The organism is Algoriphagus namhaensis, assembly GCF_042649705.1.
In the GTDB taxonomy this organism is placed as follows: Bacteria; Bacteroidota; Bacteroidia; order Cytophagales; family Cyclobacteriaceae; genus Algoriphagus; species Algoriphagus namhaensis.
On the sequence record NZ_JBHRZS010000003.1, the window covers coordinates 57672 to 288357 of the forward strand.

The window sequence follows — 230686 nt, forward strand, 5'->3', positions numbered from 1 at the left end:
ATAATGAATCGAGCATTTTTATAAGACAAATTTTATTTCATTTAATAAATAAGTCATTATGATAAATAAACTGTAAAAAAAATATCAAATTGTTGCCAAAATTTTAATAAACGGATCAAATCTATAAATTTGAGACATGGATGAGTGAAAGTATTCATCCTTCCACTTCAAGTTGAAGAAATCAGCACTTTGTAGGATGTTGAAATTGGCAGACAAGCCCTCCTGTCTCGGGGGTGAGGATCCAGATCCGGTTCTAATCGGATTCAGGATTGGATAAAGCATACTCTAAACCGGACTATCGCCTAACTACCTCGTGGAGGTTCGAATCCTTCTCCTACAGCTAAAGGCAGCGATTTCGCTGCCTTTTCTTTTTTTACTTAGTTTATTAATCTTTGCCTATTTTAGCCTAGAGTATTGCAGGTCATGAGTCAAAAAAAGGTACGGAAAATTAAGGGGCACGAATTACGTAAGAAGGTACTTCGGGTAGTTATTGGGTTATTACTTGCTATCCTCTTTTTGGAGTTTACCGTGTACTTTGGCTCTAATTTATTCCTTGCAAATTGGGCAAGAAATAAGGTGAACGAGGCTACTTCTTCCGTGTACTCCATCGATTTTAACAGACTCAATATTTCGCTGGTAAGAAGGGGGATCTTTTTGGATGGGATCGTGATGAAGCCGAATGATGGGGTGATCCCAACCGACGGGCAAACCTTGTTTGATTTTTCCTTGGATCAGTTGGCTTTCAAGGGATTATGGTATTCATTTGAAGAGAATATTTTTTATCTGGGCAAACTAGAATTAGATAATCCGAATGTTCAGCTGACTTTGGCTGAAAAGGCCTCGGGATCACAAAATCAGGATCAAGAAGCTGTAGAACAAGATTCGGCAAGCTACAAGCAAAAGGAATCTCCTGTTGCTTCCTTGGAGCGAGAAATTAGAAAAACCATAGAAAAGACTAAGTTGAATGCTTTGGTCATTCGAGAGATCGAAATGAATAATGCAGACCTATTTTTTCTGAACTTCTTGAGCGATAACTCCTTGAAAGTAGAGAAGAGTAAGCTTTTGGTCCGGGACATGAATCTGACTACCACTGAGGACTGGATCACACCCTTCAATGCACGAGGTTTTGAATTTGAAATGGAATCTGGTCAATTTACCTTACCAGATGGAGTGCACACCGTGGAAGCAAATCGAATTTTTATTTCCTCCTTGGAGGAAATTATTGATTTGAAATTTTTCCGAATGACCCCAGACAGGACTAAGCCTAGCAAGTCCTATTACGAATTGTCACTAGATGAGCTTTTGCTGAATAAAGTGGATTTGAATAGGGCATTTGTGACTTCAGAACTCCAAATCGATGAAATTGTACTTAATGCTCCAGATTTCCACATCGGTCATGCAGTGCGGTCCAATCAGGAGAATCAAGGTGCTTCGGATTTGAATGATTTGATCAACGGGATTCTCAAGTCCCTTTCCATTAATGAGCTGTCGATCAATCGTGGACAATTTGTTAGTTCGGATTTCCAGGATACTCTGAAAAATAGAATTGAATTGGGGAATCTTGATTTTAAGATGGTTGAGTTTTATTTGGGGGAGGATGATGCGAAAAAGGAAAACCAGTTTTTCTATGGAGATGAGGCGTCCATGATTATTGGGGATGTGGATATTTATCTTTCAGATGGGATCCACCTGATCGAAGGGGATAGAGTGACTGTTAATAGTTTTACCGATCAGATTCTAGTTCAGGGTTTTAAAATCGAACCACGCGAATCTTTCTCTGTAGAAAATCAACCTAAGTTACTTTTGCGGATAGAGCTTCCTGAGCTAGAACTATCTCAAGCCAGACTGAAGAAATTTTATAATGAAGGGAAGCTTGATATTTCCCAGGTAAATATCAATTCTCCCAAAGTGGAGATTATAGAAAATGAGAGTTTGACATCTAACCCAAAACAGCCGGGGGGAATCAATGAACTTCTTGAAGGTTATTTATCACAATTGAAAATTGGTGTATTTGATCTAAAAGATGGAGAAATTTCATTTACAAATGCCTCTGGAATCCGAAGTGATGGAGTGGGCTTTGATAGGTTTAGCTTATTGCTTGAGGATGTACTGATTGAGCCAGAAAAGGTACAAAATACCAAGGAGTTTTTTCTGGCTAATGAGCTCGTACTTAATCTGGATAATTATCGATTGAAATTGCGAGACAATCTCCATGAATTTTCAGCAGAGAAGGTAATTGTAGATTCTAAGAATGAGCGTGTTGAGCTTCAAAACTTCAAAATCAGTCCCAATGATACATCTCAGGTCCAGACCTTGCTCAGTACGTACGGAAAGACCGCCATTTTGGATTTGGATATACCCTACTTTGCCGCCGAGGGGGTGGACTTGCGAAAAGCATTTTTTGAGGAGGAGCTAGTGATTCGATTTATAACCATCCCATCCACGAGTGCCTCTTTCGATACCTATGCCAAAAGGCAAAAATCTAGGTCATCAGGATTGGCCTCAGATAATGAGCTCAGCGAGCTGCTTACCCAGTATTTTCGATCCATCACTATTGATTCCTTGAGTTTTGAAGATGGGAATCTGTCGTATCAGAATTTTGCCAGAGATCAGCCAATGAGGATTAGTGAGGATGGCTTGAGTATAGACTTAAAGAATTTTCACGTGGAGCGTGGTATGGTGCAGAGGCCTGAACAAACCTTCTTTTCAGATGAAATTAGCATCAATTTTAAGGATTATGCATTTAGCCTAGCAGGAGGTAATTATTCGGTTTTAACCAACAATATTAATTACAATTCAAAGGCAGAACGAATAAGCATTGAAAATTTAAGTTTGATTCCTTCAGCTTCCCTGTCTAGTAAACTGATCCTAGCGATTTCACTTCCAGAAGTAGTTTTGGAGGGAGTGAATATGGATCGATTTTTATTTGAAAATAGCCTAGAGCTCAAAAAACTGAAGGTAGTAGGAAGCGAGGTAAACTTGGAAATTAATCCCGATATAAAGGCCGCTAGCCGGTTAGCCAGAGACAGCAGCCGGAACACATCGCTTCCTAAGTCGATTGACCGGATAGCCATTGATAGCATTGAAGCCGATCAGTCTTTCCTTAAGTTGGATTATCTCATTGGTGAAACAGATCTCGAATCTATTGAGACCAAATTTGACATTTTGATCCAAGGGTTTGATCTGGATTCTGCGACACTTGGAGAGGAAAATATTTCGGGGCTCTATGATCAAATATCCATTAGTCTTCAAGATTTTTCATTTGCACTTCCAGATAGTGTACATACCCTGAAATTTTCTGATGTGGAATTGAATACCGCTACAGACGAATCGGTATTTAGTAATTTTCAAATTATCCCAAGCAATATCCGGGGAAAAGCCGGTAAGCCAGTGGTACTTGCCGATATTGCTTCGGTCGGGGTGAAGAACAACAAGCTTTTTGAGATTCTTTCTACTAGAAGATTTGAATTAAGTCAATTGACTTTGACTGATCCAGATGTCAAGATTTACCTAGATCAGGAAAAGGAAGAGGAGTCTTCTGCCAATCAGCCCGAGGAAATTCAGGAGCCAAAGGAAGCCAAAGGTCTGGTCAACTCTTTGATTTTGGATGATGTAATTATAAGTAATGGAGAGATCCAGATTTTTGATAAGGAAGAGCAGCCGATTCCCAAACTTGATTTTGATGGGATTAATTTAAGTTTGGTTGATTTGAATTTGGAGCTTTTGGGTAAAAAACAAGACACGAGTCCTGATTTTTTTCTAAATCAAGATCTGAGCATATCCCTTACCAATTATAGCCTTCATAGCAAAGATAGCCTGACGAAATTAACGGTTGGGAAGATGAGCTTTAAGGATCGGATGGTTCATTTGGAAGATTTATGGTTCAGGCCAACCGTCGGTCGCTATAAGTATTTGCGAACTTTAGGCTTTCAGTCGGACGCCATCGAAGCTAGAGTCAGGGACGTTAAGATGAACGATATCGACCTTGAAGCCCTAGCTAGTGAGCGGAAAATCGTCGCTCAATCCCTTGTCGTAGATGGTTTGGAAATGGATGTTTTCAGAGACAAAAGACTGCCACTCAAAGAAGGTGTGATCAAGCCTATGCCTCAGAAATTACTTCAATCGGCTCCGATCCAAGTCAGTTTAGACTCGTTCCTTGTAATTAATTCACACATTCGATATCAAGAATTGGTACCTAGAGGCAATTTGGTGGGAGCTTTGAATTTTAATGATTTGAATGTCTCCATTGTTCCCTTTGTCACTACCCCAGATACCATACCTTATCCCCTAAAATCTGCGACGCTCAAAGCGACAGCACTCATCGAAGGAGATGGAGATGTGTCTTTGGAAGCGAAAATGGATTTCAAAGACCCCTATGAAATGGATGTGGATATTGAATTGGGTGCTTTTGATCTGACCAAGGTGAATTCAATGATGGAACGTACCGTTTTTGTGGGCGTAAACTCTGGGAAGGTTACTGATGGAAGATGGAGGTTTAAAATCAATAAGGATGAGGCTTGGGGCCGAATGCGGTTTTATTATGAAGATCTCAAGGTTCAGTTTTTGGATTCTCTCACTCTTGACCCGGGGACTGGTAAACTGGGGCTTTATACTTTTGCAGCCAATACGGCGATTAAAAACCAGAACCCACGTGGTCTTTTCAAAAAGAAAGTAACTCGTAGGATTTACTATGAGCGCGATAAGTCCAAATTTATTTTTGGGGGCTGGATGAGAGCAACTTTAAGTGGACTCAGAGCAAGTGTGGGTCTAGGAAGGGCCAAGGATCCTAAACGCCGAGAGGATGAAGATATACCAGAAGAAAATTAAAAAGGCGGCTAAAAGCCGCCTTTTTGTTTAATCAAGTTTGCCAGTTGGCTCATTAAAATTGCCTATCACTTTGGCGCCACTATTGATGATGACATCGCCATAGATGTAAACTTCATTTTCATCTCCCACAAATTCTAGGGTCGCTCCGCTAGTTAATTTAAGATCTCCGTAAATCACCGTCGATCCTGAAAGCCTCAAGGTTGAATTACTACCAACATTCAGGCTCGTATTTTTCTTGAATTGTCCAAAAATAAAGGAACCATAGACTTCCATCAATCCACCGCTGTCAACATTAAGATTACTTTGAATAGCTAAAGAGCCACAAAACAGAAATTCACCTCCAATATTCACATTTTTAAGTGAGGTAGTTCCTCCATATCCCTCGGATTCATTCGTGTTTATGTTCAAGTTATCGCTGCCTTCATATTTTGGAAGATCTTCGCATCTTTCTTCATCATAGTCTTCATCCACTTCTTGGATTTTGAGAATTTGAAGTCCTCCCGCACCGGTAGCTACGAAAACGAAACCTTCCTCATTTTTCACAAAATTGGAGGATCCGTCCAGGTCTAGGATGCCATAAAGTTTGAATTCATCTTCATCATCGACGTCAGCGATGGAAATCCCTGCAGCCCCATTGGCCATAAAAAGAAGATCATCGTCTATAGATACAGCATTGGTTACTATATCTCCTGGCTCTACGTTTTCTGGATTGATCGGTATGGCGATTTTAGAGATCAAGTTTCCATTGGAAAGTCTATAAATACCTGCACCTTCACCTCCTTCAGCTACAAAAATACGTCCATCTTCGATTTGAATAATTCGCTTTGCACCTGCTTCTTGAGCATCAATAGCGATAGAGCCTACCTCCGCAAGAGTGCCAGAGTTTAGGATTTTTATACCTTCGCTACCGCTGAGAATTACAATTCTATTGTCGTCATTATCCACCCCTCTAAGGTCGGTCATAGGGAATTCATTCGAGACATTTTGATTGATATCGAAAATGGTCAATAGACCATTGTTTCCGCTCACAAGTGCAGTAAAATCAGATGCAGTACTCACATCCGTGCCAACAAACCCAGCAACTGAATAAATTGAAAAGTCTGAAGTGAATTGTCCGTCATTTACGGAAACTACACCAAGATTGGCTGGCTCTGTAGCTTTTTCATCGTTGTCTACATCGATAGCCAAAGCCAAAAAAAGCTGTCCATTTCTATATTCCAAAGCACTTACATCCGCATTTTTGAAAATAGCTTGACTTACTATTTTTGGGTCATAAGCATTTGAAATATCAATAATTTCTACTCCTCCTAAGTAGGTACTACCCTCGGTATTATAGCTAACATATGCATATTTACCGTCAATATCCACATGAGTAGCGCGGAGTATTTTTCCCTCATATACCGGAGATGGCGCCTGAGATACTAAGATTAGTGATATCTCATCTGCATCTTCGAGAATCCTGCCACCTGATGAGGATATGTTGGTGATTCCTACTACTCCTGTGCCATCCAGAGTTAATCTTGAACTTAGTTCCTCTGCATTTGTATTTATCAGGATATTTGGGTCATTTATTGGCCCGTCGGGGTCATTATTGCACGAAAATGCAAAAATACTGACTAGAGCCAGTGTGAGTAACTTCTTCTTCATTTTGCCTAAATAACAGGTTGTCTTATTAAATATGTTTTTTATTTCTATTTAAATGAATTATATAACAAGAAAAATTATAATAACTCTTAAAAAAGTTAAATATTATATACAAGTATATTATTTTGGTATTTATTTTAAAATAAATATTTAGATTATTTTTATAAGACTAATAAAAAAAGCCCCTGATTTTAGGGGCTTTTTCCTAAGAGTTAAAATACGGTTATCGTCGCAAGATCACTTTATGATATTCTCGATAGATACCCCATGAGATCTCAATAGTGTATACTCCCGCGGCCCTGTTTATAAAGTATTGACTAACCTCCCTGCCTATTGTGGCAAGATTTTGCTTATCAAAAGTTTCAAACTGACCTGTTGGTGCTATCACCCTGACAGTAATCTCTTCATCTCCATAGAAGGCCGCGTCAAGTAGCTCAATGTTGAAAGGATCACCTGTGGTAGGGTTCGGATAAACTCTCCAGCGTGTTACTCCAGGTAATGGCTCTACTTGAATGGCTCGAGTTTCGCTATAGCTTGTATCTCCATCAAAGTCAAACTGCTTAAGTCTATAGAAAATATTTCCACCGGCGACAGGAAGTCGGGTATCTCTGTAGTCATACACCGTAACTTCGTCAGAGTAGCCAGCACCTTTATGCTCGCCTATGATTTCCCAGTTTCTTGTATCATTGACTGATCTCTGAATTTCAAATCGATCATTTTCCCACTCCTTGGCAGTAGCCCAAGAAAGGTCTCCTGCGCGTAAGTTTCGATTATATTCGGCTTCGAAATACAAGTATTCGACGGGGAGGATACGGAAGTTTTCATAGACAATAAAGACAACTCCTTGCCCCCCTGCACCGCCTCCTAGCCTACCTGCTCCACCACCTGATCCGGTGTAAATGGTGCCATCACCCCCGACACCGCTATTGCTCGCAGTACCTCCCAAGATTACTCCATCAACTTCTCCTCCCAAGCCTTCTCTGTCAGCTTGTCCATTAAAATTAAAGCCTATACCACCACCACCAGCACCATAGCCGAATGAGGTAACGCTCAGGGCGAAACTTGAACCATCGCCTCCGTCTCCAGCCCGTGATTGACCTACACCAGAACCACTGCCATTTTCGCCCACTTCACCAACTCCACCACCGCCACCGCCGCCACGTGCATGATTTGGTTGATTTCCTCGGCCTCCGCGCCCACCACTATGACCTTGACCAGCTATACCTGATCCACCTTGTCCAGCAGTATCATTAGTTTGATCACTGTATGCGCCACCACCTCCAGACGCACCGCTCAGACCATCCAAATTGTTAAAGGACCCACCGCCACCGCCGCCTTGAGCATTAAGGTTAATGGATATATTTCCACTTTGATCTGGGATTGTACCAGTCACAGTTGTATTGTTTCCGCTGTTTCCTTTGACATTGACAGTAGTCGCACCGGTTCCACCCTCGCCTATATTTATGTTTATCGAGTTTCCTCCAGCGATTCCAGATGGATTTGTGCTAGTGACTGTTGTAGAAGTGAAACCACCAGCACCACCACCACCAGCTGTTGGACCCATACCACCACCACCACCACCACCAATGGCATAGACGCTGAATTCTACCAATCCTTCAGGAATTTCCCATGTATCATCACAATTAAATCTGATGACTGTGGTTCCTGTTTTTGCTCCATCATCAATTACTTCAATGCAATCTGCGCTATTCGGATCAGGACAGGTGTATGAAATGATTACTTCTCCATTTGCTCCTGGGCCACCTTGTCCTTGAACATAGATTAAGCTGGTTGATTGGAGATCCGTCTGGGTAGGGTCTCGAGTCACATAGGTGTCTCTTCCTGTTCCTGTGGCTCCACCTTCACCGATGAAAACACCTAAAGGTTCCCCAGGAGTTACTGGTATTGTAATAAGATCTGTGGCCCCCGAAGTACCGCCACCAGTAGCGGTGATAGTTATTTCAAAGATCCCTGCGGGGACATAGAAAGTGCCATCTTGGTCATAGTTAGCTCCACATAGACTGAAGAGAGCAGTATTGTTTGCGTTGATTGGTACTATACATACATCAGTTGTTTTCTGAATACTCAGAATCTCTATTGTATATACATCAACTGTTAGGTCTGTAAGAGGAATAGTTGGGAATACACCTCGACCATTTGTTACACTAAATGGAGCGGATGTTGCGGTTACAGGAGGTGGAGTACCGTCATCAAGTTCATAGGTTACCACATACTCACCGTTTGGCAAATCCGCAGGGTTACCATTGATGATAATCCTAGCCGAACCACCTGAGAATGTAGCAGAAACGGCAGAAATAGAAGTAAGTTGATAATTTGGTGTTACGTCTATTGTTCCTGTAGCAGTTAGACCATTTGTGCAATTACCTGTAAGGGGGATTGAGTATGAATACAATCCAGGTGTAGCCCCAGAAACATTTCCAGAAAATTCAATTTCACCTGTTGAGGGATTGAAATTCGCATTCACTCCTGGAGGCAAACCTGTAGGGGTACCGATTCCTATTACACCCATAGTAGGTTGTGTGAAAGGATTCAACACGGGACTACTTATACAAACACTTGGGAACGGAACAGAAGTATCGCCCACCGTGGCAAGAGGTTCTACTAGTGTCGTACTTGTTGCGGAGGTTACAGCCTGACAGCCGTTACTGCTGTTTGTGTAGCTCACGGTTACAGTTTTAGTACCTGCACTTTGCCACAAAAGTGTTACAGAATTACTGTTTGCACCTGTCCCACCTGAAGTAATGGTATAATCTGAGCCAGGTGTCCCGGGTATAGTCCAAGTGTAATTGCTCTGACCCGGCTGCGTTGTGTAAGTAACAGGGTCAATTTCAGCACATACTTGAGCTGGGGGAGATGAAGTGAACGTTGGAAAAGGTAAAGGATCGACCCTTACCACATAGTCAGTATTAGTTCCTGAACATCCATTAGCCACAGGTATAATGGTATAGGTCACTGTTCCCTGTGTAGTTCCCGAATTGGAAATAGTTTCGACTGGGATGGGACCAGATCCACTTGCGCTAAAGCCAGATATATCTGTAGAGGATGCACTAGCTGTCCAGTTGAAAATAACTCCTGAAACATCGGATGTGAGGTCAACTTGGGTAGTGCTTCCACCTGAACAAATCGTTTGGGTTAAGGAAGTATTAGTAACTGTCGGAACGGGATTAACTACGACAGTATAAGTTGCAATCGGACCGTTGCACCCATTGGCCGAGGGAGTGATTTCATAGGTAACAGTACCTGGGGTTGATTCAGAAGTTGTAATCGATTGGACGGGGATAGGTCCAGATCCATTTGCTGCAAACCCAGAAACACCTGATGTTGCGGTTGCAGTCCAAGTGAACGCCGTTCCAGAAACATCTGAAGTTAGGTTTACTTCAGTAGTATTTTGACCTGAACAAATTGTTTGGGTTAATGATGCATTGGTAACTGTTGGAATTGGGTTCACTACAACAGTATAGGTTGCGATCGGGCCATCACAAGAATTGGCTGATGGAGTGATTTCATAGGTAACAGTGCCTGGGCTTGACTCTGTGGTTGAAATTGTTTGCACAGGAATGGGGCCAGATCCACTTGCTGTAAACCCAGATACACCTGCCGTTGCTGTAGCGGTCCAGTCAAATGTAGTTCCTGAAACATCTGAAGTAAGGATAACCTCTGTTGTGCTTCCACCCGAGCATACTTCTTGCGTTAACGAAGAATTGGTTACTGTTGGTAGTGGATCGACAAATACCGTATAATTTATTGAAGGACCAGTACAGCCATTGGCTGATGGTATTATTTCATAAGTAACTGAGCCCTGAGTTGTACCGGTCGTAGATATGGTTTCTATTGGAATTGGTCCAGATCCACTTGCTGTAAAACCAGAAACACCCGCTGTTGCCGTAGCAGTCCAATCGAAGGCAGTCCCTGCAACACCAGAAGTAAAGATAACTTCTGAAGTACTACCCCCTGAACAAATGGTTTGATCTAAATCTGTGTTGGTGACAGTTGGGATTGGATTGACGGTAAATTGACCAGAAACTGATGAAGTATCATCCGGGCCACAATCACTTGAAACTACCACGAAGTAATAATAAGTGCCAAGTGTGGCAGGAGGTGTAAATGTGTTCGAATTTGGCCCTATCGCCGTGATGTTTCCTATAGTTGTGGAATTCTGATCGTTTTGATACCATTGGTAAGTCAAGGTTCCTGTGCCATCTGCAGTTACTGAGATTGAGCTAAAGCTATCTCCATCGCAAATTGTTTGCCCAGCTAAATCCTCATCCGTGATCTCAGTTAGAGGAGTTACAGTAAATGCTCCAGAGACATCTGTAGGGACTGTTCCACAGTTACTTGACCCCGTCGCATAATAGTATAAGGTTCCAACAGTAGTTGATGGAGGTGTAAAATCAGGATCGGTTGCGCCTGGAATTAAAGTTCCTCCAGTATTGGATGGAGATGTATTACTATACCATTGGTAACTAATTGTACCTTCACCTGATGCCAAAACAGTAAGTTGAGGGAATGTTCCGCCTTGGCAGGTGGTTTCATCATCCGTAGAAGGATGCGTATCAATCACTGTCTCTGGAGGGTTTACTCTGTACTGACCTGATAGATCAGAGACAACTGTTCCACAAAAACCTGTTACAACAACATAATAATAATTGATTCCTTCTGGAGTGGATGGAGGTAAAAATGAGCTTGATGTTGCGCCAGAAACAGGTGTTCCTGGGTTTGTTGCAATATCTGAATTGTCAGGTTTTGCATACCACTGATATGTTAATTGTCCGCCAACAGCATTTACTGTAAGCGGGGTGTCAAAACCATCACCGAAGCATTCTACATAATCAGAAGGATCAGGCTGTGTTGTAATAGCAGTAATGGGGTTTACGGTTACCGAGAGGCTAAAATCATCACCGGCACAAGATCCTGAGGTAGGAGTGACGGTATAGACTGCGACCAAAGGAGCATTGGTTGTATTGGTTAAGGTTCCGGTAATTGAGGTCCCACTTCCGGATGAAGCCCCAGTGATTCCCGCAGGAATAGACTGCGGTGTCCAATTGTAGGTTGTTCCAGCAGGGACGATTCCATCTCCACCTTGGCTTGGTGTGATGTTAAAGGTACCTCCAGTACAAATTTCATTGGTAAGGTCGTTAATGCTTGGTTCCGGATCTACAGTTACAGTAACTTCAAAGGTATTCCCAGTACATCCACCTGAGCTTGGAGTAACAATGTAAGTAGCGGTCTGAGAGGAATTAGTTGGATTGGTCAAAGCACCTGTGATTGCATTTCCACTGCCCGCAGCTCCTCCAGTCATTCCTCCGGTGACTGACGGAACTCCCCAAGTGTAGGTTGTTCCGGCCGGAACAATTCCATTGATTCCATTGACAGGCGTTACCGTAAAAGACTCTTCACTGCAGACGGTTTCAATCATGGCAGTAATATCGGGTTCTGGACTTACGGTTATTGTCACTGTAAAATCAGAACCGCCACAAGTTGCCGAGGAGGGGGTAACGGTATACTCTACGGTCTGACTGGCGTTCGTTGGATTAGTCAAGGTACCCGTGATTGTACTTCCACTTCCTGAGGTAGCTCCGGTCACTCCGCCTGTTACTGAGGCGACAATCCACGAATAGGTAGTTCCGGAAGGGATAACGCCATTAGTTCCGTTTTGGGGATCCACTGTAAATGATTCCCCACTACAAACAGATTGTGAAATATCAGTGATATTAGGCTCAGGGTCTACCGTTACGGACACACTAAAATCATCACCGGGACAAGATCCTGAGGTAGGTGTGACCGTGTAGACCGCCACCAAAGGAGCATTGGTTGTATTGGCTAAGGTTCCGGTAATTGAGGTCCCGCTTCCAGATGCAGCCCCTGTGATTCCCGCGGGAATAGACTGCGGCGTCCAATTGTAGGTTGTTCCCGCTGGGACGATTCCGTCTGCACCTTGGACAGGTGTGATGTTGAAGGTAGCTCCAGTACAAATTGCATCGGTAAGGTCGTTAATGCTTGGTTCTGGATTTACAGTTACCGTAACTTCAAAGGTGTCCCCAGTACACCCAGCTGAGCTTGGAGTAACAATGTAAGTCGCTGTCTGAGCAGTATTAGTTGGATTGGTTAAAGTACCTGTGATTGCATTTCCACTGCCCGCAGCTCCTCCAGTCATTCCTCCGGTGACTGACGGAACTCCCCAAATGTAGGTTGTTCCGTCCGGAACAATTCCATTGATTCCATTGACAGGCGTTACCGTAAAAGACTCTTCACTGCAGACTGTATCAGTCATGGAAGTAATATCGGGTTCTGGACTTACGGTTATTGTCACTGTAAAATCAGAACCGCCACAAGTTACCGAGGAGGGGGTAACGGTATACTCTACGGTCTGACTGGCGCTCGTTGGATTAGTCAAGGTACCCGTGATCGTACTTCCACTCCCTGAGGTAGCCCCGGTTACTCCGCCTGTTACTGAGGAGACAATCCACGAATAGGTAGTTCCGGAAGGGATGACGCCATTAGTTCCGTTTTGGGGATCCACTGTAAATGATTCCCCACTACAAACAGATTGTGAAATATCGGTGATGTTAGGCTCAGGGTCTACCGTTACGGACACACTAAAATCATCACCGGGACAAGATCCTGAGGTAGGAGTGACGGTATAGACTGCGACCAAAGGAGCATTGGTTGTATTGGTTAAGGTTCCGGTAATTGAGGTCCCGCTTCCAGATGCAGCCCCTGTGATTCCAGCAGGAATAGACTGCGGCGTCCAATTGTAGGTTGTTCCCGCTGGGACGATTCCGTTTGCACCTTGGACAGGTGTGATGTTGAAGGTGTCTCCATTACAGGTTTCGATAGTTAAGTCATCAATGGTAGCCTTTGGACTCACAGTGACAGTAACAGGGAAATCATCACCAACGCAACCATTGGCCGTGGGTGTAACGGTATAAGTTGCGAATTGAACAGTATTTGTTGGATTGGTCAAAGCGCCTGTGATTGCACTTCCACTGCCCGCAGCTCCTCCAGTGATGCCACCGGTAACCGAAGGCGCGTCCCAAACATAAGTGGTACCGGCAGGGATTACGCCGTCTATACCATCAACCGGAATAAGAGAGAAGGAATCTTCACTACAGATTGTCGTGAACAAATCATCTACCTCAGGTAGTGGGATAATTGTGACCGTCCCATTCCTGGTTAAGGTGATTCCATAGGGAGTGAGTGCCTCTATTTCATAAGTACCATCAGCTGTGGGCGTTCCCGAATAGGTGACAGTTCCTGTTGTAGTATCAAAAGATGGACTAAGTCCAGGAGGGGAATTACTGAAAGTCATTGAAGACCCGAGAGGCACCGTGTAGGTTGTTTCGATGATTGGGTCTCCCTCACAGACAGATTGGTTGTCAGTTCCGATTGCAGAAGTAAGTTGGATATAGGATATTCGGATTTGTCCATTACCTCCATAACCTCCAACGATTTCTGTACCGGAGGCATTGTTTCGTACTGATCCACCACCACCACCACCAGGTGCAGTTCCATCATCTCCACGCCCTTGTCCACCCTGACCATTTCCGCTCTGTTTTCCAGCCCCCCCATTACCTCCTCCAAAAGGAGCTGTGGCTCCAGGTCTTCCAATGGCATTGACTCCATCTGCGAAAGAACCAGCTGAAGATCCACCACCACCTCCATTACCTGAGACAACATTTCCTCCATTTCCCCCGCTATTTCTAACATCCCCGTATCCATCTGCCTTAGCCCCACCAGCCGCACCAGTTGTAGCATTTATTGCAGGAGAATTACCGCCTTTGGCCATTAAAGTAGTGGGATTAAAGAACCAAGTATCCTCACCTGGTGCCGTAGTAAGAGAGCCGAATCCAACGTAGTAATCTATCTCCTGTCCTGCGCTTACTGTAAATACGCTTCGAGAATAAGCTCCACCACCGCCACCTGCTGCTGCACCATTGGAACCTTGTCTTGTACCTCCGCTTCCCCCAGCCCCCCATACTTCTACAGTAATAGAATTTACTCCTGAGGGTACAACAAACTTTCGAATAGCAGGGTCTGGCGTTGTAATGATTTGAGTTTGAGCATAGGAATCCAAGGCCCAAATACTCAGGCAAAAAAGTATTAGAAAGAAAGGATTAAATCGCACTTTCATTTTTTCAAGACTAGTAAAATGTAATTCAAAGTCTTATTTCTGTATTTCGAATTTACATTTGATTTTTTCGAAATACATACTTTTTCAAATAAAATATGGTTTAAGTGCTTGATTTTCTGAACTTCGAGGGTAGATTTTTACCATATAAGTTAATTTAGTTACAATATTTTGATTTCCAATTACACTTTAACTTATTCAAAAAGAATAATATTCTGAATTTTTTTATTTTGGGCTTTGAATATACAAAAAAAATTAAATAAAAAATATTTTATTCTTTACACTCACATGAAGTAGAGTATTTTAACTCGTGTTTTTTTAGCTTAAAAATTAAGAGATAAAAGGCTTCCCTTACCTTCTCAATATCACCTTGTGATACTCTCGGTTTTCTCCCCAAGAAATTTCTATGGTATATACTCCAGCCGCCTTGCCTCTGAAATAGTCACTGACTTGTGCACCCATATTTCTGATTTCCAGAACAGGGATGAATTCATACTGACCGGAAGGAGCAATTACTCTCAATGTGATCGGCTCATCTCTATAGGCTGATGGGTCAAGGATTTCTATATTGAATGGATCTCCGCTCGTCGGATTAGGGTATGCCCTCCAATGTGTCACACCTGGTACTGGCTCCACTTTAATGGCACGAGTCTCGCTGTAGGCAAAATCCCCATTAAAATCATTTTGTTTTAGGCGATAAAAAATATTGCCTCCGGCAAGTGGAATGTCTCGGTCTTGGAATGAATATTCAACAAACCCATCGGAATAGCCCTGGCCCTCAACACGTCCTACAGTTTCCCAATTGCTTACACTACTGACGGCTCGCTCAATACTAAAATGGGAATTTTCCCACTCCTTTGCGGTCTCCCAAGAAATTTTTGAGGACCTTAACTTAGGCTGGTATGTGACATCAAATTTGGAAAACTCCACTGGAAGTAATCGGTAAATTATTTGGACAATTACTATTCCATCAGCTCCATCTCCACCATTTGTTCCACCGCCTCCCCCACCGGAGCCCGTATTGGGGGAACCATTTCCCCCAACTCCGGTGCTACCATTTCCTCCTCCACCAAGACCTCCTGATCCTCTGGAAGTAGTTCCATTTGCACCTCCACCTGCACCATATCTGCCCGTAAACTGAGGGAGTGAGATTCCTTGTCCTCCATTTCCACCAGCACCGCTAGAAGTTCCTGAGGTACCAGTACTTCCCGCACCTCCGCCCCCGCCACCGGCAGCACTTGTAGGGTTAGATGGATTAAAAAAACCATTTGAACCGGGGTTCAAATAAGAGGTGCCTCCGCCTATACCAAAACTCGATCCACCTCCGGCTCCAGGCCCTGCTTGGCTTGCTGGGGATAATCTAGCCCCCCCGCCACCTCCAGAGCCTCCTAATAAACCATCTGGTTGTGCACTTGTCCTTCCACCACCGCCACCACCAAGTGCGATGTAGTTTCCTGCAAAAGTACCAGAATTTAAAGTTACTACAGTATTAGAGCCAGATCCTCCCCTCTGGTTGCTGTTTAGTGCTCCTCTTCCTCCTGCACCAATGTTGATGGTTAATGAAGCTCCAAGATTTAAGTCAATATTGATGACCTTGACTTCACCGCCACCACCTCCTCCAGCAGCAAGACCTCCACCGCCACCGCCACCGCCACCAACTATCAAAATATCTACACTAGCAACTGCAAAAATCTCACTATTTGCATCAAAGCCGGTAATGTCATTTAGATTAGTAATGTTTGTAGTTCCAGAAGTGGTATATGTCCGAATAACTGAGACTTCACGCACATACTGCCCAAAGGCAAAGCCTGGGATCAGAAGAAATAGAACTATGAAAAACTGCCGCAAGGGTTCAATGATAGGTTCTTGTCATATTAAACCGCAACAGGGTGTAAATGTTACGGTTAGGGTGACACAAAGGTATTTAATTTTCAGGGGTTTAAAGCAAAAAACCCTGTTTAATAAAACAGGGTTTCAATTATTATTTCAACAGGTCTGGACTACCCATTCATACTGATCAAAAATTCAGCATTGTCGCGAGTTCCTTTCATTCGCTGTAAGAGGAATTCCATGGACTCCTGAGCGGTCATATCGCTCATTAGCTTGCGGAGTATCCATACGCGCTGCATTTCTTCTTTGTCCATAAGCAGATCTTCTCTTCGAGTTCCAGATCCCAAGACATCGATCGCAGGATATATTCTTCTATTGGCAAGCTTACGATCCAAGGCAAGTTCCATATTACCTGTGCCTTTGAATTCCTCAAAGATCACTTCGTCCATTTTCGAACCTGTTTCTACCAAGGCAGTAGCAATAATGGTCAATGAACCGCCATTTTCTACATTTCGAGCAGCTCCGAAGAATCGCTTTGGCTTGTGCAATGCATTCGCATCCACACCACCAGAAAGAATCTTTCCAGAACTTGGTACCACTGTATTATGCGCTCGGGCAAGTCTGGTGATCGAATCCAAGAGGATTACCACATCATGACCAACTTCTACCATTCTCTTGGCTTTTTCCAAAACGATATTGGAAACCTTCACATGTCGATCTGCCGTCTCGTCAAAGGTGGAAGAAATTACCTCTGCATTCACCGAACGTGCCATATCCGTCACTTCTTCAGGTCGCTCATCAATCAAAAGGATCATGAGGTGAACCTCTGGGTGGTTTTGGGTAATCGCATTGGCGATCTGCTGAAGCAGTACGGTTTTACCCGTCTTTGGCTGCGCCACGATCATTCCTCGCTGACCTTTTCCGATCGGAGCAAAGAGATCCAATACTCTAGTCGAAAACTTGTCGGGAGTGGTGCTTAGATTTAATCTTTCCTCAGGGAAAAGTGGAGTCAAATACTCAAAAGGAACACGATCCCGGATTTCCTCGGTAGTCTTTCCGTTTACTGTGATTAGTTTGAGTAGAGCGAAATACTTTTCTCCCTCTTTAGGTGGGCGAATCGAGCCTTTGATATGATCACCCGTTTTCAAACCAAAAAGTTTTACTTGGCTTGGTGATACGTAAATATCATCGGGAGAAGCGAGATAGTTGTAGTCTAGCGATCGAAGGAAGCCGTATCCTTCTTGCATCATTTCGAGTACACCTTCATTTTCGATGACTCCGTCAAATTCACGAACATTCAATTGAGGCTTTCTGCGGCCATTGTTAGAATCGTTGCTATTTTGATCGTCTTGATTTCTATTGTGATTTCTTCGACGATTGTCTTGCTCATCCCGATCGGCTTTTGGTGCATCTGAGTTGGTTTCTACCGCTGTTGCCTCATTGCCTGGGTTAGGATCTACGACTTTTTTGCGTGGGCGGAAGGTTTTGCTATCCTCAGTAGATTCTGGGGAAGCTTGCTCCGGCTTTTCTCTGCGATCAGCTACGGGTCTTTTTTCTTTCCGTTCTGGTCTTGGTTTGGGGTCACGCTTTGGCTTTGGACCCTCAGTGTTTTCTTTTTCCTCAGATTTTGGAATTTCTGTCACATTTTGACGTCTAAACTTAGGCTTGTACTGCTCGTCGTCATTTTCTGGGGAGGCTGCTTTGCGAGCTGGTTCTTCCGGAGCTTTTTCGGGTGAGGGTGCTTCGGTTACTTCTGCTGCAGAAGGTTTCTTCTTTGGGAGGGCTTGCTCAGGGATGATGGCTTGCTGATCTAAAATCGCATAAACCAGTTCATCTTTTTTGAGATTTTTAAAGTTTTTTACTTTGAGCTCCTCAGCAATCTCTTTGAGTTCAGACAAAAGTCTGATTCTGAGTTCTTCTATGTTGTACATAAAAAGGGTATGAAATAAATAAAATGTAGAATCGTTATTCGGGATAATGAATGATTTTCTGAGCAAAAAATCTGCAAGAGAAACTCAAGCCAAAGTGGGCTGACTTGATCATTCACTGTGATGTCACAATATTACGCCTTGCCAATGGATTTAACAAATATTATTTTTTTGACTCTTTAAGATGTGAAATCAACTCATCACCTGCCTAAGGATAGGCATGGTCTTCCACACGAATTCCTGCCCAAGCTGTAGGGAATAAAAGTCCAGTAAATGATCCATTAGCGTTTGGCGTGAGGTTTTCGCTAGGACTTTGGTCGTTCCAAAACCGCTTCTCAAGGCATCCTCCAAGAAATCAATTACCTCTACAAGCTCCTCTGCAATGAATGGCTGTCCAAGGCTTTCTGTGAAAAAGCCTTTTCCTTTTTCTGGTGAAAAACCCAAATATTTAGCCTGATTGACCAGAAATATTAGTGGAAAATGCCCGATTCGCACCCGGGTACTATCCAAATGAAGTATGCTTTGGTAGAGAAAATCAAACAGACTTTCGTTTTGGTAGTCTTCATGAATGGACTTTGAAATCACTTCAGTAAGGAAAAGTGAAATGCCCATTCGTGGAAAGTCAAAAGGAATCCGTACCGGAGTGTGGAGCATTTTCGTCTCGGAGATTCGCTGAAGTCCACCGCCCTTTTTTTCGTAAACCACCAAATCTAAAAGACTCAGTGGCTGGTAAAATGCGATTTTGGATTGACCTCCTTTGCTGCGAACGCCATTGATGATATAGCTTTTGAGTCCAAGGTCACGGGTGAAGATTTTAGCAATAATGCTTGTCTCCTTATACTTAATATAACTGAGTGCGATGGCCTGTGTCTTGATCAGCATATCAAATGACTAAAAATTTTCCTGCAGCCCGCTGTCTTCCTGTGGGGTCAAAAACATATATTAAATATACTCCGGTAGTCAATCTTCTGCCAGATCCATCTTGGAGGTTCCAAGTGATTGATCCGCCTTTAGCTAAGGTCCGATAAACCGGCTTGCCCGAAGTATCCGTAATTAGTAGGTCTGAATCCTCCACCAATCCCTCGATGGTCAATAGCCCGCTAAAATCAGGTTGTACGGGATTAGGGAATATTTTTAGAGCCTCTAAATTTTGAAAAACGTCCTTTATACCCGTTCGTAATGAAATAAGTCCTTGAGGACAAAGCACAAAGAGTTGGCCATTAGCACCATCTACCTGAAGGTCCACGATTTGCCGATCGGGTAGGGGACTATTGCTTGGGGTGTAGGTTTGCAAAACTTGATCAAAATCTTCACTAAAGTGCCAAAGTCCTGACTGGCGAGTTCCTACAAAAAAGGTCTGATCAGGACTTTGTGCTAGGGATAATACCTCCTGTCCGGAAAAAACCGGAGCTCCATCAACTAAGGGCCGAACGGCCTCCAGATTTGTATTGGATTCTATTAAAGATGCCGAGGGCAAAAAGGCAATACCTCTGGCTGTGGCTAACCAAAGCCGGTCTCGCTGATCCAAATACGCATCGAAAACCTGATCATCTGGAAGGCCACCCAGTGAATTGCTCTGCCCAAAACTTCTGCTTTGGCCTGTTTCCGGGAAAAATAATCGCAACGTCCTTCCGAATCGATTTCCCTGAACAATCCAAAGTCGGGATTGGAGATCTGTGATAATGGATTTCGGAAGTAAAAGTCCAGGCACATCAACGGATCGAATTCCATCCGAAGAAAGCTCAAAGACTCTACTCACTTGGTCAAAAATCCCAATCCACAAACTCCCTCGAGCATCGGTTGCCAAAGCGCTAATGGGGAGATTATCTGGTCCTCCGGGAAGGGCAATTTGCTCCAGATCCCCATTTGCCCGCAGCACCCAAAGCCCACTAGTGGTGCCAAAATAGGCCTCATTTTGCCAAGTGATCGCAGTGGTAATGGAATCAGGACTGGTGATTTCCTGCCAAATCCTTTCAGACAAGAAACTGGCTTTGGCAGTGGATGAGCTATTTATCGTTCGATCCGAATCATAGCTTGCGGGAAGCGAGATGATTTGATTCTGAAGAAGCCCTACACCGAAACTTGGACTGGTAGGACCAGGAAAAACCAACGGTACGTTGGAGCCAGGAAGAAGTATTCCTTTACTTGGAAGCAGAATCGTGACGTCACTTTCATCTACCCAAAAATCAACAAAAGATTCTTGCGAATTGAAAATTTCTCTGAAATCTCCGCCCTCACCAAGTGAGAAAACGGCATTACCCTGCTGAAAATAAATTTGTGACTGTTGACTTTTAAGATTTGAAACTTCCGTGAGGCCAAAGATTTGTTGAATTCCTTCTTGGTTAAATTCAAAGAGCTCTCCGCTTTTGCTTAGTGCAAATTGAGCCTCCGACTCGATTAGTATTTGTTCCCAGGCCGTTTCTCCTGTATTTGGGATGGTTTGCCAGGATCGGAAATCCTTCAAATTGCTTGAATTGCTCGCAAAACGAATCCCTGCATCACTTGCTAGGTAGGTGTTGGATTCATTTTTGGCTACGCCAAAAATCGGTAGAGCCGATCCGCTTGGACCCAAGTTCAAGTAGCTGTCTTTGAAAATTCGATTTTGTGGATCGATTTCAGCAAAGCCAAAGTCTCCAGCAATCCAGATCTGCTCACCTTGCTTTGAAAAGGCATTGATGTTTTTATTTGGGATAAATTCATTTTCACTCAAACCAAAGAATGGAATTACGCTTCGCTCAGACACGAAATCGATCACCCCGTTTTGATGGGCGACCAAGAGTTGATTAGAATCATCGTCAAAGGCAAAAGACTGGAAGTTTTGGGTGGAGATCCCATCGAGTCGGGTGAGTTCATCAAGTTCGGCATTGGGACCAGAGTAGTAGAATAATCCGTTTTTTCCCAATGCAAAAAGGCTTCCCCGCTCACTACCGACTAGTTTGTTGCTTTGTGAATAGGATAAGTGAAATCTCCATTCACCAACGGCCTCTTGGCCAAAAGATGTAAACGATGGACAGAGGAGCGCGAGCGCGATGAATAATGAGCAAATTTTAGCTGAGGTCTTCATAAAAGCATTTTCTGCATCGAGCTTCATAGCTTTCTTTTTCACCCAGAAGTACTTTGTCTTCTTCATTGGAAAGGCGAAAAGAAAAAGACGCAAGATCTCCACATTTCATACAGATGGCATGAACCTTTGAGACATATTCTGAAATCGCCATCAGCTGTGGAACTGGCTCGAAAGGCTTCCCTCGAAAGTCCATATCCAATCCTGCCATGATGACCCTTTTTCCCTGAGCAGCTAATTTTTGCACCACTGAGATGATTTGGGAGTCAAAAAACTGTACCTCGTCGATTCCGATCACATCAGAGTCACCACTGAGTAAGAGAATGTCCTCGGCAAAGTTTACCGGAGTGGACCGAATTCGGGCATCATTATGCGAGACTACCTGATCATCTGCATAGCGCTTGTCAATGGAGGGTTTGAAAATTTCCACTTTTAGTCTAGCGATTTTGGCACGGTTGAGCCTACGGATCAGTTCTTCTGTTTTTCCAGAAAACATCGACCCACAGATCATTTCAATTTGTCCTTTTCTCTCCGGATGCTTTTTTCGGCCTAGACTTGGTTCTATAAACATATTACTCGCTGTATTCCAAATGTGGAAACTTGTTCCGATCTGCCACTCGGATGATTATTTTCCCACTCAAAAGAGTAGACTGGCAGGAGAGACGCTCCCCTGATTTCAACCTTCCTTGGGTCAAAAATAATTCCTCGCGGTCATTAATCGGGGAAAGATTTTCCTCTCCACCGACTAAAATCATTTTGCATGTAGTACATCGACCTTTTTTGCCGCAGGCATGCATCCAATCTATTCCATTTTCGTGAATTAAATCAATAACTTTACGATGGCTGGTGGTCGAAGAAATTTTGTAACCAAATAGGTTTTCAATGACGATTTCGGGCATCTGTACGTTAATTCAAAAATTACTCCTGATCAATGACAGACCAAATTAACAGCAATTATTTAGAAACATATGCCTCGAAGTACGCTTCTGAGGTTTGTAACAAGTTTTTTCAAGGGAGAAAATTCATAGGAGGACAAGAGATCATTGAGTTGACCAATAGCACTCAGGTGAATTTTTTTATTCTTAAAAGGCTTTTTGGCCTTTGGCAAGAAGAATTGGAGAAACTAAAGAGCAATCCTTTCTTCGATTACCGAGATATCACTGTCCATGAGGCCTTAACCCAGTTTATGAATGTCTTGTCCAAAAGGATTAAGGTGGAACGATCACATTTTGAGCCTTTACTAAAACAAGCCGTGCAAGATGCAGTGAAAGTGGCTACTGACCCCGTGACTTTTTACCAAAATGAGATTAAGCAAGCTCAGGATGATCATGTAAACGATTATCTGAAAGAGAACAAAAAATACTACAAGTGGCATGCCCCCGTGATCGCATTTTTAATAGATAAGACAGGCTTTGGATTGAACAAAGAACCCTACATCAAAGCGATTGCGGCCAATTATCAAGCGATTCAGGATGATTTGGAGTCGGTTAATCTATTGCTCGCTACCCTTGGAGATGTAGCTCCATTTGACTTGGATACCTATTTGCCGAAGGCTGCGGAAACCGCGGAAGTGGCTGAAGAGAATGACACCCAGGAATCTTCCTTTTTTGATCAAATCGAGGGGCAAGAAGAAGAAGTGAAAAAAGAGGCAGAGCCAAAGCCCGAGGTTGAAGCGCCTCAAAAAGAAGTGATGACACCACCTTCTTCAACCAAAGCCACGAAAATTCTAGATGCAGAACTGCTACGGAGACAATTTGAGACGGAATCCTATGTGGGGATGAAAGCTGCCGTAGCCACACTTTCAGAGGGATTGGCTATCAATCAGCGATTTATGTTTACGCGAGAACTTTTTGACGGCAATTCAGATCTACTCATGCATGCCTTGAAGCAAATTGATGAAAGTGGTAATTTCTTGTCCGCCATAGATCTAATCAATCTGCGCTTTGTTTCCGAGTTAAATTGGGATGCAGAGTCCGATGTGGTTAAAGAATTTCTTCAACTTGTCTACAGAAGATTTGACGATTGACCGATTAATTGAAGGATATCTGTTAAGGAATGACGAATTGAATCAGATTTTTGGCGTTGTAGGCTTAGCCGAATTTGTTTTAGTCAAAGATTCTTTTGAATTTAACCCGTAACTAAAGCGTCTTGATAGGACTGAATGGCTGATCCAGAGGAAGAATTTGAAAAAGAACCGAGGTTTGATGCTGGGCTCAACCCAGTGGACAATTATTGGTATTTGATTAACTATTTGAGAGATCTAATAAAAGCATCTGAGATCAAGGCAGGCTTGGTCCTTTCTTTTTATGGTCTTTTATTTAATTTTTTCTTCCAATTTTCAGAGGCGCTTTTTGAAAGTGCGGGAGAGGACTGGTTAGTCTACATTTTCATGATTTTCTGGTTCGTATTTAGCATTATCTCCATATACTTCAGTTTTCGTTGTTTCATGCCTCAAATTGAAGACAAATTTGATAAGACGGTATTCTTTTTTGGAGATATCCTTTCAGGATATGGAGGCATCAAAGAGTACGTCAAAGAGCTTGAGCGCGTGAGCACCAAGAGTGGGCTATTATGGGATCAGTTAGGGGAGCAGGTTTTTGTCAACGCCAAAATAACGGCTGCGAAATTCCGCAATGTTAACTTATCTATTAAGTATCTTTCTTTCAACATTGGCCTATTGTTTATTTTTATTTTGTATTATGCGATTAAAGCTTTCATTCAGAGCTAACCCGAAATGACCAAATGAACCAATATCTTTCACTGAGGCGTAGAGTACTGAAGCGATTGCGGGAGGAACTTCCCAGCCATCTTACGTATCATGGCATAGCACATACTTCTGATGTGCTCCATGTTTGCAATCAATATATCAGAAGATATAATCTTAGCCAAGAAGATCGAATGATGCTCAAAATAGGGGCTACAGTTCATGATATGGGCTTTTTGAAGAGTCCTGTCAATCATGAAGAAACTGGAGCTAATATGGCTGAGCAAATGATGAAAGAGATGGGGATGTCTCAAAAGCAAGTAGATATAATGCGCGGGCTTGTGATGTCTACCAAAATTCCGCAAAGTCCAAAAACGCAACTTGAGGAAATCATTTGCGATGCAGATCTTGACTATTTGGGAAGAGATGACTATCCGGAGATCAGTCAAAGACTCTTTGATGAGCTCAAATTTATGGGAATTTTAAAGACTCCTGAGGATTGGAAAAACTTGCAGATTAATTTTTTGAAATCGCACTCTTTCCATACGCCTTTTGCCAAAAAGAACAGAGAGCCAAAGAAGCAATATTGGCTCAACAAGCTTTTGAATTCTTAATTCATTCTTCCCAATTGGGATGCTCTCGACGCATCCATCTTGATAAAGATAAAAAGCAAGGTGGTGAAGGACCAGAGCGAGGAACCTCCGTAGCTAAAAAATGGTAGTGGGATACCCACCACAGGGAATAGCCCAATCGTCATGGCTATATTGATCATAAAGTGAAACATCAATATAGAAAGCACGCAGTACCCGTAAATTCTGGAAAATCTATTTTTTTGTCGCTCAGCCATCATCACTATTCGGATCAAAAGAGCCATAAAAAGTACAATCACCACAAAGCTGCCAACCCAGCCAAACTCTTCTCCAAGTGTACAAAAGATAAAATCGGTATGTTGCTCTGGTACAAAATCAAACTTGGTCTGGGTTCCTTGTAAGTATCCCTTTCCTAACAAGCCACCAGAACCAATCGCAATTTTTGACTGGGTGACATTCCATCCCACCCCAAGAGGGTCTAAGTTGGGATTGAAAAGTACCATGATCCTATTTTGCTGGTGAGGGGGCAATTTACCCACGACAAAATCAATGCTGTATGTAAAGGCGATTAAGGCAAGACCAATTATGGAAAAGACAATGGTTTTTTTCCAGGTTCTTTTACCCAGAAGTATTAAAAAAAGGCAAACTAGACTTATGCCACCTGCGAGGTATAGGTTATTTTCAATTCCTAAGGAAAGCAGTACCACTGCAATCATACCCAGCCCAAGTACATAATACTTTGCAGGGAAGCCTTCTCTATAAAACATGATCAGCATGGAAAAATATACCATCGCTGTACCCGTATCTGGCTGCAAAAGAATAAGAATCACCGGTAATAAAAGCACCCCGAAGGCTTGCAGTTGGTAATTAAGCTTCGTCAAGTCAAAAGTCGGCCTTTCCATAAACTTGGCAAGGGCTAGAGCGGTGGCAAATTTTGCAAATTCTCCGGCTTGAATCCGAAATGAACCAACACCAATAGAGAGTACCTGACCATTTACCTCTTTACCGAAAAATGGGGTGAGGATCAGAAGGACGATAAATACCAGATAGATCGGAATGGCTAGGTTTTCGAAAAGTCTGTGATCTGCCACCATGATCAATGTTATAATCACGACAGCGGTACCTATCCAAACTAGTTGAATCCCCGAGTTGATGGATATATCAAAAATACTCTTTGCATTCTGCCCGTCATAAACCGCAGCGTAGATATTAAACCAGCCTATGATGACTAGTAAAAAATAGATCAGAATGGTGACCCAGTCTACCCGATTGATTTGTACTTCTTGCCTCATTAGTAAATGAAATTTCCTGCAAGTACATAATCTTGTAGTGCTGTGCGCTGTACATCACCACGGATGTATTTCTCTATCATGAGAGAGGCCGTGCTAGCTGCTGCTCTTCCTCCCCAGCCTGCGTTTTCTACATATACTGCGATCGCGATTTTTGGGTCATTTTTTGGGGCAAATGCAATAAATACGGAGTGATCCTCGCCATGTGGATTTTGAGCAGTTCCTGTCTTACCTGCCAGCTCGATATCTGAAATAACTGCCCTAGCAGCAGTGCCATAAATAGCCGCAGCCATCGCGTCTTGGATCAAGTCAAAATGCTTTGCATCTACGCCAACATCGTGCCTCTGCTGAAACTCGGTAGGAATTTTAGTCGCATCACCGTCCATCGCTTTGATCAAGTGAGGAGTATAGTAGTATCCCTTATTGGCAAAGATAGCGGCAAGATTAGCCATTTGTAATGGGGTAACCTGAAGCTCTCCTTGTCCTATGGAAAGCGAGTAAATGGTAGAGTACTTCCATCTGCCTTCGCCGTAAATTCTATCGTAGTATTGGCTAGAGGGTATATCGCCGCCGCGCTCACCACCCATGTCTATTCCTAAGGTGGAACCAAGTCCAAATTTCGCCACCTTATCCCTCCATTGATCTAGGCCTATTTGTGTGTCTGTAAATGTATTACTTGAGACTTCTCGATTGATGATTTTCCGGAAAGCTTGATGATAATAAGGATTGCATGAGTTACGAATCGCCCCAAACAAATCTACTGGAGAGGGGTGATTATGACAGGCTACAAGTGATCGGTTGCAAGCATATGTAGTTTCTGGAGTAAGAATTCCTTCCTGAAGGCCTATGAGACTTTGGACAATTTTGAATATCGAGCCTGGAGGGTACATCGCCATTACTGGACGATTGAAAAGGGGCTTGGTGGTATTAGCATTGAGCTTTTGATAGTTTTTTCCAAAATCCGCTCCCGTAAGTTCATTTGGGTCATAAAATGGAGCGGAGATCATGGCAAGGATTTCACCAGTCTTAGGCTCAATGGCAACGACAGATCCCGTCTTACCTTGCATGAGATATTCGCCGTATTTCTGGAGTTCCAGGTCGATGGTTGAAGTGATATTGCTTCCTTCATGAGATGCAGTATCGTATTCCCCATCTTTGAAAGAGCCTTTGTCAATTCCCCTGACATTGACCATTTTATATTTTACTCCCTTTACCCCGCGAAGTTCATTTTCATAAAATCGCTCCATGCCACTGAGACCGACATAGTCGCCTTGGACATAGTACCCTGTAGTATCTTTTTCTAGTCTAGGCCCACTAATCTCACCGATATATCCCAAGGCGTGCGAACCTATGGGCTCAGGATAAGAGCGGACGGAACGAGTAGTGATAAATAGGCCAGGATAGTCGATCAGGAAGTCTTGAATCTTGGCAAAATCTGTAGTAGAGATTTGCTTGATCAGGGGAGATGGCTTGACCCAAGAGTATTTTTTTGCCGCATTATATCCTTCGATCAGGGCTTCCTTTTCAATCCCAAATAGTTCACAAAATTTAGTAGTGTCCTGTAGCTCAAATTCCTTAGGGACGAGCATCAGGTCAAAAATCGGATTGTTGTAAACTAATAACTTCCCATTGCGATCATAAATTAAGCCGCGATAGGGGTGATCCACTACGCGCTGAATAGCATTACGCTCCGCTTTTTTCAAGAAGCTATCATCCAAAACCTGGATAGAAAACAACTTGATAAGCAGCACAATACCAACCAAGAAAATGGTGATGATAATTATTTGAGGCCGTTGATCATTCATTAGATTACTCTTCTGCGCTTGAAGAATAGGAGTTGTACAATAATAGCCAAAACTAGAGTGAAAATCGAGGAGAAGAAGCTTTTGTTTAGGACATTTAACCAATTACCACTACCCCAAAAATCAATAGTGAAGAAAACTAGGGAGAATAAAAAAATCAGAGGAAAGGCATAGCTCAAAAACCACCCAAAGCTTTGTGATTTTAAGTCCGGCCTATCATTGTCATCGTAGCCTCCGGAAGGGCTTACAGCTTTCAGCCAAAAGCTCCGAATGAACGCCAAAAAAGTCACGGCGGAAGCATGCATGCCGAGTGTATCGTAAAACACATCGACTGTCAATCCAACCAAAAAACTAATGATTAAAAGTGGGATAGGGCGAATTGAAATAGGTAGAAGCAAAATGCCCAATACATAGATAAAACAATAGGCCACACCAAAAAGGGCGAGGTTTTTCAGAAACAAAATCTGAATAGTCACCAATAACAAAAATTGACCTGTAACCGAAAGTATGCTCTTAAAATTCATTCGGTATTTCGGCTTGATTGTATAAAGAGTCTAGTTCTGGCAATTGGGTATTTTCGATTAGATACACGTAGCTCACCTTGCTGAAATCAGTGAGTAAATCCAATTCAATATCCAGATAATTTGGATTGTCTGTAGAAGGGGTCACGGATGAAATGATCCCAACTGGAATTCCTTGAGGGAAAATAGCATTAAAGCCTGAGGTGACCACAGAGTCGCCTGCAGAGGCCTGCACATGTCTAGGAACGTATAGAAGTCGTGCTTTTTTGGAATCACCACCTCCCCATTGAACGGAGCCAAAAACGTCTGAGGATAGGATTTTTGCTGAAAGCAAGAGATCTGTATTGAGCAATGAAATCCCCACTGCGTAATTTTCTGAGACAGATTTTACTCTTCCCACCACTCCTTGCTGATTGAAAATTCCCATTCCAGGTTTCAGACCATGCTTTTTACCTTTGTTCAGGGTAAGGTGATTTTGGGAAAAACGTAAGGAATTACTGATCACTCGTGCACCTTTTACTGCAAAAGTGGCCTCAAAAGTAGAATCCATTGGGATATACATGGAGTCTGCTTGATTATATGCCAAGTCCAGCTCCTCAAGCAGCTGAGCATTTTCATTCACCAAAATCTCATTCGCCTCAGCTAGGGAGAGAAAATCTGAGACATCGGATTGAGTTTCAAGTACCGATCCAATCAATCTTGAAGAGCTATTAAAAAAAGCAGCCCCTTGGGGAGAATTATTGGAAACAATCAACCAAACTGCTACGACTTCGAGAATTATAAATAGTATAAACGCTCTAAGATTATAAAGGAATTGAAAAATTCGTAGCATTAAGGGTTTAGCTCATCAATACGGTTCTGAAACTATGAATATTTTTTAGTGCGGTACCAGTACCTCTCACCACGGCTCGAAGTGGGTCTTCAGCAATATGGATTGGCAATTTGGTTTTTTGATGGAGACGTTTGTCCAAGCCTTTAAGTAATGCGCCACCTCCTGTCAAGTGAATTCCATTGTCATAGATATCTGCTGACAATTCTGGCGGAGCGATTTCCAATGCTTTGAGCACAGCTTCTTCTATCTTCGATACGGACTTGTCTAGCGCAAATGCAATCTCGGAATAAGAAACCTTAATCACTTTTGGTATACCTGTCATCAAGTCTCTTCCACGGATTTCATAATCCTCAGGCGGCTCCTCTAGTTCCGTCAAAGCAGAACCAATTGCGATTTTTACTTTTTCTGCAGATCGCTCGCCTATCAAAAGGTTATGCTGCCTTCTCATGTAATCCAAGATATCCTTAGTGAATGTATCACCAGCGACACGTATGGATTGGTCTGCAACGATGCCAGAAAGTGCGATCAACGCAATTTCTGTCGTGCCACCTCCGATATCCACGATCATGGATCCCATTGGTTTTTCTATGTCTATTCCTATACCAATTGCCGCTGCAATTGGCTCGAAAATCATGTACACTTCTTTTGCACCAGCATGTTCTGCTGAATCTCGAACTGCTCGTTTTTCCACTTCGGTGATTCCTGAAGGAATGCAAATCACCATTCGGTGAGATTGCGGGAAAAGCCCCTTTTTCTGACCAGGGATCATTTTAATCAACCCTCTGATCATTTGCTCCGCCGCATAGAAATCCGCAATCACTCCATCTTTAAGGGGTCTGATTGTTTTGATATTCTCATGCGTCTTTTCATGCATATTCATCGCTTCACGACCCACAGCCAAAACACGATTATTGGTTTTGTCTATGGCAATGATTGAAGGCTCGTCTACTACAATTTTGTCTTTGTGAATGATCAGGGTATTTGCGGTACCCAAATCAATCGCGATGTCACTTGAAAAAAAGTCAAATAATCCCATTTTTGGTTGATTGGCTTTACTGTAAAGGATATTGAAAATACGAAGCCTGTGTCAGGTTAGTACCTCGAGTGCAGCAAAATTATTATGTTAAAAGGACAATTCTGAACGAATTGGAATCTTTTTATAAACTTAAATTTTGAGTTCTCTGAAATGCAAATAGTACAGGCAGGCAATTTACTATAAAAACTATGCCTAAAGAGGTCAGAGGCTAATTTTGTGATTTAAAAAAGAAATTGTTTTTACATCAAAAATATTTTACATTTGTGGCGTATTTGATAGTTTCTTGAGGGGACACCACGTCCCCTCTTTCATTGTATAGGTTGTGAAAGCTTTAAAAGAACAGATTACAGAACTTGCAACGGCACTTTTGCCTGACGAAAGCCACTATGTGGTAGATGTGGTTGTGGGCGAAAAATCCGGGAAAAAGCTCATCAATGTATATATAGATGGCGATCAAGGAGTCACCATTCAGACCTGTGCCAAGATTAGTCGAGGCATCTCAGGAGAAGTGGAGGCCCAAGAAATGATCGAAGACGCTTATGTTTTGGAGGTGTCTTCTCCAGGGGTGGATTATCCCATACAGGAGGCAAGACAATATCTAAAGAATCTAGGCAGGGACTTGCTTGTTTATTTGACTAATGGAACTGAGGTTTTGGGGACATTGCTAGAAGTGAATGAGGAAGGATTAAAGCTAAATGCCAAGGAAAAGGCAAAAGGGAAATCGAAAAAAATGAATGTGAAGGAAATGAGTATTCCTTTTACAGAAATAATAAAATCAGTAGTTCAAGTTTCTTTTAAATAAATCACATGGATGCCAAAGTCTTAATTGAATCTTTCGCAGAGTTTGCGAGATCAAAAAATGTAGATAGACCTACAATGATTCGTATTCTGGAAGATGTTTTCAGAGCTATGATTCGAAAGAAGTTTGAGTCGGACGAGAATTTTGATGTAACGATAAATGCGGATCAAGGTGACCTTGAAATTTTCCGTTATCGTGAGATCGTGGATGACAATTCAGAGGATATCTGGGATTTCGACAAAATCAGTTTGAGCGAAGCGCAAAAAATCGAGCCTGATTTTGAAATCGGAGAAGAGGTTTATGAGAAAATCGAATTAGAAGATTTCGGAAGACGTGCTGTGCAAATGGCACGGCAGACCTTGATCCAGCGGATCAAAGACCTTGAGAAAGATATTTTGTACAATAAGTACGAGGAGCAAGTTGGCGAGATTGTCAGTGCGGAGGTTTACCAAATCTTGAGCAGAGAGGTATTGCTGATCGACCAAGAAGGAAATGAATTGATTCTCCCTAAAGGAGAGCAGATTCCTAAGGATAGATTTAGAAAAGGAGATTCTGTTAAGGCAATCGTCCACAGAGTGGATATGTCCAACGGTACTCCAAAGATCATTTTATCAAGAACTTCACCAGTTTTCCTCGAGCGATTATTTGAAAACGAGGTTCCTGAGGTATATGATGGTTTGATCACGATTGTTAAGATCGTGCGTGAGCCAGGAGAGCGAGCTAAAGTGGCAGTGGAATCATATGATGATCGGATTGATCCAGTAGGGGCTTGCGTGGGAATGAAAGGATCTAGAATCCATGCTGTGGTGAGAGAGCTTCAAAATGAAAACATTGACGTGATCAACTACACTGAAAATCTTGATCTATACGTAAGTCGTGCATTGAGCCCTGCGAAAGTTTCTTCCTTGACCATTGATCATGATACCAAGCGTATTTCAGTTTTCTTAAAGCCAGATCAAGTTTCACTTGCCATTGGTAAAGGTGGATATAACATCAAATTGGCATCGAGATTGGTTGGTTTTGAAATCGACGTGTTCCGAGAGCTCAATGAGCATGAGGAGGAAGATGTATTGCTTTCAGAATTTTCAGATGAAATCGATGCTTGGATTTTGGATGAACTGAAAAAGACAGGTCTTGATACTGCAAAGAGTGTATTGAGTCTTTCTGCAGAAGATCTTACCCGTAGAACAGAACTTGAAGAAGAAACCATTTTGGAGATCTTCAGGATTTTGAAACAAGAATTTGAACAATAGGTCTTGGGATTTCCCAGCGACCAAATAGAATAAAGAAGTATTTCGAAAGAGTTTGTAGCTTATGTCAGAAGAAAAAATGTTGCGATTAGCCCAGGTAGCTCGAAAGCTCAACGTTGGTACGGCGACCATCGTGGAGACTCTTGCTAAAAATGGCTTTGAGGTAGAAAATAATCCCAACTCCAAGATAAATATGCAGCAAGTAGAAATGCTGAATAAGGAGTTTAGATCTTCTGCCCTAGAAAAGGAAGAGGCATCTCACCTCTCGATAGGGAAGCGTCATGAGCCTATTTCCCTTGAGACTGAGGAGAAAAAAGTGGAAGCGCCAGCTCCTACCCCAGCTCCACCGAAACCAGTAGAACCTACTCCAGCGCCGACGCCGATCGCGGAGGAGAAGCCAGCTCCAGAGCCAGAAAAAGCTCCAAAAAAACCTGAAGAATCCATTTCCGCTGAAGCACCAAAGCTCGAAGGCATTAAGGTCCTTGGAAAAATAGACCTAAGCAAAAACACCTCTACCAGACCAGGACAAAGACCTGGGAAAGGAAAAGGAGATAAGCCAGGCTCACAGCCGAAGAAGGAAATAGCTGAGAAAAAATCACAAGAGCCGAAAAAGCCAGAGCCTAAGCAGGAGAATGTGGAAAAAGCTCCAGCACCAAAGGCTCCTGAGTCAAAGCCTGCCCCAGAGGAGAATGCGCCACGAGAGGTGATTTCGGCAAAGGCAGATTCTCTAAAAGGATTGACTGTATTGGGTAAAATTGAACTCCCTGCAGAAAAATCCAAAAAGAAAGGTGGACCTGTGGCTTCATCTGATGAGCGCAACAGAGATAAGAAAAGACCTAGAAAAAGAATCGACAAAGGCGGACCAGCTGGAAATCGAAATCAAGGCAACCGTAATCAGCCAAATCGAGGAGGGCAGAAAGGCCAAGCAAGAGTGCAAAAGGCTGAACCTACCCAAAAGGAAATTCAGGATCAGATCAAGCAGACTTTAGCCCGACTTCAAGGTAATAAGCCTGGGGGTAAGTCGAAAAGTAGAAAGGATAAGAAAGCCGAGCGAGAGCGGGAATCTGAAATCCAAGGAGCAGATGAGACTAAGCTCTTGAAAGTGACTGAATTTATTTCAGCGAATGATTTAGCTTCTTTACTCGACATCAGTGTCAATGAAATCATATCTACATGCATGTCCTTGGGGATGTTTGTTTCAATCAATCAGAGACTCGATGCGGAAGCTATTACAATCATTGCAGATGAGTTTGGCTACGAGGTAGAATTTACCAAATCCGCAGAGGAAGAGATTGAAGAAGATGTGGTGGATAGTGAAGAAGATCTTGAAGAGAGAGCTCCTATCGTGACGATTATGGGTCACGTAGATCATGGTAAAACATCACTTTTGGATTACATCCGAATGTCAAAAGTAACTGCAGATGAAGCTGGTGGAATTACTCAGCACATCGGTGCTTACGATGTAATGACCAAAACTGGGCATAAAATTGCCTTCTTGGATACACCGGGTCACGAAGCTTTTACCGCAATGCGAGCACGTGGTGCGAAAATTACGGATGTGGCGATTATTGTGATCGCTGCGGATGATAATATCATGCCACAGACCAAAGAAGCCATCAATCACGCTCAAGTAGCGGGTGTGCCAATGATCTTTGCGATCAATAAGATTGATAGACCTAATGCCAATCCAGAAAAAATTAAAGAGGCACTTGCCAATATGAATCTTCTGGTGGAAGAGTGGGGTGGAAAGTACCAGTCCCAAGACATATCAGCCAAAACAGGTCAAGGCGTAGATGAGCTTTTGGAAAAGGTTCTTCTTGAATCAGAAATCCTTGAGCTAAAGGCCAACCCGAATAAAAACGCACAAGGAACAGTCATTGAGGCTTCCCTGGACAAAGGTCGTGGATATGTAGCTACGATGATGATCCAAGCCGGAACTCTTAAAGTGGGAGACGTGATGCTTGCAGGTCAGCACTATGGTCGTGTCAAGGCCATGTTTGATCACAAGGGAAAGAAACTTAAAGAAGCAGGCCCTTCTACTCCTGTACAGGTACTAGGTCTAAGCGGAGCGCCTCAAGCCGGCGATATCGTTAAAATCTATGATACGGAGCGTGAAGCGCGTGAAATTGCAAACTCAAGAGAGCAAATCCAAAGAGAGCAGACCCTTCGAACCAAGAAGCACATTACGCTGGATGAAATTGGTAGAAGACTTGCCATTGGAAGCTTTAAGGAGCTTAACATCATCATCAAAGGTGATGTGGATGGATCTGTAGAAGCACTTTCCGATTCCTTACTGAAGTTATCCAAAGATGAAGTGAGCGTTTCGATTATCCATAAAGGTGTAGGTCAAATTTCTGAATCAGACGTGTTGCTTGCCTCTGCATCTGATGCGATTATTATCGGATTCCAGGTAAGACCTTCGGTAAATGCGAAGCGATTGGCTGAACAGGAAGAAATTGAGATCAGACATTACTCCATCATTTATGATGCGATTAATCAGATTAAAGATGCAATCGAGGGAATGCTTGAGCCAGAATTTGAAGAAGTCATCACTGGAAATATCCAAGTGAGAGAAGTCTTTAAAATCACCAAAGTAGGAACCGTAGCAGGATCATATGTGACTGATGGGTTTGTCACACGTAAGAATAAGATCAGAGTAATCCGTGATGGAATTGTGATTCATGAAGGCGAAATCGATCAATTGAAGCGATTCAAGGATGATGTTGCAGAAGTGAAGGCAGGGTACGAATGTGGGATTTCTATAAAAGGCTACAATGATATCAAGATTGATGATACCATCGAAGGCTACGAGATGAAGGAAATAAAAAGAAAGAAGTAAAAACTAGAAAAGGAGCTGAAAAGCTCCTTTTTTTGTATGTGCCCATTTTAAAAGGACTTTTGTGGATAGCGTTTTTGATTGGATGTACTGGCCTGATTCTAGGCTTGATTCGTCCAGTGTACTCGCTTTGGTTTCTTGATCGGATGAATCGTTTAAAGGTCCTGAAGATCTATGGAATCCCAACCTTAGTTTTGGGGATTATACTACTCTTTTTTGGTTGAACTAGTTAATCGCTGAGGTAGCATTGACTTCCTTTTTTAAACTTTTATAGGCCAAGCCCATCAGAGAAATTGCCAGTACAAAAAGTAGGGCAGCAATCACTGATAGCACGTAAACTTCATCTTGAAAATTTTTCCAAGCAAAGAGTCCAAGGGATGCTAAAGTGACGGTGAACATAAAAAACATAGGGAGCGTCACAAAAAGAGCATTTACCTTCTTCTTGATCAACCATACAGAAACCGTAAGTAATGCTAGCGCTGCAAGAAGTTGGTTGGCAGATCCGAAGATGGGCCAAAGTGTGGTGAATTCCCCAGAAGCGAGTAAGAGTACAGAAAGAATTACTACAATACCTGTGGAGATGAAGCGATTCGTGGCAATTTTTTTGGCACCAGCCTGAGGTAAATCTTCAAAATATTCCTGAAGAGTAAATCTGGCCAAGCGAGTACAGGTGTCAAGGGTGGTGAGTGCAAAAGCTGAAACCGTAAGGGCGACAAATACCACGGCAAAATCTTCGGGCACGCCTAAAGCCGCGATCATGCTACCAAGACCAGTGGAAAATAGAGCCACGGGGCCATCCGTGCTGAATCGGTCTAAATATTCGCCTTGACTCAAAATGGCAACAGCCCCCACCGCGATTATTGCCAAAAATGATTCAATTAGCATTCCTCCGAAGCCAACTACCTTTGCATCGCTCACTTTGTCGAGTTGCTTTGATGTCGTTCCTGAAGCAACTAAGGAGTGGAAGCCACTGATCGCTCCACAAGCAATGGTGACGAAAAGAACTGGAAATATAAAGCCAAGGGTATCGCTATGAACACGGATTTCATTGGTCATTTTGATATCTGGATTCGCAATGAAAATACCTAAAACAGCAAAAATGATCAAGCCATACAATAGATAGCTATTCAGATAGTCTCTTGGTTGAAGGAGTAGTGTGACTGGTGTGACAGAGGCGATAAATGCATAGAGCAGGAGCAATCCAATCCATACTTTATAGTCCAAAACAAAAGGGAATAAGGTGCCCAAGTAAACAAAAAGATACATCAAGCCTACGCCGATGATCGTTAAAATGACAAAAGCATTTCTCCTGCTATTCAATAAGCGGCTGGTATAGCCAAAAGCAATGGCTAGTATTATGAATGAAATAGAAGCCGAAGCAACTCCGGGATTGCTCACAAAAGTCTTGGCGATAATATCTGAAAATACACCAATTACTAAGATCAGAGTGGAGAAGCTGAACAAGATAAATAGCTGTTTACCCTGCATCCCTATCTGATTTTTGATGATGACTCCTATAGACTTCCCTTCTGTTTTTAGTGATGCGGCCAGACTTCCCAAGTCATGTACAGCGCCAAAAAAAATCCCGCCTACTAAAATCCAGATCACCGCGGGTATCCAGCCAAACGTTACGGCAATGATCGGGCCTACGATAGGACCTGCACCTGCTATGGACGCAAAATGATGGCCCAGTACGACGATAGGCTTGCTAGGTTCGTAGTCCACCCCATCACGATGCGTATGTGAAGGAGCGAGATCGCTGTCCTTCAATCCAAATTTCTTATACACAAAAGCGCCATAAAATCGATAAGCTAGGAAAAGGATAATCGCTGAAAGTGATATTAGGAGCGGAAGGTTCATTATTGGGCAGTGTTAGGTCGACGTCCAAATCTATTCGCCGGAGTATACAATTAAGTCAAAAATCAGCTATTCGCGCTAAAAAATCAATAAGCGGTCAAAACAAGAAAACCAGGATGTCTTGATGATGAGATTTTATTTAACGGATATTAGGAGTAAATTTGAGACCGTTTAAGGTTAATTGAACGACCTAAAATACACTTATGGCTTGGTTTAAAAGAACAGATAAAGGAATCAAAACATCCACTGCGGATAAAAAAGATGCACCGGATGGGCTTTGGTTCAAGACTCCAAATGGAAACATTATCCATACGCGAGAGCTTAAAAACAACTCTTATGTATGTCCGGATGATGATTTTCATGTGAAGATCGGATCTAAAGAATACTTTCAAATTCTTTTTGATGACAATAAATTTAAGGAGCTCAATGAAGGAATGACTTCAGGGGATCCATTGAATTTTTCAGATACCAAACCCTACACATCAAGAATTAAAGCCACCATCGAAAAAACCTCATTGAATGATGCGGTGCGTACAGCTGTGGGCAAAATGAATGGTTTGGATATTGTCATTGCCTGTATGGATTTTAATTTCATCGGGGGCTCTATGGGATCTGTGGTAGGTGAGAAAATTGCTCGAGCCATTGATCATTCCTTACAGAATAAGATTCCATTTTTAATGATTTCAAAATCTGGGGGGGCTCGAATGATGGAAGCTGGTTTTTCTTTAATGCAGATGGCGAAGACTTCCGCAAAGTTGGCCCAACTGGATCAGGCGGCTATACCTTACATATCACTTTTGACTGACCCGACTACCGGTGGAGTAACAGCATCTTACGCTATGCTTGGCGACTTTAATATCGCAGAACCGGAAGCATTGATTGGTTTTGCGGGTCCAAGAGTAATTCGCGAGACTATCGGTAAAGATCTTCCAAAAGGTTTCCAAAGTTCAGAGTTTGTGTTGGAACACGGATTTCTTGATTTTATCATCGATAGAAGGCAGTTGAAAACAAGACTGACCACTCTTTTAAACCTCTTGAATAATTAATCAGTTAACCATTTAAAATGTAACGTATTTTCCTTCAAAAATGAGATTCCATTTGGGGGGAAATAAGGATTAATAAATATATTTGTGTTCCCAATTTTGGGGCAGTTAAACATAGAAATCAAAAGTTCATGGGTTCTGTAATTATCACATCGATCGTTGCCTTTACGCTGATTATTCTGCTGCTGGTGTTTATTCTACTCTTTGCGCAGTCCAAGCTCGTATCTTCGGGAGATGTCAAAATCATTGTGAATGGGGATACTAAAAACCCTATCATTGCTTCTGCGGGCACAAACCTGCTATCCACTTTAGGTGGGCAAAAAATCTTTTTGCCGTCTGCCTGTGGTGGTGGTGGTACTTGTGCCATGTGTAAGTGTGTCATCGAAGAAGGTGGAGGAGAGGTTTTACCAACGGAAGAAGGACATCTAAGCCGTGCCGAAAAGCAAGGAAATGTACGTTTGTCTTGCCAAGTAAAGGTAAAAAACGACATGCAAATCAGAATTCCTGAAGAAATCTTCGGAATTAAGAAGTGGGAATGTGAAGTAATCTCGAATTACAACGTATCTACTTTCATTAAAGAATTTAAGGTAAAGCTTCCTGAGGGAGAAACACTTGATTTCGAATCTGGAGGATATATTCAGATTGACGTCCCTGAAACGGTTGTTAATTTTAAGGATATAGATATCACTCCACATCCTGAATTGGGTCACCCAGCGGATGTGTATCAAAGCGATTGGGATAAATTTGGCTTGTGGGATCTGGTAATGAAAAATGATGAGGAACTCTTCCGAGCATACTCTATGGCCAATCACCCAGCTGAAGGTAATATTGTGATGCTTACCATTCGTATAGCGACTCCACCATGGGATAGAGCGAATAACCGATGGATGGATGTAAATCCAGGGGTTTGTTCTTCTTACGTGTTTGGACGTAAGCCAGGGGATAAAGTGACGATTTCTGGACCTTATGGTGAATTCCACATTAACCCTACTCAAAGAGAGATGATTTATATCGGTGGTGGAGCAGGAATGGCACCACTTCGATCTCATATCTTCCATTTATTCCACACTGAGAAAACCGATAGAAAGGTATCTTATTGGTACGGTGGTAGATCAAAGAAAGAGTTGTTTTATACTCCTCACTTCAGAAACATCGAGAAAGATTTCCCGAATTTCAAATTCTATATCGGTCTTTCAGAACCACTTCCAGAAGATAACTGGAAAATCAAAAAGTCACTTGATGACGAGGCAGATGGGTACGTTGGTTTTATCCACCAGGTGCTTTATGATAATTATTTGAAAGATCATCCTGAGCCAGATGAGGTTGAATATTACCTCTGCGGACCTCCATTGATGAATGCTGCAGTGCTCAAGCTACTAGATGATTTGGGCATTCCAGACGAAAATATCCGATTTGATGATTTCGGAGGATAACAAAAAAATCTCGCCCGGTAAGGGCGAGATTTTTCTTTTTGGAAGAATCTGATTTTAGCTGTATTAGCAGTCTTTTTTTAAATTTTTTAAAAAAGCCTTCGAAGGTTAGTGGATAATTTTATTTCATGACTGCTAATTTTCTTTATTTTTACAGCATACCTATAGACTATGATAATTGACTCTTTCTTTGAGCCGATCGAAGAATTTCTCTGGCAAAAGAAGTATCCTGAAAGTTCATTCTTTGACTCCATTCATTACTATGGAGAGACTTTTCCCGATCTGAAGGGAATCCACATTGCCATCGTGGGGCTGAAAGAAAAGCGAGGTGTAAATGGCGGCGAAAGTATCGAGCGGGGAAGTACAGAAATTAGAGAAAAACTTTACAATCTTAAAAAAGGATACGGTTCATACAGGATTGCTGATTTGGGTGATTTGGTCATTGGAGAAACTTTGAAGGATACTTACGCTAGTATTCAGATGGTAGGTGAAGTTCTTATGAAAAAGCAGATTTTGCCTGTTTTTATCGGAGGAACACATGATCTAGATATGGGGCAATACCTCTCCTATGAAAATATGAATAAACTGGTTTCTATGCTCAATGTGGACCCCAAGTTTGATCTAGAGGAGGAGGGGACTTCTGCTGAAAGTCATATTCAGGACATCATTTTGCATCAGCCCAATTTTCTATTTTCTTATTCCCATTTAGGTTATCAGAGCTTTTTGGTAGACCCCAAAATGACTACCGTTTTAGAGAAACTCTACTTCGAACATATCCGGCTTGGCGAATTGCGGAAAAGCTTCAAGGATATTGAGCCCATCGTAAGAAATGCTGATTTTCTAAGTTTTGACATAGCTTCTATACAATCTGCAGATGCACCAGGAGCTTTGGATCCTCAACCATTTGGACTCACGGCCGAGGAGGCTTGTCAGATTTGTTGGTTTGCAGGTACGAATGAAAAATTATCCTCGATCGGGATCTATGGCTATGATCCCTATCAAGACGATATGCATAATAAAACCGCCAAAGTCATCGCAGTGATGGTGTGGTACTTTATCGAAGGTTTTTACTCAAGAAAAGATAGCCTTTCCTTCAAGGGGAGTGATTATATCAAATACACCGTCTCTTTGGATAGTAAGCCTCACGAGCTTGTTTTTTATAAAAGTAAAAGAAGTGGGAAATGGTGGATGGAAATTCCGCATCAGGAAGGAGATCCATTTAGAAGGCTCACTACGATTCCTTGCAGCTACTCAGATTATGAAATCGCACAAAAAGGAGAAATTCCTGAGCGGTGGATCAATGCTCAAATCAAGATGCTTTGATGCGAAAATACACTTCACAACAGCTTGCGCTGAGAAATGGGCAGGATCGACCCGAAATATGGGTTGCTTATAAAGGCCTAATCTATGAAGTCACGGAATCGAGATTGTGGAAAAATGGAAAGCATTACGAGCACTGGGCGGGTCAAGATCTTACCCTAGAGTTGAAAGATGCACCCCATACGGAGAATGTTTTTGAAAAATTTGTGCCGATAGGGCAACTGGCGTAAAATGATATTAATAGCAGATAGCGGTTCCAGTAAAACTGACTGGAGAGTAATACATCGAGACCGGCGAATTAGCCAGCACCGTGGTGTGGGTTTTAATCCCTATTATCAAACCTCTCAGGAAATGGCTGAGGAAATGCGTCATGACTTTTTGGTGAATTTGGAGAGTGAAATCGAGGAGATTTTTTACTATGGTGCGGGATGTTCGGCACCACAACGAAACCAAGAAGTAGCTGATGCATTGAGAACGATTTTCCCCGAGGCTAAAATAAATGTAGATCACGATTTATCCGCAGCAGCTCATGCGACTTGTGGTCATCAGCCGGGCATTGCTTGTATTTTGGGCACTGGGTCCAATAGTTGTGATTATGACGGCATCAGGATTATTGATACCAGACCAGCTCCTGGCTTTATCCTGGGTGATCAAGGTGGTGGAGGGTATATAGGCCGACAGTTTTTGATGGACTTTATCAATGATGAGATGCCGGCAGATATCAAAGAAGAGGTGATTGAAAAGTATAAACTCGATGCTATCACAATTCAAGAGCATGTCTATCGTCAGCCTTTCCCAAATAGGTATATGGCAAGTTTTTGTAGATTTATCTCTGAACACAAGTCCAATCCCTATTGCTACATGCTTTATTACAATGCATTTCAAGATTTTTTTGACAAGCATATTAAAAAGTATAAATGCTATGAAGAGAAACCAGTAAGTTTTGTGGGGTCGATTGCATATTATAATAGTGATATTCTTCGAAAAGCTTCTGCAGATGCGAATATCCATGTGAATATTATTCTTGAAAGCCCGATAGCGGGATTGACACTTTATCATCAAGAACTCCTATGAAAGTAACCGAAGCAGTATCAAACTACGACAACCTTGAAAAGATGGAGGTCAGTGATCTACTGTCTAGCATCAATAATGAGGATAAGGGAGTCCCAGCAGCCGTAGAAAAGATAATTCCCAACATTACTCGTTTGGTTGAAGCCATAGTTCCCAGGATGGCCAAGGGAGGCCGCTTGTTTTATATTGGAGCTGGCACAAGTGGTAGACTAGGAATTTTAGATGCCTCAGAGTGTCCACCTACTTTCGGAGTATCTTCTGAGATGGTGATCGGTTTGATCGCTGGAGGGGATTCTGCCATCCGTAAAGCTGTGGAAAATGCTGAAGACCATGCCACGCAAGCTTGGAATGATATAGCTGAGTACGGGTTTAACACAGAGGATACCGTCATTGGCATCGCAGCTTCAGGCACTACTCCATATGTTATTGGAGGTGTTAAAATGGCCCGTAAAAAGGGCTTGCTCACAGGAGCAATCACCTGCAATCCAGATTCTCCATTATCCAAAGAGGTCGAGCATCCTTTAGAAGCTGTGGTGGGACCGGAATTTGTGACAGGAAGTACACGCATGAAAGCAGGTACTGCTCAAAAGTTAATCCTCAATATGATTTCTACCAGTGTGATGATCAAACTGGGTAGGGTAAGAGGAAATAAAATGGTGGATATGCAGTTGTCTAATGCAAAACTTGTGGAGCGAGGAACCAATATGATTGTAGAGGCGACAGGATTGGATGAAAAGCAAGCCCGAGATTTGCTTCTTGAAAAAGGATCAGTGAGAAACGCCACAGAATTTTTTTACAGCCAGAAAAATAAGTAGTCGAAGTTTGATCTTCAGTAGCTTTTTCTTGGGATTAGCTATACCTTTGCTGCCCAATTAAGCCATTGACAGTCAAAGGCTTTTCAAATTTAATCCAGCAGTGATGCTGCAAGCGTATGAAAAATCCAAAGAAACAGTTTTTTCAAAGTTCAGAAGAGAGCCCTCGTAGAGATGAGGGAAAGCAAGAAGGCAGAAAGCCTAAAGCTTCTACTGGTAATGATTCAAAGCTTTTTTCGAAGAAAGGAAAGTACGATGATCAGAAATCCTTTTCTAAAGATAAGGGTTTTGGAAAAGGGAAGAAGTACCCAAAAAGCAAAGAGGAGCAAGCTGCAGAAAAGACTTACTACCAGGGTAGAAGCAAGGGGGAAAAACCTGTATTTGGCACTACGAAGCCTACTCGATTTGAGGGAAACAAGGAGAAAAGGGGATTTGGTGCCAAAAGACGCACTAACATAAATCCAGATGTTGAGCGTCCCGATTATAACTTTGAAGCCGTCCCGTCAAAGAAACAAGATTCAGAAGAGCATGAGTTTAGGCTGAATAAATATATCGCCAACTCTGGCATCTGTAGTCGGAGAGAAGCAGATTCGTTAATTAAAAAAGGGCTTATCACAGTAAATGGGGAGATCATTACTGAGATGGGTTTTAAAGTGAAGAAGAGTGACCGTGTGATCTACCAAGGCAAGAAGATCAACCCAGAAAAACCTGTTTACATTCTTTTGAATAAACCGAAGGATTTCATTACCACTACAGATGACCCAATGGAACGAAAAACGGTGATGAACCTAGTCAAGAATGCCTGTGAAGAGCGAATTTTTCCAGTAGGTAGATTGGATAGAAATACAACAGGTCTTTTATTTTTCACGAATGACGGGGAGCTCGCTGCGAAGCTTTCTCATCCGTCCAATCAAGTAAAGAAGATTTATCAGGTTACTTTGGACAAACCCTTGACTCAAAAAGATGAAGAGGCAGTTCGAGATGGATTGACCCTCGAGGATGGTCTTGCTCCTGTGGATGATATACAGGTGTTGTCCTTAGATCGTAAGATTCTAGGCTTACAGATTCATATCGGAAGAAATAGAATAGTCCGTAGAATCTTCGCACACCTTGGATATGAGGTGACTGCTTTGGATCGCGTAATGTACGCTGGTCTAGATAAGAAAGATTTAAAGCGAGGGAACTACCGTTTCCTAAGTGAGAAGGAAGTGATTCGCTTGAAATACTTTATATAATTAAAGGCTCCAATTGGAGCCTTTTTTATTTGAAATTGGATAAGGCCTTCACCAAATCTTTTTTCATAATTATTCCACCTTTTCTCCAGAGAATTTTCCCGGATTTAAACACGATATAATGAGGGATAGATCGAACCCCAAACTGCTGAGCAAGTTGAGGGTTACGGTCTACATTGATTTTGAGAAGCTTGACCTTACCATTCAAATCAGAAAGTACCTCATCGATAATGGGGTCCATAGTCTGACAGGGGCCGCACCAATCTGCATAAAAGTCTACGAGAATTGGCTGTGTACTTTTAAAGATTTTGTCTTTTGGATTTTGCTTTGGCATGGGGATAAAAAAACCGGCGCGAGGCCGGTTTAGTTTAGTTCTTATAGGATTATCTACCTCCTCCTGGTGCTGGAGCTGCAGGAAGTTCGATTCCTAATCTTGCCAGAACAAGCTCAGTGAATTTATCTTCTTCCTTGGTGTAGAGAAGTACTGGAGACTGACCTGCAGTTTCAGAGAAAATATGCGTGTAATTGTTCTCTGCTGCCACGGCATTAATAGCATTAATTACCTTAGTCTGCACAGGCTCTAGAAGCTCCTGAAGTTTTCTTTGGTAGCTAATCTGGGCGTCTTGCTCATACTTTTGGATTTCACCCTGTAGCTTGGTAAGCTCTTGCTCTCTTGTCGCTCTAGCCTCTTCTGTCATAGTAGGGGCAGCTTGCTGATAAGCCTGTACCTGACGCTGGAAGTCAGCACCTTTGGTTTGTACGTTGGTTTGAAGCTGAGTTTGGTAATCTTGGATATCCGCTCCGATTTGTTCCATTTCTGGCATCAAATCCATGATTAGTTCCACATTGGTATATCCAATTTTGATTTCCTGCGCCTGAGCCACAAATCCTAAGCTAAGCAATGCAATTGCTGAAAGGATAACTTTTACTTTCATCATTCTGTAGTTTTAATAATTAATTGTTTTCTTCTATTCCTAGTTCTGCCAAGACAAATTCGGAGTAATCATGAATTGGGTTTGTATAGATCAATCCAGTTGGCACCGAAGCTTTGTCAAAAAGCATACCTATATTATTTCGACGGGTCACCACCTCAATTGCATCATAGATTTTTGATTGCAAGGGCTGAAGTAATTCTGCCTGTTTTTGGTAGTATTCGCCATCGATTCCAAAGATTCGGCTATTAAAGTTCTGAGAAGCTTTTTGTTTTTCTTGAATCTCTCCTAGCCTTGCTTTGTGCATTTCTTCTGTCAAAAGAACCTCTTCGGCTTTGAGCTGGACAAAGAGATCGTTTATCTCTGCATCCAGGTCTTGTGCCTGCTTTTTCCACTGTTGGCTCAGTTTGAGCAATTCATCTTGGATTACTTTATAATCCGGATGTTTATTTAAAATATACTCTGAGTCAATGTATCCAATTTTTTGGGCTCGCACCTGAAAACTGGTTGCCAGAAAGAGAAGCAAAAATACAATTTTCAGCGACTTTTTCATTTTATCTAAACTGTTGTCCAATCGTAAAGTGGAATTGTGATCCACTACGCTGAATTGCTCCAGGAATAGGATCAAATCCATAACCCCAATCTACTCCAAGTAGTCCAAAGGCTGGCATGAAGATTCTAGCACCGACACCCGCTGATTTCTTCAAATCATATGGATTGAAATCTGCGTACGATCCCCAGTTATTACCAGCCTCAGCAAATCCAAGTACGAATATAGTAGCGGATGGGTTTGGAGAAACTAGATATCTCACTTCCATCACATACTTATTGTAAACTACTCCACCATATGGATCAGGATTGGCAGTACCTCTACTATCTCTACCTGGGGTAATAGACTGGTTTTCATAACCTCTCAAGCCAATAATTTCTTGACCTAGAGCAAAGTTATTGAACGTCATTCCGTCACCACCCATCACAAATCGCTCCAATGGGATAATTCCGATTTTATCTCCATAAGATCCTAGGAAGCCCATGTGAGCACGAGCACTTGCCACTAACTTATTAGAACCAAATAGAGGAGTGTAGATCGATGCATCAAACATCCACTTGTGGTATTCCAGCCACTTGTACTTTTCTTCGTCTGGAGATTCCCGATCGATATTCGGATTCAGTGATGAATACGGAGGAGTCAGAGTCGCGGATAGGATGATATTTGATCCAAATCTTGGATAGATCGGATTGTCAATGTTATTTCTTGCAACCGTAGTATTGAATGCGATACTGTTTGAGGTACCAGTTGGATAGCTTAAGCCAAAGGAGGTGCCAAACTGATCAAACTCATACACCTGAAACTGTAATGAATTGCTTATACTAAAGTAATCATCTGGCCATGTGACTCTTTTTGCAAGCCCCAAGGTCACCCCTGTGATCTTAAAGAAACCTAATTCATTTCCAAAATTGTCCTGATTAAAGAAGTCTACTTGGCGTTGTACAGAATGATTAAAGCTAAAGCTCAGCGCATTGGGTTTTTTCCCACCAAACCAAGGCTCAGTGAGTGAGATACTGTAGTTTTGGAATGATCGTCCATTGGCCTGAACTCTTAACGAGAGTCTTTGCCCATCTCCTACAGGTAGGGGGTCCCACTTATCGAAGTTCCCGATATTTTTAAGGGAGAAATTGTTAAATACGAGTCCTACAGTACCCACGAAACCGTAGAAACCTCCCCATCCACCAGATAGCTCAATTTGGTCATTGGGCCGTTCTTCCAATTTGAAGGTAATATCTACAGTAGCTGCCTCGAAATTTGGCCTCAAGTCTGGCTCTATATTTTCTGGGTCAAAATATCCAAGCTGTGAAAGCTCTCGGATTGTTCTTACCAGTAAACTACGGTTAAATTTCTGCCCAGGAAGAATTCGAATTTCTCGCATCACCACGTGATCTGAGGTCCGCTCATTTCCCTGAATATTTACACTATTTACCGTTACCTGAGGGCCTTCGAAGATTCTCATTTCGATATCTATAGAGTCCTCAAAAACATTTACTTCCACTGGATCGATGCTGAAGAATAGATATCCGTCATCTTGGTAAAGAGAGGATACATCATCTCCTTTTTGAGGATCATAGTTTAGCCTTTTATCCAGTTTTTCCTTGTTGTATACATCTCCCTTGTTAATTCCAAGCTTAGCCAGAAGCACTCGGTCTGGATGGATATAATTGCCACGGAAGGAGATATTTCTGTAATAGTATTTTTTACCTTCTTCTACCGCGATATCAATATTAATCTTGTCTTGATCGAAATCGTAAATGGAGTCTACCAGAATTTCGGCATCTCTAAAACCTTGGCTATTGTAATAATTTATAACATTATCCTTGTCATTTCTGTACTCCTTTGGGATGAATTTGGAGCCATTGAAGAAATTCAGCTTGAGGGTTTTGTTGATGTATGTTTTGACATCTTCGTGTGAAGCGGAGTCAGTATAGAGCAGCGTATTTTTATAGTCAGCGGCAGAAGCAGCTGTTGCTCTTGAATAGGCATCCTTGAAGAGATGCACGCGGGCATGCTCCTTGGTTTTCTTTAACTTCCCTTTGATCTTCGCATCCGCGATTTCATCATTTCCATAAATCTGGATTTCGTTGATTTTCACCTTAGATTTGGTGTCTACTTGAAATCTCAACTTCACACTATTCGGAAGAAGTGTATCTCTTTCTTGAATGATTTTGACATCGGTATTTAAATAACCTTTGTCTATGTAATACTTTTCAATATTCCGCTTGGCATTGTTCAAAACATCATCCCGTACTACTCTTCCGCGGATATTTATTTTGTCTCGGAGTTCGCTTTCTTGGGTTTTATTTACACCTGTAAATTCTACTCGAGAGAAACGAGGACGTTCGGTTAGGTCTAGGAGCAGATAAATATCCTCGCCTTCAATTTTGGTTACCAAAATCTTGACATCACCAATGATACCTTGAGCCCATAGTTTCTTTAGGGCATTTGAAATTTCTTCACCTGGCACTTCAATGCGATCATCAACCTTCAGACCTGAAAGTGAAATAATCGCGATTTCGTCGAGTGTGGTTAGCCCTACAGCTTTTATCTCTGCGATGCGGTAAGTGGCAGGAGTGGAATAATTCAATTCCATAATATCCACTGGTCTAGATGATGCATAGCGGCTTTGCCCCAGACGAATCTGTGACATCGCAACACCTGCCCAAATAAAACAGATCAATAAAAGTAAACTTCTTTTCATCAATAACTTATGATTTAACTTGCTCCCCTGTCTTCCCAAATCGCCTTTCTCTCTGCTGGTAATCAATAATTGCAGAAATCAAGTGCTCTCGCCTAAAATCTGGCCATAATACAGGAGTAAAATGTAACTCTGTATAGGCCAATTGCCATAAAAGAAAGTTGCTGATCCGATATTCACCACTCGTCCGAATCATCAGCTCGGGATCAGGAATATTCCTAGTCGCCAGATGATCGTTTATGAGGTCTTGGTCAATCTCGCTTACGGCAAGCTTTCCTTCAGAGACCTTTTGAGCAATGTGCTGCATTGTTTGTGTGAGTTCCCATCGACCACTATAGCTTAGTGCTAGATTCAGTATTAAACCATCATTGTCTTTGGTACTTTCGTGAGCCCATAGGAGCTTTTGCTGTACTGCATCAGGCATACTTTCCGTATCGCCAATTGCAGAGAACCGAATATTGTCTTTGATCATTAATGGAACCTGCTTGGTAATAGTTTTTACCAGTAATTCCATCAATCCATCCACCTCATCCTGAGGTCTAGACCAATTCTCAGTCGAGAACGAAAATAGTGTCAAATATTTTACCCCAAGATCCTTCGCTCCTTCGATGGCGTCTTTCACTGCTTTGACGGCATTTTTGTGGCCAAATATTCGCATGGCCCCTTTTTGTCTGGCCCATCGGCCATTGCCGTCCATGATTATTGCGATGTGTTTGGGGATCCTAGTTGGGTCTATCACTTCCTTCATGCTAAGTCGTATCCGAATAGCTTACTTTTTTGGAGGTACAAAAATGCTATTTCTTTTCCAATTATTCAGCCTTAGCCTCAAATAATTAATATGCGAAGCATTTCGTATTTGATATGACGTAACTCACCATGATTCCCGTAAAGTAATACCAATCTTTGTCGTGAGGGTTTCCAAAATTAATCCCATAGGGCTCATTAGGAGCTGCCGGATTTTGGAATCTTGGGACGGGTGGTTCCTGACTATCGATTTTGTCTAAGTAGTCAGTGAATGTGGGACGCATACCTACTTCTAGCGCTATGGTCCATCGGTCATCCAGGCGATACTTTACTCCTCCACCAAATGGGATTACCATAGTGCTGAGGTTGTAGTCTTCAGATCGGTTGAATGCATAGGTGTTTCCCTTCGCAATCACGAAAGTATAGCCTAAGCCAAAGAAGGCATATGGAGACCAGCGAAACTCAGAATTGTTTCTCAGGAAATCTAAGAAATTGAACTCCATGATAGCACTGATTTCTACTATGCCGGCCCTGAATCTCGCATCACGCAAAACGGCGAGTTGGTCTATGGGCTTGATACTATCTGCAGCATTGAGGAAAGCCATATTCACTCCGCCTCTCAATGACCACACATTGTCAAAATTTCTCTTGCCAAACAACGTTCCTTGAAGCCCCACCTGACCAGGATCTATGCGTCGCATAATATCCCCAGAATAAGAAGCCACTCCAGCTCCAGCACCTATTTCATACTTTTGAGCCTGAGCGATTTGTTCTATTCCAAGAAACATCAGGCTGAAGATGAATAAGTAATTGAAAATCTGAAAATTGACTTTTTTCAAGACGATGCAAGTTATGAAGTACCAAACGTTTAAAAAACGCCTCTTAGTATTTGCTGGGTTAATAATTGTTAAGCTCCTTTAGGTCCAAAATCCTTCTGTGGAATCTAATTTCGCATATCGAAACCCCAATTTAATTTGTTTCTTAGAGTATCAAAGAAATGATATTCTGGAAGCTTTACCAACTTCGCCGAAAACTTTTCTTTTTGTACACTTAGCTCTGCTCTGGAGGAAATGGAAGTAGATCGCGAATCGAGCGAAACCAGAAATTTTTTAGTTCTACCCTCTATCTTAAAGCTGATTTGACTTTCGTCAGAAACAATAATCGGTCTGACATTTAAATTATGAGGACTTACGGGGGTGATCACAAAATTCTTGGCTTCAGGGGAAATCAAAGGGCCGCCACAGCTCAAGGAATACCCGGTAGAGCCAGTGGGAGTCGCGATGATCAATCCATCTGCCCAATAGCTATTGAGATATTTCCCGTCAATGTATGTGTGCACAGTGATCATGGAAGAGTTATCTCTCTTGTGGATTGTAAATTCGTTTAGCCCAAAATTCAATTCACCGAATAAATTGTCCTCTCCCAAGAGAGATATCAAACTTCTTGATTCGATTTGATAATTTCCAGAGATGAGATATTCTACGCTTTTTGCAATGTCTTCGGTCGCTACTGTAGCAAGAAATCCCAGTCTTCCAGTATTGAGGCCTAAAATGGGTATCTCAAGATCGCCGATCTCGCAAATGGCATCAAGCATGGTTCCATCTCCACCAACTGATATTAGAAAGTCCATTTGGTTCAGATGCACTTTCGATTCAATCTTTGGGAGTTTAAGTTGATTTGAGCTGATTTTTCTCAATTCCTTCTCTAACCGTTCGGTAACCCAAACTTCAACCCGGTGTACGCTCAATTGCGAGAGCAAAAATTCAATATGAGGGAGACTATTGGCTTTGAGTTTTAAGCCATGCAGTACCACTTTCATGTCTCAAATATCTAAAAATCTAAGCAAGTTACCGATTCGATCTTCTTCGCTGCTAACGCCACTTTCTTCCTGATAATGATCGATGATCTTATACCCAAAGCGCTCCAAAGTAGCTTTGATATAACGCAACTCGGGTTGATCAAGCTTAAGTGTCAATTTGATCTTACTCGAGTCAAAGGGGTCACTACTGATGATTGAGCTTAGTATTTTGGTGTTTTCAGTTTCTACAATCCGTGCGATTTCAGCTAGACTATAGTCTGTCATGTGCATAGAGAGAACGAGTACACTTCCTTTTGTTTGAATGGAAAGGCTATCTGCAAAGGCGGTAAGGGAATCTTCCATGGTGACGACGCCAAGATATGTGCCTTCACGGTCGGTTACTGCTACAATATTTGATTCAAACTCGGCGCCGACCCGTAAGACCTCGTAGACATGTTGGTCTGAAAAAACTTTGCAATTGACGCCATCTAGCTCGATTTCGCCCATTGTGAGATCCGGATTGTTTAGATCCATGATGATCTCATCTCTCACAAATCCCAAAAATTCACCTTTTTGAACCACAGGCAACACCGCAATTCGGATTTCTTCCATCCACGCCAAAGCCATGCTACACTTGTCAGTAAGCTTGAGAGGCGGAATCAGGTTCGTGATGAATTCGTAGGACTGCATAGTTTGAAAGATAGAGAAACTAATTAGATATTAAAAACGCAAATACTGGCTGTCTTGTTCCCCAGTTGGCTTACATCAGAGAATAGTGGATACGTAGTTCACTATAATTCCTAAGACGATTCCTCCTGCAATGATGGCTGGCGAGGAGATCTTTGTGAATTGTAAAATAGCATACGTCCCCAATATCATCAGAATGTTAATTGCATTTGCTTCCATAGGCTCAAATAGCAAATACGCTGCCGCAATAAGCATCCCGCAGGATGTTGCATTGATTCCTTCAAGTGCCGCGCGTACAGGCCGATATGTTTTGAGTTGATCCCAAAATCGGATCACAAAGAATATAAGAAAGATCCCGGGCAGGAAAATACCTGCCGCTGCAATCAAGCCCCCCATAATAAATCCAATGGTACCAAACTCCCGCATTGATAGGGCGCCGACATAGGATGAAATACTGAATGTTGGGCCGGGTACACCCTGAGAGATCGCATAGCCGGTAAGGAATTCTTCAGAAGATAAGAAATGCTTAAAATCTACAAATTCCGCATAAAGGTAGGGTACCAATACCTGCCCACCCCCGAAGATTAGGCTTCCATTTCGGTAGAAATTTTCAAAAAGAAGTACTGATGAATTTTGGGTAACAGCCCCAATCGAAGCAGCAAATAGAAGGACTCCTCCCCAGAGATAAAAATTGGCCCAATCAATCCTCAGCGGCTGATCTCTTTCCATTTTTGGTTGATTTTTGTATTTGATCGAAGTGCTGAGACCTCCAAAGATCAAGAGTATCGGAAATACAAAAGGGGAGCTGTAAAAGAAGGATACAAAGGCCGAAATCAATACCAAAACCATGGCTTCGGTGGTTTGCACCATTTTACCGATAGTTTTTTGCGCAGCAAAAATGATAAACCCAATGGCCATGGGTTGGATGAATTTGGCAAAATTCAGCGCTCCAGGAGTGTTTTCTTGAAGAAAGTTGATCAGCATGGCTGCCGTGATCATGATGAGCGTGGCAGGTAAGATCCAGACAAAAAGAGAGAGATAGGCGAGATTAGGGCCTCCTACTCGATAACCAATAGCACAGATCAGCTGAGTGGACGAAGGGCCTGGGAGCATATTGCATAGTGCATTAAGTTCCCAAAGCTCGTCTTCATTGATATAATTTCTGCGGGTGACCATTCGCTCGAGAAGCATGGCCAAAAAGGCTTGAGGGCCACCAAAGGCCGTCAATGACAATACCACAATGTCTTTTAAAAATAGATAATATCTAACCTTTTTGATAGACATGTGTCAGGATCGTAGTCCCAACTCACGAAGTCTTTCCTCTAAAAAGCCTCCTGCTGAAATGTCGGTAAATTGCTTCGGATTTTCTGAATCCACACAGCTTTCAAGACAAGTCAGATCCATTTCTGAGCGAGGATGCATAAAAAATGGAATGGAATATCTAGAGCTGTTCATTTTCTCGCGAGAAGGATTTACCACACGATGGATGGTCGATTTTAGCTTTTTATTTGTCAATCGCTCCAGCATATCTCCAACGTTCACCACGATCTGATCTGGGAGTGCGGTGATAGGTATCCAAACCCCATCTTTTCGTAAAACTTGAAGGCCATCTGCACTTGCGCCCATCAGCAAGGTGATGAGGTTGATATCTCCGTGCTCGGCAGCTCGAACGGCATCTGCAGGGACCTCGTCAGGATTTTCAATTGGGAAATAGTGGATTTGTCGCAGAATGGAATTGCCATATGCCACCTTATCCTCAAAATAATCTTCATCCAGTCCCAAGTGTAACGCGATGGCTTGAAGCATGGATTTGCCGGCATTTTCTAAGGTTTGGTATGCTTCTATCGAGCTATCTTTGAGCAGAGGAATTTCTTCGGGCCACACATTGCTTGGGTATTCCTTTTTTACGCTGTCTGTATCAGGAATGCTTGAAAGCTCTTGGCCTACATGATAAAATTCTTTCAAATCACCAGTATTTCTGCCTTTTGCGTGTTCTTTTCCCTTGCCTGTATATCCTCTCTGATAGCCGATTTCAGGATGCTCATATTTGGTTTTCACCGAATCCGGTAATGCGAAAAAATCCTGGATGGACTGATATAGTTGATCTTGGAGGCCCTGCGAAAGGCCATGATTTTTTATGGCAACAAAGCCAATATTTTGATAAGCCTCGCCTAAGGCTTTTACGAAGGCCTTTTTTTGATCGGGACTACCTTTGGTGAAATGGGCTAGGTCTAGGCTGGGGATTTCGTCAAATAAAATTTCCATAATGGAGAATGAGGAGTTGAACTTCTTTCTTTAAAATTAAATATCTTTAGTTTCATTTTACTCAAATATGAAGAAAATCCTGATACCCTGCGTATGTCTTTCTTTTTTACTCTTTTCTTGTTCTGAAGAAAAGAAAAAGATCAATGAGTCTATCGTTGATTTACCTCAGGATTCTCTGGATTTGGAGGAGCAAAAGGCTCCAGTCTCTTTTTACCAATACGAGGATGCTCCTGAATATCCCGACGCCATTTTGGAGCTCTTCACACCGTTAGGAAATCAAGTCTTTAAACCAGGGAAGGTTCCTTTTGAGTTTAATATTAAAAATTTTCCCTTTGAGGATGAAGATCAGAAGCATTTTAAGCTGTATAATATTCTGAATGGAGGGGACCCAAGCGGATTTTATGCTCCCATTTTTCAACGAGACTTGAGTGAAGGAAGCTATCGAGTCGTGGCCTATTTGGTCGATGAAGATGGAATTGCCTTGAAAAATTTTGGGAATTATATAGATCGAGATTTCCAGGTTGGAGATTCTCGACCTTTTCCCTATTCGGCTGAGCCCTATCTCGCCTTGAATTTCCCAAGGAATGAACAGAGTTTTTCCTCAGAGGAAGAAGTGATCATCGATTTTTTGGTTGTGGGAGGAGATATGAAACTAGACGGATTATTGGTGGAGGTGGAAGTGAATGAATTTTCCTACAAGGTAGATCACATGGCTCCGATTTTGATTGCCAATCTTCCCAAAGGACGATATAATGTGAAGGTGAGTCTTCAAAGGGTATCTGGCAAAGAGCTTGAAGGGCCATTCTCACAAGTGAATAAGACCATTATTGTGGAATAAGCTCATTATCTTTGCGACTTCAAGTTTTTAGCGCATCATGTTATTAGTAAATCAAATCAGAGAAAATTTCGATCAATACCTTGCAGGCCTTCAAAAAAGGAACTTTGCTGGAGCAGAAGAAGTATTGCAAAAAGCCATTGAATGGGATGATTTAAGACGATCTACGCAAATCCAGCGAGATCAACTTCAGGCCGAATCGAATGCGCTTTCGAAGGAGATTGGCTTACTAATGAGAGAGGGAAAGCGGGACGAAGCTAATGCCATTAAGGAGAAAACGGCAGGACTTAAACTAGAAACAAAAGCTCTTGAAGATCAATATACCGAGGCTGAGGAAAAACTTAAGGAGCTCCTATATACCATTCCAAATATTCCTCATTCATCCGTTCCAGCCGGTAAATCAGCGGAGGATAATGAAGTGGTTTTGGAAAATGGAGCAATTCCGGTTTTACCAGAGAATAAGCTGCCGCATTGGGATCTAATCAAAAAGTACGACATCATTGATTTTGACTTAGGGGTAAAGATCGCTGGGGCAGGTTTTCCTGTTTACAAAGGAAAAGGGGCTCGACTGCAGCGTGCCTTGATCAACTTTTTCCTAGATCAGGCTATAGCCGCAGGTTTTCAAGAAGTGCAGCCTCCAATTGTGGTGAATGAAGAATCTGGCTATGGTACGGGGCAATTGCCAGATAAAGAAGGGCAGATGTATCATGCCACGGCTGATAATTTATTTCTTATTCCTACCGCCGAAGTTCCGATTACCAATATGTATCGGGATGTGATTTTGGACGAGGGAGATTTTCCGGTTAAAAATGTGGGATATACTCCTTGTTTTAGACGAGAAGCAGGAAGTTGGGGTGCTCATGTGCGAGGTTTGAATCGTCTTCATCAATTTGATAAGGTGGAGATCGTACAGATCACCCATCCTGAGAGATCCTATAAGGCGCTAGAGGAGATGAGCCTCTATGTACAGGATTTACTTCAAAAGCTCGAATTGCCGTATCGTGTCCTACGACTATGTGGAGGGGATATGGGTTTCACTTCTGCCCTGACGTATGATATGGAGGTATATTCCGCCGCTCAGGAACGATGGCTTGAAGTAAGTTCCGTTTCAAATTTTGAAACCTACCAATCCAACCGATTGAAGCTGAGGTTCCGAGGTGAAGATAAGAAAACACAATTGGCACACTCTTTAAATGGTAGCGCTTTGGCATTGCCTAGGATCGTTGCTTCAATTTTAGAAAATAATCAAACTGAGGATGGCATCTTAATGCCAAAAGTACTTCAGCCATATTTGGGCTTTGATAAAATCGACTAATCAGATAGGTCTTGAGAAATCAAGACCTTTTTTAGTGGCTAAAATTTATTCACAGAAAAATATCCTTCAATTATGAAAAAATCACTTTGCGCTATTCTAATCCTTTTTGTAACGATCACATTTGCTAAAGGACAAAGCAAGACAGACGAGGAGATGATTCGGGTTACCGTTCAAAACTATTTCGATGGTATGATGGAGCGGGATCGATCGAAGTTGGACGAAGCATTTATTCCCGAGGCGAGATTGATTGGTTTTCGAGGTGATCAGTTTACCATCACTCCCTATGAGGTTTGGGCGGAAGGCACTGCTCAAGGAGACCCAAGAAATAAAGATGATTTCAAAAACGAACTTGTAGCCATTCGAATCAATGGTGTCGCAGCTGTAGCGGAGACAGAACTATACTGGCCGGGAATCTATTATTACGATTACCTCTCGCTGATGAAAATTGATGGGCAGTGGAAAATTGTTAACAAAAGCTGGACTTCGAAGCCTCTGGATTAGTTGAGGTTCTAATTTCGATGAGCTTGGTTTAAATTGCTCAAAGACTTGCTCATTTATCCATAGAAATAAGCTTTTTGTGAATCGCTAAAACTTGGGGGATGATTAACTTATTAGGCCCATTTTTGATCACAAATGTGGCTTTCTCGTTTTTAATCTCATCTGGGAGCTGCTGATTAATGATCTGATTCACTTGCTCCTCTGATCGATTTTTATCCCGCATTAAAACTCTGGTGACTCGTATTTTAAGTGGAGCACTCACATTGATGACCGCATCAAGCTTCGTCTCACCTCCAGTCTCAAAAATCAAAGCAGCTTCTTTGAGCACGTAGGGGCTAGTTTGGTGCTGGGACCAAATTTCAAAATCTCTCCCCACAGCTGGATGTACCAGTGAATTTATTTTGGCTACCTTTTCTGGATTGGAAAAAACAGTTTTGGCAAGAAAGGGTCGATTCAGCTCACCGGAAGGTAAAAAGGATTCAGACCCAAAGCTTTCAAGGATCTGACCACGCAATTCTGGGTCATTTGACATCAGCCATTTAGCTCGGTCATCCGCAGAATAGGTAGGAATTCCCAAAATTTGAAAAACTTTCGCGACGGTTGACTTTCCCGAACCGATTCCTCCAGTAATCCCGATTTTCAAAATCGTCTTACTCATAGACAATCTTTATCTTTTCGGGTACTATTCTTAGGATTTCTAGATATTCTGGTTTGGGGCTGACACGAACTAAAATAGTGGAATCTTCTCGATTTCGTTGTGAAAAATCGAGGATAGCCTCGAATTCTATCTCGCTGAATTTTTCGACTTCACGGCTATCCACCAAGTAATAAAACAAGATTGGTTCATCCTCATTTGCTAAGGAAGCCTTATTTGGAAAATTACGTTTTACCAAGTTTAACCTTTGGTTGCCTTCCAAAAAATTAACCACATTGAAGGAGACCGTAACCACTTCATCCTGCAGACTTAACTGGTCTCGATATTGCTTCGGGATCTCAAGTTTAACTTTCTTTTCGATGTTTTGATCAATTCGATTTTCATCTAGAAACACAGGAAATTCGCCTTCGAAATTTTCTAGGACTGAACTTGGCCCGCGAAGGGTTATTTGATCAGGATCGAAGGAAATCTTTGAAATTAATCTGTAATTGGTAGCTAATGAAAAGGAGGTTGAATCTAAATAGGGCCTTAGTCTTGCAGATTGGATTCGATCGATCTGGAAGGATAGGCTATCATCTAAGATTGAAAGGAGTTGGGTAGGGGACAAAAAGTCTGTGAGTGACCTTTTGAGTTCTGAGGTTTGTATTTGGTTTTGGCGTGCAGGATTTTCCAGCTCAATGATAAAGGGTGACTCATTTATATTGAAATATTTTCTGAGCAAATCCCATCCATTTCCATTGATCTCGATCTGAAGCCCTGAGGGTAGGTCGCCAATAGGCATATACTGCTCTGGATCGTAAGCAAATTCTACGGGGTAATCGACTACTGTGGTGTAGTCGTCTTTATTCAAGGCGTTTAAAATCCAAAAAGTGGTAGCCGCACAAACGCACAAGACTACCACTTTGAGGTTAGAGAGTTTTTTAGGAGAAATCCTTAGTGAGGATTTTTTAGTTTCCGGCAAAATTCAATTATTTCGTTTCGGTTTTTTTGGAGAAATCTAGAGAGATTGCAGATTTTTCGATTTTTACTTTTAATCCCCTATCCAGCTCCACCATCACCACATCACCGTCCACGCTGAAGACTTTTCCGTGCAAACCGCCAATAGTGACTACATTATCTCCTTTTTTGATTTCTTCGATAAATTTCTTGGTTTCTTTTTGTTTTTTCTGTTGAGGTCTGATCATGAAGAAATACATGATCAAAATGATCGATCCAAAAAGAAAGACCTGACCCAGGATGCCACCACCACCGGCGGCAGCTTGAGCTAATACGGTAGAAATCATACTTTATTTTTTAATTGGCCCTACTGGCGCAGCAGTTCCACCACCTAATTTTGGAGTAACATTCCCCTTCATGCGAAGTCGAGTTACTGTTGGGTTGGTATTGGCCTGAATCGTTACTGTTGGTGCTTGAGATCCTGATTTTGCAGTGGAATTAAACACTACTTTAACAAAACCTTGCTCTCCTGGATTCACTGGCGTTTTGGTCCAATTTGGGCTAGTACAGCCGCAAGAAGCTGTGATGTTAGAGATCACCAAAGGAGCTTGTCCGTTGTTAGTGAAGTTAAACTCATGCTCTACTACTTCTCCTTCTCGGATGGTTCCAAAATCGTACTCCATTTCAGCAAATTCAAACTGACCTAAAGAAGATGGGTCAGCTGGCTGGGTGGACTGTACATTTACAGGAGTCACCGCGGAAGTTGTTGAAGATTCTAGTTTGGCGATTTTCTCCTCAAGAGCCTGTATTTTGGCTTCTTGATCTGATTTCTGGTCACATGCTCCAAGAGCGAGTACTGCAGAAAGCACCAAGGCGCTCATCACTTTAAGTTTCATAATTTTGATTTTTTGTTCTGGAAAATTGGTTTTGCGAATAAAATAAAGACTACCTCCAAAGGCAAATTTTATTTGATCGGCTGCTTAATTTGGTTCTTTATTGATCTGATCGATCAATTTGTTGACATCGCTCAAAAGATTTTCAGCTTTGTTTTTTGCTTCGGAAATCACTCGCTTACCTTCATTCTTGGCTTCGTTAAGATGGATTTCTTTGTCTTCTACTAGCTCGCCGATCAGTTCTTCTAATTCTTTTTTGTATTTAGAAAGTCGAAAAGAAAGGCGGTCTCTTGTATTGTCTCCAGTATCTGGTGCGAATAAGATGCCCAATGCGGCACCTATGCCTGCTCCTACTAGGAATGCGACTAATGAATTGCTACTCTTGCTCATAGTTATATTATTTATTGTCTAAAAGTCCTCTACCACTCTTACGGATTTCACCGCTTTCAGTTAACTCTTTTGACATGACATCCAAAAGACCATTCACAAACTGCTTACTTTTTGGTGTACTATAGGTTTTTGAGATATCAATGTACTCGTTGATGCTGACCTTCACAGGTATACTCGGAAAATGCTTCATCTCAGCGAGTGCCATAGAAATGATCACTTTATCGGTAAATGCAAGTCGCTCAATATCCCAGTTTTTCGTTTTCTGGGCGATAAGCTCCTTACTTTTAGAGGCTTCCTCAAGTGTGAAGTTAAAGATATTTTGAAAGAATTCCCTATCCTCGTCCCAGTTAATCGCTAGTTCGGGAAGTAAGTCAGAGTCCTTGCAGTCCTTTTCTGCTGCATTCTTAAGCACTTTTGAGGCAAGACTTCGAACGATGGATTTATTTTCCGTCCAGTTCATGTCTTTCTCCATGAAGTAGTTTAGGATCACCTCATTTTTAAAAATCACGCGTTTTAGTATGGCCTCGGCAATAGCGAGATCTTGCTCAAGGGTAGGCTTAGTGGTCTTTAAATATTCCTGGTACTCCTCCGTAGGCTTCACGTAGTCTCTAAACCACTCTTTGATCTCTAATTCTAAATCATCCAAATTGGCATTCTGTCTCGCTACAGCGGCTTGGAATGAGGGGGAAATACGGATTTTTTCTAGAATCTGATTTCTAGTCAGATTGAGCTCAGTATCAAAAGCAACTGGGCTATTTTTATCTGCTAGTTTTTTCTTCTTTTCAAATTCGGTTTTTACATGGTCCGAAAACGCAAGCAAAAGCTGAATGGCGAGCAAATATAGCTGAGGAATTCTTTCGGCCGCAGCAACCATATTTTTCACCAAAAAGTCTCGATCTGCCTGATTTGCTTTTGCTACTTGACTCAAGGCATCCTTTACCGTCTGGTTTACTTTTTCGTTCTCAGAGGAATGAAGAAGCTTACCACTCTCGGTTGAATTCTTTTTCAAAAGCTCTATTGCCGCATTGGCTTGAGCACCGAGTAATTTTTTGTCCTGAACCTCCATACTATTGAGGTCCGGTGCAAATGCTTCTTGGATATAATCCTTTGCTAGGTTGAGATTGGATGCTTTACACTGTTCGTAAGCATATAAGCTCTGAAAGGCCTTAACTCTTAAAATTCTTCGATTTAGCATGTTGGGGAAATCAAGTTGCAAATATACGCAATTTGACTGGCTAAAGGGTTTAATAATGGACATGAAAAAACCACTGAAAAAGCTTCAGTGGTTTTAGGCTTTGGTTTTTTTGAAAATTAGAATGAAAGCTTCACTTTCCCAATGGATTCTATCCTTGCCTTGGCCGCTTCCATCGCAGCACGCTGGGCGGATATCTGCTCTTTTTCGGATTTGTCCAAAATACTTAGACAGGTGTCATAAATCTTTTCGGTGAGTCCATAGACCGTTTCTCTATGGTAATCTCCGAGGTATTCTGCACCTACATTGATTACTCCACCAGCATTGATCAGAAAATCCGGAGCGTAGACAATTCCGCGTTCAAGAAGTTCCATTCCGTGCTTTTCTTCATCTTTTAGCTGATTATTAGCCGCACCGGCAATTACAGCACATTTTAATCTTCCGATGGTGTCATCGTTTATTGTAGCTCCAAGGGCGCAGGGAGCATAAATATCCATCTCCACATCATAGATCAAATTAGGGTCAACCACAGTCGCGCCTGTTTTCTTGGCTATGGCCTGTAGTCTATCCTCAAAAATGTCTGTGATCAGCACATTAGCGTTCTCTTTTACTAGATAGTCGATCAGATATTTCCCTACCTGACCTACACCTTGCACTCCAATCGTTTTTCCTTCGAGAGAGTCATTTCCATAGGCTTTTTTTGCTGCCGCCTTCATTCCCATGTAGGTGCCGTAGGCAGTAACCGGAGATGGGTCTCCGCTTCCTCCTTTGATCTCTGGAAGACCTGTGACGTGCCGAGTCTCCATGGCAATATATTCCATGTCTGCGGTATTCATATTTACATCCTCCGCAGTCACGTAGCGACCAGCTAATCCATTAATGAATTTTCCAAAACGCCTTAAATAGGCTTCACTCTTCATTTGAGGATTACCGATAATTACCGCTTTTCCACCTCCTAGATTGAGTCCGGCGAGGGCGTTTTTGAAAGTCATGCCCCTAGAAAGTCTCAGCACATCGGTGATGGCCTCTGCTTCAGAAGCGTAAGACCACATTCTGGTACCGCCTAGAGCTGGTCCCAATGTAGTATTGTGGATTCCTACCAAGGCTTTTAAACCAGTGGCTTCGTCATAGCAAACCACCAATTGTTCGTGTTCCATTTTGGTTATTTGACCAAAAATAGATCCTTGGTGTATAGTTTCGGTTGCTTTCGTGTCGAGCATTTGAACTTCCCTTTTTAGAATGTGTTATATTTGGGTCTGTTCCATCGTGGAACAAGGCGCTACAAAATTAAATACTTTTTATCGCCTTTAAAAGATCAAGGTACATAGTTCGTAGTAACTTATTTCTCAAAATTAAAGTTTTTATTTGGTGAAGCCACTTTGGAGATTAAACAAGTATTTGTACAAATATAAGGGGTTGCTCCTCCTAGGGATATTATTTACTGTTATCTCAAATATTTTCGTAATTATTCCTGCCCAGTTGGTCAGACTGGCCATAGATTATGTGGTGGAGAGTAAGACCTTTTTTCAGCCTTTATCTACCGGCGGAATGGGAGACGAGGCTCGAGATGTATTCTTGGGTTATGTGGTGATTTTTGGAGTTTTGATTCTGGTGATGGCCTTGCTGAGAGGTTTTTTTCTTTTTCTCATCCGACAGACGATCATTATCATGTCTCGACGCGTGGAGTATGACTTGAAAAATGAAATCTTCTACCACTATCAAAATTTACCCCTCAGTTTTTATAGAAAAAATAGCACTGGAGATTTAATGGCGAGGATTACCGAAGATGTGAGTCGGGTGAGAATGTACCTCGGTCCAGCCATTATGTACGGCATTAATTTATTGATCCTGTTCCCTCTGGTGATTTCTTACATGATCTCTGTGAATCCCACGTTGACCCTTTATTCACTATTGCCGCTTCCGGTGCTCTCCTTGAGTATTTATTTCGTGAATAATTTGATCAATGAAAGATCGGAGAAGATTCAGCGGAGTTTATCCTCTTTGAGTACCTACGTTCAAGAGGCCTTTTCTGGAATCCGAGTGTTGAAAGCCTTTGTGAGAGAAGAAGACAGTGCTAGAGATTTTGATACAGCCAGTGAAGATTATAAAGTAAAGTCCATTAATCTCACCAAAGTCAATGCTCTGTTTTTCCCTCTGATTATGGCCCTTGTCGGGATTTCCACAATCATTACTGTGTATGTGGGAGGAATGCAAGTCATTAATGGACAGATCGGGTACGGGGTGATTGCGGAGTTTATTTTGTACGTAAATATGCTCACCTGGCCTGTGACTTCATTGGGATGGGTGACGAGTATCATTCAGCGTGCAGCGGCTTCTCAGGCGAGGATTAACGAGTTTCTCGATGAGAAAAATGATATCCTGAGCAAAGAAAACCTAGAGATCGAAATCGATGGCCTAGTGAAGGTCACTGACCTTAGCTTCACTTATCCAGATTCAGGTGTTAAGGCCTTAGATAAAGTATCTTTCGAGATAGGGAAGGGGCAAACATTGGGAATTATTGGTACCACTGGATCAGGTAAGTCCACCATAGCCAACCTCCTTATGAGGATGTATGATCCCGATTCAGGACAAATTCAGATTGATAATGAAAATATTGAGAGGTACTCGATCTCGAGCTTGAGAAGGCAAATCGGATACGTGCCTCAAGATGTTTTTCTTTTTTCCGATAGCATTGGAAATAATATTGCTTTTGGCTTGGAGTCGGCGGATGATGAACTCATTGAGCAGGCAGCCAAGGATGCTGATGTCTATCAGAATATTGTAGATTTTCCAAAGGGTTTTGATACCATGCTTGGAGAGCGTGGGATCACGCTTTCTGGAGGTCAAAAGCAGCGAGTTTCTATCGCCCGTGCTATTGCCAAGGAACCAAAAATTTTAATTCTGGACGATTGCCTTTCCGCCGTAGATACAAAAACTGAGAATGTGATTTTAAATGCTCTGAAACGAATTATGGAAAATCGGACCTCCATCATTATTTCACATCGGGTGTCCTCAGCTAAACTAGCGGATCACATCATTGTCTTGGATGACGGCAGAATTTTGGAGCAAGGGAATCATGATTCTCTAATGAATCGAAAAGGGGTCTATGCTGAGCTTTATGAAAAGCAGACTCAGTCCAACGAATCCATGGATGACTCCTTGATTTAAGAATCGAATTAGCAGGCCTTTATTTTTTTGAGTATCTTATCCTAGCTAAACCAAAAAAATATGAAAGACCAAAAATCGAAAATAAGTGATATTGAGGAAGTGCTTCAAGAGATTGGTGATAAGATTGAAGAACTAATTGCAAAAGGTGGTGAGGCCGGTAAAGAAGCTAAAGAGGAAATCGAAAAGAAAATATCTGAGCTTAAGGAAAACAAGACCACCCTGGAGGCGGAACTAAAGAAAGGGAAGGAATTACTTGAGAAGGAGTTTAAAGAGCGAAAAGAAGAGTTAGATCCTAAGCTTCAAGAGTCCAAGGGCCATCTCCTCGAGGGGTTCAAACAAATTGGATTGGCAATAAAAGCCTTATTCACGAAATAATTGAAGACACAAAAAAAAGCCCGCAGAGTAATCTGCGGGCTTTTTTTGTTTATTTCTCACTGAGGACTTTACATCGATCGTAGGCGGGATCCAAGTCGATGAATATGTCCTCTTTAGCGGTTAAAAACCATTCACCGAGAAGCTCATCTTCTTTGGCCCTTAAGGTGGCGGCTTTCATCTTTTCATAGTCATCGTTCAGATTGGCTCGATGAGCTGGATACTTAGATTGATAATAAAGAATCCGGAGTTGGGTTCCTTCTCTAGGGGATTCAAAACGAATCGGTTTGGTAATCTGACCTACAGACATGGAATCCAGTGTAAAATAGAGTACAGGATCTTCTAGCGTTCTCAAGGTAAGACGATTTGATCCATTGTTTGGGTCGGTAAAAAATCCACCATTATCTGAAGTATTTCTATCGTCTGAATACTCTTTAGCTGCCTTGGCGAATTCAATATTTCCCTTTTCGATCTCTGTTTTAAGGCTATCCAAATATCTTTCAGCACGCATTAAGTCCGCTTCTGAAGGACTAGGAATTCGTAGAATATGTCTTGTGTTGTATGAGGATCCTCGGATTTCCAAAAGCTGGATCATATGAAATCCAAAGTCCGTTTCAACGGGATCACTGATTTCACCTTGTCTCAGGCCCAATGCTGTGGCTTCGTATTCAGGAGCAAGTTCACCCCTTCTAAAGAAGCCAAGGTCACCACCTTGAGCACCAGACCCTGGGTCTTCAGAGAATCGTCTTGCTAGGTCCGCAAAATCTGCTTTACCATCTAAAATATCTGCTTTGAATTGTTTGAGCTGAGCTATGATATCATCCTTGATCTGAGAGCTTACTTCTGGCTTTTTCACGATCTGGCCCACAGTTACTTCTGCAGAGAAGAAAGGCAAAGAGTCGGATGGAATACGCTCAAAAAATTCGCGAACCTCATTGGGTGAAACACTTAGACCCTCAGTGATTTTTCCTCTCATCCGCTGAACGATTAATTGCTCTCGGATTACTTCTGTGATTTCTGATTTTAATTGGTCGGAAGTTTTCCCATAAACCTCGATCAAAGTACTCTCATCTCCGCCAAACTGCTGCATCACCATATTGAATCGCTGGTCTGCTTGAAGCATTACCTCGGCATCCGATACGATCACCGAATCTATTTCAGCTTTGGCAACCATTAGCTTGTTAATCATCAAAGATTCAAAAACCTCGCATCTAGTCGGCGGCTCGATACCTTGTTGGGACTGTGCAATAGCTTCGATATAGGTTTTTTGAACATCTGATTCGAGCAAAATATAATTATCCACCTTGGCCACAATCTTGTCAAGTACTTGTCCTGTTGGATTGGTTTCTTGGCCGTATGCTTTTCCTTGAAAGATAAAAAGGACAGCTAGGGCGATAAATTGAGTTAGTTTTTTCATTTTAATTGATCCCATTTGGGATGGGTAATATTGGTATTTAAACTTATTGGTTGAGGGCAATGAAGGTTTCTTCTTTGGCTTCTTCATCAATGACAACAGAATACTTCGATCTCAATCTTTGTATGAGTGCTTGATCTAGACTTTCCTGATAATCTCGGATGACCAGACCTCGTGTCTCGCTAAAATCTTTAGGGCCTGCAGGAATCACTTCGCCTAAAAGGATGAGATGTAAATGGCCATTGGCTTCGATTTCCTGATATTTTTCGGAAAGATTAGCTTGGGATAATATGGGATGATCTTTTATTTCCATCAAGCCATAGCTGGTCTGGAATGCCAGAGGATTTGCACTTTCTATATCATTTTTAAATGCACTGGAAAGATCTGGATTCAGTTCCTTACCAGAAACAAAATTTTTCGCGGTATTTGCCTGGGAGATGTCCAAGACTTTTATCAAAAAGGCTTCTACACGGTCGTTCCACTGATAGTCTTGAAGATTTTTTTGGTAGTATGCTCGCTGTCCAAGTGAATCCATGATTCCCTTTTGCCAAACTTCTTGGTTCATCAAGGAGAAAAGTAAGATCCCGTCGCGATATTCATTCAATGTCATTTGATACTCCTTGTTGTTTCGAAGGAGATCTTGATCTTCTGCTTTATTCAAACTCGTAGCCACAAATGCGGTATACCAGGTGTCGAAATTATTCTGATCCACTCCAGGAATACGTTCTTTTTGGGAAACAAATGCTAGGAAATCTGAGCCCGTAAATCTGGATTCACCAATAGCAAACAGTTCATTGGTAGTTAATCCAGCCTCCTCCATAGCATCTGCATACGTCGCTACAGTTTTAGCCTTGAGGGCTGTCTCAAGGCTCATGACGTTTCCATCATTCTCTTGAAAATTATATCTGGACTTTTGTATTGCCATTACCTGAGATTCGATCAAGGAGGACCTAGACGCACGAAGGATTTTGGATCGAAGACTTTTCTCCATGTTGTCAAAGGATTCTAGCGGACGCTTTCCTTCTAGTCTCAAAATATGATAGCCATATTGAGTTTTTACTGGAGGTGAGATCTCACCTTCTTCAGTTAATGAAAAGGCGGTCATCTCAAACTCAGGAATCATAGATCCTACTGAAAACCAAGGAAGTGCACCACCTTTTTGATTGGTTGCAAGGTCCTCTGAGTAGTTTTTTACGATTTCATCCCAGAAAGTAGACTCTTTCTGAATCTCCTGATAGACGTCTGCCACTTTGCGCTTGGCAATATCCTCCCCATTGGGATTATCAGGATCTATTCGGACCAAAAGATGAGAAACTTTCACCTGACCGGGATTCGGTCTGCGATCCATCAATTGAATAATGTGATATCCGAAACTTGTAAGCACCGGGGATGAAATTTCACCTGGCTGCATATTGTACACTGCATCTTCAAAAGGGGGAACCATCTGAAGTGAGGTGAAATATCCCAAGTCTCCTTTGTTCATTTTTGCGGAAGGATCATCAGAGTATTCCACGGCAAGCTCATTGATATTTCCTCCAGAGGCTATTTCATCTCGCACCTTCAAAGCCATTCTGAGTACAATAAGACTGTCCTCTTTGCTAGCATTGGGTGGAAATTGAAATAGAATGTGACTGGCTCTGATCACCTCCTGAAGTCTGGAATAAGCTTTTCTCAATTCGCCTTCCTCCAGAGAGTTTTTGATCAGGAAAGGAGCTTTGAGGGTTTCTTGAAATGTGGAAAATTCAGAAATGAACTCTTCCGTCTGGTCCAGATTCAGCGCCTCAGCCTCTTTTACCTTCAATTTATAATTGATAAATCGCTCTAGATTTTCTTCAAACTCCTCTCGTGACAGTCCTCCTTGGGCAGGATTGTCTGATTGCCCTTTTGAAAGGAGATAAACGAGTTCGGATTTATCTACTGGTTCCCCACCGATGGTCATGAGCTGATCCGATTGCAAAGCCGCTAGGCTATTGCTTTGAATAGCTACCAAAGTAAAAGTGAAAACGATAAATGAGGCTAATCTGAAAGAAAAGACCATGGTTGAATGTCGCGTTTAGAGTCGCAATTTTACAAATTTATCAAGAATAAAAGGGAATCTGCCTTAGCTTCTGGCTTTTAACATGAATTAGGATGAAATCTTTTTGGTCAATCGACAGGTATTTGTACTGCCATTGCTTATAAATTCGATTTTATCCATGATTTTTTTGATCAAAATAATTCCCAGCCCACCTTTCCGTTTGGCATCCATCACCGTTTGTAAATCTGGTACCTGGTACTCCAAAAGATTGAAGGCATTGCCATCGTCTATAATTTCAAAAGTAATGGCTTGAGTCGATTTAATCACATCCACGGTAATATGCTCAGTAGCATCACAGTTATGGGAATGAATGATCAAATTGGCACACACTTCCTCCACTGCCAAAGTGAGCTGCAGCTGTAAGGCATCGGAAATTCCGGTCTCCTGCAGTTCCATTTGTATAAACTTTCTGAGCTCAGCGAGCGAAGAGGTTTGGCAATATAGCTTCAATGCATGTGACATCTTTAGGCAGAAGTAGCAGCAGTTTTATCTGGATAAATAGGAATGAGCTGGTCTAATCCTAGAATTTTGAATACTTCAAAGACCCGAGTATTCAGTCCATATATTTTAAATGAAATGTTTCCTTCCTTAAAATCTTCTAGATAAGACATGAAAACACCCAGTCCGGCTGAAGAGATATATTCTAGTTTCTCCCCATCCACCAATATATGTTTATGACCTGAGCGGAATGCTTTCTGCATCGCTTCGTCTAGTTCAACGGAGTTGCTGGCATCTATTTCTCCCGAGATCTGAAGGAGCTGGCTTTGGTTTTCCTCTATTGTAATGATTTCAAGCATAGTATTTTAATTTAACTCTGAAACTTGGCTACCATAATCGAGTAGTCATCGTCAATGAGTCCGTCTCCTTCCACAAAATCGTGAAGGGAATCAATTATTTTCTTTTGAATTTCTTTAGGGTCTAATTGATGGTAAACTTCCAAAAGGCTTCTGATTCGTTCATAACCGAATTCTTGCCCTCTTTTGTTTTTTGCTTCTACGATTCCATCAGTGAACAACACTAGCACATCTCCTTCACGGTATGTTAGAGTCTTCTCTTCAACGTGATTCGCATATTGCTTGTTTCTTAAAATTCCCAAACCTAGTCCGTCAATACCTAAATACTCAGACTTGTTATTTGATTGATTAAAGAATAGGGTGGGGACATGACCTGCTCGGGCATGGCAAATGGTTTGCTTTGTGGTGTTGATTACAAAAATGGAGGCGGTGATGAAGTGATTTCTTTCCAGGCAACTACTCAAGGCAGTATTTGCCCGGATCATAAATTCAGATGGGCTCAAGTTGAGCTGAATGAGACTCTGGAAAATTCCCTTCATCTGTGCCATATGAAAAGCCGCCGAGGTACCCTTGCCAGAGACATCACCGATGATCAATACAAAGCGATCATCGTCGAGTTGGTAGGTGTCGTAGTAGTCGCCTCCCACTTCATCTGCCGTATTTGAAAATGCGCAAATGTTGAATTTATCGTTATGCGCTAATTCAGTTGGAAGTAGCGCTTTCTGAACTCTTTGCGCAATTTTCAACTCTTCCTGATAGCGCTCATTGCGAATGGCTTGATTGAGTAGCCGATGGTTTTCGACTGAAATGGTCGCCTGTCGAACAAATGTGGAAATGATGGAAATCATTTCTTTATTGAATCCATCTCGTACCTCTTTCAGTAAGACCATGCGGCCTATGGCTGCTTTGTTGAGAACTAGAGGAACCAAAAGCGCTGACTCAAATTTAGGATGGTCAATACGCAGGTTTAGCGGCTCTAATTGTTCCAATGGACCGTCCTCTGCCCATTTTTGGGCAGTTTTATTTTGTTCAATTAGGGTTGAGATTTCGGCCTGAACTTCATGATCCAAAAACCGCTCCTGCAGGACTTGATCGGTTTGGGTTGTGTTTTTTGATAGTTCCAGCCACGCTCCATCTGAAAAAGAAGCACTCATACAGGAGTCCATTAGAATGTCGAGAACCTTCTCCTCGTTTTCATCCGGCTGAATTGACTGGCTCAGCCGCTGAAAGCTGATGGCTTCTGTAAGCTTTTGCTCAAAAACCGATGAGGTGGGTAGGTTGAAAAGGGTAACCAAAAAGCCAAAAAGTGCATAAGTGAAAATAAAGCCGAAAAGGGCTACCAAGAATAAATTGTCCGTCAAATTGACTTGAAACTCGCTTCGATCCGAAAAGGACAAAACTTGGGTAAAAAGGTAGGCGCAACTGAAGATGATTATGGCAAGAAAAAGTAAGGATTTCCATTTTTCCTTAAAAGTGAGGTAAGGAATCCATTTGAGATTGATAGAGAGCACAATCCCAAAGCCGATCAATAATACCATTCCAAAGAGGAAGCTGTAATCGAGTGTGTTTTGATTGAAAAAAATGAAAAACATAGCAATAAGCAATGCAAATTCATATGCCTGCCATTGCTTCACCACGCGTTTGGTACGTTGATAAAGAATTAGATTTTTCCAAAGTAGAGTGGCAGAGATGAGGAAAACCGATGTCAACGCAAAGTTGATGTGGTAGAAAAAATTCTTAAGAAAGGGCTCTGATGCCAGTTTGCTATCGCCTAGGCTAGAATAAAAAAGGGTGACAAGAAGAGAAAAACCAGTTGCAAAAATCCCGGTGGAGGCTGCACGCCAGATGAGCCCAAGAAAGTTTATCTGGTTTCCTTTGTTGATGGAATAGTTATAAAAACTATAAACGCATACAAAAAATAAAATTTCTAAAACCCAAGTGAATTCATCGCGGATTCCTGACTCGAGTTCGTTGATAATCCCAAAAACGCGCACCAAATCCACGAAAAGCAAGGCCAGCCACACCAAAATGGCTAGTAGCACGCTCAATTTTCCGGGATTTATTTTTAAAATTTTCAACATAAATGCGCAGCACAATAATACTTAATATCGATCAATTGATGATGCTGAAAATAGAAAGGGGGAGTGCCGCTTTGGTTAAAAAACGCAAAGATAAGTTTAAAAAAACGCGAGATCCTGGACCAAATCTGCTCCAAATTTTGCCTCAATCAGATCCAAAACCTTTTGTTTGCTCATTTGGAGCTCTTTCTTGATTGGGCCGGAACTGACCTTCACAAAGAGCTTTTTATCTTTGATATAAAGCGGATTGGTACGACTAGCGATAGTATGTCCCACCAAATCAGGCCACATCTGAATCAAGGCTTTTTCTTGAAATTTATCCTCTAGTCGATACGTTTGGAGCAATTCTTTGAACGCTTCCTCCAGAGGAGTAGCATCTTTTTTTCTGCTTGATGAGGAAAATCTTTGCATGGCTAATCGATAAATAAAGAAGCTGCAATGCTGTCTGCTAAAAGTTTGCCGCTCTTGCTCAAAGATAGGCTATTTTCTTTCCAGATCAGCCAGCCCATTTGCTTCATTTGCTCAAGCACTGCAGATTTTTCTTTACCAATGTCCACACCAAAAGTGTCTCGAACAAAGTCTAGATCTGCCCCCCAGATCGTTCTCAAGCTTGTCAGCAGGTATTCATTAAGCTTTTCGCTAGGAGTTAGCGGGTCGATTTCAAAGGGGATTCGATTATCTTGAATGGCCTTGACATAGTGAATATTATTCCTTGGGTTAGCTCCCCGATCCTTCCCGTCAAAGGAATGGGCAGACGGCCCTACTCCCAAATAAGGGATTTGCTTCCAGTAGTTAGAGTTGTGTAAAGAAAACTTCCCCTCTAGGGCAAAATTTGAAATTTCATATTGAACATAGCCTTTCGCCTCAGTCATGGATTGAAGAATTTCAAATTCTTCAGCTACAAAATCCTCCGACGGCTCTTCAAACTTTCCCTTTGCGGTCCAATTTCCTAAGGCGGTTTTGGGCTCCACGGTTAAAGCGTAGCAGGATAAATGTCCCGGATTCATTGCTAGGGCTGAGCTCAAGTCCTCCTCCCATTGTCTGTGTGTTTTGCTTGGAAATCCGTAAATCAAATCCAGATTAAATTTATCGAAGCCGGCATTTCGGGCTAAGTCAATCGCTTGAAGAGATTCCTCAGCGGTATGAGCTCTATTGTAAAAAGCCAGTAGTTCCGGCTGGAAACTTTGGATCCCCAAGGACAATCGATCTATCCCCATGGCCTTCCAACTACTCAGGTTTTCTGTATTCAAATCATCTGGATTAGCCTCGAGAGTGACTTCTTTCCATTGGCAATTGTAATGTTTGACAATGCTGGCTAAAATCAGATCAATCTGTTGGGGCGATAGAATCGATGGACTGCCTCCACCAAAGTAGACGGTTTCGATGGTTTGTCCAGCCAAGTAATTTTTTCTTAGCTCAAGTTCTTTGCATATGGCAATAACCATGGACTCGGCGCCAGAAAGTTGTGTAGAAAAGTGAAAATCGCAGTAATGACAAGCCTGCTTACAAAATGGGATATGAATATAGATGCCTGCCAAGTGGATTTCCTTTATTTTGCAAATATAACGCATCGCTCCGAGTCTGAACTTTCTAATTAAAATACCACTCTTTTTCCTGTGCTTTTTAGGAGCATTATCCGTTCGTGGACAAAATACTTTTGTGTTGAATTGGAGCATTCGGGATGGAGTGACTCCGGATTCCGCCAGGTCATTTGTGTCTAAAGATGCACTAGCAGCGTATATGGATTCGGTCTTGCTCGCTCAGCAAAGAATAGGGTATTTATCTGCATTTTGGGAAAGCGAGACAAGAATGGACTCCACCAAGGCCGTTTTGGATTTAGGTCCGCAGATCGAAAAAGTAAGTATTGAGACGGGGAATTTGCCACTCAACTATTTGAAAGAGCTTGGTCAAGCCCCTGTTAGCTACCAGGCATATGATAATTGGGTGAAGGAAGTTTTATCCCTTGCGGAAAATGATGGATTTCCATTCGCGAATATTCAGCTCACTGATCTACAGAGAGCAGGGGATAGCCTGCGTGGTGTGGTAGATTTTGATCCTGGACCTTTAATTACTTGGGATAGTTTGAAGGTGGTGGGCGATTCAAGAACCTCGGCTAGGTATTTACAAAATCTCAGTCTCCTCAATCCGGGCGAAGCTTTTTCTCAAAAGGAATTTGAAAAGGCGACCAGGCAAATTTCGAGATCACCTTATTTCAGATTGGCCAGTGAACCACAGATCGCATTCCAGCAGCGAAAGGCTCAACCCATTTTTGAGCTTCGAGATCGAAATAGCAATGTTTTGGATGGGATTATTGGGATTTTGCCCAATGAAAATGAACCCGGTAAGGTTCTGATTACAGGGCAGCTAGATCTCGAACTGTACCACCTTGGCGGAAAGGGAAGAGACATTGCACTGCATTGGCAAAGACTGAATATTCAAACCCAAAGTCTAGACTTGAGCTATCATGAGTCATTTTTGTTTGGATCACCAATCAGTGCTTCCCTTGGCTTTAGTTTGCTCAAGCAGGATAGCACCTTTTTGAATCGCTTTTTTGATCTCAATTTCGGATATCGTCCAAGCCGTGATTTGAATCTTTCCTTTTTCACCAAGCGTCAGTCCAGTGATTTGATTTTCACGGCCGATTTTTCAGAGATCACAGTTTTACCTGAAGTGGCAGATTATAGATGGAATCAGTACGGGCTAGCTCTTGATTGGAATGCTTTGGATTCTCCAGAACTTCCAAGAAATGGTGTGAGAGTGCGGACTAAATTTGCAGCCGGGAATAAGCGAATTGTGGAAAACACGGCTTTTCCGGAAAATATTTACAATGATATAGAATTGAATACCCCTCAGTATTCTTTGCAAGCCTCTGTAGAAAAACATCTCTTCATCAAGCCTGCTTGGGGCATGTGGATCCATGGTTCTCTTGGGTTTATTGAAAATCAAAATCTTTTGCTCAATGATCTTTTTCGGATTGGTGGTCTAAAAACAATCCGAGGTTTTAATGAAAACTTCTTTTATGCACGTAGTTTTGCTTTTGTAAATTTTGAACAACGGTTTTTCTTTGGTGAAAGATCATTTCTAATGGTCTTTGGTGATGCGGGATTTGTTGAAAATCCTTTTGCGGAGCAAACTCAAGATTTTCCTGTTTCAGTCGGAACGGGCATTACGCTAGATACTGGAAATGGTTTGTTTAAGTTTATACTTGGAGTGGGTTCGGCAAATGAGCAACCCTTCTCCTTTACCTATTCAAGAATTCATTTTGGCTATGTAGCCAGATTTTAAGATGAGAAGAAAACTGATCCTTGTACTTTTTACCTGCCTTTTTGTTGTCCCTGCAGCAATGAGTCAAGTACTCCAAGACTATTCGGATAGCTTTGCCAAGCTTGGGTCTGATTCTTGGATAAATACCGAGGATCGATATGAGGTGGTATTGGATCTGAAAAATTTCCCCATGTCACGTGTGTTGATGAGGATCCCTGGACCAGCTACGGTTTTCGCTAATGAAAATGTATGGTTTTTGGCTGAAAAGGACAGTAGTCTTAGCATCCCGCTTGTAGAATTAAGAGGAATGTTTCCCGCAGATTCCCTTCGACTGATGTTTGTGGCCAACCCGTTTAGAATAGAGGAATTGGAAGTTAAAAAAACCTTGGTGGGAAATGTGAATTCAGTCAGGATGCGCTCAGCGGAAGAAACGGTAAGACAGGGGCTGTTGAAAGGAAAGGTGAATAATTTATTTTATACTGGCTTGCTTATTATTTTATTTCTTACCGCACTTTATCGAATGGCCTACCCATTTTTGTTCGCCTCAATGACACGACCACTGTCGCTGATCAATGCGGAGGATTTTTCCCAAAGTGGGTCCCTTCAGAAGTTTTTTTCCTTTGATATTCTATTGTATTTATTGATTATCAATTTGGCCCTCGGCCTGTTGGCAAGCATGGGCTTAGTGTTATTTCGGGAGGTGTGGGTTTCCGATTGGATTGGCTTTGACTTTGTCAATTTATTGGGCTTGTGGGCCCTGATGTCCTTAGCTTTTTTCGGCTTGATGGTAATTAAGTTTCTGGGTATTCGAATTGTGGCCTATTTGTTTGATTTGGGGAAAATAGCTTTCTCCCATTTTTTTTACCTGCTTCGATTACTTGTGATAGGTAGTGGGATTTCTCTGCTTCTCTTGGCGTATTTTCTGGTGAATGATTTTCTTTTTGCCTCAGAGGCACTGGGCTATTTACTACAAGGAATATTTTGGATGTACCTTCTGGCAGTTTCCATTCTATTTATCATTATGATCAATCGTTTCAGCTTTAAGAAATATCATTTATTTACTTACCTTTGCATCGCAGAAATGGTACCCTTTCTGATCTTTGCGAAGATGATCATGAATTTGGGTCAGTAAAATAAAGGAAGCTAAACTACAATTGAAGAATGAGCCTTTCGAATAAAGATAGATTGAAACCTGTAAAGAGTATTCTAGTATCACAGCCCAAACCTTCAAATCCCAACTCACCTTATCTCCAACTCGCTGAGAAGTATAATCTGAAAATTGATTTCAGACAGTTTATCCGAGTAGAGCCAGTTCCGGCCAAGGAGTTCAGAAAGCAAAAAATTGATATCTTAAAGCATACCGCTGTAATTTTTACCTCGCGTAATGCTATTGATCATTTCTTTGCGATTTGTAAAGAATTTAAAATCGAAATGCCTGCCGATATGAAATACTTTTGTATTTCGGATCAGACTGCACATTATCTCCAAAAGTACATAGTTATCAGAAAGCGAAAGCTTTTTGTCGGCCATAAGACTGCACAGGATTTATTTGATTTCTTCAAAAAGCATAAATCTGAAAAATATCTTTTCCCTTGCTCAGATATTCGCAAAGGGGATATTCCAGATTACATGGAGAAGAATAATATCGAATTTACGGAGGCCATCATCTATCACACACTTGCCGACGATCTATCCGACTTGGCGGATGTGAAGTATGATATTTTGGCCTTTTTCAGCCCCTCTGGGCTAACTTCCTTAATGCAAAATTTCCCAGATTTTGTACAAGGCGCCACTAGAATTGCCACTTTCGGCCCTACCACAAGCAAAGCCGCTGAAGATTTAGGGATGATTTTGGACATTGAGGCGCCTCTGCCAAATGCTCCAAGTATGACCGGAGCCCTAGAGCTTTACATTAAGAAGGCAAATAATTTGTAATTCTGGAATCAAAATGTGTTGTTTTCCAGTTTAAATCAATATCATTCGATTAGAAAACAAAAACAACCTCAAATGAATCAAGAAGGAGCCTTTCTTCTTTTTTTTAAAAAAGCAATTTTTTTGGTCTTCCTTCTTGGGTTCAGCCATTTCGCTTGGAGTCAACAGGATGCTCAATTTACGCAATACATGTACAATGGCATGTATTACAATCCTGCCTTTGCTGGTAAGGATGGGGGGCTAAGATTCTCTGCGCTGCATCGTTCGCAGTGGCTCAACTACACTACAAACTCGGGTACGGGTGGGGCTCCAGTGACACAATTGCTTACTGCTCAAAATAACATCGCTGGGAAAAATATTGGTTATGGCTTGACTGTGGTCAATGATCAAATAGGCGCCACAGGTAATTTGGAAGTAAATTTACAAGGAGCATACCATAAGAAAATTAATCGAGGAACTCTAAGTTTTGGTGTGTATGCTGGAATGTTTTCCAGTTCTTTAGATTATGGTGAATTGATTGTAGTAAATCCTGAGCCTAATCTGCCTACCTCTGGCAAAGAAAGTCAGATCAATTTCAACTTTGGAGCTGGAATATTGCTGGATAAGAGGAGCTTTTACTTGGGCCTAAGTAGCAGACATTTAAATGAACCGGCCTTCGACTTTGGGGATGGATCATTTGACAATCAATTGAAAAATCATAGCTATGCCTTATTTGGATATAGGTTTAGACCTGTCGGATCGCTGACCATTGAGCCTAGTCTTTTGATTAAATCGGTAAGCTTCAATAATTTTTCTTACGATGTAAGCGTTATTGCTACGCATCAGAACAAAATCAGTGGTGGGGTTGCATTTAGAGGGGAGGAATCCATTTCCCTTATTTTAGGCTATTCGCTATTGAGAGATAACTCGCTACGACTAGGGTATGCTTTCGATTTAGTGATAGGAGGGTTGGAGGCCAAGTCGCCTACTAGTCATGAGTTGATGTTGCGGTATGTTTTGCCAGATATCACTAAACAAATAGACCGAGTGATACAACGGACTCCACGGTTCAGATTTTAATCTGATAGAAAAAACATCATTTAATTGCGAGTTTTAAAGGAAAATCAATTTCTTTAAAATTGGCAAGTTATTTGCATTATTGAGCCAAATTCAGCTAAATTTCGCATCTGACATAGACAAAAGTCATTATCAGAATTTGATACGATCAAAAACGTCATTTATGTATACAAAAATGAACAATCGCATTTTGCCAGTAATTTTGGGTCTGGCGATTGCGACACTTTTACCCGGTTGTGGCCTTTTTAACAAAAAAGGTTCGGCCAGTGAAAAGGCCAACAGAAGAGGAGAAGTGACAGGTGTTCCCAAGCGAACTGCTTGGCAGCAAAACCTTCCAGTTGAGATGGTACCTGTTAAAGCAGGAACATTTTGGATGGGTCAATCTGATGAGGACATTGCCTTTACGCAATCCTCGATGAATAAGCAGATCACTATTTCCGAATTTTTCATGGACAAGTACGAAGTGTCCAACAACAAGTATCGTCAGTTTTTAGAGGCGGTGGCTAGCGGGCAGTTAGAAACTGGCACTCCAACGACATTAAAAGAACCGCCGACTTTCAATTTGGATGAGTTGAAACCAGATACCACGGTGTGGTCAACTAGTTTCAGTTATCATTATGGAGACCCTTTAATGGAATTCTACTTTGATCATCCTGCATTTGATAATTATCCAGTTGTTGGTATTTCTTGGGATCAAGCCAAACAATATTGCGAATGGAGAACCTATCATCAAAACGCGAATGATGAGGCTGACTTTGACGCGCCTAAATTTAGACTTCCATCTGAGGCAGAATGGGAATATGCTGCCAAGGGAGGTAAGGATGTTGCCAAATACCCTTGGGGTGGACCATACTTGAAAAACAAAAGAGGTTGCCTAATGGCAAACTTCAAGCCTGGAAGAGGAAATTATATCGACGACGGATTTGCTTACACAGCTCCAGTAGATGTTTTTGCTCCAAATGGTTTCGGACTATATAATATGTCTGGAAATGTCGCTGAGTGGGTGCTTGACGCATATTCCACAACATCCAGAAGTTTGACCTGGGATTTGGATCCAGTTTATGATGATCCTAATGAACCAAGAAAAGTAGTACGTGGTGGTTCTTGGAAGGACATCGCACATTACTTAGAGACTAGTACTAGAACCTACGAATACGAAGACGTAGCTCAGGCTCATATCGGATTCCGTACCGTAATGACATTCATCGGTAGATCAGGTTCCATGGACGTGAAGTCCTCAAGAAGAAGAAAACGCTAATAAAAATAACCCCTAACACCTTATAATTTAATTTTCCACATGGCTAGTAACAGCAATTCTTTTAAAGCAAAATTTTATGGCAATGTGATGCCAAAAATTTATGGTATCGGTGCTTCTATCGTAATCCTTGGTGCAATGTTCAAGATTTTGGATTGGGCTGGAGGTAATCTTATGATTGGTATCGGTTTGACCACTGAAGCGATCATTTTCTTTTTATCTGCTTTCGAACCCAAGCAAGAGGAAGTGGATTGGTCAAAAGTTTATCCAGAACTAGCCGGTGAAAGTCCTGCAGAGAGAAAAACAAAAGCTTCTAGTGATAATTTAAGCCAGAAATTGGATGACATGCTAGCTAAAGCTAAGGTTGGTCCTGAATTGATCGAAAGCTTGGGCAAGGGAATGCAAAACTTGGCCTCCTCTGCGGAGAAAATGGGGAATCTTTCCGATGCAGCAGTAGCGACCAATGAATATGCAGCCAATGTAAAAACTGCAGCAAAGACTCTTGTAGACATGAATGCTTCCTACAGCAAGACAGCAGCGGCATTGACAGAAATGTCTTCAGCATCTCAGGATGCAAAAGAGTATCACAACCAAGTACAGACGGTTACTAAGAATCTTTCTGCACTTAATGCAGTATATGAGCTAGAGCTTCAGGATGCTAATAGCCATGTGAAAACACTTAATAAGTTCTACTCAAATATGACCGCCGCAATGGAAGGTTTATCTGAGGCAGGAAAAGAAACGGAAGCTTTCAAAAATGAGCTTTCTAAATTAAATCAAAACGTAAGTTCTTTGAATAAAATCTATGGCGGAATGCTTTCTGCTATGAAAGGTTAATCTCAATTCACTGTTCAAACAAACTCTAAGAAAAAGAAATGGCAGGAGCAAAAGAGACACCACGGCAGAGGATGATCGGCATGATGTATCTGGTGCTTACCGCGCTTTTGGCGCTGCAGGTAAGTAATCAGATTCTTCAGAAGTTCGTACTTATCAATGATGGGATGGAGCGTACCTCAAGAAACTTCATTACGAAGAATGAGGCTACAGTTGAGTCCATCCAATATACTGTAGAGCAACAAGGCAATAACGAAAAGGATGTTCCAAAGGTCGGAGCAGCAGAAGAAGTTCGCCAAGCAACTCGTGAGATCTACCAGTATCTTGAAACCCTGAAAGAAGACTTGATCGTGCAGTCAAATGCTAAAAACGATGAAGGGAACTTCGTAAATGCAAACCTCAAAAACACTGAGGTTACAGGGAATATGTTCAATAACAACGGCAAGGGCGAGGAAATGAAGCAAATGCTAAATTCATATCCTGGAACTATTGAGGGTATACTTACTGGTGTAGGTATCACTAACCTAAAATTCCAGCCCATTGCAAAGGATGCGTCAGAAATTCCACTTTTTGCTAACGATAGCGAGGTACGAAACAAAGACTTTGTTTCTCTGAATTTTGTAAAGTCTCCAGTTGGTGCTGTTCTGGCTTTGCTTTCTCAATACCAGAATGAGGTATTGAATATTGAGAGTGAGTCATTGTCGGCCATTGCAAATACCATTGGTACCTTCTATTTCAAGGCAGATATTGTGGAAGCTCGAATTGCGGCGACATCAAATGTTGTGGCTGCAGGGACCAAGTTTGAAGGTGATATGTTTATCGCTTCAAGTTCATCCGCTTCAGCACCAACTATGACCATTGACGGTAGAGCAGTTCCTGTTGAAAACGGATTTGGTAAAATTGAATTCACAGCCACTCCTGCTAGTCAGTATGACGACAGAGGTTTGGCCAAAAGAGTGATTAAAGGAGAAATCTCTACGAATGTAGGCGGAGAAGACAAAGTATTACCTGTAGAGTACGAATACTATGTGGCTCAGCCAGTGATTAAGGTTTCTTCTGAAGTTGTTCAGCAGCTGTATGCCGATTGTGCTAATGAGCTTCTAATCGAAGTCCCAGCGTTAGGTAATACTTATTCGCCTGATTTTGCAGTAAGTAATGGACAGTCGATCAAGGGAAATAAGCCAGGTCAATTGACTGTGGTTCCTGGTGCATCAGGTAAAGTAACGATTGGTGTAAGCAGTGGAGGCAATAAAATTGGAGATGTAACGTATGATATTAAGCCGGTTCCTGAGCCTTCTTTGGTTCCAGTTCTTGGTAATGGATCAGCTGTAGACCTCAGCCAATCTCAAGCGATAGGTTCAATGACTGGATTGAAAATTAATGCTGTCCCTGAGCCTACTTTCGGCAGAACGATGGCGAAAGATGCCAAATTTGATGTTACAGGAGGCGAAGTGAGACTGTTAAGAAATGACGTGCCTCGGCAGACTATTCAAATCTCTGACGGAAACAACTTGGCTATGCGTCAGCTTATGGAAAGCGCGCGTGCAGGTGATGATATCGTTATTGTGGTTAATCAAGTGACCAGAACAAATTTCAGAGGGAATAGAATTCCTTCTACTTTGAATCGAGTGATTCGAATTGGTGTGAAGTAATTTTCACCCAGGCAAAAGAATAAATGATTATGAAAAAGATCCTTCAATATTTCATCCTTACCCTAGTGGTGGCGAGTGCAAGCCTAGGCTTTGAGTCCCATGCTCAGGTCGCTACGAGTGTCAATCCATCTGGTTTTGGGGATCGACAGTTTGATATGGATACCATCTTTTCGGCAAGGAGAATCCGTGAAGATGATAAAATGTATCAGATTGCTGTTTGGAGAAGAATTGATCTGAGAGAGAAGTATAATCTTTCACTGTACGGTTCTGGAGATAGTAAAAGAAACGGGATCATCAATTTTATTTACAAGGCAGTTGTAGATGAAAATGCTCTTGAAGTCTTTGGTGATGATGAGTTCACTACTCCTTTGTCCATTGCTGAGTTCCAGGAAAATTTCTGGTTAAATGCAGTTGGGGATAGTATTTTCGTGAAGCAGCTTTACTACTTGGACTTCAGAGAAGACTTTGTTTTTGATAAGCATCATTCAGATATGGTGTTTGATATCAAATATATCGAGCTGGTAATGCCTTCTGCAACCAATTCAAATGCAGGACAAAAGACCATAGCATATATTCGATACAAAGATTTCTACAATTACTTCAAGGATCATCCAGAGGCTCGTTGGATCAATTTCCAAAACTTGTCTCAAAGCCTGACCTATGACAAAGCTTTCGATACAAGATTATTTAGATCGGTCGTTCGTAGGTTTACCAATCCAGATGAGGCCCTTGTGGCAGATATGGTCGACGCTGATCATCCAAATCCGGAAGTTCAAGCTTACATGGATGCTTTGGCCTTTGAGTACAAGCTATTAGAATTTGAAAACACTCTTTGGGAGTGGTAATAAAAAAGGGGCTTAATTAGCCCCTTTATTTTTTTCCATCCAGTCCCAGAGTTGTTCTCCTCTGCTTTTCCCAATTACCGATATAATTTCTGATTTAGGAGCCTCTTTTATTTTCTTCACTGATTTGAAGTGTGACAAAAGTTGATCGGCTGTAGTTTTCCCGATATTGGGAATAGCGGTCAATTCCGTACCGAATGCATTTCGACTTCGAATTTTCCGATGGAAGGTGATTGCAAAGCGGTGTGCTTCGTCTCGAATCCGCTGAATCAATCGCAAACTTTCAGACTTTTTATCAATATGAATAGGATATTGATCTCCCGGGAAATAGATTTCTTCCAATCTTTTAGCTATCCCAATGATTGGCATCTGGCCATAAATCCCAAGTTCCTTTAAGGCCTCTACAGCTGAGGAGAGCTGACCTTTACCCCCATCGATGACTACTAGCTTTGGCATTGGTTTGCCTTCTTCATGAAGCCTTTTATAGCGTCGTCCAACCACTTCTTTCATACTTGCAAAGTCATCGGGTCCAACCACCGTTTTGATGTGGTAGTGACGGTACTCTTTGACAGCAGGCTTGCCATTTAGGAAGCAGACCATACTGGCTACAGGGTTTGTACCTTGAATATTTGAGTTATCGAAACATTCGATATGATCGGGAATTTCAGGCAAACTAAGATCTGATTGTAATTGCCGAATGACTCGATCCTTTTTGTCCTCATTGAGGCCTTTGAGAAGGGCTTTTTCTTTTTTATAATAAAGGGCATTCTTTAGCGATAACTCGATTAGTTTCTTTTTATCACCGATTTTCGGGGTGAAAACATTCAGGCCCTCTATTTCTTCGGAAAGCTCTATGTTTAGCAAAACCTCGTCTGCATCACTTTGAAATTGATCCTGAAGTCGAATCAAAGCGGTCAAAAGTAATTGTTCGTCGGGTTCATCCAAGCGCTTCTTGACTTCTACATTTTTGGAGGTAATCAATGAACCATCCTTTACCCGCATGTAATTTACAAAGCCACTTTTATCATCCGTGACAAGGGTACAGACGTCGAGATTTTTGATACTTGGACTAGCTACCAGTGACTTGGCCTGATATTTTTCTAATAAATCAAGTTTATCTTTTAGTTTTTGGGCAAGCTCGAAATTGAGATTCTCTGCATGATTTTGCATCTCTTGCTTGAAATAGGCTTTTGCCGCCCCCAAGTTTCCGCGCAGGATATGTTTGGCTTGTGCCACATCCTTATTGTAATCCTCCTCTGCTTGCTTCCCTACGCAAGGCCCCTGGCAATTACCGATATGATACTCTAGACAAACTTTATACTTTTCCTCGGCGATTTTATATGGGGATAAATCCAGCTTGCATGTCCGTATGGTAAAGAGCTCTCGGATCAGATCCAAAACGTTGTTCATTGCCTTGACACTGGCGAAAGGACCAAAATATGTTCCTCTCTTTGGGATCATCCTGCGCGTTTGAAAAATCCTCGGGAAATTCTCCTTGGTGACCAATAAGTAAGGATAGGTCTTATCATCCCGCAGGAGAATATTGTACTTGGGCTGAGACTTTTTGATTAAGTTATTTTCCAGCAATAGGGCATCCAACTCAGTATTGACCATGGTGATTTCGATCTTGCGGATCTCTTTTATCATGCGTCTAGTCTTTAAGTTGACGCCAGTGTTTTTGTTGAAATAGCTACTGACCCTTTTTCGGAGATTTTTAGCTTTCCCTACGTAGATCAGCGCCATCTCTTCATTAAAGTACTTATAGACCCCGGGTTGTTCCGGGAGCTTTAAGTAATCTTCTGGTAAAAATGAGGAGGACTCCATGGTATAAAAATAAAAAAAACAGCCAAAGGGTTCGGCTGTTCTTCAGTTTATGAAAATTCTAATTTAGAAGTCATTTTTATCCGCATCATAGTCAAAGTCTGCAAATCGCTGACTCTCTTGCTCGTAAAGGTCGCAATCGATCTCAATACTCAATGGTCGCTCGGGTCGTGGGAATGGACCCTTGGTGTATCCAAGGCTTTGATCTGCATAGACCTTGGTCATATACTTCACCCAAATTGGTCTAGCCGTTCGTCCACCTTGACCTTCGATCCAGCTTCTGAAGTGTATGGCGCGGTCATCGCCGCCAACCCAAGTGCCGGATACCAAGTCTTTGCTTACTCCCATATACCATCCATCAGATGCATTTTGGGTAGTTCCGGTTTTACCGCCTAGCTCATTTCCCTCGCGAAGATCATATGGTACTCCTTGGCTCGTTCCTCCGCCTTCCTCAAAGCCTCCTCGAAGCATGTACAGCATTAAGTAGGCATGTTCTTCGCTCATCGCAGGCCGCTTCCGTGGGGTAAACTGCTGGATCACGTTACCATTTTTATCTTCAATCCGATCAATATAAAATGGAGTAGTGTGTTCCCCTTTATTAACGAAAGTTCCAAATGCACCCACCATTTCAAAAATGGATACATCATTCACTCCCAAAGCCAAAGAAGGCACTTCTTCCAAATCACTGGTTACTCCAAGGCGCTTGGCTGTTTCTACAACGATCTTTGGACTTAATTTCTTCATCATATAAGCAGTGATGGAATTCACGGATTGAGCCATGGCCTTTCGAATGGTCATTTTTTCATAAGTGAATTTCCCATCGGCATTTGCGGGTGACCAAGCGGGCTGCCCCGGAATATAAACTTCTACTGGCTGATCCACCACACTATAGCATGGACTATATCCATTTTCTATCGCGGCAGCATAGACAAAAGGCTTGAATGTGGACCCCGGTTGACGTTTGCCACGAAGTACGTGATCAAATTTGAAATACTTATGATCAATACCTCCAACCCATGCCTTGATGTGACCTGTTTCGGGATCCATACTCATAAAGCCAGCTTGAAGTAGTTTTTTATAGTAGCGCAAGGAGTCCATGGTACTCATAAGGGTATCGATTTCTCCTTCCCAAGAGAATATTTTCATACGTTTTTTCTCATTGAGTTTTACCTCAATGGAATCGGTATCATTCCCGTATCTTACCTTTAAAAGTCGGTAGGCTTCAGTACGTTTTACAGCGTTTTCGATAAAGTTTGGGATCACCCGATTGTCGTTGTCCACCCAAGGGTCTCGATCGCGCATTTCCTTATAAAACTTCTCTTGAAGCTCAGACATGTGCTCATTTACTGCCTCTTCGGCATAGCGTTGCATGCGGCTATCTACGGTGGTGTAGATTTTCAATCCATCACCAAAAAGATCATAACTGGATCCGTCGGACTTTAGATTTTCCTTGGTCCACTGAAGTAAATCTGCTTTAATGATTTCGCGCAAATAGGTGGCCAGGCCTTGGTTTTGATTGGCTACTATGTAATTCAGCTCAATGGGTAAGCGGGAAAGTGAGTCAAAAGCAGTTTCTGTGATATAGCCATTGTTTCTCATTTGACCCAAGACAGTATTTCTTCTGCGAAGTGAATTCTCAGGATTGTATACTGGGCTATAGTAGGTTGGAGCTTTAAAAAGACCGACCAAAACGGCCGATTCTTGGATTTCCAGTTCATCGGGATCTTTGCCAAAAAAAGTATTGGCAGCAGTCTTGATACCGTATGCGTTCGAACCAAACTCAGAGGTGTTCAAATACAAAGTCAGGATCTCGTTCTTGGTGTAGGCTTTTTCGAGCTGCGTCGCAACGATCCATTCCTTGGTTTTGATGATGAGCATTCTCAGTCCAGGGATTGAACTCAATGCACCTTGCGACTCTGCAGTTCTAGTTTTGAAAAGGTTTTTAGCAGTTTGCTGACTGAGGGTTGATCCTCCTCCGGCATCCTGTCCCAATAAAATTGATTTCACAAATACTCGAGCCATTGCTTTGAAGTCAATCCCCGAATGTTCTTCAAATCGGATGTCCTCCGTAGCAATGAGTGCGTCCACTAAGTTTGGAGCTAGTTCTTCGTAAGTAACCGGGGATCTATTTTCTCTGAAGTAAGTTCCTAAAAGTAGCCCATCAGAAGAGTAAAGCTCGGAAGCCAACTCACTATCAGGATTTTCCAAGGCTTTAAAATCGGGCAAGGCTCCAAAAAGGCCCAAGAAATTGGTGCTCACCATCCAAACAAACAGAATAAAGCCAAAAACTCCGGCGATGAATGCGATCCAAAGAAATTTGATGGTTGATTTTGCCCAGCTTGCTTTTTGGGGTTTGGTATTTTTACTCATGTGATATCAATATGCGGACTTAAAGAAGGCCCTGTATTCATCTAGGTTTTTACTTTTATTCAGGGTCTGGAAATTCTCAATCGAGATAAAGAAGCTAGAATTGATTATTTCCTGTGGCAAATTTTCAGACTTGAATTCCTTGACAAAGATCTCATAATATTTTTTGGCTTGATCGGCTGAGGTGAAAGGGCTAATGATATAAATCGCATTTTCCCTACTCATATTCATATTTCCTGTCCGAAGCCTAGCGTTTGAGAAATTTTTGGCGTGGAAATTTTCCAAATCTCCTAGCAAACGCTCTGCCGTTTCTGCTTGAGAAGGCTCCATTGCCAATACAAATATGTGCGTTTGAGAATTATTAACCTTATACGGGGACTCACTGAGATCAATATCTACATTTTGCTCGGTAGATTCATCAGGGTTTACAGCCGTAGAATCGGACTGTGTATCTTTTTGTGGATTAAGACTGGCCAGTTCTTCTTCTGATAGTAGTGGGTAGAGCATATTTCTTGCCAGATCCACTAGGGCAGAGTCTTGACTATTGGCGATATAGTTTTCGAGTTCTGCTCTGTAGTTTGCCTTACTTTCAGTTTTACCTGTATTCATGATGTCCAAAAGCATCAATCGTTCGGTATTACGAGTCAAGGGGTAACTTTCTAGTGCTCCTCGAATGATTGATTTGCTTTGGCTATAATTTCCACCATAATACGCATCATAGGCCTTCGCATATTCTTCTGAAGATTTGAGGTATGCAAGATTGCCGGAGGCGGCATGCGGATTATTCACCGAAAAAGTGAATCTAGAATCCGGGAATTCACGATTAAGTCTCGCACTGTATTGCTCATAGTTTCCTCCTAGATCTTTTTGGGCGAGATAGAGCAGATAGTAAGCCTCAGGTTTTTTACTGGACTCTGGATATTCTCGCACCACCGTTTCCAAATTGGTAATACTTTGCTCCTCTTCTTTCAATTCGAAGAAAAGCAACTTACCCAGTTCAAAGTAAGATTCCTCCAGTTCGAGGTCCAATGCCTGTAATCTTTCGGGTGAGCTTGGGATTTGCCCCAATAATTCATCGATATCCGGAAGCTGATTTAAAGGATTATCCTCTTCTACCGAAACCGAATCGGTTTCTGATGGTGCTGCTATGGTGGGATTGGCATCTTGAAAACTCACAGCGCTTCTCCGCCAATTGTCCTGAAGTGGGCGAGTACCCCAATTCCGGCGAAAGTCTATTGCGCCCTGCTGCATAACCAGGCTATTGTCAAAGTAAAAAGAGGAGGTGGTTCCGCGATCGTTGAATGCGAGTAAATTGTCAAATATGCTAGATGATTGGGGTTGCTGGGCTTCGGCTGCTTCACGGAGGAGGCGTTCCTCTTCGCTCTTTATGTAGGTCTCTGCGATCAAGCGTTGTTCTTCAGGGCTTTTTTTGGCCAAGGTCATCAGGCTATCGTTTTGCTCGATTCGCTCCACATGAAACACATATTGATCCAGCATTTCTTTTTGTTCTTGGATCTGAATAGCGACTGGATCAGTATCTTTAATAAAAGTCAGGGCGCTATCCAAATAATACTTCGTAGCTCGGTAATCTCGAAATTGATCCAAATTGATTTCAGCGAGTTTTTGGTAGATATATCCCTTTTGTCGAGGGTTACTTCCGGGTTCTTTGGCAGCCTGATGCAACAGCTCAAGAGTTCGGTCCAGGTCTCCTTGCTTTTCTTCAAAGAGTGCCATTTCATAAACCACCACATCCTTGAGGTCTTTGTTTTTTGGATCCTTGTAGAGATCCTCATAGTAATTTCTGACCTTTTTCAGATCCTTAGATTTATTCAGTTCGGCTACTTGTTGGGCATAAAGCTGCGCAAAGAAACTTCTTTCGTACGGTGGGTTTCCGTCCAATGCCTTTTTATAATAATCGAAAGCTAAGGCATCCAGTCCCGAACGTTGGTAGCGCTGAGCTAATATGAAATTGATCCGAGAGGCCTCTTTTTTATCCTGCTCGTAGTCCAAGGCTTTGTCCAAAGCTCCCAAAACTCCATTCAAATCGTCTCGACTTTCATAGTAGTAGGCTAAAGTTCGGTAGAGTTCGTATCGATTGGCATCGCTGATTTCTTCTTCTTTCGATAAGTAATCAATGGTAAAATTGGCTTTCTCATACTCACCCAAATCCACATAAAGTCTGAGTAAAGCCACCAAGGTCTGATGTCTTAGATCATTGTCCTTAGCATTGACATTGACGTACTTAAAGGTATTTTGAGCGTCGTCAAAATTCCCCTGGAGATAGTCAATTTGGCCAAGAAGAAAGTAACTATCGTCTACCCATTTGCTGATTCTGTGCCATTCGATAGCTTTGGAGGCTAGTTCGCGAGCGTTTTCGAGGACTTCTTCATTGGAGTCTATCGTGGCAGAGTCTATCGGAATAAAAACAGGCAAGATTTGGGTGTAGTCTTCCTTGTACTTGTTGCGAACCTCTTTTTTCACCTCGTTGATTTTGGTATCTGCAAGGTAGTAGGCGTTGTAATGCGAGGTAAGATTGTGAAAGGCACGATTAGTGAAGGTGTTCTTCTCGGAAGAACATGCCAAAAACAAAAAGATCAAAAGAAAAGAGAAAGTCCCTTTTTTAAACATAAGATAGGCTGACCAAATAAAGTACCAAAATAGGGTATTTGCTGCACTTAACAGAACGACCAGCCAAGCCATTTAGTCATTCAATTTTAAAAGGGTACTTGATAAATAGGATTTTTTAAGAAATTTGGCTCAAATCGAAGCGAATGTCAGATCAAAATTCACCTGAAAAGCCTAAGGGGCCACCTATCTACGTAAAATATATTGGGCTTTCATTTCAATTGTTTGGAGTTATTGGGGCTGGCACTTGGTTTGGGTGGTGGGTCCAGCAGAAAAGTGAAATGAAATTTCCCATCTGGCTCCTGCTTTTCTGTTTTATTTCCATCATTATTGCTTTTTATCAGCTATGGAAATCAATGCAGCGGGATAATTAGCTAGGGATGGCTTATTTTTGCACCAAATGATACCCATGAAGCTCCCGAAAAACCCGCACATTCAGTTCCTCCTTTTTGCACTAGCACTTGCTGTGTCTATTGCATTGCTTCAGTTTTTCTTTTCTGTAATTATTCACGAAAAGGTTTGGGAGATTTATTTATTCCTCACCATCGTGTCATTTGTCATCGGTTTTTTGAATGGATTTTTGCTTAAATCTTTTTCTGAAAATTTCTTTCAAATCATGGTATTGGGAATGATTCTGAGATTCATAGCCTCATTATCTTTCATTGGGATCTATGCGTGGTTGGGTATGGAAAATATTATTTTGTTTATCGCCAATTTCTTTATCATTTTTTTGTTCTACTTAGCTTTTGATATCTACACCTTTATATCTAACTTGCGCCCGATTTCGAAGTAGCCCTCAAAAAAAAGAGTTGATGACGCGCAAAGTATTGGCACTAAGTCTTTTATTATCAGCATGTATGTTGGTGTTTGTAAACCCAGCACAAGCCGCAGGTTCTGAAGAGGACAAGACTGGCTTTATCATGCATCACGTAAAGGATTCCCACGAGTGGCATATTGCTACTTTTGGACACACTCATGTGACCCTTCCCCTTCCTGTGATTGTCTATTCAGGCGATAGAGGGTTGGAAGTATTCATGTCCACAAATTTTCAAAATCACGAAACCCATGCCTTCGGTGAAGAATATGCGCATGAAGGATATTTCATCGATGAGCACGATCATTTAGGGCGCGTAGATGGTGCAAGCTTCTTGGAGCTTTCTATCACCAAAAATGTGGTGATGCTATTTATTGTGTTGATTTTCTTGGGTTGGATGGCCCTTTCGGCTGCAGGCCATTACAAGAAAAATGGCCCTGTAGCACCAAAAGGAGTGGCTTCTCTGATTGAGCCGATTGTAATTTTTGTAAGAGATGAGATTGCTGAGAAATCTATTGGACCGAAATACAAAAAATTTGTCCCTTATCTTCTTACCCTATTTTTATTTATTTGGTTTGGTAATCTCCTAGGTCTTCTGCCAGGTGCTGCCAACTTGACGGGTAATATTGCAGTGACCATGGTGTTGGCAGTGTTGACCTTCATCATCACCAATGTCAATGGAAATAAAGACTACTGGAAGCACGTATTTATGACACCTGGTGTACCACCAGCTATGTTGTTAATCATTGTGCCAGTGGAAATTATAGGTTTGTTTACAAAGCCATTTGCCTTGATGGTCCGACTTTTTGTTGCGATCACGGCAGGCCACATCGTAATCTTGGGCTTCATTGCCCTTGCCTTTATTTTCGAATCTTACGCTATTGGATTTGTAAGTACGGTCATGGTGACCTTTATCAATATCATCGAGTTACTTGTAGCTACTATTCAGGCCTACGTATTCACACTGTTTAGTGCGATGTACATTGGCGGGGCGGTTGCAGAGCATGCTCATGACCATTAATTAGGAATTTCTTTGTTCAATTATATAAATCAAAAACTATGTTAACTCTTATCTTATTGTCCGCTGGATATGCTCTAATGGGAGCTGGTATCGGTGCAGGAATTGTTGCGATTGGCGCAGGTCTTGGTATCGGTCGTATCGGTGGTCAGGCAATGGAATCTATCGCTCGTCAGCCTGAGGCTGCTGGTAAGATCCAAGGTGCAATGTTGATCATTGCTGCCTTGATCGAGGTGGTTTCCTTGTTTGCAGCAGTTATTTGTTTGTTGATCGCGCTAAACATCGCGGAGATCGCTTAAATGACTTAGGAGGGAAGGCTTCTGGCCTTCCCTTTCTTTAACTATTGAACAATCCGAAATAAAATTTATATCTCATGGATTTAATTACTCCCGGCACAGGCCTCATATTTTGGCAGCTTATTGGTTTTCTAGGTCTGCTTTTCATTTTGATCAAGTTTGCTTGGAAGCCTATGCTTGAAGCTCTTGAAGAGCGAGAAGGAAGCATCGAAAGTGCGCTGAAGTCAGCTGAGATTGCCAGAAATGAAATGGCAAATCTTAAAGCAGAGAATGAGAAGCTTTTAGCTGAAGCCAGAAAAGAAAGAGACGCTATCATCGCCAAGGCGCATGAGTCTTCTACCAAAATGATCGAAACGGCAAAGGAAGAGTCTATCAAGGCTGGTAACGAGATGATCGAAAAGGCAAAGGCGGTAATCGAAACTGAGAAAAAAGCAGCACTTGCTGAAGTAAAGACTCAAGTGGCTATGCTTACGCTAGAAGTAACAGAGAAATTATTGAGAAAGAATTTGTCTGATGACAAAGCTCAAAAGGCACTTGTAGACGAATTTGTCAAAGATCTTAAGTTAAACTAAGCCCTACCATGGCAAATTATAGAGCAGCATCACGATACGCAAAATCGATTCTAGAGCTTTCTTTAGAAAAAGGAAGACTAGAAGAAGTGCATGCTGATTTTCAAAAATTGAGTGAAATCGCTGAGGTGAATCATGAGTTTGGGGTGATTTTAAAAAACCCAATCATCAACTCGGAGAAGAAGTTGGCAATTCTAAAAGCTCTTTTTGAAAAAGGAGCTGATAAATTGACAATGACCTTTTTTGAGATTATCGCAAGAAAAAGCAGAGAGTCTATTCTTCTTGATGTAGCGAGAGAGTTTGAGATTCAATATAATCTTCACTCTTCTATCCAAGTGGCCTATTTGACCACCACTTTCCCAATCGATGAGAAGCTCCGTGGAGAATTCCTGAAGGTGGTGAAAGAAATCTCTGGACTAGAAACAGTACAGCTTGAAGAAAAAGTGGATCCTGAGATTATCGGAGGCTTTGTCCTAAGAGTCAATGACCGTCTATTGGATGATTCATTGAGCAGTAAATTGAGAGATTTAAAAACTCAGTTTGCGAAAAACCATTACGAAAAACAGTTTTAAAAACGCGTTCAATTATAAACTTATCATATCATGGCAGAAGTAAGACCAGATGAAGTTTCGGCAATTTTGAGAGAGCAACTCTCAGGAGCAAGAACCTCTGCAGAGCTTGAAGAAGTGGGAACAGTCCTTCAGGTTGGTGACGGTGTAGCTCGTATTTACGGACTTTCAAAAGCGCAATCCGGCGAATTGTTGGAATTTGACAATGGGCTTAAGGCAATGGTGCTTAACCTTGAAGAGGACAATGTGGGTGCCGTACTTTTCGGTGACTCTAAAGAAATCAAAGAAGGTGACACGGTAAAAAGAACCAAGAAGATCGCTTCTATCCAGGCGGGTGAAGGTATGCTTGGTCGAGTAGTGGATACTTTGGGTAACCCTATCGACGGTAAAGGTCCTATTGCTGGCGATCTTTATGAGATGCCACTTGAGCGTAAAGCTCCGGGTGTAATCTACAGACAGCCAGTGACTGAGCCTCTTCAGACAGGTATCAAGTCAATTGATGCGATGATTCCAATCGGTAGAGGTCAGCGAGAGCTTGTAATTGGTGACCGTCAGACAGGTAAGACTGCAGTAGTAATTGATGCGATCATCAACCAAAAAGAATTTTACGATAGAGGCGAGCCTGTATTCTGTATCTATGTAGCCATTGGTCAGAAAGCTTCTACAGTTGCCAACGTGGTGGCTGCACTAGAAAAAGGCGGCGCTCTTCCTTATACTGTTATTGTTTCTGCATCTGCGGCTGATCCAGCACCAATGCAGTTCTTTGCACCATTTACAGGTGCTGCTATCGGAGAGTTCTTCCGTGATACCGGACGTCCTGCTTTGGTGGTTTATGATGATCTTTCTAAGCAAGCTGTAGCATACCGTGAGGTTTCTTTGCTTCTAAGAAGACCTCCAGGACGTGAAGCATATCCTGGTGACGTATTCTACCTTCACTCAAGATTGCTTGAGCGTGCGGCTAAGATCAATAAGTCGGATACAATTGCTCAGCAAATGAACGATCTTCCTGATTCCTTGAGACCATTGGTAAAAGGTGGTGGTTCTTTAACAGCCCTTCCTATTATCGAAACTCAAGCAGGTGACGTTTCTGCATATATTCCTACCAACGTAATTTCGATTACAGACGGTCAGATCTTCCTTGAGACTAACCTCTTCAACTCTGGTATTCGTCCTGCGATTAACGTAGGTATCTCAGTATCCCGAGTGGGTGGTAATGCTCAGATCAAGTCAATGAAGAAAGTGGCTGGTACTTTGAAATTGGATCAGGCACAGTTTCGTGAGCTTGAGGCTTTCTCTAAGTTTGGATCTGATCTTGATGCTACCACTAAGCGTACCATCGAAAGAGGTAGAAGAAACCAAGAGATTCTTAAGCAGGCGCAATATTCTCCAGTTTCTGTTGCTCATCAGGTGGCGATCATCTATGCTTCTACTAGAGGCTTGATGGATTCCGTTCCTGTAGAGAAGGCAAGAGCATTCGAGAAAGAGTTCTATGTATTGCTTGACACTACTTATCCAGAGGCATTGGAGATGATCCTTAAGGGTGATATCAATGGTGCAGGAGAGGTACTAGCTAAAGCAGCTGCCGAACTTTCTCAAAATTACGCAAAATAAAAAATTGGTCTAGTAGGGCTCTGCCCTCAAAGATCTGGTTGAAGTACTAAGCAAACAGATGGCAAATCTTAAGGAAGTAAAGCAGAGAATAAGCTCTGTGCAGTCTACTCAGCAAATTACCCGTGCCATGAAAATGGTGTCGGCTGCTAAGCTGCGTAGAGCTCAGGACAAGATCGTCCAGATGCGTCCCTATTCGCAAAAACTTACTACCATCTTAAACAATGTTTCGGCTGCTTCTGAAGGAGCTGCAGATATTGTTTATGCGAGCAGTCGTGAAGTGAAAAAGGTTCTTATCGTTCCTATTACTTCTGACAAAGGTCTTTGTGGAGCTTTTAATTCAAACATTATCAAGGCAACGAATCATGCGATTCGTACCCAGTTTGAAGGCAAAGAGATCCAACTTCTTCCTTTGGGTAAAAAGGCCTTAGATTATGCCAGAAAATCTAAGTTTAGCACCGTTTCTGATTTCTCATTAGTATTCCAGGATGTGTCTTTTGACAATGTCCGTGCTGCGGCTGAATATGCCATGGATGCCTATGTAAATGGGGATGTGGATCAGGTGGTATTGGTATTCAACGAGTTTAAGAACGTAGCTACACAGATCATCCGAACTGAGCAGTTTTTGCCAATGAAGGCAGAAGAGACTGAGACCAAATCAACCTCAGAGGTGGATTATATCTTAGAGCCATCTAGAGCTTATATCATAGAGGAGCTAGTGCCAACATCTTTGAAGATTCAGTTTTACAAGGCAGTGCTTGAGAGTAATGCTTCTGAGCACGGTGCTCGAATGACTGCCATGGATAAGGCAACTGAAAATGCTGGTGAGCTTTTGAAGGAGTTGAAACTGATGTATAACAGAACTCGTCAGGCGGCTATTACCAACGAAATCCTCGAGATCGTGGCAGGAGCCAATGCATTAGGCTAAGCACAAAGAGATTAATAAAATTCAAAGCCACAATTCATACGAATTGTGGCTTTTTTATTTTTTGAGGCATTGAGTTCAATGGAGAAGTTAAAGTCGCTTTCGGGATTATTGGCTATTTTGATACACAAATCCTTTTAATTATGTGCCTAGTTTGTTCTCTTCTCTTTGTTTGTCTGGTTGTTTTTAGTTCTTGCCAAAATAAAGCTGCTGATAATCCGGTCAAGCCCAACATTATCGTGATCCTAGCGGATGATCTGGGATATGGTGATATGGGAGCCTATAATCCCCAAAGTTTGATCATGACGCCATACCTTGATCAGCTAGCGGTCGAAGGAATGAAATTCACAGATGCACATACCACATCGGCAGTTTGTACACCCACACGCTATTCCTTGCTCACTGGCCGATACAATTGGCGTACTAGGCTTAAAGAAGGCGTGCTCACAGGAAAGTCGAAAGCTTTGATTCCAGCAGATCGTACTACCCTTGGCTCAATGCTTCAACGATCGGGATATACGACGGCATTTATTGGGAAATGGCACCTGGGGATGGATTGGGGTCTGAAAGAGGGTGAGGCTTTTGAGGAGGGTGGCTGGAACCCTGAAGACTATGATCAATTGGACTTCAGCAAACCGATAGAAAATGCACCTGGCACACGAGGCTTTGACTATTCCCTTGCCCTGCCTGCTTCCTTGGATATCGCTCCCTATGTCTATGTAGAAAACAACCAAATCACCAGTATTCCGACGAAGGTGACGATTGATGAGGGAGAATATTCTTGGTGGAGAGAAGGTCCTACAAGTGATGATTTTATTCATGAGGAGGTGACCCCATTATTTTTTAAAAAGAGTATCAACTACATCCAAGAGCAAGCGAAAAGTAATACCCCATTCTTTCTTTATTTGGCACTTCCTTCTCCGCACACACCCATTCTTCCCACTGAAGCTTGGCAGGGCAAAAGTGGTTTGCTGCCCTATGCAGATTTTATAATGATGATTGATGACTATATAGGCCAATTAAATCAGACACTCAAAGATGCAGGGATTGAAGAAAATACGCTACTAGTTTTTACCAGTGACAACGGCTGTTCTCCAGCAGCAGGTTTTGACAAAATGGTGGAAATGGGGCATCAGCCTAGCGGAATCTTTCGTGGTCATAAGGCCGATATTTATGAGGGGGGACATCGAGTGCCCATGATTGTGAAGTGGCCCTCAAAAATTAAACCTACCACCGTGAGCAATGTCACTATTTCCCAAACGGACTTAATGGCCACATTTGCTGACCTAGTGGGGGATACTCTTGGGGAAAACGAGGGGGAGGATAGCTCTAGCTTTTTGAAGATTCTGTTTGGTGAACAGGAGAATGAAGATCTACGTGAGGGAAAGGTCTTTCATTCTGTGAATGGTACTTTCGCGATAAGAAAGGGTGACTGGAAACTAATTACCGCCAAAGGATCAGGAGGATGGAGTTTTCCTAAACCGGGTGACCTTGCGGAGGCGGAGCTGCCTGAGATGCAGCTTTACAATCTTAGAATAGACCCTAGTGAAACGCAAAATCAATTTCTCCAAAACCCTGAAAAAGCTGAAGAACTGAAGCAACTGCTGATCAAATATATCCAAGAAGGTAGAAGTACCCCAGGCCCGAAACAGCTAAATGATCCCTTTGATGGGGAATGGAAGCAGACCTGGTTTATGGATGAAGACTAAAAAGGCTTAAAGTGATGCCTAGAATTTCAATTTGAGAAGTCTTGTCTTCTTTTACTCTATTCTAACTAAGTAAAGAGAATTTGGCTCGCATTACAATTGTCTCAAATCTTTTTTCCTACAATCGTATTGCTCTAGCAATTACACTTGCCATTATGCCTAAGCCTTCCACATTGGGATGTACTCCGTCTGGGAGCAAATCTTCCTTTCCCATAAATGGCGTATAGAGATCTATAAAATCCGCACCACTTTCATCGATAATATCATACAGCATAAGCCGCTGTTCATTGTTCATTACCTCGGGTGTGATTCCGAAATTCTCTCGTGTCACGGGAACTGGCAGAACCACGTAAACTTTTCCATCGGTAGGCATAGCTTCTCTAAATTCCGCGATCATATCCAAGTAATCCTTTCGAAACTCAGAAGCATAGGCCCAGTTTTGAGGCTTCGAGTCATTTGTACCCAGCATGATGACCAACACATCTGGTTGGAATTCCTTGACCTGCTCAAATTGCGGTTCATTCCAATAGGGATAATCCCCTTTGCGAAGCATAGTTCTACCGCTCACTCCAAAATTTACCACCTCATAAGCGTCTCCTAGGATGGCCTGCATTTGAAGCGGGTAGCTTTCAGGGTTATCCCGTCCAGGTCCTTGGGTGATACTATTACCGACGCAGGCAATTTTGATTGGCTGCTGGGCATAACTGATCATTGTGGTGCATATAGCAAGAAAGAATAAGCAAATACGTTTCATTGAACTTTTTTCTTCAAAATAGGAAAAATTAGCTTTCGAAGATTGTTTTTAGTCCTTGGCTATTATTCTATTTTTGAGACTTGCATATGCTCCAATCCATCTATCAGCGAATTTCTTGGCTCTCACTCGATGTGGTTTCCGGCGCCATGGCGGGGATGTTATTTTTTGCGAGGCTCTTCCGCGTGGAAATCGAATTGGAAGCTTATCTCCTTTTAGGAGGAGCAGTTTGGAGCATTTACACCTTAGATCACCTCCTTGATGCTGTGAAGATCCCTAGCGGCTCCAGTGCAGACCGACATGGATATCATTTAAGAAATAAGCGGCGTCTTTGGGTCGCCTGGGGACTAGTGGCGATAGCTTGTATTTCTGGAGGAATTTGGGTTTTCGGCTGGACCATGGTCCTGTATCTTGCACTTGGTCTTGCAGTTTTGATTCTAGGTGTGATTGGCTTGCTTCGAAAGTTTGAAAAATCTGCTGCATGGCTCAAAGAGCTGAGCAATGCTCTTTTTTACGTGGTTGGGATCTCTTGGCTTCCGATTTATTTCGCAGATTCGGTTGAGTTCAACTTGCCAAGTATCTTTCTTGCCGTTCTTTATTTTGGCTTGGCTTTTTTGAATCTGCTGATGCTTTCAAGTATGGATGCCGAAGATGATCAGTTGAAGGGGTTCAATTCCATTGCCAGCTTCCTACCTGAGGAAAAGATCATTCGAAGTATCCGGCTATTGGCTTTAGGGATGATTGTCCTCTGCCTCTTGGCAGGGATTTTTTTCATTTCATTTTACCGGGTGTTTGCACTACTTCTGCTCTTGATGATAGGCTGGCATTATTTAAGTTTTTTTGGGAAAAATCGAGAAGTCCAGCAAAACCGCCAAAAGATGGAATTGGTGTTTTCGCTTCCTTGGCTTCTTCTATTTTTTTAGACAAATGCGCTGTGTCCGGTGATGGCACGACCCACAATGAGTGAATTGATTTCCTTGGTGCCTTCATAACTATAAACCGCCTCTGCATCCGCGACAAATCGAGCGATATCATGCTCAAGTAAAATTCCATTTCCGCCGAATAGCTCTCTGGAGTGGTCCACAATAGATCGCATTCGCAAAGTACAGAAGACCTTAGCAAGCGAGGCATGTTCATCCTTCAAAATGTCTGAATCTTGCATTTCGGAAAGGCGAAAAACCATTGTTTGCATGGCTGTCAAATCTCCAAGCATTGTTACCAAAAGATCCTGTACCAGCTGGTATGAAGCGATTGGTCTGCCAAATTGCTTGCGAGCATTGGTGTAGGCAAGAGCTAGCTCGTAAGCTCCTCTGGCACAACCTACCGCTTGCCAAGCTACTCCCGCTCGGGTCATTCTGAGGACTTTTGCAGTATCCCTAAAAGACTTGGCTTCTTGGAGTCTGTCACTTTCTGGTACCTCGCAATTCGTCAAAGTAATCAATGCATTTTGGACAATTCGCAAAGCCATCTTGTCCTCCATTTTTTCTGCTTTGAACCCTAGGTTTTCTTTGCGGACGATAAAGCCCTTGACCTGATTGTCGTCCAAGTCGCGGGCCCAGATTACAGTGATGTCGGAAAAAGTTGCATTACCGATCCATTTTTTTTGTCCATTCAAAATCCAAGAGTCTCCTTGTCTTTTGCAGGTAGTGGTCAGACCACCAGCGGCGCCGGACCCTACTTCTGGCTCAGTCAATCCAAAAGCCCCTATCTTTTCTAATTTCTGCATTTTTGGAAGCCATTCCTGCTTTTGTTCCTCCGATCCACAGAGGTAAATCGATCCCATAGCTAGTCCACTTTGTACGCCGAAAAAAGTGGAGGTGGAGGTGTCAATTCTAGCCATTTCCATGGCAATAAACCCTTCCAAAAGCGCTGATTTGCCCAGGCAACCATAGCCATGATAGGTCAGTCCGGCGATATTCAATTCGGCCATCTTTGGGATGATTTCAAAGGGGAATTCAGCTCGACTCCAATAGTGATTCGCAATTGGTTTGATCTCCCGCTCCATAAATTCTCGAACTTTCAGCTGGATCTCTCGCTCATCTGCTGAGAGCGTTTTTCCCAATTCATAAAAATCTCCATTCACGGCTGGGATGGTTTTGGGCTTGCTGCCTCCCTTGAGCATTCCCATCATTTTGGAGAGGTCTTCTTCACTCATTTTGGAAACCAATCCCACCATTTTTGGGAGGTCTACTTTTCTAGAAAGCTCACCAATCTGATCCAAGTCGATCATGGAAAGCAGGTCTTTGACATTGCGGAGACTTTTGAATAAATTTTTCATCTGCAGGAATTTTAAGCTAAAATCTGTTCCTTTAATCTAGTGAAAGATCTTTACAGTAGCATAGCTTCCAGCTATTCCTCTTTGGCCAAACTAGTTTTTGGTCAGGCACTGTCTCAGGCCAAAGTGTTTTTTATTGAGCCTTCCATTTCTAAAAATCTACTGATCATCGGTGGAGGAGACGGGGTCGATTATCAAGATTTTTCTGCTCAGCTGCAAGGAGACTACTGGGAGATATCCTCATCCATGCTGGACTTGGCAAAGCAAAATTTAGAGCAAAGTGCTTTAGCATTTCATTTAGGGGATTTTGGGCAGCCTAAAAAATCTGGCTATGATGAAGTTTGGCTTCATTTTGTGCTTGATACGCTGTCCGATTTAGAATTAGTAAGCTTTTTGAAAAAGGTGAAAGCGCTGGTAAAACCGGATACATTGATTCATTTGGTTGATTTTTTTCCTCCTCAGACTTTACGGCAAAGAGTCATTCAATTTGCTATGATGCAGTTTTTTAGAATTGCTACTTCTCATCCAAGAAACGATATTCCGGATTATGAGCAGCATTTGGACTCTTTGGGATTTGAAAAAGTCAAAGAGAAAACTTGGAAAAATGGCTGGATTCGAAGTCAAATGTGGAAAATCAAGGATACGTTTCCGCCACTTTCAGAATGATCGCATCGATTAGGTTTTGATAATATGTTCCATTTCCAGGGCCATACCAATTCATTTGTCTCACTTCATGGAAATCCTCGTCATACAGTTCATCCGGTGTGATATAGCCCATATATCCTCCATTGAATGAAGTTATGATGAGGTTCAGGCCTTGAGCTTTTGCCGACTCTTCCCACATTTCATAAAACACACCGGAAATTTCTCCACTCGAAGCGATGAAAAGGGTATTGCCGATTCTGGTGATATCTAAGTGTGCATTACTTTCACCGACCAGCCAATTGAAAAGCCAGGGACGGATGCGAAGATTGTCAGATACCCTGAGGTGTGGCTCACGGAGCTTTAGATCTAAACGACCGGTTTGTATTGCTTTTTGTTTGACTGTTGCGTAGTAAGTCATATTTAGCTGAATATCTCGAGCCAAAGAATAGGCATAATTCTGGGTATCTTCAAGTGTATTCCCAGGCCGATTTGGTCTATGACTTCCCACTGTCCCGCTGGCAAAAATGCTGAAGTCATACTCTTCCTCTTCCAGCTTTTTCATCAGATAAAAAGGATAATCCCCCGAAAGTCCCATATATCCCGTAGTCAGGCAGGTGGCATGGGCTGAGTAGGTGAGTAGGGTAGCTTTTTGACCTGAAGTATTACTGAAGATCAGCTGGCGAACGTAGGGGTCTGTTGGGCCATCTTTTACAAACCTGTTGGAGACCCAATCAGATGCATTTGATTTTCGAAAGGAAATGCTCACTTCTTCTTCCGCTTCAATAGCTTTTTTCAGGGCATCTAAAGAAGAATCAACCATTTCCTGAATCACTTCTTCGTCAAAGCCTCCAAACGCCAATGCTCCGAGTGGACCGGGCATATACCCACCCATTCCTGAATGTGTGTGCGTTGCTGTAAAGAGAAGTTGATCTATGGGGAGTTTTGATTCCTGAACAGCAGATTCTATGCTTTTGGCCAAAAAGGGATGGACGATCAAAAGCTCAAAGGATAACCAAGCGATGCGGGTTTGGCCATTTTGTAGGGTGATCGCTTTCACATAACTACTGTCAGCTATGAAGTCATAATCTCCCCTGGGGGCATATCCCACAAGATCCACTGGATTCTCAGGAGTCATGTTGCTTTTTGCCCAGCCTGCAGACCAGCTTTCCCCTTGAGTCTTTGTAAATCGTGCAGAATCCAGGGCCTGAAAGGTCTGGCTGTAAAAACTTTGCTCAGTTATTGGTGAGCGATCTACTGTGGTAATTGTAAAGAGTAGAACCACCACTAGACTCAAGGCGATCCAGAGGATGCCTTTCAAAATACCGCTTGCAATGCCTTTGGCACTCATGAATTAGTACTCGAAAGATCCGTGCTCGCCGGTGATGGTCACCTTTTTACCTTCAAAAGGCTCCACTCGTCCAATGATTTTGGCTTCTACCCCGTAGGACTCTGAGATATCGATGATTTCCTCTGCATACCTTTCGTCGAGATAGACTTCCATTCGGTGACCCATGTTGAAGACTTTATACATCTCTTTCCAATCCGTTCCACTTTCTTCTTGAATGATATTGAAAAGTGGGGGAGTTTCGAAAAGATTGTCTTTGATCACATGGACATTGTCTACAAAGTGAAGCACCTTGGTCTGAGCTCCGCCGGAGCAATGAACCAAGCCGTGAATTCTTGGCCGCATGTAGTTTAATACATCCACCATAATCGGCGCATAGGTCCGGGTGGGAGAAAGAACGAGCTTACCCATATCCAGCTGGGTACCAGGTGCACGATCCGAAAGATTATATTTTCCAGAATAAATCAAATCATCTGGTACAGCCGGATCAAAGCTTTCTGGATACTTTGTTTTTAGTACTTTATTAAAAACGTCATGGCGAGCAGAGGTTAGCCCATTGCTTCCCATTCCGCCATTGTATTGGTTTTCGTATTTAGCTTGACCATATGAGGCTAAGCCAACAATAACATCACCTGCTTGAATGGTATCATTGGAAACGACCTGATCTCTCCTCATTCGGCAAGTCACGGTGCTATCCACAATGATAGTTCGGACAAGATCACCCACATCAGCAGTCTCCCCACCCGTAAGTACAGCGTGAACACCATTGTCACGAAGCATCTGAAGCACTTCCTCAGTCCCTTCGATCAAGGCAGATATGACCTCGCCAGGAACTAGATTTTTGTTTCTCCCAATCGTGGAGGAAACGAGGATATTATTAATGGCCCCGACACATAGGAGATCATCTGTATTCATGATGATGGCATCCTGTGCTATTCCTTTCCACACACTTAGATCGCCGGTCTCCTTCCAATAGAGGTAGGCTAGAGAAGACTTGGTTCCTGCGCCATCTGCATGCATGATATTGCAAAAATCCGGGTCATTGCCCAGAGTGTCTTCTACGATTTTACAAAAAGCTTTTGGGAAAAGGCCCTTATCCAAATTAGAAATAGCCTGGTGTACGTCTTCTTTGGAAGCGGAAACACCACGTTGCATATAGCGCTCGTTCATAGGTGCGGGGGAATGTTCTGTATTGAGATCAAAGTTAACCATTATACTCAAATGGGATAAAAAAAACCCTTCGATGATTACAAATCGAAGGGTTATATTTTGTAAGTGGTATTCAGTATTAATTTTCGACCGCGATTACCTTGAACTCAGTACGTCGGTTGACTTGATGTTCTTCTTCAGTTTGTGCATTCTGAATGATCAGCTGGCGCTTACCATAGCCCTTGGCTACAAGGCGGTCTGCCGCAATTCCCTGTGATACAATGTAGTCCACCGCGGATTGAGCTCGTCTCTGAGTCAAATCATCGTTGTATGCATCCGTAGCTCGGGCATCAGCATGCGAACTTAATTCGATTCTGATGGTTGGATTATCCTTCAGGATCTGTACAAGTTTATCCAATTCGAGTGCTGCATCTGGTCTGATATCCGCCTTGTCCAGATCGTAATAGATGTTCTCTAAGACAATGGACTTGTCCAAGATTAATTGATCTAAGACAATGGTTGTGTCCAGAGTAATGTTGGTCACATCCTGTACCAAGGTCGAGGGATCTGGAGTTTTTCCATTAGTTGTATAAGGAACTGATTTCGAGAAATACCCGCTTTTGGAAGCGATGATCGTGTAGTTTTCATCCGGAGCGAGTGTAAATCTCACTCTTCCTGTTGAATTGGAGAAGTTGCCATCCATCTGCTTGTTTTGTCCGTCATATAGTACTACTCTGGCTTGTTCCAATACTGCATCAGGCTCCCCTGCAACACGCTGCTTGGTAAATACATTTAGCAGTACATTGACGATTTTTGGCTTAGGAGTTTTATCCTCAAAATAATAGATGTCATCATCTCCTACACCTCCATCACGATTCGAGGAAATGTACCCTTCTTTAGGGTATTCAGTGAAATAGATGCCAAAATCATCCTGATTGGAGTTAAAGTTTTCTCCTAAATTTCTGATGACTTGAGTTCCACTTTCATCCAGTTCAGCTACGAAAAGGTCTAATTTCCCGTGGCCAGGATGTCCATCTGAGGAAAAGAAAAATTTCCCATCCGCAGTAGGTCGAGGGAACATTTCATTTCCCGGGGTATTGATAGTGGGGCCAAGATTTTTTGCATTACCAAAGTCGCCATTGGCTAATTTGGTGGCTTTGTAAAGATCAAGACCTCCATATCCGCCTGGACGTGTAGAGGCGAAATATAATTCCTCTCCATCTGGGCTAAAAGCAGGAGTGGTGTTGTACCAAGTTTCATCTTCGTTTACAGGCATCCAAATTGGCTGAGTAAAACCCGAACCTCTAAAATAGGAGGCAAAAAGAGTTGTTTCAGGAAAATCTTTAGGGGAAGTTGAATTCCCTCTTGCATAGATTATCGTATTGCCATCAGGGCTAATAGCGATTGCTGCTTGATTCAATCCTTCTTCATTTCTAAACTCCGGAAGTGCTTGTACTCCACTTACATCCACTCGGAGACCTTCTGCCCTAGCCCTAAAAAGCTTGGTGTAAGGAGACCCATCAGCAGCATAGAGTCCAGAAGCTTGTCTTCCACTTGTGAAATAGATAAAATTTTCGCTGGTAATGGGAGCATAGTCAGCTCCTGCTGTATTGAGCTCTTGGTAGTTTACCAATTCATAGTTGGGAAAGTACTCCTCTATGCCTTCGGAGAGTTTGATCGCTTCAATTTGTCTTTGGGTCTCGGCCAAGAAAACCTCGTCTGAAGTATATCCCTTAGCGCTTTCAAAAGCCTCTTCGGCCTTTTCCAACTCCTCATTCGCCTTATAGCTTAAGCCTAAGCGATAGTAGGCTTCGAAACTCGGGTCCTGAGCCACTAACTGCTCATAGTATGGAGTCGATTTTTCGATCCGGTTAGAAAGTCTGTAGCTTTCCGCCACGATTTGATTAGCTTCTACATTGGCGGAGTCTTCAGCCAAAATTTGTCCAAAGGTATTGATCGCATATTGGTATTCCCCAGATAGAAATTGGTCATTTCCTTTCTCTTGAAGACTCTTGCACGAGCTGATTAGAACCAAAAAGAGGAATAGACTTCCTAAAAAATGATGTTTCATTTGAGGTGTATTGTTCAATGGGTGTTGAATATTACTAATTAATTTGGAAAGTATTTGTTTAACCAGCTTTCTGAAATCGGAATCCAAAGGCTTTCAAGTTCTTTTTTTGTTGAAATTCGAGGATTAATCACCAAATAGTCTGGTGAAATACGATTCTCCTGTAAAGAAGATTTCAGCCCCAAGGCTGGGAGCACGGTGATTTCCTGGTTTGGGTTTTTCACACTTACTTTTCCTTGGTCGATAAGATTAACGCCAATTTGTGCTTCGATTTCAGCTAGAATGCGTACCGAGCTATCAATTGAGCATCCGCTTGCCCCAAGTTGGCTTTCGTCTACGGCCAGCATCACCACCTGACTGTCCTTCACGGCAAAAGAAGTAGGCATGAGTGTTCCGTGTGTATTCCAGCTTTCGCAAAACTTCTGAAGCTTGTTTTCAATTAGTTCTATTTCCTCGTCCGAAAACTTTCTACTGGATTGATAAATCCAGATTCTAGCATTTTCGGGCATTTGATCAAATTCGAGATACATAGGTTGATTGTTTAGGCAAAGAAAAACCCTTTCTACCTAACGGCAAAAAGGGTCAAATTGATTCAATTCAATTATTTCATATTCCCATGTCCTTGGCTATCATCTCGGCAAGGTCATAAACCTGTACTTCAGCTTCTTTTTCTTTGTTCTTCACACCATCTGTCATCATGGTGAGGCAGAAAGGACAGCCTACTGCGATGGCATTGGCTCCAGTGGCCAAAGCCTCCTCAGTTCGTTCGATATTGATATCTTTTTTACCAGATTCCGGCTCCTTAAACATCTGCGCACCTCCGGCACCGCAGCAAAGGCCTTTGGTACGGCATCTTTTCATTTCTACTAGCTCCACATCCAGCGCCTTAATTACTTCCCGAGGGGCTTCGTACACGTCATTGGCACGACCGAGATAGCAGGAATCGTGGAAGGTTATTTTCTTTCCTTTAAACTCGCCACCACCTTTTAAGGCCACTTTGCCCTCATTGATGAGCTGCTGTAGAAACTGGGAGTGATGGATTACTTCGTAATTCCCACCCAGAGCTGGATATTCATTTTTGATGGTATTGAAGCAATGCGGGCAGGCAGTGACCACCTTTTTTACCTCATAGCCATTCATTACCTGGATGTTTGCTACGGCCTGCATCTGGAAAAGGAATTCATTTCCTGCTCTACGTGCTGGGTCTCCAGTACAAGCTTCTTCCGGTCCGAGCACCGCAAAACTTACACCCACTTTATTTAGAATTTTAACAAAAGCTTGAGTCACGGCCTTGTACCGATCGTCAAAAGATCCAGCACAACCCACCCAAAATAATACTTCAGGAGTTTCACCTTTTCCTGCCATTTCGGCCATTGTGGGTACTTTATAATTTTCTGCCATATTTTTTTCTTTCTGAATTTTCTTTTTTGCTACTCAAATTTCCTTAACCGACAACCGACAACCGACAACCTACAATTATTTCATTTCCTCATCTTTCACCGTCTCAGCCCAATTAAATCTATCCTGCGGGCTAAATTTCCAAGGGGAGAAGCTAGTTTCCATATTCTGGAACATCGCATTCCACTGAGGTGGAGTTCCGGATTCTTCCATGGCCACATATCTTCTCATGTTTAGGATAATCGAAAGTGGATCGATATTCACTGGACATGCTTCTACGCAGGCATTGCAGCTGGTGCAGGCATTGAGTTCTTCTTTTGTAATGTAATCACCCAAAAGTGACTTGCCATCTTCTAAGCCAGGTCCTCCGGCATCTATACTTTTTCCAACTTCCTCCGCCCGATCTCGTACGTCCATCATGATTTTTCGAGGGGAAAGTTTTTTGCCGGTCAGATTCGCGGGACATTCGCTAGTACATCTGCCACATTCCGTACAAGAGTAGGCGTTCATGACATTAACCCATGACAGGTCATTGATGTCTTTGGCTCCGAACCGTGGGATTTCGGTAGGCGCATCCGCTGGAGCTTCTGTAGGAATTCCCAGCATCATATTCACTTCATTGGTCACTTCAGGCATATTCACCATTTCGCCCTTAGGCTTGAGGTTGGAATACCAGGTGTTTGGGAAGGCAAGAAAAATATGCAAATGCTTGGAATAAGTCACATAGACAGCAAATGCTAGAATTCCTGCGATATGAAACCACCAAGCTCCACGCTCTAAAACTACAAGAGCACTATCACTCATACCACTGAAAAGTGGCTGCAATAGATTGCTAAAAAATAGTGTTCCCAATTTGATATAATGTTCATCACCTCGATCTGCCAGAATTTGGTCGGTGGCATTCATGGTCAGAATAGCCATCATGAGGATAATCTCGATCACGAGGATCAAATTGGCATCCATAGTTGGCCACCCTTTCATTTCTGGCTTTGTGAATCGCTCGACTTTGGCCACATTTCTACGCGTGAGGAAAACCACGCAGGCAAGCAGAACTGCCACAGCCAGGAATTCAAACATATTCATAGCGGCCGTATAAAGTCCACCCAAAAGTGGTGCAAAAACTCGATGCGTTCCCAAGAGGCCGTCAAGGATGAACTCAAGTACTTCTAAGTTGATCACCACAAAACCCACATAAATCAAAAGGTGTAGGAAGGCTGGCAAAAATCGTTTAAACATTTTTTGCTGCCCAAAAGCGACCAGAAGCATAGTTTTCCATCGGTTTTCAGGCTGGTCATTTCTGGTTTCTGCTTTCCCCAGGAAGATGTTCCTTTTTAGATATTTGATCCGCTTTGCCAAAATTACTCCGGCAACAGCCAAAATGATCACAAAGATTATTTGAGGTAAAAAGCTCATATAGATTGATTTAGCGTTTTATAGTAATGCTTACTTAATTTTTTTTTCTAAAATGATTTGCTTGAAAATCCCATTTACCTACCTTTGCATCACTTTACGGTGATGTAGCTCAGTTGGTAGAGCATCGGACTGAAAATCCGTGAGTCGGTGGTTCGAATCCACTCATCACCACCAGCCCCGGTCGATTTTTTCGATCGGGGTTTTTTTGTGTCTTTTCGAGTTGCGTTTTTTGGGTTCATCAAGCTTTTCAATTCTCCGGGCAAATTAATAAATAGTCGGCATGCATACTATTTTTCGATTAATTTAAATTCGTTCTAAAAATTTTCAATTCCTCCGATAAGTCGTTTACCCATACCGAGACAATACAAATTCCTAAATTGGAATGTTTTTAATTTTTTTTGAAGAAAGTGTAACATTCCTAAAACTCATGCATTACCCCCACAAATGAATTCATTTTTTGAAGCATATATCTGGCCTGAAAAGGGAAAGCTATACAGGCTAGTGTACTTCTGGGTAAAGGATCGCGCACTGGCTGAAGACCTGCTCCAAAATGTATTCGAAAAGTCTTTCCAACGAGAAGAGGAGCTTAAAAAGCATCCCAACCTCGGAGGCTGGCTGATGAAAAGTCTGAAAAATGAAGCACTCATGCACTTCAGGCAAGTAAAAAGATTGGATTCGATTGAAAATTTGGATGAAATAATTCAGGTCTCTGACGAATCCGAAAATAAAGATGATCAAGTGAATCATGTAATGAAACTCATGGCGAGCCTACCGACAAAGCAACAGGAAATTTTCCAACTCCGAGAGGTGGAGGGTCTAACCTATGAGGAGATCGCGAATTATTTAGACTTGTCTCAAGATCAGGTGAAGGTGAATTTACATCGGGCGAGAAAAAGTATCAGAGAAAGAATCTTAGGAAGCAAAGCATAAGATGGAAAATAGAATTAGAGAATTACTCCAAAAATATTGGGAAGCAGAAACTTCGCTGGACGAGGAGAGAGAGCTTCGAGAGTTGCTACAAAGCGCTGATGGATTTAAGGAGGAGAAAGCACTATTCCAAGGACTAGGTCAATGGTCTCAATTGGAGCCTAAACTGGAAAAGCCAGCGAAGACCAAAGTGAGAAGAATTACTCCCGTTTGGCTGAATTGGGCTGCTTCGCTTTTGATTCTGATCAGTACGGTTTGGATTTGGCAAAGCCGAGAACAGCAGAAAGCCGAAGAACAAGCCTATCAAGAGGTGATGATGGCGCTGTCTATGATCCAAACAAATCTCGCCAAGGGCAAAGAAAGCATGAAGGCGATGGATGATCTGAAGTACTTGAATACCACTCAGCAAATTTTCAAACAAGAAGATAATTAACGATAAGATAAGCGATGAGAAAGGCTTCTCACACAGTGAATGTCTCGATAACTATCGAGGGCAAGGCCCTCCTCCCAATATTTATCGGGATGACCATTGAAATTCAAAATTTAAACGTATGAAATCGAGCTTGACTAAAAAGTCACACACTGAGATGATTGTAATCGCTGCGAGATTCAATGTGCCCTTTAAAAATCAAAATATAAACAAATGAAACTATACCGACTACTATTTCTATTCCTTTTTGCTTTTGCCTTTCAGGCGAAGGCTCAAGACGATGCCATCCAGAAGTTCTTTTCCAATTATATGGAAGATGACCGATTTGCAAGAGTATATATTTCTCCAAAGATGATGCAGATGGCAGGAGGTTTCCTAAAGGCCAATGCCAACCCGGATGATCCCGAAAGTAAAGAGGTGGGATCCGTGATTTCCAAAATCAGAGGGATACGAATTCTTTCTTCGGATGAGGTGAATGGCTTGGAGTATTATACCAAAGCGATGGCTACCCTTACCAAAAACAAATACGAGGAACTCATGGATGTCCAAGACAAGGGGTCAAAACTTAAGTTTATGGTCAGAGAAGAGGGGGGATTAATCAAAGAACTCTTAATGATCTCTGGAGATAATGAAGGAGATTTTACCCTGCTATCTATGCTCGGTGATTTTACTTATGAAGACCTCAACCTCCTGGCTGAAACAACAGAAATACCGGGGATGGATCAATATCGAAAAGGGTCGAAATTACCTTAATGAAAATGAATCAATAACTTATAAAAACTAAACCAACACAAAAAATGAAAAAACTGATTTTAACACTCGCCATGATTGGAGCTGTAATGACGGCTCAAGCTCAAAGTAAAACCGTAGAAGCCGTGTATGAAAAGTACAAAGGCGAAGAAGATTTTTTCCACATGGAGCTTGCTGGAAATTTTATGAATTTTGCCGAAGGCTTCAAGATCGATCTCAATGAAGATGATATGGCTACGGTGGCCAAATCAATTGAGAAATTGAAATTTTTCACCTTGCCTGACAACGCGGATTCTAATAGAGCACAATACAAGGCTATGAAAAAGGGGCTTGATAAAGAGCGCTATGAGCTACTGATGGAAACCGAAGAGAAGAACAGCGGAATCGTCGTCTATTCCAAGGGGGGTAAGCGTATTTCTGATCTTGTCGTTTTGGTGAGTGATGACGAAGGCGATCTTATGGTGGTCGAATTGAAGGGTACCTTTGATCAAGAATTGGTTGCTAAGGCAACTTCGTATAAGGATAAAAATTGATTTAGCCTAGTTGAAACAAAAGCCGATGAAATGTTCATCGGCTTTTTTTATGTTCACTTTCCTACCCTCAAACCCCTCCAAAATGCCACATAGCCTTGAATCTCCCTTGCCGCAGGCTTGGTTTCGGGATAGGTCTAGGCCGCATGTGGATTTGATTCTCCATTCGATTGAAGTTTGATCGGATTTAGGCATTGCTTGGTTATTCTAAAAGTGGCTGATATACGTCTTTTGCCTCTAATAATTCGCCTAATATCATTATGATTCCAAGCAGTTCCATGCCAAACATACTGTGGTGAAAATTATTTTTTACAAAAATTAAAGAATTTGAAAATATAATATTGACTTAATTTCCAAATTTAATTTGGTAAAGGGTGAGAAAAACCAATTACTCCAAATTTCGGAACCGATTGCGAACAGAGATTATTATATTTTTAATAAAAAAGCATATTAATTATACATACGGCAACAAAAATATATTTTGATTACAAATTTGATAATTTAAGAATGCTCTAGTAAGTTTGTCATAACAATGGAGCAGGTGAGAACCTGTTTCATAAAAAACAACCTACTAAACCAATTAAAAAATGAAAAAACTAATGACAGTGCTTTTGACTGCAGGGATTGCAGTTGGGGCTTTTGCACAAGGATCTGAATCTGTGCAAATCAAAAAAATCGAAGCTGCCAAGGTAGCCGTAGCTGTAAATGCTGTTGCTACAGGAGCTGTGGTCGTAAAGATCAAAAATGTAGATGGTGACTTGATCCTTCGTGATCGAATCTCAAAGGCAGACAAATTCATCAAGACGTATGACCTTTCCCAAATCGAAAAGGGAAACTATCAAGTTGAGGTACTTGGTCAAAGTGGAACTCTCGCTCAGTCTTCTGTAGCCAATTTCGTGGCTGAAAAGCCTGAAATATTTGGTCGAGTATCCAAAATGGAAGACAACTCCTACAGACTCCTAGTGAGTGCTTTGGATTCTAAAGATGTGAAAGTACTTATCTATGACGGTGGGAAACTCATTCATACCGAAACGATAGACAATCCTCAAGGACTTCATAAAATCTATAAAGTGAAGCAAGCTTCAGCCGAAGGCGTAAGTTTCAAAGTAGAGACAGCTTCTGGATACGAAGGCTACATCACAGAAGAGTAAACTAAACCAACTGAGTAACGGAATCCCGTCAGCTTATCTGGCGGGATTTTTTTTGCTTAAAAAAGCCAAGACAGGGTAATCCGAGCAAAAACCTGATCACGAGCTGACTCATTTTCCTTGGTGCGATAGTAAATGCCATAGCCCATGCCGAAATGATTGTAATTCAGGATAAACTCACCAAATAATTCGCCGATATAATCTTTTGACTCAAAGCTTGGAGGAATCTCGGGAGAAATCAGATCCCCGTCGATCGTTCGATTGAAAAATACACGTTTAAGTTCTGCGCCAAATTGAAAAAACTGCTCCTGCCTACTTCTAGTACCCACCCTGCTTCCATTGATTTGGCTGTAGGCTAGGGGTTGGAATGTCCCGATTCTAAAGCTTGGTTTGATACTTAAGCTTTGCTCTAAATTCCCCAGCGCGGCGTTTGCTTCTCCTAGTATCTCAAAATTTCCATTCCCCCAGATACTTCGGATGACCGTGGACTCAAGATTGATGATGAAGGAATCTTCAATTTGATTCTCCCAGCCCATGGCACGTGGAAAATTGGCGAGATCATGATACCAATCGTGAAACTGACCCACACCGGATTTGGGCCCTATGATGCCTGTGAGCAGGCTCGCTTCATAAAACCAGTTTTGTTTTCTTTTTTGGAAACCAAACTTCAGGTAATTAAGACCTGCAAAGGGACGGTCGATCTCCGAGGGAGGAAGTTCGGCGGGGAGGTCAGGGGTAAGTATAAGATTTCCAAAACCCAGGCTATAACTCTTGCCATCTCCTAGATATTGATAGTAATCCAAAAAGTGTCCAGCAGAGTAATAGCGATCTTTGCGACCACTGATAAAGGCATCATTATCTAGCCGAATGATCAATTGGGATTTTCGTACTACCACCTGTTCATCATTACTTTGGGCTAGTACTCCTAGATACAGCAAGCATAATAAAAAGGAACCAATCAGTCTGCGCATGAAAACTACATCGAGGATTGAAGATAGGCATAAACACAAAAAATCCCTGCCTCGAACGTCCAAGCAGGGATTTTTTAAATAGGTCATGCTAGCTTATTTTGACCAGCTGGCTTTTCCACCTTTTGCGGAATCCACATTGATGGAGTAGTTATTTGCAGAAGAAACAATCCAGCGCACTTTGACCCCAGACATTCCAGGGATGTTTTCGACGGCGATTTTTTCTGGGGAGTGTTTCTGCTCCTTATATTTCTTCATATCCTCATCCTCTACCACAAAGCCTGCGACCACTTTGGCACCAGAGATGCTCACATAATCGGGCCGCTCGATCTTGTACTTTAGATCTTGGGACGCATGCGTAGGCATTAGGCGCTCATTGTAGATAGTTGCGACGATTTCCTTTAGTCCACCTCCAAGGTCAGTTTCCTTCACATCCATTACGGAAAGTTTTGGAGTGTGGTATGCATGGAAAATGGTAAAGGCAGAATTTCGATGGGCATCTTGCTCCAGTAGGAATCCAGGATGGGCTCTTCCAAAGTTTTTCTTAAACCCACCAATCTCTACAGTTCCAAATGTAGGGTGCTCAAATTCTTTCCAGTCCACGAATGCATCACCAAAAGTCAGGTATTTGTCCACCTTCAGTTGCTCGTCTTGATTACCTCGACCGGCGTTTTCATGGAAGTACAGATAGGAGGTCATCAACTCATTGGAATAGGTGAAAATCCCTCTGTTTCCATAAAACCAATCCAATTCGCCACCAAATACGGAGTACAAATCTTTGTAAACCACGATGTAACGATAGCCTGGAATCAGTTCTGCACCTTTATTTCCAATGGCATCATAGATCTGTATATCCTGTCGATTGTAGGTGCTGACATCTTCTTCGGCACCAGGGCCACGAAGGATCATACCCCCAGAATTGTGAAAACTTTGGGCTCCTGCGATATTAGGATGCTTCATCACAAATTCCATTACGGCCCGGTTTTCAGGAAGTGTAAATGGATAGCTCAAAGCACCACGCTGTACGTAGTCCGGTTGCCAGTTCCAGCCCCAGTCTCTATTAGGATCATAATAACCTACGCCATCTTCATTCACACGACCGTCTCCATCATTATCGAGACCTTCTTGACCGATGTATTCATATTCACCCATTTGATCCTGCTCCACTTGAATCAGTCTACGAGGATCTTGGGGGTCTTTGATAAATCGACCTGTTGGGGATTTGCGGATCATCATGGTGATGCTTCCATCGCCATTGAGATCATCCATCATATCTTCGCCTGCCAGACCATCCCCGTCATTATCCAAGATCATCATACCTGATCTGGGAGAACTAGCCGTGTTTGGCTCTAGAAAAAAGTCATTTCTGGCGTCTGGATTGATCGTAGGGGTGATGTAAAAGGTTTTGTCTGCCAGAAGCTCTTGAATGAATTCATTATCTGCAAACATTTCGGTCAAATACCAAGCGCTGTAAATTGAAAACTCAGCACCTTGGATTTCATTGGAGTGAATATTTCCATCGATCCACATGGCAGGCTTGTCTTCTGCTTTTCCTTTGGAAAAATCCGTCACCGTCAAGGTCCAAATATCCCGACCTTGGTAAGATTTACCTATGCTTTCAAGTTTGGTTAATTCAGGATGAGCTTTAGCGATTTTTTGAAGATTATCCACTAAGCCTTCGTAGGTATAGTAGCGATTGAATGCGATCTCCACTTTAGGATCGTGAGGGGTACCCACGGCTCTGAAGAATTTCTGCTGTGCCTCTGAAACAAAAGCACATGCACTCAAGCCAAGGGCTAAAACTAGTGTAGTTATTTTTTGAATATTCATGGCTTAGAGATTTATTTTTTCATTGATAAAACCGAGATGCGCAGCACCCACTTTGAGGTCTGCAGCTCCTTTGCCACGGACCACCCAGCTCATAGAAACCTTTTCATATGCTCCTAGCACATCAATCGTGCTGGTCGCATCTCCAGAGATCAATCGATCTTTGTCGATGCCCATATCCACTCTGATTTTTCGAAGCCAGCGAGATCGCTCACCCAGCTCTGAATGCGTTGGTAGGGGTGCATTATTGAATAAGTCCACGCTTACTCGACTCAAACCATTTCCAAGATCTTCCACTTTAAGGTTATGCAGTTCCAGTTTAGGCTGCATATCGGCTAGCGCCAAAATGAAATCAGTATGCTCGGTAGCAATTTTTTCCACTTGGTCAAAGGGAGGATTTGCCATGACAAATGGCTTGATTCCCCCCACTTCTACTTTCTTACCCGGGAAATCTGGATGGGTGATTGGCGTCCACGGGACAAATACATCATTCCAGCCTAAGGAATCAGCCCAGGCCAGGTAATTGGCCTCTGGACTTGATTTTCCTTTGCCCTCTGCATCTTTAAACTCTGGAGTCCAATATCCAGGTGTTCCAAAGCTCAAGCGACCAAAGTGAAAATAAGCCCACTGAAAAAAGTCCCCGTCGGTTCCTTGATTGTTTTGTCCATAGGCCTTTTGGGAAACTGTCTTTTTGTACTGATCAGAAACCATTTTATTGATCTTTTGATCCTCTTCAAGAATAGACGTGAGTACTCGCTTGCGGGCATTTCCAGCATTATAGCTCAAAGGCGAACTCAAATTATTTGCAGGGGAAAAGGTCACAAAGGCAAAAATATTCCACTGATCAAAAAGGAAATCCAGCATGGCTCGGGACTCTGGTTGAGAGACAGGGATGTCTCCAGCAAGCGGTTCGAATACCGGAAATTTGTAGGTCAGTGACTTATTGAAGGCAATTCCCTCAGTTAGGTCTTCAGCAAACTTGCCGTCTTGGTCATCATCTTTACTTTCCATGTAAATGGCATATTGACCCGATTGTCCAGCGGCGCGATCAGCCTTTACCATTACGCGATCATCTTCTTCGGAAATAATATAATCCCCGGTAGGGTCTTCTACTCTCATCCATGTGATGAGCCCGTCACCATTTAGGTCTGTATAGCCATTGTCGCCAGGGGTTCCATCTCGATCGTGGTCTAAGCTAGCAGCATTTCCTCTTCGCTCATATTTGAGACTTGCGTGATATTGCTTGTAAGCATCTGGAGACATGTTTGGGAAGACATAAAATGTAGTCTTGTCAAGAGCAGATTTGTTTTGGTCTATTAGACTTTCTGCAAACTGTAGCGCCAGTTCTACACTGAGGACATGAAAGCCTTCTACGCCTCCGACGACCGCAATTGCTGGTTTTTCATTTAGGTTACCGGTTCCGATTTTCAAGACCTGTATGTCTTCTCCGCCTGCTGTCTTAGTCAGGGTGATCAGCTCGGCTGAAGAATTGGATGCCACACTTTGCGCCCGTGATTTGATTTGTGTGAGTGTGGGGTAGTCTGATTGGGCCATACTCGACTGGGCGAGTAATAGGCCTCCCATCAGCAATCCACCTAGTAGTGATTTTTTCATAGAGATAAGCTTGTTCTATTTTGTATAAAATTGACTAAAAAAATGAGATTCTCTCAATCGGAATTCGTTTTCGAGCCAAAACAGGGATTGAGAGGGCTACCATCGGGATGAGTGGATTTCTGAGAAGAATTGGACAGCTGGAGTTTTTTTACGTATTTCAATGCGTAAGCCTTTAGTCCTATGTTTAAAAAAATTGCTCTGGCCTTTGCCTTCTCCCCGCGGATGGAGGCTCTTCTAGCTGAAACCAAAAAACTGGTGAAAACTTTTGATTCTGAGTTAATTCTGATTCACGTGGGAGTGCGATCGGAGGAACTCGACCAAAAGCTCAATGAGGCCATGAAGGCTTGTGGTTTGAATGAGCTAAAAACCACCCTCATATGGAAGGAAGGAAAGCCCGTAAAAATGATTCTAGAGGCCTGCAGAGAGAATGACGTGGACCTTCTTGTTACCGGAGCACTCAAGCGGGAAGGATTCCTCACCTATTACTTAGGATCTGTGGCAAGAAAAATCATACGAAAGTCACAATGCTCTGTAATGACCCTGATTGATCCTAAACTAGGCGGACATGACTTTTCAAAAGTGGTGATCAATGGCACCCAACTCACCATTACCCCTCAAGTGATCGAAAGGGGAATCAAGTTTTCCCAGCAAGTTCATGCAGATCAGGTTCATATTCTGAATGAAATAAAAATGTATGGGCTTCAAATGGGTACGGCAGGCGAGGATAGCGAAGAGGAGATTGCGCATACTCGTCGGCAGTTGGTTCAAAATGAAATGGACTATGTCCAGAATATATTAAATACTATTCCACATGATGATCTGAAGGTAAACATCAAAGTTACCGGTGGAAAATGGGCTATTGAACTCGCAAGATTTTGCGAAAAAATTGAGGCGGACATTTTAATCGTGGGGGATGGGCGAAGATTGAATTTCTTTGACCGTATTTTCCCCCATGACCTCGAGGAGCTTCTGAGTACCCTTCCTTGCAACCTTTTATTGATTAAAAAATAAGCTGGATGGAGACGCTTAATCATAAAGAGGTAATCAACTTACTCCTGCAGATTGCTGCCATGCTCATCATGGCGAGGGTTTTTGCGGAAATTGCGCGGAAATTCAAGCAGCCCGCCGTAGTAGGAGAGATCCTAGCAGGGATTATACTTGGGCCCACGATTCTGGGAAATTTCTTCCCTGGCGCTCAGGATTATCTTTTCGCGACAAATCCCATGTCCAATATCGCATTGGATGGGTTTGTGCAGATTTCTGTGGTTTTGTTGCTTTTTATCGCAGGTCTCGAAGTAGAGCTTCAGGTGGTTTGGAATCAGGGAAAAAATGCCCTTAAAATTGCCGTGGCTTCCATGACCCTACCCATTATCGCAGGATTTGTGGTGGCTTATGCTTTTCCGGAATTTTTGGGGGTGAATATTAACGACCGGGTGGTGGCATCCACCTTCTTTGGTCTGGCCATTTCTATTACGGCCTTAGCTGTTGTAGCGCGAATCTTGATGGATTTGGATCTATTTAAGACCAACACGGGCTTGCTGATAATTGCAGCTGCAATGATTGTGGATATTTTGGGATGGATTGTTTTTTCGGTGATTTTATCTCTTTCCGAATCGGGTCAAGAAGGACTAGGAGTATGGCCTACGATTGCACTGACTCTGGTCTTCACTTTCTTTATGCTGACCATAGGCAAGGGGTTGATTAATAAGACTTTGCCTTGGGTGAATAAAAAGCTGGCATGGCCGGGCGGCTTACTTTCTCTTTCTCTAGCAGTCTGTTTTTTAGCTGCTTCCTTTACGGAGTTTATTGGGATTCATGCCATTTTTGGAGCCTTTATCATTGGTGTAGCATTTGGGGATTCTGAATATCTCACGGAAAAGGCAAAGGAGATTTTACATCAGTTTATCAACAATATTTTTGCGCCTATTTTCTTCGTATCCATTGGACTTAAAGTCAATTTTATCGAAGCTTTCGATCCTGGAATCGTAGGGGTGGTCGTCATTGTGGGCTTCCTGACCAAATATTTCGGGGCGTATCTCGGGGGAAGGTTGGCTGGTATCAAGCGACAAGAATCCGTTGTGGTAGGCTTTGGAATGAGCACTCGTGGGAGTATGGATATTATTTTGGGTTTGATTGCTTTAGAAAATGGTCTGATCACCGATTCGCTATTTATTGGATTGGTGATTTTGGCTTTGCTATCGAGCATAAGCTCAGGCCCATTGATGGGTTGGGCTAGACAGCATAAGTTTTAAGTCTGGAGGAAACTAAGCCTCTTTTTGAAACAACCATCCGACTACTTTGAAATTGGAAGGTTAAGATTATTCCCTTCTTTTTCCACTCGATCTAACTTTCTCCCTTAATTTTGGGTTCTCTTATCCGAGACAAAAGAAAATACCAAAAACATGTCCAATACCGGAAAAATCGGCGTCTTGCTGGTTAACCTTGGAACTCCCGATAGTACTGCCACTGGCGATGTAAGAAAATACTTGCGAGAATTTCTAATGGATGGTCGAGTGATCGATTTTCCTGCGGTTCCCAGATGGATGCTGGTGAATTTGATCATTGCACCCTTTCGTTCACCAAAATCTGCGGCTGAGTATCGTAAACTCTGGACGGATCGAGGTTCTCCACTTCTTTTTCATACCGAGGACCTGCGAGACAAGCTGATCGAAAAGCTGGATCCCAAAAAATACGTCGTACAGATGGCTATGCGCTACCAAAACCCAAGTATTGAAAAGGGGCTTCAAGCGCTGAACAAAGAAAAAGTCCGAAAAATTATCGTATTGCCTTTGTTTCCCCAGTATGCCTCGGCTACTAATGGTTCGGTGATTGACCGGGTGATGGAGATTGCAAGAGGCTGGCAGATCATTCCGGAAATTTCCTTCATCAGTAATTTTGTAGAGCATCCTCTTTTCCTAAAAGCTTGGCAAGAACTAGGTGAGGACATGATGAAAAAGCAGGAGTACGATAAATACCTATTCTCTTATCATGGCTTACCAGAAAGACAAATCCGTAAAGGCTCTGTGGAGGGACATTGCAAACTTGGTTCCTGCTGTGAAGCCTATGGCAAATCCAACCAGTTTTGCTATCGGGCGCAGTGCTTTCACACCAGTAGATTGGTCGCCGAAAAGCTAGGACTCCCTAAGGAAAAGGTAGTCACTTGCTTCCAATCCCGTTTGGGAAATGACCCTTGGGTAAAGCCATATACTGAGGATATGATCAAGGAGCTTGCTGCAGAAGGAGTGAAGAAAGTGTTAGTCTTTTCTCCGGCATTTGTGGCGGATTGTCTTGAGACCACAGTGGAGGTGGGTGAGGAATACAAAGAGCAGTTTGAGGAATTGGGGGGAGAGCACTGGGATCTGGTACCTAGCCTTAACTCCAATGACACCTGGGTGGAATGTGTGAAGGACTTGGTAGAAAGTAGAGCCTAGCTGCTTGATGGAGTTCTTGAAAAATTAAGGTTTCCCTAAAATTGCTATTCAGGATAAACTTCCTGTAGGTGCAGTATTACTATTTAAGCCATTCGAATGAGGTTTTTTATACCTTAGCCAAAAGAACATACCATCGATTTGATCCTCCCCGTCGAATGATACTAAAGCCCAGCCTCTCTTGATTCACTCATCCAATCAGCAAGGGTTTCTGATTGCCGGGATTCTTTTGATTTCCATCAATCTTCGAACATCCATCTCATCCGTTGGTCCACTTGTTCCATTCATTCGGGAAGATCTGGGTTTGTCCAATGGACTTGCTGGTTTTTTGACCACCTTACCTTTACTCACCTTTGCTACGTTTTCACTTTTTGCCCCAGCAATCGGTAAAAAACTTGGGATTGGTCGTGCTATTTTTCTTGGGATGATCCTTTTGGCTGTAGGTGTGATCCTCCGAGTTTTGGGTGGCATTCCTCTTTTGCTTTTTGGTACAGCTCTGACTGGGGTAGGTATTGTTTTGGCCAATGTACTTCTGATTCCCCTAATCAAAATTAGACTGCCTCAAAAGCTGGGTTTGATGACCGCACTCTTGGCCACCATGATGTCACTTTTTGCTGCGGTTGCAGCTGGAGTATCGGTTCCTTTGGCTGTAGACTTAGATTTGGGTTGGCGAGGTGCCTTAGCTTTTTGGGTGGTGTTCATTGGGATCGCCATGTTCATCTGGATGCCTCAGCTTTGGAGGAAGAAAGTCACTGGTTCAGGTGAAGGTGCTCCCGCTAAAAATGTCTGGCGATCAAAACTTGGCTGGTATGTCACTCTTTTTATGGGGTGCCAGTCTGTGATGTATTTTACTTTGACTGCCTGGCTACCGGATATGTTGATCTCACGCGGCTGGAGTCCAGTGGAGGCTGGGGCGATATCTTCCATCATGCAGCTATTTGGTTTGGTGGGTTCCTATTTTGCGCCAGGGATTTTGATTCGTCAAAAGCAGCAGTCCACCTTCACTTTGGTCATCGGCTTGATTTACCTAATCGGTTTTATAGGGCTATTTAGTAGCATTGAGTGGATCACTTATGCCAGCTTGATTGGAATTGGGATTTGTATGGGCGCTAGCCTAAGTATTGGTTATGTTTTGATATCGCTACGCACCGCAGAGGATCAGACCACTTCAAAACTTTCGGCAATGGTTCAGTCCATAGGGTACTATTTAGCAGCGGCAGGGCCATTTCTTTTTGGGTTGAGTTTAGATTTTTTCGCTGATTGGGATTACCTCATTTACTTCATGTTGTTCTTCACGGTGCAGTTTATCTATTTTGGCACCTATGCGGGACGGGACTTGAAGATCTAGCTAATCTTTTTACGCTTCATTAAGATAAAGCGGTGTAATTTTGCATTTCAATAGATCCCATAGACATGCAAGATTTTCTACTCTCAATTGGTGTTTCTGAGCAGATGTTCAACTATCTGATCATGCCCTTACTTATTTTTCTAGCGCGCGTGGGTGATGTGTCCATCAATACCCTTCGCATCATGTTTATGATGAATGGGAAAAAGACCATTGTACCCATTTTAGGATTTATGGAGTCCATGATTTGGCTTTTGGCCATAGGCCAAATCTTTCAGAATATAGATAATCCCATGTCCTATGTAGCCTATGCAGGTGGTTTTGGAATGGGGACTTATGTTGGAATGTATTTCGAAGAGAAATTAGCGCTGGGCCGTGTGCTGGTTCGGGTGATTAGTCCAAATGAGCTTCCCGAGCTGATGGATTATATGAATAGCAAAGATCATCGATTTACTAAAGTAGGGGCTGAGGGGCGCTATGGTAAAGTACAATTGACTTTTACCGTGATGAAAAGAGAGGCCCTTCCTGATTTTATTGCAAGGCTAAAAAGTCTTGACGAGAAAGCCTTTTATACCATAGAAAGTGTCAAGAGAGTGTCTGAGGACGATTTGAACGTGATGGATGATAAGCCTAGATTTAATCTAAGTTTTCTGAGCCGAGCGAGAAACTAATGGCAAATTCCTGGTTTCAGTTTAAGCAATTCAAGATCAATCAAGATCGCTGTGCGATGAAAATCAGCACAGATGCGGTGATGCTGGGGGCTTTGGTGGAAGGCCAAGATGCCGTTCAGGTTCTGGAAATAGGAGCGGGTACTGGGGTGATTTCTTTGATGCTAGCGCAAAGGTTGCCCATGGCAAAAATTCAAGCCGTAGAGATAGACCCAGATGCAGCGTCTCAGTGCTCCGAAAATTTTGATGAAAGTCCATTCAGTGCGCGGTTAATGGTTCATCAAGTCGCCATTCAAGATTTTGACTCTCAGACGACATTTGATTTAATAGTGAGTAACCCTCCCTATTTTCCGGATCACTTGAAGCCCCAAGATGCTATCAGACAGCAAGCCTTACATACAGATTCACTCTCATTTTTTGAGCTTGCAAAATCGGTAGTTGGGAATCTTAGCGAATCAGGGGATTTTTGGCTTATCCTTCCTTCAAGGCAAATGGAAGATTTTGAAAAAATAGCATCAGAATTGGGACTTAAGGCTTGGAAAAAGATATTTCTTGCTGATCGACCCGGAAAGCAAGTATATCGGGAAATTGTAGCTTTTTCCCTTTCTAATAAAGCCTACAAAACAGAAAAAATTGAATTAAAATCTGAGAAGGGTGTGTATACGAACGCTTACCAAGAGTTACTCGCGGAATTTTTCCTTGATTTTTAACAAAAAAACGATCAAAAAGTAGCTGGAAGGGCGAATTTCAAAATCTAATTACCTAGGCTTGCATCACTACTTGAATTATCTATTTTTGGGCTTTATTATTTAACTGGACTAAACCACATGAGACGAATCATTGTCTTAGTATCCCTAGTTTTTCTCGGATTTTTGCAGGCATGCGAAGAAGAGGACCCAGAGACTACCATTCTGATCACCGAAGAAGTTTTGCTGACGAGTGGAGAGCAAGCCCGGCTTTTGGGACGATTGATTACCAACCAGGCCATTAATCCTCAAGATCACGGCTTCTATCTTTCATTGGATGCTAATTTTTCCTCACCAATCATTGTCTCCTTGGGCCCCAAGGAAGGTCCTGGCCGATTTATCGGAGAGGTAACTGGGCTGAATATAGGACAGACCTATTTTGCTAGAGCATTTATGGATCTGGGTAATGGGCCTGAGTTTGGGAATACCATAGAATTGACTACTCTCATTCCTGGAATTGATAGCTATACACCTGGATTTGGCGAACCAGGAGATGAAGTTTTCATTCTAGGGAAAAATTTCACAAGTGATACTCGAGTTTTCTTTGGTGACCAAGAAGCCGAAGTGGCAGAAATCCTCTTCGAATCTAGACTTAGGGTCATTGTACCTAGTGCGGGTAATTCATCATCCGTGGAGATCAGAGTCCAGTCTCAAGATCAGGTATTGACCTTCCCCATAGCTTTTGAATACCAGACAGGAAGCTATACGAAGCTTGCCAATTTCCCTGATGAAGGTGTTCGACTCATTGACAATATTTACCACTACAAAAATGGAGTTTTTCAAATCGGTTTAGGTTCGGATCGAAATCTGCGATTTTATGAAAAAATCCAGCAATATGATCCTAATACGAACCTGTGGCAGGAGGTGAATTTCTCAGGGAGTAATAGAGCGTTTGGCTTTTCTACCCCAAATTACATTGGTGGGGGTATCGCTGTTCTTTCTCGAGAGCCATTCACCTACAATCGTTCATTTTGGAGAAATACTCCTTCCGGATTTGTAAGGTTGGGTGATCTTCCGTTCGACAGCTATGATCAAATTGCCGTAGAATTAAACGGTGTCCTTTACTTGATAGGCGGAGGACCCCAACAAGGAAATGCAGTTTGGAGATATAATTCAGCTAATGATACTTGGGAGTCCATTGGTGTCTCACCTGAGCCATTGAGTCGTCGAAACGTTAGCTTCGTTTATCAAAATCAACTATTTGTAATTGGAAATAGTGGCACATTGTTGCGTGTAGGCTCGTCTATGACTGATTGGCAAGCGATCAGTACATTCCCTGGTTCTTTGGGACAAGGCTTTGGTTTTGGAGAAGTCATAGGTATCAAAGCCTATATCGGCGGCTATAGTCGAAGCTCGGAAATCTGGGAATTGAATTTGCAAAATCTGAACTGGGTTTCAAAGAATCCAATACCCGGAACAGCCCAAGGAATCACAGCCGGAAGTTTTGCTAAGGATGGCTTCCTATATTTTATGCGACAGCCAGACTTAAATTTAACAGGTTCTTTTCCTTTGGAAATGTATCGATTTGATCCCAACGGCCTTTAAAAATTTTATATGAAAAGATTTCTATTTATCATTTTCGTTCTTTTCGTTCAGTCGGTTTGGGCACAAACGGAAGTGAAGCGCGAAGTGGTTGGCCGAGATATTGGCCAGCTTAAGGGAATTAAGATTTCTGCCAGGGTGATTGATGAGATCACCGGAGAGGCACTCGTCGGAGCGACGGTTACCATTCCAGAGACCAATGAGGTTCTGGTTTCAGACAACAATGGAGGATTTGAACTCACTCTTGAGAGAGCAGAATACAATCTCCTGTTCCGATTTGTGGGATATGAGACAGTTTCGTATCCTATCACAGCGGTTGGGGAAGGACGGATTTTGGTGAAAATGATTCAGGAGGACTTCCAACTTGAGGATGTAGTGATCTTTGGTCGTGATCCAGATAAAAATATCCGATCAACGGATATGGGTGCTGTGACCTTGAGTATGAATACCTTAAAAGAACTTCCTCCATTTTTGGGGGAGGTGGATATTATTCAGTCTATGGCTACCCTTCCCGGTGTGACCCAAGTGGGGGAAGCATCAGCTGGACTGAACGTTCGAGGAGGAGGTGCAGACCAAAACTTGATCCAATTTGCCGGGGCACCGGTTTATAACCCTACTCACTTATTTGGGCTGTTTACTTCTTTTAATCCTGATATGGTAAATGAAGTGACGCTCTACAAATCTGTGATTCCAGCGAGATTTGGAGGTAGGGCATCCTCAATTTTGGATATTACCCCAAAGGCGGGAAGTGTCGACAAGTGGGGAGCGGATTTGATGCTAAGTAATTACTCGGGAAAAATATCGGTAAATGGTCCGGTGGTCAAAGACAAGGTATCCATTCGTGGAGGTATTAGAGGATCTTATATCAACTGGTTTCTAAACTCATTGAGCAATCCAGACTTGAAAAATTCACAGGCTTCATTTTATGATGCCAATGTGGTCTTGAGTGCTCCTGTATCAGAAAATAATGAGTTTACTTATAGCTTTTATACCAGTTATGATGACTTCGGGTTTGCATCTGATACCACAGTATCTTGGAGAAATACCTCACATTCGCTTCAGTGGAAAAGTAAGCTGACGAGTAAACTCAGTATGGAGGCTTTGGGTTACTATACCATTTATGATTATAGTATTTTCAATCAGGCAGGAGGTCCAAGCGATTTTGATATTCTCTCTGGAATAGATGATATCGGAGGAAAACTTTTCTTTCAGTACTCCTTTTCAGAAAGCAATCGGATCACTGTAGGAGGTGAGTACAAGCAGGTAAAAATCCAACCAGGAGAATTGATTCCAACCAATGAGCAAGAGTCAGGAATTCTTCCTCAAAAGGTTCAGGATGAATTAGGCACTGAAGCAGGAATTCACTTTCAGCATGAGTTTGAATTAGGAGAAAAGGTAGGGGTAACCTATGGGCTTCGATATGATACCTATCAGTATTTGGGACCTAGAACAGTGCGTGAATATGCCGAAAATCAGCCCTTGACTGAGGGAAGTGCAATTGGAGAGACGACATATGGAGACGGTGATCAGATTACTACTTATGATGGTCTAGGACCAAGAGTTTCCCTCAGGTATTCATTTAATAAATCGACTTCAGTAAAAGCTGGATACAATAAAATGTATCAGTTTATCCATCTGATTTCTAATACAGCCACTATCGCACCTACAGATGTATGGAAGTTGAGTGATACATTCATTGAGCCACAAATTGTGGATCAGTACTCATTGGGTTTCTACAAAAACCTCAAAGGGAATATTTTTGAAACATCAGTGGAGGTGTATTACAAAGACATCCAAAACGTAGTAGAATATAAGGATGGGGCCAATTTGATTCTTCAAAATCACATCGAAACTGAGTTGGTGCCTGCCTTGGGGAGAGCCTATGGTGTTGAATTGTATGTGAAGAAAAATCTGGGAAGATTAACGGGCTGGGTGGCATACACCTATTCACGATCTCTTCGCCGTGTCATCACGCCATATGAAGAGGAGATCATCAATGACGGTGAATGGTTTGCCTCCAATTTTGATAAGCCACATGTATTGACCTTAATAGGAAATTATAAAGTCAGCACAAATACATCGATCTCTGCCACTTTCGGATACAGTACGGGTAGACCTGTCACTTTCCCGGAGGCCAAGTTCGACTTCTCGGGTAATTCCTTAGCTTATTTTAATAATAGAAATGAGCAACGAATACCAGATTTTCACCGGTTAGACCTTTCTGCGAACTTCAAGTTGAAAGGTCAAGGCAGATTCTTTGACGGGGATTGGACGTTTGCGGTACTCAATGTTTATGGCAGAAAAAATCCTTTCTCTTTGTTCTTTGTGGATGAGGCAGGTCAGCCACCTCAGGCCCTTCGTTTAGCCATTTTGGGTGTACCGCTTCCAAGTATTAGCTATGCTTTAAGATTTTAAAGGATGAGAAGACTATTATTCTTTCTTTTGTTTTTACCTATGGCCTGCATTGATCCTTATGTGGTCGAAGTGGAGCAAGGTGAGCAATTGCTCACCGTGGAGGGTACAATCACTACGGCGCCTGGACCTCATGTGGTCAAACTTACCAGAGGTGACACTTATGGAAGCGTATTCCAAGGCTTGGTGCGACCTGTGCGACAGGCTACTGTGATCGTGAGAGATGATTTGGGAAATGTGACCTTCCTTCGGGAAAGCTCAGAACAATCAGGGGATTATTTAACTCCTGCCGGTTTTGTGGCACAAGTGGGGAGATCCTACACTCTTCAGATCCAATTGGCAACTGGTGAGGTATACACCTCTCTTCCAGAACGTGTGGAGACCGTTCCTGAGATTCAAAATTTGGATTATCAAGTGGTAAGAATCCCAGTTGAAGGAGAAATCAACGATCGCTCAGGCGTACAGTTGCTGGTAGAGGTGAATGATCCTTCGGATCAAAATAATTTCTATTTCTGGCGTACAGGCGTTTCCACCTTTATACTGAAGACTAGGCCTGATTTGTTTACACCAAGACCATCAGATGTCAACCCTAGCAGAGACCCTCAGCCCAAGGATTGTTGTGATACCTGTTTTCAGAGCGAAGCCATAAGTAACCAAGGGATATTTATTGCCACTGATGATACCTTTAATGGACTTTCTACTAGAATTCCGGCGGGCTTTATCGAAGACGATGGAATTCGATTTGTTGAGACCCATCGAGCACAGATCAGCCAGATTAGTATTTCGGCAGAGGCTTATAGATTTTTAAGACTGGTGAAGCAGCAGACAGAGATCAGTGGGTCTGTTTTTGATCCGCCTCCCGCAAATATTAGAGGAAATATGATCAGTCTGGATAATCCTAATGAAGTAGTCTTAGGATATTTTATGGCCGGTGCTGAGGCCAGAAGTGAGATTTACATCAATTCTACCGAATTAGAATTTCAGCAGCCGGTTTCCATAATCCCTGACGATTGTAGGGTACTTCCCAATACAAGTGTTGATCCACCGGTTGACTGGAATCCTTAATTGGAACCTCAAAAAATAGAATGAAAAAGCAATTTTGGTTAGTGATGTTGATTTTTTGTGGATGTATTGATCCCTATGTTGTCGAGGTGCCTGCAGGTCCCCAATATTTGACAGTTGAAGGATTGATCACCACTCAAAACGGACCGCATCAGATTCGATTGACAAGAGGAGATACCTATGGCAGTATATTCGAAGGCTTAATCAGACCAGTCCGATCGGCGACAGTGATCATTCGGGATGATTTGGGAGAGGTGACTTTTTTGGAGGAGAATTTAGATAACAGAGGTTCTTATCTTACTCCCGTAAATTTTCGCGCTGAAGTCGGAAGGAGTTATACCTTGCAAATTCAGCTTATCGAAGGAGAGGTATATACTTCTCTCCCCGAAAAGGTACTTCCTACCCCTCCTATCAAGAAGCTCAGTTACCAGTCAGTTACCGTTCCTGTAGAAGGAGAATTGAATCCTGCCTCTGGAGTTCAGTTGATAGTGGATATAGATGACCCTGCTGAGGAAGACAACTTTTATTTCTGGAGAAATGGGCCAGCGACGTATGTGTTGGAGACCAGGCCAGATTTATATTTTACCCCACCTCCAGGAAGAGCTCCCGCTCCAAAGGATTGCTGTTTTATTTGTTATCAAACTGAAGTCACTGGTAATCAATCTATTTTTATTGCTCAAGATGACAATTTCAATGGTTTAAGTACACAGATCCCTGTCGCTTTTATACCAGACAATGGAAGAAGATTTGTGGACACATACCGCGTAGATTTGAGACAAATAAATGTAAGTAGGGAGGCCTATCGCTTTCTGAGGCTGGTTAAGCAGCAATCCGAAATCAGTGGTTCTGTCTTTGACCCTCCTCCGGCAAATATCCGTGGTAACATGATAAGCCTCGACAATCCTGATGAGGTTGTACTTGGATATTTTATGGCAGGTGGAGAAGTGAAAGAAAGAATCTATATCAACGGCGCTCAACTTGATTTTCGTCAGCCTCAAGCTATCATTCCTGATGATTGCAGGGTGGTGGAAGGCTCCAAGCTTAATCCTCCTGCCGACTGGAACCCTTAAGAAGAAGCAAGGACTTCTTCCGTCTCTGAAAAGGATATGCCCGACTCTGCTAGGGAATTCAATATAGGTATATAGATTTCAGGGATCACGGGTATATGCAGACCTCTTGCTTGGATATTTCCATCCAGAAATTGATCTACTGCAATAGCTAATGGTAATCCTACAGTTTTGGCCATTGCGGTGTAGACGGAGTCTTGTCCTTTACAAACCAAACTTGAATTTACTATTTTCATCCCTTGAGGAGTTTTGATTTCAAAAACATGCCGCATCACGATCATGTCTTTGTCCTCAGGTGCCAATGTCCAATGCTTCTCTAAAATCCGTTGTAAAATCTGAGCTGGGGTTCCTTTAGTCAATGGGACTAGATCCTTGCTAAAGAAACCAAGCCATTGGATTTTCTCGAATGTAGGAAAATCTAAATCAGAGAACATTTCCGTCAGTTTCTCCTCAACAGGATCGCTAGGGTGATAGGGTAAAAAAGTGTTGAGGAAGTCTCGAAGAGTAAAATCTTCTGGCAAATTCACTTCATAGGTGTCCTCTGTCATTCCCAGTTGCACAAATATATCCCAGGCTTTGCAGTAACCTTCTCTACGGAGCGTTCCTCTTCGCATGGTGGGGATTTTCTCAAGTCCATACACACTTCTATAGCTCAGGGAGTCCCTATTAGGATAGCCTTCGAAGTTACCAATCTCTTCAAATTGAAAGGTGTCTAATCTTTTGAATAGCTTGTGATAAGGGACAAATTTCAGTTTACCCTGCTCAATATATCTTGAGGTCCCTTGACCGGCAAGGACCACGTTTCTGGGATTCCAGGTGAATTTGTACTTCCAGGGATTATCTTCATTTTCAGGGGACAAGAGGCCTCCACAAAAAGATTTAAAGGAAAGAATTTCTTCACCTGCTCCTTTAGCCTCATGGATGATTTTCATTGCAGACATATGATCAATCCCTGGGTCGAGTCCACATTCATTCAGAAAAAGAAGTCCCGACTGCTCAATATCTCCCTTCATCTGTTTCATTTCTTCAGATTCATAGGAAGCACTAAAGAAATGCTTTTTGAGTGCAAGAGCTTTTTTAGCAATTTTGGGATGAAGAAAAGCAGGCAGCATAGAAATGACCACATCAGCTCTTTCGATCAAGGCAGTCAACTGCTCTTCGTCTTGCGCATCCAGCAAAACAGCTTCCGTATTAGGTTTGCCAACGAGCTTTTTTTGCAGAGCCAAAAGATCTAGATCTGCTAGGATAAGTTTTCGTTTTTTGATCGGGGCCTGATCGGCCAAGTAGTCGATCAAATAGGTGGCGGATTTGCCTCCGCCGAGAAGAAGAATAGTGTGCATGGGGTTCAATTGTTATCATAAAATTGATGAAAAAATGGAAAAATCGAGCCTTTTGATTCAATTTCCTGAACAAAAATTGACGTTATTGATTCAAGACAGTTTAAAGCTAGTTTTAATGGGAAAAATGAATTTCGAAGCGAAAATAGAATTGGTTCAAAGGGAGGATTTGAGTGAAGCAGAGCAAGAGTTACTAGCAGCTTCACAGGAAATATTGAAGGATGCCTATGCACCTTATTCCAAATACAAGGTGGGGGCGGCAGTGCAGCTGAAGAGTGGTATCATTCTTAAGTCTAGTAATCAGGAAAATGTGAGTTTTCCTGTTGGGATTTGTGCCGAGCAGTCCCTGTTGGCTTTTGCTGGAGCCAACTATCCAAAGGATGCACCTAGGATGCTAGCCATTTCTGCACAAAGAGAGGGAGATGAGGTTTTTGCCAAGGTTTCCCCTTGCGGAATGTGTAGACAAGCTATTTTGGAGTTTGAAAATCGTTTTGAACATCCGATTCAACTCTTGATTCAATACCCTGATGGCCAAGTGGTCCGTATTGATGGTATACAAAATCTACTCCCGCTTTCCTTAGGGGACCTTTCTCTCTGATGAAAAAAACGCATTCCTTTACTTACCAAGCGCATTACAGTTTATCTCATGAGCCAAAAGGGTCAGAGAAACTGGTATTCGTTTGTTTTCATGGCTATGGGCAGCTCGCGGAATTTTTTATCCAAAAGTTTTTACCGTTTTCTAGTGAGGAAGTATTGATTGTGGCTCCCGAAGGCACCAATTATCAATACCTCAAAGAGTTTACGGGTAGGATTGGCGCCAATTGGATGACTCGACACGAGCGAGAATTGGCCATCGTCAATAATCACATGTTTTTGGACTCGCTTCTTGCGGATATTTTGGATCGCTTTGATCAGCAACCGAAAATTGCTGTTTTGGGATTTTCACAAGGTGCAGCAACAGCCACTAGATGGGCTGCGGTCTGGAGCAAAAAGGTGGATTATTTAATTCTTTGGGCAGGAGTTTTTGCTCATGATTTGAAAGTTCATGAGGCTAAATCCAGTTTTGAAAAAACTCAGATCTTCTCGGTTTTTGGAGATCAGGATGAATTTGTAACTCCTGAGGTAGTAGAAAAACAGCGAGAATTTTTAGATATACTTGGAAAAAAGGCCGAGGAACATCAATTTTCGGGAGGGCATGAGATTCCTGCCCAAATTTTAGAAACTCTCATGACGAAAATTATTTAGTCTTATAGTATCTTTCGACCTACAACGTCCACTATCTCAAATTCTTAAATGCTTTCGCTTACAAAACAAGAAGTAGATCAGATCGCCAATCAGCTCTTGAAGGGTAATGTTTGTTTCTACCAAATTGACAAGAAGAAAATTTTCTACATGCCTGATGATGAAGATTACTTCAACTATGACCTTACTCCAGAGGAGGAAACTCTTCTCGATGATGTAGAGGATGATCCTCAAAACTATGCTGAGTTTACCAAAATGGAACCGGCTCAGGAGTATCAGATGATGCAAGACTTTGTGGATAGATTCGTGAATGAGCGAACTCTTGCGGAGGATCTTGTAGATGCACTGGGGAAGCCAAAAGCCAATACAGCTTTTAAGTTTTTGATTGAGGCTTCCAAATACAATGAGGATTGGAAAGAATATAGGCTGGGCAAATACCGTGACTGGGTCATGGAGTTAGTGGATAGTTTTAACTATTCCTGAAAATTCTTTGGACTTCTTTGTCTGATTCCAATAAATTCTTTCGTCAAAGCCGACTTTGACAATTTTTATTTCCTTAATTCTTCCTATTTTAGGGATGATCCCGTAACAAAATCAAAATGGAAGAAATTCAAGGCCTCACGCTGCGTAATAAATTTGCCCCTGGAGATTTAGGCATGGTTGCCTCTCTTCATGGAAGAATTTATGCAGAAGAGCATGATCTTGCCATAGGCTTTGAGGCTTATGTGATGGAGTGTTTGGTCGAGTTTTTTTCTCAATATGATGAGAATAAGGACGGCGTTTGGATTCTTGAGGACGGCCCAAAGTTGGTGGGTTTTATGGTACTGATGCATCGTCCTAATCGAATGGCTCAACTGCGTTTTTTGCTTTTGGAGAAAGATTATAGGGGAAGAGGTCTTGGCAATGAGCTCATGGAACATTGGCTGAGATTTTACAACGAAAAAAAATATACAGGAGCCTATCTCTATACCACTTCCGGTCAGGATCCCGCAGTCTCTCTTTATGAAAAATATGGTTTCTCCAAAGAAAGCACCATTCAATCTAGATATTACGGGATTCCACTTTTGGAGACCCTATTTAGACTTAAAACTTAATACTTTTATTTTCCACCAACCAAACTTTACCCCTTATGGCAGCACAACCGATTAAAGCGTTAGGAAATTCTATCAAGCACTGGTACCTCGTGACCATCATTGGAGTCATTTTTATTTTATTGGGTATTTGGGTTTTCAGAACTCCTATGGCCTCTTATTTATTATTGGCTACGATTTTCAGTATTTCATTTTTAAGTGCTGGCATAGCCGAAATAGGCTTTGCTTTAGGTAATAGGAAGGATTTGGATCATTGGGGCTGGTATTTGGCCTCAGGGGTTTTTAGTACCATGATTGGTATTTTGCTCTTATCTAATCCTGGCTTGTCTATGGCCACCCTTCCGCTCTATGTTGGTTTTGGCGTATTGTTTAGAGCAATTGCGGGAATTTCTTTTGCTTTGACGCTGAAAGATTCTGGAACGGAGTATCAAAGCCTACTTTGGCTTAGTGTAGGCGGTGTTGCCTTGGCTTTTCTATTGATATGGAATCCCGGATTTGTAGGAATGACTTTGGTCAGTCTTACCGCATTGGTTTTCATTCTTTTGGGTGTGATCGCGATTCTTTTTTCTATGAAGCTAAAAGACGTCCATAAAAAGGTGAAAGAAGTGAAGGGGAAAATTGCAGATCTAGACTGAATCTTTGCAGTACCGTAGAATCCATTGAAATGATAAAAAGAATCGTATTGGCATTTTTATTAATTGGAACCTTCCAATTCAGCCATGCCCAGAAAAACTGGGATTGGGGAGGACCAATTGATCCTCTGCAAAAGCAGTTTGAGGTGCTGCATTACAAGCTAGACTTGGCTATAAATCCAGACGAGAGGTCAATAGAGGGAAGTGCTACTGTCACCTTCGAGGCTGAAGAAAAGCTTGAAATACTCCGCCTTAATCTGATTGACGAATATAAAGTCACTCAGGTGTTGATGAATGGAGATGCTGTAGAATTCACTCATTCCAATGACATTCTTGATATTAGACCCATTGATTGCACTTGCAACTCAGTGGAGATATTTTATTCTGGGGTAACTCCTATTGCTATTAATCCTCCATGGAATGGTGGGTTTACTTGGGAAAAGGACGGTTTTGGGAATCATTGGATGGGTTTATCCTCTCAGGGTGAAGGAGCAAAAATTTTTATGCCAGCACTAGACCATCCTTCCAGCGAGCCTAGGGAGGGCGTAGATTTATACTTCACGGTAGATCACCCCTATTTTGTGGCAGCAAATGGTACCCTTGTAGAAACAGAAAAAATGGGCGATAAGGTGAGGTATCACTGGAGTACTTCCTATCCCATAAATAATTACAACATCAATTTTACTTTAGGGGTATTTCATAGCCTGAAGGATGTGTTTATTTCGAGTTCTGGCGCTGAGGTGCCAATAGAAGTAATCATTTTGAAAGAGAATGAAGCCAAAGCAGCTGCGATTATGGAAGTGCTGAAAGTCAGTACAGCGACGCATGAGAAGTACTTTGGCGCTTATCCCTGGCCAAATGATAAGGTGGCAATTGTGGAGACGCCCTATTTGGGAATGGAACATCAGACCATCAATGCCTATGGAAACAATTATCAATTTGTCCCCATGGGAAACACTCAATACGACTGGCTTCTGCATCATGAGCTGGGTCATGAGTGGTTTGGTAATAAGGTATCTGTAGGAGACTGGGCCGATATGTGGCTCCATGAGGGAATTACGGCCTACGGGGATTGGCTCTTTTATTACGAGCACGGGGGAATGGAAAGTTACTTGGAAAAAGCTAAGGAAGTAGGGATGGGAATTCCTCATGACAAACCGGTCGTAGGAAAGATCAATAGTACAGAAGAAGAAGCATATCATTCCGAGATTTATACCAAAGGGGCTTTCGTAATGCACTCGCTTCGCTGGGTACTAGGAGACGATGTGTTTTTTCCATTTCTATTGGCCTTAGCTTCTGACGAGCGATTTACATATCAAAATCAAATAGATACCGATGAGTTTATTTCCTTCGTACAGGAATTTTCAGGGCAGGATTTAGCAGATTTTTTGAATTTATACCTTCGAACCACCAAACTCCCGCAAGTTAAAATTTCAGCAAAGGGCAAAAATTCTTATCAGATCAAACTTGACGGAATTAAATTTGAAATACCTGTTGAAGTCCAAACTTCAGAGGGGATCCAACGGATAATGCTGGGCAATAAAAAAGTTAAAGTTAGTAGTACTTCTGCACCAGTTGTGGATCCGAATGGCTGGCTTATGCTGAAGCAATAGGCGATGGAAATCCTGAATAGAAGGCTCGTGAATGGCCTTCTATTTTTTTGACTTCTATTGGCTACCTTTGCAACATGGAGGAAGTGAAAAAGCGTGATATACGTCAATTGTCTTTGGCCGAGCTTGAGCAGTTTTTTCTTGAAAAAGGAGAGAAAAAATTCCGCGCAAAGCAGGTCTATGAGTGGCTTTGGAATAAGTCACTGAAGAATTTTGATGACATGACGAATATTTCCTTGGAGACTCGAGATCTCCTGAAGGCTCATTTCGCCATCAATCACATTCGCGTGGATCTTATGCAGCATTCCAGTGATGGCACTATCAAGAATGCGGTGAAACTCTATGACGATAAAATTGTAGAATCGGTATTGATTCCGACCTCCAAGCGAATCACGGCATGTGTATCCTCACAGGTTGGCTGTAGTTTGGATTGTAATTTTTGTGCGACGGCAAGGCTGAAGCGCATGAGAAATCTAAATCCTGATGAAATATATGATCAGGTGGTGGCTATCAAAAATGAGGCGGAGACTTATTTCCAAAGGCCGCTGACCAATATCGTTTTCATGGGAATGGGTGAGCCACTACTGAACTACGCCAATGTACTTACTGCGATCGATAAAATCACCTCTCCAGAGGGATTGGGGATGGCTCCTCGCAGAATTACGGTATCTACCGTGGGCGTGGCTAAAATGATTACCAAGCTCGCTGATGACGGGGTGAAGTTCAATCTGGCTGTGTCTCTGCACTCTGCCATTAATGAAACTCGCTCACGACTCATGCCGATCAATGATTCCAATCCTGTGGAAGTACTCGGTGAGGCTCTGAAGTATTGGTACCAAAAGACTAAGAGGAAGGTGACCTACGAATACGTGATATGGGAGGGCGTAAATGATGATGAAAAGCACGCCAAGGCTTTGGCTAAATTCTGTAAACTAATCCCTTCCAAGGTAAATATCATCCAATACAATCCCATTGACGAAGGTGAGTTTCGACAGGCAAGCCAAGAATCTGTAGACATGTATGTGAGAGTTTTAGAATCACAGGGTATCATTGCTAAGGTGAGAAAGTCGAGAGGACAAGACATTGATGCAGCTTGTGGCCAGCTTGCTAATAAAAATGAAGTAGCAAAAATTTAATTTTAATTAAAAAAAGACAACATTAGTTTTTACATTTACGTTGACTGATTAAACCAACTGTTAATGAAAAAACTACTACTTTCTAGCCTAACTTTTTTGGCTTACGCCTTTTCTGCTCTCGTTCTCGCACAAGAGAGCCTTCCCGAAAAAATTCAATCCTACTTCAATACCTATCAGGCAGAGTATCCTGTGGAAAAGGTTTATCTCCAATTGGATAAATCTACTTACACCTTGGGAGAAGACGTTTGGTTTAGTGCCTTCGTGACTGCAGGAAGTTCTCAGATTCCTTCACCACTTTCCAAGCCACTTTATGTGGACTTTTTTGATGGAGATGGATTACTGTTGACTACCAAACTGATCAGACTGGAAGAAGGGCGAGGAGGGGGTAATTTTACTTTACCTCAATTCGGAAATCCAGGCCAATATCAAATCAAAGCCTACACAGGTTGGATGAAAAACTTTGGTGAAGAATACTTTTTCTCAAAAACCATCTCAGTTGTAGATGGGGATGGGGGTTCTTTTTTGCCGCAAGTTGATTTTAAAGAGATAAGCAATGCCTCCGGCCAAACCACCTTTCAAATAGAACTTACTGCTGTAAATGGCCAAGGAAATCCCTTAACCAATGCACAGTTAGAACTCAAAGCCATGGCTGGGGATCAACAGCTTCATAAGCAAGATTTAGCTTTGAATGATCAGGGTCAAGCTAGTTTTTCATTCAAAATTCCAACGGCCCCAAATCCAGAGCAACATTTAGAACTGACCTATCTCGAAGGAGGAACTTACCCAGTGGTGCAAAAAGTACAGCTGCCCTACAGTCTTGACCTGGCAGATATTCAATTCCTTCCTGAAGGAGGAAATTGGCTCCTGGGTAAAAAGAGTCAGGTGGCTTTCAGAGCCGTCTATCCTGATGGGACCCCAGTCTATTTTGAAGGACAAATAGATCAAAATCCTGATATAGTCCTAAAGAGTAATTTTGCTGGCTTAGGAAAAATTGAAATTACTCCAGATCAGAAAGATTATACTGCCAGTATACGCGAAACAAGTAGCGGACAGACCAGAAGTATTGCCTTGCCAGCTCCAGCAGAATCTGGCTTATCCATTCAGGTCATTAATAATCCTCAGGCATCCTATTTGACCGCTTTTGTGCAAGGAACGACAGACATGACTGATTTGCTGATGGTAAGTCAGACTAGAGGAATTATCAATTACATGATTCAAGGCCAACTCACCAATGGGGTTTGGGGAGTCCGGATACCAAAGGAAAACCTAGTGACTGGGATCAATCAAATCTCAGTGTTGAATTCCTCTGGTCAGCCTCTTCTAGAGCGTCTGCTTTTTTACATGGGTGAGGATAAGCTGGAACTGGATATCCAACCGAATGGATCTCTTGGTAAAAGATCTAAAATCGACCTTACCATAAAAAGTATTTTGGGAGGGTCCGCTGTGCCCAGTTCGCTAGCACTTTCTGTGGTGGACGGTGATCAAGTAAGTTTGAATTTAGAAGACGATAATATTTATTCGGCCCTTTTGATTTCATCTGACCTGAAGGGGCAGCTTTATGCTCCTGGTGTCTACTTTAGTGACGAAAAAGGAGTGGATCTTGAGGCTATCGATTTGGTCATGCTCACTCACGGATGGAGTAGATTTAGTTGGGAAGAAGTGAAGGCTCAATCCTATCCCAACATTTTCAATTTCATAGAAAGAGGGATCAATATCGAAGGGCAAATTACAGATCAAGAAGACACAAAAAAGGGTCTTGCAGGCGGCACAGTATCTGCCATTGTGGGTGAAGGGATAGAAATCCTCAGTACTGAGTATGGCCCTAACGGGCGTTTCATCCTTACGGAAATGGATTATTTGGACTCGGCTTCGGTCACCATTACTGCTGAGGATAATCGATTGAAGAATTTTGTGGATGTGGAAGTCATTCTTCCCGAGCCGACATTCACAGAACTATCAGGAAACTATCCACGGGATATCGTTTGGCCTGAAAGTCTGATTGCTACTTATCAGGAAAGAAAATTACAGCAGCAGATGCTCGAAGGAGATGATGATTTTTTGGATCTTGAAGTAGTAACCGTGGAGGCAGAGACCATTGCCGGAGAGGAGGAAAGTATGCGTAAAATCTATGGTACAGGGGATGTAACCATTCGACCGGAAGATGTACCAAGCTCTGTTGGATTTACAAATGTATTTCAGCTCATTCAAGGAAGAGTTTCAGGTGTTCAAGTTTTTGTTTCAGGGATTGATGTCTCTGTGCAGATTAGGGGCGTAGGCTCAGTGAATGCAGGGACAGGTCCATTGTATCTTCTAGATAATATTCCAGTGAGCGCCCAGACCTTGCTTCAGGTGAGTCCAAGGGATGTCTCGAGTGTGGATGTATTTAAGGATCCGGCACGAGCGGCTATTTTCGGGGCGCAGGGAGCCAATGGGGTCATTGCTGTGTATACTAAGCAGGGCTCAGGACTTTCTGCCAGTGTTGGTGGTACGCTGGTTACAACCTACGGAGGATACTCCACGGTCAAAGAGTTTTACCAGCCCATGTACGATGAAGACCTTACTCGAAAGTCTCTTGATGATAAGCGCGCCACTATTTATTGGAACCCACTAATCCAGACCGATGAAAATGGTATTGCTAAACTTGAATATTACAATTCGGATATTAGCAAAATGCAGATTTTGATTCTTGAAGGGATGGATGAGAGTGGCAAACTTGGCCGCGTGGTGCGGGTATTGGAATAGAGATTTGTTTTCTTCGAGAAAGCCTGCTAATTTCTTCAAAAATTCACTGAATAATGATGAAAAAGGCACTTCTGGTACTTCTCCTTTCCCTTCTATCTCTTCCTTGGGCCTATGCCCAATCTTTAGAACAAGGTAATTCAAGGGTACATGTCTATGGGACTTATGGCCTTCGTTGGAATAACCCAGGCATAGGGGGAGGATTTGAGTATTTCTTTGCCGACAAGTTTGCCATCATGCCTAGCTATACGTACATCTTTCCTCAAGTGGGGAATGAGAGTAATTTTAGTGCAGACCTGAGGTATTATGTTTCAGATGGGCCTTCGCAGCTATATTTTATGGCAGGGTATAGCCAAACTTGGGAAGATACCCAGCCCGATGGTGCAGGTACAAGAAGAAGCTCCAAAGGTGCCAATGTCGGAGTTGGAGCTTATATCAGAGTGGCCGATTGGATAGGCCTCAGTACGGAGTTTAATTTTCAGAGTCAAGCTCGTCAGGAGGTTGGTTTTAAAGTGGGATTTGCTTTCCCTTTATAGCCAATGCTATTTTTTGGAAAATTCGAACAATTTCCGTTTCTCATCTTTGCTTAGAGCTTCATAGCCCCGCTCTGCGATTTTGTCTAAGATTCGATCGATTTCTTCCTGACTTGTATCATGTTCTGAGGAGTCGGTGTCTTTTTTTGTTGCTTTGCCAAAACTACTGAAGCTTCCTGAAGACGAACTCTTCGCTTTTTTGTACGACACTTTCACCCCGCTTTTTCTTCCTGAAAAAAGATTTTCGAAGAACAGCCCGACCTTTTGGACTGGAATACCCCAATCTGTTCCTTTGCGAAGCTGGGTCACATAAAGGTAACCGAGCATAGCTCCGCCTAGATGCGCAAGTTCACCACCGGCATTGGCTCCGGCCGAATTGGCGAAGGAAACCAACACATAGAAAATGGCTATATATTTGATTTTAACAGGGCCAATCAGAATTAAAAAGAATGTAGTATTTGGGCTGAGTGTCGCCGCACCCACCACAATGGCGAATACTCCTGCACTTGCTCCCAGCATCAAAGAACTATCCACTGAATTACTGAAATAGGGGGCCAAATTGTATATAACCACGTAAAATAGTGCTCCTGCCAATCCACCCAAAATGTACAAGTTGGTGAGCTTGCGGCTACCCAAAAACTGGTGTACCAACTGGCCAAACCAGTAGAGAAAGAGCATATTGAACAAAATGTGGAAGAAACCCTCATGCATGAACATGTACGTGAGCGCACTCCACGGCTGGAAAACATAGCGAGACACCGAGGCTGGCATCATGAAGTACTGGACAAAATCCGAATACCAGTCACCTAAACCCCCGATGGTAAAGATTACCCTCACCACCATTAGGGCTAAAAATACCAGTAAATTAATCGCGATCAGTTTGTAAAGACTGTTGTCGCTATGCTTGAAAGCATTTTTTAAGTTATCCCAAAAATTTCCGTACATCGTCAATAAAAACTATTTCTTTCCTTTTTCCAGCGGTAAACCAATATGGCTCCGATTACTAAACCACTGAGATGGGCAAAATGTGCCACATTGTCCAAGGGGTTGTTTACAAATACGTTGTAAATAGTGTAAAGACTATAAAAAAGCACCAAATATTTAGCCTTTACAGGCATGGGTGGGAATAAAAGGAAAAGCTGGGTATTTGGGAAGAGCATTGCGAAAGCAATCAATATCCCAAAAAGTGCTCCCGAAGCCCCCACCATAGGTACATTGCTTTGGATTCGAACTATGGCCTCTAGCGTTTGGTTTGCCCGCTGCACATACACTGGATCTGTTGGGTTTTTGCTGTAATCATCTACGAAATCGAAAATAGCCCGATCAAAATACCCACGGTTGTCTAACACCAATCTATTAAAGGATTCAGGATCTGGGTTTGCCTGAAAGGCCTCGACCTTAGTTTCAAGTGCATTGACCTTATAAGCAGAATAACCCGAATACAACACTCCAGAGCCAACACCACATACCATCCACAAAATCAAAAGCTTTTTTGGCCCAAGAAATTGCTCGAGTAGGGGACCGAAAATCAAGAGCCCAAACATATTCCCAAAGAGGTGCCAGAAATCCGCATGCATAAACATGTAAGTCAGAAACTGGAATGGCTGAAAATTCTGACTTTGAATGTAGTATAAGGCAAACCAATCGCTCAATTGTGGGAAAAGAAAGGCTGAAACCACAAACAACACGATGTTGATGAGGAGTAGGTTTTGTACAACTGGGGTGATGTTTCTGAACATATTATTTTCCGAAGAAGGAGTGAATGCTGGTTAAGTCCAACTTTACAAAGGTTTTATTTCCAGAGAGGCCGTAATTTGGGTTTTGGCAGGCAAATAGCTGACCGACTACCAGTTCCATTTCTTGAGAGTTTAAGCGCTGACCACGTTTGATCGAAGCCTTTCTAGCTAAGGCCCTTGCTAGGTATTCTCGATTTTCAAGGGAAAGCTCATTTTTGAAATGTTTGTACTGTTCGATTAAACCTTCAAAAAGCTCTTTCTCATTTTTCACCTGTATATCAGCTGGAACGCCTTGGATAAGCACAGCATCTTTGCCAAATACTTCAATCAAAAACCCTAAACTCGCCAACTCTTCACGAATTCCCATTACCAACTGAAAGTCTCCACCACTAAGTTCAATCACAGGCGGAAATAAGCACTGCTGGGAAGGTCCCTTTGCGATGGAAAGCTGCTTTTGATAGCGTTCGAATAGAATTCGTTCATGAGCAGTTTGCTGATCCAGGATGATAAATCCAGATGAAAACTGTGCTACGATATAGCTCAACTCGACTTGAAAGGTGGTGCCTGTGGTTTCTTCAGGAGTTGAAGGATTTTGGAAATCTTGCTGCTCCGTGGCCCGGCTTGGGAATGTCAAAACCTCCGTTTCCTCTTTGGAATCTTCTCTAATGCTTTGGGCTCCCCCACCTACCTCAAAGAGTTTTTCCCATCCTGAGGTGCTACTTTTCTTAAACTCAGGGGTATTGTAAGATTTGTAACTGTATTCACGATCAACCTGCTCTTTTTTTACTGAGTCATTCGCCCAGTTTTTTTCAAAATTGACATCTACCGTAAAATCCAAAGAGGGTACTACATGATGCGCTCCGAGGGCTTGCTTGATACAGGTTCGGATTACGGCATAGACCGTGCGCTCATCATCAAATTTGATTTCAGTTTTTGTGGGGTGGACATTGATATCTATATGAGATGGATCGATTTCCAAGAAAAGCACATAGAAAGGATGTTGATCCGGCTGAATAAGCCCCTCAAAAGCGGTGCTTACCGCATGGTGTAAATAGCTGCTTTTTATATATCTGTTGTTGACAAAAAAGAATTGCTCTCCTCGGGTTTTTTTTGCACTCTCGGGCTTGCCGATATAACCTTTCACCATCAAGTGTGGAGTCTCTTCATCGGCCGGAATGAGTTTATCTTGATAGTTTTTACCAAAAATCCCTGTTATTCGTTGACTCAGCTTGCCTGGAAGCAAGGAATACATCTCCATATCATTTTGCATAAGTGTAAATGCAATTTCTGGATAAGATAGAGCCACGCGCTGAAATTCATCCACCAAATGACGCATTTCAACAGGGTTTGATTTTAAGAAGTTTCGCCGGGCTGGAACGTTGAAAAACAGGTTTTTCATCGAAACGGAAGTACCGTTTTGTGCGGCTACTGGTTCTTGTTTTTTAACCTCAGAGCCTTCAATACAAATGTAGGTACCCAATTCCTCATCGGCTGTTTTGGTTTTCAACTCTACCTGAGCCACGGCAGCGATAGAAGCCAAGGCTTCACCTCGGAAGCCAAATGTGCGAATCGAAAATAGATCTTTACTTTCTTTGATTTTGGAGGTAGCATGGCGTTCAAAACTCATCCGAGCATCTGTCGGACTCATTCCTCGGCCATTGTCTATGACTTGAATGAGTTGTTTACCTGCATCTTTTAATACCACCTGAATTTTAGTGGCACCCGCATCTACTGCATTTTCAAGTAGTTCTTTGAGCGCAGAAGCAGGTCGTTGGACGACTTCGCCAGCAGCGATTTGATTGGCAATCGCATCTGGCAAGAGTTGGATGAGGTTGTTCATCTACTCTTTTTTGGTTTGAGACGAAAGAAAAAATAAATCGCCGCAATGAGTAAAACGCTGTACAATAAAATTTCAAAGACCACAGGCCCGAAATAAATATATCCTCCCAAAGACCCGACAAGAAGCAGGACGATTAAAGTCCGGATCATTGCCGTTGAAGTGAGGGGGTTTTGTGTTCGATCTTTTATTCCTCCGCGATAGTTGGCAAAAGATCCTCGGATTCCACTTTCATACCTCCCATTTTCCTCTCCTTCTTTTGGCAAAAGGCCCTCAGCCTCTAATTCTTTTTTAATCAAAGAAGTTCGCTGCTCAATTTCCTCTTTCACAGGATCATAATATCTTGGCTTGATATCAAACCTCATGGGGGAGTTTGTACGAAATATGGAAGGGAATTTCATGATTTTTTGCTCAGGTTTGACGTAGATACAGGATGGAAATAGTATCAGAGACGAGATTGACTTTGAAATCAACCAAACATCATAAATATACTCTGTTTAACCCCTTTTCTAGTCGATTGTTACACGATCTTTTTTAACTTACTTAAAGTTGTGTGACGATGGAGATCCGTACTGCATTCTGTATTTCCAGAACCTAGAATCAAATTTATTTTAAAAATAACAGATAAAAAATTATCAGAAAAATGAGGATTAGTCTTGTGAGAGGTTTCATGTTGGCAATGCTTGCTTTATTTTTTTCGGCAGGGCGGCTCTATTTACCTGGGACTGCGGAAGATCCTCTCGAAAGCGTGGACTCCATGGCTCAGATTCTTTGGGTGGATTCCGTATTCCAAGACCTTTCTTTTGATGAAAAGCTAGGACAGCTGTTTATGGTGGCGGCTTATTCCAATCAAGGAGACCAACATGTCCAAGAGATTCGAAAAATGGTACGAGAAGAAAATCTTGGGGGATTGATTTTTTTTCAGGGAGGGCCCAATCGCCAAGCCCGACTCACGAATCTTTATCAAGCAGAAGCTAAAACCCCACTATTTATTGCTATGGACGCGGAATGGGGGCTCGGAATGCGATTTGATTCGATTCCAGACTATCCTAAAGCGATGACCTTGGGCGCCATTCAAGATGAAAAACTCATCTACGCGATGGGCGAAGAGATGGCTAGACAATTCAAAGAGATGGACATGCACATCAATTTTGGACCAGTGGTCGATGTCAATTCCAATCCCAATAATCCGGTCATTGGCTATCGAGCCTTTGGTGAAAATAAAGTTGAAGTGGCAAAGAAGGCTGTGGCCTATGTCAAAGGTCTTCAGGATAATGGTGTCATTGCAAACGCAAAGCATTTCCCAGGTCATGGAGATACGGAATCGGATAGTCATTATTCCCTTCCGGTAATCAAACATTCCAAAGAGAGAATCGATGAAGTGGATTTATATCCATACAAGGCGCTTTTTGATGAAAACCTGATGTCTGTCATGGTGGCTCATCTCAATATCCCAAGCCTCGATGAGGGTAGCGGCAGACCTACTAGTCTATCAAAGCCGGTGGTGACAGATCTGCTTCAGCGGGAAATGAATTTCAATGGTCTCATTTTTACCGATGCCTTGAATATGCGAGGCGTGGCGGATCAATTTGCTCCAGGAGTGGTGGATGTGGAGGCGCTCGTCGCAGGAAATGATGTGCTGCTTTACTCTATGGATGTGCCAAGGGCCAAAGTAGAGATCAAAAAGGCGATAGAGGAAGGGAGAATCACACGGGCTGAAGTCGAACGCCGTGTGAAGAAAATCCTCAAAGCCAAATATTGGGCTGGGCTTCACAAGGAAAAACCAGTGAAGACATACAAATTGATGGATCGGCTTTACACGCCCAAAACCGAAGCCTTGATCGAAGAATTATATGCTGAGGCAATTACAGTCGCTACGAATAAAAATAGTCTATTGCCATTTAAACAATTAGATCTAAAAACCTTTGCCAGTCTTACCATTGGGGGAGAAGGAGATGTGTTTGCCGAATATCTAGATAAGTATGCTGAATTTGAGCACTTTCAACTTGAAAAAGGAATAGGGGCAGTCAGCCAAACCCTGAAAAATTTGGAGGGGAAAGATGTGGTGGTTGTGGGGTTGATGGGAATCACGAATAGCCCAAGAAGAAACTTTGGAGTAAGTGACGCGGATGTGAGTCTGATTCGTGAGTTGAGGAAATCCCATGAAGTTGTGACTGTACTTTTTGGCAATGCCTATTCCGCTCAATATTTCGATGATAATGAAAGGTTGGTTTTGGCTTATGAAAACAACGATTTCACTCAAAAGCTTGTGCCTCAAATTCTTTTTGGCGGCAGAGCCGGAAGGGGTGTTTTGCCAGTGAGCGTTAGTAATAATATTGTCCAAGGCGTAGGAGGTTATATGGAGCCGATGAGGAGATTAGCCTTTGCAACGCCAGAAACTGTAGGAATGAGTAGCGAAAAGCTCAATCGAATAGATGAAGTAGCTCAGAAAATGATCCGGATTCAGGCTGCGCCAGGTGCCAATGTTCTGGTAGTCAAGGATGGGAAAGTGGTTTTTGAGCGATCCTATGGAAAATTAGAGTATAAATCCTCACCAGCTGTCACCTCTGAGACTGTCTATGATTTAGCCTCCATTACTAAGGTTCTAGCCACCACACAGGCGGTGATGTTTTTGGTGAGCAGAGGTGAGATCGAAATGGACAAAACACTGGGAGATTACCTTCCTGAGCTCAGAGGGACCAATAAGGCCGATCTAGTACTGTCTGATGTAATGGCTCATGAAGCAGGGCTGAAGGCGTTTATCCCACATTATGCTAAAACCGTAGAGGGGGGGGCATGGAAGTCTGAATATTATAAGGCCAGTCCTGAGCCGGGTTTTACTCGACCTGTTTCGAATGAAATGTACGCCATGGATGCCTTACGGGATAGTTTGTGGGTTTGGACTGTAGATTCTCCTTTGGAGCCAAAGCCAAGAGGTGCCAGCAAACACAGATATAGATACTCAGACTTGACAATGTATTTTATGCAAGCCGTGGTGGAGCGGGTAGTAAACCAACCTTTAGATGCGTTTTTGGATCAGAATTTTTATAGTCCGCTTGGTTTAAACACCATGACATTCAATCCTACCAATCGAATCCCAAAAGAGAGAATAGCTCCTACGGAGGATGATGTTGTCTTTCGGAAAAGGCTGGTTCAGGGATATGTGCATGATCCTGGGGCAGCAATGTATGGAGGAGTTGCAGGACATGCGGGGCTTTTTGCCAAAGCCATGGATCTCGCAGTGATGATGCAAATGATGCTCAATGAAGGCTATTATGGGGATGTCAATCTCTTGAAGCCAGGTACTGTGAGTGAATTCACTAAACGCCAATCACGTCAGAGTCGCAGAGGCTGGGGTTGGGATAAACCCGAGCCGGAGAAAGATAAGGGAGGATCCGCAGGTAAATTAGCACCTAAGTCAACATTTGGACATACAGGATTTACCGGGACCTGCGTTTGGGCAGATCCCGAAAATGACCTGATTTATGTCTTTTTGTCCAATAGAGTATATCCGGATGGCGAAAACAAAAAATTACTCAGCGAGGGTATTCGTACCGAGATTCATGACCTTATTTACGAGGCGATGAAAAACTAAAGGCTCCCTTGGGAGCCTTTGGTTTATTTTAATATTTCTCTAGAAATCACCAGTTTCTGTATTTCCGATGTTCCCTCGCCAATGGTGCAGAGCTTTGAGTCTCGGTAATACTTTTCCACAGGATAATCCTTCGTAAAGCCATATCCTCCAAAAATCTGAACTGCTTCATTGGATACGGATACGCAGACTTCAGAAGCATAATATTTTGCTTTAGCCCCGGCTAGAGTCACTTTTTCACCTCTGTTTTTCAAATCAGCTGCTTTAAATGTCAATAGCTTAGCAGCCTCTACTTGGGTTGCCATATCCGCAAGCTTAAACGAGATGCCCTGGAATTTGGAAATAGGTTGATTGAATTGTTGACGCTCCTTGGAATATTGAATGGATGCCTCAAGAGCACCTTCTGCGATTCCCAAAGAAAGTGCAGCAATGGAAATTCGTCCTCCGTCCAAGATTTTCATAGATTGGATAAAACCTTCTCCTATCTCACCCAAAACTTGGCTTTCATGGACTTTACAATCTGTAAAAATCATCTCAGCAGTTTCGGATGCCCGCATGCCCAGCTTGTCTTCTTTTCTGCCTCCTTCAAAGCCTGGGGTTCCCCGCTCGATCACAAATGCCGTCATGCCGTGTGAATCTCCGACCTCGCCGGTTCTGGCGATCACCACTGCTACATCTCCCGATACACCGTGGGTAATAAAGTTTTTGGCACCGTTGAGCACCCAATACTCCCCTTCTTTTTTCGCAACGGTACGCATGTTCCCAGCATCCGAGCCCGTATTAGGCTCAGTCAGTCCCCATGCGCCTAGCCACTCGCAAGTTGCAAGTTTAGGGAGGTATTTTGCTTTTTGTTCCTCATTGCCAAACATCAAGATATGGTTTGTGCAAAGAGAATTGTGTGCAGCCATAGAAAGACCCACGGAAGGATCAAGCTTAGAAAGCTCAACGATAGCGGTCACATATTCAAAATAGCCAAATCCTGATCCGCCATACTCCGTGGGAACTAAAACACCCATCAAGCCGAGTTCGCCGAGCTTCTTAAATAGCTCAACCGGGAAAATCTGCTGATCGTCCCACTCCTTACGAAATGGTGTAATTTCTTTAGCTCCAAAATCCCGGATCATCTGGGCGATCATCCTTTGGTTTTCATTTTCTGAAAAATTAATCATACTGATTTTTTGGGTTTATACTTTTAAATTTAACCGAAAGGTTCTCAATTAGTTTGGATTCTCCAAGCGCCTTTTTATTTGAGGAAGAGTTGCATATTTTTTGGTCAAAATATTCGATTGGCTCCAGCAGTCAAGGCAGATTTTTATATTCAATACTAGACTACTTTTCAAAAGCATATATTCCATTTGCCAATACCCCCATTTTTATCTTATTTTCTGCCTTAATCTGAAGATATGCTGAAAATTTATTTGAGTACACTTTTTTGTTTTATAGTGGTCACTTTTTCCGGGCATGCTCAAAGCCAAAGAGAGTTAATTGATAGTCTAAAAACGGCCTTGGCAAAAACTGAAAACCTTAAGGATGAAGTAAGTGTACTTTCTGAGCTTACATGGAATTACGTCCCCATTTCCATCGATTCAGCTATCTTTTTTGGGCAAAGGGGGATTGTTCAAAGCAAAAAACTTAATGATCCAGTGATCTTGAGTCAGATGTATAGCGATCTGGCCTATGCTTGGATGGAAAAGGGTGAATTGCCAGAGGCTAGAGCAAATTATCAGGAAGCCTTGTCTTTGCGCTATCAGGTAGGAGATTCTTCCAAAATCTATGGCACCATCACGAATTTAGGTTCGGTTTTTCAGCGAGACTTTCAGTCAGATTCTGCTATGTCAAATTACCTCAAAGCACTCGATTATTTTGAGCGAACAGGAAATGAACGAAATGCGGATTTTGTCCGAAACAACATCGGTGTGATTTATCTGGAGATGAGAAATTACCCCCGGGCCTTAGAAATCCTCACAGAAGTGGCTGAATATAGAAAGAGTCAAGAAGATCAATATAGCTTGGCGATGACCTATACCAACTTGGGTAGCATCCACAAAAACATGAAAAACTACCCCAAGGCGGAGGAGGTATACCTTGAGGCATTGCGGATTTTTGGCGAATACGAGGACGTTTACTATACATCCACCACCTACAATAATCTGGCGACACTTTACAATGCTCAGAAAAAGAGTCAGCTAGCAATCTCCTATGCAAAAAAAGGGCTTGACCTAGCCGAGGAAGCTGGAGCGTCATACGACTTTGCCCTGATCCAATCTAATCTCGCAAGATCATACTATGATCTAGGGGATTTTGTGCAATCGAGAGATTACTATATCGCTGCGTTAAGAAATTTTGAGCTCCAAGATGCAGAAGATGATATGGCTAGTATGTACCTACTTATGTCTCCTGTCTATGCCGCCTTGAATATGCCTGACAGTGCTGCTTTTTATACAGAGGAATATATCAATCTAAATAAAAAACTTGCCGAGCAAGAAATTCAGCAACTCACTACGGATCTGGAAACGAGATATCAGACGGAAAAAAAGGATGCAGAAATCGCTCAGCAACGGGCTCAAATCAGAAATCGAACGATTCAACTTGGAGGTTCATTGGTATTGGCACTCATCCTCGGAGTCGTGGGATATTTGCTTTATTCTCAGCAAAAGCTCAAAAACAGGCAGCTCTATCAAGAGGCTGAATTGAAGGCGGCACTGGTCCGAATTGAAACTCAAAACAAACTTCAAGAGCAACGTGAATTGATCTCTCGTGACCTTCATGACAATATTGGAGCCCAGCTTACTTTCATTATTTCGGCTATAGAAAACCTAAAGTATTTTGATCCCATCAAGGAACAGCTGACTCAGAGATACGACACCATCGCCAACTTCACCAAGCAAACGATCACGGAATTGAGAGATACTATTTGGGCGATGAATGCCGGGCAAATCAACTGGGAGCAACTCTCCACCCGGATGAGTGACTACATGCAGCGCGCCGATCAAAGTGGAACTTCAGTGAACTTTAGCTTTTTCGGGACTGAATCTCTTCCGAAAGATTTACGATTTGCCTCCTCAGACGGGATTCAAGTGTATCGAATTCTTCAGGAAGCTGTTCAGAATGCCATGAAGCATGCTAAAGCCCAGAGCATTCAGGTTCAAATAAGTGCCTCAGACGATACGATTCACCTGATGATCAAAGACGATGGAAGAGGGTTTGACTTTAGTGAGGAATCGCTCGGAAATGGTCTAAGTAATATGCGCAAACGTGCTGAGATCTTGGGTGGACAAATTGAAATCGAATCAGCTATTGAAAAAGGGACGATGGTCAAACTTTCTTTACCCCGGTCCAGAAGTATCGGATAAAAGGTGAAGTCAAAGGAATAGGTCGTTTGCCTTATTCTCAAGAAAGCCTTCGTGAATTACATTTGGCTCGTGCTTTTTCTTCTTTTCTCCGAATGCTGAATTCCCTTTTTGAAAATCCTGTTTTGATTATTTTGGCCTTATTGGTGCTATCATGCATTCTAGGTCTACACGTGTTGCTATTCCAGGAATATATCAAACAGGAGAGAATTCAGGGTAGAAGATTGAAGGAATTGGAGCGACTTGTGAAAATTGAATTGGGAAGGTCTCAAGTTGTAGAAAATCAAATTGAACTTCTCGACAGGGTTAAATCTCAAACGGCTGATAAACTAGAATTGATCAAATTGCAGGTCACAGCTATGAAGGCCAAAGAAAAAGAAGAAGAAAAAAAGGGTAACTCTGATTAGCTACCCTTAATCTTTATTTCAGATTGTTGAATTCTTTGCTGATTTCATTGTACGTTTCTTTCAGCTCAACGAGTCGCTCATAGGCGTCCTTTCCTGGCTTTTGGTCAGCCTGTCCAAGCATAGAATTCAGATATCTAGTCTGATCTTGTAGCATAGGCTGCATGTAAGTGCCTTCTGGTGTAACCAATTGGTAATAAAGGGCTTCCAGTTTTGTTTTTTTCGATTCCATCTGAGCAGATTTTTCTTGTTCGATCGCCGACTCGAGTCCTTTCTTTTCCTCTTCCATCGCTGCAATCAAGCGATTGACATCATCTGAAAATTCGCGAATCTCCAAGGTTAAGGCTTCCTGTTCCGCAACATCGGCATCCGTCACTAGCGTGATTCTAGGATCCAAAATCACTTCAAATTCCTCTTCGAGTACGTTACCATCAGCAATTAATTTCGCCTTGAATTTGCCAGTTGCCACCATGGGTCCATTGCCTGTATAGGATCTTTTTGGGTCTTTGTTCCATCCTCCATGATGTCTCATGTTCCATACAAATTGATTCATTCCAGCTTTGTTTGGAAGACCTTGAGCTGCAGGGATCCCCGTAAATTCTGTACTCATATCCCGCTCTGTGTTTTCTCCTTCCTCCTCTTTGGTGCCAGATTCAAAAACTCTTACCAATTCGTCACGCTCATTTAAAATTTCTAATCTTAGGTTGGACGCTTTATCTGAAAGATAAAAATCCATTCTAGCACCATCCCTTAAGTATTCAGGGCCATTTTTTTCACTTCGAGCAGACATTCCATTTCTCACGGCTGGTTTGATAGGAAATAGCGCAATGTCCTTTGATCCTAGATCTTGGACTCCTCGTAGGCTGATTAGATTATCAAGAATCCAAAAACCTCTTCCCATTGTCGACATCACGAGGTCGTCTTCGTGAATTTTGATATCGGTGATAGGGGTAACAGGCAGATTACTTTTAAATGGCTCCCATGACTGACCATCATTCATTGAAATAAATAGTCCAAATTCTGTTCCTGCATAAAGAATCCCCTCTTTTTCAGGATCCTCACGAACTACTCGAGTAGGATAATCATTTGGAATTCCATTTTCTCCGGTAGTGAGTAGTGTCCAAGTGGCACCGTAGTCTTCCGTCTTGTAGATGTATGGGGCATAGTCATCAAGCTGGTAGCGCAATACTGATACATAAGCTTTTGCCGGATCATGTGGTGAAGGCTCAACAGCATCCACTCGGCCTCCTGAGGGCATATCCGGTGTTACCTTCTCCCAGGTTTTACCTCCATCTTTTGTGACATGAACAGGTCCGTCATTAGAGCCAACCCAGATCACCCCCTCCGCGATGGAAGATTCTCGAATTGCATATATGGTACTGTAATATTCCTCGCCAGTCACATCTCTTGTGATCGGTGATCCTGGAACCATCTGCTTCGAAGGATCGAAATCGGTAAGATCCGGAGAGATGATTTGCCAGGTCTTGCCATCATCATAAGTAACATGCACATACTGCGAGGTATGATAGACTTTGTTTGGATTATGCGGAGAAACATGGATCGGAGCTACTCGCTGAAATCTGAATTTAAGATCCTTTGGATTATGCCCGTAAATGTTACTTGCTCCCACATAGTATTGAAGTTCCTGTCCAGTTCGCTTATCGAAAACACCAAATCGTCCTTTACAATTTGAATAGACAATATTTGGGTCGCCGGGCTTCGGAACTGCCGGACCGGTTTCGCAACCTCCTGTATTTAGGATGAAGGAATTCGTGCCCGCTTGGACACTTAATGGAGGATTACTCGGCACAGCTATGGTGCTGTAGTTATCCTGCTGTCCAGCATATAAATAATATGGATATTGGTCATCCACTTCGACTTGATAGAGTTCTGCGGTGGGTTGATTAAACTGTGTTGACCAGCTCTTTCCGTCATTTAGTGTAATGTTTGCACCACCGTCATTGGCTTGGATCCAAATGGTTGTGTCGTTAGGATTAACCCAGATATCGTGATTATCCCCATGAGGAGTGGATAAGGTTTTCCATGTTTTTCCCCCATCGTATGATCTCAAAAAGCGCAGTGAATTATTGTAAACCGTGTTCGCATCCTTCGGATTCGCATAGATATTGGTATAATAGAATGGTCGATTAGTTAGGTTTGAATTGTCTGAGACAAATTCCCAATTCTCTCCTCGGTCAGCGGATCGATACAATCCTCCTTGATCATCAGATGCCTCGATATTTGCATAAACCACATCTGGATCGGCAGGAGATACTGCAAAGTCAATTTTTCCTGTCAGCCCTGTAGGCAGTCCATTGGAAAGTTTGATCCAAGTTTTTCCTGCGTCTGTAGACTTATAAACTCCACCCTCTGAAGATCCCGAAATGATCGTCCATGGCTTTCGTAAGCCTCTCCAAGCTCCAATGTAGAGCGTGTTTGGATCATCAGGAGCCATCTCCAAATCTGATACCCCCACGCTGTCAGAATGATAGAAAATTTTCTCCCAGGTAGCTCCGCCATCTATGGTTTTGAAAACTCCTCGATCCTCATTATGCCCAAAGGCTTGGCCAATTGCGGCTACATATACTATATCCGGATTTTCTGGGTGAATTTCCACAGCACCGATCTGACCAGTTTTTTCTAGACCAATCAAATCCCAGCTTTTACCCTCATCAATGGACTTATAGACTCCTTTACCAGTGATTACATTTGATCGAAGACCATCTGAGCCAGTGCCTACATAAATGATTTTGGGATCATTTTGATAGACAGATATTGCCCCAATCGATGGTGTGGAGAAGTATCCATCGGATATATTATCCCAAGAATTTCCGTAGTCATCAGTTTTCCAAACTCCACCACCTGTAGCGCCCATATAAAAAACAGCAGGTTTTAATTCTACGCCTTCTACAGCAGTGACACGTCCCCCGCGCAGAGGGCCGACATTTCTGAATTTATAGGAATCCAAAATGTCGGCGAGGTCTTGGCCGAAGGAAACAAATGAAAGAAGTAAAAAGAGGCTGGAGGAAAATAATTTTTTGTACATATAAGGATGGCTTTAATAGCAAAAGTTAAGACCAAAACTCCTGAAATAACAAAGTTTTTATGGGAACGGATAAAGTTCTTCTTGTTTTAGTCTGATATAGGTCAAGAAAGCTTTCATCAATTGTGTACTTTCATAGCTAGTTATTCCTTTTTGAACCTACAATACAATCCGATTTGCAATGAATTCGAACCCAAAAGTGACCGAAAGCCACAAGACCGCTTTCCAGTTTATCAGTGAACCTTCCGATATAAATTATGGAGGTAAAGTTCATGGAGGAGTGGTAATGAAATGGATTGATCAGGCGGCTTATACCTGTGCAAGGACTTGGGCAGAAGGCTATTGCGTGACTGTGTATGTAGGAGGGATTCGATTTTATAAACCCATCAATATCGGCGAAGTGATCAAGGTCGATGCCCAAGTGATTTACACTGGAAGCACAAGTATTCATATTATGGTGGAGGTGTATTCTAGAGGATTCGAGGAAAAGGAGTTTGAGAAAAAAACACATTGTATTATCATTTTTGTCTCGGTGGATGAAAATGGGTTGCCCAAGCCGGTGAAGTCTTGGACTCCACAAACGGAGCAAGAGATCAAGCTCGCTGAATATGCCACAAGACTGAAACAATTGCGGGAAGATATACACAATGAGATGCGGCCCTTTTTTAATGAATAGCTATTGGAAATTCTATTAGTTTGCACAGTTATGAAAAAATTAATTGCCACTCTTTGCCTTATTTCCCTGTTCAATTTTGCCTTTGGCCAATCCGCTACTGACAATCTTCCATATTCCCAAATTCCGGCTGCGGCAGCAACGTACAACTCCGGTGACATGGTTGCTCGAATGATCGATGGACTAGGCTATCGCTTTTTTTGGGCTACGGAGGGGTTGACTCAATCCGACCTTGAGTTTACCCCAAGCTCAGAATCTAGAAATACCCTTCAGACCTTAGAGCATATTTACAGTTTGTCTCAAACGATCCGCAACACCACACTTAATCAGCCCAATCTCCGTCCTGAGGATCTATCGGGAATGGACTTTGAGGATTTCAGGAATGGGACTTTAGAAAATCTACTCGAAGCGAGTCAAGCCTTATCTGCAAAGGACGAAGCCGATGTGGCCAAGTTGAAAATGGTTTTTGAAGGGTCAGATTTCCGTAGGGAATTACCCATTTGGAACTTGATCAATGGCCCAATTGCTGATGCGATTTACCACACGGGTCAGGTGGTAATGCTTCGACGCATGTCTGGAAACCCTATGAATCCAAAAGTAAATGTTCTGACGGGAGTAACTGCAAAGTAACTCAGTTGATCAACCCCTATGCAATCCGCTGACTGCTTGGTTCAAGGTGAATTGAATTTAATGAGGAAGTGCGAAGGCTACATAGGAATCACCACTTTTTGTTCCTTTTCCACCTCCACAGGCAATGACGAGGTATTGTTTGCCATTCATTTCATACATAGCCGGAGTCGCATGTCCTGAGGCAGGGAGTTTCGCCTCCCAAAGCTTCTCACCGGTCTCCTTATCAAATGCCCGAATTTTTTCATCTTTAGTGGCTGCGATAAAGACTAAGCCACCGGCCGTCACCACTGGACCGCCATAGTTTTCTGTACCTGTGGCTTCAAAACCCATCGCCGATAGGGAGTCAATTTCACCCAATGGAATTTGCCATTTTTTTAGCCCAGTATTCATATCGATTGCGGTCAGGAGTCCCCAAGGAGGGTTACTTCCATACAGACCCTCTTTGGTGGTGAGCTTTTTGTATCCATCCATGTAGTAGCGTGGATACAGCGCTGATTTTTCAGATTCAAGCTCTTTTTTGTCGTTGTCAGCAGGAGGATTTCCGAGCAAAAAGTCCATCAATACCAAAAGCTCCTCCTTGCTGATGTAATCAAATGCCGGCATGGCTCCACGTCCTTTCTGGAGGAGATAATCCAAGGAATCGAAGGTATATTTTTCTTCTAGTCCGATCAGGGAAGGGATGGCAGGTGGATTTCCCTTTCGATCCAAACCATGACAGTTTCCACAATAATTGGTGTAAATAGATTGTCCCACATTTTCAAACTTTGAATTGGGAGTCATCCCGATGATCCAAGGGATCTGGTTGGCATTTACATAAAAAATCTGGGTCTCTGGATCAAAAGCTGCACCGCCCCATTCGCCTCCTCCATCCATTCCTGGGAAAAGGACTATGGGCTGATCGGCATTTGGTGGGAGCCAAGTATCGCCCAAGAGTGCGTTTTCAAGCTGAGATTGAATGTCTGCTGTCCATTCGGGCTTTAGATTTAGCATGTCTCTCTCTTCAAAAACCATATTCATAAATGGCTCAGGAAGGGAAGGAATTGGCTGGGTGGGAGAAGTCTTTTCACCAGGAAGAGTGGACTGAGGCACGGTGGTTTCGGTGATTGGCCAGATGGGGTCCCCTGTTTGTCGATCAAAGACATAAGTGTAGCCTTGCTTAGATATTTGGGCCACGGCATCAATCCATTTACCATCCTTTTGAATTCGGATTAGGTTAGGGTTTGCTGGGAAATCCCTGTCCCATACATCATGATGGACGGCTTGAAAGTGCCAAATCCGTTCTCCAGTTTCTGCATTTAAAGCGAGGAGTGAATTGGAGTAGAGATTATCCCCATGTCTATATCCACCATAAAAATCATACGTTGCTGAGCCTGTAGGGACGAAGACGATTCCATGTGTTTGATCGAGTGTCATACCAGCCCAGTTATTCGCACCACCGATTTGAGAAATGTATTTTGGATCCCAAGTTTCAAAGCCATCTTCACCTTCCAGAGGTATAGTATGAAAAATCCATTTGCGCTCACCGCTCCGAATGTCATACGCACGGATGTGACCCGGAGCTGCGTCTAGACCTTCTGAAAGCCGCATTCCGATGATTAATAAGTCTTTGTAAACCACGCCTGGGGCATTGGCTACGATTAAAAAATCTTCACGCTCAGTATCTAGCCCTTTGCGTAAATCCACTTTTCCACCATCCCCAAAATCTGATATTGGCGCTCCTGTATCTGCATTCACGGCCATAAGCCAATTTCCAGCACCGAAAAGAATCCGTCGATCTTCTCCATCTTCCCAGTAACTTACTCCTCTGTTAGTTCCTGCCCATGAGTTTTCACCTCCGAGTATTTCGAAGGGATCAAACCTCCAGATTTCTTCACCCGTGGCGGCATTGAGAGCAAAGATATTAAGGCTAGGTGTGGAACCATAAAGCAGGCCGTTTTTCACAATGGGCTGGCACTGAATCTGACTCCGTTCGGTGGCATCTCCAGTTTGATAAGTCCAAGCCACCGAGAGATTTTGTACGTTTTCTTTGGTGATTTGGGACAAAGCCGAATAGCGCGAAGCATCCTCTGGTCCACCATAATGTGACCAATCGGTGTAGTCTATGCTTGTTTCCGCTTGTTGACAGCTAACTGCCAGTACTATAAAAATGAAGGATAGCCACTGATTCTTCATGATACAGAGTAATTATTGTCTGCCTTAAAATAGGGCTTTAGATTTGAATTTCTGTGACGGTGGCCTAAGCAGTTTGTGCAGAAAGAAAAGAATCACAGAGAGTAAGGGAAATCTAAGGGGTCTGGATATTCAAATTCAAAGCCGAAATCCGTTAGTTTCTCCGAAGATATAATTCGATGGATAGAAAGATCATTTTGTAGAAATGATTTTGGAAGAGTAAATCCATAATCTGCAGCATTTCTTTCAAGAATAGATTTTTTGTCAGGGTGGATGGGAGCCACACCGTTGAAAATTTCTTCCCAGTAATTTCCTTCAATTACCCACTGGCAAAGATTTACCGCATCGATTTGATGGATGTAGTTGACTCTACTGCTTCCGTCCACATTTTCTTTCCCTTCGAAATATTTTCCGAGAATCCTATTTCCTCCCATTAGGCCACCCATTCGTAGGATAGTCAATTCATAGGCGCGCTTTTCGGAGATGATTCGCTCGGCTTCCAAAAGGGTCTGGTTTCCCACATTGGATTTAGAAAGTTCATCCTCCTCATCATAATCGAAGGCTCTAGCTTCTTTGGGATAAATACCGGTGCTAGAAATAAAGAGCACCCGCTTGACTTTGGATTGATCAATGAGTTTTTTCAAGAATGCGAGCTGCTGAAAATAGAATTCGGCTTCTTGAGATTTTGATTTAGGAGGGAAAGCTACTACAAGCGTGTCCGTTTCGAAAAGTGAATTAAAGCCTTTACCTGTCGGGTGTGGGTTTAGGTTTAAGGTGACCACTCCATAAGCTTCTTTACTGAGTTCTTCTGCTTTAGAATCTTGGGTTGTACTTCCCACTACTTGGTATTCCTCTAGAGCCAATTTTTCGGCTAGTGGAAGTCCCAGCCAGCCTAAACCTATGATTCCTATTTTTCTCATTTTCTCAAAAAAAAACCTCCCCAAAGGGAGGCTTGCTTAGTCTTTTTTCGGCATGGTGCCTAGAAGGATATCCCAAAGTGGAGAGCTCACACCAAAGGCTACATCCGGATCCTTATAGTGATGAATGGCATGATTTACCCAAAGAACTTTCAAGAAATTTTTGGGAGGCTGATAAGCATGCACCACATAGTGAACAGCTAAATAACCTGCATATCCAAAAAGGAATCCTGGCACAAAATAGAGTGCAAATTCACCCATAATAAGGTTAAATACGAGATAGATAATTGCTGCGTATGCTGCACTCACGAATGGAGGCATCGCTAGACGATCTTTATCTTTTGGGTAATCATGGTGAACACCATGAACTGAATACTGGAGCTTGTCCTTCATCGGAGTATTTGGCTCCATGTGAAAGAAATACTTGTGCATCATGTATTCTACGAATGAGAAGCCTATCAGCCCCCCAAAAAACAAACCTACACCCATATACCAGGTGATCTGAGTGGTAGTGATCGCATAGTATTCCAATACTACACTTATTCCTAAAAACATCGTAATAGGAATAGAAATATGGGTTCTGGATATACGCTCCAAGAGCGGATTATCGAACATTTTTGCAGAACCAAAATTGTCAGGTTTTTCCAGTCTACCTATTTTTTTCATCTTCTTATTTTTCTAATCAGCACTTTGGCCTTTTCTCCTTCACAACACAAAGATACCGTTTTAGATTTTTTTTAAGTAAAAAAACTGAGCAAAAAAAGCTGTTTTTGATCAAGCTTTTGCAAGTGTAGCTTCGATGGTCTCCTTGTAATATGCCTCGTAATGAGGGAGAACTTTCGCGATATCAAACTCTTTGGCTCGAGCAAGAGCGTTCTCTTTAAATTTCGGAAGATTTTTCTCTTGCAGAATATACTTGGCTTTTTCGGTCATGTCCTCGATATCTCCAATTTTACACACAAAACCTGTAACCCCATCTAGATTCAATTCTGGAATTCCTCCAGCATTCGAACTGATCACTGGCACTTCACAAGCCATAGCTTCCAGAGCTGCGAGTCCGAAACTCTCTTTTTCTGATGGCATCAAAAATAGATCCGCTACGGACAATACCTCTTCCACTGCTTCCAGTTTCCCTAAGAATCGAATGTCATCACAGGTTCCAAGTTCTCGACAAAGACGCTCCATGCTATCTCTTTCTGGGCCATCTCCCACAAGAAGGAGCTTGGCAGGCATTTCTTTTCGTAATTCAAAAAACACACGAATCACATCTTGGACGCGCTTTACTTTCCTGAAATTTGATGTATGAACCAGAAGTTTTTCGCCATGAGGGCAAATAGCAAGTTTGAAATGTTCTTTACGCTGTTTTTTGAAACGTTTAAGATCAATGAAGTTTGGTATCACTTTAATTTCACGATTGATCGCAAAGTGTTCTAGGGTTTCCCTCCTCAAATCTTCTGATACTGCGGTGACTCCATCCGAGTTATTTATACTGAAAGTTACCACAGGTTCGTAACTCGGATCTTTTCCTACCAATGTTATATCTGTACCGTGAAGGGTGGTGACTACAGGTATTTCAATCCCTTGAGTTTTCAGGATTTGCTTGGCCATGTAAGCTGCCGATGCATGAGGGATAGCATAATGTACATGGAGGAGGTCAAGCTTTTCGTATTTGACTACGCTCACCATTTTACTCGCAAGGGCAAGTTCATACGGAGCATGCTCGAACAGCGGATAGCTTTTGATATCGACTTCGTGGTAATATAGGTTTTCACTAAAAAAATCTAATCGTGTCGGTTGACGGTAGGTGATAAAGTGGATTTCATGACCCAGTCTTGCTAGACCAATACCCAACTCGGTGGCTACCACACCGCTTCCCCCGAAGGTGGGGTAACAAACAATTCCTATTTTCATTTCCCTTTGGATGTTTCCAGATAAGGTGCTAACAATAATTAAGCCCTCAATTGTTCAAAATAAAATATTTTTATGATAAGTATTTCGAAAATCGAGGATTTAAAGAAAAAAGGAAGTCTAGTTGGGCTTCCTTTTGTCTTTAATCTGGAAAAGATAAGCGAGAGTAAATTCCAAAGTTGTGAAATTCATATCGAAAACTCGCTCCTGAGCATCAGGGTTTGTAAAATCGAAAGCAAAGCGAGCTTCGGCTGCCAGTGTACTCTTTCCAAAAAGCTTGGAAATGCCAGCTCCCGCGGTAAGCCCATACATAATCTTGGAAGGATCATCATCTGCACCCCCAAAGGTGGGGAGTTCGGGTGGATTGGTTCCTTCAAATTCCCGGATTATATCTTTTGCGCTCAGCAAATAGCCAAAGTGAGGGCCAAGTTTGATTTGAAATCTGCCGGATTTTCCAATATAGAAACTGGACAGAACGGGTATTTTCAAATAATCCAATTGAGTCTCGTTGGTTAGTGGATTGTCTTCATCATCGGTAGTTTGTTTGAAGCCGCTTGGGAGGTACTGGATATTTACTTCGATGCCAGCATTTTTTGAGTTGAAATGCTCAAACACGAAGGCAAATGTGGGACCACCGATACCTGGGACTTCAACTCCTCGTGTCCCGGCCGTGGGAAGATAATTGTAAGTGGAGCTAGCTATCCCACCTCTGATTCCCACACTCGTTTGAGCAGAAACTAGCCCTGTACTTAGTAAAAGGAATAAGCCGAGTATCGATTTTTTCATAATTAAAACTGAAGAAAGCCCAACGGGTCTAACTATTATTTCGCATTGATGGTAAATGTACCCGAGATCGGTCGACCATCCAAGCCCAACCCACGAACGTAAACTGTCATTGGTCCTGCTATTTCATTGGTATAAAAGGTCAATTCGAGATTACCCCTTTCGTCAGTGACGAGAAATGGATTCCAGTAGAGTGTTTGCCTTTTGTCTTCAAAGGATTGATCTTCTTCTTGGGCATAGTCCAGCTGGAAAAATGGTTTAGTAGGTTCAAAACCCTCAATTTCAAACTCTGCAAAACCACTCGCTTCGGTTGGATTCATGGCTTGAGGCGCATCAGGGTCATACTTTTTCAAGTATACCGCAATGACTCCGTTTCGCCCTTGGTCTCCGAGCATCGAGACCGTTCTCGAGACGATTTCTATTCGATCAATATCAAAAGGGTTGATACTTTTCAAATTATCTGCAGCTGTACTACTCGGTGAGGATACCATGATGCTTTCATTGAGCATAACGATAGGCTCCATGCTACCGGAAACGGATGCCGCTCCAGCCCGGATTCGGATTTGCTGCCTACCGGTTCCTCCCTCAACGGTCACCCGCATGCCTGGTACATTGCCTGCCAGGCTATTGACTAGGTCGGTTACATTACCCGTAGCAAACAATTTTTCACCTGTAACCACATAGCTTGGTGTTCCATAGATAGCTTTTCGCTCGATTGTCCCTTTATCTTCCACTAAGACTTCTTCCAAGACTTCAACGTCCTCCTCGATTTCTATAGCCCTGATTGGCTCAGATACCGTTTTGATTTTAGGGAAATAAGCGTTTTCTGGGAAAGCCATGGGGGGTCTCAGCGCATTTATTTTTTCAATTTTAGAAACAGGTTTACCCTTGTTGTCGGTCGCTTGCATGGCTAGTTTCATTTTACCATAAAACTCCATTCCTTCCATGGCAAACTCGCCATCACGATTCGCTTCTAGGTTGACCATTCCTTCAAAATCATTCACAAAGGCTACGACGGTCCCAGCCGTGGTCTTATTTTTTTGATCGTAAAGAACCCAGTCTTCTTTTATACTAAATTCTACCGGGTAAGAAAACCGATCCAGGCCCATTGACTCTGGAATCTCTGCAAGTGCAAGAGATGGGCCAATGGGTACACTTTCTTGAATGGGTAGGATTTGGGTCTGGTCCAGTACAGACACAGATAAAGTAGCGGGGACTGGCAATCCCTGTTCATTTTTAGTCTGGACGGTAAGGGTTACTTTTTGTCTGGGACCGTAAGTATTTAGATCGGATAAGACAGTGACACCTTTAGGACTTGCGGGAGCTTTCGTCTCGGTGGATTCTACGCGCTGATATATTCCCAGTACCGGCAAAGGTGCGGTATAATAGTGATCTGGCCCATAATTTCTGGTCCAGTTGGTGTAAGCCCGTAGATAGTATTTTTGGGCTTTGAGCGAATCAGGCAAAGTGAAATTTCCAAAGACAAGCCCATCACGAATAGCGTATTTTTTATCTAAAATCAAGTTTCTGGCTGTATCGACTAGTTCGACATGAAGAATCTTGCTGAGTTCGTTTCTAAGGTAGGGATTGCCATAGTTGAGATAGCCTTTGAAAAAGACCTCATCTCCTTCGTAATAGTAGGGCTTGTCTGTATGTAGATAGATTTTCTCTTGGAAATTGGCTGCTGTTTTATCCAGATTTTGCAGCTGTATAGCTTTTTCTGCATCATAGTCTAGCGGGAGCAAAGTAGATATTCGCTTTCGATCCATGTCTCCTGAAAAAACCAGCTCCTGTGGATTGAGAATAAAGCCATTTTCTTTCACACGAACCATCTCTTTGTTCACCTCAAGCCATGAAACGGGGTAAGGAGCATCCACATAAGTATTGACTTGGGAGTATCCTTTTTGGTAGTGGATTTCTATTCTGCCTTTGAGATGAATAAGGTATTGTCCAGGTTCTGATGCTTTCTTTACAAGATCATCCGGCTTATAGGGTACTACCGATTTACCAAGTTCATTTGCAAAAATGTCAGATCGCATATTCATGTTTTGCGAACCTCCAGGTTTGTCGCCGTAGAGGAAAAAACCTTCCTGCTCTTGTTCGCCTTTGACGATTGCCCGAAACATATTCATGGGTGATTTTCGGTATACGTCTGCCCTATTTTGATTCCAAGTAGCTTTTTGGGCGTCTGAGGTAGGTTCTAGTTCTTCAAATCTTGCAGCTCCGGAGATTTTATAATTGGTCCGAGCTTGAAAAAATTCCTTGAGGTCAAAAGTGATTTTGTACCCAAGATATTTGTTTACAATTTCAATGGGTTGGGCTGCTTTGGCTACAAAAGTGTTTTTGTCTTCTCCTTCTTCAAAATCGATTACCCACGGATTTTGGATCTCTGAAAGTGCAGCATTTGGGTCATTTCCAAGGAAGAGGTTATTAAATTTCCGAAGATCCCGCTCCCATGCTTTATCTCTGGAAGCTTTGATTTCTACATCGCTTAGCTCGGAGATATATGGCTTCATGCTGAGGTTGACCGTCAGTGATCCTCCTGCGGTTAGAGTTACCGTTTTGGTTTCCGCCACGTATCCCAAATAGGAAAAGCTAACCTCTAAAGGCCCCGGCTCCAGCCCCTCCAGAACGTACTTTCCATCCATGTCGGTCGCGGTGCTGATGGTGGTGTTGTTAATGAATACATTACAAAAGGGAAGTATTTCACCTGTTTCTGCATCTTTTACCACTCCTTGGATTTGAGCTGTTTGGGCTTGTGCCCAAAATGTAAGACCAATGAGAAAGGCAAGACTGAAAAGCGATTTTTTCATTGAATGGTATTTGGTTTAGCACTGCCTTTCAAGGCTCATATTCGTTTAATTTCCATTGATTAGGAAGCGCCCATAAATTGGCTCTCCAAATTCTGAGATTCCTCGAATTTCTATCCACATGGGGCCTGCTACTTTTCCTGTCATAAACTCAATTCGCTCAGATAGGTTGCTTTCTTTGGTCACTAAATTTGGATTCCAATACAAAACTGGCCGCTGAATTTGACCTGGCCTATTGGCAGCATCAATCTGATCTTTCAGTTCTTCAGCGGACGGGAATCCTTCAAATTTGAAAGATTGGAATGAATTCATATTCGCTATGATGGCTTCATCGTAGGCTGGGCCGGTTTTGGTAATAATAGAAATTACCCCGTTTCTTCCTTGATCACCTAATGTGGTGACTAGTCCTCTCACAACTTCTACACGCTCTATTGTAAAAACATTAATTCTAGACAGGACATTGATGACTGGGGTGCCAGCTTGGGCGGCAGGCACTCCATTGATCAGGACCAAAGGTTCTCCTCCTCTGAAGCTCACTGATGGGGGAGTCCCTCTAACAGTCATACCGGGGATTTGTGAAGAAAGTAAAAAAAGAAACTGCTGGGTATCTCCATTGAGTTGCAATGTAGAGGGATCCACCACGTTGGTTGGAGTTCCATAAGGCATAGGCCCTACTTTGTTTTCACGAGTAGATTCTATTATAGCCTCTTCCATCAAAATCTCATCCATTCCTAATCCAGAAGCAATTTCTTCTTTGGATAAGAAATTATTACTTGCAATCACAGGCTTGGGATAGTCAAACCTAGGAAGGGTAATGTCGACCCCAAAGGGCTGGATTTCGAGGGACTTGGAAGTTCGCCCCACCCTTGATGTAGCTTTCATAGCAATCTCAAATTCTCCCTCAAATTGGCGATCTGGCAAAATGAATCTTCCATCTGGCCCTGTTTTTAATTCTATTTTTTCCTCCAATCCATTGATCAATAGTTCGACGTCGCTGCCTATCGGACGTTGATCTAAATCGTACACCATTCCTTCAAGCGTAATCCCAAATTCACTTTCGTTAGCAAAGGATTCGAGATCAAGGCTAGGCTTTTGTAAAGCTAATGCTTCAGAAATACCTTGAGGCTCCCAGAAGGGCTGGGTCTGATTCAGATCAAGTACAGCTACGGATAGATTACTGATTATGGGCTTTCCCTGATCGTTTTGGGCCATGATATTCAAGACAACCTTTTCATTTGGTCCATAGCTTTGCTTATTGGAAAAGAAAGAAACTCCTGTGGACTCAGACTCTAGGACTGTTTGAGGAGGGAAATCATCCCAATCTAGGATTTGAATGGGCTGATGAAATGCCCCATCATCGCCGTAATTTGTACTCCAGGCGGTGTAGGCCTTGAGGATGTAGTTACCTCTAGTCAGTGGTTTTTCTTGGGTTAGAAAACCGGTGGCTAGGCCATTTTCGATTCTGAAAACTCGATGGAGAATCTGATAACCACTTTCATCGAGCAGTTCCACATGCAGGACTTTACTCAGATCGTCCATAAAAGCCACATTTCCGTACCGGACATAGGCTTTGAAGAGAATACTTTCATTCGGCCAATAGTATCCTCGATCCGTGTGGACATAGATGCGTTCCTGCAATCCCTCTGCAGTTTTTTCCAGATTTTTTAAGCGAAGAATTTTCTCTCCCTCAAAATTACTGGGTAAGTAAAAAATGGGACTATTTGGCTCGATTTCTCCATCGATTTTAAGTTGGTCGGGAAAGACCGGAGCACCATTGGATTTGAGAGCGAGCTCTTCTCCAGTATAGGAAAAAGAAACTTGCTGGCCATTGGGCAAAGTTGTCGATGTGGGCTGGTTAAAGGTAAGCTTGTATTCTCCCGGTTGATCGCCATAGAATACTTTTGGTTGTGGTGCGGGGGTAAAGGCTTCCGTTTCACCAGACAAGAGCCGAATCATCTGATATTCCGCAGAATTTTCAAAAAGCCTAAGCTGTTTTGTTCGAATGGCTTCTCGGTCTTCTTTGCTATTGGGATCAAGTTCGAAATAGACATAGTCTGCTACGGGCTTGAAGTTTTGCTTTTCCAAGATAAATGGCTCAAAATAGGTCGTTACCAAATATCCGGTTTCAGAATTTTGAAAATAGACAGCTTCCTCAGATGAGACTTGGATTTCTTTTCCTTTGTTTTCAAAAATCAGTGCTTCAGGATTGACTAAAGAAATGTGGGGTGAATTTTTGGGGTCTTCTATTCCTAAAAAAGAGGCTATGAAAAGCGCTACAGTTTTTTCCAGCTTCTTGCCCGAAATACTCTTTTGAATAGGTGCAAAACTTGTTTTTGGTTCCAGTGAAATGTCCATATTTTCGGTTGACTTGGTCAGCCTCAGCTCCAGCTCTTTCATTTCAAACCCAGAAGCAAAAGCTTTCAATTTCCAATAACCAAGAGGCAAATCTGGAAGAATAAATGTACCTGTGCTATCGCTGTAGGTCTGATAGCTGGTATTTGGGATGAATACATGAGCACCGGAAATATAATCTCCAGTGACAGAATCGATAATTTTTCCTGAGAAAATTGATTCTTGGGCTAAGCAAAAACTAAAACAAAAGCCGAGGTAGAAAAAAGCGGTCAAAAAAGCCTTTACCATGAATGAATTGATTAGTCGAATAAGATATTAAAAAAAGCTCCAATTCAAGAGCTTTTTAAGTTAAATAGTCAAAAGTTTAGTCCTTGTCTTCTTCGTCTAAATCTTCACGATCCTTCAGCTTCTTGTCCTCGACGTTTTTATTCAAGAACTCATTGATTTTGTCAATAGAAAAAGAGGAGGAAATCTCGCCAAAGGAATTGATTTCCATTTTGAATCCTTTGAGTTCTTCATGAACCTTTGGATCTTCTTTTTTGCTTTTCTTTTTCTTTGTCATGGGTATGGGATTAATCTATAGATTTTAACTCGCTTAAAGCAAATTTGATTCGCTTGGCTACTTCTTCTTTACCTAAAATAGAAAAAACCTGCATTAAATCCGGACCGGCACCAGATCCTGTCACAGCTAGACGTACCGCCTGCATGACTTTCCCTAGCTTGATTTCTTCTACCTCGGCAGCTTCCCCAAGCAAAGTTTTCGCTGATTCGGGATCAAAATCGCCTGAAAAACCTGAAAGTAAGTCTGTGTATTTGGTCAAAACTTTGATTGCGTCCTTATTCCACCGCTTGCCAGCGACATCCTGATCAAAAGTGGTGGGAGCCACAACCAGAAGCTTACTCTCTTTCCAGAGGTCCTGAGGGAAAGTCACACGCTCTTTGGTGAGCCTAGCTGCCGCTTCGGCCACTTCTTGAGAGATTTCTATTCCTTCTTTATTTGCTTCCGCAATCACAAACTCCGCGAGCTCGGCATCAGATTTTACCTTGATGTACTGTTCGTTGTACCATTTCGCTTTCGCGATGTCAAATTTAGTCCCTGATTTGCCGATTCGCTCTATGCTAAATGCTTCGATCAATTCCTCTTTGGAAAAAATCTCTTGCTCATCCCCTGGATTCCAGCCTAGAAAAGCCAGGAAATTCAAGAAAGCATCGGGTAGATATCCTTGCTCTCTAAATCCTGCGGCAGTGTCTCCATCTAGCTGGTTTACCCAATTGAGCGGGAAAACAGGAAAGCCGAGCTTGTCTCCATCTCGCTTCGATAGCTTACCATTGCCGTCAGGCTTTAGTAAAAGCGGAAGATGTGCAAACTGTGGCATGGTGTCTTCCCAGCCAAAAAACTTGTAAAGCAATACATGCAATGGGGCAGAAGGAAGCCATTCTTCACCTCGGATCACATGGCTAATTCCCATTAGATGATCATCTACGATATTGGCCAAATGATACGTCGGCATTCCATCAGACTTCATCAATACTTTATCATCCAATGTGGAGGAGTGAACCATCACCCATCCGCGGATCATGTCATTGAGCCGAACTTCTTCTTTCATCGGGATTTTCACACGGATGACGTAGGGATCTCCTGAGGCCAGCCTGGCCTGCACTTCCTCTGCAGGAAGCGTCAATGAATTTTTCATTTGAGTCCGAGTGATACCATTGTATTGAGGCTGCACTACGCGGGCTGCAGTCAGTCGCTCCCGCATAGCCTCCAGTTCTTCGGAGGTGTCAAAAGCGTAGTATGCATGCCCTCTTTCTACCAAATCCAAGGCGTACTGCATGTAGTCACCTTTTCTCTCGGACTGTCTGTAGGGACCAATCTTTCCCGGATTCCATGGGCTTTCGTCGGGTTGAATGCCGAGCCATTCTAGAGATTCTTTAATATATTCTTCTGCTCCGGGTACAAATCTTCCCTGGTCAGTATCTTCTATTCTGAGAAGGAATTTCCCTCCCAGTTTTTTTGCAAAAAGGTAATTGTATAGGGCAGTGCGAACACCGCCAATGTGCAAAGGCCCAGTAGGGGATGGGGCAAAACGTACGCGTACTTCTCTTTCCATGTGGTATTTTGGCAAAATCCGGGGTTCCGGTCTGGTTTTAGTTTACGAGGTGCAAAGATAGGGATTTGTAAGATAAGGAATGGGCAAAAGCCGTTATGCCATGGTTTATTTCACTTGTTTTGAGCTTTTGGGAGAGCATTACATGGATTAAAATGACAATACGGTGAAATAACCATAATACTGGGTTAGCTTTGTGACTTACAAGCAACTATGCCATTCTCAAAAAGTTGAGTCGGCAAAAAAAATCAAGTATGCGATTTGAAAATCTAGAAATTATTGAGCCGATTTTGAAGGCTCTCAAAGAACAAAATTATTCTGAACCCACATCTATTCAGGCAAAAGCAATCCCACTCGTACTTCAAGGACATGATGTCCTAGGCAGCGCCCAAACAGGGACAGGTAAAACAGCAGCTTTTTCCATTCCAATACTTCAGCACCTTTATCTCGATCGCGAGCGAAATCAGCGGTCTCCCAAAATCAGTGGTTTGATTGTCACTCCTACGCGTGAGTTGGCCATTCAAATTGGCGAGAGTTTGACAGTCTATGGCAAGTATACCGGTATTCGAAATACGGTGATTTTTGGTGGGGTCAATCAAGGAAAACAAACAGATGCAGTACGCAAAGGCGTAGATGTTTTAGTAGCTACTCCTGGTCGTTTATTAGACTTGATGAGTCAAGGATATATTAGTCTGAAGGACATCCAATATTTTGTATTGGATGAGGCAGATCGAATGCTGGATATGGGATTTATTCATGATATTAAAAAGATCATCGCGAAGCTTCCTTCCAAAAGACAGTCTTTGTTTTTCTCCGCGACTATGCCAGATAATATCGTAGAGCTTTCACGAAAAATTCTACATAATCCCAAGAAAGTAGAAGTAAGTCCAGTATCCTCCACCGCGGAGACTATCAATCAATATCTTTACTATACCAATAAGTCCACCAAAAAGGATTTACTCCTTCACATCCTTGATGATGAAGAAATGGACCAAGTGCTTTTGTTTGCGAAGACCAAGCACGGCGCCGATCGAATAGATAGATCTCTTCGAGATAAAAAGATCAAGTCAGCCGCTATTCACGGTGGAAAAAGCCAAAATCAACGGCAGAAGGCGCTCCAGCAGTTCAAGGATGGTCAGGTTCGCGTATTGGTCGCCACGGACATTGCTGCACGTGGGATCGATATTGATAAGCTCCGATATGTGATCAATTACGACATTCCGAATATCTCAGAAACCTACGTTCACCGAATTGGAAGATCGGGCAGAGCAGGTGGAGAAGGGGTTTCTATTTCGATTGCCGAGCCAGAGGAAAATGTATTTGTCAAGGATATCGAAAAGCTCATCAATCAGCGGATTGAAGTCATCCGAGACAATCCTTTTCCTCAGACCGAGAAGCCGATGACGGCACAGGAGAAAAAGGAATTTGAAAAGGAGAAAATAAAGCGGAAGCAAGAGTTTTTTGCAGCTAAAAATAAAAAGCGAGGAAATCAGCCCGGAAGAGATGGGAGAGGCCCCAAAAAAGGGAGACATTAAAATATTCTCCACCTTGAAAGTGCAAGTCTTTCAAGAAGGTATATAACAAAAAAAAGGAACCTAGAGATAGGTTCCTTTTTTCTTTGAGAGCAATTGCTCTTAGTGCTTCACACGGATTTACTCCTCAGCGAGGTTCTCTTAGGGATGTGGTACTAAAGGTAAATGGAAAAGAAGTTGCTCAGGGTAGAGTACCCTTAACCCCTCCACTGACGTTTACAGCAAATGACTGTCTGGACTTTGGCGTTGATCTAGGATGTCCGATATCTTTTGATTATTTTGATGTAGCGCTATTTAAGTTTAATGGCACTATCGGTACTTCAAAGATTTGGTATCCAAAAAAATAGACAGAAATGAAAAAAATACATTTTATTATAATTGGGGCGGCTATCCTATTTTCCGGCTGTCAAGGAGATACAACAGAGACTACGGTTGATTCGGAAAGTAAAAAGGTGCCTGGGACTTCTCCCAAGTATTCGGCAAATGTACCGGAATATGTAGAAACTCCAGATTTGGTTTCAACTGACCTTCTTGGAGATCTAACGTTTTTTGATGGTGCTCCAACAAAAGAAACTACCGAGAAAATTTATGATTTTCTCGATGTTTCCCGATCCGCTGAAGCGTTTCTAAATGGAATTCCTGCTGCTTCAGTTTACGCACTTCTTGAAGGATTTAAAGAAGCCGGTTTGAAACCTGGTGATTTGGGAATTTTCGAAGAATTGATGGATGCTCGTACACTATTTCTAACACCCAATTCAACTACCATGTATTGTGTAACCGAAATTGATGTGAAAAATGGACCCATTGTGGTTGAAGTACCTCCTGGGGTGTTAGGACCTGTGGATGATGCATACTTCCGTTGGGTAGTAGATTTGGGTCTGACCGGCCCTGATCAAGGGAAAGGTGGTAAATACCTTTTTGTTCATCGCGATTATGAAGGTGATATTCCCGAAGGCTATTTTGTAGCAAGGACTCCTACTTATCGCAACGTATTATTCTTTAGAGCATTTGTTGTAAATGGAGATCTTAAAGGTACTGCGGAGGCTGTAAAAAGTGGTTATCATAGTTATCCCTTGGCAGAAGCAGGAAACCCAACACCTCAAGTATTTAAGAATCTTTCGGGAGTGCAGTTTAATACGGTGCATGCGAATAATTTCAGATTCTTTGAAGAGTTGAATGCAGTCATCCAATACGAGCCGGCAGATGCTTTTGACCCTGAGTTAGTTGGTCAATTTGCAGCTATTGGAATAAAAAAGGGACAGCCTTTCGATCCTGACGCGAGAATGAAAAAATTGTTAGAGCAAGGAGTGGCCATAGGGAATGCCTCAGCCCGAGTATTGAGTTATTCTCCCCGGAAAAAGAGTGTCTATTTTTACGAGGATCGGCAATGGACGTCTCCCTTTGCCGGATTGAGTTACGCCTTCGAAAATAACGGGGAGCGAGTATTAGACGATCGGATTTTTTTCCATTATATGGCAACTGGGATTACTCCTGCAATGGCCAGGCCAAAGGTGGGTTCAGGATCTGCTTACGGGCTAGCTGTAAAGGATAGTAAAGGAGAATATCTTGATGGAGGGAAAACATACAGTGTAACATTACCTTCCCCGATTCCAATAAATAATTTCTGGTCATTTATGGTGTATTCAAATCAGCACCGATCTATGTTAGAGACAGATCAAAAATTAGCAGGTTTAGACAGTAATAATCCTGACATGAAACCGAATGAAGATGGTTCCTATACAATTTATTTTGGGCCCTCAGCTCCGGAAGGTCATGAAGGAAATTGGATCCAGACCATTCCAAATAAGAGTTTTAGCGTTTTACTACGGCTTTATGGTCCATTAGAGCCTTGGTTTGATAAAAGTTGGAAGCCAGGGGATTTTCAATTGGTTGAATAATAGTATGACGCCCATTAATTAGAGGTTTGACTATAAATCCAACTACGCATTCATCATTAGTTTAGATATCATTTACTTTAAAGTAATAGAAAATCATCGCGCCCCATGATGGCTCTTTTATGTTGATGAGTTATAGTAAGTGGGTTTAGAGTAAAACAAAAAAAGGAACCTAGCAATAGGTTCCTTTTTTCTTTGAGAGCAATTGCTCTTAGTGCTTCACGCGGATTTTCTCCTTGATACGAGCAGCTTTACCCTGACGTCCTCTCAAGTAGAATAGACGAGCTCTTCTCACTTTACCTTGTCTCAATAGATCGATTTGCTCGATAGATGGAGAAAGAATTGGGAAGATACGCTCTACACCGATTCCGTTAGAAATCTTTCGTACTGTAAAGGTCTCTCCATTGGAGTTTGGGTTTCTACGCTGGATCACAGTTCCTTGAAACTGCTGGATACGCTCCTTGTTACCTTCTTTGATTCGTACGTGTACGTTGATGGTATCACCGGCTTTGAATGAAGGGAATTTAGCTCTTGCTTCGCTGTATTCCGCTTCTACTATTTTCATTAGATCGCTCATAGCTATATGTTTTATGCTTTCGCTGTTGGTCCCGCAGGACTTATTAAAATTAATATTTATTGGTTATCGCTTCCCTTGGTCGGAGACTTTTCCATCAGGTCTGGTCTTCTTTCCTTGGTTCGGCGCACCGATGCTTCAAACCTCCACTCGTTTATCTTGGCTTCATGCCCTGAGAGCAAGACTTCCGGCACGTTCATTCCCTCATATTCAGCGGGTCTGGTGTAAACCGGAGGAGCTAACAAGTCATCCTGAAAGGAGTCCGTAAGCGCCGAGGTCTCGTCATTGAGTACACCTGGGATCAGTCGAATCACTGCATCTGCCACGACGGCTGCTGCGAGTTCTCCTCCTGATAAGACATAGTCACCGATACTGATCTCCTTGGTGATGTATCGCTCCCTCACTCGCTCATCCACTCCCTTGTAATGACCACAAAGGATCAGGAGGTTTTGCTGTAGTGAAAGTGCATTGGCCATGGGTTGATCAAATCGCTTTCCGTCTGGCGTCATATAGATGATTTCATCGTATGTGCGCTTTTCTTGAAGTGATTCTATGCATCGGGCGATTGGCTCGATCATCATTACCATTCCTGCACCACCGCCAAAGGCGTAGTCGTCGACTTGTTTTTGCTTGCCTGTGGCAAAATCGCGTAGATTGTGAAGCTGGATTTTGGCTATTCCTTTATCCTCCGCTCTTTTCAGAATGGAATGGGAAAAAGGCCCTTCCAGCAATCCTGGCACTACGCTGATGATGTCAATATGCATGCTTTAGTCTTCCAGATAGATGTCAAGTAAACCTTCGGGTAATTGACAGTAAACTTTCTTTGCTGTCTTTTCAACTTGCTGGATAATTCCGTCCTGAATTGGTATCAGTACTTCCTTACCCTGATAAGTCACCCCGAGGAGGTCTTGGGTCTGCAGATCGTAAATCTGATCTACTTTCCCGATCAAACCCTTGGTCTCATCAAAGACCTCAAATCCGACCAATTCGTGGTAGTAATATTGATCATCGTCTAGTTTCGGAAGAGAAGTCAAAGGGAGAAATAATTCTGCTCCAATGAGTGGTGTCACCGCGTCGATGCTATCCAACTCTTCAAACTTCGCTAATACCTTGTTCCCGGGTTGCAAAACGAAATGCTCCAAGAAAAAAGGTGTTAATCTAGATTTCTGCTCAATGAAAAGGTGCTCGATGTCTTCATATTCCTCAGGATAATCAACATCCAAAACCACCGTCACTTCACCACGCAATCCATGAACTTTGGAAATGTATCCGATCTGAAAACATTGATCCTTGTTCATGTTAATTTATAGAATTAAGCTTTTGCTTCGCCTTCTTCAGAAGATGCTTCTGGAGCTTTCTCTTCAGTAGCTTCTGGAGCAGGAATTTCTTCTGCTTTTGCTTCAGCAACTGGAGTTTCCTCTGCAGGAGCCTCTTCTACAGCAGGAGTCTCTTCTACTGGAGCTTCGGCAACTGGAGCCTCTTCTACAGCAGGAGCAGCGGCGGCAGCGGCAGCAGCCTCTTCGGCAGCAATAGCAGCTTTCGCTTCGTCTTCTCTTGCTTGGATAGCGTCAAGTCTTGCTTGGTTTTTCGCAGCCTCAGCAGCCAAAGCCTTATCACGAAGATCCTGCTTAGCCTTGTTGATGCTGTCTGTTTTACCAGCAATCTTAGTTTCTTTCTCTGACAACCATGCCTCGAACTTCGCGTCTGCTTGCTCTTGGGTGATTGCACCTTTCAATACACCAACTTGAAGGTGTTTCTTCAGCATTACTCCTCTGTAAGAAAGCATCGCTTTCACAGTATCTGTAGGCTGAGCTCCATTCAACAACCATTTAAGAGCGCGCTCATTGTTGATGTTAATGGATGCAGGGTCTGTGTTGGGATTGTACGTCCCGATCTTTTCGATGAAGCGTCCATCTCGTGGAGCTCTAGCATCAGCGACAACCACGTCATAGATAGCCATTTTCTTTCTACCTCTTCGTGCTAATCTGATTTTTACTGACATATATTATAATGTATTTAGTGAGCGGATGGATCACGTCCATCCTAATTTTGGAGTGCAAAGATAGGCTAAATCCTTGGAATGCCATAAGTTGACCGAAAAATATTTGCAGAGAAAGAGGCTTTTCTTTAATCTTGAAGAGCCAATCCTTTCAGTTGCAAACTTTGAAACAGAAGGTTTATGAAGATAACCTTGATTTGGCCCCGTAGTTCAATGGATAGAATAGAAGTTTCCTAAACTTTAGATCTAGGTTCGATTCCTAGCGGGGCTACTTTTTTTTTGTGTCAGCATTTACGATATTCCCACATTCTTTTTATAGACCAATTAATTATGAAAAAATTACTACTTTCTTTCTTTTGTCTTGTACTGGCACAAGCAGCCTTTGCTCAAGAGTCTACTGCTCAGGGATCGACCAATATCTATACTATGTCTACAGGTGAGACCATTCTCTCTTTTGGTATTGTAGATGCAGAGCCACTAAATACAGGGACCGTCGCTAGGTTTACGCCATTCTTTAACTTTGGGCAGCAGCTTCACTTTGATTTTAGTCCCAGCTTTGGAATCTATACTGGCCTAAATGTGAGAAACGTGGGGATGATTACTGATCTCAACGACTCTGTACGTGTAAAACAACGTACCTATAATTTGGGGCTTCCCATTGCTTTTAAAATCGGAGATGTTGAGGGGTGGAGATTTTCTGCAGGTTTTGAAGCGGAAATTGCTTTTGCCTATAAGCAGAAAGTTTACGTGAACGGAGAGAAACGAAAGTCAAGTAGCTGGTTTGATGATCGAGTAGAGATTTTTCAGCCCTCTGTTTTTGCCGAAATCGTGGGGAAGGATGGAAACTTCATTCGCTTCAAATACTACCTGAATGACTTCCTGACAGCCAATCAGCAAATTAATGTTCCCGGAGTGGAGTATAATCCTACTCGCAGCTCTATGTTTTATGTATCCATAGGCTATGCGATCAAGAACAAGAATATCAAGAGTAGTTTTTAAATCATTGCGGTTCTATTCTTTTGGACAAGACAAGAGTATTATGTGAGAGGATTTTTTTTTGAGGTTTAAAAGGCTAATTTCCTTTCCCCAATAACCTATCCTCATGGCTGATCGGAGAAGAATCACTTTAAAAGACATTGCTAGAGATCTTGGAATCTCTGTGTCTACGGTCTCACGTGCCTTAAATTCCTATTCAGGCATTTCTGAGGATACCATAAGGACGGTGAAAGCCTATGCAGAGGAGCACAACTATGTGCCCAACACCATGGCCGTAAATTTCAGAAAGAATAAGACGCTGACACTTGGTTTGATTGTTCCTGAATTGGTTCATTACTTTTTTTCTTCGGTAATCAGTGGGGCTTTGGCGGAAGCCAAAAAAAGGGGGTATACCGTCTTAGTCAGCCAAACAAGCGAATCGCTGAGCAATGAAATCTACGCCATACGTACCATGCTAGGTAGCAGCGTAGATGGGGTGATGATTTCCCTTTCCAACGAAACCACAACATCGGAATACTTAGAAGAGCTGATCGAGGAAGGAAGGCCAATTGTTCAGTTTGACAAAGTGCTAGAGGGTTTCAAAACTCCAAAGGTAATCGTGGATGACTTCGATGGAGCCTATGCAGCTGTGGAACATTTAATCCAGCAGGGGTATAAGAAAATTGCGCATTTAAATGGATTTAAGCAGGTGACCAATGCTAGACATAGGCTAGAAGGGTATCAGAAAGCTCTCAAGGATTACCACTTAGAGCAACCTGAGGAATATGTGATTCATTGCAAAGACATTTCTGAAGAAGAAGGTTACCGTTATACCAAAGAGCTCATGGAATCGGCTAATCCTCCAGATGCTATTTTCTGCATCACAGACTTAATTGCGATGGGGTCTATGAAATACCTGAAAGAAAACGGCCATAGAATCCCAGAAGAGGTTGGACTGATAGGATTTAGCAATTGGGATATGGCCAATTTTGTAACGCCATCACTAAGTTCTGTAGATCAGCATGGTTTTCAAATCGGAGAAAAGGCCTGCCAAGTACTCGTAGACCTGCTCAAAAGTCAAGAGCCGCTAGAGGATAAGACCTATCTTATTAAAACATCGCTTGTTGTGAGAGAATCTTCTACTCGTCAGTCTAATGTTTAACCCCGAACCTGGAAAAGATGAAATCCATAAGGTGCAAGGATCAAGTGCTCGTGATCTTGCCCTACACTAAATTCTTTCCTAGACCAATGATCGTGTAGCACAGCATCGCCGAATCCTTTTTCTCGAAAAGCGTACCAGGTAAGAAATGCTTCAGATCCGCCAAAATTGAATACTCCGATAAATTTGCCAGCTTCATTTGTTCGTGAAAAAGCAGCAACATGAATGTTATGGGGGCTAAACCATTCGAGTAAGCCCCGGTCAGCAACCATATCTAGGCTTTTGCGGATAGCCAATAGCCTTTGGGTACCGGTGAAAATTTGATTCTCTAGGCTTCCTGCGTCATTTCTTCGATCATTTTTTTTCCAATCGATCAAAGGACGATGCATCCAGCGATTGTCGTAGCTTTTGGTAGGGTCGTTTTCAAATGAATAATCATTGGTATAGCCCACTTCATCCCCGTAAAAAACCATGGGCAATCCTCCGATGAAAAAGCTATGCGCTTGCATCAAAAGGATTTTTTGGACTGATAAATTAATTTCTGCTTCATTTGACTCGTAGATACCTTTCTCTAGGCCACAAAGGGATGCCAGAGTTCCACTTATTCGAGCATCTCCAGTTTTGGGATTGGAAGAAAAAAGAGCTCCTCTTGCTGGAGAATTAGGGTATTTTCCAGAAAAATAGTCTTTCAAATAATTCCGATGCTCCCAAGCATCTTTGCCCACATTGCGTATGCTCGCATCTTCAAAACCCAATCCAATATCATCATGACAACGGGTGTAAGAAATCCATGAAGTACCCTGAGGCTTTTGAAGGATATCGTGTTGGGCTGCCAGCATGACCTGGGTATCACCAGTAGCAAGCATGTCCCATTGAAGTGCCATTTGTGTGGCATTATAGGCAAAGTCACATTCTTTGGCCTTAGCTTCACCCGTACCAAAGTACTTGATGATTTCCTTCGGTGATACTATTGCCTCGCCCAAAAGCGCCATACCTGGTGTAGACACTTTTACACATGCTTTGATTAATTGAAGTAAAGTGTGGACTTGGGGGAGGTTTTGGGAAGAAGTGCCTGTTTCTTTCCAAATAAAGGCAGGTGCATCAATTCGAAGAATATCCACCCCTAGGTTGGCATAAAAAAGAATATGGTCGACCATTTCAATCAGGACCCTGGGGTTTCTAAAATTCAAATCCCATTGGTAGTTATGAAATACGGTCATGACCCACTTTTGACATTCTTCTACAAAAGTAAAATTGCCGGGAGAGCTTTCAGGGAAGATTTCAGGCATACTCGCATCAAACTGATTGGGTAGCCATCGATTTTCATACATGTAGTAAAAATCTTGAAACTCAGGATCTCCTGCTTTTGCTTTTTTCGCCCATTCGTGATGATGAGATGTATGGTTGAGGACGATATCAAGCATTAGATGCATTCCCTTTTGTTGCATCTTCTCCACAAGGTGCTCTAGGTCCTCGATCGTCCCAAACTTGGCATCTACTTTTCTGTAATCCGATACGGCATAACCACCGTCGCTTTCCCCCTCTGGACTCTCAAAAATAGGCATGAGATGGAGCAAATTTATTTCGAGTTCCTCGAGGTAATCTAACTTCGATGGCATCTGCGAAAGATTGCCACAAAAGCGGTCCACATACAAACTCATGCCGCAATGCTCATTGCTCAAAAACCAATCTTCAGATTTTTCCTTATCTCGTTTCTTTAGACTTACAGATCGTTTGTCCGAGGCCTTCTTTAGCCTCTCGACAAGCATTTCTAAATGATGGGCACTAGCTGGATTTTGCCCATAAATTTCCTCAAAAAGCCTTTGAATGGTGGGCAAAGCTGTCGCTAGCCGAGCCTCGAATAAGGAGTCAATTGGTTTAGCTTTCTTACCTGATTTGGGATTTTTTTGTGCCTTAGTGGTATTCAAACTACTTGATTTTAAGGTTGGGTGATAATTTCTGGATCACTGTTCGGTTTAATGCGGAGAGTGGCCAAAGCTGCAATCAGTAAAAGGGCTCCTCCAAAGGCGATTGCCAGTCCGGGGTCATTGTTGAGGAAGGTTTTTGAGATAAAACCAAAACTGAGTGTCTGAAGGATCATGGGGATTACGATCATCATATTGATTACGCCCATGTAGACGCCATATCGTTCTTTTGGGATTTCATTGACCACCATGAGGTAGGGCACTCCCATCATACTTGCCCAAGCGATACCAAATCCTGTCATCGGAGCAAAGAGCAAATATTTGTTTTCGATAAAGGGAAACATCAAAAGCCCCGCTCCAGCCATCAGCAAGCAAATAAAATGGACTTTTTTGGGGCCAAACTTGGTAGCCATTCTTGCCAAAAAGAAAGCCGAGAGGAAGGTGACTATATTATACCAGCCATTCACAAGGCCTGTCCATCCTACAGCTTCTTCATATAATGTAGGGTTGTCAGAAGGGCTGGTTTGCCATACAGATTGGGCAATACTTTTAGCAGCATTTTGCCAGTAGCAGAACAGCGCATACCACTGGAAAAGATAAACTAGTGCTAGTTGCCACATGACTTTAGGCATCACCGTGATGGCTTCGATTATTTCTAGATTTTGAGCAAAAATGACCTTGGCTGTAGGATTAGTTTCGGCCCATTTGATCGTTTTGCGTATGATGCTACGATCGAAAATAGCTGGGATCAACAGTAAAAATAAAGCAAGGTAGGCGATCAGTGTCGTGAGAATCGACAAGAAAAACTGGATTGCAGGATGAGGCATTCCTTTATTTCTTTCTTTCAAAACAGCTAGTTCCTCTGCTGAGGGAGGGTATTCAGGGGTTTTTGAGATACTCCACATCACAGAGCCGATGGAGCAGACTGTCCCCAGAAAGAATGATGCATAGACCCAATAGGGTAAGGATCCTGCTATTCCGGGAATATATTTTTGGAAAACGAATAAGGACACATTTGCTAGTGTAATGCCAAGACCCGTGAAAAAGGATTGAGTCAGGAATCCTTTGCTATACTGCTCATCTGGCAATACATCAGCAATTAACGCTCGATAGGGCTCCATCGCCGTATTATTGGCTGCGTCTAAGACCCATAGCAGCCCTGCTGCCATCCAAAGTGAACTACTGAAAGGGTAGAAGAACAGGCAGATACTGCAAAAAAGTGCACCGATAAAAAAGAAGGGTTTTCTCCGCCCAAATCTATCGCTCCAAGTACTGTCGCTGAGCGCTCCAATGATAGGCTGTATTAATAACCCGGTCATGGGTCCGGCCAGATTGAGAATTGGGATCTCGTGAGGTGCGGCACCCAGCATGTCATAGATGGGGTTCACCGCACTCTGTTGTAATCCGAAGCTATACTGAATCCCAAAAAAACCAACATTCATGTTGATGATTTGGGAAAAGGAGAGTTTGACTTTCGTCATTTTGGGTTGGAGTATTTTGGGTTTTTTTGATCGAAGAGAGAGTTTTTTCTCCTTCTTCACTCAGCAAAATACAAAGTTTAGCTTACCCTCAAAGGGCTTTTAAATAGGCTAGAAGGCATTTTTTTATGGAAATCGTTTGAATTCCTAATTTTTGGGAAAAATAATTTTAAAGCTTTTAGACATTCTGGTATTCAGGGGGGAATAAAAAACCCTGATTGTGAAAATCAGGGTTTAAATTTTATTGGATTCGTGCCTGTATCTCTTGGACCAGACCTTCGTAGCGTTTGAGGATTCGCTCCCAATCCTCAAATTTTTCATCATCCTTTACCGTCACTGGATTTTGTCCATCGAGATAGGCTTCCTGACTCACGAGTTTGACTGAGTAAGCGAGTTGGTCTGAGTTGCCTCCACTACTTACGATTACCCTTGTACGTATCACAGAGGATTGGAAATTTTCTACCTGCCAAGAAGTTGTGAGGTATCCTGTATTGAAATCTACAGTTTCCAAAATATCAAAATATCGAGTAACAATCGAACTTAAAATTCTCCAGGCTTCTTCCGCAGAATAAGTCGAATCGACTGGAATAGTAATTCTTACATTAGCCAAGTCAGAGGAAATCGAAGAAGAATACGCCTCATCTACGGCCATTTCGATAAAGTCTGTTGTTGGTGGCTCCTGCATGTTGGCTTGATTGCAGTAATTTTTCACATAGCGAATGTATCCGTCTTTGGATACCCGTACTTCTACGCAGGCGTTTTTTGGAACCTTGAGATCGTATGAACCCACTCCAACCCTTTTCCCACCAATTTCGATGACAGCATCATCAGGCTGGGATGTGATTTTCACGAGTCGATCTTCTAGTCGGGCTGACTCACGAACCGGAGGTTCGGGATCGGTGTCAGGCTTGTTGCAGAAAACCTTGGTATATTCTACAAAACCTTCTCTGGTAACATTGACAGTGACGCAGTCACCGAGAGGTACTCGTACATCTTGATTTCCTTTTCCGACGGTGACACCGTTTACACTTACATCACCATCAGCAGGAATTACCTCCAATCTTACTGCCCGATCCTTGAGCTCAAAATAGTCTTTGGTGGGTGGAGTTTCACGGTCAGGCGAGTTATAATACGTTTTTGACTCTGGGGCAAATCCAGGTTTTTTCACCTCAACATTTAGAAAGCGATCTTTCCCAATGATTAGGTTAATTTGTTTGGTTCCGACCATTCGACCGTCTACATAGATTTCTGCATCATATGGCTCAGTGGTAATTTCCACAAGACGATTCTCCAAGGAGACGGTTTGGTTTTTATCCCATTTGATCGATTTGGGATACTCCTTGATCACAGGTTCGTATCCTGTTTTGGTGACCAGAATCCGATTTCGTGTGTTTTTTTCCAGTTTCAGTTCGATTATTCCCGTACCTAATTCAGCCAAAGGGGAGTTATCCACGTCATTAAGAAGATAAAATTTGGCGTCTGAATGGTTAGCTGTAACGGTAATTTTTTGAGAGTAAGAACTAAAAGATATTAAAAGGAAAATGAGTGAGAATAAGGTAAATCTCGAATGCATAAATAGGGTTGGATGGTGATAATCAGGTCGCAAAAAAATGAATAAGGATTACTTATGCAATTAATTAGCAGATAGAATGATTTTTACTCTCAATTCTTTCCAAAAAGCACATCTGCACCTATTAATTTAATTCCATGCTTTTTCAAGGGCATTCAACCAATTGCCATGCATTACTTTCTTCACGTCGGCTTCAGTATATCCTCTTTGCGTCAAAAGTTCAGGGAAAGTGTTCAGATCACTGATAGAACTTAAATCTGCTGGCGCTTGCTCTTTGCCAAAGGCTCCATCCAGATCTGAGCCAATACCGATGTGGTTTGCATTTCCCGCGATTTGGCAGATATGATCCATGTGGTCAATAATTGTATTCAAAGTAACATTTCTTTCCTGAGGTGTGGATTTGCCTCGTTCCCAATTCGGGCTTAGCATCCAAGCATCCATTGCTCCTCCAATTACTGCCCCTCGGTCGATCAGGGCTTTGATCATATCATCTGAAAATTGCCGATTGTGATTCACCAAGGCTCGGCAATTGTTGTGACTGGCCCAGATTGGACCTTTGTAAATATTCAAAGCATCCCAAAAGGCCAAATCACAGAGATGGGTCACATCCAGAATTATCCCTAATTCATCCATTTTGCGAAGCAACTTTTTACCTTCTTGACTTAGTGAAGCCGACGAATCCGTGCCAAAGGCATATCTCCCGGGCCCATAATGTGCTGGACCCAAAGCCCTCAAACCCGAATCATAGGCTTTTTCGAGATAATCTAAATTCACTATGGAGTCAGCGCCTTCGAGTGAAAGGATGAATCCAATGGGCTTGCTTCCGTTAGTCTCTCCATTATTCCAATCTGCAAGATGTGCTTGAAGCTCACTCCAATTTCGGACCTGTCTCATTTCCCCGATGTCTTCCATCGCTTGATACCAAGCAAGCTGACCTTGGGTCTGTGCCCACGCCTGAGCAGGCGAATGCCAGCCGGGAAGTGTACTCGAGGGTGTGACATAGCGAGCGATTTGAGTAGCCACCACCAAGCCTATATTTCCTTTGCGAAGCTCTGGCAGGGATACAAGGGCATTGCCGCGGTCTGGTTTGTCCGAAAGTCCACTTTCTCGCGAATTTATCTCAGAAATAGGGCGGGTCAAATCACGATTCCATTCCAAAGCATTCATACTGAGGTCGAGGTGGGCATCTATTATAAACATGGTCTAAAAGCTTTGGAGGACGAAAACGGTTGGAATTTTATGTAAATCAATGGAGTGCTTTTTCCATTCTGCAATGGTTTTTGTAAGGATGAGTTCATCAGTACCAGTGATATTTTTGGCAATACACAGTTTGGTTTGAGGAGATAGATTGCTAAGCAGATCCTCTAGCAATTGATTGTTTCTGAATGGAGTCTCCATAAAAATCTGAGCTCGACTTTCTTTCAAAGACTCGACTTCTAGCTTTCGCAAAGCTGCTGATCTCTCTCTTTTGTCTATGGGTAAATACCCATGAAAAGCAAACGATTGGCCCGAAAATCCGGAACCCATCAAGGCCATAAACATGGAGCTTGGGCCAGAAAGTGGAACTACTTGAATTCCTTTGGAATGAGCGTGGGCTACGGCCAGTGCGCCGGGGTCAGCAATTCCTGGACATCCGGCCTCCGAAATCACTCCGATATCGGCTCCATTGAGCAAAGGCTGCATGAGACGGTTGATGGTCTCAGGAGCTGTGTTTTTGTCCAAAATTTCCATGTGCAACTCCTCAATGTTGACACCAAGCTTCAGGCTGCTGATATAACGTCGCGTTGTTCGTAGATTTTCGACCAGATACACCTTGGTTTTAGAAATGACTTCCTTGACCTGTGGGGTAATCACGGATTCAGAGGTATTCTCAGCGAGAACATTCGGAATGAGGAAAAGCTTTCCTTTCGGCATTTTTTGAAAAATCTTGAGAAGTCGAAAGTTAAAATTTAATGATCAAAATCTTTAACTTATTCTTAATTAAGCCATGTCTTTACAGTGCTACGTTTTTTAATGCAATGCAGTACGAGGTGACGTCCTAAGACAAATCAGTTTTCTCTAGGATGTCGATTTGGTAATCAAGCATGGGCAGCGAGTGAAATAAGAAGGCTATTGCAAAATTTGTCTAATTCCCGATGTAGCAAAGGCCAGAATAGGTACGCTATGCCTGATTTTGAATTCTTCGATCTGTGAACTTTCATTGGCTAGAAAGGCCATAACTGACTCCGGAGGAACTTTGGTGAACAATTGAGAAAAAATTTCTCTTCCGGTTAATTTCTTTGACAAAAGCACGTCCAACAACGTGCGATCATACCAATCATAGGTGCGATCGCTTAGGCTTTTTGGTACTGCTGGCGATTTTCCCTGCCTAAGATTGGCTACCACTTTTTCCAAGTGCTTTTGCACGAATGCAAATGTATAACCAGTACTGGCTTTGGTATAACCTCCAGCCGTTCCAAGATTGATGATTCGCTTTTCCTTACCTTCAAAACGTTTGAATTTGGCTAGTGACATAGGGATCACCCCAAATTCATCATGGGTGATCTCGTATTCCTTTATTCCCAAATCTTCCTGAATATACTTTTTGAGTGCCTGTTCATACTCTTCGCGCTCGAGTACTCGCTCCGTGAAGAGTGTATATTCCACCAAGGCCTCTTGTGGATTAGTGGGGAGCACATACATAAAAGTCGTCCCATGTTTTTGATCTAGGGTAAAGTCCATCAACGTGGCCTTTTTCGGGTCAAAAACAGATTCCTTAGCTTTGATTTTCCAGCCAAGAAAATGTTGTAGAAGTGTGTTTTCTTCGTCCATTTTTGGAAAAAAGAGGCCGGTAGAATTGAATACGTATTGCGCTTCAAATGATCCTTCAGCCGTGTCTATATAGGCAAGATTTCCAGCGGAACGAATTTTTTGGATTTTTGTCGTCAGGAATTTAACATTAGCTTTTTTTGCAGCGGCTTCTAAGACATAGCTATAAAAATCCTCACCTAGAATCATTTTATAGGAGTAAGATTCCATTTGGAATGTCTCCGAAATCCCTGGAGCAAAAAAGCTTAGTGTATCCCAAGTATGATGCACGATGGGTTCAAAGAGTCCTTTCCCCTTTTCCCAAAAGCACCAAGTACGATCATTCTTGGTTTTTTGATCACTATCGATCACCAAGATCTTTTTTTCGGAAAGGGAACCTTCTAAGAGAATCCTATGCAAAAGGCTAAGCCCGGCTAGCCCAGATCCTGCAATGATATAGTCATAGGAATTCTCCATTCGATCAATTTAAAAAGTTTTTGATTTCTCGGATCACGGCAGTTGGCTGCTCGGCATGAAGCCAGTGGCCAGCATTTGGTACTTTGATCAGCTGGTAATTTGGGAAAAACGAGTAGATATCTTCACAATCAGCGTCGGTAACATAATCTGATTTTGCACCGGCTAGAAATAAGGTTTTTCCTTCAAATTTCTCTTCACTTTCCAGGGCTTGCCCCACCTCTTCGATGTTTTTGGTGATGACTGGAAGGTTGATTTTCCACACAAAACCACTTTCGTCCCTACCTAGACTTTTCAGCAAAAACTGTCTGATTCCAGCTTCAGGGATAAATTCTGCTAACTTCTCATCAGCTTCTTTCCGAGATTGAAGTTCTCCAAGTGGGAGGGAGTTGAGTCCTTTCAAAATAGACTGATGATGTACAGGATAATACCGTGGGGCGATATCCGCCACAATGAGTTTGGCTACGCGGTCTGGATACTCCAAAGCGAAATTCATTGCCGTCTTTCCGCCCATAGAGTGGCCCATGAGATAGACACTGCTGAGTCCTTCATCATCCAAAAGCTCGAGAAGGTCTTCAGCCATGACTTGATAATTCCATTCGTCTGATTGAGGAGAATCGCCATGGTTTCGCTGATCAACAAGGTAAAGAGTGAAAGACTCTTGCAACTCTCTGGCAATCGAAAACCAATTGTCAGCAGATCCAAAAAGTCCGTGGAGAATAACTAGTGGAGGCCCAGAGCCTACTTTTTTGAAGTTTAGTTTCATTTAAGAAATTAGATTTTAGATATCAGATTTAAGATTTTTAGTGATCTCATATCTGGTTATGTGAATGCTTACGCCAGTCTTCTGAAAGGGTTCATTAGATGCTGGCTACGCATCAATTTTAAACTTTACATTTTACATTTAAACATTTTCAAGTTTTCTTCTATACATCTGGATCGTATTCTCAAGCCCGTAATACAATGCATCACAGATTAGCGCATGGCCGATGGAGACTTCATCCAAAAATGGAATAGATTTCTTGAGGAAAGCAAGGTTGTGCAAGTCTAGGTCATGCCCTGCATTTAAGCCCAGGCCAAGCTCACGTGCAAGATTCGCTACTTCCACATACGGTGCCACGGCGGCTTCGGGGTTTTTTGGGAATCCAACAGCATAGGGTTCGGTGTATAGCTCAACTCGATCGGTTCCTGTTTCTTTTGCTGGCGTAAAGTACTTAGCTTCAGGATTAATGAAAATCGAAACTCGCACTCCGGATCCATGGAGTTCGGAAACTATATCTTGAAGCATTGTCAAATGTGTAATCGTATCCCAGCCGGTACTGGAAGTGATAGCTTCAGGGGGATCGGGTACTAGGGTGGCCTGTGCAGGTTTTACCCGTTTGACCAAATCCATAAATCGTCGATCCGGATATCCTTCGATGTTGAATTCAGTCTGGACTACTTCTGAAAGATCCAATACATCCTGAAATCGAATGTGTCGCTCATCTGGTCTAGGGTGTACCGTGATCCCCTCAGCGCCAAAGCGCTCACAGTCTTTGGCTACTTGGACTACATTGGGATTATTCGCTCCCCGAGCATTTCTCAGGGTGGCAATCTTATTAATATTTACACTTAGCTTCGTCATATCCGGCTAGAAAAGGTATTTTTGGCAAGATAACTTATGGTATAATACAAACTTAGAACGAATGAGTTTAAAGCAGACGATAGAAAGTGAAATTAAAGCGGCAATGATCGCAAAAAACAAGTCTAGATTAACCGCCCTCCGCGCGATCAAATCTTTGATCCTTCTTGAGGAGACTAAAAGTGGGGCAAAAGCCGAAATCACAGAAGAGGATGAGTTGAAGCTTTTAACCAAAGCAGCCAAGCAGCGAAAAGATTCGGCAGAGATTTATCGTGGGCAGGGGAGAGCCGATCTTCTCGAAGTGGAAGAAGCAGAACTTGCTGTGATTCAAGAGTTTTTGCCGAAGGCCTTATCTGATGAAGAAATAGAGATAGCTGTTTCCAAAATCATCACTGAATCAGGAGCTGAGGGGATGAAAGACATGGGCAAAGTGATGGGAATGGCAAGCAAAGCACTTGCAGGCAAAGCAGATGGCAAGGTGATTGCTGATAAAGTGAAAGCACTACTTTCTTCCTAATTTGGAAACTATTGACATTATTATTTTAATCATTGTGGGCCTAGGTGCCATCGAGGGATATCGAAAGGGATTCCTGATGAGTGTTTTAGGTCTCTTTGGTTTTGTCCTGGCCATTGTTTTGGCCTTTTACTTTATGGATACCATGGCGGATTGGCTAGCCGAGAACGTCGACTCGCTTAGTATTGGCTATCCTATTCTTGCCTTTTTTCTGATTTTTGTTGCCACCATGCTTATCGTCAATGGTGTAGGTTGGGTACTGAAAAAAACGATTGATATGGTCCTTTTGGGAAGTTTGGACAAAGCTGCAGGTGTAATGCTTGGTGCAGTAAAAGTTGCTTTCTTTCTAAGTCTATTTTTCTATTTGGCCAATATGTTTGACCTCGACTTGCCGAAGAAGTGGACAAGAAAGAGTGAGGCAATGCCATATATTGAGCCAGTAGTGCCATTCATTGTCGATCTTATGGAACCGAGTATGCCTGTCATCGACCAGACTTTGAAAAAGATGGAGGAATTGGTGGAAAAAGTAGGAGACGATCTTTCCAAAAAGAAGGACTGATTTACCTCAAATCAATTATCTCGACTCCTGGGTAGGATTTCGGATCAAAAGTGAAATAGCTCTCTGCCAAATTTGTTGCTGTTTTCAGATTGACAAAGGTGTAAGAAAAAGTCCCACCTTGGCCATCAAACATTTCCCAACCCATAAGATTTTTCGAGGCTTTATTGATCATCAGATTCACTCGCTCAAAAGGCGCTCCAGACTGTTGAGCAACTAACTCAACCACTTGAACCGTTTGCCCTTGATATAGCTTTTCCCCTTTTAATGAGTAATCAAAGCCCTCTTCATACATTCTATAAATATTCGAGGGAGTCAATTCACCTTCCATTTGAGAGACATCATTCACAGTTACTTCTTTATAGGTATCCGTTACAATGTAGGTCCAAACCGTTTTCCCGTTATTGAAAATCTCTTGATCCGGGAGCTTGAGTCTGTATTTTTCGGCTTTTACAGCGATCTCGCCACTTTGTTTGTCACTTACTCCTCCAGCATCACTATAAGTGAAATCAAAGTTAGCAGTGAAGCCATTCATTGCTTGGTATTTGGTGCTCATGGCATCTAATACTGATTTGGCTTTTGGGTCCTTTTGGGCCTTTACTTGAATCGAAAAGATGAGAAGAAACAGTAGGGCTACGTAACGTGTAATCTGCAACATGGAATAGGTAGCGACGGGTAAGTTTTCGCTACTACAAACTATTCAATAACTGTTCCAAACTCGCATCATCCTGGATCAAGACCTCTCGTGCTTTTGAGCCCTCAAAAGAACCTACCACGCCGGCTGCTTCAAGTTGGTCTATGATTCTTCCTGCTCGATTATACCCGAGTTTAAGCTTGCGCTGAATCAAGGATGTACTTCCCTGCTGATGCATAACAATGAGTCTTGCTGCATCATCAAAAAGTGGGTCGCGATCAGAGAGATCTACATTTCCAATTGAGCTGTCACCATCCTCTCCTTCGTATTCTGGGAGTAAATATGCGTCAGAGTAGCCTCTTTGCTCACCGATCCAATCACAAATGGCATCGACCTCTGGTGTATCCAAAAATGCACATTGGATTCGAATCATATCAGAGCCCTGAGAAAGCAGCATATCTCCCATACCTATGAGTTGATCTGCTCCACCTGCATCTAGAATCGTGCGGCTATCAATTTTTGAAGTCACCCTAAAGGAGAGTCTCGCAGGGAAATTGGCCTTGATAATACCTGTTATAACATTTACAGAAGGTCGCTGGGTCGCCACCACCAAATGAATCCCAATTGCTCGAGCGAGTTGTGCCAGTCTCGCGATAGGAGCTTCGATTTCTTTGCCGGCGGTCATCATCAGGTCTGCTAACTCATCGATGACCAGTACGATGTAAGGCATATATTTATGTCCCTTGTCTGGATTAAGTTTTCTGGCAATGAATTTAGCGTTGTATTCCTTGAGATTTCTCGTGCCCGCATCCTTTAGCAAATTGTATCGATTATCCATCTCGATACATAGCGAATTCAGTGTGTAAATCACCTTTTTGGTATCGGTGATGATTGCTTCCTCCGCGCCAGGAAGCTTAGCCAGGAAGTGTCTTTCGATTTTATTGAAAAGAGAAAGCTCCACCTTCTTTGGATCGACTAGGACAAACTTCAATTGGGAAGGATGTTTTTTATAAATCAGCGAAGCCAAAATCATATTTAGTCCCACAGACTTCCCTTGACCTGTTGCACCTGCCATGAGGAGGTGTGGCATTTTTGCCAAATCTCCCACAAAAACCTCATTGGAAATGGTTTTACCTAAAGCAATGGGCAGGTCTTTGTCCGACCGCATAAATTTTTCTGTGCCGAGCACTGCACGAGCGGGAACCAGTTCACGGTTTTTATTCGGGACTTCAATTCCGATTGTTCCCTTTCCTGGAATAGGGGCAATGATTCGTATTCCCAAGGCAGCCAAACTCAGAGCGATATCGTCTTCCAGGTTTTTGATTTTGGAGATTTTAATCCCCTTTTCAGGTACAATCTCATAAAGAGTAACTGTGGGGCCAATGGTCGCCTTGATTTCCTGGATTCCTATTTTGAAATTTTCAAGAGTCTCTACGATCTTATTTTTGTTCTCTTCGAGTTCTTGTCGAGTTACCGTTACTTTTTGAAGATCGTATTCATTCAGTAAATCCAAAGTAGGGTATTTGTAATTGGCTAGGTCGAGTGTCGGATCGTAGGCATCCAGATTTTCTACTTCATCCGCCGTTTTCTCCTCTTGTGGTTTTTCTATAGAAAAAACTTTTGGAGCGCCTGGCTCAGGTTTTTCTTGAATCTCTTCGAGTAGGTTTACTTCCGAAAGTTGTATTTCTTTTTCTGGGGCTTTTTGAGCAGGTTTTTCCTCACTTTTTATTTCCCAAAGGGACCCATCGTCCTCTTCGATTTCTTCATCTTTATCCTCTGAGTCATCTAATTGGTCAAAGGGATTGGCTCCAGCTAGCGGTTCAATGGGTTCCATATCTGGAATTTGATCTTCTGAACCATCCTCTTCTGTGGATTTGCTTGAAAACCACTCTAGCGTATTGATATCAAAGTAGAAAATGGCAAACACGAGCAATGAACCCCCAAGCAAGATAAATGTCCCCCAACTCAGGAAATCTGCTGAGAGCTTTGCCAATTCATAGCCAAAACCTCCCGAAAGAAAACTCCAATAGGAGTAGCCTTGGATCAAAATGACGATATATCCAGTAAGCAAGCCGAGCCAAAATGTAAAGAATAAGGCAAAGGATGCATAGCGCGTAAGGGACATTATTTTGGCTTTGAAAGCCATTCGTACGCCAAGGATAAATAAGAAAGGAGGGAAGAGGAATGCTGCTATTCCAAACCAGCGGAAAATCATCCAATGTGCAGCCTGTGCCCCTAAGTATCCTAACCAGTTGCTAGAATCTCGGGCTACTTCCCGAAGCTCTTCGGTCCCATCACTCATCACTAAGCTTTGATCCTCTGGGCCACTGATCAGGTAGCTGACAAAAGCAATAAAAAGAAAAATAGAAATGGAAATCAGTAAAATACCAAGAGTCAAAGTCAGCTTTGGGCTTTTCATTTTTCCAAAAGAAAAACCAGGACCTTTAGCCTTTGATTGGGCTTTGCTGGTCTTTTCTCCTTTTTTTCTGAAAGTATTGGTTCTGGGCTGATTTGAGGCCATGTAGTTGGGTCGAGTGCGTATTTAAGTTAAGAGTAAGATGGCTAAACAAAAATAATCTAGCGCGAAAAATAAGCCAACAATCCTTTTTTGATTCGCTTAATCAGTCCAGGTCCCTCATAAATCATGCCCGAGTATACTTGAATGAGGCTTGCTCCTGCTTCTAGCTTCTCTATCGCATCTTTCGCTGAAGCAATTCCCCCAACTCCAATGATTGGGAAGGACTTATTTGACTTGTCTGATAAATAGCGAATCACTTCCGTACTTCTTTTGGCCAACACTTTACCACTGACACCTCCTGCGCCTATGGCTTCGATCTGATTCTTGTCCGTTTTCAACTGACTCCGATCTATCGTTGTATTGGTTGCGATCACTCCGTCAATCTGCGTCTCTTGCACGATTTCTACAATGTCATCCAATTGTCCATCGGTTAAGTCCGGAGCTATTTTGAGTAAGATCGGTTTTGGTTTATCCTTGAGATCATTAGCTTCCTTTACTGCTGTGAGCAAGGCTTTCAAGGGCTCTTTTTCCTGAAGATCGCGGAGATTTGGTGTGTTTGGTGAACTTACATTCACCACGAAATAGTCCACATAGGGATGCAACTGCTCCAGACAATAGAGGTAGTCGTCTACCGCTTTTTCATTCGGAGTGACTTTATTCTTCCCAATATTTCCTCCCACAATCACATCCGATTTTCGCTTCTTTAGTCGCTCTACAGCTTCCAAAACCCCACCATTGTTGAAACCCATGCGATTGATCAGTGCCTCGTCTTCAGGAAGGCGAAAAAGTCTTGGCTGAGGGTTTCCGGCCTGAGGTTTTGGGGTGAGCGTACCAATTTCTATAAATCCAAAGCCCAGCATAGCCATTTCATCGATCAGCTTGGCATCTTTGTCAAAGCCTGCGGCCAAACCTACAGGATTTTTAAACTTTAGCCCAAATACCTCTCGCTCCAAAGCAGGATGATCAAATTGGTAAGTCGAGTTCACCAAATCCCCGATCAATGGAAGATTAAAGGTGAATTTGGTGAGGTCAAAAGTGAAATAATGCGCGTCTTCCGGCTTTTTGAGAAATAGAAGTGGTTTGAGGATTGACTTGTACACTTTCGGTGGGGTTTGGCTTACTGGACAAAGTTAATATTCCCAGCCGGATATGGACCAATCCTCACCAATTCAACAGATACAATCTGCTACGAAATTTTTTATGCCTTTGCGAACGTTGATCCGAACTGCCTGAGCCAAAGAAGCGAAATTCAGGCTGGCGCTTTCCCCCTCGCCTAATGGAATGGGCAAGCCATCGATTGTGGTGGTGACTGCATAATCAGAGATCACCTCACCGGTGGCAGTTTCCATTAAGGCAATTCTCAAAGAATTACTTACCCTTGTATCACTTTCCCAATAGGTTCCTGAATCAGGGTTGGAAGGTTCTAGGTTTTGCCAGTCCCCGGTCCAGCGCAGTTCACCCAGACTCAAACCCAGCAAATACGGAATCCCCAATTCCAGATCAATATTGGCTCGCTTTATAGGGTCATCAACATCTTTAATGCCAGTCTTAAGCAATTCATAATCCATCTGATCGTATAGAGTGACTTGAGTAAAGCCCTCCTCACGAAAGGTTTCTAGGATTATTCGTTCCAGTTCATTTTGCTCTGAAATGGAAAGCTGGCGGAAGCTCTCCTGCCAATTTAAGGGAAGTAGGAGAATTCCATCACTTTTGCTCAAACAAACGTGGCATTCTATCCTTGGGTAGATTTTAGTGGTGCTGCAGGAGGCTAAAAACCCAATAATGATGGAGGTGAGAAGAAACTTTTTCAAGCGAATAAAAGAATTTCTTTTAGGGTTTGGATTCGGATATGGTGCGCTGCCTAGACCAATTGCTTGCAAGAGCAATGACCGAGATTAGTTGGAAAAGTATGGCAAGGCCGAGAATCCAATCGGCATTTGGGTTGTCATTGAGTTTAAAGTAGCCACCTAATATCGCTCCCCATACACTGAGGAAGAGAAGGCGAAGCATGAACTTTTGTCTTTTAGTCATGATCAAATATAAGAAGGAAAAGCATTACTAGTTATTCTTTAGTTTTTGTTGCTGCCCTATAGGGTTTTCGATACTCTGAAAAACCATTGCTCTAATGTCGATTCTCCTTTTCCACTCTACTTTCTCGGATGAAAATCCGTCAGCACCTGTCTCAAATAATCCCTATCCAAATGGGTGTAGATCTCCGTGGTGGTGATGCTTTCGTGTCCCAGCATTTCCTGCACGGCCCGCAGGTCTGCGCCACCCTCGATCAGGTGTGTGGCAAAGGAATGCCGAAAAGTATGCGGACTGATGTTTTTGTTAATTCCGGCCTGCTCCGCAGTTTTTTTGATGATCAGAAAGATCATCACTCGAGTGAGTTTTTTTCCTCGACGATTGAGGAAAACATACTCTTCATGACCTCTTACGGGGGATTGGTGAATTCGTATTTCCTCCTCGTAGATTTTCAGGTACCGTAAAGCATCTTTGCCAATGGGTACGAGCCGTTCCTTGTTTCCTTTTCCAATCACTCGCAGAAAACCTACGTCTTCGAAGACTTGACTTTTTTTCAATTCTGTCAATTCTGATACCCTCAATCCTGAGCTGTAAAGCATTTCCAGAATGGCTCGATTTCTATGTCCCTCTGGTTCGCCCAGATTGATTGATTCCAGGAGTTGCACGATTTCCTGATAGCTCAAGGTATCGGGAAGTTTGCGGCCTAGTTTCGGCGCTTCCAGCAATTGAGCCGGATCCTCGCTGATCTCATCCTCATACATGAGGTATTTGTAAAAGGCCTTGATCCCTGAGATTACCCTGGCTTGGGTGTAGTCGGAGATTTCCAGCTGAGCAAGGGTGTTTACAAAGCGGCGCAGATGTTCCAAATCAAGCTCTTTTGGGCCTTTTTCCGGAAAATTTTTTGAAATATAATTTGCTAGCTTTTCTACGTCCCGGGTGTAGGCTTCAATGGAATTTTCACTCAGTGAGCGTTCCAATTTAAGGTAATGACGGAAGCGTTTGGTGTAATTCTCCCAGGATTTTGCTATGCTATTCTCAGCCATGGTGAAAAATAGGTCGGAATTTTGGAAGGTTCAAAAAAGTAAAGCTATACTTACTTAAAAGTAAATTCTAACTTTAAGCCACAAACCGACTCGATCTATCGTGAAAATTCAAATCATCAACGGCCCTAATCTCAACCTACTTGGCAAGCGTGAGCCTGAAGTGTATGGAAACACTTCTTTTGAGGAGTATTTTGAGCAGCTCAAGTCACTATTTCCTCAGGTAGAATTATCTTACTATCAAAGTAATGTGGAGGGTGAATTGATCAATAAAATTCATGAAGTGGGGTTTTCTTTTGATGCTATATTGCTGAATGCAGGAGGTTATACGCATACTTCGGTGGCGATTTCCGATGCTATCGCGGGGGTGACCACGCCCACTTTGGAGGTGCATATCTCAAATATCTACAAACGCGAAGAATTTCGACACAAAAGCATTATTTCCAAGTCCTGCGTAGGTATGATCTCGGGCCTAGGCCTGAAAGGCTACGCACTCGGTATTCAGTATTTCCTCTAATTTCTCAAACCTATGTTGACTTTTGCCCCTGGGCCATCCAAAGTTTATGATGCCCTTTCAGATTATCTTCAAGATGCTGTGCGAGAAGGAATCCTCAGCGCCAATCATCGTAGTGGACCATTTATGCAGATGTATCAGGAGACCGAAGCGCTGATGCGACAGAAGCTCCATATGCCTGAGGATTACGTTTTGCTTTTCACATCATCCGCTACGGAAAACTGGGAGATCATCTCCCAATCCATCGTAGAGTCTGCTAGTTTTCATATTTACTCCGGATCTTTCGGAGGGAAATGGGTAAAATTCGCGCAGCATATCATCCCAGAGTCTAAGGCATTAAAAATCGCTGCGAATGAAGCAATCCAGGTAAGTTTATTGGATATTCCCGAGCAGTTTGATTTGATTGCTATAACGCAAAACGAAACTTCCAATGCCTCTCAGGTGCCCATGTCGGTGATTGCAGAGATCAAAGAAAAGTTTCCCGAAAAGATGATCGCTGTGGATACCACATCTTCCATGGCCGGTATCGAACTCGATTTTTCACTGGCTGATATTTGGTATGCCTCGGTACAAAAATGCTTTGGCCTTCCTGCTGGTTTGGGACTTTTGATGCTTTCGCCAAAGGCTATAGAAAAATGCGAGCAAAAAGGCGAAGAGGGCAGATACAATAGTCTCAGCTTTATGCTCGAAAATGCCCGTGGGTATCAGACACACTACACCCCGAATGTACTAGGAATTTATCTTCTCAATCGGGTGCTCAAGGACATGCCGGAGATCCAGCATATTGACTCTAATCTGCGAGAGCGAATGAATAAACTTGAAAATTGCATTGCGAACACTACTTCCCTGCGGATGCTCGTGGACAATGAAGCCACTCGCAGTACCACTGTCATGGGTGTGACCGGGTCAGAGAGTCTAATCACCAAGGTGAAAAAGGAAGCTCTGGAGGCTGGATTTCAACTAGGAAGTGGCTACGGACCACTTAAGCCCACAAGCTTCCGAATTGCTAATTTTCCTGCGATCACAGATTATGAGATGAATGGGTTGATTGAATTTTTGAGCAAATATTAAGTTGGTGCTAAGATAGATTCAGTGAGGCTGATTTCCTTGTTCAGACTTTTCTCATAAATCAAGGATCCTTCGCTTTCGGAAAAGAAAAACCTACCTTTGCGGCATGATTGATTTCAAAGAGATTTTATCGGTGTCGCTGATCCTGTTTTCGGTGATAGATATACTCGGTTCTATACCGATCGTTATCAATTTACGGAAAAAAGTGGGCCACATCCAGTCCGAAAAAGCCACTTTGGTTGCCGGGGTACTCATGATTCTATTTCTAGTAGGTGGGAAATCAATCTTGGGTCTATTTGGGATTGGTGTTGAAGATTTTGCCATTGCTGGAGCCTTGATCATTTTTGCAATCGGAGCAGAGATGATTTTGGGAATTGAGATTTTTAAAGCAGATCCAGAAGCGACTACTGGGGCCTCAATTGTGCCAATTGCTTTTCCTTTGATTGCAGGTGCGGGTACCTTGACCACGATTTTAACTCTGAAAGCAGAATTTGCTCAATTGAACATCGCAATTGGTATCGTACTTAATTTGATTCTGGTCTACGCCGTCTTGAAAAGCACCACTTGGCTCGAGCGGAAACTCGGCAAAACCGGGCTCGATGTTTTGAGACGAATTTTTGGAATTATCCTTCTGTCAATCGCGGTGAAAATCTTCAAAACAAATGTCTTCCCTTCTGAGATGTTTTAAGAGTTCCACCTTGGACTTTGACATTTCTCTTAACTTTAAAAAATGGTAACGATTTACACGGATGGGGCGGCCAAAGGTAATCCTGGGCCAGGCGGTTATGGTGCTGTTTTGAAATTTGGAAAGCACCGAAAGGAGCTTTCTGAGGGTTTTCGTTTGACAACTAATAACCGGATGGAACTGCTCGCGGTAATTCGTGCATTGCAAGCTCTAAAGAATACTGAACACGCGGTTCAAGTGTATTCGGATAGTAAATACGTAGTGGATGCCATAGAAAAGGGCTGGCTTTGGGGCTGGCAGAAAAAAGGCTTCAAAGACAAGAAAAACCCTGATCTCTGGCTTCGATATATTCCGCTACACTTGAAGTACAAGCCGAAATTTATCTGGGTAAAAGGCCATGCCGGCAACATTGAAAATGAGCGATGTGATCAGCTTGCAGTGCAAGCCGCTGAAGGGTCAAACTTGCCTCCCGATGAAGGGTATGAAGCGAGTAAGTAAAGAGAAACTTTACTGATTTAATCCTAAAATTGCTTTTAAAGAAATCTGGTAACTTTTTGAATTAAAAATCCCCCATAGTGCGAACAGGGATATCCTTTCGCGATGGATCGGTCAAAGGTGAAAATTCCGATTTTGGATACTGCCAGCCTTCATCGTTTAATTCATAGAGTAAAGGAGCTAGATTTTGAACCGCAGCCTTGCACCCTTGCACGATAGCTCCCATTTTTCCTGTTTGCTTAGAAAGTACTGCTTCGTTTTCGATCTCGAAGGGTCCAACAAAACCTTTCTCCTTCAATTTGTTTACAAAAGCTCTCCAATCCATGGAGTCACCTAAACCGAAGCCCGGTAATGTGGCTTCGTAATGATGTCTATCCCACGAGCTAGTAGGCTGCGGAACGCCGGCCTTTTTCGCTAGTTCTGGATTCACTGCATGTGTTGGATACATATTTCCCCAGATTGGATCAGGCAGATTCCGAGTGGATTTCACATGAATCCGCTTCAGCCGACTCATGTCGGTGTGCTGGATGACTTCTACAGGGTCTGTGTGTTGCCAAACGTCATGGGAAGGATCGTAAATTTCTCCGTGATTTGGGGATGGGATGAGTTCGTACATCAGTTTCCGAGCGGCGAGCACTCCAGTGAGATTGTTGTAAGTTCCGCTGAATTTTTCGGATCTCCAGCCTTCCATGGGGCAGTTTTCGTAGAGGACGGTCACGCCGAGATCTTCAGCGTATTTGATGATTGGGCTGAAAACTTTCTGGTATTCGAGTAGATTTTTTTCAAAGCCTCCTTCTTGATTTCCCAATTCGTGATTATATCCGACGAAAGTCCCCACTTTCACATCATTTTCGTCTCCTCCGAGCAGATGAGCGATTCGGATGAGTGCAAGCAGGTGGTTTTGGTTTTTGATGCGATGGGTAGGATCGCCACCGATTAGGTTTTCAAAAGCTCCAATGGATAGTCGGAGTTGGGCTTTATTAAACTTTCCTAAAACTTTCGTGGCTTCTTCAGGTCCAAAATTCTCATAATCCAAATGAGTAGCCACAAAGTCATCTCGTTGCCCATCTCGACGAAAAACGCAAAGGTCTAGGCCCTGAACTTCGATTTCTTGAGCTTTGCTGATGGTTTGATCAAGATTCAGCGTATCAAAAGCTGAAGTCATGATCCAGATTGGATTTGCCATGAAATTTTGGGTTGTAGTTGGAATGAAAAATTAGAAATTGTCTGGCGAAATACCCAATTCCAAGGCTAGGAATACCGTCTTCGGATCTCGATTTTTTGCTTTTGCCGCTCCCAAATGGCATTTGCGAGATCCATTGCCAGTTCATCAGGTTCGGATTCATGGAGAATTTTCTTCAGTTTGGCCTCGCTAAGATCGATTCGATAACAAATCTGTAAAAATCGCTCAAAATCCTGATTAAGTAGTTGCCGTATGGCTTTGCTGAGCCAATCAATGGCCTGCTCCTCATCCAGATCCTCTTTGGAAGTTGGTAGCTGAAGGTCTTTTTGAACCAAGGCTAGGGTTTGTTGGGCTAGATCTTTTTCCATAAAAAAAGTCCCGCGAGAACGGGACTGAATTTTTAATCTTCTTTTGTTTCGCTGTCGGCCTTAGGTGCCAAGGCTTCTGGCATTTCCTTTCGGATGATTTTATACCAAGAGATCATTTTTTTAATGTCAGAAATATAAACTCTAGATTCATCCACATCTGGCAATATGTGCTTCATAAAAGCGCGAAGTTCAGAGTCATCAGGGTTGCTATCGAGTCCCAAATCACCCTCAAACTCAGCTTCAATCTTTTGCATGACGAGCTCTAAGGGCTCGGCACCTTCCTCTGTGGTGGTATAGATCGAAATATCGGATAGAATCGATACTCTCTGAGCCATTCCAGCTACCATTTTCATTTTTTTTGCATCCAGACTTTCTAGGATGACCCCTGTACGTGAGGGTTTCAATACTTTAAATAATCCTGGTTTCCCAGCTACTGTTGCTAAATCTTTAAAATCCATATTGTGGTCTTTTTCCAGCTGCAAATATAGGCCTTCTAGCCATTCAATGTCCCTGATTCGTATTCTTTCACCAATTCTTCCAAAAATTCAACCAACTCGGCTTTACCTGTAGCATTTTCTGCCGAAGTCACGAAATATTGTGGAGCCTCTTCCACATAGTTTTCCAGTTTGCGGAGGAAAGCCTGAACGTTTTGATTGGTTTTGTTTTTGGACTGTTTGTCAGCTTTGGTGAATACCAAAACGGCAGGGACACCTTCGGTAGCGCACCACAGGATGAACTCTAAATCGATAAGCTGTGGTGGCAGTCGGCTGTCGATAAGAATGCAGATCCCGCAGAGATTTTCTCTTTTTTTCAAGTAGGTACTGATCATTATTTCCCAGCCATCCTTTACTTTTTTATTCACTTTGGCAAAGCCATAGCCTGGCAAATCGACCAAATACCAGCGATCATCAATCATGAAGTGGTTGATCAATTGAGTTTTCCCGGGTTTTTGAGAGGTTTTGGCTAAGCCTTTTTTATCTGTGATGCTATTGATCAGTGAACTTTTACCCACATTGGATCTACCAATAAAGGCGATTTCCGCACGGTCTGGCTTGGGACAATTTCCAGGATTGGAATTACTGATTACGAATTTGGCGTCTTTGATCATGGGTTTTGATTATCTCACAAAAGTAGAACATTCCTGAGAATGAGCTTTTCATCACTTCCATCTAACATTCTTCGCTTCCTCGGGTTTCTTCAGTAATATTGCAATTCCAAAGAAAAACAGCTGATGGCAGTAGTACCTTACAAAGATAAACAAGACCCCAAGAAAGCACAGGTGGCAGAGATGTTTGATAACATCAGCCCGAAATATGACTTGCTCAATCATGTATTAAGTCTCGGGATTGATATTACCTGGCGAAAGAAGGCAGTGAAAATGTTGACTGAGGATCAGCCTAAGTTGATTTTAGATATTGCTACGGGTACAGGTGATTTTGCGATTGAGGCCTTGGCACTCAAGCCAGAGAAGATCATTGGAGTAGATATTTCTGAAGGCATGCTCGCAGAAGGGCGCAAGAAAATGAAGAAAAAAGGCCTTGAGCATATCATAGACTTGCAGCTTGGAGATTCGGAGGGATTACTTTTTGAGGATAATAAATTTGATGCGGTGATCGTTTCCTTTGGAGTACGAAACTTTGAAAATCTGGAAAAGGGTCTAGCAGACATGTATCGGGTGCTGAAGCCTGGTGGGAAGACAGTAATTGTGGAATTTTCTAAGCCAAGAAGCTTTCCTATGAAGCAAGCGTATGGCTTTTATTCCAATTATGTTTTGCCTCAAATCGGTAAGGTTGTATCCAAGGACAATTCTGCTTATACTTATCTCCCAGAATCGGTGCAGGCTTTTCCAGACGGAGAAGATTTCTTAGCAGTACTCAAAAAAGTAGGATTTACCAGCGTTGTATGCAAACCACTCACTTTTGGAATCAGCTCAATTTACGTTGGGGTAAAGTAGCAGTTTCCTTTTTTCTTTTTATCGGATTGAGCAGCAGTTCCTTTGGTCAAGGGATGTTTGGACTATTGAGTGGATCTGGATCAGACGATCAGACGATTTCTTATGGTTTTTTCTTAGCTGGTCATACTTCAATTTATCAGATCAAATACTCCGACGCTTTTTTAAATTCGGCAAATCCCGCCGCACCTAATGTAGCACGGATTTCACCGGATTATAAGCCTGGTTTTTCGCTTGGCTTTATTGGTATGTTGAAATTCCACGATCAGCTCCATCTTTTGCTCACACCAAAAATTGGTTTTTATGAGTATGATCTGGATGTAACTTTTTTTGATGGAGTGCTTGACAATACTGTACAGCCAGATGTAGAGCAAACCTTCAATACAGTCCGTTACACTTCTGAACAGACCCTTGTTGAATTTCCGCTTCTGCTCAAGTATCGGTCACAGCGGTTCAATAACACACGGATGTATTTTCTTGGAGGTGGAAGCTATAGATTCCGAACCAAATCACAGGATGAAGCTAATCTAGATGACTTGACTGTTGATGGGCAAGATTTTACACTTGAACTGGGGATGGGTTTTGAGATTTATTTCAAATACTTCAAGTTTGCTCCAGAAATACGCTTTTCGCACGGTTTGGTGGATATTTATCAACCTCAAAACAGTAATCCACTTTTTGCGGATGCCATTTCATCCGTTAAACCCAAGACAATCACCATCTATCTGAATTTCCAGTAGAGATTCGCTACTTTTTTTAGAATCTCTTAACTTCCAACATGGAAAAGAAAATTGCGCTCATCACCGGTGCCACTTCTGGTATTGGTAGGGCTACTGCGATCAAATTGGCACAGATGGGTTTTGACATCATCGCGACTGGACGAAGAGCTGAGCGATTGGGTTTACTTAAAGAAGAACTTCCTGAAAATGTGGATTTTTTGCCCTTAACCTTTGATGTGAGAGATAGAGACAAGGTGATGGAAATTTTAGGAAGCCTGCCAAAAAAATGGTCCAATATCTCAGTATTGGTCAATAATGCCGGAAATGCTCATGGCTTGGACCCGATCCAAACGGGTAGTCTTGATGATTGGGATGCTATGATGGACATCAATGTAAAGGGCCTTCTCTATGTTTCCAAGGTAATAATCCCAGGAATGACGGAGAGAAAATCTGGGATTATTATCAATATTGGCTCTATTGCGGGGAAAGAAGTGTATCCAAACGGAAACGTTTATTGTGGCTCAAAGCATGCAGTGGATGCGATCACAGACGGCATGCGCATCGACCTAAACCCATTTGGAATTAAAGTCATTGGAATCCATCCAGGATTGGTGGAAACGGAGTTTTCGCAGGTTCGATTTAAGGGGGATGAAGAGCGTGCCGAGAAGGTTTACCAAGGATTTGAACCATTACTGGCAGAGGATATTGCAGAGATCATTGAATTTGTGGTGAGTAGACCTCGACACGTAGTGCTTGCAGATATTGTGGTATTACCAACAGCCCAGGCCTCTGCCACATTAGTTAAGAAAAGTGCTACTTCATGAGGGGGCTATTTTTAGTAGTGTTGATTTTATTCTTTGGGTGCTCTGCACCCCAAAAAAGTGATCAAGAAATCTTCTCTGAGCAGCAGCGAAAAGTCTTAAACCCGGTTCCAGAAATTGATCTCGAAGTGCAAGTCCCTGCTTTGGAACATGCACTAATCGATCAGGGATTAGTAAATCTAGAAGAAGTGATCCCCGGGATAAAAGTGGATTTGAAATATTCTACCACAGATAATTTCTTTGGACAAGATGTGTATGGAGATCTTACCCGCGCCTATTTGCAAGCAGAAGTTGCTGAGAGACTTAAAAAGGCTCAAGAACTACTAAAAGAAGTCAGCGAGGATTATACACTCTTGGTTTATGATGGGGTGAGACCAGCATCCGTTCAGCAAATTCTTTGGGATAATCTGGACAAACCAGATAGCGTGAAGCCGCTGTACGTAGCTGATCCCAAAGTTGGAAGCTTGCATAATTTTGGTGTGGCTGTGGATCTGACGATTTATGATTTAGCCGCAGATTCTACTTTGGATATGGGGACTACTTATGATTTTTTTGGCTATGCAGCCTACCCTGATCGAGAAAAGCAGATGCTGCAAGAGGGAGTAATTTCTGCCCATCAAGTAGCTAATCGTCAGATTTTGAGAAAGGTGATGACGGGGGCAGGCTTCACCGGAATTGGCTCAGAATGGTGGCATTTTAATGCATATTCCAGAAAAGAGGCTGGAGATAAATTTGAAATAGTTAACTAGTAAAACATCAATAATTACCCATTATCAACCTTAAACCCTAATTCCATGAAACTTAAGTCCATTCTTTTTGCCTTGCTTTTTGTTTGCGCAAGCATGGTCCATGCCCAGCAATTTCGGGCATTGGTCTATACCAAAACTGCAGGATTCCGTCACCAGTCCATCCCTAATGCCGTTGTCGCTTTGAAAAAGATGGGGGAGAAGCAAGTATTCAGTGTTCATGCTTCCGAAGATCCGAATGTTTTGAAAGAAGAAAACCTGATGAAATATGACGTTTTGATCCTAGTGAGCAGCACTGGGACTATTTTTGATGAGGAAGCTCGAGCAGCACTTCAAAAATTTATTCAAAGCGATAAGGGTATCGTTGGAGTCCATGCTGCGGCTGATTCGGAATATGACTGGCCATGGTACAATCAAATGATGGGCGCCTATTTCCTTGCTCATCCGGCTCAGCAAACTCTTAGACTGGAAGTGGTCGATGACAATCATCCATCCACTTGGCATTTGCCTAAAAACTGGATGTGGACAGACGAACTCTATGAGTACAGAAATATTAATCCAGACTTAAATATTCTTCTCAATGCGGATGAAAGTACCTATAAAGTAGCTAAGGGAAATGGCGAGAATCATCCTATGGCTTGGTACCATGAATTTGAGGGAGGACGGGTATTTTACACCGCTCTGGGTCATGTGGATTCTGCCTGGGAGGATGATGTTTTTCTGAAGCATCTTTACGGTGGGATCTGGTATGCAGCTACTGGGGAACCTTTTAAATAAAATTTTTGCTAGTGAATTACTGATCCGGGAACTTAATCCGCTCAATTCAGTTCAATACTTCTAAAATCACAAGAGAATGTTACAAGCACAGGCAAGACCCGTTCACCTCTATATGGAGGCAAATCCAAATCCAAATTCTTTGAAGTTTGTGGCCAATTTTATGTTAGTGGATGATGGAGTAAGTTTTGACTATCCAGATGCTGCTAGCGCAGAAAATTCGCCCCTTGCTCAGGAATTATTCAATTTTGCTGCTGTCAAGCGTGTTTTCATCACCTCAAACTTCGTGACAGTAACAAAGGATGAAGCAGTGGAATGGGCAGAAATCCAGACGATCATTAGAGATCACATCAAACAGTACCTTGAAGCTGGTAAAGCTGCTGTAAAAGCGAGTTTTGATAAGGATCCTCTGTTCGATGAGTCAGACTCTGAGACTGTAAAGAAAATCAAAGGGATTCTCGATGAGTACATCCGTCCAGCGGTAGAGCAAGATGGTGGAGCTATTGTCTTTCATTCCTTTCAGGATGGTATTGTGAAGGTACTACTTCAGGGTTCATGCTCTGGTTGTCCTTCTAGTACAGTTACTTTGAAAGCAGGGATTGAAAACCTACTGACTCGGATGCTTCCAGAAGTGAAAGAGGTTCAAGCTGAGGGAGTTTAAGCCTGTATGAAGATAAAGGATTGGTTTTGGGCGTTGCTTGGTTTGATCGCTCTGATTATACGTTTTTTTGCCAGTCAATTTCCAGAATCAACCGATAGACTATATTCCAAAGGCCTTTTTCCTTGGATAAGAATAAGTATAGATCAGACGCTAGGAAGATTACCTTTTCCTAGCGTCTATTTTTTTATACTCTCCGTTGTCATGGTTTTGGTTTATTATTTCATTCAGCTTCGGCGGAGGAAATCAGCTCGGAAGAAACTTGGCTACAGTATGCAAGCAGTTTTAAACGGACTGGGGGCGATCATCTTTTTTTTCTTGGTCCTCTGGGGGTTCAATTATCAGCGAACCACTATTCCGAATAGAATGGGTTTTGAATTACTTCCTTTGGAGGAATCCGAAGTAAAATCCGAACTATTCAGAGCTGAACAGCAAGCCACCAAACTTCGACCCCTAATCAAGCAGGATACAGCTGCGATTATTGAGGGCTTGCAGTATGAAGAAGTGGAAAATAGGGTGAGGGAAGAAATGGAACAGCACCTGGGATTGCTTGGGCTCGAGTATTCTGGAAAGCCGAGGACCAAGCTCTTTCCTCCTGAGGGAATGATGCGTAGAGCAGGAGTTCTCGGGATTTATTGGCCATTTACAGGAGAGAGCTACATCGATCCGAGTCTACATCCTTTAGAAAAACCATTTACCATTGCTCACGAAATGGCACATAGTGTGGGGGTGACCAATGAGGGTGAAGCTAACTTTGTAGCTTGGCTGGTGGCCTCGCAAAGCGATTTTGTGAGGCTAAACTATGCTGCCGAGTTGCGTTTGATGATTTATTTGATGCGTGACTTTGCTAGAATGAACCCTGAGGAATATGCGGTTTGGGTTTCTACTTTGGATCGGGGAATAGTGAATGATATTCTATCCATACGTGCGTATGCTGATCGATATCCGCCCATTTCTTTGGAGTTTAGCCGTGCTTCCAATGATATTTTTTTAAAAACCCAAGGAGTCAAGGAGGGTATCAAGAGCTATCAGCAGCTTCCTATGCTGGTTTTTGCTTGGAGAAAAAGCCTTCAAATAGATATTGGTTCAGAGAAAAATGATTGAATCCTTGGTTGTTAGTTTTTAAAAACTAATTTCAAAGGTTAAAAGCATTTTCGTGATTCCAGATTTGTTGGAGCTTGAGGTAATTCACCCTATGGAGATCACAGAGCTAGAGATGAGTAAGCGAGAAAAGAAGAAGTATTACGCAGGAAATTAACTTTTGAGCTTTTTCCGATTTCCTATCCAAACTCCAAGAATTACCGCAGCTATACCGATATAATGACCCAGGAGTAGTGTCTCCCCATCCCAAACTCCCCACAGGATTGCCACGATTGGGATGAGATAAGTCACAGAACTCGCAAAAACCGGAGTAGCTGTTTTTACCAGTTTATTGAAGAAAATCAAGGCAATCGCGGTACCCAAAATTCCTAGTATGGCCACATAGGTCAAAGCCAATAAAGCTCCATCTGCGCTTACCATTTTATAAGAAAACTCAGTTCCAGCCATTAAAAATACAAGTGCAATCGGGAGTACCATCAATAAGGAAATCGCGGTGATTTCCACAGGTTTTAGCTCCACAAAATTGTGTTTGATTAGGTTTAAATTAAACCCATAGCACACACATGCCAAGATTACAAAGAAGGCATAAGCATTGATATCACTGAAATCTCCAAAGGAGCTTCCTTCTTTGACAGAAACTAAAATTGTGACTCCAATAAATGCAATTGCTAATCCCACAGCATTTCTAATCGTGATTTTGGACTGGAAAAAAATGGATCCAATCAGGACCACAAAGAGTGGAGTAAGTGCATTTAGGACCCCTGTAAGCGAACTGCTGAGTTGCGTTTGGGCTTTTGCAAAAAGAAATGCAGGAATGAAACTTCCAACCAAGCCCACAATGATCAGATTTTGAATCTGCTTGGAATTTAACTTTCTGATCCGAGGAAGTGATAGTGGGAGAAGGAAAGTGCCCGCAGCCACAATTCGAAAAGCCCCCAACTCCCCTGGTGAAAAAACCATAAGTCCTCTTTTGATTAAAATGAATGAACTTCCCCAAACTAAGGCCAAGGCAATCAAAAGACCCCAATTTTGGAGCGTATTCTCAGAAGATGTGGAGCTCATTTGTGGTGTTTAAATCTTTGGGGTGACCCCAAAAGAAGTGATTTCAATCAGATTTTGTTTTGGCTTATGGAGAAAGAAATGACTTTAGGCAAACTCGTAACCGTAGAAAACTTCTGCCACTTCATCCAAGATTGCGCACACTTCTTCGTAAGATTCTGTGGTGACCATCCGAGTACGATACGGTTTGAAATTTGGCATACCTCGGAAGTAATTTGTGTAGTGCCTTCGCATTTCAAGGATTCCAAGTTTCTCACCTTTCCATTGTACAGAAAAATCCAGATGCTTTTTGGCTACCGCCAAACGTTCGCCTAGTTCAGGTGCACTGAGTTTTTCACCAGTAGCTAAAAAATGCTTGATTTCGTTGAAGATCCAGGGGTATCCAATCGAAGCACGCCCGATCATCATTCCATCGACGTTGTATTTGTTTTTGTATTCCAGTGCTCGCTCCGGGCTATCGATATCACCATTTCCAAAAACTGGGATATGTAGCCTTGGATTTTCTTTGACTTTATTCAGATAGCTCCAGTCCGCCTCACCTTTATACATTTGTTTTCTGGTACGGGCGTGAATGCTAATTGCTTGTATGCCTACATCTTGAAGTCGCTCGGCTACTTCTACGATTCGGATGGTGTCGTTGTCCCAGCCAAGTCTTGTTTTTACAGTCACGGGTAGATTGACGGCTTTGACAATCTCAGCTGTCATGGAAACCATTTTATCAATGTCCAAGAGGATTCCCGCTCCGGCGCCTTTGCAGGCTACTTTATTTACTGGGCAGCCATAATTGATATCGAGAATGTCTGGCTGGGCTTCTTCCACGATGGCTGCTGCCTCTCGCATGGATTGAATTTCATTCCCAAAAATCTGGATTCCTATAGGCTTTTCGTAGTCAAAAATATCCAGTTTCTGAACACTCTTTGCGGCATCTCGGATAAGTCCTTCCGAGCTGATAAACTCGGTATACATCAAATCTGCCCCATTTTCCTTACAAACCGCACGAAAAGGCGGGTCGCTCACATCCTCCATAGGTGCGAGCAGTAAGGGGTACTCTCCAAGTTCTAGGTTTCCGATCTTTACCACTTCTTCTACTATATTTGTGCAAATTTACTTCATATATGGAGATTTATGAAACCCAGGCTGAAATAGCCAAAACTAAGAATTGGCTCTTGTCTCTGGTGGTGCTCGTGCTGGTTACTTTTGGGGTCTTAGTACTTTTGCAAGGAGTTGCGCTCGCCTTGATTCCCTTGATTTTTGATATTTCTATCGATGGGCTTCTGGGTCTGATGACAGGTGGTGCGACTGACATACCTAATGGCAGAATGGCGCTGTACTTTGTTCAGGGGGTGGGCTCTGGTATCGGTTTTATAGTGGCGGCATGGATTATAATTAAGTTTATCGAAAAAGCTTTTCTGAATCTTCCCCTTCAAGTGAGTCGGTTCAACGCACAGGGGTTTTTGATTGTCTTACTGATCACCCTTGGAGGAATGCTCTTTAATGCCTTTTTGGTTGATCTTAATTCGAAATTGGTCTTGCCCGAGTTTCTATCCGGTCTAGAGCTTTGGATGCGAGAAATGGAAGATCAGCTGATGGAGATGACCAAATTTTTGACGGATTTTCAATCTACCGGGGAATTTATAGTAGGATTAGTGGTGATAGGTTTGCTGGCAGGCATAGGGGAAGAGGTCTTTTTTAGAGGGTTGGTTCAGCCAAAGTTTCATCAATACACGGGATCGGCTCACTGGGGTGTATGGATCACAGCAATTATTTTTTCGGCGATACACGTTCAATTCTATGGATTTCTTCCTAGAATGTTCCTTGGTGCGATGTTTGGATATCTTTACTTGTACTCCGGTTCATTAGTTTATCCGATTATCGCACATATCTTTAATAATGCCTTTACCGTGGTGATGGTCTATTTGGCCAATCAAGGAAAAGTAGATTTTGATTTGGAATCCGCAGATAGCATTTCCTATCCCGTCTCTTTTGCAGGGTTTTTGGTACTATTGGTAGGAATCTATTACTTTAAGAAAACAAATCAATCCCAAAATGGAGAATTGGATCAAGGTCTTTGAGGACGGGCAGCAAGTGAGGGCTGAGATCGTGAAAGGAGTACTCACAGAAAAGGGTTTTGACGCGGTAATTTTAAATAAAAAAGAATCAGTATATCAAGTCTTTGGAACTTACGAGGTTCATGTAAAGCGAGGAGACGTGTTAGCTGCCACCAACCTGATCAAGAATGAGATCTCGTTTTAATATCAATAATTACAGTAACCTCGGACAAAGAGCGATCACGGCCGTAATTGGTGCAATTGTCGTCATTGGCGGGAGCGTTTATTCTGACTGGACCTATTTCTTGATTTTTGCTGCCATTTTGGGATTTTCTCAAATGGAGTTTTACAAATTAACCGGATTGGACGGTATGCTTCCGTTAAAGTCTTTTGGGACTTTTCTTGGACTCTTGATTTTCGGACTCACATTTATGATCCAAAAAGAACACCTAGATCCTAGCTATCTGTTCTTGATTTTCCCAATTACCTCTTTGACCTTTTTTATCAAATTGTATAAGAAAACGGATAAGAAACCATTTACCGGGGTCGCATTTACCTTTTTGGGCCTGTTTTATGTCGCTGTTCCCTTCTCTTTATTGAATCTTGCTGTCTTTTCTGTGGACGAAACGTATCACTACGAAATTTTGATTGGTTCCCTTCTGATTTTATGGGCAAGTGACACAGGAGCATATTTCGCGGGCACGAAGTTTGGGAAGACCAAGCTCTTTGAGCGAGTATCGCCCAAAAAATCATGGGAAGGCTTCCTTGGAGGAGCTTTTGCGGCAATAGGCGTTGCCTTTGTAGTGGCTCGATATTTTCACGTAGTGGAAGACTGGAAGTGGCTCGTGATCGCTGGAATTATAATAATTGCCGGCACGTATGGAGACTTGATCGAGTCTCTATTTAAGCGTTCTATAGAGATCAAAGATTCTGGAAAAGGACTGCCAGGACATGGGGGATTCATGGATAGATTCGATGGACTTCTTCTTTCAGCACCATTTATCACCGCATTTCTGAAAATCTTCTAATTCCATATCAAGTAGAGTGAAAAACTACTTAATATTGCATAGCATTTCACATACTAAATAAACCCAATATGGCTTACATTGAACCGGCTCCCATTAAGGATAAAGAAAATCCTTTGGAGTCAATGATGGAAAGATTCAACATTGCCGCCGAAAAGCTTGGACTCTCAGATGAGGTGTACAATGTCTTGAAAAATCCAGCCAAACAAGTAATCGTTTCTCTGCCAATCACCATGGATAATGGAAAAATCCAGGTATTTGAGGGAATTCGAGTAATTCATTCCAATATTCTCGGTCCAGCAAAAGGTGGGATTCGTTTTGCTCCAGATGTGCACATCGATGAGGTGCGGGCATTGGCTGCATGGATGACTTGGAAGTGTGCCGTGGTAGATATTCCTTATGGTGGTGGTAAAGGCGGTGTAAGATGTAATCCAAGGGAAATGTCTAAAGGTGAGATCGAAAGACTGATGCGTGCCTATACCATGGCAATGATCGATGTGTTTGGTCCAGATAAAGATATCCCAGCTCCAGATATGGGAACTGGTCCTAGAGAAATGGCATGGCTGATGGATGAGTATTCCAAAGCCCATGGTATGACTGTAAACTCCGTGGTGACAGGAAAGCCTTTGGTACTTGGAGGTTCACTTGGCCGAACTGAAGCGACAGGACGCGGTGTGATGGTTTCGGCCCTCGCAGCGATGCAAAAACTTAAAATTAATCCTTTCCAAGCTACTTGCGCGGTACAAGGATTTGGCAATGTGGGTTCTTGGGCAGCCAGGCTTCTCGAAGAAAGAGGATTGAAAATCGTAGCGATTTCAGATATTTCAGGTGCATACCACAATTCAAATGGCATCAATATCATTGAGGCGATCGAATATAGAGAGTCAAATAATGGCACGCTGGAGGGGTATAAGGGAGCGGATAAGCTTCCAGATCCGATGGATCTTTTAGTATTGGATGTGGATGTTTTGGTTCCTGCTGCTGTAGAAGATGTCATTACATCTCACAATGCTCATGACATCAAGGCAAAGTTGATCGTGGAGGGAGCAAATGGTCCTACCTCAGCGAAGGCAGATTCCATCATCAATGAAAAAGGGATTATGGCGGTACCGGATATCCTTGCCAATGCTGGTGGAGTAACTGTGTCTTATTTCGAGTGGGTACAAAATAGACTAGGTTATAAGTGGACTGCAGATCGAGTAAATAGACGCTCTGATCGGATCATGAAGGATGCTTTTGACCATGTCTACAGTGCATCAAAAAAGTACGATGTGCCAATGCGAATAGCGGCTTACATTGTGGCTATTGAAAAAGTGGCCGCAACATATACGTATCGTGGGGGGTATTAATACCTTCTATAAAAACTTTGTTTTATCTTTGAGGCGTGAAGTTTACTTCACGCCTTTTGCTTTAAGACTATGACTATTCACAAAGAGGGGAGATCGCTATTAATTTGGCTAACCATCATACTGGTAGGGCTGAACGGAACGCTGTACTACTTAATCCCCGAATCGACCTCGATTTTGCAGCTGGTACTAGCAGTTAGTATCTTGTTTTTCTTGATCGTCCTTCAATTTTTCAGAAATCCGATTTTCGATTTACCAAATGAAGAAAATGTGATGTATGCCCCAGCTGATGGTAAAGTGGTGGTGATTGAGGAAACAATGGAGGACGAGTACCTCAAGGAAAAGAGGATTCAAGTATCCATCTTTATGTCTCCGATCAATGTTCATGTGAACAGATCCCCACTCAAGGGAGTGGTAGAATATTTCAAATATCATCCAGGTAAATATTTGGTGGCTTGGCATCCGAAATCCAGCACTGAAAATGAACGAACCACTATGGTATTGAAGACCGATTCTGGAGTCAAGGTGCTTGTTCGACAAATCGCTGGGGCACTTGCGCGACGAATCAAATGGTATGTGGATGCAGGATCTACTTTGGACCAGGGGGCGGAGTTCGGCTTTATCAAATTTGGATCTAGAGTAGACTTATTCCTTCCATTGGGTACTGAAATTCTAGTGGAGCTAGACCAGGTGACCAAAGGGGCTAGGACTCCTATTGCGAGATTGAAAAACTAATAAACTTTTTATGTGGCTTTCTTTACTCGATAGAGCCAAAGGCCCAATGCTAAAGAAGTCAAAAATAAAATTAAGGACGCCCACTCAAGTGGGCGTTTTTCTTGCTTTGCGGCGTCTATATCTAATTCTTTTTCTGAAATCACACGTTTTAAGATTTGAACCTGCTCTTCACATCTGAAAGCAATACTTTTGTAATCCTCCTTTTCCTGACCCAGCTCCGCACTTTCAATAGAACTGAGTAATTCCAGTTCTTCCATGATTTGATTGTCTTTGTTAATGATCCGCTGAAGCCAAGAATTGGTTTCGATCATATCTTTTTTGGTGCGATTGCCGAAAATTCCAGATTTCTGATCTTCCGAGTCATTCCACTGATTGATGAGAATCTCACGTTCGGATATTAATTTTTCTAATTTGGCTTGCCCCATACTAGGTGCTAACTGTAGCCCAAAAAAAAGAAGGGATAGTACACTTAATCTTTTCATGTACTATTCCTTCTCAAAGGACATGCCTTTTTATTTCCAGGCTCGAGTCATTTCCTTTTTTCCCGGCGGTCCAGGTTGCTTTTCTACTTGAAATCCTATTTCTGCCAAATCCCGTCTGAGCTGTCCGGTGGCACAATAAGTGGTCAATACAGCTCCAGGTCGCATCATTTGGTAGATTTTTTCAAAAAGGTGCTTTTCCCATAAATCAGGTTGTTTTTTTGGAGCAAAGGCATCATAAAAAACCACATCCATGAGATATAATTGTACGTCCTGTAATGTGGTTTTCTCTTTCTTCATATTGAAGTATTCAGACATGACGGTACCTTCATCCCAAGGTGCTCGATGAAGTTTTTGCAAATAGGGTTTGTAATGAAAAATTCCGCTGTCGATATCTCCATAGTTGAGCTGAGAGTAGATTTCTTCCTCCAAAGGAAAAGGCTCGATCGTGTGATAGAGCATAGGGATTTTATTTTGCTCTGCCCATACCAAGCTTAGCCAGGCGTTTAGGCCAGTTCCAAAACCAACTTCAAATACGCGGATAGGCTTTTTATTGGGGTTTTGCATCAGCCAAGAATCCAAGCCATAGAGCATAAAAACGTGAATAGACTCCTTGAATGCCCCATGGAAACTGTGGTAAGTTTCCTTTAGCTCGTCGTGATAAAGGGAGTGTGACCCATCTTCGGTGGTAATGAGTTTAACTGCCATGATTAGACTTTGTATATCAATGCAACACAATAAGCCGAAACGCCTTCTTCTCTACCTACAAACCCTAGCCGCTCTGTTGTGGTAGCTTTGATGGAAATATCATCTTCTGCCACGTCCATCACCTCACTTAAACAGGCTTTGATAGCAGGAATGTGTGGATTTACCTTTGGTTCTTGAAGACAAACCGTGGTATCAATATTCCCTACTTCATATCCTTCTTCCCGAAGGAGCCGCATCACTTCTTTTAGTAAAATTTTACTATCGATTCCCTTATATTTTGGGTCTTTGTCTGAAAAGTGATAGCCAATATCTCTAATATTGGCTGCGCCCAATAATGCATCACAGATGACATGAATTAAAACATCTGCATCCGAATGACCCACAGCGCCGAGATGATGCTCGAGTTTGATACCGCCTAGCCAGAAGTCGTAGTCTGGCTGCAGTTGGTGGACGTCGTATCCAAATCCTATTCTAAAATTGCTCATGCTTTACTTGATTGATAGTGTAAAACGGAGGCGTTTTCCTCCTTTAATATTTGGTGAGCCCAAGAGATGATACTCTCGGCCTCAATTGATTTCTTTTGCTCAAATTCCTCCCAATACCCCTTAGGATCACCCAAATGAGCATGATAGGCTAAATTCATGGCCCTGTTCAAAAGTTGGATACCTTCGTAGGTCTTCATGGCTTCCCCTTGGTTTTTGATTTTTTGAAGGGAGCGCTGACTGATCTCATTCTTGAAGTAGCTGGATACTAGTGTATCCAATTCTTTTTCTGCCTGAATGGAAGAGATGTTTTCTTCCATTTTACCCGAAAAAACTAATAAGCCTGGATCAACAGACCCTAAAATGTAAGCTCCTGCGGTGGAAAAGTGCCTACCCTTTTTTACCAATTCAACTTGTAAAGGAGATGAATTGCCGAAACCCAACAAATCCGTGATGAGGTCTGCCTCCAAATATCCTTCCTGGCCTCTGGCAGGCATTTTATATGCTTTGTAAAGTGCATCCGTTGGGACTGCCTTTTCAAGGACCTTGTTTTTTTTGGTGGTCTGCAAAGGCTCTTTGATGACTGGAGTTTTTTTGTAGCCATTGGGGCTGATGTTTCCAAACCACTTTTTGACCAGTCTTTCTATTTCGATAGGATATACATCCCCTGCAATCACTAGGATTGCATTGGCAGGAGAATAGTGTTTATGATAGAAAGCTTGAACATCTTCGGCTGTGTAGCCCTCGATATCGCTTAGACTTTGCCCGATTGTAGGCCATCGATAGGGGTGGGTTTCAAAAGCCAAATCCCTCAAATGATGAAAAACATCTCCGTAGGGTTGATTGAGGTAGCGTTGCTTGTATTCTTCAAGGACCACCTTCCTTTGGGTTTCGATCGTCTTTTCGGTTAATGCCAATTGAAACATACGATCTGATTCTAGCCAAAGTGCCGTTTCTACATTCACGGCTGGTAGCGTCACGTAATAATTGGTAATGTCTGGACTGGTAAAAGCATTACACGACCCTCCCACACGTTCGAGTTCTCGATCAAATACAGGAACGTATTTGGACCCACCAAACATTAGATGTTCAAAAAAGTGGGCCAAGCCTGTTTTTCCAGATTGTTCGTGCCGAGAACCCACTTTATATAAAAGGTTCACGGTAGCCATTTTGCTGCTATGGTCCTCATGAATTATGACCTCAAGGCCATTTGGAAGGAAAAGTCTTTCGTATTGAAGCATAAATCAGTGTTGGGAAGCAAAGCTAAGCTTTTTGCTTTTTTCCCGAATAACAAACAATATATAAGGAGTGAATTGTTTCTTTTTGATGCGAAATGTGCCTTTGATGTAAGTGAAAGAAATTTTTTAAGAAAAAATTCGAACTTTGAGACAGTCAAATCCATTGGGTTGCTAAATAAAAACAAATGAAAGTACAAGGCATTGACCTCCGCGATACAAATCAGTTTTCCGCATTCTTTTTAGATTATTTGGAAGGTAAAGAGGTATTGAAACCCTTCTATTCTCATTTGCCAAGGCTAGAGTCTTTCCAAGATGCAATGGCTCAGAAGAACTTTAGTCAAGATAAAAGACGCATTTTACACACCTCGCTCACAGAGCAGTACAAAGGACTAGAGCTAGGAGATGCGGCATCAGCTAATCTTGAGTCATTATTGGAAGGGAATACTTTCACTGTGACCACAGGGCATCAATTAAATCTTTTTACCGGGCCATTGTATTTTGTCTATAAAATTGTGTCCACTATTAATTTGGCCAAAAAGCTAAAGGAGACTTATCCCAAATCGAATTTTGTTCCGATGTATTGGATGGCGAGTGAAGATCATGATTTTGATGAAATCAATTACTTCAAGCTGGACGGAAATAAATACGAATGGAAATCTGATCAAACGGGTGCTGTTGGTGATTTTATATTGGATAAATCCTTCCAAAATTTTTTGAAAGAGGTTTCTTTTGCCGCACCAGTATTTCTAGAGGCGTATAGATCGTCCAAAACACTGGCTGAGGCAGTGAGGAAATATGTTCATTCTCTTTTTGGAGAGCATGGTTTACTTATCGTGGATGGAAATGATGCTGCACTTAAAAGGATTTTCACACCGGTGATTAAAGATGACCTTTTGGATCATCATGCCTTTCAGTGTGCTACCGAGGTTACCGAAAAGTTAGAACACCTAGGGTACAAAGGACAAATTTTCCCAAGAGAAATTAATTTTTTCTACATGGAAAGAGGATGTCGTGAGCGAATTGAGATGGTGGGAGATCGCTACCATGTTTTAAATACCGATATCAGCTTTTCTCGCGAGGAGATTCTTCAAAAAGTGGAAGAGTATCCTGAGGCTTTCAGTCCCAATGTGGTGTTGAGACCGCTCTATCAAGAGATGATACTTCCAAACATCGCTTATTTAGGTGGCCCTGCAGAGGTGATTTATTGGCTGCAATTGAAAGGAGTCTTTGATCATTTTGACGTCCCATTTCCCATGGTTTTACCACGAAACTTTGCTTTGATTCTATCGAAGCCAGCTCTATGGAAAATAGATCAGCTTGGCTGGGAAGTCAAAGAGATTTTTCAGGACAAGGAAGTTTGGAAAAAGGATTATGTAAAAAAGCATGCAGATGTAGACCTCACCTTAGCGGAGGAACGAGCTGAACTATCAAAACTTTATGATCAGGCTGGGTTCGAGGCGCAAAAACTAGAGAAAAGCCTACAATCAGCATTTGAAGCAGGCAAGGTTCGATCCATCAAGATTTTGGATCAAATGGGAAGAAAATTGAGGAAAGCTGAGGAGAGGAGGCATAAAATTACCTTTGATCGAGTTGACTCTCTTGAAGCCTATTTGAAACCTGGAGGTGCTCCCCAGGAGCGAGTAGCGAATATGATGGAGTTTTATCTTTCCAATCCCAACTTGATCGAAGAGCTTTTGGAATCCCTGGATCCATTGGGCTTTAAAATGTGGGTGCTCGAGCTCTGATGAAAAGTAAAAATGAACTTCGGGCAAAGTATAGAGCGCTCAGACGAGAATTAACTGCTGAGCAGGTTGAGTCTGAAAGTCATCAGATCCTTTCAAATTTTATCAACTTTTTTGAATCCCTTGATGGTATTAGTCACGTGCACTTATTTTTACCCATCCAAAAATTAAACGAAGTCAATACCTTTTTAATCTTAGATTTTCTGTGGAGCAGGGAAGTACAGGTCTACACCTCGATTACACAGACCAATAAAAAGGAAATGATTACGGTTCAGTTGCAACCTGGTGAAGAGTTTGATTTAGATGAATGGGGTATTCCAGTTCCTAAACACAACGAGCCTTGTGAAACAGATCAACTGGAGATGGTTTTAATTCCACTTTTATCGGTCGATCTGTTCGGAAATCGGATAGGCTATGGTAAAGGATACTACGATCAGTTTCTAAAAGGCTTGAAACCAAGTGTGATTAAGGTGGGGCTGGGTTTTTTCGAGCCAGAGCCACGAATTTTGGAGGAAAACCATGATGTGGTACTTGATTTTTACATCTGGACTGGAGACATTTTCCAATTCGCAAAACAGGAATAGTCGGCTGAACCCTCGTTTTTAAAAATTTTCATTTTTTTTAAGGGATCAATATAGAATTTTAACCAGATCAGGTAGGAAATTCATTTTTTGGCAGGAAATTCAACTTTTTTTTACCCGGAGCAAAAAAATTAAATATTTTTTTCTGACCAAATGTCGAAATCAATCATTTATTTGGAATAAAGTGTCGATTTAATTTATTTTTTTGAAATAAAAAACTGATAACCTCATGTAAATAAAAATTATATTTTTACAGAATTAAATTCTCGATAGAATAAATTTTTTGATTATTCTAATTTTCATAGATCTTCCCAAATATTGTTTCGGTAATATTGAAAAATCCTCTCATTTGGATAAATAAATTTAATAATAAGGCTATAATCCAAATAATCATCTTCTGAGGCCATTCGGAACAATTTTTAACCGCTGATACTACAAACCACACATAAATTGACTTATAACGAGAAAAATAAAATAATGACCAATTTTTTTACTCAAAAATGTAAATAAAAATATAATTAATATTAACATACCATGTTAAAAAATGTTACAAAGTATATTTTGAAATTCAGTTCAAATAAATTTTCTTTACAGATCAACTAAACTAAATACCTTATGAGAAAAGCTTTACTCTATGTTGTTGCGCTTTTCACCATGACACTCAGTTATGAGGTGTCGGCGCAGCAACGGGTGGTTACCGGTACGGTAATTTCCGAGGAAGATGGACTAGGTTTGCCAGGTGCAACCGTCCTCGTGAAAGGTACAACAGTGGGGACTACCACCGATTTGGATGGTAATTATTCCATTACTGTACCTGCTGGATCAGACGTACTTATTTTCTCTTTTGTTGGTCTTGAGACCGCAGAAGAGGCGATAGGGAATCGATCCGTTATTAATGTCACTCTTATGACTGATGCGTCTCAACTATCCGAAGTGGTAGTAACGGCGATTGGTATTGAGAGAGAAAAGAAGGCGCTGGGCTATGGCGTCACCACAGTTGGTGATGAGCAGCTTGCCAACAGGCCTGAAGGTGATGTAGCTCGAGTGCTACAAGGAAAAGTTCCAGGTGTGAACATTACTTCTACCAATGGTATGTCCGGTTCGGGTACCAACATGGTTATTAGAGGGTATTCTTCCGCTACTGGTTCTAATCAGCCATTGTTCGTAGTGGATGGTGTTCCTTTTAATACGAGTACCAACTCCCAAAATGGATTTACAACAGGTGGTACGACCACATCTTCTCGATTCTTGGATATTGATCCAAACAACATTGAGAGCATGTCGGTATTGAAAGGTCTTTCTGCGACAGTTCTTTACGGTGATCAAGGTAGAAATGGTGTAATTTTGATTACAACCAAGTCTGGCTCATCAAAAAGAAAAGCTGCTGAAGTAACCATTAATCAATCAGTATTTACAAATGAGGCAGCCTCGATTCCAACCTATGGTCAAACATATGGTAATGGTTTCCAGCAGGCGCCAGGTTTGTTCTTCTCTAACTTCGGTCCTAGATTGGATGAAGGAAGAACTATTCCTCATCCATACGCAGTTTCAGGTGTTTCTTACGTAAGAGAGGCATTCCCTCAGTTTTGGGTTGACGGAATTGTAGGTGGGACTCCTGTTGATTATGAATATAAGGCTTATGATGATCCATCAAAAGTTTTCTTCAGAACAGGGTTGATCAGCAATACTTCGGTCCAAATTCAAGGTGGATCTGATAGAACAGGCTATAGCGCTAGCTTTGGCTACACAGATGAAGAAGGTTTTACACCAGGTAACGAATTGAAGAAATATAACTTTGGTTTGGGTGTGAATTCAGCTGTTACTGACAAACTTACGGTTCAGTCTTCATTTACTTTTGCTATTACAGATCTACAATCTCCACCGGTTAACGCAGCATTTGGTTCTGGGGCTAGTGGTGGAATTCCATCTGCTTTTGCAGAGGTACTCTTTACTCCTCGTTCCATTGACCTTGGAGGCCTACCTTTCGAAGATCCGGTTACAAAAAGACCTACTTACTACAGAAATAATAATGGTATTTTGAATCCAAATTGGTTGGTGAAATACTACCAAAATACATCTGATGTACAAAGATTCTTTAATTCAACCTCACTTATCTATGACTTGAATGACAATTTCTCTGTAACATACAGAATCGGTCTTGATACTTACACAGAGACTCAGGAGTCTAAGTATAACAAGGGTCACCTTGGTGGATCTCAGGCAGTACAGTCTGGTCTATACACCACGATTAATATCCAAAATACTATCTGGAATCAGGATTTGATCTTGAACTGGAAGAAGGAGTTTTCTGATAAATTCGGAATGTCTGCATTGTTGGGTGGAAATACTCGATATGATAGTTATGCACAGTCAGGTATTTCATCTCAAGGTCAATTGGCATTTGGACTTTTCCGTCACCAAAACTTTGAAACTTCAGCAAGTAGAAATGCTGTGGGTGGTGGAAACCTTAACTTCACACAAGAAGAAAGAAGAATGGGTATCTATGCCAACGTAACGCTTGATTATGATAACTACCTATTCTTAAATCTTTCTGCGAGAAATGATTGGACTTCTACTGTAGAGCCAGAGAATAGAAGAATTCTATATCCAGGAGCTTCAGTGTCTTTCATTCCAACTACAGCGTTTGATTGGAATTCCAATACATTGAATGATTTGAAACTGAGATTTGCATATGGTACATCTGCAGGTTTCCCAAGACCATACAGAACTAGAAACGTACTAGCACAAACTTCACGTGCATTTGACGTTGATGGAACAGTGACTCAGACTCACGCAGTGGCAAACACATTGGGTAATCCTAATTTGAGACCTGAGCTTCAGCAAGAAGTTGAATTTGGAGCTGAGGCTGTAATGTTCAATAACAAATTGAAGTTTGACCTATCTCTTTATGAGAGAAGTACAAGAGATTTGATTACTCAGTCTCCAATTGATCCTGCAACTGGATTTACTTCTACAGCGATCAACGTTGGTAAAATTAGAACTAGAGGTATCGAATTCCAGGCTACTGTAACTCCTGTATCTACTCCTTCTGGATTCACATGGAATTCTACTGTGAACTGGGGACTCTACAGATCTGTGACTATGGAGCTAGGAGCTGGCCTTGATCAAATTGTTGTGGCTGGATTTACTAACCTTGGAAACTTCGCAGTACCAGGTGAGCCATTCAACGTAATCAAAGGAATTGGTTTTGAGCGGGACGAGCAAACTGGTGAGCCAATTGTACTTGCGAATGGTCTTTATAAGCCATCTGCAGATCTTGTGACTCTAGGTGATCCTAACCCAGCTTGGAACGGATCTTGGATTAACTCTTTCAGCTGGAAAGGTTTCACTTTGAATGCAATGATGGAGTACAGACACAAAGGTGCAGTGTTCTCTAATACTGTAACGGCAACACTAGCTAGAGGTGTAACAAAAGACCCTGTTGTTGATAGAGAACTTACTTTCATCATGCCAGGTATAAAGGAGGATGGAACGCCAAATGATATTCAGATCACGGCTTCTAACTACTTCTTCGCTGGTTACCAAGGTGCTACGGATGAGCCTAACGTATTTGATGGTTCTATGGTTCGTCTTAGAGAGCTTTCTTTGGGATATGAAATACCAATGAACTTGATGGCAAAAACTCCATTTAAGAGAGCTTCTGTTGCGGTGAGTGGCACCAATCTTTGGTTTGTAGCATTGAACTTCCCTCCAAACATGAACTATGACGTAGACGTGTTGGGTACAGGTGTAGGTAACGGTCTTGGTTTCGACTTTGTGACTGGCCCTAGCTCAAGAAGATTCGGTGGAACGATTACTCTTACATTCTAATCTCCAAAACTGAAGAAAAATGAAAAGAAAAATATATAGCCTCATGATTGCTGCAAGTATGATGTTCGCAGCGTCATGTGACCTAGACTTACAGGAAGATCCGAACGCAGTTAACGCGAGTACTGCCAATCCGGATTTCCTATTGAACAGCATCCAGTTGGGTTACCAAGGTGTATTTAATACAATTGGTGATGATGGAATGCGATTGACAAGAATGATCAATCAGGGAAGTGCTCAGTACGAAGGAGCTTATACTCCAACTACCACTAACGCGTATTGGTCAAATGCTTATGCAGGTATTCTTGCTGATGTTGAATTTCTTCTGCCTCTTGCTGAAGAATCAAATCTTCAAAGACACATGGGTATCGCAAAGACCATTAAAGCAATGGTTCTTTTCCACTTAGTGGATTCATATGGTGATGTTCCATTTAGAGAAGCATTAGACGCAAGTAATTTCTTCCCTAATGTTGATCCTGGAGCTCAGGTTTATGCTGATGCTTTGGCTCTTTTGAACGAAGCTGAAGGGCACTTCACTGCAACTGGATCATCAGGTTCGCCAAACGATTATTTCTACGGCAGAAACTATAACAAGTGGGTAAGATTGGTGAATACCTTGAAATTGAGATATTACCTTAACACACGATTGGTTAATCCAGGTGAGTCCACGTCGGGCATCAATGCTCTGATTGCGGGTAATAACCTTCTTAGAAAAGGTGATGACTTTGTTTTCCAGTTCGGTACTACTAGTGCGGATCCAGATTCTCGTCATCCAAGATTTACTGGAACTTATATCAGTGGTGGTGGTGATTACCAGTCTACTTACTACATGTGGCATCTGACAGAAGCTAAAGGCTTTGATGACCCAAGAGTAAGATACTACATGTATCGTCAGACTTTGGTAAACAGTACTGATCCAGATGAGATTGAGTGTATCGGTTCATTCCCTCCTTCCCATTACCTATCGGCCGGATTTATTTTCTGTCTACCAGGTGAAAGAGGATATTGGGGTAGAGATCACTTGAATCCAGATGGTATCCCACCAGATGGTCTTCGAAGAACTGTATGGGGTGTTTATCCTGCCGGTGGTCGATTCGACAATGATTCAGCGGCTCCAGTGAATGATATTACGCTTGGTGCGCAAGGTGCAGGTATCCACCCAATTATGTTAGCATCTTATGTGGACTTTATGCTTGCCGAAGCGGCTCTTTTCCTAGGAACTACTGGTGATCCTGCAGCTTATCTTGAGGCAGGTATTCAGAAGAGTATGGATTATGTTCGTGATTTCTCTACCTCTACTCCTGAGGCTTCAGCAATCAGAGCATTTACTGCAAATGATGCATACGCTCAGCAGGTGGGAAACTACATATCTTATGTTAATGCTGAGTATGCAGCAGCGTCGTCAAATACTGATCGGATGAGAATCATCGGTAGAGAATATTGGCTAGCGCTTTACGGAAATGGTGTGGAAGCCTTTAACCTTTACAGAAGAACAGGCCAGCCTGATAATATGCAGCCAGGTCTTCAGCCAAGTTTCGGTGACTTCCCACGTTCATTCTTCTATCCATTGGTTTATCTGACTACTAATAACAATGCTGTTCAAAAGTCAGATCAAAAGGTACAGGTGTTCTGGGATAATAATCCTGCAGGCAACGCTTGGGTTTACTAATAAAAAAATAGAGAAAATATGAAAATGTTTAAATATACATTTGGTTTAGTGGTTGGAGCACTTGTGTTCCTAAGCTCATGCAGAGACTTTGTCGAGCCGAATATTCCGTATACTGAATTCGATACTGCGGCATACTTGAGAACCATAGAAAGAACCAGTACCTCGTTCAACTTCTTCAACTTGGCGAATTCTAATTTTGCCCTTACTCTTGAAGCAGTGGATGCAGAGGATGGTGCAACTGTTGAAACAGTAGAAATCCGGGTGAGACATCGACGCTTAATTCCTGGAGTTGGATTAGAGTATAGTCCAGCATTGTCAACTGATGATGTTTTGATTCGTACTCTACAAGCATCTGACTTCGCTCCAAATAGTGATTCCAGATTCTTAAGAACCTCATTCACTATTCCTGCTTCGGAAGCTATTCAGGCTGTTGGATTGACTCCTGCAGATATTGAAGGTGGAGATGCCTTCGAATTCAGATTGGTATTGAATGACAAGTTTGGAAGATCGTTTACAAATACGAATGCTGATGCAAACGTAACTGGTAGCCCATTTTACGCTTCACCGTTCTTCTACAACGTATCAGTGGTTTGTCCTTCAGACTTAGGAGGTACTTACGAGTTCACAGCTACTAACATGGATTCTATTTATGGAAGTTGTGATGGAACTATCTCAGGAACATCGACTTGGTCGCCAGTTTCAGGTAGACCAGGTGTTTACCGTGTTACGGATGGTACATTCGGCTTCTGGGATTGCTACGGTGATTCCTGGGGCAATGGTGATGTAAGAATCAATGATGCTTGTGGTAAGTTGACAATGACAGGTGCTGATAAATATGGAGCTTCCTATTCAATGACTGTACTTAGCAGTAGTGCTGAGGAGTTAGTATTTACCTGGTTAAACTCTGACGGTGAAACAGGTGAGGTTACTATCAAAGCACAAAGCGGTAAGCCTTTGCCAATATTGAATTAACAGTATTGAACTTTAATATTAAGCGGTGTTCATTGGACACCGCTTTTTTTATTTTCCAAATCATTAATATTTGCTAAAGCAAATATGCAATTTTTTAAAGCGAGTTATTCCACTTAGATTTGTTTTTGTCAAAAGCAAACCATGGATAAATTTTCATATATCGCTAACGCTCACGTGTCCTACATCGATGAGCTGTACACTTCTTACAAATCTGACCCAAGCTCAATCGACGAAAGCTGGAAGGAATTCTTTGATGGATTCGATTTTGCATTAAAGAATTATGGGGATGAAAATGGGGAAATCCCAACACCCTCAACAGGTACCACTGCAAAAAATGGTGCTTTGGCTACTCCTGGGACCATCATGGATATGGAGGAGCTTCCCAAAGAAATAAAGGTACGCGCTCTCATCCACGCTTACCGATCCAGAGCACATTTGAGATCCAAGACCAATCCTGTTCGAGAGCGCAGGGATCGTAAAGCCCTTATTGATCCAGAGGATTTTGGCTTGGGTAAGTCGGATATGAATACCGAGTTTCAGGCTGGTGAAGAAATCGGAATAGGTAAGGCGAAGCTTTCTGTAATTCTTGAGTCCCTAAATAAAATCTACATCGGGGCCATGGGTTTCGAATATTTGTATATCCGGGACCCAGAAATGCTGGATTGGTTCAAAACAAAGGTGGAGAAGGAAGCATTGACTTTCAATCCTGCTGCTGAAGAAAAAAAGCGAATCCTGTTTAAACTCAATCAGGCTGTTGTTTTTGAAAACTTCCTGCATACAAAATATCTTGGGCAGAAGCGATTCTCCCTCGAGGGTGGAGAAAGCACAATTCCATTTTTGGATGCGCTGATAAATAGAGGGACAGAATTGGGAGTAAATGAAGTCATGATCGGAATGGCCCATCGTGGTCGTCTGAATGTCCTGGCAAATATCATGGGTAAGACCTATGAGCAAATTTTCTCGGAGTTTGAGGGTACGGCAAAGCCGGATCTCACTATGGGTGATGGGGATGTGAAATACCATATGGGATACTCAAGTGATATCGTTACTCCTGAAGGAGGTAAAGTCCACCTGAAACTAGCGCCAAATCCATCCCACTTGGAAGCGGTAAATCCAGTAGTCGAAGGCTTTTTGAGAGCTAAAATCGATTCCGAATATGGGAATGACCAAAAGAAGGTAATGCCTATTTTGATTCATGGGGATGCTGCCGTTGCTGGTCAGGGTATCGTATATGAGGTCACTCAAATGGCCGGTCTTAAAGGATATAACACTGGCGGAACAATCCACTTTGTGATCAATAATCAGGTAGGTTTTACGACGGATTTTGATGATGCTAGATCCTCGATCTACTGTACAGATGTAGCAAAAATTATTGATGCTCCAGTGATCCACGTCAATGGGGATGATGCAGAGGCTGTTGTGTTTGCAGCAAAATTAGCTGCAGAATTTAGACAAAAATTCAATAAAGACATCTTTGTTGATATGGTCTGCTATAGACGCCATGGTCACAACGAGTCTGACGAACCTAAGTTCACTCAGCCTGAACTTTATAACATCATCTCCAAGCATCCCAATCCAAGAGAGATTTATGTGAAGCGCCTGACTGAGCGTGGTGATTTAGATAAAAAAATCGCTACCCAAATGGATAAAGAATTCAGACAGCTCCTACAGGATCGTTTGAATTTAGTAAAAGAAAAACCTCTTCCTTATCAAGCGACTCGCTTTGAGGAGGAATGGGCAAATTTGAGACGATCCAAGCCAGAGGATTTTGATCAATCTCCTGAAACTGGAATGGATGCTAAAGCTATCGAGATTGTAGCCAAAGCCCTTACAACTCTTCCGAAAGGTTTCAAGCCGATCAAGCAGATCGAAGTGCAGATGAAGCAGCGGAAGGATATGTTTTTTCAGTCTAAAACATTGAACTGGGCGGCAGCTGAGCTTTTGGCATATGGATCCCTTTTGCTAGAAGGAAAGACTGTGAGACTTACAGGGCAGGACTGCCAGCGTGGCACATTCTCTCACAGACACGCTGTACTCCATGATGCTAATACCAATGAGCCATACAATTCATTGAGAGAAATGAAAGAGAGAAAGGGGAATTTCTCCATTTACAATTCTCTTCTTTCAGAATATGCTGTTTTGGGATTTGAATATGGCTACGGCATGGCAAATCCAAACTCTCTTACTATTTGGGAAGCGCAGTTTGGAGATTTCGCCAACGGGGCGCAGACTATGATTGACCAATTTATTTCCTCAGGGGAATCAAAGTGGCAAAAAATGAATGGTCTAGTGATGCTTTTGCCTCACGGATATGAGGGGCAAGGTCCAGAGCACTCGAATGCTAGACCCGAGCGTTTTCTACAGCTTTCTGCGGAATACAATATGGTAGTAGCGAATGTCACTACTCCAGCAAACTTCTTTCACATGCTTAGAAGACAGCTGACTTGGGAATTCAGAAAGCCTTGTGTAGTTATGTCTCCAAAATCACTGTTGAGACATCCAAAAGTCATGTCACCGATTGAAGAATTTACTTCAGGTAGTTTCCAGGAGGTAATCGATGATCAGAATGTGGTTAAGAAGAATGTAAAAAGAGTCATCCTTTGCACAGGAAAAATCTATTATGATCTTGAAGAAGCACGCGAAAAGGACAAAATCAAGGATGTTGCTATCGTAAGGATTGAGCAATTACATCCACTTCCTAAAAAGCAACTCAACAAAGTATTGGACACTTATAAAAATGCTGAATTGGTTTGGGTTCAAGAAGAGCCAGAGAATATGGGAGCTTGGAGCTACATGCTCCGAATGTTGTATAAAGAATTACCAATGGAAGTAATCGCTAGAAAGATGAGTGCTTCGCCAGCAACTGGCTACAATAAAGTCCACGTCGAAGAGCAGAAGTCAATAATTCAGAGAGCATTGTCCACAAAAAAATAATTAACAAAACTCACTAACCTTTTTTGTTTACTCCTTGTCCCAGACAGGGATAAAAGAATTTACTATGAGCAAAGAAATAAAAGTACCCGCAGTCGGAGAGTCAATCACGGAAGTTACCGTGGGACAGTGGTTTAAAAGTGAAGGAGATCATGTAGAAATGGATGAAGTACTATGTGAACTTGAATCCGATAAAGCCACCTTCGAGCTACCAGCTGAGGCAAGTGGAATTCTCAGAATTAAAGCCCAAGAAGGAGATACACTTGAAATTGGTGCTTTGATATGTGTCATAGACGAATCTGGAGTGGACACTGCTCCAACAAGTACCCCTGAAGCCAAGACCAAATCTGAACCATCTTCTGCACCTGCACCGAGTGGCGAAATTAAAGAGATGGTTGTGCCTACCGTTGGTGAATCCATTACTGAAGTTACCCTAGCAAATTGGCTCAAGGCCGATGGAGATTTTGTGGAGCTTGATGAAATCATAGCGGAAGTTGACTCTGATAAGGCGACTTTTGAACTTCCCGCCGAAGCTCAAGGAATACTGAGACATGTGGCTCAAGAAGGTGATACCTTAGAAATTGGAGGGATGATTTGTAAAATTGAGGTGATGGATTCTGCGCCCGCGAGCGAAGAAAAAACATCGACTGATTCAGTTTCAAATGAGGCCTCAACAAGTGATTCTTCAAATGATGGCTATGCCAAAGGACATGCTTCTCCAGCTGCAGCAAAAATTCTTGCCGAGAAAGGACTTTCAGGTTCTGAGGTAAGTGGTACGGGTAAGGATGGTCGAATTACTAAAGAAGATGCATTAGCTGCGAAAAAAGTAGAGACTCCAAAGGCTGCTTCAGCACCAGCTCCATCTAAATCTGAGTCAGCTCCAGTAGGGGTTACTGGCTCTAGAAATGAGCGAAGAGAGAAAATGTCTTCACTTAGAAAAACTGTATCCAAGAGACTGGTGTCTGTCAAGAATGAAACGGCAATGTTGACCACGTTCAATGAGGTGAATATGAAGCCGATCATGGAGTTGAGGTCCAAGTTCAAAGAGCAGTTTAAAGAAAAGCATGGAGTAGGGCTTGGCTTTATGTCATTCTTTACTAAAGCCGTATGTGTAGCATTACAAGAATGGCCTGCAGTAAACGCCAAGATTGACGGAAATGAAATGGTTTTCAGCGATTATTGTGACATTTCCATAGCTGTGTCTGCACCAAAAGGACTAGTGGTACCCGTCATCCGGAATGCAGAAACCCTGTCTTTTGATCAAATCGAAAAAGAGGTGGTGAGACTTGCTACCAAAGCGCGTGACAATAAACTTAGTATTGAGGAAATGACTGGCGGTACTTTCACCATCACGAATGGAGGAATATTTGGGTCGATGATGTCTACCCCAATCATTAATGCCCCTCAGTCTGCTATTCTTGGCATGCACAATATCGTGGAACGCCCGATGGCTGTAAATGGAGAGGTTAAAATACTTCCCATGATGTATCTCGCACTTTCCTATGATCACAGAATTATTGATGGTCGAGAATCTGTGAGCTTCTTGGTTCGAGTAAAGCAATTGCTTGAAGATCCAACTAGGTTAATGTTTGGAGTGTAAGAAATTACTAAATATGAAAAAGGAGGGAGTGAATTGACTTCACTTCCGATTTTCAACCTGAAGTGCCTAGATATTGAAATTCATATCTAGCTTCTAAAATTCTAAGAAAAATGTACGATGTAATAGTAATTGGTTCGGGACCAGGAGGATATGTGGCGGCGATTCGCTGTGCACAATTGGGTATGAAAACTGCCATTATCGAGAAATATCCAACTCTAGGAGGTACTTGCTTGAATGTGGGGTGTATTCCTTCCAAGGCATTATTGGACTCCTCTGAGCACTACCATAATGCTGCACATACCTTTAAAACACATGGCATCAATCTTTCAAATCTGAAGGTGGACTTGAAGCAAATGATCGCTCGAAAAGAAGATGTGGTCAAGCAAAATGTGGATGGTATTTCTTATTTGATGAAAAAAAATAAGATTGACGTACTTCAAGGGATGGGTTCTTTCGTGGATAATACCACGGTGAAAGTGACCAAGGATGATGGTTCATCCGAAAATATTCAGGGAAAGAATATAATCATCGCTACAGGTTCTAAACCGGCTACTCTTCCTTTTATCAAATTGGATAAAGACCGTGTCATTACCTCTACTGAGGCTTTGAAAATGAAGGAAATTCCAAAACACCTGATCATTATTGGTGGAGGAGTCATAGGAATGGAACTCGGCTCAGTTTATGGCAGAATGGGAGCCAAAGTATCTGTAGTTGAATTTATGGATGGATTGATTCCCTCGATGGATCGCACCATGGGTAAAGAGCTTCAGAAGTCTTTGAAAAAGCTTGGTTTTGAATTTTACCTGAAGCACAAAGTAACGGCGGTAGAAAATAAAGGAAAGTCTGTTTCTGTAACAGCGGAAAATTCCAAAGGTGAAAACGTAGTTCTTGAAGGGGATTATGTGCTGGTCTCTATCGGAAGAAGGCCATATACCGATGGCCTGAATGCAGAAGCGGCTGGAGTGAAGCTGACTGATCGCGGACAAGTAGAAGTAAATGATCATCTACAAACTACCGCTCCCAACATATATGCGATCGGAGATGTGGTGCGTGGTGCGATGCTCGCGCACAAAGCAGAAGAGGAGGGAACCTTAGTTGCAGAAATCTTGGCGGGTCAAAAACCACACATCAATTATAATCTAATTCCTGGTGTAGTTTATACTTGGCCAGAAGTAGCTGCGGTAGGATACACGGAGGAGCAACTGAAAGAAAAAGGGGTGAAGTATAAGACAGGTAAGTTCCCATTTATGGCTTCAGGAAGAGCCAGAGCATCTATGGATACGGATGGGTTGGTCAAAGTGCTGGCAGATGCAGAAACGGATGAAATTCTAGGTGTACATATGATCGGTCCAAGAACAGCCGACATGATTGCAGAAGCGGTCGTAGCAATGGAATACCGGGCCTCTGCGGAAGACATCGCAAGAATGTCGCATGCACATCCTACTTACACGGAGGCGTTTAAGGAAGCTTGTCTAGCAGCCACTGATAATAGAGCTTTGCATATTTAAGTAGGACAAAGCTAAAATTTGAAGCCATCTAAGAGTAATCTTGGATGGCTTTTTCTTTTTCTCAAAAATGGGTTAATTCACTCATGAAGTTTAAAATAGCAATCATAGGAGCAGGAAATGTCGCTTGGCATTTGGCTCCAGCCTTGGAGAATGCAGGTCATGAGGTTTTGGAAGTTTATGCAAGGTCTAGAACTGGTGCTGAGCAAATTACCTCTCGACTCTATTCAGCTACTGTGAAAGAGGATCTGGACTTTTCGGAAAGCAATTCGAAACTGTTTATCATTTCGGTTACTGATGGAGCCATCGGGCAAATTGCGGATGAGATTATCCTTCCTGAAGGAAGCTTATTGGTGCATACTTCAGGTGCTGCAGGATTAGATTTATTGAATTATAGTTCTGCTACTTATACTGGGGTGCTTTATCCCTTGCAGTCTTTCACAAAAGGGACCAAAATGGACTTGGCTGAGGTACCTTTCCTGATCGAATCAGAAGACCAAGAGGTGACGCAGAAGTTAAAATTGTTAGTGAAGTCCTTAAAAGCAACGAGTTATTCCATCAGGTCAAAGGATAGGCTAGCCATACATGTTGCAGCTGTATTTGCCAGCAATTTTTCGAACCACATGTTGAGAATTGCCGAAGAAATCATGCAGCGACAAGGGTTGGACTATGAAATGCTAAAGCCGTTGGTGATCGAATCGATTTCAAAAAGTCTCCAAATCGGGGCAAAAAAAGCTCAAACTGGTCCAGCCATTCGAGAGGATTATGAGACTCTAGAAGAGCACCATCAGTTTTTGAATTATAATGAGGAAGTAGCGGAGATTTACCGATTAATTTCTCAGGACATCATAGATAGTTGATTTACAGAATGTTATAACTAAATATTCATTTAACAAGAAAAACTTGTAATTATTTCAGAATTTAAATTAATCTACTTATATTCAAAGTGTTAGAGTAGCTATACTCTTTTTTATAGTTTTTTTTCCACCTAACCCTTTGTATCATGAGTTATGTAAATCGAACCCTTAGGTCAATACCTTTCGGTAGAATCATTGGAGGACCTATGATTGCAGCCATTCATTCTCAAGCCTTGGCTGCCAAATCCACGGTAAATTTTATTAAAGAAGTTGGATTTAAATCGGTACCTGAAGAGCAGAATGGAGAGCAGGATGAAAGTATTGGTGATGTAAGGAATGTCACGTTTAGATATTCTAGAAAATCTGCAGGAGGAAGTGGAGCAGGAAATGAACCAGGTGAAGAAAATGTGACCTTGACCGTTCCTATCTTAACGATCGTGCCGATTCCATTTATCAGAATTGAGGAAATGACGATCCGTTTTACTGCGAATATCACAGAGCAGCAAGAGTATAGAAGTGGAAGCGCAAGCAGCGGTTCGGTCGCAACAGATACTACGATGAATTTCAAGGCAGGTGGTTTCTTCTCACCAGTGAAATTCAACCTGAATGCAAAAGTGTCGACTCGAAACAACTGGAGCAGTCATCAAAGTAATAAGGTGAACACGGCTACCCAATACACCATGGATGTGCAAGTAAAAGCTGTTCAGGATGAAATGCCGGCTGGCCTTGCCAAGATTTTGAATATCATGGAAGAGGCCATTCTTGAGAAACCATCTGGTGCTGTAGTAACACCTTAAGATTTTTTTCTAATCATTAAATCAACATGCCATGAGCCAGTTGAACGGAATAATTGCGTCCATACTTAGCGACATCAATGAAGCCAAATCCAAGGCGGATGAGACTTCTAGAGAAATCGCCAAGAACTACGCTTCGGACCAGATTCTTAGATATTTTCCTGTGCCTCGAATTAGTATTCAGAACCTCGAGGTCGAGATCAAATATGCAGTGAATCATGTAGAAGAAAAGCCTATTCAGACCGCTCAATCTCAAAAAAAGCTGGATGATTTTGTCTCAGCATTTGCACAGGAAACTGCGAAGGAGGTGAAAAAATCGGTAGAAAGGGTGACTCGGTCCAATGAGCTTTACAAAGGTTTGAGTTCAGTTTATCCCTCTGAGGCTTGGGAAAATGAAGTTAATTCTACAATCAAGGGAGTTCTGCAAAAGAGTTTGGAAGGAAATGATCCAGTCAAAAGCTCCAAACTTGCTCGAGAAGGATTGAAAAAGTCTTTACCAGAACTATTGCCGGTGGTAAAAAAATCGAACTCCTTGGCCATAGTTCCCACTGAAACGGGGGAGTTTCAGATTCTGGGTTTAGATTCTTCTGGAATGTCAGAATTCGTGGTGAACGAGAAATTTGCCGATGAAAAAGTGGCTATGAATAGCGCCAAAGAACTTACAAAGTCTTTGAAAGCAAATAAGGTTGAGGTGGCAGAAGTCAAGCGTGATACTACTAAAAAAGTAGAGACGGCAAGCTTTAAGGCAGGAAATAGAAAGTTTGATGTATCCATTGATACCAAAAAACTTGGAGCAGCGTCGAGTAAATCCTTTTTCGAAAAGTCAGTTAGTGAAAAAGCTGTCATGCTAAATAAGGGGACCAAGGCAAAACCAAAATGGATGGGAGCAGGAGCAGCGGCTAATATTTCATCAGAGGAGTTTGAAGATGATCAGACTCTGAATGATGCGGTGGAGAAGGTGATGGCAGCGAGACTTCCAGTTTTTGAAACTGGAGTGAATAAGATTCTATCAGAAAATAAGGCTACAATCATTGATGTCAACGTGGATAGTGAGGCTATTAGCAAGGCCAAACCTGAAACCATTAGTACCATTAAGTTCACCCTAGGATCTCAGGACTTTACACTTTTGGAAGATGAAGATCATAACACCATTCTCTAAACTCTACAATCATGATAACTCCAAAATATATCTCTGACCTCCTTGGTGCACCAATGGCTGCTGTGGTTCAAGCCGAGGCTATTGCCGCAAGAGCAACTGCGGAATTTATCCAGGAGGTCGGCTTTGTAAATTCTGCCTCAAGTGCAGAGGGGGACTTTGGAAAAGTAAGGAATATCACCTTTTCCTACAATCGTTTAGATATCGACGGGAAGGTTCAAGAGGCGAGCATTTCTGTACCATTATTGACAGTGATTCCAATCCCATCTCTTAAGGTGGCTGAGGCCGAAATAGAGTTTGATTTAGCTCTTAGCCAGCCGGATAGTTCAACTAAGGGAGGAGAATCTGATTCTTCGGATCGCGGTTGGTTTGGATCTAAGGCACGTCAATTGAGAATGAAGGCCATCATAGGGAAAAAACCTAGCCCTAGCTCTAACAATTCTTCACAGGCCGCTACAGCCAATATGAATGTGAAAATCCGATTAGCTCAGTCTGAGCCAAGTATAGGGATGGTTCAGCTTTTGAATATTTTAGATAACGCAAACAAAGAAGGATAATGCCCAATTGGATAACTAAACTGAGAGATCGTTTCTTTGGTTTTTTTTCGAGTAAAACAAAAGATGATAATTCGGAGGCAATACCTGAGAAAACTCCTGAACTGGAGGTTTCGAGACAGCCGGGTCTGTCCTGTCCTGAGTGTGGTACCAAACTGGTGATCAGCATGGAGACGTTGCTCAACTATGAACCGGTACAGTGTTTCAACTGTGGACTGGAGCTGACCATAGATCAAGAAAAATCGAAGCAATCTATAGAATCGCTTAGAAAGCTCAATCAGGGCCTCAGTGAGGCCAAGAAGGTCAGAGCTGATGGCCAACTTTAGACGCGCTTCGCTATTCTTTTTAAACAGGAAGTCAAGCTAGAGAGGTCGGTAAATCGAATAGATTTTCTTGTATGGCCACGGATAGATAATCCGGTTTATTTTATTTTCCTGAGATCTGACGAAGCTCGAAAAGATCCTTCCGTCTATCCTTTAGGTTCTGTACACTCCCAAATTCATTTAGCTCTTTGAGTAGAGATAAGTCTACATCCGCGATCAAGGTCATCTCTGTGTTAGGCGTGGCTTCGGCTTTGATGCCGTTACTAGGGAAAGGAAAATCACAAGGCGTAATCACCATAGATTGTGCATACTGCATGTCCATATTGTGAACTTTTGGAAGGTTGCCCACACTTCCAGCCATTGCCACATAACATTCATTTTCAATTGCTCTAGCCATGGCGCAATTTCTAACTCGAGAGTAGCCATTTTGAGTATCCGTAAGGAAAGGTATAAACATAATTTCCATTCCTTCATCGGCCAAAATCCTGCTCAACTCAGGGAATTCTGAATCATAGCATATTAGGATTCCAATCTTTCCACAATCCGTGTCAAAAGCCTTTAGCGTATTACCTCCTTGCATACCCCAGACTTTTCTTTCAAGTGGGGTAATATGAAGTTTTTCATAGGAATCGACTGAGCCATCTCGCTTGCAAAGGAACCCAACATTGTAAAGTTTATCCTCCTTAATTTTAGGCATGGAGCCGGTTATGATATTGATATTGTAGGCTACGGAAAGCTGAGAAAATCGCTTCACGATTTCATCAGTATATTTTGCCAAGCCACGAACGGCCTGAGCTTCGGAAAGGTGATTGAATTCCGCCATCAAAGGCGCATTGAATAGTTCGGGAAAAAGAGCAAAGTCAGACCGATAAGCGGACACTGCATCTACAAAGTATTCCACTTGCTGCATCAGTTCTTCGAAGTCTTTGTACAGTCTCATTTGCCATTGAATGAGACCTAGTCTGACGATAGTTTTTTTCGTTGCAGCTTTTTTGGACGGCTTTTGGTAATAAATATTGTCCCATTCTAATAAAACAGCAAAGTCACTGGAAGCCTTGTCACCTTCTAGGTAATTGGTTAGAATTCTGGCAGGATGAAAATCATTTGCCAGCTGAAAATTCAATACTGGATCATGGATTTCTTTCAGCTTAACCCGCTCTAGGTATTCTTTTGGAGACATCTTGTCCGCATACTTGTAGTAGTTCGGGATCCTTCCTCCGAAGACAATTCCTTTTAAATTGAGTTTTT

200 protein-coding genes and 2 tRNA genes (1 of these 202 running past the window's edge) are annotated in these 230686 nt (G+C 42.4%); 105 read left to right on the forward strand and 97 right to left on the reverse strand.

Features of this window, described 5'->3' with window-relative positions:
- Positions 1-423 precede the first annotated feature (423 nt).
- Entirely contained in the window at positions 424-4827 is a 4404-nt protein-coding gene (locus ACFOSV_RS01935; protein WP_377902839.1) for a hypothetical protein, read from the forward strand.
- 27 nt (positions 4828-4854) lie between these two features.
- On the opposite strand, the gene ACFOSV_RS01940 is transcribed toward ACFOSV_RS01935, so the two are convergent.
- The 8 genes from ACFOSV_RS01940 to ACFOSV_RS01975 all read right to left on the reverse strand — a co-directional run bounded on the left by ACFOSV_RS01940 (position 4855) and on the right by ACFOSV_RS01975 (position 22338).
- Positions 4855-6474, reverse strand: coding sequence for a hypothetical protein (locus ACFOSV_RS01940; protein ID WP_377902841.1), 1620 nt, complete (start codon positions 6472-6474; stop codon positions 4855-4857).
- 220 nt (positions 6475-6694) lie between these two features.
- Positions 6695-14623 carry a PKD-like domain-containing protein gene (locus ACFOSV_RS01945; protein WP_377902844.1) on the reverse strand — a complete coding sequence of 2643 codons (7929 nt, stop codon included), beginning with the start codon at positions 14621-14623 and terminating at the stop codon, positions 6695-6697.
- Positions 14624-14971: 348 nt separating this feature from the next.
- Positions 14972-16468 carry a glycine-rich domain-containing protein gene (locus ACFOSV_RS01950; RefSeq protein WP_377902846.1) on the reverse strand — a complete coding sequence of 499 codons (1497 nt, stop codon included), beginning with the start codon at positions 16466-16468 and terminating at the stop codon, positions 14972-14974.
- Between the two features lie 152 nt (positions 16469-16620).
- The gene (gene rho / locus ACFOSV_RS01955; protein ID WP_377902848.1) at positions 16621-18381 is read right to left on the reverse strand and encodes a transcription termination factor Rho; all 1761 of its coding nucleotides are present in this window, start codon (positions 18379-18381) and stop codon (positions 16621-16623) included.
- Positions 18382-18570: 189 nt separating this feature from the next.
- Positions 18571-19260: a DNA repair protein RecO gene (recO, locus tag ACFOSV_RS01960; protein WP_377902850.1), complete on the reverse strand. Its 690-nt coding sequence runs from the start codon at positions 19258-19260 to the stop codon at positions 18571-18573.
- A 1-nt stretch (position 19261) separates the two neighbouring features.
- Positions 19262-21469, reverse strand: a complete 2208-nt coding sequence (gene porZ / locus ACFOSV_RS01965) for a type IX secretion system anionic LPS delivery protein PorZ (RefSeq protein WP_377902852.1) — start codon at positions 21467-21469, stop codon at positions 19262-19264.
- Positions 21426-22010, reverse strand: coding sequence for a thymidine kinase (locus tag ACFOSV_RS01970; RefSeq protein ID WP_377902854.1), 585 nt, complete (start codon positions 22008-22010; stop codon positions 21426-21428). The genes porZ and ACFOSV_RS01970 overlap by 44 nt, the downstream gene beginning before the upstream one ends.
- A 1-nt stretch (position 22011) precedes the next feature.
- Entirely contained in the window at positions 22012-22338 is a 327-nt protein-coding gene (locus tag ACFOSV_RS01975; protein ID WP_377902856.1) for a 2Fe-2S iron-sulfur cluster-binding protein, read from the reverse strand.
- A gap of 32 nt (positions 22339-22370) precedes the next feature.
- Between ACFOSV_RS01975 and ACFOSV_RS01980 the strand changes: the two genes are divergently transcribed.
- The 3 genes from ACFOSV_RS01980 (at position 22371) to ACFOSV_RS01990 (ending at position 24757) form a co-directional block, all read left to right on the forward strand.
- The gene (locus tag ACFOSV_RS01980; RefSeq protein WP_377902858.1) at positions 22371-23465 is read left to right on the forward strand and encodes a hypothetical protein; all 1095 of its coding nucleotides are present in this window, start codon (positions 22371-22373) and stop codon (positions 23463-23465) included.
- A 135-nt stretch (positions 23466-23600) separates the two neighbouring features.
- Complete coding sequence (locus tag ACFOSV_RS01985) at positions 23601-24167, forward strand: Pycsar system effector family protein (protein ID WP_377902860.1); 567 nt, start codon at positions 23601-23603, stop codon at positions 24165-24167.
- A 14-nt stretch (positions 24168-24181) separates the two neighbouring features.
- Complete coding sequence (locus ACFOSV_RS01990) at positions 24182-24757, forward strand: HD domain-containing protein (protein WP_377902862.1); 576 nt, start codon at positions 24182-24184, stop codon at positions 24755-24757.
- On the opposite strand, the gene rodA is transcribed toward ACFOSV_RS01990, so the two are convergent.
- From rodA to ACFOSV_RS02015, 5 genes are read right to left on the reverse strand one after another with little or no spacing between them, the layout of a single operon-like run.
- On the reverse strand, positions 24754-26025 hold the full coding sequence (gene rodA / locus ACFOSV_RS01995; protein WP_377902864.1) for a rod shape-determining protein RodA: 1272 nt from the start codon (positions 26023-26025) through the stop codon (positions 24754-24756). The two genes, ACFOSV_RS01990 and rodA, sit on opposite strands and share 4 nt — an antisense overlap.
- Positions 26025-27827 (reverse strand): penicillin-binding protein 2, encoded by a 1803-nt coding sequence (gene mrdA / locus ACFOSV_RS02000; RefSeq protein WP_377902866.1) that lies wholly within the window; start codon positions 27825-27827, stop codon positions 26025-26027. Before mrdA ends, rodA begins: the two co-directional genes overlap by 1 nt.
- Positions 27827-28348, reverse strand: coding sequence for a rod shape-determining protein MreD (locus ACFOSV_RS02005; RefSeq protein WP_377902868.1), 522 nt, complete (start codon positions 28346-28348; stop codon positions 27827-27829). Before ACFOSV_RS02005 ends, mrdA begins: the two co-directional genes overlap by 1 nt.
- Positions 28338-29177: a rod shape-determining protein MreC gene (gene mreC / locus ACFOSV_RS02010; protein ID WP_377902870.1), complete on the reverse strand. Its 840-nt coding sequence runs from the start codon at positions 29175-29177 to the stop codon at positions 28338-28340. The genes ACFOSV_RS02005 and mreC overlap by 11 nt, the downstream gene beginning before the upstream one ends.
- Positions 29178-29184: 7 nt before the next feature.
- Positions 29185-30213, reverse strand: coding sequence for a rod shape-determining protein (locus tag ACFOSV_RS02015; protein WP_377902872.1), 1029 nt, complete (start codon positions 30211-30213; stop codon positions 29185-29187).
- Between the two features lie 322 nt (positions 30214-30535).
- Here ACFOSV_RS02015 and ACFOSV_RS02020 point away from each other — a divergent pair, with 322 nt between their 5' ends.
- The 3 genes from ACFOSV_RS02020 to infB all read left to right on the forward strand — a co-directional run bounded on the left by ACFOSV_RS02020 (position 30536) and on the right by infB (position 35101).
- On the forward strand, positions 30536-31015 hold the full coding sequence (locus tag ACFOSV_RS02020; RefSeq protein WP_377902874.1) for a ribosome maturation factor RimP: 480 nt from the start codon (positions 30536-30538) through the stop codon (positions 31013-31015).
- 5 nt (positions 31016-31020) lie between these two features.
- A complete protein-coding gene (nusA, locus tag ACFOSV_RS02025) occupies positions 31021-32265 on the forward strand; it encodes a transcription termination factor NusA (protein WP_377902876.1) in 1245 nt (414 codons plus the stop codon).
- 61 nt (positions 32266-32326) lie between these two features.
- On the forward strand, positions 32327-35101 hold the full coding sequence (gene infB, locus ACFOSV_RS02030) for a translation initiation factor IF-2 (RefSeq protein ID WP_377902878.1): 2775 nt from the start codon (positions 32327-32329) through the stop codon (positions 35099-35101).
- A gap of 222 nt (positions 35102-35323) precedes the next feature.
- Here the strand turns inward: infB and ACFOSV_RS02035 are convergent, their stop codons facing one another.
- Positions 35324-36958, reverse strand: coding sequence for a carbon starvation CstA family protein (locus ACFOSV_RS02035; protein ID WP_377902880.1), 1635 nt, complete (start codon positions 36956-36958; stop codon positions 35324-35326).
- A 200-nt stretch (positions 36959-37158) separates the two neighbouring features.
- Between ACFOSV_RS02035 and accD the strand changes: the two genes are divergently transcribed.
- The 7 genes from accD (at position 37159) to ACFOSV_RS02070 (ending at position 43866) form a co-directional block, all read left to right on the forward strand.
- Positions 37159-38001, forward strand: a complete 843-nt coding sequence (gene accD / locus ACFOSV_RS02040) for an acetyl-CoA carboxylase, carboxyltransferase subunit beta (protein ID WP_377902883.1) — start codon at positions 37159-37161, stop codon at positions 37999-38001.
- Positions 38002-38129: 128 nt separating this feature from the next.
- Positions 38130-39431, forward strand: a complete 1302-nt coding sequence (gene nqrF / locus ACFOSV_RS02045; protein WP_377902885.1) for an NADH:ubiquinone reductase (Na(+)-transporting) subunit F — start codon at positions 38130-38132, stop codon at positions 39429-39431.
- A 168-nt stretch (positions 39432-39599) separates the two neighbouring features.
- Entirely contained in the window at positions 39600-40751 is a 1152-nt protein-coding gene (locus tag ACFOSV_RS02050; RefSeq protein WP_377902887.1) for a formimidoylglutamase, read from the forward strand.
- A complete protein-coding gene (locus ACFOSV_RS02055) occupies positions 40751-40978 on the forward strand; it encodes a cytochrome b5 domain-containing protein (protein WP_377902889.1) in 228 nt (75 codons plus the stop codon). Before ACFOSV_RS02050 ends, ACFOSV_RS02055 begins: the two co-directional genes overlap by 1 nt.
- 1 nt (position 40979) lies before the next feature.
- Positions 40980-41822, forward strand: coding sequence for an N-acetylglucosamine kinase (locus ACFOSV_RS02060; RefSeq protein WP_377902891.1), 843 nt, complete (start codon positions 40980-40982; stop codon positions 41820-41822).
- Positions 41819-42634, forward strand: a complete 816-nt coding sequence (gene murQ / locus ACFOSV_RS02065; protein WP_377902893.1) for an N-acetylmuramic acid 6-phosphate etherase — start codon at positions 41819-41821, stop codon at positions 42632-42634. The genes ACFOSV_RS02060 and murQ overlap by 4 nt, the downstream gene beginning before the upstream one ends.
- 116 nt (positions 42635-42750) lie before the next feature.
- Positions 42751-43866: a pseudouridine synthase gene (locus ACFOSV_RS02070; protein ID WP_377902895.1), complete on the forward strand. Its 1116-nt coding sequence runs from the start codon at positions 42751-42753 to the stop codon at positions 43864-43866.
- A 25-nt stretch (positions 43867-43891) separates the two neighbouring features.
- Here the strand turns inward: ACFOSV_RS02070 and trxA are convergent, their stop codons facing one another.
- From trxA to ACFOSV_RS02120, 10 genes are all read right to left on the reverse strand, one after another.
- Positions 43892-44197: a thioredoxin gene (gene trxA, locus ACFOSV_RS02075; protein WP_377902897.1), complete on the reverse strand. Its 306-nt coding sequence runs from the start codon at positions 44195-44197 to the stop codon at positions 43892-43894.
- 49 nt (positions 44198-44246) lie between these two features.
- The gene (locus tag ACFOSV_RS02080; RefSeq protein WP_377902899.1) at positions 44247-44801 is read right to left on the reverse strand and encodes an OmpH family outer membrane protein; all 555 of its coding nucleotides are present in this window, start codon (positions 44799-44801) and stop codon (positions 44247-44249) included.
- 16 nt (positions 44802-44817) lie between these two features.
- Entirely contained in the window at positions 44818-45348 is a 531-nt protein-coding gene (locus ACFOSV_RS02085; RefSeq protein ID WP_377902901.1) for an OmpH family outer membrane protein, read from the reverse strand.
- 1 nt (position 45349) lies between these two features.
- Positions 45350-48046: a BamA/OMP85 family outer membrane protein gene (locus ACFOSV_RS02090; protein ID WP_377902903.1), complete on the reverse strand. Its 2697-nt coding sequence runs from the start codon at positions 48044-48046 to the stop codon at positions 45350-45352.
- A 7-nt stretch (positions 48047-48053) separates the two neighbouring features.
- The gene (locus tag ACFOSV_RS02095) at positions 48054-48791 is read right to left on the reverse strand and encodes an isoprenyl transferase (protein ID WP_377902905.1); all 738 of its coding nucleotides are present in this window, start codon (positions 48789-48791) and stop codon (positions 48054-48056) included.
- Between the two features lie 85 nt (positions 48792-48876).
- A complete protein-coding gene (porG, locus tag ACFOSV_RS02100) occupies positions 48877-49626 on the reverse strand; it encodes a type IX secretion system protein PorG (protein ID WP_377902907.1) in 750 nt (249 codons plus the stop codon).
- A gap of 104 nt (positions 49627-49730) precedes the next feature.
- Entirely contained in the window at positions 49731-50606 is an 876-nt protein-coding gene (locus ACFOSV_RS02105) for an NAD kinase (protein WP_377902909.1), read from the reverse strand.
- Positions 50607-50609: 3 nt separating this feature from the next.
- Positions 50610-51275, reverse strand: coding sequence for a cbs domain containing protein (locus ACFOSV_RS02110; protein ID WP_377902911.1), 666 nt, complete (start codon positions 51273-51275; stop codon positions 50610-50612).
- Between the two features lie 75 nt (positions 51276-51350).
- A complete protein-coding gene (chrA, locus tag ACFOSV_RS02115; RefSeq protein ID WP_377902913.1) occupies positions 51351-52556 on the reverse strand; it encodes a chromate efflux transporter in 1206 nt (401 codons plus the stop codon).
- A 3-nt stretch (positions 52557-52559) separates the two neighbouring features.
- Positions 52560-53540: an isopenicillin N synthase family dioxygenase gene (locus ACFOSV_RS02120; protein WP_377903495.1), complete on the reverse strand. Its 981-nt coding sequence runs from the start codon at positions 53538-53540 to the stop codon at positions 52560-52562.
- A 64-nt stretch (positions 53541-53604) separates the two neighbouring features.
- On the opposite strand from ACFOSV_RS02120, the gene ACFOSV_RS02125 reads away from it, so the two are divergent.
- The 3 genes from ACFOSV_RS02125 (at position 53605) to ACFOSV_RS02135 (ending at position 56188) form a co-directional block, all read left to right on the forward strand.
- The gene (locus tag ACFOSV_RS02125) at positions 53605-54375 is read left to right on the forward strand and encodes a hypothetical protein (protein ID WP_377902915.1); all 771 of its coding nucleotides are present in this window, start codon (positions 53605-53607) and stop codon (positions 54373-54375) included.
- A gap of 37 nt (positions 54376-54412) precedes the next feature.
- Entirely contained in the window at positions 54413-55687 is a 1275-nt protein-coding gene (gene serS, locus ACFOSV_RS02130; RefSeq protein WP_377902917.1) for a serine--tRNA ligase, read from the forward strand.
- A 72-nt stretch (positions 55688-55759) separates the two neighbouring features.
- On the forward strand, positions 55760-56188 hold the full coding sequence (locus ACFOSV_RS02135; protein WP_377902919.1) for a nuclear transport factor 2 family protein: 429 nt from the start codon (positions 55760-55762) through the stop codon (positions 56186-56188).
- Positions 56189-56237: 49 nt separating this feature from the next.
- Here the strand turns inward: ACFOSV_RS02135 and coaE are convergent, their stop codons facing one another.
- The 7 genes from coaE to ACFOSV_RS02170 all read right to left on the reverse strand — a co-directional run bounded on the left by coaE (position 56238) and on the right by ACFOSV_RS02170 (position 61471).
- Positions 56238-56843, reverse strand: a complete 606-nt coding sequence (gene coaE / locus ACFOSV_RS02140) for a dephospho-CoA kinase (protein ID WP_377902921.1) — start codon at positions 56841-56843, stop codon at positions 56238-56240.
- Positions 56836-57690 (reverse strand): YbbR-like domain-containing protein, encoded by an 855-nt coding sequence (locus ACFOSV_RS02145; RefSeq protein ID WP_377902923.1) that lies wholly within the window; start codon positions 57688-57690, stop codon positions 56836-56838. The genes coaE and ACFOSV_RS02145 overlap by 8 nt, the downstream gene beginning before the upstream one ends.
- A gap of 118 nt (positions 57691-57808) precedes the next feature.
- Positions 57809-58123 (reverse strand): preprotein translocase subunit YajC, encoded by a 315-nt coding sequence (gene yajC / locus ACFOSV_RS02150; protein WP_377902925.1) that lies wholly within the window; start codon positions 58121-58123, stop codon positions 57809-57811.
- 3 nt (positions 58124-58126) lie between these two features.
- The gene (locus ACFOSV_RS02155; protein ID WP_377902927.1) at positions 58127-58672 is read right to left on the reverse strand and encodes a DUF1573 domain-containing protein; all 546 of its coding nucleotides are present in this window, start codon (positions 58670-58672) and stop codon (positions 58127-58129) included.
- A gap of 84 nt (positions 58673-58756) precedes the next feature.
- Entirely contained in the window at positions 58757-59059 is a 303-nt protein-coding gene (locus tag ACFOSV_RS02160; RefSeq protein ID WP_377902929.1) for a YtxH domain-containing protein, read from the reverse strand.
- A 7-nt stretch (positions 59060-59066) separates the two neighbouring features.
- Positions 59067-60254: a transcription antitermination factor NusB gene (gene nusB, locus ACFOSV_RS02165; RefSeq protein ID WP_377902931.1), complete on the reverse strand. Its 1188-nt coding sequence runs from the start codon at positions 60252-60254 to the stop codon at positions 59067-59069.
- Positions 60255-60370: 116 nt separating this feature from the next.
- Positions 60371-61471, reverse strand: coding sequence for a Glu/Leu/Phe/Val family dehydrogenase (locus tag ACFOSV_RS02170; RefSeq protein WP_377902933.1), 1101 nt, complete (start codon positions 61469-61471; stop codon positions 60371-60373).
- Between the two features lie 148 nt (positions 61472-61619).
- Between ACFOSV_RS02170 and ACFOSV_RS02175 the strand changes: the two genes are divergently transcribed.
- The gene (locus ACFOSV_RS02175) at positions 61620-63419 is read left to right on the forward strand and encodes an ABC transporter ATP-binding protein (protein ID WP_377902935.1); all 1800 of its coding nucleotides are present in this window, start codon (positions 61620-61622) and stop codon (positions 63417-63419) included.
- A gap of 60 nt (positions 63420-63479) precedes the next feature.
- Positions 63480-63794, forward strand: a complete 315-nt coding sequence (locus ACFOSV_RS02180; RefSeq protein WP_377902937.1) for a hypothetical protein — start codon at positions 63480-63482, stop codon at positions 63792-63794.
- Between the two features lie 49 nt (positions 63795-63843).
- Here the strand turns inward: ACFOSV_RS02180 and ACFOSV_RS02185 are convergent, their stop codons facing one another.
- The 7 genes from ACFOSV_RS02185 to hemW all read right to left on the reverse strand — a co-directional run bounded on the left by ACFOSV_RS02185 (position 63844) and on the right by hemW (position 71725).
- Positions 63844-65208 carry a peptidylprolyl isomerase gene (locus ACFOSV_RS02185; RefSeq protein WP_377902939.1) on the reverse strand — a complete coding sequence of 455 codons (1365 nt, stop codon included), beginning with the start codon at positions 65206-65208 and terminating at the stop codon, positions 63844-63846.
- Positions 65209-65251: 43 nt separating this feature from the next.
- On the reverse strand, positions 65252-67243 hold the full coding sequence (locus ACFOSV_RS02190; RefSeq protein ID WP_377902941.1) for a peptidylprolyl isomerase: 1992 nt from the start codon (positions 67241-67243) through the stop codon (positions 65252-65254).
- A gap of 87 nt (positions 67244-67330) precedes the next feature.
- A complete protein-coding gene (locus tag ACFOSV_RS02195; RefSeq protein WP_377902943.1) occupies positions 67331-67744 on the reverse strand; it encodes an ATP-binding protein in 414 nt (137 codons plus the stop codon).
- Positions 67745-67746: 2 nt separating this feature from the next.
- The gene (locus ACFOSV_RS02200) at positions 67747-68079 is read right to left on the reverse strand and encodes an STAS domain-containing protein (RefSeq protein WP_377902945.1); all 333 of its coding nucleotides are present in this window, start codon (positions 68077-68079) and stop codon (positions 67747-67749) included.
- A gap of 11 nt (positions 68080-68090) precedes the next feature.
- On the reverse strand, positions 68091-70157 hold the full coding sequence (locus tag ACFOSV_RS02205; protein WP_377902947.1) for a GAF domain-containing SpoIIE family protein phosphatase: 2067 nt from the start codon (positions 70155-70157) through the stop codon (positions 68091-68093).
- Positions 70158-70253: 96 nt separating this feature from the next.
- The gene (locus ACFOSV_RS02210; RefSeq protein ID WP_377902949.1) at positions 70254-70565 is read right to left on the reverse strand and encodes a DUF721 domain-containing protein; all 312 of its coding nucleotides are present in this window, start codon (positions 70563-70565) and stop codon (positions 70254-70256) included.
- Positions 70566-70567: 2 nt separating this feature from the next.
- On the reverse strand, positions 70568-71725 hold the full coding sequence (hemW, locus tag ACFOSV_RS02215) for a radical SAM family heme chaperone HemW (RefSeq protein WP_377902951.1): 1158 nt from the start codon (positions 71723-71725) through the stop codon (positions 70568-70570).
- A 91-nt stretch (positions 71726-71816) separates the two neighbouring features.
- Between hemW and ACFOSV_RS02220 the strand changes: the two genes are divergently transcribed.
- From ACFOSV_RS02220 to porN, 8 genes are all read left to right on the forward strand, one after another.
- On the forward strand, positions 71817-73439 hold the full coding sequence (locus tag ACFOSV_RS02220; protein ID WP_377902953.1) for a BamA/TamA family outer membrane protein: 1623 nt from the start codon (positions 71817-71819) through the stop codon (positions 73437-73439).
- A gap of 1 nt (position 73440) precedes the next feature.
- Positions 73441-74550 carry a DUF4271 domain-containing protein gene (locus ACFOSV_RS02225; protein WP_377902955.1) on the forward strand — a complete coding sequence of 370 codons (1110 nt, stop codon included), beginning with the start codon at positions 73441-73443 and terminating at the stop codon, positions 74548-74550.
- Positions 74551-74579: 29 nt separating this feature from the next.
- Positions 74580-75353 (forward strand): uroporphyrinogen-III synthase, encoded by a 774-nt coding sequence (locus tag ACFOSV_RS02230; protein WP_377902957.1) that lies wholly within the window; start codon positions 74580-74582, stop codon positions 75351-75353.
- A gap of 72 nt (positions 75354-75425) precedes the next feature.
- A complete protein-coding gene (locus ACFOSV_RS02235; protein ID WP_377902959.1) occupies positions 75426-76409 on the forward strand; it encodes a PorP/SprF family type IX secretion system membrane protein in 984 nt (327 codons plus the stop codon).
- 160 nt (positions 76410-76569) lie between these two features.
- Complete coding sequence (porK, locus tag ACFOSV_RS02240; protein ID WP_377902961.1) at positions 76570-77664, forward strand: T9SS ring complex lipoprotein PorK/GldK; 1095 nt, start codon at positions 76570-76572, stop codon at positions 77662-77664.
- Between the two features lie 39 nt (positions 77665-77703).
- Positions 77704-78498 carry a type IX secretion system motor protein PorL/GldL gene (porL, locus tag ACFOSV_RS02245; RefSeq protein ID WP_449224149.1) on the forward strand — a complete coding sequence of 265 codons (795 nt, stop codon included), beginning with the start codon at positions 77704-77706 and terminating at the stop codon, positions 78496-78498.
- A 38-nt stretch (positions 78499-78536) separates the two neighbouring features.
- Complete coding sequence (gene porM, locus ACFOSV_RS02250) at positions 78537-80147, forward strand: type IX secretion system motor protein PorM/GldM (RefSeq protein WP_377902965.1); 1611 nt, start codon at positions 78537-78539, stop codon at positions 80145-80147.
- Positions 80148-80176: 29 nt separating this feature from the next.
- On the forward strand, positions 80177-80992 hold the full coding sequence (gene porN, locus ACFOSV_RS02255) for a type IX secretion system ring subunit PorN/GldN (protein WP_377902967.1): 816 nt from the start codon (positions 80177-80179) through the stop codon (positions 80990-80992).
- 12 nt (positions 80993-81004) lie between these two features.
- On the opposite strand, the gene uvrC is transcribed toward porN, so the two are convergent.
- The 3 genes from uvrC to porW all read right to left on the reverse strand — a co-directional run bounded on the left by uvrC (position 81005) and on the right by porW (position 87805).
- On the reverse strand, positions 81005-82813 hold the full coding sequence (uvrC, locus tag ACFOSV_RS02260) for an excinuclease ABC subunit UvrC (RefSeq protein ID WP_377902969.1): 1809 nt from the start codon (positions 82811-82813) through the stop codon (positions 81005-81007).
- 63 nt (positions 82814-82876) lie between these two features.
- On the reverse strand, positions 82877-85180 hold the full coding sequence (locus ACFOSV_RS02265; RefSeq protein WP_377902971.1) for a penicillin-binding protein 1A: 2304 nt from the start codon (positions 85178-85180) through the stop codon (positions 82877-82879).
- Positions 85181-85186: 6 nt separating this feature from the next.
- Complete coding sequence (gene porW / locus ACFOSV_RS02270; protein ID WP_449224150.1) at positions 85187-87805, reverse strand: type IX secretion system periplasmic lipoprotein PorW/SprE; 2619 nt, start codon at positions 87803-87805, stop codon at positions 85187-85189.
- A 143-nt stretch (positions 87806-87948) separates the two neighbouring features.
- On the opposite strand from porW, the gene ACFOSV_RS02275 reads away from it, so the two are divergent.
- The 9 genes from ACFOSV_RS02275 to ACFOSV_RS02315 all read left to right on the forward strand — a co-directional run bounded on the left by ACFOSV_RS02275 (position 87949) and on the right by ACFOSV_RS02315 (position 95310).
- Positions 87949-88176, forward strand: a complete 228-nt coding sequence (locus ACFOSV_RS02275; RefSeq protein ID WP_377902975.1) for an AtpZ/AtpI family protein — start codon at positions 87949-87951, stop codon at positions 88174-88176.
- Between the two features lie 35 nt (positions 88177-88211).
- The gene (locus ACFOSV_RS02280; RefSeq protein ID WP_377902977.1) at positions 88212-88595 is read left to right on the forward strand and encodes a hypothetical protein; all 384 of its coding nucleotides are present in this window, start codon (positions 88212-88214) and stop codon (positions 88593-88595) included.
- A 19-nt stretch (positions 88596-88614) separates the two neighbouring features.
- Positions 88615-89637 (forward strand): F0F1 ATP synthase subunit A, encoded by a 1023-nt coding sequence (gene atpB / locus ACFOSV_RS02285; RefSeq protein WP_377902979.1) that lies wholly within the window; start codon positions 88615-88617, stop codon positions 89635-89637.
- Between the two features lie 38 nt (positions 89638-89675).
- Complete coding sequence (gene atpE, locus ACFOSV_RS02290; protein WP_377902981.1) at positions 89676-89933, forward strand: ATP synthase F0 subunit C; 258 nt, start codon at positions 89676-89678, stop codon at positions 89931-89933.
- 74 nt (positions 89934-90007) lie between these two features.
- Positions 90008-90502 carry a F0F1 ATP synthase subunit B gene (locus ACFOSV_RS02295; protein WP_377902983.1) on the forward strand — a complete coding sequence of 165 codons (495 nt, stop codon included), beginning with the start codon at positions 90008-90010 and terminating at the stop codon, positions 90500-90502.
- A gap of 8 nt (positions 90503-90510) precedes the next feature.
- Positions 90511-91071 carry an ATP synthase F1 subunit delta gene (gene atpH, locus ACFOSV_RS02300; RefSeq protein ID WP_377902985.1) on the forward strand — a complete coding sequence of 187 codons (561 nt, stop codon included), beginning with the start codon at positions 90511-90513 and terminating at the stop codon, positions 91069-91071.
- 30 nt (positions 91072-91101) lie between these two features.
- A complete protein-coding gene (gene atpA / locus ACFOSV_RS02305; protein ID WP_377902987.1) occupies positions 91102-92679 on the forward strand; it encodes a F0F1 ATP synthase subunit alpha in 1578 nt (525 codons plus the stop codon).
- Between the two features lie 58 nt (positions 92680-92737).
- Positions 92738-93604 carry an ATP synthase F1 subunit gamma gene (gene atpG / locus ACFOSV_RS02310; protein WP_377902989.1) on the forward strand — a complete coding sequence of 289 codons (867 nt, stop codon included), beginning with the start codon at positions 92738-92740 and terminating at the stop codon, positions 93602-93604.
- Positions 93605-93744: 140 nt separating this feature from the next.
- Entirely contained in the window at positions 93745-95310 is a 1566-nt protein-coding gene (locus tag ACFOSV_RS02315) for a sulfatase family protein (RefSeq protein WP_377902991.1), read from the forward strand.
- A 115-nt stretch (positions 95311-95425) separates the two neighbouring features.
- On the opposite strand, the gene ACFOSV_RS02320 is transcribed toward ACFOSV_RS02315, so the two are convergent.
- Positions 95426-96061 (reverse strand): GDSL-type esterase/lipase family protein, encoded by a 636-nt coding sequence (locus ACFOSV_RS02320; RefSeq protein WP_377902993.1) that lies wholly within the window; start codon positions 96059-96061, stop codon positions 95426-95428.
- Positions 96062-96147: 86 nt separating this feature from the next.
- Here ACFOSV_RS02320 and ACFOSV_RS02325 point away from each other — a divergent pair, with 86 nt between their 5' ends.
- Positions 96148-96981, forward strand: coding sequence for a hypothetical protein (locus tag ACFOSV_RS02325; protein ID WP_377902995.1), 834 nt, complete (start codon positions 96148-96150; stop codon positions 96979-96981).
- On the opposite strand, the gene ACFOSV_RS02330 is transcribed toward ACFOSV_RS02325, so the two are convergent.
- Positions 96978-98336: an acyl-CoA dehydrogenase family protein gene (locus ACFOSV_RS02330; protein WP_377902997.1), complete on the reverse strand. Its 1359-nt coding sequence runs from the start codon at positions 98334-98336 to the stop codon at positions 96978-96980. The two genes, ACFOSV_RS02325 and ACFOSV_RS02330, sit on opposite strands and share 4 nt — an antisense overlap.
- A 39-nt stretch (positions 98337-98375) precedes the next feature.
- On the opposite strand from ACFOSV_RS02330, the gene ACFOSV_RS02335 reads away from it, so the two are divergent.
- Positions 98376-98999: a class I SAM-dependent methyltransferase gene (locus ACFOSV_RS02335; protein ID WP_377902999.1), complete on the forward strand. Its 624-nt coding sequence runs from the start codon at positions 98376-98378 to the stop codon at positions 98997-98999.
- Here the strand turns inward: ACFOSV_RS02335 and ACFOSV_RS02340 are convergent.
- The 6 genes from ACFOSV_RS02340 to ACFOSV_RS02365 form a co-directional block, all read right to left on the reverse strand.
- A complete protein-coding gene (locus tag ACFOSV_RS02340) occupies positions 98968-100326 on the reverse strand; it encodes a neutral/alkaline non-lysosomal ceramidase N-terminal domain-containing protein (protein ID WP_377903001.1) in 1359 nt (452 codons plus the stop codon). The genes ACFOSV_RS02335 and ACFOSV_RS02340 overlap by 32 nt on opposite strands.
- A gap of 3 nt (positions 100327-100329) precedes the next feature.
- Entirely contained in the window at positions 100330-101493 is a 1164-nt protein-coding gene (locus tag ACFOSV_RS02345) for an AIR synthase related protein (RefSeq protein WP_377903003.1), read from the reverse strand.
- Positions 101494-101611: 118 nt separating this feature from the next.
- Entirely contained in the window at positions 101612-103543 is a 1932-nt protein-coding gene (locus tag ACFOSV_RS02350; RefSeq protein ID WP_377903005.1) for an OmpA family protein, read from the reverse strand.
- A gap of 38 nt (positions 103544-103581) precedes the next feature.
- The gene (locus tag ACFOSV_RS02355; protein WP_377903007.1) at positions 103582-104070 is read right to left on the reverse strand and encodes a hypothetical protein; all 489 of its coding nucleotides are present in this window, start codon (positions 104068-104070) and stop codon (positions 103582-103584) included.
- 76 nt (positions 104071-104146) lie between these two features.
- Positions 104147-104941: a (Fe-S)-binding protein gene (locus tag ACFOSV_RS02360; RefSeq protein WP_377903009.1), complete on the reverse strand. Its 795-nt coding sequence runs from the start codon at positions 104939-104941 to the stop codon at positions 104147-104149.
- Between the two features lie 75 nt (positions 104942-105016).
- Complete coding sequence (locus ACFOSV_RS02365) at positions 105017-106351, reverse strand: 4Fe-4S dicluster domain-containing protein (RefSeq protein WP_377903011.1); 1335 nt, start codon at positions 106349-106351, stop codon at positions 105017-105019.
- A gap of 98 nt (positions 106352-106449) precedes the next feature.
- On the opposite strand from ACFOSV_RS02365, the gene ACFOSV_RS02370 reads away from it, so the two are divergent.
- From ACFOSV_RS02370 to ACFOSV_RS02395, 6 genes are all read left to right on the forward strand, one after another.
- A tRNA-Phe gene (locus ACFOSV_RS02370) sits at positions 106450-106525 on the forward strand.
- Between the two features lie 270 nt (positions 106526-106795).
- Positions 106796-107281: an RNA polymerase sigma factor gene (locus ACFOSV_RS02375; protein WP_377903013.1), complete on the forward strand. Its 486-nt coding sequence runs from the start codon at positions 106796-106798 to the stop codon at positions 107279-107281.
- 1 nt (position 107282) lies between these two features.
- Complete coding sequence (locus ACFOSV_RS02380) at positions 107283-107711, forward strand: hypothetical protein (protein WP_377903015.1); 429 nt, start codon at positions 107283-107285, stop codon at positions 107709-107711.
- A 210-nt stretch (positions 107712-107921) separates the two neighbouring features.
- Positions 107922-108461, forward strand: a complete 540-nt coding sequence (locus ACFOSV_RS02385) for a DUF4252 domain-containing protein (protein ID WP_377903017.1) — start codon at positions 107922-107924, stop codon at positions 108459-108461.
- 44 nt (positions 108462-108505) lie between these two features.
- A complete protein-coding gene (locus tag ACFOSV_RS02390; RefSeq protein WP_377903019.1) occupies positions 108506-108991 on the forward strand; it encodes a DUF4252 domain-containing protein in 486 nt (161 codons plus the stop codon).
- Positions 108992-109575: 584 nt separating this feature from the next.
- On the forward strand, positions 109576-110139 hold the full coding sequence (locus ACFOSV_RS02395; RefSeq protein WP_377903020.1) for a hypothetical protein: 564 nt from the start codon (positions 109576-109578) through the stop codon (positions 110137-110139).
- Positions 110140-110195: 56 nt separating this feature from the next.
- Here ACFOSV_RS02395 and ACFOSV_RS02400 read toward each other — a convergent pair whose 3' ends face one another.
- The 3 genes from ACFOSV_RS02400 to ACFOSV_RS02410 form a co-directional block, all read right to left on the reverse strand.
- Positions 110196-111107 (reverse strand): lipid A-modifier LpxR family protein, encoded by a 912-nt coding sequence (locus tag ACFOSV_RS02400; protein WP_377903021.1) that lies wholly within the window; start codon positions 111105-111107, stop codon positions 110196-110198.
- 93 nt (positions 111108-111200) lie between these two features.
- Positions 111201-112934 (reverse strand): M14 family metallopeptidase, encoded by a 1734-nt coding sequence (locus tag ACFOSV_RS02405; protein ID WP_377903022.1) that lies wholly within the window; start codon positions 112932-112934, stop codon positions 111201-111203.
- 3 nt (positions 112935-112937) lie between these two features.
- Entirely contained in the window at positions 112938-114545 is a 1608-nt protein-coding gene (locus ACFOSV_RS02410) for a M14 family metallopeptidase (RefSeq protein ID WP_377903023.1), read from the reverse strand.
- A 180-nt stretch (positions 114546-114725) separates the two neighbouring features.
- On the opposite strand from ACFOSV_RS02410, the gene ACFOSV_RS02415 reads away from it, so the two are divergent.
- From ACFOSV_RS02415 to ACFOSV_RS02460, 10 genes are all read left to right on the forward strand, one after another.
- Entirely contained in the window at positions 114726-115556 is an 831-nt protein-coding gene (locus ACFOSV_RS02415) for a universal stress protein (RefSeq protein ID WP_377903024.1), read from the forward strand.
- A gap of 5 nt (positions 115557-115561) precedes the next feature.
- Positions 115562-116797, forward strand: coding sequence for a cation:proton antiporter (locus ACFOSV_RS02420; protein ID WP_377903025.1), 1236 nt, complete (start codon positions 115562-115564; stop codon positions 116795-116797).
- 150 nt (positions 116798-116947) lie between these two features.
- Positions 116948-117976, forward strand: a complete 1029-nt coding sequence (gene hemH / locus ACFOSV_RS02425; RefSeq protein WP_377903026.1) for a ferrochelatase — start codon at positions 116948-116950, stop codon at positions 117974-117976.
- 178 nt (positions 117977-118154) lie between these two features.
- Positions 118155-119321: a CynX/NimT family MFS transporter gene (locus ACFOSV_RS02430; RefSeq protein WP_377903027.1), complete on the forward strand. Its 1167-nt coding sequence runs from the start codon at positions 118155-118157 to the stop codon at positions 119319-119321.
- Positions 119322-119386: 65 nt separating this feature from the next.
- On the forward strand, positions 119387-119989 hold the full coding sequence (locus ACFOSV_RS02435) for a DUF2179 domain-containing protein (RefSeq protein WP_377903029.1): 603 nt from the start codon (positions 119387-119389) through the stop codon (positions 119987-119989).
- Positions 119989-120696, forward strand: coding sequence for a tRNA1(Val) (adenine(37)-N6)-methyltransferase (locus ACFOSV_RS02440; protein ID WP_377903031.1), 708 nt, complete (start codon positions 119989-119991; stop codon positions 120694-120696). The genes ACFOSV_RS02435 and ACFOSV_RS02440 overlap by 1 nt, the downstream gene beginning before the upstream one ends.
- A 117-nt stretch (positions 120697-120813) precedes the next feature.
- Positions 120814-122277 carry an IPT/TIG domain-containing protein gene (locus tag ACFOSV_RS02445; RefSeq protein WP_377903033.1) on the forward strand — a complete coding sequence of 488 codons (1464 nt, stop codon included), beginning with the start codon at positions 120814-120816 and terminating at the stop codon, positions 122275-122277.
- A 9-nt stretch (positions 122278-122286) separates the two neighbouring features.
- Positions 122287-124689, forward strand: a complete 2403-nt coding sequence (locus ACFOSV_RS02450) for a TonB-dependent receptor (protein ID WP_377903035.1) — start codon at positions 122287-122289, stop codon at positions 124687-124689.
- 3 nt (positions 124690-124692) lie between these two features.
- Positions 124693-125751 carry a DUF4249 domain-containing protein gene (locus ACFOSV_RS02455; protein WP_377903037.1) on the forward strand — a complete coding sequence of 353 codons (1059 nt, stop codon included), beginning with the start codon at positions 124693-124695 and terminating at the stop codon, positions 125749-125751.
- 20 nt (positions 125752-125771) lie between these two features.
- Positions 125772-126818, forward strand: coding sequence for a DUF4249 domain-containing protein (locus tag ACFOSV_RS02460; protein ID WP_377903039.1), 1047 nt, complete (start codon positions 125772-125774; stop codon positions 126816-126818).
- Here ACFOSV_RS02460 and ACFOSV_RS02465 read toward each other — a convergent pair.
- Positions 126815-128155 carry a saccharopine dehydrogenase family protein gene (locus tag ACFOSV_RS02465; protein WP_377903041.1) on the reverse strand — a complete coding sequence of 447 codons (1341 nt, stop codon included), beginning with the start codon at positions 128153-128155 and terminating at the stop codon, positions 126815-126817. The genes ACFOSV_RS02460 and ACFOSV_RS02465 overlap by 4 nt on opposite strands.
- Before the next feature lie 34 nt (positions 128156-128189).
- Between ACFOSV_RS02465 and ACFOSV_RS02470 the strand changes: the two genes are divergently transcribed.
- From ACFOSV_RS02470 to ACFOSV_RS02510, 9 genes are all read left to right on the forward strand, one after another.
- Positions 128190-128750, forward strand: coding sequence for a cytidine deaminase (locus ACFOSV_RS02470; protein WP_377903043.1), 561 nt, complete (start codon positions 128190-128192; stop codon positions 128748-128750).
- Positions 128750-129397, forward strand: coding sequence for an alpha/beta hydrolase (locus tag ACFOSV_RS02475; protein WP_377903045.1), 648 nt, complete (start codon positions 128750-128752; stop codon positions 129395-129397). The genes ACFOSV_RS02470 and ACFOSV_RS02475 overlap by 1 nt, the downstream gene beginning before the upstream one ends.
- A 48-nt stretch (positions 129398-129445) precedes the next feature.
- Positions 129446-129877 (forward strand): UPF0158 family protein, encoded by a 432-nt coding sequence (locus ACFOSV_RS02480; RefSeq protein ID WP_377903047.1) that lies wholly within the window; start codon positions 129446-129448, stop codon positions 129875-129877.
- 116 nt (positions 129878-129993) lie between these two features.
- Positions 129994-130488, forward strand: coding sequence for a GNAT family N-acetyltransferase (locus ACFOSV_RS02485; RefSeq protein WP_377903049.1), 495 nt, complete (start codon positions 129994-129996; stop codon positions 130486-130488).
- Between the two features lie 35 nt (positions 130489-130523).
- Positions 130524-131120 carry an HdeD family acid-resistance protein gene (locus ACFOSV_RS02490; protein WP_377903051.1) on the forward strand — a complete coding sequence of 199 codons (597 nt, stop codon included), beginning with the start codon at positions 130524-130526 and terminating at the stop codon, positions 131118-131120.
- Positions 131121-131149: 29 nt separating this feature from the next.
- The gene (locus ACFOSV_RS02495) at positions 131150-132730 is read left to right on the forward strand and encodes a M1 family metallopeptidase (protein WP_377903053.1); all 1581 of its coding nucleotides are present in this window, start codon (positions 131150-131152) and stop codon (positions 132728-132730) included.
- Positions 132731-132804: 74 nt separating this feature from the next.
- Positions 132805-133863, forward strand: coding sequence for a 23S rRNA (adenine(2503)-C(2))-methyltransferase RlmN (rlmN, locus tag ACFOSV_RS02500; protein ID WP_377903055.1), 1059 nt, complete (start codon positions 132805-132807; stop codon positions 133861-133863).
- A gap of 63 nt (positions 133864-133926) precedes the next feature.
- Positions 133927-136605: a TonB-dependent receptor plug domain-containing protein gene (locus ACFOSV_RS02505; RefSeq protein WP_377903057.1), complete on the forward strand. Its 2679-nt coding sequence runs from the start codon at positions 133927-133929 to the stop codon at positions 136603-136605.
- A gap of 53 nt (positions 136606-136658) precedes the next feature.
- Complete coding sequence (locus ACFOSV_RS02510; protein WP_377903059.1) at positions 136659-137138, forward strand: outer membrane beta-barrel protein; 480 nt, start codon at positions 136659-136661, stop codon at positions 137136-137138.
- 6 nt (positions 137139-137144) lie between these two features.
- On the opposite strand, the gene ACFOSV_RS02515 is transcribed toward ACFOSV_RS02510, so the two are convergent.
- From ACFOSV_RS02515 to ACFOSV_RS02530, 4 genes are read right to left on the reverse strand one after another with little or no spacing between them, the layout of a single operon-like run.
- Positions 137145-138080, reverse strand: coding sequence for a rhomboid family intramembrane serine protease (locus tag ACFOSV_RS02515; protein ID WP_377903061.1), 936 nt, complete (start codon positions 138078-138080; stop codon positions 137145-137147).
- Between the two features lie 2 nt (positions 138081-138082).
- Positions 138083-138874, reverse strand: coding sequence for a rhomboid family intramembrane serine protease (locus ACFOSV_RS02520; protein WP_377903063.1), 792 nt, complete (start codon positions 138872-138874; stop codon positions 138083-138085).
- Position 138875: 1 nt separating this feature from the next.
- Positions 138876-140711 (reverse strand): DNA mismatch repair endonuclease MutL, encoded by a 1836-nt coding sequence (mutL, locus tag ACFOSV_RS02525; protein WP_377903065.1) that lies wholly within the window; start codon positions 140709-140711, stop codon positions 138876-138878.
- Entirely contained in the window at positions 140708-141109 is a 402-nt protein-coding gene (locus ACFOSV_RS02530) for a hypothetical protein (protein ID WP_377903067.1), read from the reverse strand. Before ACFOSV_RS02530 ends, mutL begins: the two co-directional genes overlap by 4 nt.
- A gap of 242 nt (positions 141110-141351) precedes the next feature.
- On the opposite strand from ACFOSV_RS02530, the gene ACFOSV_RS02535 reads away from it, so the two are divergent.
- Complete coding sequence (locus tag ACFOSV_RS02535; protein WP_377903069.1) at positions 141352-144303, forward strand: glycoside hydrolase family 3 N-terminal domain-containing protein; 2952 nt, start codon at positions 141352-141354, stop codon at positions 144301-144303.
- A 23-nt stretch (positions 144304-144326) separates the two neighbouring features.
- On the opposite strand, the gene ACFOSV_RS02540 is transcribed toward ACFOSV_RS02535, so the two are convergent.
- On the reverse strand, positions 144327-145469 hold the full coding sequence (locus tag ACFOSV_RS02540; RefSeq protein WP_377903071.1) for an acyl-CoA dehydrogenase family protein: 1143 nt from the start codon (positions 145467-145469) through the stop codon (positions 144327-144329).
- Between the two features lie 234 nt (positions 145470-145703).
- Between ACFOSV_RS02540 and ACFOSV_RS02545 the strand changes: the two genes are divergently transcribed.
- Together ACFOSV_RS02545 and ACFOSV_RS02550 are read left to right on the forward strand one after the other, a co-directional pair.
- Positions 145704-147653, forward strand: a complete 1950-nt coding sequence (locus tag ACFOSV_RS02545; protein ID WP_377903073.1) for an ATP-binding protein — start codon at positions 145704-145706, stop codon at positions 147651-147653.
- Between the two features lie 26 nt (positions 147654-147679).
- Positions 147680-148057 (forward strand): hypothetical protein, encoded by a 378-nt coding sequence (locus ACFOSV_RS02550; protein WP_377903075.1) that lies wholly within the window; start codon positions 147680-147682, stop codon positions 148055-148057.
- Between the two features lie 13 nt (positions 148058-148070).
- Here the strand turns inward: ACFOSV_RS02550 and ACFOSV_RS02555 are convergent, their stop codons facing one another.
- Positions 148071-151100 carry a VPS10 domain-containing protein gene (locus ACFOSV_RS02555; RefSeq protein ID WP_377903077.1) on the reverse strand — a complete coding sequence of 1010 codons (3030 nt, stop codon included), beginning with the start codon at positions 151098-151100 and terminating at the stop codon, positions 148071-148073.
- A gap of 178 nt (positions 151101-151278) precedes the next feature.
- On the opposite strand from ACFOSV_RS02555, the gene ACFOSV_RS02560 reads away from it, so the two are divergent.
- Complete coding sequence (locus ACFOSV_RS02560; protein WP_377903079.1) at positions 151279-151773, forward strand: acyl-CoA thioesterase; 495 nt, start codon at positions 151279-151281, stop codon at positions 151771-151773.
- Positions 151774-151803: 30 nt separating this feature from the next.
- Complete coding sequence (locus tag ACFOSV_RS02565) at positions 151804-152400, forward strand: DinB family protein (RefSeq protein ID WP_377903081.1); 597 nt, start codon at positions 151804-151806, stop codon at positions 152398-152400.
- A gap of 57 nt (positions 152401-152457) precedes the next feature.
- On the opposite strand, the gene ACFOSV_RS02570 is transcribed toward ACFOSV_RS02565, so the two are convergent.
- The 9 genes from ACFOSV_RS02570 to gltX form a co-directional block, all read right to left on the reverse strand.
- Positions 152458-154572: an outer membrane protein assembly factor BamB family protein gene (locus ACFOSV_RS02570; protein WP_377903083.1), complete on the reverse strand. Its 2115-nt coding sequence runs from the start codon at positions 154570-154572 to the stop codon at positions 152458-152460.
- A gap of 92 nt (positions 154573-154664) precedes the next feature.
- Positions 154665-155489 carry an NAD(P)-binding domain-containing protein gene (locus ACFOSV_RS02575; RefSeq protein ID WP_377903085.1) on the reverse strand — a complete coding sequence of 275 codons (825 nt, stop codon included), beginning with the start codon at positions 155487-155489 and terminating at the stop codon, positions 154665-154667.
- 36 nt (positions 155490-155525) lie between these two features.
- Positions 155526-156152 (reverse strand): sterol desaturase family protein, encoded by a 627-nt coding sequence (locus tag ACFOSV_RS02580; protein WP_377903087.1) that lies wholly within the window; start codon positions 156150-156152, stop codon positions 155526-155528.
- Positions 156153-156260: 108 nt separating this feature from the next.
- Positions 156261-157397, reverse strand: coding sequence for an N-acetyl-alpha-D-glucosaminyl L-malate synthase BshA (gene bshA / locus ACFOSV_RS02585; RefSeq protein WP_377903089.1), 1137 nt, complete (start codon positions 157395-157397; stop codon positions 156261-156263).
- Positions 157398-157514: 117 nt separating this feature from the next.
- On the reverse strand, positions 157515-158180 hold the full coding sequence (locus tag ACFOSV_RS02590) for an outer membrane beta-barrel protein (RefSeq protein WP_377903091.1): 666 nt from the start codon (positions 158178-158180) through the stop codon (positions 157515-157517).
- A gap of 35 nt (positions 158181-158215) precedes the next feature.
- Complete coding sequence (locus ACFOSV_RS02595) at positions 158216-160990, reverse strand: carboxypeptidase-like regulatory domain-containing protein (RefSeq protein WP_377903093.1); 2775 nt, start codon at positions 160988-160990, stop codon at positions 158216-158218.
- Between the two features lie 45 nt (positions 160991-161035).
- Positions 161036-163627 (reverse strand): carboxypeptidase regulatory-like domain-containing protein, encoded by a 2592-nt coding sequence (locus ACFOSV_RS02600; RefSeq protein WP_377903095.1) that lies wholly within the window; start codon positions 163625-163627, stop codon positions 161036-161038.
- 76 nt (positions 163628-163703) lie between these two features.
- The gene (locus tag ACFOSV_RS02605) at positions 163704-163901 is read right to left on the reverse strand and encodes a hypothetical protein (protein ID WP_377903097.1); all 198 of its coding nucleotides are present in this window, start codon (positions 163899-163901) and stop codon (positions 163704-163706) included.
- A gap of 10 nt (positions 163902-163911) precedes the next feature.
- Positions 163912-165450 (reverse strand): glutamate--tRNA ligase, encoded by a 1539-nt coding sequence (gene gltX, locus ACFOSV_RS02610; RefSeq protein ID WP_377903099.1) that lies wholly within the window; start codon positions 165448-165450, stop codon positions 163912-163914.
- A gap of 251 nt (positions 165451-165701) precedes the next feature.
- On the opposite strand from gltX, the gene ACFOSV_RS02615 reads away from it, so the two are divergent.
- The 3 genes from ACFOSV_RS02615 to ACFOSV_RS02625 all read left to right on the forward strand — a co-directional run bounded on the left by ACFOSV_RS02615 (position 165702) and on the right by ACFOSV_RS02625 (position 168877).
- Positions 165702-166982 (forward strand): DEAD/DEAH box helicase, encoded by a 1281-nt coding sequence (locus ACFOSV_RS02615; protein ID WP_377903101.1) that lies wholly within the window; start codon positions 165702-165704, stop codon positions 166980-166982.
- A gap of 83 nt (positions 166983-167065) precedes the next feature.
- Positions 167066-167326 (forward strand): hypothetical protein, encoded by a 261-nt coding sequence (locus tag ACFOSV_RS02620; RefSeq protein WP_377903103.1) that lies wholly within the window; start codon positions 167066-167068, stop codon positions 167324-167326.
- Positions 167327-167332: 6 nt separating this feature from the next.
- Positions 167333-168877 (forward strand): DUF1254 domain-containing protein, encoded by a 1545-nt coding sequence (locus tag ACFOSV_RS02625; protein WP_377903105.1) that lies wholly within the window; start codon positions 167333-167335, stop codon positions 168875-168877.
- 208 nt (positions 168878-169085) lie between these two features.
- Here the strand turns inward: ACFOSV_RS02625 and rplS are convergent, their stop codons facing one another.
- From rplS to ACFOSV_RS02645, 4 genes are read right to left on the reverse strand one after another with little or no spacing between them, the layout of a single operon-like run.
- Positions 169086-169451: a 50S ribosomal protein L19 gene (rplS, locus tag ACFOSV_RS02630; RefSeq protein ID WP_377903107.1), complete on the reverse strand. Its 366-nt coding sequence runs from the start codon at positions 169449-169451 to the stop codon at positions 169086-169088.
- A gap of 56 nt (positions 169452-169507) precedes the next feature.
- Complete coding sequence (gene trmD / locus ACFOSV_RS02635; RefSeq protein WP_377903109.1) at positions 169508-170212, reverse strand: tRNA (guanosine(37)-N1)-methyltransferase TrmD; 705 nt, start codon at positions 170210-170212, stop codon at positions 169508-169510.
- A gap of 3 nt (positions 170213-170215) precedes the next feature.
- Complete coding sequence (rimM, locus tag ACFOSV_RS02640) at positions 170216-170746, reverse strand: ribosome maturation factor RimM (protein ID WP_377903111.1); 531 nt, start codon at positions 170744-170746, stop codon at positions 170216-170218.
- 14 nt (positions 170747-170760) lie between these two features.
- Positions 170761-171450 carry a 30S ribosomal protein S16 gene (locus tag ACFOSV_RS02645; RefSeq protein ID WP_377903113.1) on the reverse strand — a complete coding sequence of 230 codons (690 nt, stop codon included), beginning with the start codon at positions 171448-171450 and terminating at the stop codon, positions 170761-170763.
- Positions 171451-171646: 196 nt separating this feature from the next.
- On the opposite strand from ACFOSV_RS02645, the gene ACFOSV_RS02650 reads away from it, so the two are divergent.
- The 3 genes from ACFOSV_RS02650 to ACFOSV_RS02660 all read left to right on the forward strand — a co-directional run bounded on the left by ACFOSV_RS02650 (position 171647) and on the right by ACFOSV_RS02660 (position 173584).
- A tRNA-Arg gene (locus ACFOSV_RS02650) sits at positions 171647-171718 on the forward strand.
- Between the two features lie 59 nt (positions 171719-171777).
- The gene (locus ACFOSV_RS02655) at positions 171778-172446 is read left to right on the forward strand and encodes a hypothetical protein (RefSeq protein WP_377903115.1); all 669 of its coding nucleotides are present in this window, start codon (positions 171778-171780) and stop codon (positions 172444-172446) included.
- Positions 172447-172549: 103 nt separating this feature from the next.
- Entirely contained in the window at positions 172550-173584 is a 1035-nt protein-coding gene (locus ACFOSV_RS02660; RefSeq protein ID WP_377903117.1) for a LacI family DNA-binding transcriptional regulator, read from the forward strand.
- Here ACFOSV_RS02660 and ACFOSV_RS02665 read toward each other — a convergent pair.
- From ACFOSV_RS02665 to ACFOSV_RS02700, 8 genes are all read right to left on the reverse strand, one after another.
- Positions 173581-175509 carry an amylosucrase gene (locus tag ACFOSV_RS02665; RefSeq protein ID WP_377903119.1) on the reverse strand — a complete coding sequence of 643 codons (1929 nt, stop codon included), beginning with the start codon at positions 175507-175509 and terminating at the stop codon, positions 173581-173583. The genes ACFOSV_RS02660 and ACFOSV_RS02665 overlap by 4 nt on opposite strands.
- A gap of 11 nt (positions 175510-175520) precedes the next feature.
- On the reverse strand, positions 175521-176987 hold the full coding sequence (locus tag ACFOSV_RS02670) for an MFS transporter (RefSeq protein ID WP_377903121.1): 1467 nt from the start codon (positions 176985-176987) through the stop codon (positions 175521-175523).
- Positions 176988-177225: 238 nt separating this feature from the next.
- Entirely contained in the window at positions 177226-178437 is a 1212-nt protein-coding gene (locus tag ACFOSV_RS02675) for a PEGA domain-containing protein (RefSeq protein ID WP_377903123.1), read from the reverse strand.
- Positions 178438-178683: 246 nt separating this feature from the next.
- A complete protein-coding gene (locus tag ACFOSV_RS02680) occupies positions 178684-179754 on the reverse strand; it encodes a dipeptidase (protein WP_377903125.1) in 1071 nt (356 codons plus the stop codon).
- Positions 179755-179757: 3 nt separating this feature from the next.
- The gene (locus ACFOSV_RS02685; protein ID WP_377903127.1) at positions 179758-180468 is read right to left on the reverse strand and encodes an SAM-dependent methyltransferase; all 711 of its coding nucleotides are present in this window, start codon (positions 180466-180468) and stop codon (positions 179758-179760) included.
- A gap of 195 nt (positions 180469-180663) precedes the next feature.
- A complete protein-coding gene (locus tag ACFOSV_RS02690; RefSeq protein WP_377903129.1) occupies positions 180664-181818 on the reverse strand; it encodes a lycopene cyclase family protein in 1155 nt (384 codons plus the stop codon).
- A 4-nt stretch (positions 181819-181822) separates the two neighbouring features.
- Positions 181823-182581, reverse strand: coding sequence for an alpha/beta fold hydrolase (locus ACFOSV_RS02695; protein WP_377903131.1), 759 nt, complete (start codon positions 182579-182581; stop codon positions 181823-181825).
- Between the two features lie 138 nt (positions 182582-182719).
- Positions 182720-183439: a pyridoxine 5'-phosphate synthase gene (locus tag ACFOSV_RS02700; protein WP_377903133.1), complete on the reverse strand. Its 720-nt coding sequence runs from the start codon at positions 183437-183439 to the stop codon at positions 182720-182722.
- Positions 183440-183500: 61 nt separating this feature from the next.
- Here ACFOSV_RS02700 and ACFOSV_RS02705 point away from each other — a divergent pair, with 61 nt between their 5' ends.
- Both ACFOSV_RS02705 and ACFOSV_RS02710 read left to right on the forward strand, forming a co-directional pair.
- Positions 183501-183953, forward strand: a complete 453-nt coding sequence (locus tag ACFOSV_RS02705) for a GatB/YqeY domain-containing protein (protein WP_377903135.1) — start codon at positions 183501-183503, stop codon at positions 183951-183953.
- 1 nt (position 183954) lies between these two features.
- Positions 183955-184509: a CvpA family protein gene (locus ACFOSV_RS02710; RefSeq protein ID WP_377903137.1), complete on the forward strand. Its 555-nt coding sequence runs from the start codon at positions 183955-183957 to the stop codon at positions 184507-184509.
- Position 184510: 1 nt separating this feature from the next.
- Here the strand turns inward: ACFOSV_RS02710 and ACFOSV_RS02715 are convergent, their stop codons facing one another.
- From ACFOSV_RS02715 to xerD, 6 genes are all read right to left on the reverse strand, one after another.
- On the reverse strand, positions 184511-185164 hold the full coding sequence (locus ACFOSV_RS02715) for a LolA family protein (protein ID WP_377903139.1): 654 nt from the start codon (positions 185162-185164) through the stop codon (positions 184511-184513).
- Between the two features lie 31 nt (positions 185165-185195).
- The gene (locus tag ACFOSV_RS02720; RefSeq protein ID WP_377903141.1) at positions 185196-187661 is read right to left on the reverse strand and encodes an FtsK/SpoIIIE family DNA translocase; all 2466 of its coding nucleotides are present in this window, start codon (positions 187659-187661) and stop codon (positions 185196-185198) included.
- A gap of 56 nt (positions 187662-187717) precedes the next feature.
- A complete protein-coding gene (locus tag ACFOSV_RS02725) occupies positions 187718-188758 on the reverse strand; it encodes a quinone-dependent dihydroorotate dehydrogenase (protein WP_377903143.1) in 1041 nt (346 codons plus the stop codon).
- Positions 188759-188827: 69 nt separating this feature from the next.
- Positions 188828-189469: a hypothetical protein gene (locus ACFOSV_RS02730; protein WP_377903145.1), complete on the reverse strand. Its 642-nt coding sequence runs from the start codon at positions 189467-189469 to the stop codon at positions 188828-188830.
- A gap of 19 nt (positions 189470-189488) precedes the next feature.
- Positions 189489-189689 (reverse strand): hypothetical protein, encoded by a 201-nt coding sequence (locus tag ACFOSV_RS02735; RefSeq protein ID WP_377903147.1) that lies wholly within the window; start codon positions 189687-189689, stop codon positions 189489-189491.
- Between the two features lie 116 nt (positions 189690-189805).
- Entirely contained in the window at positions 189806-190726 is a 921-nt protein-coding gene (xerD, locus tag ACFOSV_RS02740) for a site-specific tyrosine recombinase XerD (protein WP_377903149.1), read from the reverse strand.
- A gap of 100 nt (positions 190727-190826) precedes the next feature.
- On the opposite strand from xerD, the gene aroQ reads away from it, so the two are divergent.
- The 4 genes from aroQ to rnhA all read left to right on the forward strand — a co-directional run bounded on the left by aroQ (position 190827) and on the right by rnhA (position 193488).
- A complete protein-coding gene (gene aroQ / locus ACFOSV_RS02745) occupies positions 190827-191240 on the forward strand; it encodes a type II 3-dehydroquinate dehydratase (RefSeq protein WP_377903151.1) in 414 nt (137 codons plus the stop codon).
- A 12-nt stretch (positions 191241-191252) separates the two neighbouring features.
- Positions 191253-192308 (forward strand): aminotransferase class V-fold PLP-dependent enzyme, encoded by a 1056-nt coding sequence (locus ACFOSV_RS02750; protein WP_377903153.1) that lies wholly within the window; start codon positions 191253-191255, stop codon positions 192306-192308.
- Positions 192309-192411: 103 nt separating this feature from the next.
- Positions 192412-192993: a MarC family protein gene (locus ACFOSV_RS02755; RefSeq protein ID WP_377903155.1), complete on the forward strand. Its 582-nt coding sequence runs from the start codon at positions 192412-192414 to the stop codon at positions 192991-192993.
- Positions 192994-193035: 42 nt separating this feature from the next.
- The gene (gene rnhA / locus ACFOSV_RS02760) at positions 193036-193488 is read left to right on the forward strand and encodes a ribonuclease HI (RefSeq protein WP_377903157.1); all 453 of its coding nucleotides are present in this window, start codon (positions 193036-193038) and stop codon (positions 193486-193488) included.
- Between the two features lie 61 nt (positions 193489-193549).
- On the opposite strand, the gene ACFOSV_RS02765 is transcribed toward rnhA, so the two are convergent.
- The 4 genes from ACFOSV_RS02765 to yihA form a co-directional block, all read right to left on the reverse strand.
- A complete protein-coding gene (locus tag ACFOSV_RS02765) occupies positions 193550-194671 on the reverse strand; it encodes a sugar phosphate isomerase/epimerase family protein (RefSeq protein WP_377903159.1) in 1122 nt (373 codons plus the stop codon).
- A gap of 65 nt (positions 194672-194736) precedes the next feature.
- On the reverse strand, positions 194737-195036 hold the full coding sequence (locus tag ACFOSV_RS02770) for a hypothetical protein (protein ID WP_377903161.1): 300 nt from the start codon (positions 195034-195036) through the stop codon (positions 194737-194739).
- Positions 195037-195068: 32 nt separating this feature from the next.
- Positions 195069-195494, reverse strand: coding sequence for a DUF5606 family protein (locus ACFOSV_RS02775; protein WP_377903163.1), 426 nt, complete (start codon positions 195492-195494; stop codon positions 195069-195071).
- 35 nt (positions 195495-195529) lie between these two features.
- Entirely contained in the window at positions 195530-196144 is a 615-nt protein-coding gene (gene yihA / locus ACFOSV_RS02780; protein ID WP_377903165.1) for a ribosome biogenesis GTP-binding protein YihA/YsxC, read from the reverse strand.
- 123 nt (positions 196145-196267) lie between these two features.
- Here yihA and ubiE point away from each other — a divergent pair, with 123 nt between their 5' ends.
- The 7 genes from ubiE to ACFOSV_RS02815 all read left to right on the forward strand — a co-directional run bounded on the left by ubiE (position 196268) and on the right by ACFOSV_RS02815 (position 201809).
- Positions 196268-196990 carry a bifunctional demethylmenaquinone methyltransferase/2-methoxy-6-polyprenyl-1,4-benzoquinol methylase UbiE gene (gene ubiE / locus ACFOSV_RS02785; protein ID WP_377903167.1) on the forward strand — a complete coding sequence of 241 codons (723 nt, stop codon included), beginning with the start codon at positions 196268-196270 and terminating at the stop codon, positions 196988-196990.
- Positions 196939-197727, forward strand: coding sequence for a type IX secretion/gliding motility protein PorT/SprT (gene porT, locus ACFOSV_RS02790; RefSeq protein WP_377903169.1), 789 nt, complete (start codon positions 196939-196941; stop codon positions 197725-197727). The genes ubiE and porT overlap by 52 nt, the downstream gene beginning before the upstream one ends.
- A 38-nt stretch (positions 197728-197765) precedes the next feature.
- The gene (locus ACFOSV_RS02795; protein WP_377903171.1) at positions 197766-198530 is read left to right on the forward strand and encodes an SDR family NAD(P)-dependent oxidoreductase; all 765 of its coding nucleotides are present in this window, start codon (positions 197766-197768) and stop codon (positions 198528-198530) included.
- Entirely contained in the window at positions 198527-199276 is a 750-nt protein-coding gene (locus ACFOSV_RS02800) for a M15 family metallopeptidase (RefSeq protein WP_377903173.1), read from the forward strand. The genes ACFOSV_RS02795 and ACFOSV_RS02800 overlap by 4 nt, the downstream gene beginning before the upstream one ends.
- A gap of 45 nt (positions 199277-199321) precedes the next feature.
- Positions 199322-200050: a ThuA domain-containing protein gene (locus ACFOSV_RS02805; protein WP_377903175.1), complete on the forward strand. Its 729-nt coding sequence runs from the start codon at positions 199322-199324 to the stop codon at positions 200048-200050.
- Between the two features lie 76 nt (positions 200051-200126).
- Positions 200127-200708, forward strand: coding sequence for a NifU family protein (locus ACFOSV_RS02810; protein WP_377903177.1), 582 nt, complete (start codon positions 200127-200129; stop codon positions 200706-200708).
- Positions 200709-200714: 6 nt separating this feature from the next.
- Positions 200715-201809, forward strand: a complete 1095-nt coding sequence (locus tag ACFOSV_RS02815) for a DUF3810 domain-containing protein (RefSeq protein ID WP_377903179.1) — start codon at positions 200715-200717, stop codon at positions 201807-201809.
- 150 nt (positions 201810-201959) lie between these two features.
- On the opposite strand, the gene ACFOSV_RS02820 is transcribed toward ACFOSV_RS02815, so the two are convergent.
- Positions 201960-202868, reverse strand: a complete 909-nt coding sequence (locus tag ACFOSV_RS02820; RefSeq protein ID WP_377903181.1) for a DMT family transporter — start codon at positions 202866-202868, stop codon at positions 201960-201962.
- Positions 202869-202952: 84 nt separating this feature from the next.
- Positions 202953-203945: a tRNA dihydrouridine synthase DusB gene (gene dusB, locus ACFOSV_RS02825; RefSeq protein WP_377903183.1), complete on the reverse strand. Its 993-nt coding sequence runs from the start codon at positions 203943-203945 to the stop codon at positions 202953-202955.
- Between the two features lie 35 nt (positions 203946-203980).
- Between dusB and ACFOSV_RS02830 the strand changes: the two genes are divergently transcribed.
- The 5 genes from ACFOSV_RS02830 to ACFOSV_RS02850 all read left to right on the forward strand — a co-directional run bounded on the left by ACFOSV_RS02830 (position 203981) and on the right by ACFOSV_RS02850 (position 208019).
- The gene (locus tag ACFOSV_RS02830) at positions 203981-204937 is read left to right on the forward strand and encodes a CPBP family intramembrane glutamic endopeptidase (RefSeq protein ID WP_377903185.1); all 957 of its coding nucleotides are present in this window, start codon (positions 203981-203983) and stop codon (positions 204935-204937) included.
- Positions 204912-205118, forward strand: coding sequence for a putative signal transducing protein (locus tag ACFOSV_RS02835; RefSeq protein WP_377903187.1), 207 nt, complete (start codon positions 204912-204914; stop codon positions 205116-205118). Before ACFOSV_RS02830 ends, ACFOSV_RS02835 begins: the two co-directional genes overlap by 26 nt.
- Entirely contained in the window at positions 205102-205941 is an 840-nt protein-coding gene (locus ACFOSV_RS02840; protein ID WP_377903189.1) for a phosphatidate cytidylyltransferase, read from the forward strand. The genes ACFOSV_RS02835 and ACFOSV_RS02840 overlap by 17 nt, the downstream gene beginning before the upstream one ends.
- A gap of 68 nt (positions 205942-206009) precedes the next feature.
- Entirely contained in the window at positions 206010-207287 is a 1278-nt protein-coding gene (locus ACFOSV_RS02845) for a Glu/Leu/Phe/Val family dehydrogenase (protein WP_377903191.1), read from the forward strand.
- Positions 207288-207356: 69 nt separating this feature from the next.
- Positions 207357-208019 carry a phosphatidylserine decarboxylase family protein gene (locus ACFOSV_RS02850; protein ID WP_377903193.1) on the forward strand — a complete coding sequence of 221 codons (663 nt, stop codon included), beginning with the start codon at positions 207357-207359 and terminating at the stop codon, positions 208017-208019.
- Between the two features lie 8 nt (positions 208020-208027).
- Here ACFOSV_RS02850 and ACFOSV_RS02855 read toward each other — a convergent pair whose 3' ends face one another.
- From ACFOSV_RS02855 to ACFOSV_RS02870, 4 genes are read right to left on the reverse strand one after another with little or no spacing between them, the layout of a single operon-like run.
- Positions 208028-208501 (reverse strand): Clp protease ClpB, encoded by a 474-nt coding sequence (locus ACFOSV_RS02855; RefSeq protein ID WP_377903195.1) that lies wholly within the window; start codon positions 208499-208501, stop codon positions 208028-208030.
- A 30-nt stretch (positions 208502-208531) separates the two neighbouring features.
- Positions 208532-209206: a tRNA (5-methylaminomethyl-2-thiouridine)(34)-methyltransferase MnmD gene (mnmD, locus tag ACFOSV_RS02860; RefSeq protein ID WP_377903197.1), complete on the reverse strand. Its 675-nt coding sequence runs from the start codon at positions 209204-209206 to the stop codon at positions 208532-208534.
- Between the two features lie 2 nt (positions 209207-209208).
- Complete coding sequence (ispF, locus tag ACFOSV_RS02865) at positions 209209-209691, reverse strand: 2-C-methyl-D-erythritol 2,4-cyclodiphosphate synthase (RefSeq protein WP_377903199.1); 483 nt, start codon at positions 209689-209691, stop codon at positions 209209-209211.
- Entirely contained in the window at positions 209688-210929 is a 1242-nt protein-coding gene (locus ACFOSV_RS02870) for a M16 family metallopeptidase (protein ID WP_377903201.1), read from the reverse strand. Before ACFOSV_RS02870 ends, ispF begins: the two co-directional genes overlap by 4 nt.
- Before the next feature lie 182 nt (positions 210930-211111).
- Between ACFOSV_RS02870 and bshC the strand changes: the two genes are divergently transcribed.
- The 13 genes from bshC to ACFOSV_RS02935 all read left to right on the forward strand — a co-directional run bounded on the left by bshC (position 211112) and on the right by ACFOSV_RS02935 (position 229441).
- The gene (gene bshC / locus ACFOSV_RS02875) at positions 211112-212671 is read left to right on the forward strand and encodes a bacillithiol biosynthesis cysteine-adding enzyme BshC (RefSeq protein WP_377903203.1); all 1560 of its coding nucleotides are present in this window, start codon (positions 211112-211114) and stop codon (positions 212669-212671) included.
- Complete coding sequence (locus ACFOSV_RS02880; RefSeq protein WP_377903205.1) at positions 212671-213252, forward strand: 5-formyltetrahydrofolate cyclo-ligase; 582 nt, start codon at positions 212671-212673, stop codon at positions 213250-213252. The genes bshC and ACFOSV_RS02880 overlap by 1 nt, the downstream gene beginning before the upstream one ends.
- Before the next feature lie 612 nt (positions 213253-213864).
- On the forward strand, positions 213865-217080 hold the full coding sequence (locus ACFOSV_RS02885) for a SusC/RagA family TonB-linked outer membrane protein (RefSeq protein ID WP_377903207.1): 3216 nt from the start codon (positions 213865-213867) through the stop codon (positions 217078-217080).
- Positions 217081-217099: 19 nt separating this feature from the next.
- Complete coding sequence (locus ACFOSV_RS02890; RefSeq protein WP_377903209.1) at positions 217100-218746, forward strand: SusD/RagB family nutrient-binding outer membrane lipoprotein; 1647 nt, start codon at positions 217100-217102, stop codon at positions 218744-218746.
- A gap of 18 nt (positions 218747-218764) precedes the next feature.
- The gene (locus tag ACFOSV_RS02895; protein ID WP_377903211.1) at positions 218765-219718 is read left to right on the forward strand and encodes a hypothetical protein; all 954 of its coding nucleotides are present in this window, start codon (positions 218765-218767) and stop codon (positions 219716-219718) included.
- A 141-nt stretch (positions 219719-219859) separates the two neighbouring features.
- Positions 219860-222652 carry a 2-oxoglutarate dehydrogenase E1 component gene (locus ACFOSV_RS02900; protein ID WP_377903213.1) on the forward strand — a complete coding sequence of 931 codons (2793 nt, stop codon included), beginning with the start codon at positions 219860-219862 and terminating at the stop codon, positions 222650-222652.
- A gap of 64 nt (positions 222653-222716) precedes the next feature.
- On the forward strand, positions 222717-224249 hold the full coding sequence (odhB, locus tag ACFOSV_RS02905) for a 2-oxoglutarate dehydrogenase complex dihydrolipoyllysine-residue succinyltransferase (protein WP_377903215.1): 1533 nt from the start codon (positions 222717-222719) through the stop codon (positions 224247-224249).
- A gap of 110 nt (positions 224250-224359) precedes the next feature.
- Positions 224360-225757, forward strand: coding sequence for a dihydrolipoyl dehydrogenase (gene lpdA, locus ACFOSV_RS02910; protein ID WP_377903217.1), 1398 nt, complete (start codon positions 224360-224362; stop codon positions 225755-225757).
- 83 nt (positions 225758-225840) lie between these two features.
- Positions 225841-226614, forward strand: a complete 774-nt coding sequence (locus ACFOSV_RS02915; RefSeq protein ID WP_377903219.1) for a Rossmann-like and DUF2520 domain-containing protein — start codon at positions 225841-225843, stop codon at positions 226612-226614.
- A 143-nt stretch (positions 226615-226757) separates the two neighbouring features.
- Positions 226758-227408, forward strand: coding sequence for a DUF2589 domain-containing protein (locus tag ACFOSV_RS02920; protein WP_377903221.1), 651 nt, complete (start codon positions 226758-226760; stop codon positions 227406-227408).
- A 31-nt stretch (positions 227409-227439) separates the two neighbouring features.
- Positions 227440-228564, forward strand: coding sequence for a hypothetical protein (locus ACFOSV_RS02925; RefSeq protein WP_377903223.1), 1125 nt, complete (start codon positions 227440-227442; stop codon positions 228562-228564).
- A gap of 11 nt (positions 228565-228575) precedes the next feature.
- On the forward strand, positions 228576-229118 hold the full coding sequence (locus ACFOSV_RS02930; protein WP_377903225.1) for a DUF2589 domain-containing protein: 543 nt from the start codon (positions 228576-228578) through the stop codon (positions 229116-229118).
- Positions 229118-229441, forward strand: coding sequence for a hypothetical protein (locus tag ACFOSV_RS02935; RefSeq protein WP_377903227.1), 324 nt, complete (start codon positions 229118-229120; stop codon positions 229439-229441). The genes ACFOSV_RS02930 and ACFOSV_RS02935 overlap by 1 nt, the downstream gene beginning before the upstream one ends.
- 100 nt (positions 229442-229541) lie before the next feature.
- Here ACFOSV_RS02935 and ACFOSV_RS02940 read toward each other — a convergent pair whose 3' ends face one another.
- Positions 229542-230686, reverse strand: partial view of a carbon-nitrogen hydrolase family protein gene (locus ACFOSV_RS02940; protein ID WP_377903229.1) — the 3' portion only. Its footprint extends 391 nt past the window's final position; 1145 of the gene's 1536 nt are visible here — the last part of the coding sequence; its start codon lies off the right edge, out of view — the gene reads right to left on this strand; the stop codon is at positions 229542-229544.

Excerpts from the sequence above, each read along its gene's own strand:
- atpA (WP_377902987.1), top strand. The coding sequence starts at position 91,102 with ATGGCAGAAGTAAGACCAGATGAAGTTTCGGCAATTTTGAGAGAGCAA.
- ACFOSV_RS02510 (WP_377903059.1), top strand. The coding sequence starts at position 136,659 with ATGATGAAAAAGGCACTTCTGGTACTTCTCCTTTCCCTTCTATCTCTT.
- ACFOSV_RS02830 (WP_377903185.1), top strand. The coding sequence starts at position 203,981 with ATGGAGATTTATGAAACCCAGGCTGAAATAGCCAAAACTAAGAATTGG.
- serS (WP_377902917.1), top strand. The coding sequence starts at position 54,413 with ATGTTATTAGTAAATCAAATCAGAGAAAATTTCGATCAATACCTTGCA.
- ACFOSV_RS01940 (WP_377902841.1), bottom strand. The coding sequence starts at position 6,474 with ATGAAGAAGAAGTTACTCACACTGGCTCTAGTCAGTATTTTTGCATTT.
- ACFOSV_RS02515 (WP_377903061.1), bottom strand. The coding sequence starts at position 138,080 with ATGTACGGAAATTTTTGGGATAACTTAAAAAATGCTTTCAAGCATAGC.
- ACFOSV_RS01975 (WP_377902856.1), bottom strand. The coding sequence starts at position 22,338 with ATGCCCGAAATCGTCATTGAAAACCTATTTGGTTACAAAATTTCTTCG.
- ACFOSV_RS02470 (WP_377903043.1), top strand. The coding sequence starts at position 128,190 with ATGGAAAAATCGAGCCTTTTGATTCAATTTCCTGAACAAAAATTGACG.
- rodA (WP_377902864.1), bottom strand. The coding sequence starts at position 26,025 with ATGAGGCAAGAAGTACAAATCAATCGGGTAGACTGGGTCACCATTCTG.
- porL (WP_449224149.1), top strand. The coding sequence starts at position 77,704 with ATGGCTAGTAACAGCAATTCTTTTAAAGCAAAATTTTATGGCAATGTG.
- ACFOSV_RS02200 (WP_377902945.1), bottom strand. The coding sequence starts at position 68,079 with ATGCTTGAAATCATTACAATAGAGGAAAACCAAAGCCAGCTCCTTCAG.
- ACFOSV_RS02805 (WP_377903175.1), top strand. The coding sequence starts at position 199,322 with ATGAAACTTAAGTCCATTCTTTTTGCCTTGCTTTTTGTTTGCGCAAGC.
- infB (WP_377902878.1), top strand. The coding sequence starts at position 32,327 with ATGTCAGAAGAAAAAATGTTGCGATTAGCCCAGGTAGCTCGAAAGCTC.
- ACFOSV_RS02645 (WP_377903113.1), bottom strand. The coding sequence starts at position 171,450 with ATGTCAGTAAAAATCAGATTAGCACGAAGAGGTAGAAAGAAAATGGCT.
- ACFOSV_RS02315 (WP_377902991.1), top strand. The coding sequence starts at position 93,745 with ATGTGCCTAGTTTGTTCTCTTCTCTTTGTTTGTCTGGTTGTTTTTAGT.
- ACFOSV_RS01990 (WP_377902862.1), top strand. The coding sequence starts at position 24,182 with ATGAACCAATATCTTTCACTGAGGCGTAGAGTACTGAAGCGATTGCGG.
- ACFOSV_RS02490 (WP_377903051.1), top strand. The coding sequence starts at position 130,524 with ATGGCAGCACAACCGATTAAAGCGTTAGGAAATTCTATCAAGCACTGG.
- nqrF (WP_377902885.1), top strand. The coding sequence starts at position 38,130 with ATGGGTTCTGTAATTATCACATCGATCGTTGCCTTTACGCTGATTATT.
- ACFOSV_RS02275 (WP_377902975.1), top strand. The coding sequence starts at position 87,949 with ATGTCAGATCAAAATTCACCTGAAAAGCCTAAGGGGCCACCTATCTAC.
- ACFOSV_RS02705 (WP_377903135.1), top strand. The coding sequence starts at position 183,501 with ATGAGTTTAAAGCAGACGATAGAAAGTGAAATTAAAGCGGCAATGATC.
- porW (WP_449224150.1), bottom strand. The coding sequence starts at position 87,805 with ATGTTTAAAAAAGGGACTTTCTCTTTTCTTTTGATCTTTTTGTTTTTG.
- ACFOSV_RS02170 (WP_377902933.1), bottom strand. The coding sequence starts at position 61,471 with ATGCTCGACACGAAAGCAACCGAAACTATACACCAAGGATCTATTTTT.
- ACFOSV_RS02715 (WP_377903139.1), bottom strand. The coding sequence starts at position 185,164 with ATGTTGCAGATTACACGTTACGTAGCCCTACTGTTTCTTCTCATCTTT.
- yihA (WP_377903165.1), bottom strand. The coding sequence starts at position 196,144 with ATGATCAAAGACGCCAAATTCGTAATCAGTAATTCCAATCCTGGAAAT.
- atpB (WP_377902979.1), top strand. The coding sequence starts at position 88,615 with ATGACGCGCAAAGTATTGGCACTAAGTCTTTTATTATCAGCATGTATG.
- ACFOSV_RS02340 (WP_377903001.1), bottom strand. The coding sequence starts at position 100,326 with ATGAGTGCCAAAGGCATTGCAAGCGGTATTTTGAAAGGCATCCTCTGG.
- accD (WP_377902883.1), top strand. The coding sequence starts at position 37,159 with ATGGCTTGGTTTAAAAGAACAGATAAAGGAATCAAAACATCCACTGCG.
- trmD (WP_377903109.1), bottom strand. The coding sequence starts at position 170,212 with ATGCATATTGACATCATCAGCGTAGTGCCAGGATTGCTGGAAGGGCCT.
- ACFOSV_RS02475 (WP_377903045.1), top strand. The coding sequence starts at position 128,750 with ATGAAAAAAACGCATTCCTTTACTTACCAAGCGCATTACAGTTTATCT.
- ACFOSV_RS02365 (WP_377903011.1), bottom strand. The coding sequence starts at position 106,351 with ATGAGCTTTTTACCTCAAATAATCTTTGTGATCATTTTGGCTGTTGCC.
- ACFOSV_RS02855 (WP_377903195.1), bottom strand. The coding sequence starts at position 208,501 with ATGAAAAGATTAAGTGTACTATCCCTTCTTTTTTTTGGGCTACAGTTA.
- ACFOSV_RS02405 (WP_377903022.1), bottom strand. The coding sequence starts at position 112,934 with ATGAATATTCAAAAAATAACTACACTAGTTTTAGCCCTTGGCTTGAGT.
- ACFOSV_RS02925 (WP_377903223.1), top strand. The coding sequence starts at position 227,440 with ATGAGCCAGTTGAACGGAATAATTGCGTCCATACTTAGCGACATCAAT.
- mnmD (WP_377903197.1), bottom strand. The coding sequence starts at position 209,206 with ATGGCAGTTAAACTCATTACCACCGAAGATGGGTCACACTCCCTTTAT.
- ACFOSV_RS02385 (WP_377903017.1), top strand. The coding sequence starts at position 107,922 with ATGAAACTATACCGACTACTATTTCTATTCCTTTTTGCTTTTGCCTTT.
- ACFOSV_RS02595 (WP_377903093.1), bottom strand. The coding sequence starts at position 160,990 with ATGAAAAAATCGCTTTTCAGTCTTGCCTTTCTCATTGGTCTTACATTT.
- ACFOSV_RS02680 (WP_377903125.1), bottom strand. The coding sequence starts at position 179,754 with ATGTTTATAATAGATGCCCACCTCGACCTCAGTATGAATGCTTTGGAA.
- ACFOSV_RS02890 (WP_377903209.1), top strand. The coding sequence starts at position 217,100 with ATGAAAAGAAAAATATATAGCCTCATGATTGCTGCAAGTATGATGTTC.
- ACFOSV_RS02390 (WP_377903019.1), top strand. The coding sequence starts at position 108,506 with ATGAAAAAACTGATTTTAACACTCGCCATGATTGGAGCTGTAATGACG.
- ACFOSV_RS02440 (WP_377903031.1), top strand. The coding sequence starts at position 119,989 with ATGGCAAATTCCTGGTTTCAGTTTAAGCAATTCAAGATCAATCAAGAT.
- ACFOSV_RS02395 (WP_377903020.1), top strand. The coding sequence starts at position 109,576 with ATGAAAAAACTAATGACAGTGCTTTTGACTGCAGGGATTGCAGTTGGG.
- rlmN (WP_377903055.1), top strand. The coding sequence starts at position 132,805 with ATGGAGGAAGTGAAAAAGCGTGATATACGTCAATTGTCTTTGGCCGAG.
- ACFOSV_RS02545 (WP_377903073.1), top strand. The coding sequence starts at position 145,704 with ATGCTGAAAATTTATTTGAGTACACTTTTTTGTTTTATAGTGGTCACT.
- ACFOSV_RS02190 (WP_377902941.1), bottom strand. The coding sequence starts at position 67,243 with ATGGTCTTTTCTTTCAGATTAGCCTCATTTATCGTTTTCACTTTTACT.
- ACFOSV_RS02050 (WP_377902887.1), top strand. The coding sequence starts at position 39,600 with ATGATAATTGACTCTTTCTTTGAGCCGATCGAAGAATTTCTCTGGCAA.
- ACFOSV_RS02445 (WP_377903033.1), top strand. The coding sequence starts at position 120,814 with ATGAGACGAATCATTGTCTTAGTATCCCTAGTTTTTCTCGGATTTTTG.
- ACFOSV_RS02465 (WP_377903041.1), bottom strand. The coding sequence starts at position 128,155 with ATGCACACTATTCTTCTTCTCGGCGGAGGCAAATCCGCCACCTATTTG.
- ACFOSV_RS02810 (WP_377903177.1), top strand. The coding sequence starts at position 200,127 with ATGTTACAAGCACAGGCAAGACCCGTTCACCTCTATATGGAGGCAAAT.
- uvrC (WP_377902969.1), bottom strand. The coding sequence starts at position 82,813 with ATGGAGTCCTCCTCATTTTTACCAGAAGATTACTTAAAGCTCCCGGAA.
- mrdA (WP_377902866.1), bottom strand. The coding sequence starts at position 27,827 with ATGAATGATCAACGGCCTCAAATAATTATCATCACCATTTTCTTGGTT.
- ACFOSV_RS02575 (WP_377903085.1), bottom strand. The coding sequence starts at position 155,489 with ATGAGAAAAATAGGAATCATAGGTTTAGGCTGGCTGGGACTTCCACTA.
- ACFOSV_RS02450 (WP_377903035.1), top strand. The coding sequence starts at position 122,287 with ATGAAAAGATTTCTATTTATCATTTTCGTTCTTTTCGTTCAGTCGGTT.
- ACFOSV_RS02845 (WP_377903191.1), top strand. The coding sequence starts at position 206,010 with ATGGCTTACATTGAACCGGCTCCCATTAAGGATAAAGAAAATCCTTTG.
- ACFOSV_RS02505 (WP_377903057.1), top strand. The coding sequence starts at position 133,927 with ATGAAAAAACTACTACTTTCTAGCCTAACTTTTTTGGCTTACGCCTTT.
- ACFOSV_RS02540 (WP_377903071.1), bottom strand. The coding sequence starts at position 145,469 with ATGATTAATTTTTCAGAAAATGAAAACCAAAGGATGATCGCCCAGATG.
- rimM (WP_377903111.1), bottom strand. The coding sequence starts at position 170,746 with ATGAACAAGGATCAATGTTTTCAGATCGGATACATTTCCAAAGTTCAT.
- porN (WP_377902967.1), top strand. The coding sequence starts at position 80,177 with ATGAAAAAGATCCTTCAATATTTCATCCTTACCCTAGTGGTGGCGAGT.
- ACFOSV_RS02355 (WP_377903007.1), bottom strand. The coding sequence starts at position 104,070 with ATGTATCTCGAATTTGATCAAATGCCCGAAAATGCTAGAATCTGGATT.
- ACFOSV_RS02655 (WP_377903115.1), top strand. The coding sequence starts at position 171,778 with ATGAAAAAATTACTACTTTCTTTCTTTTGTCTTGTACTGGCACAAGCA.
- ACFOSV_RS02850 (WP_377903193.1), top strand. The coding sequence starts at position 207,357 with ATGACTATTCACAAAGAGGGGAGATCGCTATTAATTTGGCTAACCATC.
- ACFOSV_RS02590 (WP_377903091.1), bottom strand. The coding sequence starts at position 158,180 with ATGAAAAAATCGATACTCGGCTTATTCCTTTTACTAAGTACAGGGCTA.
- ACFOSV_RS02685 (WP_377903127.1), bottom strand. The coding sequence starts at position 180,468 with ATGCCGAAAGGAAAGCTTTTCCTCATTCCGAATGTTCTCGCTGAGAAT.
- ACFOSV_RS02495 (WP_377903053.1), top strand. The coding sequence starts at position 131,150 with ATGATAAAAAGAATCGTATTGGCATTTTTATTAATTGGAACCTTCCAA.
- yajC (WP_377902925.1), bottom strand. The coding sequence starts at position 58,123 with ATGATTTCTACCGTATTAGCTCAAGCTGCCGCCGGTGGTGGTGGCATC.
- ACFOSV_RS02295 (WP_377902983.1), top strand. The coding sequence starts at position 90,008 with ATGGATTTAATTACTCCCGGCACAGGCCTCATATTTTGGCAGCTTATT.
- ACFOSV_RS02770 (WP_377903161.1), bottom strand. The coding sequence starts at position 195,036 with ATGGAAAAAGATCTAGCCCAACAAACCCTAGCCTTGGTTCAAAAAGAC.
- porZ (WP_377902852.1), bottom strand. The coding sequence starts at position 21,469 with ATGAAGCTCGATGCAGAAAATGCTTTTATGAAGACCTCAGCTAAAATT.
- coaE (WP_377902921.1), bottom strand. The coding sequence starts at position 56,843 with ATGAGTAAGACGATTTTGAAAATCGGGATTACTGGAGGAATCGGTTCG.
- ACFOSV_RS02555 (WP_377903077.1), bottom strand. The coding sequence starts at position 151,100 with ATGTACAAAAAATTATTTTCCTCCAGCCTCTTTTTACTTCTTTCATTT.
- murQ (WP_377902893.1), top strand. The coding sequence starts at position 41,819 with ATGAAAGTAACCGAAGCAGTATCAAACTACGACAACCTTGAAAAGATG.
- ACFOSV_RS01935 (WP_377902839.1), top strand. The coding sequence starts at position 424 with ATGAGTCAAAAAAAGGTACGGAAAATTAAGGGGCACGAATTACGTAAG.
- porK (WP_377902961.1), top strand. The coding sequence starts at position 76,570 with ATGTATACAAAAATGAACAATCGCATTTTGCCAGTAATTTTGGGTCTG.
- ACFOSV_RS02880 (WP_377903205.1), top strand. The coding sequence starts at position 212,671 with ATGAAAAGTAAAAATGAACTTCGGGCAAAGTATAGAGCGCTCAGACGA.
- ACFOSV_RS02325 (WP_377902995.1), top strand. The coding sequence starts at position 96,148 with ATGCTCCAATCCATCTATCAGCGAATTTCTTGGCTCTCACTCGATGTG.
- ACFOSV_RS02720 (WP_377903141.1), bottom strand. The coding sequence starts at position 187,661 with ATGGCCTCAAATCAGCCCAGAACCAATACTTTCAGAAAAAAAGGAGAA.
- ACFOSV_RS02035 (WP_377902880.1), bottom strand. The coding sequence starts at position 36,958 with ATGAACCTTCCGCTCCTAATATCACTTTCAGCGATTATCCTTTTCCTA.
- ACFOSV_RS02280 (WP_377902977.1), top strand. The coding sequence starts at position 88,212 with ATGAAGCTCCCGAAAAACCCGCACATTCAGTTCCTCCTTTTTGCACTA.
- ACFOSV_RS02235 (WP_377902959.1), top strand. The coding sequence starts at position 75,426 with ATGAATCAAGAAGGAGCCTTTCTTCTTTTTTTTAAAAAAGCAATTTTT.
- ACFOSV_RS02105 (WP_377902909.1), bottom strand. The coding sequence starts at position 50,606 with ATGAAAGTGGTACTGCATGGCTTAAAACTCAAAGCCAATAGTCTCCCT.
- ACFOSV_RS02800 (WP_377903173.1), top strand. The coding sequence starts at position 198,527 with ATGAGGGGGCTATTTTTAGTAGTGTTGATTTTATTCTTTGGGTGCTCT.
- ACFOSV_RS02755 (WP_377903155.1), top strand. The coding sequence starts at position 192,412 with ATGATTGATTTCAAAGAGATTTTATCGGTGTCGCTGATCCTGTTTTCG.
- ACFOSV_RS02085 (WP_377902901.1), bottom strand. The coding sequence starts at position 45,348 with ATGAAAAAGTCGCTGAAAATTGTATTTTTGCTTCTCTTTCTGGCAACC.
- odhB (WP_377903215.1), top strand. The coding sequence starts at position 222,717 with ATGAGCAAAGAAATAAAAGTACCCGCAGTCGGAGAGTCAATCACGGAA.
- ACFOSV_RS02735 (WP_377903147.1), bottom strand. The coding sequence starts at position 189,689 with ATGACTAAAAGACAAAAGTTCATGCTTCGCCTTCTCTTCCTCAGTGTA.
- ACFOSV_RS02695 (WP_377903131.1), bottom strand. The coding sequence starts at position 182,581 with ATGAAACTAAACTTCAAAAAAGTAGGCTCTGGGCCTCCACTAGTTATT.
- ACFOSV_RS01945 (WP_377902844.1), bottom strand. The coding sequence starts at position 14,623 with ATGAAAGTGCGATTTAATCCTTTCTTTCTAATACTTTTTTGCCTGAGT.
- ACFOSV_RS02375 (WP_377903013.1), top strand. The coding sequence starts at position 106,796 with ATGAATTCATTTTTTGAAGCATATATCTGGCCTGAAAAGGGAAAGCTA.
- ACFOSV_RS02110 (WP_377902911.1), bottom strand. The coding sequence starts at position 51,275 with ATGCAGTCCTACGAATTCATCACGAACCTGATTCCGCCTCTCAAGCTT.
- ACFOSV_RS02870 (WP_377903201.1), bottom strand. The coding sequence starts at position 210,929 with ATGCTTCAATACGAAAGACTTTTCCTTCCAAATGGCCTTGAGGTCATA.
- ACFOSV_RS02580 (WP_377903087.1), bottom strand. The coding sequence starts at position 156,152 with ATGAAAAAAATAGGTAGACTGGAAAAACCTGACAATTTTGGTTCTGCA.
- recO (WP_377902850.1), bottom strand. The coding sequence starts at position 19,260 with ATGCTGATCAAGACACAGGCCATCGCACTCAGTTATATTAAGTATAAG.
- ACFOSV_RS02350 (WP_377903005.1), bottom strand. The coding sequence starts at position 103,543 with ATGAAACATCATTTTTTAGGAAGTCTATTCCTCTTTTTGGTTCTAATC.
- atpE (WP_377902981.1), top strand. The coding sequence starts at position 89,676 with ATGTTAACTCTTATCTTATTGTCCGCTGGATATGCTCTAATGGGAGCT.
- ACFOSV_RS02125 (WP_377902915.1), top strand. The coding sequence starts at position 53,605 with ATGAAGAAAATCCTGATACCCTGCGTATGTCTTTCTTTTTTACTCTTT.
- bshA (WP_377903089.1), bottom strand. The coding sequence starts at position 157,397 with ATGAAAATAGGAATTGTTTGTTACCCCACCTTCGGGGGAAGCGGTGTG.
- hemH (WP_377903026.1), top strand. The coding sequence starts at position 116,948 with ATGTCCAATACCGGAAAAATCGGCGTCTTGCTGGTTAACCTTGGAACT.
- ACFOSV_RS02605 (WP_377903097.1), bottom strand. The coding sequence starts at position 163,901 with ATGACAAAGAAAAAGAAAAGCAAAAAAGAAGATCCAAAGGTTCATGAA.
- rho (WP_377902848.1), bottom strand. The coding sequence starts at position 18,381 with ATGTACAACATAGAAGAACTCAGAATCAGACTTTTGTCTGAACTCAAA.
- ACFOSV_RS02265 (WP_377902971.1), bottom strand. The coding sequence starts at position 85,180 with ATGAGTAAAAATACCAAACCCCAAAAAGCAAGCTGGGCAAAATCAACC.
- ACFOSV_RS02600 (WP_377903095.1), bottom strand. The coding sequence starts at position 163,627 with ATGGTAAAGGCTTTTTTGACCGCTTTTTTCTACCTCGGCTTTTGTTTT.
- ACFOSV_RS02090 (WP_377902903.1), bottom strand. The coding sequence starts at position 48,046 with ATGAAAAGAAGTTTACTTTTATTGATCTGTTTTATTTGGGCAGGTGTT.
- atpG (WP_377902989.1), top strand. The coding sequence starts at position 92,738 with ATGGCAAATCTTAAGGAAGTAAAGCAGAGAATAAGCTCTGTGCAGTCT.
- ACFOSV_RS02155 (WP_377902927.1), bottom strand. The coding sequence starts at position 58,672 with ATGAAACTTAAAGTGATGAGCGCCTTGGTGCTTTCTGCAGTACTCGCT.
- ACFOSV_RS02930 (WP_377903225.1), top strand. The coding sequence starts at position 228,576 with ATGATAACTCCAAAATATATCTCTGACCTCCTTGGTGCACCAATGGCT.
- ACFOSV_RS02135 (WP_377902919.1), top strand. The coding sequence starts at position 55,760 with ATGAAAAAATCACTTTGCGCTATTCTAATCCTTTTTGTAACGATCACA.
- xerD (WP_377903149.1), bottom strand. The coding sequence starts at position 190,726 with ATGGCTGAGAATAGCATAGCAAAATCCTGGGAGAATTACACCAAACGC.
- ACFOSV_RS02320 (WP_377902993.1), bottom strand. The coding sequence starts at position 96,061 with ATGAAACGTATTTGCTTATTCTTTCTTGCTATATGCACCACAATGATC.
- rnhA (WP_377903157.1), top strand. The coding sequence starts at position 193,036 with ATGGTAACGATTTACACGGATGGGGCGGCCAAAGGTAATCCTGGGCCA.
- ACFOSV_RS02885 (WP_377903207.1), top strand. The coding sequence starts at position 213,865 with ATGAGAAAAGCTTTACTCTATGTTGTTGCGCTTTTCACCATGACACTC.
- ACFOSV_RS02935 (WP_377903227.1), top strand. The coding sequence starts at position 229,118 with ATGCCCAATTGGATAACTAAACTGAGAGATCGTTTCTTTGGTTTTTTT.
- ACFOSV_RS02560 (WP_377903079.1), top strand. The coding sequence starts at position 151,279 with ATGAATTCGAACCCAAAAGTGACCGAAAGCCACAAGACCGCTTTCCAG.
- atpH (WP_377902985.1), top strand. The coding sequence starts at position 90,511 with ATGGCAAATTATAGAGCAGCATCACGATACGCAAAATCGATTCTAGAG.
- ACFOSV_RS02060 (WP_377902891.1), top strand. The coding sequence starts at position 40,980 with ATGATATTAATAGCAGATAGCGGTTCCAGTAAAACTGACTGGAGAGTA.
- ACFOSV_RS02410 (WP_377903023.1), bottom strand. The coding sequence starts at position 114,545 with ATGAAAAAATCACTACTAGGTGGATTGCTGATGGGAGGCCTATTACTC.
- ACFOSV_RS02670 (WP_377903121.1), bottom strand. The coding sequence starts at position 176,987 with ATGACGAAAGTCAAACTCTCCTTTTCCCAAATCATCAACATGAATGTT.
- ACFOSV_RS02700 (WP_377903133.1), bottom strand. The coding sequence starts at position 183,439 with ATGACGAAGCTAAGTGTAAATATTAATAAGATTGCCACCCTGAGAAAT.
- ACFOSV_RS02015 (WP_377902872.1), bottom strand. The coding sequence starts at position 30,213 with ATGGGATTATTTGACTTTTTTTCAAGTGACATCGCGATTGATTTGGGT.
- ACFOSV_RS02625 (WP_377903105.1), top strand. The coding sequence starts at position 167,333 with ATGAAAAAAATACATTTTATTATAATTGGGGCGGCTATCCTATTTTCC.
- ACFOSV_RS02080 (WP_377902899.1), bottom strand. The coding sequence starts at position 44,801 with ATGATGAAAGTAAAAGTTATCCTTTCAGCAATTGCATTGCTTAGCTTA.
- ACFOSV_RS02795 (WP_377903171.1), top strand. The coding sequence starts at position 197,766 with ATGGAAAAGAAAATTGCGCTCATCACCGGTGCCACTTCTGGTATTGGT.
- ispF (WP_377903199.1), bottom strand. The coding sequence starts at position 209,691 with ATGAGCAATTTTAGAATAGGATTTGGATACGACGTCCACCAACTGCAG.
- ACFOSV_RS02915 (WP_377903219.1), top strand. The coding sequence starts at position 225,841 with ATGAAGTTTAAAATAGCAATCATAGGAGCAGGAAATGTCGCTTGGCAT.
- ACFOSV_RS02055 (WP_377902889.1), top strand. The coding sequence starts at position 40,751 with ATGCGAAAATACACTTCACAACAGCTTGCGCTGAGAAATGGGCAGGAT.
- nusA (WP_377902876.1), top strand. The coding sequence starts at position 31,021 with ATGGATGCCAAAGTCTTAATTGAATCTTTCGCAGAGTTTGCGAGATCA.
- ACFOSV_RS02920 (WP_377903221.1), top strand. The coding sequence starts at position 226,758 with ATGAGTTATGTAAATCGAACCCTTAGGTCAATACCTTTCGGTAGAATC.
- ACFOSV_RS02520 (WP_377903063.1), bottom strand. The coding sequence starts at position 138,874 with ATGTTCAGAAACATCACCCCAGTTGTACAAAACCTACTCCTCATCAAC.
- ACFOSV_RS02775 (WP_377903163.1), bottom strand. The coding sequence starts at position 195,494 with ATGGATTTTAAAGATTTAGCAACAGTAGCTGGGAAACCAGGATTATTT.
- trxA (WP_377902897.1), bottom strand. The coding sequence starts at position 44,197 with ATGCCAAAGCAAAATCCAAAAGACAAAATCTTTAAAAGTACACAGCCA.
- gltX (WP_377903099.1), bottom strand. The coding sequence starts at position 165,450 with ATGGAAAGAGAAGTACGCGTACGTTTTGCCCCATCCCCTACTGGGCCT.
- ACFOSV_RS02330 (WP_377902997.1), bottom strand. The coding sequence starts at position 98,336 with ATGAAAAATTTATTCAAAAGTCTCCGCAATGTCAAAGACCTGCTTTCC.
- ACFOSV_RS02565 (WP_377903081.1), top strand. The coding sequence starts at position 151,804 with ATGAAAAAATTAATTGCCACTCTTTGCCTTATTTCCCTGTTCAATTTT.
- ACFOSV_RS02415 (WP_377903024.1), top strand. The coding sequence starts at position 114,726 with ATGTTTAAAAAAATTGCTCTGGCCTTTGCCTTCTCCCCGCGGATGGAG.
- porM (WP_377902965.1), top strand. The coding sequence starts at position 78,537 with ATGGCAGGAGCAAAAGAGACACCACGGCAGAGGATGATCGGCATGATG.
- ACFOSV_RS02205 (WP_377902947.1), bottom strand. The coding sequence starts at position 70,157 with ATGTTGAAAATTTTAAAAATAAATCCCGGAAAATTGAGCGTGCTACTA.
- ACFOSV_RS02530 (WP_377903067.1), bottom strand. The coding sequence starts at position 141,109 with ATGAAATTCCCTTCCATATTTCGTACAAACTCCCCCATGAGGTTTGAT.
- ACFOSV_RS02480 (WP_377903047.1), top strand. The coding sequence starts at position 129,446 with ATGCTTTCGCTTACAAAACAAGAAGTAGATCAGATCGCCAATCAGCTC.
- ACFOSV_RS02070 (WP_377902895.1), top strand. The coding sequence starts at position 42,751 with ATGAAAAATCCAAAGAAACAGTTTTTTCAAAGTTCAGAAGAGAGCCCT.
- ACFOSV_RS02660 (WP_377903117.1), top strand. The coding sequence starts at position 172,550 with ATGGCTGATCGGAGAAGAATCACTTTAAAAGACATTGCTAGAGATCTT.
- ACFOSV_RS02835 (WP_377903187.1), top strand. The coding sequence starts at position 204,912 with ATGGAGAATTGGATCAAGGTCTTTGAGGACGGGCAGCAAGTGAGGGCT.
- ACFOSV_RS02900 (WP_377903213.1), top strand. The coding sequence starts at position 219,860 with ATGGATAAATTTTCATATATCGCTAACGCTCACGTGTCCTACATCGAT.
- ACFOSV_RS02820 (WP_377903181.1), bottom strand. The coding sequence starts at position 202,868 with ATGAGCTCCACATCTTCTGAGAATACGCTCCAAAATTGGGGTCTTTTG.
- ACFOSV_RS02435 (WP_377903029.1), top strand. The coding sequence starts at position 119,387 with ATGCAAGATTTTCTACTCTCAATTGGTGTTTCTGAGCAGATGTTCAAC.
- ACFOSV_RS02485 (WP_377903049.1), top strand. The coding sequence starts at position 129,994 with ATGGAAGAAATTCAAGGCCTCACGCTGCGTAATAAATTTGCCCCTGGA.
- ACFOSV_RS02095 (WP_377902905.1), bottom strand. The coding sequence starts at position 48,791 with ATGAAGGAAGTGATAGACCCAACTAGGATCCCCAAACACATCGCAATA.
- ACFOSV_RS02460 (WP_377903039.1), top strand. The coding sequence starts at position 125,772 with ATGAAAAAGCAATTTTGGTTAGTGATGTTGATTTTTTGTGGATGTATT.
- ACFOSV_RS02615 (WP_377903101.1), top strand. The coding sequence starts at position 165,702 with ATGCGATTTGAAAATCTAGAAATTATTGAGCCGATTTTGAAGGCTCTC.
- ubiE (WP_377903167.1), top strand. The coding sequence starts at position 196,268 with ATGGCAGTAGTACCTTACAAAGATAAACAAGACCCCAAGAAAGCACAG.
- ACFOSV_RS02005 (WP_377902868.1), bottom strand. The coding sequence starts at position 28,348 with ATGAATTTTAAGAGCATACTTTCGGTTACAGGTCAATTTTTGTTATTG.
- ACFOSV_RS02420 (WP_377903025.1), top strand. The coding sequence starts at position 115,562 with ATGGAGACGCTTAATCATAAAGAGGTAATCAACTTACTCCTGCAGATT.
- ACFOSV_RS02345 (WP_377903003.1), bottom strand. The coding sequence starts at position 101,493 with ATGAACGAGCGCTATATGCAACGTGGTGTTTCCGCTTCCAAAGAAGAC.
- ACFOSV_RS02210 (WP_377902949.1), bottom strand. The coding sequence starts at position 70,565 with ATGCAAAGATTTTCCTCATCAAGCAGAAAAAAAGATGCTACTCCTCTG.
- ACFOSV_RS02570 (WP_377903083.1), bottom strand. The coding sequence starts at position 154,572 with ATGAAGAATCAGTGGCTATCCTTCATTTTTATAGTACTGGCAGTTAGC.
- ACFOSV_RS02535 (WP_377903069.1), top strand. The coding sequence starts at position 141,352 with ATGAGGATTAGTCTTGTGAGAGGTTTCATGTTGGCAATGCTTGCTTTA.
- nusB (WP_377902931.1), bottom strand. The coding sequence starts at position 60,254 with ATGCTAAATCGAAGAATTTTAAGAGTTAAGGCCTTTCAGAGCTTATAT.
- ACFOSV_RS02815 (WP_377903179.1), top strand. The coding sequence starts at position 200,715 with ATGAAGATAAAGGATTGGTTTTGGGCGTTGCTTGGTTTGATCGCTCTG.
- ACFOSV_RS02455 (WP_377903037.1), top strand. The coding sequence starts at position 124,693 with ATGAGAAGACTATTATTCTTTCTTTTGTTTTTACCTATGGCCTGCATT.
- ACFOSV_RS02230 (WP_377902957.1), top strand. The coding sequence starts at position 74,580 with ATGAGCCTTTCGAATAAAGATAGATTGAAACCTGTAAAGAGTATTCTA.
- ACFOSV_RS02895 (WP_377903211.1), top strand. The coding sequence starts at position 218,765 with ATGAAAATGTTTAAATATACATTTGGTTTAGTGGTTGGAGCACTTGTG.
- ACFOSV_RS02380 (WP_377903015.1), top strand. The coding sequence starts at position 107,283 with ATGGAAAATAGAATTAGAGAATTACTCCAAAAATATTGGGAAGCAGAA.
- chrA (WP_377902913.1), bottom strand. The coding sequence starts at position 52,556 with ATGTCTATCAAAAAGGTTAGATATTATCTATTTTTAAAAGACATTGTG.
- rplS (WP_377903107.1), bottom strand. The coding sequence starts at position 169,451 with ATGAGCGATCTAATGAAAATAGTAGAAGCGGAATACAGCGAAGCAAGA.
- mreC (WP_377902870.1), bottom strand. The coding sequence starts at position 29,177 with ATGCTACGAATTTTTCAATTCCTTTATAATCTTAGAGCGTTTATACTA.
- ACFOSV_RS02840 (WP_377903189.1), top strand. The coding sequence starts at position 205,102 with ATGAGATCTCGTTTTAATATCAATAATTACAGTAACCTCGGACAAAGA.
- ACFOSV_RS01970 (WP_377902854.1), bottom strand. The coding sequence starts at position 22,010 with ATGTTTATAGAACCAAGTCTAGGCCGAAAAAAGCATCCGGAGAGAAAA.
- lpdA (WP_377903217.1), top strand. The coding sequence starts at position 224,360 with ATGTACGATGTAATAGTAATTGGTTCGGGACCAGGAGGATATGTGGCG.
- mutL (WP_377903065.1), bottom strand. The coding sequence starts at position 140,711 with ATGAACAACCTCATCCAACTCTTGCCAGATGCGATTGCCAATCAAATC.
- ACFOSV_RS02690 (WP_377903129.1), bottom strand. The coding sequence starts at position 181,818 with ATGGAGAATTCCTATGACTATATCATTGCAGGATCTGGGCTAGCCGGG.
- ACFOSV_RS01980 (WP_377902858.1), top strand. The coding sequence starts at position 22,371 with ATGACAGACCAAATTAACAGCAATTATTTAGAAACATATGCCTCGAAG.
- ACFOSV_RS02225 (WP_377902955.1), top strand. The coding sequence starts at position 73,441 with ATGAGAAGAAAACTGATCCTTGTACTTTTTACCTGCCTTTTTGTTGTC.
- ACFOSV_RS02765 (WP_377903159.1), bottom strand. The coding sequence starts at position 194,671 with ATGGCAAATCCAATCTGGATCATGACTTCAGCTTTTGATACGCTGAAT.
- ACFOSV_RS02360 (WP_377903009.1), bottom strand. The coding sequence starts at position 104,941 with ATGGCAGAAAATTATAAAGTACCCACAATGGCCGAAATGGCAGGAAAA.
- ACFOSV_RS02180 (WP_377902937.1), top strand. The coding sequence starts at position 63,480 with ATGAAAGACCAAAAATCGAAAATAAGTGATATTGAGGAAGTGCTTCAA.
- ACFOSV_RS02160 (WP_377902929.1), bottom strand. The coding sequence starts at position 59,059 with ATGAGCAAGAGTAGCAATTCATTAGTCGCATTCCTAGTAGGAGCAGGC.
- hemW (WP_377902951.1), bottom strand. The coding sequence starts at position 71,725 with ATGCGTTATATTTGCAAAATAAAGGAAATCCACTTGGCAGGCATCTAT.
- ACFOSV_RS02750 (WP_377903153.1), top strand. The coding sequence starts at position 191,253 with ATGTTGACTTTTGCCCCTGGGCCATCCAAAGTTTATGATGCCCTTTCA.
- bshC (WP_377903203.1), top strand. The coding sequence starts at position 211,112 with ATGAAAGTACAAGGCATTGACCTCCGCGATACAAATCAGTTTTCCGCA.
- ACFOSV_RS01985 (WP_377902860.1), top strand. The coding sequence starts at position 23,601 with ATGGCTGATCCAGAGGAAGAATTTGAAAAAGAACCGAGGTTTGATGCT.
- porT (WP_377903169.1), top strand. The coding sequence starts at position 196,939 with ATGCAAACCACTCACTTTTGGAATCAGCTCAATTTACGTTGGGGTAAA.
- ACFOSV_RS02185 (WP_377902939.1), bottom strand. The coding sequence starts at position 65,208 with ATGAAAAAACTAACTCAATTTATCGCCCTAGCTGTCCTTTTTATCTTT.
- ACFOSV_RS02400 (WP_377903021.1), bottom strand. The coding sequence starts at position 111,107 with ATGCGCAGACTGATTGGTTCCTTTTTATTATGCTTGCTGTATCTAGGA.
- ACFOSV_RS02195 (WP_377902943.1), bottom strand. The coding sequence starts at position 67,744 with ATGTCACATGCATTGAAGCTATATTGCCAAACCTCTTCGCTCGCTGAG.